A 221,027-nucleotide genomic window follows, 5' to 3' on the forward strand; every position below is an offset into this window, starting at 1 on the left:
GGGTGGGGGGGGGGGGGGCAGTGGTTGCGTTGGGCCCCCCTCCCGACCTCCCCCCACTTCACGGGGGGAGGGGTTGAGCGCGTGAGCGGCGGAGTTCCCTCCCTCGCCGAAGGTGGGGGAGGGTTAGGGTGGGGGCCCAGTGCGACCACTCCCCCAACTCCCCATTCCCCAACCCCTCAGCTCCCGCCGTCGATGGTCTTGGTCGCGGTGACGCCTTCGGGGCGGCCGACCAGGACGGTGAGGAGGCGCGCGGGGTCGAGCAGGCGCTTGGCGACGCGCTGCACATCGTCGCGCGTGACGGCGTTGATCAGGGCGTCGCGCTTGTCGAGATAGTCGATGCCCAGCCGGTCGCGGCGGACCGACAGCAGGATGCGGGCGATGGCCTGGGTGCTGCTGAACTGCAGGGGGAAGCTGCCGGTCAGGTAGGTCTTGGCGTCGGCCAGCTCCTGGTCGGTGACGCCGCCCTCGGCCATGCGCTTCCACTCCTGCCGCATGATGTCCAGCGCCTGTCCGGCCTTGGCGTTCACCGTGTTGCCGCCGGCCATGACCAGCGCCGTGTGGTCCAGCGAGATCAGGTAGCTGTAGACGCCGTAGCTGAGCCCGCGCTTCTCGCGCACCTCCTCCATCAGGCGGGAGCCGAAGCCGGCGCCGCCCAGGACGTAGTTCATCACGGTCGCCGCGTACCAGTCCGGATCGGCGCGCTTGATGCCGGGCTGGCCCATCAGCATGACCGTCTGCGCGGTTGGGCGCGTGGCGACCAGGGTCTCGCCCAGGCCCTTCGGCTCGGCATCCGCGACGGTGGGCAGCGTGGCCTTGGCCGGCAGGGCGCCGAAGATGCGGTCGACCGCGCGGCCGAGGTCGTCCGGCGTGATGTCGCCCGTGGCGGTGACCAGCAGCCGGTCGCGGCCGAACTGGGTCTTCACGAAGGCGCGCAGGTCGTCCGGCCCGATGGTCGGAAGCGTCTCCAGCGTGCCGCGGATTTCGTCGCCGTAGGGGTGGTTGGGGAAGGCGGTCGCGTAGAACAGACGCCGCGCGACGTAGTTGGGGTCGGCCTGGTCGCGGCGCAGGCTGGACAGCACGGCGGCGCGCATGCGCTCCACCGCCTCCGGATCGAAGCGCGGCTCGTTGAGGGCCAGGCGGGCCAGCTCGAAGGCCTCGTCGCGGCGGTCGCTCAGTGTGCGCAGGCTTCCGGTGAAGGCGTCGCGCCCGGCGTCGAAGCCGAGGCCGATGGCGTTGTCCTGGAGCTTCGCGGCGAAGGCCTGGCTGTCGTAGGGGCCGGCGCCCTCGTCCAGCGTGCGGGCGGCGAGGTTGGCGAGCCCGTCCTTGCCCTTGGGGTCGGCCGCGCCGACGCCCTCGAACGCCCATTCGAGCGCGATGATGGGGTTCTTATGGTCCTCCACCAGCCAAGCCTCGATCCCGCCGGGGCTGACCACGCGCTTGATCTCGATGGCGTTCGCGGGGAGGGCGAAGAGGAAGAGCAGGAGCGCCAGCACCGGCCCCCTCACCCCAACCCCTCTCCCACGGAGGGGAGAGGGGCTTGTGAGTGCTGGAGCCGATAGCCCCTCTCCCCTTGTGGGAGAGGGGTTGGGGTGAGGGGTGCGCCGAAGGCGAAGCAAGCTCATCTCAACTTCCCTTGTCCTGGAGCGGCAGCAACAGGCCGGTGACGTGGTTGGTCTTGCCCAGCACGGCGCGGGCGGCGGCGTTCACCTGGTCGGCGGTCACCGCGTCGATGCGCACGGGCCAGTTCTCCACGTCGTCGATGGTCTGGCCGGTGGCGAGCGCCGCGCCCAGCGCCTGGGCGGGGCCGGTCAGGCTGTCGCGGGCGAAGGCGGCCTCCGCCAGCATGCGCTTCTTGGCGGTGGCGACCTCCTCCTCCGTCACGCCCTTTTCGACGACCTTCTGGATCTCGGCTTCCAGCGCCGATTCCAGCTTGTCCATGGGCACGCCGGCCGCCGGGGTGGCGCCGGCGCCGATGCTGGACACGTCCCAGGCCGACGGGCTGTAGCCGAGATAGGCGGAGGTGGCGACGCGCTGGTCGACCACGAGGCTGCGGTAGAGGCGGGAGGTCGGGCCGCCGCTCATGATCTCCGACAGGACCTCCAGCGGGTAGGCGTGGCCGTCCTTGTCCGTGCGATAGGAGGGGGCGAGCCAATTGCGCCGGATGGAGGGCTGGCGCACCTCGTCGTCGCGCAGGATGACGCGGCGGGCGGCGCTGATCGGCGGCTCCTGCACGCGCGTGCGCTCCGGCACGGCGCGGGCGGGGATGGTGCCGTAGTATTTTTCGGCGAGCGGCTTCAGCTCCTCCGCCGACACGTCGCCGGCCACGACCAGGATCGCGTTGTTGGGCGTGTACCAGGTCTTGTAGAAGCGCTCCGCCTCCTCCCGGGTCAGGGTCGACATCTCCTGCGGCCAGCCGATCACCGGCGTGCCGTAGGGATGGTGGACGTAGAGGGTGGCGTTGACCTGCTCGCCGATGCGGTCGGCGGGCTCGTTCTCGATGCGCTGGCGGCGCTCCTCGATGATGACGTCGCGCTCCGGATAGACGACCTGGTCGGTGAGGCGGAGGTTCGACATGCGGTCGGCCTCCATCTTCATGACCAGCTCCAGCCGGTCGCGCGCCACGTTCTGGTAATAGGCCGTGTAATCCCAGGAGGTGAAGGCGTTGTCGCGCCCGCCGTTCTTGGCGACGATGCGCGAGAAGGCGCCGGCGGGCACCGTGTCCGTCCCCTTGAACATCAGGTGTTCCAGGAAATGGGCGATGCCCGACACGCCCCGCTCCTCGTCGGCGGCCCCCACCCGGTACCAGACCATGTGGGTCACCACGGGCACGCGGCGGTTGGTGACCACCACCACCTGCATGCCGTTGGACAGGGTGAAGGTCTCGGGGAAGAAGACGCCCTTTTCGACCGCGAGGGCGGGGGTGGCTGGGCTGAACGCCAAGGGCGCGGCCAAAGCGACTGATAGGGCGGCGAGTGCGCCGGCCGCGGCGAGGCGGCGGACGAGGCTGGAGGCGGACATGTGGCCTTCTCGCTTCCGGGAAAAGAAAAGGGGCGCTCCCCGGCCGAGGAGCGCCCCCTGGATAATGGTGCGGCGTGCCGCTTAGAACAATCCTTCCAACGGCGCCTTGCGCTTGCGCTCGATGGTCGGGGTGACCCCGTCGTTGAGCGCCTTGCCCTGGGCCTGGGCCTCGCGCAGGCGCTGCGATTCCTTCTTCGGGTCGACGACGGAGAAGGGCTGCTCCTGCGTCTGCCAGAACAGCAGCGTATCGATCCAGTGCTTGTCGGCGACGATCAGCTGCGTCGTCTCCTGGTCGACCTTGTTGCGGATGCCCGGCTCGATGCCGCTCTTGGCGCCGGCCTGGGCGATCAGCGCGGACTCGCCGGCCGTCTTGGCACCGCCGGTCGTCGCCAGGGCGCGCGAGGAACCGCCGAACACGCTGGCCGCGGCGACGGCGGTGGCGGTGGCGTCCTGCGGGCGGGGCGCGCCGGGGCGCGGCGGCGGCAGGTTGCTCATGCTCGGCGGCAGGGTGAGCGGTGCGCGGGACACGACGGAGAACTCGTCCGGGCTGGTGCGGTCGAGGCCGATGGAGCGGCGCACGTCGGTGCAGCCGGCGAGCGCCAGCGCGACAAGCGCCAGACCCAGCATCGGGGCCCGGCTGCGCCGCAGGGCGGAGGAGGCGGTGGAGAACATCGTCACGATCAAGTCCCGTCGTCTGTCAGGCCGCATCCCTTATAGCGGCTCCGTCGCGTGATCTATTACGACTTTTCGCGGCCGGCGAACAGCCCGTCGATGACCAGAAGGGCGACTCCGACGCTGATTCCGCTGTCGGCGACGTTGAAAGCCCAGAAATGCCACCCCCCGATATGGAAATCGAGGAAGTCGGCGACCGCGCCGAAGCGGAAGCGGTCGATGACGTTGCCGATGGCCCCGCCGATGACCATGCCGATGGCCAGCGCCACGAAGCGCCGCTCCGCCTGGCGCAGCCACAGCAGCATCGCCACCACGATGGCCAGCGCCACCGCGCTCAGCACATAAGGCATAAAGGCGTAGGAGCTGCCGAAGGTGCCGAAGCTGACCCCGGTGTTCCAGGCCATCACGAGGTTGAAGAAGGGCGTGACCTCGACGACGTGCGGGTAGGGCTGCATGACCACGTCGAGGATCCACCATTTGGTGAGCTGGTCGAGAACGACCACCACCGCGGCGACGATCAGTCCGAAGACCGTGAAGCTGCGGGTTCCGGACGCGGAGAGGGTGCTCATGAGGGGGCTCCGAAGGGTTGTTGCCCAGGACGTGGTTGCGCTGGGCCCCCACCCTAACCCTCCCCCATCTTCGACGGGGGAGGGGATTTCTCCTCCCCCCGCGAAGTGGGGGGAGGTCGGGAGGGGGGCCCAGCGCAGGCGCTGTCCTAGGACCTTAAAACGCCGGTTCGGCCTCGACGGCTTCGGCGCAACGGAGGCACAGCGTCGGGTGAGTGGTGTCGGTGCCGACCTCCGGCAGGACGCGCCAGCAGCGCTCGCACTTGCCGCCGTCGGCAAGGCCGGGGACCACCGCGATGCCGGCGACGTCCGGAAGGACGAACGCCCCGTCCGGAGCGCTGCCCTCCGTCACCTCGATCTGCGAGGTGATGCAGATCTCCGCGAAGTCCACGCCGTCCAGCAGGGCCTTGGTCGCGGCGTCCACATAGACGGTCGGTTCGGCCTGGAGGGACGAGCCGATCTTCTTGTTGGCGCGCTCCAGCTCCAGCGCCCCGGTGACGGTGCGGCGGACGTTGCGGATGGCCTCCCACTTCTCCGCCAGCGCGTCGTTGCGCCAGTCGGCGGGGATGGCCGGGAAGAGGCGCAGGTGCACGCTTTCCTCGGTCCAGCCCTCGACCCCGGCCAAACCTTCCGGACGGGCGAGCCACGCCTCCTCCGCTGTGAAGCAGAGGATCGGGGCGAGCCACGCGGTCAGGGTGGAGAGCAGATGCTCCATCACCGTGCGGACCGAGCGGCGGCGGACCGAGCCGGCCGCGTCGCAGTAGAGGCTGTCCTTGCGGACGTCGAAGTAGAAGGCCGACAGCTCCACGGCGCAGAAATTGTGGATCGCCACCGACAGGTCGTGGAAGTCGTAGGCCTCGATCTTCGCGCGGACCAGCGCGTCCAGCTCCGACAGGCGGTGCAGGACCCAGCGCTCCAACTCCGGCATCTCCGCCACGGCGATGCGCTCGGCCGGGGTGTAGTCGGCGAGCGCGCCCAGGATGTAGCGCAGCGTGTTGCGCAGGCGGCGGTAGTGGTCGGCCTGGTACTTGATGATCTCCGGCCCGATGCGCTGGTCCTCGGTGTAGTCGGTGCTGACCACCCAGAGGCGCAGGATGTCGGCGCCGTACTTGTCGCAGACCTCCTGCGGGGCGACCACGTTGCCCAGCGACTTGGACATCTTGCGGCCCTGCTCGTCGAGCGTGAAGCCGTGCGTCAGCACCGCGTCGTAAGGCGCGCGGCCGCGCGTGCCGCAGCTTTCCAGCAGGGAGGAGTGGAACCAGCCGCGGTGCTGGTCGGACCCCTCAAGATAGAGGGAGGCCGGCCACTTCAGCTCCGGCCGCTGCTCCAGCACGAAGGCGTGGGTCGAGCCGGACTCGAACCACACGTCCACGATGTCCTTGACCTGCTCGTAGTCGTCGGCGCGGTAGGCGTTGCCGAGGAAGTCCTGCGCCGGGCGGGCGAACCACGCGTCGGAGCCTTCCTTCTCGAAGATGTCGGCGATGCGGGTGAAGACGTCGGCGTCGCGCAGGATTTCGCCGGTCTGCTTGTTGACGAACAGCGCGATGGGCACGCCCCAGGCGCGCTGGCGGCTGATGCACCAGTCCGGCCGCTGCTCGATCATCGCGCGGATGCGGTTCTCGCCCTGGGCGGGGAACCAGGTCGTGTCGGAGATGGCCTGCAGCGCGACCTTGCGCAGGTCGTTCGTCTCCATGGAGATGAACCACTGCGGCGTGGTGCGGAAGATCAGCGGGGCCTTGGAGCGCCAGCTGTGCGGGTAGCTGTGCTTGATCTTGCCCTTGGCGAGCAGCGCCCCGACCTCCGCGAAGGCCTTCAGCACCGCGCCGTTGGCCTCGCCCGGCTTGCCTTCCGCCGTGTAGACGCGCAGGCCGGCGAAGAGCGGGACGTGGTCGTAATAGCGGCCGTCCTCGCCCACCGTCTGCGGCACCTCGATGCCGTTGGCCTGGCCCAGGTGGAAGTCGTCCTCGCCGTGGCCCGGCGCGATGTGGACGAAGCCGGTGCCGGCGTCGGTGGTGACGAAGTCGCCGGCCAGCAGCGGCACCTTGAAGTCGTAGCCGCTGCGGGTCAGCGGGTGGTGGCAGTAGCCGCCGGCCAGCCGCGAGCCGGGGAACTTGTGCAGCTGGCGCGCGTCGCTGATCTTCGCTTCCTTGAAGACGCTCTCGGCCAGCGCGGTGGCGATGACGAGCCGCTCGCCGACCTCGGCGAGGCTGCCCTCCTCGACCGCCAGCACCTTGTAGACGGCGTATTCGATGTCGTCGCCATAGGCGATGGCGCGGTTGCCCGGCAGCGTCCAGGGCGTGGTCGTCCAGATGACGATGTTGGCGTCGTCGACCTCCGGCGCCGGCGAGCCCCAGATGGCGAAGCGCGCGAAGACGGTGGTGGAGGTGTGGTCGTGGTACTCGATCTCCGCCTCGGCCAGCGCGGTCTTCTCCACGACCGACCACATGACCGGCTTGGCGCCCTTGTAGAGGCCGCCGTTCATGGCGAACTTGTGGATCTCGCGGACGATCTGCGCCTCGGCGGGCAGGGTCATGGTCAGGTAGGGCTCGGCCCAGTTGCCCTCCACGCCCAGGCGGCGGAACTCGCCGGCCTGCACGTTCACCCAATGCTGGGCGAACTGGCGGCATTCGGCGCGGAACTGGTTGAGCGGAACCTGGTCCTTGTCCTGGCCGGCGGCGCGGTACTTCTCCTCGATCTTCCACTCGATGGGCAGGCCGTGGCAGTCCCAGCCGGGCACGTAGTTGGAATCGAAGCCCTGCATCTGGCGCGAGCGGACGATGACGTCCTTCAGCACCTTGTTGACCGCGTGGCCGATGTGGATGTTGCCGTTGGCGTAAGGCGGGCCGTCGTGGAGGATGAACTTCTCCCGACCCTTGGCCGTGTCGCGCAGCCGCTGGAAGAGGCTCATGTCCTCCCAGCGCTTCAGCAACTCGGGCTCCTTGGTCGGCAGGCCGCCGCGCATGGGGAAGTCGGTGCGCGGAAGGAAGACGGTGGACTTGTAGTCGCGGGTCATCGGGGGGTGTTTCCTGAAACCTGGAGCAGAACCGTCGGGCGGCGGCGGTCAGGCCCCCGACACACGCATGAAGGCAGTCCCGGCCCCCCTCAGGAGGCCGGGTTGGTAATTCGCGCCGTGCGCGTCATGACCCACGCCGAAACTGTCATGGCGCGGATATTAGCCGTGTGTGCGGTGCGGTCAAGGCGCGGTGCCCGCCACCGGGGCAATTGCCGTGACTCAGTCGAAGCTGGACTTGCCGCCGTGGGCGGCGGACCAGCCGACCGGGTCGTTCAGGAACTTCTCCACCTCGGTCAGCGTGTTGGCGTCGAAATACTGGTTGTCGCGGGCGACCTTCAGCACGTCCCACCAGGTGCACAGCTCGTGCAGGCGGACGCCGATCTTCTCCATGTTGGTCTTCGACTGCGGGAAGATGCCGTAGTGGAAGATGACGAAGCTGTCGGTCACCACCGCGCCGCCGTTGCGCAGCGCCGTGACGAAGTTCTCCTTGCTCTTGCCGTCGGTCGCCAGGTCCTCGACCAGGATGACGCGCTGGCCCTCGGTCAGCAGGCCCTCGATCTGGGCGTTGCGGCCGAAGCCCTTGGGCTTCTTGCGGACATACTGCATGGGCAGTTCCAGCCGCTCCGCGATCCAGGCGGCGAAGGGGATGCCCGCCGTCTCGCCGCCGGCCACCGCGTCGATGCTCTCGTAGCCGACCTCGCGCAGGATGGTCGCGACGGCGAAGTCCATCAGCGCCTTGCGGGCGCGCGGGAAGGACACGATGCGCCGGCAGTCGGTGTAGACCGGGCTCGCCCAGCCCGAGGTGAAGATGAAGGGCTGGTCGGCGTTGAAGTGCAGCGCCTTGATCTCCAGCAGGATCTTGGCCGCGGTGGCGGCGATGGTTTCCCGATCGGGAAGGGCGGCGGACGCGGTGGTCATGGAGGTACGGCTCCCGGGCAGGGTCAATCTGCCCCGTGTGTAGCCCCCCGGCGGGCGAATCGCAATGGGGGCGGGCTTGCCGAAACGCCGGATCCGCGGTAGGTAATGAGGTAAAGAGTAAGGAGGTAAGCGGCGATGGGCATGATCCGCAACGCCAAGGTCACGGAAAAAGGGCAGGTCACAATCCCTGTGGAGATCCGCCGCATGCTGGGGATCGACGAGGGCGGCGGGCCGGTGACGTTCCGGGAGGAAAACGGCGTCGTGACCATCCAGTCCGCCCGGAAGCCGACCCTGCGTGAACTCGTTGCCGGATTCGATCCGGACCGGCATCGGCATGCGCCGGAGGAGCGGCTGTGGGACGACGCGCCCAAGGGGCGTGAAACCTTATGACTACCTATGTTCCTGACGCGGGGGATATCGTCTGGATCGACCTCAGCCCGCAGGCCGGCCAGGAAACCGCTTTCCGCCATCCGGCCGTGGTGCTGACGCCGGCCTACTACAGCGTGGCGACCGGCCTGTCGCTGATCGTGCCGATGACGACCAAGGCGAAGGGCGGCACGTTCGAGGTGCCGATGCGCGGGGCCAGGAAGGCCAAGGGCGTCGTGCTGGCCAACGAACTGCGCACCGTCGACTACGCCGCGCGCCGGGTCGAGAAATTCGACCAGTGCCCCCCGGACGTGCTCCAGCACATCCGCGACATCGGCGAGGCGCTGGTCCGGGGCGAATAGCCTTGCTTCGCGGGCGGAGTCGGTCACGCCAGCCCGTGGCGGTTGGCCGGATAGAAATCGTCGTCCAGGATTTGGTCGAGCGTGTAAGGGCAGTCGGTGGGCAGGGAGTCGGACGCCACGCCGTCGAACAGTTCGAGGGCCTTGGCCGCCAGCTTGCGCCCCTCCCGCCAGGCTTTCGGCAGAAGGTCGGGCGCCTTGCGCGCGAGCGTGCCGCTTTCCTCCAGAGCGAGTGTCGCCCGGCTACGCTGCTCCACCACGCTGAGGATCCACTTGTTGCGCGGTGCCGGGGCGGGGGAATGCTCCAGCTTCAGGAGATGCTCGATCACACGGGTCAGGGCGCTGACGAGTGCGCTTTCTTCGCTGCGGCCCAAGCTTTCGACTTCCTCCGCCAGATGCTCCAGGTCCAGCTCGGAGTTGACGCGCGTCTCGGCCATCCGGCGCAGGGCGGAGGCCTGCTCCTGGGTCCAGGCGTACCAGTCGGTGTCGTAGAGGCGGCCGTCGGGCATGGCGACCCTCGCGATTGCTTGGACTCAGGATAACGGTGGAAAGCGCCGGCTGTCCACCGGGCGCCTTATCACTTCGCCGGCAGGTTCAGGCGGATGCAGCGGGTCAGCACGGTGTTGCCGGTCATCTCGCGGTAGACCTGCGTGATGACCGGTTCGGCCGCCTTGCACTGGTCCAGCGTGTCGAAGTCGATGGTGGTCGGGCCGCCCTGGTTCAGGATGAACATCAGCAGGATCACGCGCTCCATCGCTTCCTCCCCCTCCGCTCAGCCCTTCGCCAGCACGGCCCGCGCGGCGGCGGCGTCCTGGACGATCTGGTCCTTCAGCTCCGCGAAGCTGCCGAACTTGCGCTCCGGGCGCAAGAAGTCGATGAGCTGCACGCGCAGGTGCTGGCCATAGAGGTCGCCGTCGAAGTCGAACAGGTGCGTCTCCAGCCGCTCCACCGTGCCGCCGACGGTCGGGCGGCGGCCCAGGTTGGCGACGCCGTCGCGCCAGACCGTGGCCGGGCCGTGGTCCACGCCGGTCCGCACCGCGTAGACGCCGAAGGCCGGGCGCAGGTAGTCGGCCAGTTCCACGTTGGCGGTGGGGAAGCCGATGGTGCGGCCCTTGTGGTCGCCATGCTCCACGCGGCCCTCGATCTCCCAGGGGGAGCCCAGAAGGCGCGCCGCCTCGCGCGGGTTGCCGGCGACCAGCGCGTCGCGGATGCGGGTGGAGGAGTAGACGCCGCCCGCCTCGTCGGCGATCGTGCCGACCTCCGTCACGTCGAAGCCGTGCTCCGCGCCGGCCTGCTTCAGCAGGGCCGGGTCGCCGCGGCGGCCGTGGCCGAACAGGAAGTCGTAGCCGCAGACGACGTGCCGCACGCCCAGGCCCCGCACCAGATCGTCCTCGATGAAGGCCTCGGCGGACTTGTGCAGGAAGCTGTCGTCGAAATGGCAGACGAACAGCAGGTCGACGCCCAACGCCTCGATGTGGCGGGCCTTCACGCGGAAGGGCGACAGGCGGAAGGGCGCGTCGGCCGGGCGGAAGACGGAACGCGGGTGCGGCTCGAAGGTCAGCACCGCCGACGGCGCGCCGAGGTCGCGGGCGATCCGCTGGGCGGTGCCGATCACCGCCTGGTGACCGCGGTGCACCCCGTCGAAGTTGCCCAGCGCCACAACGGCCCCTCGGGCGTCGGCCGGCAGGTCGGCGGTGTGTCGGAACAATCGCATGCGTGCACGCCCTGATGTCTGCGGGCCGTCTTCGGCCCCCGAAACGACGGCGGCCCGCCGGTGGGCGGGCCAATGCCTCGGGCGACTATATAGAACGGAGCCGGCGCGTGGTCTACGCACCGGCTCGCGTCAATATGTTACGGATCAAAAGGTCGGTACCGGAGTCCGGTCAGCCGCGGGAGGGGACCATCAGCAGCGCCTCGCCCTCGATCACCACCGTCTGGCCCACCGTGCAGACGGTGCGGACGACGACGCGGCGCTTCTCCGGGATCAGCTCGGTCACGGTGGCGCGGGCGGTCACCGTGTCGCCGGCGCGGACCGGCGCCTTGAACTTCAGGTTCTGCGACATGTAGATGCAGCCCGGCCCCGGCAGCTTGGTGCCCAGCACGGCGGAGATGAAGCCGGCGCTCAGCATGCCGTGGGCGATGCGGCCCTGGAACATGGTGCCGCTGGCGTATTCCTGGTTCAGGTGGACCGGGTTCGTATCGCCGGAGATGCCGGCGAACAGCACGATGTCCGCCTCGGTGACGGTCTTGGCGAAGGACGCCGTCATGCCGACGGCGAGATCCTCGATGCAGTGGCCCTCGTTGTCCTTGATCTGGCGAACATCGTCCATGACGCGGTCCCTCTCATCAGGCGCCGGGTGGGGCGCGGCAACACGTATGGTGCGGCGCGATATATGCACTGCAACCACATCATGGCAACACGAGTCGCCCGAAAAAGTGAAAAAATCTCTAAGCCGCCTTCGAAAGAGGCGGCGGACTTCTCGACTTGTGTGACACTTGCGCGATAGATCGGGCGAGGCGGCGCGGCGAGTCCCGGTGTCCGACGCTATTTCAATCCGCCGGCCTTCTGCTGCAAGGCCATGCGCCGCAACCACTTAGCAAAGGTTGCGGGCAAGAGCGGGGACTGCCCATGGTGCGGCGTATCGCCGCAGCGGCCCCCCGGGGCACTGCCGGGCGCGCCGTCTCGATTTCCGTCATTTCGAGTCAAAGCTTGAGCATTACTCGCCGCCATTCATTTGTATACACACAATGGCTGCGCGTTGCGGTGCGGCATGCCGGACGGCCCGAATGGGGGCGAAAGTCTGTCATCGATCTGTTGGGTTGACTTCCATTCGGCGCGACCAACCGTCACAAGCGATACCCCCGGCGACAGGAGCCCCGACCCATGATGGCCCACCGCTTCGCGCTGGTCACCGGCGCATCTTCCGGCATCGGCGCCTGCTTCGCCCGCGCCCTGCCGGCCGCCACCAACCTGCTGCTGACCGCCCGCAACGCGGAGGCGCTGAACGGCCTGAAGACGGAGCTGGAGACTGCCAGCCACCAGATTGCCGGCCGCCGGGTGGAGGTGCTGGCCGCCGACCTGACCACCGACGAGGGGCGCAACGCCCTGATCCTGAAGGCGGAGGCGCTGGAGGTCGACCTGTTGATCAACAACGCCGGCGTCGGCTCCTTCGGCGCCGTCATCGAGAACACGCCGGAGTTCGAGCGGTCGACGGTGGAGCTGAACGTCGTGGCGACCACGGTGCTGACCCGCGCCCTGCTGCCGGGCATGATCGAGCGCGCGGCCCGCGACGACCGGCGCGCCGGGCTGCTGCTGGTGTCCAGCACCACGGCCTTTCAGCCGGTGCCGTTCCTGGCCACCTACAGCGCCAGCAAGAGCTTCATCCTCGCCTATGGCGAGGGGCTGGCGGCGGAGCTGCGGCGCAAGCCGGTGGACGTGCTGGTGCTGTGCCCCGGCGCCACCCGCACCAACTTCGGCCGGCGCGCCGGCTTCGCGCTGAACGCCCTGCCGGGCGCCGCCGACCCCATGGACGTGGCGCGCGAAGGGCTGCACGCGCTGGGGCGGCGAACGGTCCATGTGCACGGCTTCGGCACCCGCAACGTGCTGCGCCCCTTCCTGTGGTCGCGCCACGCGGCGTCGGGCGGCTTGAGCGCGCTGCTCGCCGCCTTCGACCGGGGCCAGCGGGCCGGCCGGGGCTTCCGGCCGCCGCCGCGGGCTTAGAGGGCATTACTCGCTGCTGCCCGAGCCGGTTCCGGGCTGGTCGCCCGAGGCACCGGCCTGAGCGTTCGCCGGCTTCTCGGCGGTCTGGGTCTTGTCCGCCTTCTCGGCCTTGGCCTCGACCTTCTCCTTCGCGGCCTCGGTCGGCTGGGCGGAGGGCTTGGCCTCCACGCGGACCGGGGCGACGCCGTCGTCGATCATGTCCAGCTTCTTCGCGGCGTTCTTCGACAGGTCGATCACCCGCCCGTCCACATAGGGGCCGCGGTCGTTGACGATGACCTCGACGCTCTTGCCGTTGTCCTGGTTGGTCACCGTGGCCTTGGTGCCGAGCGGCAACTCGCGCGAGGCGGCGGTCGGCTTGTTCTGGTCGAAGGGCGTGCCGCTGGCCGTCTTCTTGCCGTGGAAGTCGCCGCCGTAGAAGGAGGCCTCGCCCTCGTGGACGATGACGGGCTCGCCGGTTTCGGTGCGCTCGACGGCGACGGGCGGGACCTTCGCCTTCTCCCCCTTGGCCTTGACGACCTTTGCGCTCTTGGCGCCGTGGTGCCGGGCGGCGGTCGACTTGGCCGCGTGGGGCTTCGCCCTGTGCGACTTGGACTCGGCCGGTTTTAAGCTGTGGGTCGTCCCGCTTGGCTGGGCGTGGGCCGGTGTGGCGATCACCGGAAGGGTGAGGGTCAGCGCGCAAAGCGCCACGAACAGAGTACGCGGAATGTGCATATGTCAGTACCTCCCAACGGTTTGGGAAACGCGCGGCGGGGGAGGGTGTTCCGGCATTGGTATGGGAAGCGGGTGATGGGCGGTCGGGCAGGGTGGACCTGACCGGCCCCGAATGGTTCAATTGCGGCGCCAACCAGACGGAGCGACATCATGGCCGAAACCCTGGCGGATCTGCGCTCGGACCCGCTGTTCGGCTGGCTGACCCTGGACGATGGAACGCGGCTGCGCACCGCGCATTGGCCATCTTTTGTCACACCCGCGCGCGGCACGGTTCTGCTCCTGACCGGCCGGTCGGAGTTCGTGGAGAAGTACGCGGAGACCGCCGGGGAACTGCTGGACCGTGGGTTCGAGGTCTTCGCCTTCGACTGGCGCAACCAGGGCCTGTCGGACCGGCCGCTCCCCAACCCGCAGATCCACCATCTGGACAGCTTCGACACGCTGGCCGACGACCTGGACGCGGTGGTCGAGCGCGTGGTGCGGCCGGCCGCCGGGGGGAGGCCGCTGGTCCTGCTCGCCCACTCCATGGGCGGGCTGGTCGCGACGCTGGGCGTGGCGCGCCATCCCGATTGGTACAAGGCGGCGATCGTCACGGCGCCGATGTACGACATCTTCACCGGCCCGGTGCCCCGCCCGCTGGCGGTGTGGCTGGCCGAGCAGCTCTGCGCCCGCGGCCGGGCGCGCGAGTACGCCTTCGGCCAGGGCGACTACAAGCCGGTGGAGGGGCTGTTCACCCCGGCCAACCCGATCACCTCCGACGCGCGGCGCTACGCCGTGTTCCACGACGCCTTCCGCGACCGTGCGGAACTGCGGGTCGGCGGCGTCAGCTTCGGCTGGGTGCGGGCGGCGTTGCGCGCCTCCGACCAGCTGCTGCGCGCCCTGCCGCTGGAGCAGGTGACCACGCCCGTGCTGCTGCTGAGCGCGCCGAAGGACGCCATCGTGCGCTCCGACTCCCACCGGCTGGTCGCCGCCCGGCTGCCCAACGCGACGCTGAAGGAGTATCCCGAGGCCAAGCACGAGCTGTTGATGGAATGCGACGCGATCCGCGACCGCGTGTGGGCGGACATCGACGCGTTCCTCGCGTCGGTGGGGCTTTGAGTGTTGAACGCCGGCCGGTCTTTGCGCTTATAAATCCGTACACATTTGGTCTTCTTTCAAGGTTCATCCCCCGATGCCCGATTTCTGGAGAGAGTCCGGTTACCACCTGCTGGATCGCGACGCCGACGGGCGGCTCGCCGTCACGCCGGACTTCCTGCGCGCCTACCTGATGCGGCCGGAGATGCGCCCGCCCGAGGACGCCTGCGACACGGAGAATGCGCTCTACGCCGGCCTGCTGGACGACCCGACGCGTTCCGTGCCGCCGGGCATGGTGGAGGCCCTGGCTGATGAGGACGCGCGGGAGAACTGGGCGGTCTGGTTGGGCTTCCGCGACCGTCTGCTCGCCGCCGGGACGGTGGAGGGCTGCTACCTGCGCCTGTTCCGGGAGGGCGCGCGCGGCGTCCCGGGCCTGTTCGTCGACCAGCTGGCGCACGTCATCCTGCGCGGCATCCTGGACGAGACGCCGTCGGGCCTGCGCGCGCGGGCCGGGGAGCTGTTCTTCCGGCAACAGGCGGTCTCGGTCGAGGACGGGCGCGTGCGGCTCGCCGACGCCGAGACGGTGGAGATGCTGGCCGCCACCGGCGGTTTCGGCAGCCTGGGCCGGCTGGTGGTGGAGGCGGGGACCGCCCCGCGCTCCGTCGAGATGGACATCCTGGACGAGACGAACCACGGCCAGTATTGGGGCCGCGAGTCGGCGCACGACACGGTGCTGGACGTGACCTTCGCCGCGGCCGGGCTGGACGCACTGAGCCGCGTGCTGGAGGCCTGGGTCGCCCATTTCCTGGGGGTGAAGGTCACCATTCACCCGGTGCAGCGGATCAGCGACGAGCGCTGGGTCTGGCACGTCGGGTTGGACGCGGAGGCGACCGCCATCCTGAACGACCTGTACAACGGCGTGGAGGTGACGGAGGAGCGGCTGGCCCGCGTCCTGTCCCTGTTCCGGCTGGAGTTCGCCGACCCGGCGGCCATGCGCGCCGACCTCGCCGGGCGGCCGGTCTATCTGGCCATGGCCATGGGCACCGACCGCAAGCTGCGCCTGAAGCCGCAGAACCTGCTGGTGAACCTGCCGCTCGCCGAGCGGAGCTGAGGGCCGAGGGCAATCGCGCTCAAAATTCCCTCTCCCCCCTGGGGAGAGGGTTAGGGTGAGGGGGTTGCGCTTGTGCCGGACGTACCAAGGTGGCGGGCCCCCCTCACCCTGCCCTCTCCCCAGGGGGGAGAGGGTTAAACGGCTCTTGCCCGCGGGGCCGGCGGCTCTAGGTTCCTGGAACGGACCGGGCGGCAATGCATCGCCCGGCCATCCTTGTCGAGCGGCGGTTGGGGAGCGCCTTCATCACCGGGGATGGAGTGCCGACCCATGCGCCTTGCCATCTGCGTTCTTCTGCTTCTCGCCGTCACCTTGCCGGGGCCGGCCCGCGCCCAGACGCGTGTCGTCGGCGGCATGCCCCTCATCGTCCGCACAGCGCCGGACGAGCAGCCGGCGGAGGCTGGGCTGGAGGGCATGGCGCGGCTGTTCCAGGATGGCGCCCTGCGGGACGAGCTGAAGCGCGCGCACCCGCTCGCGCGCTGGACCCGCCCGGTCAACGTGACCCTGCGCGGCGACGCGGCGGCCCGCTGGTTCCCGGCGGCGCAGGCGATCGCGGCCGACCTGGAGGCCGCCACCGGCCTGACCATCACGGTCCATGAGCAGCCCTTCTGGTCCGGCGACATCGACGTGGTGGTGACCAACCACCGCGGCTATTGGCCGCCGATGGTGTCGCTGGCCAACGGACGGCGCGACGAGCCCTTCACCTGCATCGCCCTGCCCATGGTGACGGACGGGGAGATCCGCGGCTCCCGCATCATCATCAACGCCGCCGTGGTCGGTCCCGACAACGCGGAGGCCTGCCTCGCCGAGGAGCTGTACCAGTCCATGGGCATGTTCGGGGAGGTGGAGGACCATCCCGACGGGACCCTTCTGAACGACGACGTCGGCTACCGCCGCATCGGGCCGATCGACCGGCTGCTGCTGTCGGTGCTCTACGACCGCCGGCTGACCCCCGCCATGGACGCCGCGGAGGCCGGAGCCGCCGCGCGCCGTATCCTGGCCGAGCGGATGCGGGAATAACCATAAACAATGTGAGGCGATTTGCCGCCCAGCGGCCGGGTGCTGTTTCCCCTTATACGGTATGGCCATAACGATAAGAGGAAACGCCATGCCGCTCGCCACGCTCGCGCCCAAATCCATGAAGCCAAACCTGTCCGAACCGCGCTGGGACGCGGTGCCGTGGCAGGACCAGTTCGGAGTCGGCCACGCCACCATCGACGCCGACCACAAGCGCCTGTTCGAGCTGTTCAACGAGTTCGTCGCCGCGGTGAACGCCAACAGCGCCGACAGCGACATCCAGGGCGTGCTGTCCGACCTGCTGGACTACACCGACACCCATTTCGACCGCGAGGAAGGGCTGATGAAGGCGCACGCCTACCCGGACCTTGCGACCCACAAGGCGATGCACGACGCCTTCGTCCGCCAACTGCACGACGTGAACAGCGCGCTGGACGCCGGCGGGGAAAAGGGCGCCTTCGTCCTGGGCTTCCTCGGCAAATGGCTGACCGGCCACATCCTGGGCGTGGACAAGAAGCTGGGGGCGTATCTGAAGGAGCGCGGGGTGGAGGCGTGAAATCTCCCTCTCCCATCCCCGATGGGAGAGGGAAGGGGCCCACGCCATCGGCGTGGGAAGGGTGAGGGCAAGGTCCTTTCGAGAATCCTGGCCCTCACCCTCCCGCGCCCACGGGGCGCGGGTCCCTCCCTCTCCCTGCGGGGCAGGGAGAGGGGTTGGTTTGCCTTTACTGCTTGGGCTGGTCGCCGCTACGCCGCGGGCTGCGGTTCAGCGAGGTCATGCTGTCGTCGTATTGGAACTCCGGCATGTCGCGGACGCTGGCCTGCGTCATGTCGCGCAGCTTGATCGAGTCCTCGCCGGGCTGCACGTCGGCCAGCGCGATGTCCGCCGCCACCGTCTTGCCGCCGATGCCGAGGAAGCCGCCGCTCTGGATGACCAGAAGCTGGGCGTGGCCTTCCGGGCCGAGGATCACGTCCGTCACCTTGCCGATCCGCTCCCCGTCGGAGCCGACGACCGTGCGGTTCATCAGCTGGTCGACGCTGGCTATGCCCGGCATGTTCATCGGGCGCGCGGTTGGCGATGCGGCTGTCGATTGGGTGGTGGATTGGGCAGGGGATTGGGCAGGGGATTGGGCAGGGGATTGAGGGGTCGATTGGGCCGCCGCCACGCCGGTCATCAGCGCCAGGGCGGACAGGGTGGTCAGAACCATCTTGCGCATGAGGCCTTCTCCTTTCTCCAGACCCCCCTCAACCGGAAGCGCCCGGAAAGGTCGCGGGCCGAAGCGGGGGCTTGGGCTGTGACATGAGGGGCGGCGGCGGGGAAAACGGGGTGGGCGACTCGCGGGTCGGGATCCGCCCGCAGGACTCCCAAGGGAGCAGCCGCGGCGTGAAGGCCGTACCCCCGATTCGCCCCCGAAGGACTCACCCGCTCCCGGCACCCCGGCTACCCCGCATAACATGACGGAATCGCTACAAATCCGGGCCGGAACGGGGCGGGAGTCCGCTTTAATGGACGGGGTCGGCACACACAAAATCCTGTGTTGCCGGGAACCGGGGAGGGGGTGGCCCGTTGTACTCGGCGCGCCATATCTAGGAGGCGGCCCGCCGTCAAGCATACAATATCTGGTGAGAGGGGTTGCCTACCCCAAATGATGGGGCTAGGATGCGCACCAACATACAGGGTGTCGCGTTCGGCAGCCAGCGTAAGCTGGGGGGCACGGAGCGCATAGCCTGTTCGACCGATTTGCACCGCAAAAAAATCGCCAGCCACGGGAGCAGAGTGACCATGCGGATCCAGCGTCGTTTCACGAAAGAGGGTCAGGATGCCTACGCCGGTCTCGGCTTCCGCCGGACCACGAGCGAGATCCGCAACCCCGACGGCTCTGTGGTCTTCCAGCAGACGGACATCGAGGTTCCCGAGAACTACAGCCAGGTCGCCAGCGACATCCTGGCGCAGAAGTACTTCCGCAAGGCCGGCGTCCCGGTCGCGCTGAAGGCGGTCGAGGAGAACACCGTCCCGTCCTGGCTGTGGCGCCGCGCCGCCGACGATTCGGCGCTGGCCGCCCTGCCGAAGGAGAAGCGCTTCACCGGCGAGAAGTCCGCCAAGCAGGTGTTCGACCGCCTGGCCGGCACCTGGACCTACTGGGGCTGGAAGGGCGGCTATTTCGACACCGAGTCGGACGCCCGCGCCTTCTACGACGAGATGCGCTTCATGCTGGCCGCCCAGATGGCGGCCCCGAACAGCCCGCAGTGGTTCAACACCGGCCTGCACTGGGCGTACGGCATCGACGGCCCGAGCCAGGGCCACTTCTACGTCGATTTCAAGACCGGCCTGCTGACCTCGTCCGCCTCGGCCTACGAGCACCCGCAGCCACACGCCTGCTTCATCCAGTCCGTCGCCGACGACCTGGTGAACGAGGGCGGCATCATGGACCTGTGGGTCCGCGAGGCGCGCCTGTTCAAGTACGGCTCGGGCACCGGCTCCAACTTCTCCCGCCTGCGCGGCGAGGGTGAGCGGCTGGCCGGCGGCGGCAAGTCGTCGGGCCTGATGAGCTTCCTGAAGATCGGTGACCGCGCCGCCGGCGCCATCAAGTCGGGCGGCACCACCCGCCGCGCGGCCAAGATGGTCACGGTGGACATGGACCACCCGGACATCGAGGCCTACATCGACTGGAAGGTGACCGAGGAGCAGAAGGTCGCCGCGCTGGTCACCGGCTCCAAGATCTGCCAGCAGCACCTGACGGCCGTCATGGCCGCGGCGCAGGCCGGCCAGGATCCGAAGGAAAACAAGGACCTGAAGAAGGCGATCAGCGCCGCCCGCAAGGCGCAGGTGCCGGAGAACTACGTCCAGCGCGTGATCCAGTTCGCCGCGCAGGGCTTCACCTCGATCGACTTCAAGACCTACAACACCGATTGGGACTCGGACGCCTACCTGACGGTGGCCGGCCAGAACTCCAACAACTCGGTGCGCGTCTCCGACCCCTTCATCAAGGCGGTTCTGAACGACGACGACTGGACCCTGATCCGCCGCACCGACGGCAAGGTCCACAAGACGCTGCGCGCCCGTGACCTGTGGGACAAGGTCGGCTACGCCGCCTGGGCCTGCGCCGATCCGGGCGTGCAGTTCGACACGACCATCAACGACTGGCACACCTGCCCGGCCTCGGGGCGCATCAACGCCTCGAACCCGTGCTCGGAGTACATGTTCCTCGACGACACGGCCTGCAACCTGGCCTCGCTGAACCTGATGTCGTTCCGTCTGAAGGACGGGTCCTTCGACGTCGAGGCCTTCGAGCACGCCTGCCGCCTGTGGACCATCGTGCTGGAAATCTCCGTGCTGATGGCGCAGTTCCCGTCGAAGGAGATCGCCCAGCTCTCCTACGAGTTCCGCACGCTCGGCCTCGGCTTCGCCAACCTCGGCGGCCTGCTGATGTCGTCGGGCCTGCCCTACGACTCGGCCGAGGGCCGCGCCTATTGCGCCGCCATCTCCGCGGTGATGACCGGCGTCGCCTACGCCACGTCGGCCGAGATGGCGCAGGAGCTGGGCGCCTTCCCGGCCTTTGAGCAGAACCGCGACCACATGCTGCGGGTCATCCGCAACCACCGCCGCGCCGCCTACGGCGAGATGGACGGCTATGAGGGCCTGTCGGTCACCCCGGTGCCCTTCGTCGCCGACGAGTGCCCGGAGGCCGAACTGGCGCTGGCCGCCGTCCGCGCCTGGGACATGGCGCTGGAGCTGGGCGAGCAGCACGGCTTCCGCAACGCCCAGGCCACCGTGGTCGCCCCGACCGGCACCATCGGCCTGGTCATGGACTGCGACACCACGGGCATCGAGCCGGACTTCGCGCTGGTGAAGTTCAAGAAGCTGGCCGGCGGCGGCTACTTCAAGATCGTGAACCGCCTGGTTCCGGAGGCCCTGCGCACGCTGGGCTACACCGCCGACCAGATCGCCGCAATCGAGCGCTACGCGGTCGGCCACGGCACGCTGAAGGGCGCGCCGGGCGTCAACCACGAGACGCTGAAGGCCAAGGGCTTCACCGACGAGGTGCTGGAGAAGCTGGAGGGCAACCTCGCCACCGCCTTCGACATCAAGTTCGCCTTCAACAAGTGGACGGTCGGCGCCGACTTCATCGTCAGCGCGCTGGGCGTGCCGGCCGCGGCGCTGGACCAGCCGGGCTTCGACCTGCTGACCGCCATCGGCTTCACCAAGGCCGAGCTTGAGGCCGCGAACACCTTCTGCTGCGGCGCCATGACGCTGGAGGGCGCGCCCTTCCTTCGGGAAGAGCACCTGCCGGTGTTCGACTGCGCCAACCCCTGTGGCCGCATCGGCAAGCGCTTCCTGTCCTGGGAATCGCACATCACCATGATGGCCGCCGCGCAGCCCTTCATCTCCGGCGCCATCTCCAAGACCATCAACATGCCGAACACGGCGACGGTCGAGGAGTGCAAGGACGCCTACCTGATGTCCTGGCGCCTGGGCCTGAAGGCGAACGCGCTGTACCGCGACGGCTCCAAGCTGAGCCAGCCGCTGTCGGCCGCCCTGCTGGACGAGGAGGAGGACGCGGTCGAGGAGATCGTCGAGGCCCCGAACGCCGTCCGCACCCAGATGGTGTCGGAGCGCGTGGTCGAGAAGGTGATCGAGAAGATCGTCGCCCGCAAGGCGGCCGACCGCGAGCGCCTGCCGCACCGCCGCAAGGGCTACACGCAGAAGGCCACCGTCGGCGGCCACAAGATCTACCTGCGCACCGGCGAGTATGAGGACGGCCGCCTGGGCGAGATCTTCATCGACATGCACAAGGAGGGCGCCGCCTTCCGGTCGTTGATGAACAACTTCGCCATCGCGGTGTCCATCGGCCTGCAGTACGGCGTGCCGCTGGAGGAGTTCGTGGAGGCCTTCACCTTCACCCGCTTCGAGCCGTCGGGCATGGTGACCGGCAACGACACGATCAAGATGGCGACCTCGGTCATCGACTACGTGTTCCGCGAGATCGCCATCTCCTACTTGTCGCGCACCGACTTGGCCCACGCCACGCCGGAAGACCTGCTGCCCTTCACGGTCGGCACCGGCGACGCCCAGGCCGACCTGCCGGACGCCCCGGTCCAGCCGTCGGACATCGTCCGCAAGGTCGCGTCCACCGGCTATGTCCGCAGCAACCTGCGCGTCCTGAACGGCGGGCAGGCCCAGCGGGCGGTCGCCGCGGCGGCGCTGGCCGCCACCGGCACCGACACGGCGCAGGCGACCGCGACGGCGGCCCACACGGCGGTCACCTCCAGCCCGTCGGTCGGCGCGGCTGTGGCCCTGGCCGGCGGCCACGCCGCGGCCGGTGCCACCACCAGCACGGCCTACGGCGGCAGCACGAGCGACCAGCGCTACGACCGCATCCGCGAGGCCCGCGCCCGCGGCTACGAGGGCGACCAGTGCGGCGAATGCGGCAACATGACGCTCGTCCGCAACGGCACCTGCCTGAAGTGCGACACCTGCGGCTCCACCACGGGCTGCAGCTGAGGCCGGCCGGTTCCATCCCCGGCATGGCGGAGAGGGGGGAGGTCTTCGGGCCTCCCCTTTTCCGTTGGGGCCCCTTTCCGTTTGGGGGGAATTTTTCACCACCAAGGCACCAAGACACCAAGTCCGGGACGAAAAAGCGCCGGCCCGTCGGAGGGGATCCGACGGGCCGGCGCCTGTGCAAGGAAGGCTTGGTGCCTTGGTGCCTTGGTGGTGAATCCCGCCCGATCAGACGGGGATGTTGGTGAAGACGCGGCCGCTGATCTCGGCCTCGGCCGGGGCGGCGTTGCGCTCCTTCAGCCAGCGGGCGAACTGCCGGTCGGCGGAGTTGATGTGCAGCATCAGCCATTGCGGCAGGAAGGTCGCCAGGTAATCGGCGATGTTCTCTTCCGGCGCGTTGCCGGTGGTGAAGGCGTGCAGCTGGTCCCAGGCCAGGGAATGCTGGACCAGATGGTCGGCCAGGAAGGGATAGCCGGCCTCCTGCATCACTTCCTGCTCGTTGGCGAAGTGGATTTCGGTGTAGACGACCGCCTCGGCGAGCGTGCGGTAGACCTCCTCGCTGGAGCGGCCTTCCGCCACCGCCGCCTGGAACGCCTGGACCAGGGCGATCCAGTGCTTGTGCTCGTCGTCGATGCTCTGGATCCCCAGGGCGAGATCGTCGCTCCACACCAGGTCCCGATAATTCTCGACGTGCATGTCCATGGTCAAATGCGCCCGGCTGAAAGTGCTATATCCATTCGCAAGGTAATGGATTGTAACGCCGCGGCAACAGGGCTCGATGCTACCTATTGTCGCGCTTCGTTCGGGCCCATTGACGATCCCCTGACTTGGCATCGCGGATAGGGCGGTCTTGCCGGGACGACACCCGGCGGCAATATGCGAGCCATCGCGCCCCCCGATCGGCAGCACACAACGTCAGGACGCCCCCATGATCCGCCTTCCTTTCCGGCCGTTCGCCCTGCCGCTCGCCGTGACGGTGTCTTTGCTCCTGGTGCCGGCCATGCCCGGTTGGGCGCAGGACATGCCCGCGCGGGAGCATCCCGACGGTGGCGGAAAGCCGGCCGAGACTCGGACCGACGCGCCGAAGCGGGGCGACGGCGCCTTCGACGCGCAGCGCAGCGAGACCCGGCACAGCCTGCCGCTGCCCGGCGGCGCGCTCGCCTACACGGCGGTGGCGGAGTTCCTGCCGCTGCGCGACAGCGCGCTGGGCGGCGGGAAGGAGGAGGTGGCGGCCCGCGTCTTCACCGTGACCTACACCGCCGACGGCGCGCCGAAGGGCAGCCGCCCGGTGGCTTTCGTCTTCAACGGCGGCCCGGGGGCAGCGTCGGCCTACATGCATCTGGGCGCGGCGGGGCCGAAGGTGGTGGCCTTCAACGACGACGGCTCCCTGCCGCGGCCGCCGGCGCCCCTGGTGGACAACCCCGACAGCTGGCTGGCCTTCACCGACCTGGTCTTCATCGATCCGGTCGGCACCGGCTTCAGCCGGGCCGTCAAGCCGGAGACGGGCAAGCCCGACGACGACGCCGACAAGCGGTTCTGGAAGGTCGAGGCCGACGCGCGCTCCATGGCCGAGGTCGTCCGCCTCTGGCTGACCCGCAACGGCCGCTGGGAGTCGCCCAAGTTCCTGGCCGGCGAGAGCTATGGCGGGTTCCGCATCGCCAAGATGGCCAACGAGCTGATCGACCGCACCGGCGTCGCGGTCAACGGGCTGATCATGGTGTCGCCCGTGGTGGACTTCGCCACCATCCGCGACGAGTCCGGCCTGCTGGGCCCGGCGCTGAAGCTGCCGGCCTACGCCGCGTCGGCCGCCGCGAACGGGCTGGCGCCCGGCACGCCGGAGCAGGCGGCGGAGGAGGCGGAGCGGTACGCGCTGGGCGGCTATCTCACCGGGCTCGCCACGCTGGACTACCGGCGGCTCGACCAGGCCGGCGGCCTCTTCGCGGAGGTCGCGCGGATGACCGGCCTGCCGGTGGAGCTGGTGACCCGTTACCGCGGGCAGGTGCCCGCCGGGATCTTCGCCCGCGAGCTGCTGCGCGGGCAGGGGAAGATCGCCAGCGTCTACGACGGCACCTTCACCGCGTCGGACCCCGACCCGTCGGCCGCCCGCATCCCCTTCGACCCGTTCCTGAAGGGGACCGTGCCGGTCTACACGACCGCCTTCGCCGCCTACGCCGCGTCGGAGCTGGGCGTGCGCACCGAGGTGCCGTTCCACCTGCTCAGCGAGCGCGTGAACCGGGGCTGGGAATGGCCGCGGATGGGACAGCCGAATGCCGTGGACGACCTCCAGACGGCCCTGACGCTGCAGCCGTCCCTGCGGGTCCTGATCGCGCACGGCCGCACCGACCTGATCACCCCCTACATGGCCTCGCGCTGGATCGCGTCGCGGCTGGAACTGCCGGAGGGGCAAGGGGACCGGGTGCGGGTGACGGTCTACGCCGGCGGCCACATGATGTACACGCGGGCGTCGGAACGCGCCAAGCTCGCCACCGACGCGCGGGCGCTGGTCGAGGCGGCGCTGCGGTAGCCGCGGTGTCGAGGTGCTGCATAGGTCAGGAGATTCACCACAAAGGCACAAAGGACACAAAGAACGGCACAAAGGAGATCCGGCCATCGGGCCGCGCGCCCGTTTGACGAGACCTCTTTGTGAAATTCTTTGTGTCCTTTGTGCCTTTGTGGTGATCCGTCGACGCTGCGAATGCTCGCCAAGAAATAAAAACGGGCGCCCCGAAGGGGGCGCCAACCACAATATAAATGAAACGGGCGCCCCGAAGGGGGCGCCAACCCAGACAAAATAAAACGGGCGCCCCGAAGGGGGCGCCCGTACGCATGCACGTTGTCCCGGCGGGTGGCCGGCTTAGAACAGGCGCAGGATCGACTGCTGCGACTGGTTGGCCAGCGAGAGGGCGATGGTGCCGAGCTGCTGGCGGGTCTGCAGCATCAGCAGCGAGGCGCCTTCCTCGTTCTGGTCGGCCAGCGTCAGCTTGTTGGCGCCTTCCACCAGCACGTCGCTGAACTCCTTGGTGAAGGTCTCGCGGGTCGTGATGATGTTCAGGTTCGTCGACAGCGTCTGCGAGGCAGACCGGACGTTGGACTTCGCGTAGTCGAGGCTGGCGACCGCCTTGTCGATGTCGGAACGGTCGGTCCAGTCGTTCTGGGCGTAGTCGAGACGCAGGCCCTGGCCGCTGGTGGTCAGGTTCTGGGCCTTCACCGTGATCGAGTTGGTGTTGCGCTCGTTCAGCTGAACGGTCAGGTCGTTCGACGTGTTGGCGTCGGTCACCTGGACCGTCACCAGGTTCGCCGCCGAGTTGGCCGAGGCCGCCTGCTTGATCTTGTTCTGGTCGACGTTGAAGCGGACCGTGCCGGTGTCGAACGCGAAGGAGTTCTCGCCCTGGGACAGCTTGCCCTCGCCGCGGTTGGCCATGCCGTCGCGGGTGACCGTGGCGCCGTTCAGGTTGCTGACCTGGATCTGGATGTCGACCTTCTTTTCCAGCACCGAGATGCCGTTGCCGCCATTGGCGGACTGCTCCAGCAGCTTGCGGTCGACCGTGAAGGACACGACCGTGCCCGACGCGAAGCTCTCGGAGATGCGCTTGGTCAGGGCGTTTTCGGTGCTGGCCTTGACGCTCATCTCGCGCGTGGAGTTCGGCGAGGTGGCGCCGGTCAGCGTGATCGTGCCGTTGGTCGAGACGGTGACCGTCTTGGCGTCGCTGGTGGACAGGCGGCCGGTGCCGGCGATCGCGGTGCTGATCGAGTTGCGCAGCGCCGAGGCGACGTTGGCCCGGGCGTTGCTGCCGACCGCGACGTCGCTGGCCGTGGCCGTGTAGGAGAAGGTCTGGTCTTCGATGGTGATCGTGAAGATGTCGCCCGCTTCGATCGTGCCGCCCAGCTGGACGTTGGTGACCTGCGCGGTGCCGGACGTCGACGCCCGGGTCATGTTGGCGGCGATGGTCTGGCTGTTGTCGAAGTACTTGACCGTGCGCGACTCGGTGCCGTCCGACACGATGAAGGAGCGCTCGCGGCCGACGGCGCCGCGGACCTCGATCTGCACGTCGGAGAAGCTGCCCATGGTCGTGGACATCGTGCCCGACAGCTTCAGGCCGACCAGGCCGTGCGCCATTTCGGCGTTGTTGATGTCGCCGGCCGCCGCCTCGATGGAGCCGTCGCCCTTGATGCGCACCGTGTAGGTGTCGGCCGACACCACGTTGGTGACGCGGGCGTTCTCGATGCCCTGGATGGTGTTGACCGCCTGGCGCGAGGCGCTGGTGCTGTCCATGCGCAGGCCGTTGCCGGCCAGCAGGTTCTTGCCGGCGTAGCCGCTGTCGCCCGCCAGCTTGTCGATCTGGTCCTTCAGCGCGTTGAACTGCGCGGCCAGCGCCTTGCGGGTGGCCATCGAGCCGGCGTCGGTGCCCAGCGCCGAATAGGCGGCGGTGGTCAGGCCGCGGGCCTGCTCGATCATGTCGTTGATGGCGGTGACGCCCTTGTCCGCCGCCTTGATGGTGCTGATGGACTGGCCCATGGCGTCCTTCAACGACGACAAGTCGCCGGCGCGCTGGTTCAGGCCCTTCGCTGCGAAGAACGAGGTCGGGCCGTCCAGTGCCGAATTGATCTTGTTGCCGGTCGAAAGGATGTTCTGCTTCTTGCCGATCTGATCCTGCACGCTTTGCAGCTGCAGCAGGTTCGTGCGCATTGAAGCGGTCAGTGTGACGTCGTTGATGGCCATGGCTCCAAGTCTCCTTCTGAGGCTCGCCCCGCGGCTGGTGCTTGAAACCGAAGCGGGACAACGTGCTTTTGCGTGACTGCCCCCAATCAAGGATCGTGCCAAACGAGCTAATCCATCGGCAACGCTTTGAAAATCAACGGTAAAAAACTCTTCTAGGGGACTTCGGGGCGGCTGGCGGCGTCGTTTCTTTCCGGGCGGCGACGGAAAACTTTGCCGGGTGAAGGGCGGCGGTTGCGGCCCGCCGGGGGACGAATCTTCCCAGCAGGGGCCGGCACCGCATGCCCCGGAATGCTGTCCGGCGGGCGTCGCGGAGGCTTGGTAACGGCGGCCGGGAGGGCTATCGTCGCGGCCTCGGCGACGCACACGCCATCGATAAGGAGGGATGAACCATGGCCGGACGCATCGACGCGCGCTTGACGGAACTGGGGATCGAACTGCCGCAGGCGGCGGCCCCGGTGGCCGCCTACGTGCCCTACACGATCTCGGGCAACACGCTGTACATCTCGGGCCAGGTCACCGTCTGGAACGGCGAGCGCCGCTTCCTCGGCAAGGTCGGGCAGGACTTCACCGTGGAGCAGGGCAAGGAGGCCGCGCGCCTGTGCGCGCTGAACATCATCGCCCAGGCCAAGGCCGCTTGCGGCGGCGACCTGGACCGCGTGGTGCGGGTGCTCCGGCTCGGCGGCTTCGTGAACAGCGGCCCGGACTTCCACGAGCATCCGCAGGTGATCAACGGCGCGTCGGAGCTGATGATGGAGGTGTTCGGGGAGGCCGGGAAGCACGCCCGCGCCGCGGTCGGCGCCCCCTCGCTGCCCGGCAACGTGGCGGTCGAGGTCGACGCGGTGCTGGAGATCGCCTGAGGGGCTTATCGGTCGGGCGTCTTGCCGCAGCGCGGCGGGGCGCCCACCTCCCTTGGCGTATCCGCAAAGGAGGGATCATGCCCGACGGCAAGGACGCCAGCGCCGAGGGGGCCATCACCGTCAAGGTTCTGACCGGCATCGGCCAGGCGGACCCGCAGCAGTGGGACGCCTGTGCCGGGCCGGAGAACCCGTTCCTCTGCCACGCCTTCCTGCTGGCGCTGGAGGAGTCCGGGTCGGCGACCCGCCGGACCGGCTGGCAGCCCATGCACCTGACCGCGATCGACGCGGCCGGGCGGATCATGGCTGCTGCGCCCATGTATCTGAAAAGCCATTCCTACGGCGAATACGTCTTCGACCATTCCTGGGCGCACGCCTATGAACGGGCGGGCGGCACCTATTACCCGAAGCTTCAGGTCGCCGTTCCCTTCACGCCGGTGCCGGGGCCGCGCCTGCTGGTCCGGCCGGACGCTCCGCCGGGCGTGTTCGCCGCGCTCGTGCAGGCGATGGAGGAGGTGGCGCGGCGCACCGGCGTGTCTTCCGTCCACGTGACCTTCCCGACGGAGGACGACTGGACGCGGCTGGGCGCCGCCGGCTGGTTGCAGCGCGAGGGCGTGCAGTATCATTGGGAGAACCGCGGCTACGGCAGCTTCGATGACTTCCTGGGCACGCTCAACTCCCGCAAGCGCAAGGCCATCCGCAAGGAGCGCCGCGAGGTGGCGGAGAGCAGCGTGCGCCTGCACAGCCTGACCGGCGCCGACCTGAAGGCGGAGCATTGGGACGCCTTCCACCGCTTCTACATGGAAACGGCCGACCGGAAATGGGGCGGCGGCTATCTGACCCGCGCCTTCTTCCGCCTGCTGGGCGAGACGATGGCCGACCGCGTCATGCTGGTGATGTGCGAGGACGGCGGGGAGTGGGTCGCCGGCGCCCTGAACCTGATCGGGGCGGACACGCTGTACGGGCGCAACTGGGGGTCCGACGGCAGCTACCGCTTCCTGCATTTCGAGGCCTGCTACTACCGCGCCCTGGACTTCGCCATCGAACGGGGCCTGCGCAAGGTCGAGGCCGGCGCGCAGGGCGAGCACAAGATCCAGCGCGGTTACCTGCCGGTGCCGACCTACAGCGCGCACTGGGTCGCCGATCCGGGCTTTCGCCGCGCGCTGGACGACTTCCTGGTCCGCGAGCGCGCCGCCGTGGAGGCGGAGCGGGAGTCCCTGATGGAGCTGTCGCCCTACCGGTCGGACCCGTAGGTTGGGTGGAGCGCCAGCGCAACCCAACATCGTCGCGATGGCGGGCTGTGTTGGGTTTTGCTGGCGCTCCACCCAACCTACGGCGTTTTTAATACGGGACGCGGTCGGGCTTGGCGGCCCATTCCTCGAACACGGCGCGGGCTTCCTCGGCCAGCAGGCGGTGCATGGGGACGGCGCGCTTTTCCAGATCCAGCGCGATCTCCGTGTAGAGGAACGCGTCGTCGAAGCCGATCGCCGCGGCGTCGTTGCGGCCGTTGGCGTAGACGATGCGCTCGGCCCGCGCCCAATAGATCGCCGCCAGGCACATGGGGCAGGGCTCGCAGCTCGTGTAGACGGTGGCCCCGGCCAGGCTGAAGGTGCCGAGTTCCCGGCAGGCGTTGCGGATGGCGACCACCTCCGCGTGCGCCGTGGGGTCGTTGGTGGAGGTGACCTGGTTCCAGCCCTCGCCGATGATGCGGCCGTCGCGCGCGATCACCGCGCCGAAGGGGCCGCCGGCGCCGGTCTGCATGTGGGCGCGGCTGAGCGCGATGGCACGGCGCAGGCATTCGGTGTCGAAGGTCGTCATCACGGTCCCGGTTCCTTTTCCATCCGCGATGGTCATCTTAGTCAATGGTTTCGTCCCTGACCAGAGTGGCCCTGGGGAGCGGGAACGGCGCGGCGACGAACGGTTTTGAACAAGGACTGTTCGTTCTTTCCGCTAAAGCGGATTGCAATCCGCTTTGGACCGCGACCGCGGGCCCGGTCGCAGGTGCGACCGAAGCCCGGCCGGCGAATGAGGCCATGTGAATCTAAAGCGAATGCAAATTCGCTTTAGGGGGCGCCCTGCCGATTGAGATAAGCTGAAGGTCGGAGTGGGGATGGTGGAGACCGGGTCCGTGACCGACCGCACCATGGAGTTCCTGAAGCGGGTCCGCGACCACCTGCTCTATTTGAAATTGCGGCCGGGCGGGATCCGGCTCCAGGCCAAGGGCATCGACCTGTCGACGCTGCGGCTGCGCGGCTTCACGCTGCAGTCGGCCATCCTGATGCAGGCGGACTTTTCCGACTCCCAGCTGGAGGAGGTCAGCTTCGACATGGCCGACCTGTTCGGCGCGAACTTCAGCCGTGCCGTGCTCGTCGGGTCCAGCTTCGCGCGGGCGGACTTGCGCGGCGCCAACTTCCTGAAGGCCAACCTGCGTCGCACGGTGTTCGAGGGCGCCGACCTGCGCCCCGGCCAGATCCTCGCCCACCGCGCCGGCGAGGCGGAGGAGCGGCAGCGCACCGTCCTGAAGGACGCGCGCCTGGACGGGGTCAGCTTCAAGGGCGCCGACCTCAGCAGCGCCGACTTGGGCGGCGCGTCGATGAAGGGCGGCGATTTCAGCAGCGCCAACCTGTTCGCCGCCAACCTGGCCGGGGCCGACCTCAGCGAGGCGAACTTCACCGGGGCCAAGCTGAAGCAGGCGGTGCTGAGCGGTGCCACGGTCACCCGCGCCATCCTGCGCAACGCCGACCTGCGCGAGGCGACGCTGCGCAACGTCGACCTCGCCGCGGCGGACACCACCGGGGCGAACCTGAACGGCGCCGTCTACATGCGGAACGCCGCCGGCCTGCCCGCCGTGGTTCGCGCGATGCTGGAGGCCCACATCCTGTGGATCAACAGCGGCGGCCGGTCCGGCACGCGGGCGGATTTCTCGGGCATGAGCCTGCGCGGCGTGGACCTGACCGCCTGCGACCTGTCCGGCGCGGTGTTCCGCAACGCCGCGCTGGACGAGGCGCGGCTGTCCAACGCCTACCTCTCGCTGGCCGACTTCGGCGGGGCGAGCCTGCGGCGGGCCCGGCTGGACCAGGCCATCCTGACCGGCGCGAACCTCGCCGGGGCGAACCTGGGCGGCGCCGACGCGCACGGTGCCGACTTCGGCCCCGTCGACCTGCGCAACCCGGACGGCACGCCCACCGGGCGCCGCTGGCCGACCAACCTGACCGGGGCGACGCTGGCCGGCGCCGACCTGCGCGGCGCCCGCCTGACCGGCGCGCGGGTCGCCGGGGCCGACTTCGCCCAGGCCAACCTCGCCTCCGCCGACCTGCGCGGCTGCGACGAGGCGCAGGCCGACCTGTCCCGGGCCAGCCTGCTCGGCGCCCGCCGCGGCGCGCTCGCGGACGCGGCGGAGTCCGGCATCCTCATTCCTTGACGTGGCTCAGCTCCAGGCGGCCAGGACCGCGTCGAGCCCGCTCTCGCGCAGGGGATCGCGCGCCGGGGGCGGGCCGCCGTCCACGCGCAGGCCCATCAGCGTTTCCACCAGCGGCTCCGGCCCCGTCCCGCGGCGCACCTGCCCGCGCGCGGCGACGTGGGGGTGGTCGGCGACCTCAATCAGGGTGGGCAGCGCCTCGAAGCAGCAGTCCACCGGGTCGAGCAGGGCCTTCCAGGCGGCGAGGTCGCGGCTGGCGAACAGCGCCTCCAGCTCCGCGGTCAGGGCGGTCTGCGGCAGCGGGTCGGACTGGCGGGCGATCCAGTCGGGCCGGCCCACCGCCTCGCAGAAGCCGCGCCAGAACTTCGCCTCAAGCGCCGACAGGGTGGCGAAGCGGCCGTCCGCCGTCCGGTAGATGCGGTAGCAGGCCGCCCCGCCCGACAGCAGGGACTCGCCGCGCTCCGGCATGGTCCCGCGCGCGGCGGCGGTCAGCTGGAAGCCCTGCCAGCCCAGCACCGTCTCCATGATCGACAGGTCGAGGAAGCAGCCCTGGCCTGTGCGCTCACGACCGAGCAGGGCGGCCGCGACGGCCAGCGCCGTCTGCTGGGCGGACGCGAAATCGGCGACCGGCGGGTGGCTGATCATCGGCCGGTCGGGCAGGCCGGAGGAGTCGAGCCCGCCGCCGACCGCCATGTAGTTCAGGTCGTGCCCGGCGCGCAGGGCGTAGGGACCGGTGCTGCCCCAGCCCGACAGGCTGGCGTGCACCAGCCGCGGGTTCAGCGCGCGCAGCCGGTCGCGCCCGATCCCGAGCTTGTCCAGCACCCCCGGCCGGTAGCTTTCCACCAGCGCGTCGGCCTTGGCGACCAGCGTCTCGAAGGCGGCGCGTCCGTCGGCGCTCTTCAGGTCGAGCCGGACGACGGTCTTGCCGGCGTTCAGCAGCTTGTAGGCGGCGGTCATGCCGTCGGCGTCCGTCGGTCCCAGGCGGCGCAGTGGGTCGCCGTCCGGCGGCTCCACCTTCACCACCGCGGCGCCGAGATCGGCGAGCAGCTGGGCGGCGTGGGGGCCCGGCAGATACTGGCCGAGGTCGACGACCCGGAGGCCGGACAGGAAGGGCAGGGGCATGAGGGGCGTCTCCCGATTGCGGTTCTTCTTGTTCGTGCGTCGTGTGTTCTGCGTCTGGTGCCCTTGTACCGCGGCCCGCCTGTGCCGCGCAGCCGCAATCATCGGTCATCCCGCCGCTGTTGCACGAATCGGTCGACGGCAAGGTTTGACGGCTCTGGATTATCCACGTACCGTCTGTGCCGGGCCACCGTCGGTTGTTTTCCTGGTGGCGAATACATTCGAAATCGGTGATGAGCGAGGGGGCTGGCATGCCGACAATTCGGGTACTGGCGGTTGACGGTGGCGGTGTGCGCGGCATCCTGCCGGCCAAGGTGCTGGCGTGGCTGGAGGGGAAGACGGGCAAGCGCTGCTCGGAGATGTTCCACTTCATGTCCGGCACCTCCAACGGCGCCGTCATGACCAGCGGCCTCGCCAAGCCGAACCCGCTGTCGGCGCAGGAGCTGCTGGACATCTATGTGACGACCAGCGGCAAGGTCTTCCACCAGTCGCTGTGGCGCAAGATCACCACGCTGTGCGGGCTGATCGGGCCGAAGTACGGCGCCGCCTATTACGAAAGCGTGCTGCAGAAGGCGCTGGGCACCAACACGCTGCTGTCGGACGTGCGCGACGTCGAGCTGCTGCTGACGACCTACGACATCTTTGGCTGCCGGCCCTATTTCTTCAAGAGCTGGCGCGCCCGCGGCGAGCTGAGCGCCCGCGCCCGCGCCGAGGCCAAGCTGGCCGACGGCGAGACGGAGGACCACAAGACGCGCGACTTCCTGCTGTGGCAGGCCGCGCGGGCCAGCTCCGCGGCGCCGTCCTACTTCCCGCCGGCGCTGCCGACCAGCCTGGCCGGCACGCAGTTCCCGGCGACGGACGGCGGCGTCTTCGCCAACGACCCGGCCATGTGCGCCTTCGCCGCCATCCTGCGCCTCTACCGCAAGGAACTGGAGGCCGGGAGCCTGGAGATCCAGATCCTGTCCATCGGCACCGGCGCGGTGGACTACCGCTACACCTACGACCAGGCCAAGGGCTGGGGCAAGATCGGCTGGGCGGTGCCCAGCCTGAACGTGATGTTCGACGGCACCAACCAGACCGTGGACTATCAGCTGACGGAGATCTTCGGCGGTGACGGCTACCAGGGCGGCTCCCGCTTCATGGCCCTGCCGGGTGGCCTGGAGTTCAAGAACTCCAGCTACTACCGCATCCAGGCCGACATGGGGCTGGAGAAGGACAACCCGGCGGGCGCCAGCTCCAGCCTGGACGACGCCTCCCCGGAGAACATCGAGAAGCTGCTGATCTGCGGCGACGCCATGATCAAGAACAACCTGGCGTGCCTGGAGGAGCTGGCGCGAACGCTCGCCACCCCCCGCGACCCGATCTCGGTCGACGCCGACGCGCTGGAGTTGGCCTGACGCACCGCGCATCGGCCAGACGGGCAGAAACGGAAAAGGGGGCCTTTCGGCCCCCTTTCTCGTCTCATCACCGAAGTCGGCGTTACTCGGCCAACTCGTGGACGACGTCCTCCTCGTCCTCGTCGCCGGGACGGCGCTTGCGGGCGCCCTCGGCGTACTCGAACGACGGCTTGTCGTCCTTGATGGTGACCTTGACCACGCCGCCCTTGCTGAGCTTGCCGAACAGCAGCTCCTCGGCGAGCGGCTTCTTCAGGTGCTCCTGGATCACGCGGCCGAGCGGGCGGGCGCCGTAGAGCGGGTCGTAGCCCTTCTTGCCCAGCCACTCGCGGGCCTGCTCGTCCAGCTCGATCGTGACGCCACGATCCTCCAACTGCGCCTCCATCTGCATGATGAACTTGTCCACCACGCGGTTGATGACCTCCTGGGTCAGCGGCGCGAACGGGATGATCGCGTCGAGGCGGTTGCGGAACTCCGGCGTGAACAGCTTTTCCACCGCTTCCATGTCCTCGCCGACCCGGCGCTCGCGCTCGAAGCCGATGGCCGGCTTGGCCATGTCCGAGGCGCCCGCGTTGGAGGTCATGATGAGGATGACGTTGCGGAAGTCGACCGTCTTGCCGTTGTGGTCCGTCAGCTTGCCGTGGTCCATGATCTGCAACAGGATGTTGAACAGATCCGGATGCGCCTTCTCGATCTCATCGAGCAGCAGCACGCAGTGCGGGTGCTGGTCGATGGCGTCGGTCAGCAGGCCGCCCTGGTCGAAACCGACGTAGCCCGGAGGCGCGCCGATCAGACGGGAGACGGTGTGCCGCTCCATGTACTCCGACATGTCGAAGCGGGTCAACTCGATGCCCAGCGTGTGGGCGAGCTGGCGGGCCACCTCGGTCTTGCCGACGCCGGTCGGGCCGGTGAACAGGTAGTTGCCGATCGGCTTCTCCGGCTCGCGCAGGCCGGCACGGGCCAGCTTGATCGCGGAGACCAGCGCGTCGATGGCCTTGTTCTGGCCGAAGACCATGGTCTTCAGGTCGCGCTCCAGGTTGAGGAGCGTCTCCTTGTCGTCGCGGCTGACCGACTTCGGCGGGATGCGGGCGATCTTGGCGACCACCGCCTCCACGTCCTTCACCGAGATCTTCTTCTTCCGCTTGTTCTCCGGCAGCAGCATCTGCGCGGCGCCGACCTCGTCGATGATGTCGATGGCCTTATCCGGCAGCTTGCGGTCGCCGATGTACTTCGCGGAAAGCTCCACCGCCGAGCGGATGGCGTCGTTGGTGTAGCTGACGCGGTGGTGCTTCTCGTAGTAGGGCTTGATGCCCTGGAGGATCTTGATCGCGTCCTCGATCGACGGCTCGTTGACGTCGATCTTCTGGAAGCGCCGGACGAGCGCCCGGTCCTTCTCGAAGTAGTTGCGGTACTCCTTATAGGTCGTCGACCCGATGCACCGCAGCGAGCCGGAGGCGAGGGCCGGCTTCAGCAGGTTCGACGCGTCCATCGCACCGCCCGAGGTCGCACCGGCACCGATCACCGTGTGGATCTCGTCGATGAAGAGGACCGCACCTTCCGTGGCCTCCAGTTCGGAGACGACGGCCTTCAGGCGCTCTTCGAAGTCGCCGCGGTACCGCGTACCGGCGAGCAGGGAGCCCATGTCGAGCGCGAAGATGGTGGCGCCCTTCAGCACCTCCGGAACCTCGCCATGGACGATGCGGCGGGCCAGCCCCTCGGCGATGGCGGTCTTGCCGACACCGGGGTCACCGACGTACAGCGGGTTGTTCTTCGACCGCCGGCACAGGATCTGGATGGTCCGTTCGACCTCCTGCTCCCGCCCGATCAGCGGATCGATCTTCCCGCTGGCCGCTTTCTTGTTCAGGTTGACGCAATAAGCCTCTAGGGCTTCGCTGCCTTTCTTCACGACCTTCTCCGCCGCCGCGTCCTCGTCGGCTCCGGTAACGCGCTTCGCTTCCGAGCGGCCCGGGGCCTTCGCGATTCCGTGAGAGATGTAGTTCACCGCGTCGAAACGGGTCATCTCCTGCTCCTGCAGGAAATAGACCGCGTGACTTTCGCGTTCAGAGAACAGGGCGACGAGCACGTTTGCTCCCGTCACCTCTTCACGCCCCGACGACTGGACGTGGATGGCCGCGCGTTGCAGCACCCGCTGGAAGCCAGCCGTCGGCTTCGCATCATCGGGCCTGTTCGTGATCAGGTTCGCAAGCTCGTTGTCGAGGTAATCCGACAGTTCGGCACGCAAGCGGTCCAGGTCGACTCCACAAGCGCGCAAGACGGCCATGGCATCGGCGTCCTCGGTCAATGCGAGCAGCAAGTGTTCGAGCGTCGCGTATTCGTGCCTGCGCTCGTTCGCATGGGCCAGGGCTCGGTGCAGCGTCTGTTCCAGGTTACGCGACAGCATCTGTGGGCTTAATCCTTTTCTAGCGTACATTGCAGCGGGTGCTGGTGCTGGCGCGCAAAATCCATCACCTGCGTGACTTTCGTCTCCGCCACTTCGTAGGTGAACACGCCACACAAGCCCACACCCCGCCGGTGCACGTGCAGCATGATCCGTGTCGCCTCTTCGCGCGATTTCGCGAAGAAACGCTCCAAGACATGAACGACGAATTCCATAGGTGTGTAGTCGTCGTTCAACATCAAGACCTTATACATCGAGGGCTTTTTAGTCTTAGGCTTGGCTTTTATGACCACGCCCGTAGTGGTGCCCTCGTCGCCGTGCTTGTCGTTTTCGGCCATGGTCTCAACAGGTCAGCATCGCGATGTACGTCCCTAACAATGATATGAGAACTCCGGGCGCGGTGGGAAGGGGCCGTTTTAGGTTTCTCCCCATTTGGGAGAGGCCCTTTCGGAACGAAGCCCGTCCGCCTACTACGAAATAGATCGTAGCGCCGGGGTCCGAATTCCAGGAATACCCGGCGGCCGGCCCCGGATTCCGATGGGCCGCGGCGGACGGCCGGCAGAAACGACAAAGCCCGGCGGCAGGGGCCGCCGGGCTCTCCCGGAGCTTCACATAATCGTGAAGCGGCAGATTTGAAGCGGTACCGCCTCACGAAGGCCCGCTACCCCGTACGTACGTGTCCCGGGGCAAGCGGGTCAGGGAGCCGCCCCGGCATGGCCGGGGATGGAAGCCCCTTGAGGTGCTGCGCCGTCACCCGATTCCGCGCGGGCGGCTCGGGTGACGGCGTTGCGTCGTTTTGCCTCAGGCCGCGACGGCCTTGGACAGGACCGGCTTGGACAGGGTCTCGACCGTCACCTGCACGCGGTCGTTGATCGGCGCGAAGGCCTCCTTGGCGGTCTTCAGCGACAGCTCCTGCAGCTTGCCGCTCTCCTTCACGAAGGTCTCCATGGCGGCCTTGGCGAAGACGCTCTGCAGTTCGACCAGCTCCTGGATGGTCTTGACGGCCAGCAGGGCCTTGCCGTTCGCCGCACCCTTCTCCAGCGAGGACTGGGTGTAGGCGGCGACGTGCTTGCCGGCCTCCTCGGCGCCCTTGGCGACGATGGTGCCCGACTTCACGACGGCGTCGACGTTGCCCTTGGCGAGCGCGGTCAGCTCGTCGAAGTTCTTCAGCAGCTGGGCGGAGGCCTTCTCGATCTGCTCCTGCTGGGCCTTGACCAGGCCGTCCACATTCTGCTTGGCGGCAGCGACGGCGTCTTCGAAGGTCTTGGTGGCGGCGGCGAACTTGTCGGTCATGGAACGGCTCCTCGGAATTCGGTTGGTTTTCCGCGCCGGACCCAACCAAGTGGCGACCGCGCGGGCGGATCAGTCGGCGACCCCGTCTGGACGGGCATCGGATCCTCTGTTGCCCTGCCTTTGCTGCACTGCAACATGACCAAAATTAGGGCAGGGCAGGCCCGCTTGTCAAAGGGTTTTTGTGCGGTGCACAATTTCGTCCGTCGAAACCGTCTTCCGTCGAAACCGTCTTCCGTCGCGGCCGTCTTCCGTCGCGGTGGCCGGACCCCGGACGCGGCACGGCCCGGCTGTCCGGAGACAGTCGGGCCGTGGTCCAATGGAGCCGGCTTGGCCGTAAACCTGCCAGGGCGTTACGCGGCGAGCGGCTTGGACAGGGTTTCGACCGCGACGTTCAGGCGGGCGTTCAGCGGGGCGAACGCGGCGGTGGTCACGCGGGTGGACAGGTCCTGAAGACGGCTGGCCTCGGCCGTGAAGGCGTCGAAGCTGGACTTCACGTAGTCGGTCTGCAGGTCGATGACCTCCTTCAGCGACTTGGCGGTCAGCAGCGCCTTGCCGGTGGTCACCGACTTGTCGAAGCTCGCCTGCGCGTAGGCGGCGAACTCGCGGCCCAGATCCTCGGCGCCCTGGCTGGCGATGGTGGTGCTCTCGACCAGGGCCTCCACGTTGCCCTTGTTCAGCGCCTGCAGCTCGGCCGAAAGCTTCAGCAGCTGGGCGGACAGCTTCTCCACCTGCTCCTTGGTGGCGGACGCGGTCTGCTCGAAGGTCTTGGCGGCCTGCTCCTGGCCGGCCTTGACGAAGCCCGCATACTGCTCCTTCGCCTGGGCGGCGGCGCTCTCGAACGCCTGAGTGCTGATCGGGGCGGTGATCTGGGGCTTCGCCTTCGTCGCGGTGGTCATCTCTTCCGGTCCTTCCGTTCGGTCAGTGCTTTTCTTCTCCGTCCCCGGTCCACAGGTTCGCGGACGTGAAGCCTGGGAGGCTTTTCTCCGGGGCAAAATGCTGCATTGCAGCAATGATGAAAGTATGGGCAATCATCCGTGGTGTCAACGGATATTTTTGTGCACTGCACAAGAAGTTGAATCGACGGCGGCCAGTCCCACCAAGGTCGGCTCCGGCGCCCGCCGGACGCGCCACGCGCGAAATTTCCGGCGAAGCGTTCGCGCCGCGTGGATCCTTTACGAAAGCTTTACCGGCTTTCATGCCCAATCCTAGCGCACCCGCCGAAGGGACGCGCTTCGGCTAAAGGTCAGCCAATCCGCGGCGGAACGTCGCAGCTATTCAGTTCGGGAACGCCCCCAAATGACCTATTGCCTCGGCATCAAGACCCGCGACGGCCTGATCGGCCTGTCCGACGGCCGCATCACCAGCGGGTCGCAGCTCTCCTCGGCGCGCAAGGTGACGATGATCGGCAGCGGCGGCGACCGCTTCTTCATCATGAACTCCGGCCTGCGCAGCGTGCGCGACAAGACGCTGGCCTACCTGCGCCGCGACATGGCCAAGCGCCGGAACGAGTGCTACGCCACGATGCTGGACGCCGTCTCGGCCTTCACCGCCTGCCTGCGCCAGGTGGCGGCCGAGGACAAGGAGGCGCTGGAGGCGTCCAAGCTCGCCTTCAACCTGCACGCCATCATCGGCGGGCAGCTGGCCGAGGACCGCGAGCCCTTCATGTTCCTGGTCTATCCGGAGGGCAACTGGATCGAGGTGGACGAGCGCACGCCCTACCTGTCCATCGGCGCCACCGCCTACGGCAAGCCGATCCTGGACCGCGCCCTGACCTATGGCACGGACATGCAGACGGCGCTGAAGATCGCCTACCTGTCCTTCGACAGCACGCGCTTCTCCAGCAACGACGTCGGCTTCCCGATCGACATGGTGTCCTTCCACGCCGCCGGGCGGACCTGGCGCCAGTCGAACTTCGACTACGACGACCTGGTCGAGCAGCGCCTCTGGTGGAACCGCAACATCACCGAGCTGGCCCGGCGCATGCCGGACGGCCCGTGGGTGGACACGCTGGTCCCGGACGAGCTGCGCACCGCCGCCGCGGTGGCCGAGAAGGTCTGAGGGCGGTTTGATGCCGTAGGTCGGGTGGAGCGCAAGCGCAACCCGACATCCTTGCCATGGTGAGCGATGTTGGGTTGCGCTGCGCTCCACCCAACCTACGGTGCTGCGACAGGAGCGTTCAGCCGCCGCCGGCGAACAGCCAGCGGCCGAAGGGGGCGGTCGGGCCGACCAGGCCGTCGCGGCCGACCTCGACCTCGAACAGGGGGCCGGCGGAATCGATGCGGCCGCCGGTCGGCAGGGTCCGCGGCGCGCCATCCAGATTGGGCTGGGCCAGCCGGGGCAGGGGCGGGAAGGGGACGCCGGTGTGGTCCAACTCCCGCAGGGGCCCGTCGAAGCGGACGTCGGCGAAGCGGTCGGACGGGTAGGGGTAGGCGTTGAAGAACCAGTTGCCGCGCCGGCAGCCGTTGACCAGCCAGTAGACGCCGTTCGACGGCAGGCGCATCCCGCTCGGCGCCGGGTTGAAGGCGCCGCTCTCGTACAGCTTCAGCACGAAGATCGCGAACTGCCGCGGCGTCAGCTGGACCCGGTCGACCGGTCCCCGCGCCACCGCCGCCGGGTCGTTCAGGTCGATGCGCGTGATGTCGGCCGCCTCCAGCACGCGCGCCTCCACCACCGCGCCGCCGGTCGAACGGTCGCCCATCACGTCGTAGGCGCGGACGTGCTTGTTGTAGTCGGCGTTGAAGACCAGCCGGTAGCGGTCGGTGCCCTCGCCCTTGGTGCAGGCCGCCCGCAGGTCGTCGCCGTTCAGGTAGCTGATCCAGGTGAGCTTGCGGGCCACGAGGTTGTCCGTCGGCCCGACGGAGCTGCACCCCGCCAGCGCCGCGGCGGCGAGCCCCCCAAAGGCCACCCCTCTCATCCCAATGCTCTTAAGTGTGAGGCCCAACACTGTCACTTGCCGCGTGCGTCCGTTTCCTTGCGTCTGGGCTCGCATGGGGTGCCTCGCGTCCGGTGGGAGGGGCCGGAAAGGGTCAGTGTCGGGATGTGGGCGGTCGGGTGCCGTCGGTCAACGCCGCCTGCCGCCCCTGGGTCCCTCCGCTACCCGTTTTCGTCACAGTCTCAACAAAGAAGTCCATGCGTGAAATTAACGAATTGTCGCTAGACACTGATTCTTCTCGAATTTACCATTGCGCCAAACAACAAGTATTAGCCTTTGGCGGTGGCATCATGAGCGTAACGGGCAGCGCCGTTCGAACCCGACTCTTCCCGTTCGCTTGGCGCGCGCGGCGGGATGCCGGTGAAGGGCGCCCGGAGTCTTCCAAGGGGGAGTCTTCGAAAGGGGTAGGCCGGGCGGCCGGGTCGGTCGCGCGCGGTCTGCTGGCCGCCCTGGCGCTGTCGGGTGCCATGCTCGCCTCCCTGCCGGCGCTGGCGGCGAAGTACGCGGCGATCGTCGTGGACGCGCGGACCGGCGAGGTCCTGCACGAGGAGAACGCCGACACCATCACCCACCCGGCGTCGCTCACCAAGATGATGACGCTGTACCTGACCTTCGACGCGCTGGACGAAGGGCGGTTGACGCTGGACCAGGCGCTGCCCGTGTCGGCCTGGGCGGAGGCGCAGTCGCCGACCAAGCTCGGCCTGCGCGCCGGCCAGTCGCTGCGGGTGGAGCAGGCGATCCTGGGCCTCGTCACCAAGTCGGCCAACGACGCCGCCGTCGTGCTGGCGGAGGCGCTGGGCGGCAGCGAAGCGAAGTTCGCCGAGATGATGACCCGCAAGGCGCGGGAGCTGGGCATGCGCAGCACCGTCTTCCGCAACGCCAACGGCCTGCCCAACATGGAGCAGGTGACCACCGCGCGCGATTTCTCGCTGCTGTCGCGGGCCCTGCTGTCCGACCATTCCAAATATTACCCGTATTTCAGCCGCCGCAACTTCGTCTATGGCGGACGGTCCTTGCACAACCACAACCGCCTGATGCTCCGCTACGAGGGCATGGACGGCATCAAGACCGGCTACACGGTCGCCTCGGGCTTCAACCTCGCGGCGTCCGCCGTGCGGGACGGCCGGCGGCTGGTGGCGGTGGTCCTGGGCGGCAAGTCGGCGGCGTCGCGCGACATCCGCATGGCGGCGCTGCTCGACAAGGCTTTCGGCAAGCCCAGCCGCGACGCCGACATCCCGGTCGCCTCCGCCAGCGACGACGAGGACGACACCCCGGCGGCCAAGCCTGTGGCGAAGGCCCCGGCCGTGAAGGCAAAGGCGCCGCCCAAGGCCCCGTCGAAGGTGGAGCTTGCCTCCGCCGCCTCCACGGGCGCCGCTGCCCGGCCGCGCGCCGCTGCCAAGGACGATGATGACGCGGACTGGGGCGTCCAGGTCGGCGCCTTCTCCACCCGCGACGCCGGCGCCCGGGCGCTGACCCAGGCGACCAAGCAGGCGCCCTTCCTGCTGCGCAACGCCAAGCGCAACATCACCGAGGCGAAGTCCGGCCAGACCAAGGTCTTCCGCGCCCGCATGACCGGCCTGGACGAGGCGACCGCCCGCAAGGTCTGCGCCGAGCTGGTCAAGCACGGCCAGCGCTGCGTCACCGTGTCGGGCAACGAGAAGCTGTAAGGACGGCCACGCTCCGGACAGGCAAAAGGCGCGGCCGGGGCCGCGCCTTTTTCGTTTCGGCGGTGCCCTGAGTCCGTCAGGCGCCGGGATCGGTGGCGTTGGGGAAGAACAGCGACTGGCCGTCGATGGTGTAGTCGGCGATCGCCTTCTGGCCCTCGCCGGAGACCAGCCAGTCGACGAAGGCCTGCCCGTCGGCCGCCTTGATGTGCGAGAACTTGGCCGGGTTCACCAGCATCACGCCATACTGGTTGAACAGGCGCCTGTCGCCCTCCACCACGATCTCCAGGTCGCCGGGATTCTTGAAGCTGAGCCAGGTGCCGCGGTCGGCCAGCGCGTAGCCGCCGACGGCCGCGGCGGTGTTCAGCGCGGCGCCCATGCCCTGGCCGATGGAGCGGTACCAGCCATCACCGGAGGCCGGATCGACGCCGGCGTTCTTCCACAGCGCCTGCTCGGCCTTGTGGGTGCCGCTGTCGTCGCCGCGGGAGACGAAGGGCGCCTTGGCCGTCGCGATGGCCTTCAGCGCGCCGGCCACGTCCTTGCTGCCCTTGACGTGGGCGGGGTCGGCCTTCGGCCCGACGATCACGAAGTCGTTGTACATCACCGGCTTGCGTTCGGTGCTGAAGCCCTCCGCGACGAACTTCTCCTCCGACGGCTTGTGGTGGACGAACAGCACGTCGGCGTCGCCGCGCTTGGCGAGGTCGATCGCCTGGCCGGTGCCCTTGGCGACCACGCGCACCTCGATTCCCGTCTTCTGCGTAAATTTCGGCAGGATGGCCTTGAACAGGCCCGAATCCTCGGTCGAGGTGGTGGAGGCCACCGTGATGAACCGGTCGTCGGCGGCCTTCGACGGCTGCGCCAGACCCAGCACCACGGTCCCCAGCATCACGGCCCCCAGCATTGCGGCTGTGGCGGCGCAACCCAGCACGAACGAACGGCGCAGCATCGGAAATTCCCTCTCCTCGTTCCCACCCGCCTTGGTGCGGGCTGTGCCGGAACTATGCGGAAATTCCTGAAGGCTTGCAAATTTTACGGAGTCGGACTTTCGGAGGATGGAATCAGGCTCGCCGCGCGTCGCGCACCAGCGCCGCGGCGAGGTTCACCGTCAGCGACAGCGCCATCAGGATGATGCCGAGGCCGAGCGCCAGCGGCAGGTCGCCCTTGCTGGTCTCCAGCGCGATGGCGGTGGTCATGACGCGGGTGACGCGGTCGATGTTGCCGCCGACGATCATCACCGCCCCGACCTCCGCCGAGGCGCGGCCGAAGCCGGCCAGCACGGTGGTCAGCAGGCTCCAGCGGGCCTCCGACAGCAGGGTGGCGAGGATGGTCAGCGGGCCGGCGCCCATGACGCGCAGCAGGTCCTCGTACTCCACCAGCAGATCCTCGGCCACCTGGCGGGTCAGCGCGGCGATGATGGGGACGATCAGCACGGTCTGCGCCACGATCATGGCGGCCGGGGTGAACAGCAGGCCCAGCACGCCCAGCGGGCCGGAGCGCGACAGGATCAGGTAGACGATCAGCCCGATGACCACCGGCGGCAGGCCCATCGCGGTGTTCAGCAGCAGCGTCACCGCCCGCCGGCCGGGAAAGCGGAAGGCCGCGACCGCCGCCCCAAGCGGCAGGCCGATCAGCGCCGACAGGGCGACGGCGGTCAGGCTGACCCGCAGGGACAGGCCGACGATCCGCACCAGGTCGGGGTCGCAGGTGGTGATCAGGCTAAAGGCGGTGGCGAAGGCCGCCCCGAACTCATGCATGCTGTATTTCCATCTGGCGGGAGTTGACCATCCCCCGCTTGCCCCGGCGGCCGATCTTCCCCACTCTTTCGATCATGGACCTCACGGAATTCACCATAAAGCCGGATCCGGCGAATCCCAAGCTGACCGAGCGCGTCTCCGGCCTGGACCAGGACGGGCGGCCGGTCGAGGCGTCCGTCACCGTCGAACGGCCGCTGACCCTGTACCTGAACGGGCAGGAGATCGTCACCATGATGACGATCGGCGACTATCCGGAGTATCTGGCGGTCGGCTACCTGCTCAACCAGAACATGCTGAAGCGGGACGACCGGATCACCGGCATCGACTACGACGAGGAGATCGACACCGTCGTCGTCCGGACGGAGCGCGCCACCAACTACGAGGAAAAGCTCAAGAAGAAGACGCTGACCTCCGGCTGCGCCCAGGGCACCGCCTTCGGCGACGTGATGGAGACCTTCGAGTCGGTGTCGCTGAACCCCGACGCCCGGCTGAGGACGTCCTGGATCTACGCGCTGTCAAAAAAGATCAACCTGACCCCCAGCCTCTACCTGGAGGCCGGCGCCATCCACGGCTGCGTGCTGTGCCAGGAAGACCGGCCGCTGATCTACATGGAGGACGTCGGCCGCCACAACGCGGTGGACAAGGTCGCCGGCTACATGCACCTGCATGGGGTGGCGCCGCAGGACAAGATCTTCTACACCACCGGGCGCCTGACCTCGGAGATGGTGATCAAGACCGTGCAGATGGGCATCCCGATCCTGCTCTCCCGCTCCGGCTTCACGGCCTGGGGGGTGGAGCTTGGCCGGAAGGCCAACCTGACCATGGTCGGCCGGGCCAAGGGCAAGCGCTTCCTAGCGCTGGCCGGCACCGACCGGCTGATGTTCGACGCCGACCCGGCCTCCGTCTCCGACGAAGGCGGGCGCCACCAACGCAAGGGGAGCCGGGATGAGGACTGAAGCGGTCGCCGGCGTCCTGCTGGCCGGCGGGCTGTCGCGGCGCATGGGCGGCGGGGACAAGAGCCTGCGCACGCTCGGCGGGCGCACGATCCTGGAGCGCATCATCGCCACGGCGCGCCCGCAGGTCGGGCCGCTGGTGCTGAACGCCAACGGCGACCCGGCACGATTCGCGCCCTATGGGCTGCCGGTCGCGGCGGATGTGGTGGAGGGGTTCGCGGGGCCACTGGCCGGCGTGCTGACCGGGCTGGAGTGGGCGCGGGCGAACGCGCCCGGCTGCGCCTGGGTGGCGAGCTTCGCGACCGACGCGCCCTTCATCCCCGGCGACCTCGTCGCCCGGCTGGTCGCCGCGGTGGAGCGGGATGGCGCCGACCTCGCCTGCGCGCAGTCGGGCGGGCAGGAGCATCCGGTCTTCGGGCTGTGGCCGGTGCGGCTCGCCGACGACCTCCGCCGCGCCATGGTGGAGGAGGACATGCGCAAGGTCGACGCCTGGACCGGGCGCTACAATCTCGCCATCGCCGACTTCGCGACCGACCCGGTCGACCCCTTCTTCAACACCAACCGCCCCGCGGATCTTGAAGAGGCGGAGCGGCTGCTGGCGGCCGGATTGGTTGCCTGATCGATATCGCTTGTGGTTCAAGGTCGTTCCGACTGAGGAAGGGCTGATGAGCGACGCGCTGAACCGAATCGAGACGATGCCGCTGGGCATCGTGCTGGAACGCCGCAAGAGCGCCAGCCCCTGGGCGGAGTGGGCGTGGCACCCCGTGTCCGTCATCCCCGGCGCCCCGCCTGTGGAGGGCGCGTGGCGCCTGCTGCGCGAGGGGGAGGGCTGGGCGCAGTTCCACGCCGCGACCCTGCCGCTGGAGCTGTTCCGCACGGACACCGAAGGCTACAAGCTGAACCTGTCGCAGGAGCCGCCGCGCCTCTGGGTCGTGCTGCGCGCGCATGATGGCCTTGGTGAGAGCGGCGAGCCGGGCGTGGTCGTGCCCTTCGTCGTGACGGCGTCGGCCCACGAATGCGAAGGCTATCAGGTGAGCGGGTCGGAGATCGTCGAGACGGTGCCGATGCCCGACGAGGTCATCGCGCTGGTGCGCGACTTCACCGAGCAGCATCATGTGGACATCCCCTTCGTGAAGCGCGAGCGCAAGCGGCATTTCCCGAAGGGGGAGTGAGATTGGAGAAGTGGTTGCGCTGGGCCCCCACCCAACCCTCCCCCACCTTCGGCGGGGGAGGGCTTTCAGCGACGCGGGGCGGAGTTCCCTCCCCCGTCGAAGATGGGGGAGGGATAGGGTGGGGGCCCAACGCTTGGCGCCTGGGTGCACAGAGATGACCGACGAACCTTTCCTCTCCCGCTGGTCGCGCCTGAAGCGGCAGTCGGCGGAGCCCGTTCCGGAACCGGTGGCCGAGGAGCTGCCCGCGCAGCTCCCGGAGCCCGTGCCGGAAGAGAACGCCGAGGCGACGGCCGAGGCCGCCGACGCCGACGATCCGCTCAAGGACTTGCCGCCGGTCGAGGAACTGACGCGCGAGTCCGACTACACGCCCTTCCTGCGTGCGGAGGTGCCGGAGGACCTGCACCGGCAGGCGTTGCGCAAGCTGTGGGCCTCCGACCCGGTCTTCGCCAACGATGACGGGCTGAAGGACTACGCCGACGACTACGCCAGCCTGTTCACGGGGAACAGCCCGGTGAAGACGCTCTACCGCGTCGGCAAGGGCTTCCTCGATGCGGCGGAGGGGGCGGCGGAGGAGGCGGCAGAGCGGGCGGAAATGGACAAGGCGGCCACCGCCGGCGCCGAAGACCCGGCCGCCGCGCCGCAAGTAAAGGACGAACAGCCAACCGTTGGTGGGGCGGCCGATTACGGCGGCGATGTGTCGAAATCATCATAACGCTTTGGCATATTAGTCTTTACTCACAGACATGTGCATGTCTGCGTTTGTTGACAAATGCCGCGATTCCGCTTTTAAATAGCTCGAACCAAGCCGTTAAGCCGCTGTTTCGACGCAGCTTTTCGCGGGTGCAATAAAATTTGATGGTCGAGGGCGTCTTGGGCGCCGGCCTTTGACGTCGGGAAACCATTGCGGCGAGCCGAACCGGCCGCCGGGTTCGCGACGTACGGGGCTGGTGCCTCCCCGTATGCCGTGTTGGGAGGAAGGAACGCCGTGTCATCGACCGGTGAACAGCATCCGTCGGCCCTGCCGCCGGAGGAGGAGCAGCGAGCCCAGGTCTATGCCCTGCTGGCGCGCCTGTTGGCGCAGCCGCCGGGTGCGGATCTGCTGGCCGCGCTGGCGTCCATGCAGGGCGATGCCAGCCCCTTCGGGCAGGCCGTCTCCCGGCTGGCCGAGGCTGCGCGCGCCACGGACGCGCGCGCGGTGGAGGAGGAATTCCTCGTCCTCTTCATCGGCGTTGGCGGCGGCGTGCTGTCGCCTTACGCCTCCTACTACCTGACCGGATTCCTGCACGAGAAGCCGCTGGCCGAGCTGCGCGACCATATGTCGCGCCTGGGCATCGCGCGCGCCGACGACGTGAAGGAACCGGAAGACCACGTGGCCGCCCTGGCCGAGATGATGGCGGGCCTGATCACCGGCGCCTTCGGTGATCCCGCCGACCTCGGCGAGCAGCGGCGCTTTTTCGACCGCCATGTCGCCTCCTGGGCCGGACGCTTCTTCGCCGACCTGGAGGCGGCGCCTTCCGCCAGCTTCTACCAGGCGGTCGGCACGCTGGGCCGCCGCTTCCTGGAGGTCGAGGTCCAGGCGTTCGATATGGCGGCGTGATTCGGATGCGAAACGATGAGATTGGGACGTTGCGGGGAAAGGGTGAAGCGATGAAGGCGGACAAGAAGGCCGACATGAAGGACAAGGGCATTCTCGCGCGGCGTGACCTGTTCCGCGCCGCGGGGTTGGGCGTCGGTGCGCTGGGCGCCGTCGCCATCACCGCCGGGGCCGGTGCCGAGCCGGCGCAGGCCGCCGCCCCCGAGGGCACCTCCCAGGGCTACCGTGAGACCGACCATGTGCGGACGGTCTACGAATTGAGCCGCTTCTAAGCCGCTTTCAGGAAGGATCCGTCCCCATGCTGACGAAGAAGAAGGCGGCAACCGCTGGCGGCCGCTCGCTCGCGAAGATGGTTTCCGGCTTGACCGGTAACACCGTCGATCGTCGTTCGTTCCTTCGCGCCTCCGGAATCGCCGCCGGCGGTGCCGCCATCGCCGCCTCCCTGCCGCTGGGCATGGTGAAGAAGGCCGAGGCGGTGACCGCGACGCCCGCGGCCGGCGCGCCGGTGAAGCTGGTCAAGAACGTCTGCACCCACTGCTCGGTGGGCTGCACGGTGACCGCCGAGGTGCAGAACGGCGTGTGGATCGGCCAGGAGCCGAGCTTCGACAGCCCGATCAACCTGGGCGCCCACTGCGCCAAGGGTGCCTCGGTGCGCGAGCACGCCCACGGCGACCGCCGCCTGCGCTATCCGATGAAGATGGTCGACGGCAAGTGGACCCGCATCAGCTGGGACCAGGCCATCCAGGAGGTCGGCGACAAGCTGCTGTCGATCCGTTCGGCGTCCGGCCCGGATTCGGTGTTCTGGCTGGGATCGGCCAAGCATAGCAACGAGCAGGCCTACCTGATCCGCAAGTTCGCCGCCTTCTGGGGCACGAACAACATCGACCATCAGGCGCGCATCTGCCATTCCACCACGGTCGCCGGCGTGGCGAACGTCTGGGGCTATGGCGCCATGACGAACAGCTACAACGACATCCAGAAGTCGCGCGCGCTGTTCTTCATCGGCTCCAACGCCGCGGAGGCGCACCCCGTCTCCATGCTCCACATCCTGAAGGCGAAGGAGCAGAACAACGCCCCGCTGATCGTCGCCGATCCGCGCTTCACCCGCACCGCCGCCAAGGCCGACGAGTACATCCGCTTCCGGCCCGGCACCGACGTGGCGCTGATCTGGGGCATCCTCTGGCACGTCTTCGAGAACGGCTGGGAGGACAAGGAGTACATCGCCAAGCGCGTCTACGGCATGGACGACATCCGCGCCGAGGTAGCCAAGTGGACTCCGGAGGAGGTCGAGAAGGTCACCGGCGTTCCGGGCGCGCAGCTGAAGCGCGTTGCCCGCACGCTCGCCTCCAACCGTCCGGGCACGCTCGTCTGGTGCATGGGCGGCACGCAGCACCACATCGGCAACAACAACACCCGCGCCTACTGCGTCCTGCAGCTGGCGCTGGGCAACGTCGGCGTGTCGGGCGGCGGCACCAACATCTTCCGCGGCCACGACAACGTGCAGGGCGCCACGGACTTCGGCGTCACCTCGGACTCGCTGCCCGGCTACTACGGCCTGGCGGAGGGCGCGTGGCGGCACTGGGCGCGCGTCTGGGAGGTGCCGTACGACGAGGTCCTGGCCCGCTTCAAGGACAAGAAGCTGATGGAGGCCACCGGCATCCCGGTGTCCCGTTGGTTCGACGGCGTCCTGGAGGCCAAGGAGAACATCGACCAGCCCGACACCATCAAGGGCATGGTCTTCTGGGGCCACGCGCCGAACAGCCAGGTCCGCCTGCCGGACATGAAGAAGGCCATGGAGAAGCTGGAGCTGCTGGTCGTCATCGACCCGTACCCGACCATGACCGCCGTCCTGCCGGACCGGAAGGACAACTTCTACCTGCTGCCCGCCGCCACCCAGTTCGAGACCACCGGATCGCGCACCGCGTCGAACCGGTCCGTCCAGTGGTGCGACAAGATCATGGAGCCGCTCTTCGAGGCGAAGACGGACCATGAGATCATGTACCTGTTCGCCAAGAAGTTCGGCTTCGCCGAGCCGATGTTCAAGAACATCAAGGTGAAAGGCAACGAGCCGGACATCGAGGACATCACGCGGGAATGGAACCGCGGCATGTGGTCCGTCGGCTACACCGGCCAGTCGCCGGAGCGGCTGAAGCTGCACATGCAGCACCAGGCGACCTTCGACAAGACCACGCTGCGCGCCGTGGGCGGCCCGTGCGACGGCGACTTCTACGGCCTGCCGTGGCCCTGCTGGGGCACGCCGGAGATGAAGCACCCGGGCACCGCCAACCTGTATGACAACTCCCTGCCGGTCGCCGAGGGCGGCGGCGCCTTCCGCGCCCGCTTCGGCGTGGAGTACAAGGGCGCCAACCTGCTGGCCGAGGGCGCCTACCCCGTGGGTTCCGAGATCAAGGACGGCTATCCGGAAGTCACCTACGCCATGCTGGAGAAGCTGGGCTACGCCGGCGACTTCACCGAGGCGGAGATGGCTGTGATCCGCAAGATCGGCGGCGAGAAGATCGGCGCGGTGTCCTGGACCACCGACCTGTCCGGCGGCATCCAGCGCGTGGCGATCAAGCACGGTCTGAACCCCTGCGGCAACGCCAAGGCGCGCTGCGTCGCCTGGAACTTCCCGGACCCGGTACCGGTGCACCGCGAGCCGCTGTACACGCCGCGGCGCGACTTGGTCGCCAGCTACCCGACCTACAAGGACACCAAGTCCTGGCGCATGCCGACGCTGTACAAGTCGATCCAGGACCGCGACGTGTCCAAGGAGTACCCGATCATCCTCACCTCCGGCCGTCTGGTCGAGTATGAGGGCGGCGGCGACGAGACCCGGTCGAACCCGTGGCTGGCCGAGCTGCAGCAGGACATGTTCGTGGAGATCAACCCGGCCGACGCCAACAACGCCGGCGTCAAGGACGGCCAGATGGTCTGGGTCGAGGGTCCGGAGAAGGGCAAGGTCAAGGTGAAGGCCATGGTGACGGAGCGCGTCGGGCGCGGCGTCGCCTTCATGCCCTTCCACTTCGGCGGCCAGTTCCAGGGCCAGGACCTGCGGTCCAAGTACCCGCAGGGCGCCGACCCCTACGTGCTGGGCGAGGCCGCGAACACCGCGACGACCTACGGCTACGACTCGGTCACGCAGATGCAGGAAACCAAGACCACCCTCTGCCGGATCACGGCGGCCTGATGATGATCGCGCCTGATGGCGCGCTCCTCATCATCCTCTCAATCAATGCCTTAGGGCATTGATCTGCCGGATTTAACGGTCGGCGGGCACGGATTGTGATCATCCGCCGACCGTACGGACGCTTAGGAGTTCATCACCATGGCCCGCATGAAATTCCTGTGCGACGCGGACCGCTGCATCGAGTGCAACGCCTGCGTCACCGCCTGCAAGAACGAGCACGAGGTGCCCTGGGGCATCAACCGCCGGCGCGTCGTCACGCTGAACGACGGCAAGCCGGGCGAGCGGTCGATCTCCGTCGCCTGCATGCATTGCTCCGACGCGCCCTGCAAGGCCGTCTGCCCGGTCGACTGCTTCTACCAGACCGCCGAAGGCGTGGTCCTGCACAACAAGGACCTGTGCATCGGCTGCGGCTACTGCTTCTACGCCTGCCCGTTCGGCGCGCCGCAGTACCCGCAGGCCAGCAACTTCGGCAGCCGCGGCAAGATGGACAAGTGCACCTTCTGCGCTGGCGGTCCCGAGCCCGACCACACGGAGGCCGAATACAAGAAGTACGGCCGCAACCGCCTGGCCGAGGGCAAGCTGCCGCTCTGCGCCGAGATGTGCTCGACCAAGGCCCTGCTGGCCGGCGACGCCGACAAGGTGTCGGACATCTACCGCGAGCGCGTCGTCGCCCGCGGCTACGGCTCGGGCGCCTGGGGCTGGGGCACCGCCTACCAGACCAAGGCGGGGTCCTGACGATGGCCCGCCGCTCCGTCTATGTGATGATCGCGGCACTCGGCGCGGCCTTGCTCGCCGGGTGCAACGACGAGGAGCAGGGGCGCGCCGTCCATCTGGACAAGGGCGTCTACAAGGGGGCCGCCGACACGCGGCTGGCGCCGGATCAGGTCGACGCGCTTCTGCAGCGCTCGGCCGGCCAGCGCTTCTGAGGGGGAGGGCTGACGCGATGAAGTCAGGCAATCGGAGAGGCTGGTTCCAGTCCCCGCTGCGCGTCGTCCTGCTGGGCGTCGCCATGCTGGCGCTGACGCTGGTCTTCGCCAACGTCCCCCCGGCCTCGGCCGCGGGGGAGACGGGCTACCCGACGCTCGCCGATCAGGCGGGCGCCACGGGGGCCGGCAACAAGGCGGAGATGTGGCGCGGCATCCGTTCGGGCGAGCAGGGGCTGGTCTCCATCCCGAACAAGAGCGCCGGCGTGCTGGTCCAGTCGGAAGGGGAGGCGTGGCGCTCCTTCCGCAACGGTCCGCTGATGACCTACGGCGGCTGGGTGCTGGGCGGCATGCTGGCCCTGCTGGTGCTGTTCTTCCTGGTGCGCGGGCGCATCCGCATCGACGGCCCGAAGACCGGCCGCACCATCCAGCGCTTCAACGCCTTCGAGCGCGGCGTGCACTGGCTGACCGCCGGCAGCTTCGTGGTGCTGGCCGTCACCGGGCTGAACGTCCTCTACGGCCGGTACACCATCCTGCCGCTGCTGGGGCCGGACGTCTTCGCCGCCATGACCGCCTACGGCAAGCTGGTCCACAACTACCTGGGCTTCGCCTTCATCCTGGGCGTGACGCTGGTCTTCCTGATGTGGGTGAAGCACAACATCCCGAACCGCGACGACATCGACTGGGCGCTGAAGGCCGGCGGCCTGTTCAGCAAGGGCGTCCACCCGCCGGCGAAGAAGTTCAACGCCGGCCAGAAGGTGATCTTCTGGGCGACGGTGCTGGGCGGTGCCGCGCTGGGCTTCACCGGCATCCAGCTGCTGTTCCCCTTCAGCTTCGCGCCGATGGCGGACATGCAGCTGTTCCAACTGGTCCACGCCGGGATCGCGGTGGTTCTGATCGCGGTGATCATCGCGCACATCTACATCGGCTCGGTCGGCATGGAAGGCGCCTTCGACGCCATGGGCAACGGCGACGTGGAGCTTCAATGGGCGCGGGAGCACCACTCCCTATGGGTCGAAGAGGTGACGGGCGAGCGCCCCCGCCATCATGGTGGTCCGGGCGGCCGCCACCACGCCCCCGCCGAATGAGGACGACACCGATGCGTTCGCTGATCGCCGGACTGCTGATGGCCGGACTGCTGATGGCGGGTGCGCTCGCCGCTCCGGCCCTGGCCCAGACCACCGCCCTCAAGTCCCCCGACGAGATCAAGCAGATCGTCGAGAAGACCTACAACGTGCAGGTGCTGCGCGTGACGGCGCTGGCGCCGGAAGACGGCCCGCCCGCCTACCGGGTCGCCGCGATGATGCCGGGAAGCGCTGGGAACGCGGCCTACATGGTCAACACCCTGACCGTGGACGCCGCCACCGGCATCCCGCTGCCGCCGTTCCGTCATCTGGCGTCGGGCTACGTGCTGCCGCAGGGTGGCACCTATGACCCCAACCGGACCAGCCTGAACCCCGCCGTCGCCCGCGGGCACATGTGGCGCTGAGGCCCGCGCCGAGGCACATCCGGCGTTGAGTATTGTTACCCTCCGGCCGGTGGCGATCAGGCCGCCGGCCTGGTCGGGGGAGCGTAGGCGATGGGAACGGGAAGCCGGGCGTTGATGTCGCTGATGCGCTCGCTCATGTTCCTTGTCGTTTCCGTATGCTTCGGCGCGCCGCTCCAGGCAGCCGATCTGGTCGGGCACGGCGCGATGGTCAATTGCGTCGCCGTGTCGCCGGATGGTGCCCGTGCCCTGACCGGCAGCTGGGATTATTCCGCCATCCTCTGGGACCTCGCCTCCGGCAAGCCGCTCGCCTCGCTCCAGGAGCACACGGCCGGCGTGACCGCGGTCGCCTTCCTGCCGGACGGCAGGCGCGGCCTGACCGGCAGCCGCGACGCGACGATCAAGCTGTGGGACCTGGAGAGCGGCCACGTCCTGCGCAGCTTCGAAGGACACAGCGCCAACATCGCCGGGCTGGCCGTCGCGCCGGGCGGGCGGCAGTTCGCGTCGGCCGGCTGGGACCCGGCGATCCGCGTCTGGGACGTGGAAACCGGGGCGGAACTGCGCAAGCTGGAGGGCCACACCGGCAACGTCAACGCGGTCGCCTTCGCGCCCGACGGGCGGCGGTTGGTCTCCGCCGGCTACGACTTCACGCTGCGCCTCTGGGACATGGCGACCTGGGGGGAGCTGTCGGTGCTGGAGGGGCACGAGGGCAGCGTGAACGCCGTGGCGGTCGCCCCCAATGGCCGTCTCGCCGCGACGGCGTCCAGCGACGAAACCGTGCGGCTGTGGGACCTCGATGCGGGCAGATTGCTGCGCACGCTCTACGGGCACAGCGGATTCGTGACCTCCGTCGCTTTCGCGCCGGACGGGCGCACGCTGCTGTCCGGCGGGGGAGGGGACCACCGGGTGCGCCTGTGGGACGTCGCGAGTGGCCGTCCGCTTTCCGTCTTTCGCGGGCATGAGAAGCCGGTCTGGGCGGTGGCCTTCACGCCGGACGGGCGCGGCGCCCTGTCGGCGGGCTACGACGGGGTGGTCCGCCGCTGGGACGTGGCGGCGGAAACGGCGCGCGGTCTTGGCGGACCTTGACAGCGCCGGCCCGCCCGTGGCCCGGTTCCCGGAGCATCCACACGGAGTCCTCGCCGCGATGACCAGCCTTTCCCATCTCCCGCAGCGCCAGTCCATCGTCGCGACCTGCCTCGCCATGAACCAGACGGGGATCAACCAGGGGTCGTCCGGCAACCTGTCGGTGCGGGTGGAGGGTGGCTTCCTGATCACGCCCAGCAGCCTGCCCTACGACGAGATGGAGCCGGCCGACGTGGTGGAGATGGGCTTCGACGGCACCTACCTCGGCGCCCGCCGGCCCTCGTCGGAATGGCGCTTCCACCGCGACATCCTGAAGGCGCGGCCGGACGTCGACGTCGTGCTGCACGCCCACTCCACCTTCGCCACGGCGCTGGCCGTGCACGGGCGCGGCATCCCGAGCTTCCACTACATGGTGGCGCTGGCCGGCGGCGATTCGATCCGCTGCGCCCCCTACGCCACCTTCGGGACGCAGGAACTGTCGGACAACGCGGTCGCGGCGCTGGAGGGGCGGCTGGCCTGCCTGCTCGCCAACCACGGCATGATCGTGCTGGGCAAGACGGTGAAGGCCGCGCTGGCGCTGGCGGTGGAGGTGGAGACGCTGGCCCGCCAGTATCTCTACGCCCACCAGCTGGGCGAGCCGGTCATCCTGCCGCCGGACGAGATCGCGCGCGTCGCCGAAAAGATGCGCCGCATGAAGTACGGGCAGTCGCCGGAGCCGGACGCCGCGCCGGAGGACACGGCAAGGCCGCGCCAAGCCTGACGGCGTTACGGCGCGATCCGCGCCATCGGCCTCAGCGTCCCGATGGTCAACAGCGGGCGCTTCGACTCCCCGCCCGCCGTCGTGCTGACCTGGAGCGGGCGCTCTTCGTCGCTGGGCTGATAGTACGCGGGCAGGGACAGGGTGATGCGCGTGCCCTGGCCGGGCTCGCTCGCCACCTCGATGTCGCCGCCGAGCATCGCGGCGTAGTGCCCGACCAGCGTCAGGCCGAGCCCGGCGCCGCGGCGCTTGGCCGTGGAACCGGCCGGGCCGCCCTGGACGAAGGGCTGGAACAGGCGGCCGGTCTGGGCGGTCGGGAAGCCGGTGCCGGTGTCGGCGACGCTGTAGCGCAGCCACTGGGCGCCGTCGCGCTCGAACCGCTCCGCCGACAGGGTGACGGTGCCGCCCTGGGTGAACTTGCAGGCGTTGTCGAGCAGGTTGAGCAGGGCCTGGCGGACCTTGGTGAAGTCCGAATACATCTGGCCCAGCGCCGGGTCCGCCCGCAGAAGCACCTCGTTGCCGTGCAGGTCGGCCGCCGGCATCACCCGTTCGCGCACCTCCACCAGCAGGCGGTTCACGTCGAAGTCCTGCAGGACCACGTCCATGGTGCCCGCCTCGATCTTCGCGTAGTCGAGGATGGCGTCCACCAGGGTCACCAGCTGCTCGCCGGTCCACTGGATCTGCTCGACGTCGTTGGCCAGCTCGCCGGCGCCCAGCCGGTGCAGCTCGCCCATCAGCGACTGGCTGGCGGTGACGATGTCGCTGAGCGGCCCGTGCAGCTCGTGGCCGACGTTGACCAGCGCGTTGGTCTTGGCCTGGCTGGCGGTCTCGGCGCGCTCCTTGTCGCGCAGGGCCTGGCCGTGCATCTCCGCGGCCTCGCGCTTCAGCCGCTCCATCTCCACCGTATTGGCGCGCAGGACATCGACCGCGCGGGCCATGGCGGCGATCTCGTCCTTGCCGGTCGCGGCGGGAAGGGCGACGTCGGTCCGGCCGGCGGCGAGCGCGGTCACGGCGTCGGCCAGGGCGCCGACCGGCCGGCCGACGCTGCGCGTAATGACCCAGACCAGGAGCGCCCCCGCGGCGAGCACGAACAGGCCAACCCAGGCGGCGATCTTCACGGTGCGCCACGCCTCGGCGGTCAGGCCGCCGCGCAGGCCCGCGGCGCCGGCGTCGTTGCGCTGGCGCACCTCCGCGGCCTGGGCGGCGATGGCGGCGGCGTTGGGCGCCAGCGTGTCGGCGCGCAGGGCGTCCTCCTCGACCAGGGCCTTTTCGATGCGGTCGAGGGCGCCGCCGACGCCAGCCAGGGTCGCCTCCACCTCGTCGATGGTCTGGCGGGTGCCGGGGACCCAGAGATAGCGGTTCATCTCCGCCAGCCGGTTGCGCGCCGCGCCCAACTCGACGCGCATGCGCAGGGCGTCGCGGTCGTCGCGCCGGTCGATGAAGCGGGAGAGGTGGTCCTGCATCAGCAGGACGGAGACGGTCGCGTCGCTGGCCAGCGCCGCCGAATCGACCCCGCCGGCGTCCTTCAGCCGGGCGAGGCCCTGGCGGATCAGCGCGACCTGCGGTTCCAGCGCGTCGTCCATGACCCGGGCGCGGTCGGCGCGCAGCGCGACCAGCCGCTCGAAGCCGGTCCAGTAGGCGTCGAGCGCCCGCCGTGCCTCGTCCACCGCTTTGCGGTCGGCCGGGCTGCCGACCAGGCCGGCCAGGGTGGTGATCTTGTCCTGCACCCCGTCGCGGCGCAGGCGGGCGTCCTGCAGGCTTTGGCCGTCGCCGTCGGCCAGATGGTCGCGCACGGCGACCTCCAGGTCGCGCAGCCCGATGTCGAGGTCGGCCGCCGCCTGCGAGGCGTCGGCGTAGACGGAGAACCCGCCGACGGATCGCGACACGCCGTAGAGCGAGGCCACGCCGACCAGCGCCAGCGCCACGACCAGGGCGAAGGCCACCCCGAAGCCGAGTCCGACCCGCGTGCCGACCGGAAGGTCGCGCAGGCGGGCGAGGAGGTTGGGGCGCGCGGCCCGGGCGTCGCCGGAATCGGCATCACCAGAGGCGAGGCGCGGGGCGCGGATCTGGGATGGGGCGGGCGACGTGTCGGTCTGGGTCACGCCGTCACCCGCAAGCGCGGCCGGACAGGAGGTTGAATCTGCTGGGGCACGGATCCGGCCGTAGGGATGCGGACCGTTTAAGGCCCGGCGTTGACACGACCCGGCCGCAACCCTTCCGGGACACGGCGCGGACGGCGCGGATTGTAGCTTGGTGCGGCGAGGCCGCAAACAGACAAGTGCAAACGGTCCGCGGCGTTTCAATCTTCGTTAATGCTGTTGTCGGCGTCTTGGAACGCGTAGGCGTGCATGCCGATGCTGCCGTGCTCGAATCCCGCGTGCAGCCGCGTCGTGTGCACCGCCGGGCCAGCGGCCCCGAGCGCCACGGGGAGCGGCAGGAAATGCTCGTCCGTGGGGTGGGCGACGCGCGCCTCCGGGCAGCGGGCCTTCCAGTCGGCGATCGAGTCGGCGTCGCCCGCCATCAGCGCCCCGTCCAGCCAGTCGGCGAAGCGCGTGGCCCAGGCAGACGCGCCCTCCTGGCCGAAGCGGAAGTCGCCGAGGTTGTGGACCGCGCCGCCGCTGCCCAGCACCAGCACGCCCTCTTTCCGCAGCGGCGCCAGCGCGCGGCCCAGCGCGACGTGGTCGGCGGCGCTCCGCCCCGGCTGCACGGAGAACTGGGCGACCGGGATGTCGGCCTCCGGGTACATGAGCATCAGCGGCACCCAGGCCCCGTGGTCGAGTCCCTGGTCCGGGTCGACCACCGCCCCGGTCAAGTCACGCACGCGATCCGCCAGGGCGGTCGCGCCGGGGGCCGGGTAGCGCATGGCGTAGAGCGACCGTGGGAAGCCGTAGAAGTCGTGCACCGTTTCCGGCCGCGTGGCGCCGCTGATCGCCGGGACCCGCGTGGTCCAATGGGCGGACACCGCGATCACCGCGCTGGGCCTGCCGAGCGTCTTGCCCAACCCGGCCAGGAAGTCGCGGCCGGCGGACTCCTCGATGATCAGGGTCGGAGCCCCGTGGGAGACGAAGACGCTCGGAAAGGGCCCAGTGGAGAAGGGGAGGGCGGTCATGGCGGGGCTCCGCGGAAGGCACGCCGCCATTTCAGCAAAGAAAAACCCCGGCGCCAAGGCCGGGGTTTTTCGAAACTCCGTTGCTCGGGGAGCAACGATGCCGGGGCAGGGCTGCTCAGTGCAGGTGCTTCGGCAGTTCGGCGATCGACTGTTCGATCAGCTTGTCCGCCTGGGCCGGCTGGATGCCGGATTCCAGGATGCGGCGGCTGGCCGACATGGCGACGTCGACGGTCAGGTTGCGGACCTCGGCCAGGGCGGCGGCTTCCGCCTGGGCGATGCGGTCCATGGCCTGCGCCTCGCGGCGCTTCAGCGAGGATTCGAGGTCGGCGCCGGCCTGGTTGCGGAGACGGTCGGCCTCCTCCCGGGCGTGGGCGATGATGGCCTCGGATTCCTGCAGCGCGTCGCGCTGGCGGCGCTGGTAGGTGGCGAGCAGGGCCTGCGCGTCCTCACGCAGGCGCTGGGCCTCGTCCAGCTCCGCACGGATCTTCTCGGCGCGGGCGTCGAGAAGGCCGGTGATCGCGGCGGCCGCCTTCTTCCACACCAGCACGACGAAGATGACGAAGGCGACGAAAACCCAGAATTCCGCGGTCATGAACATCACCGGCGCTCCTCGATCACGGCGGCGACAGCCGCCTCGGCCTGGGCCGTGTCGATGTCCACGCCGGCCACGCGGCCGGCCACGTCACGGGCGACGTCGGCGGCGACCGAACGGACGTTGGCCAGCGCCTGCTCCTTGGCCGCGGCGATGTTCGCCTCGGCGGTGCGCAGACGTTCGGCGATGTCGGCGTTCAGCTTGGCCTGACGGGCCTGGTTGTTGGCGTCGATCTCGGCGGCGACCTGGGCGATCAGGGCCTGGGCCTCGGAGCGGGCCCCGGCGAGGGACGTGTCGACCTGGGCCATGACGGCCTCGGCCTCCTCCTTGAGCGAGGCGGCCTTGCTGAGGTCGCGCGAGATGCGCTCCTGGCGCTCCTCCAGAACTTCCGCCACGCGCGGCAGCGCCTTCTTGGACAGAAGGTAGTAGAGGGTGATGAAGGTCAGCGCCAGCCAGAAGATCTGGGTGGGGAAGGTGGCGGGATTGAGCTGCGGCAGGCCGCCGGCATGCTCGCCGCCATGGGCAGCGGCGTCCGGAGCGTGCTCCGCCGTCGCCGCCAGGACGTTGCCGGCAAGCACGGTCAGAGTGGCGAGCGAGGCGCCCGCAGCACCCGACCAGCGGACCAGCCGTCGCTTGGCCAACAGGTTCGGCATGGATCGGTCCCCCTAGGCAAGAGTGCGGCGCCGAAACTTCGAGAGCCCGGCGCCGCGTCACAGAGCGAAAGTGTGAAGTCCGCTCAGGCCTTAGGCGAACAGGATCAGGAAGGCGATCAGCAGGGCGAACAGCGCGACGGCTTCCGTCAGCGCGAAGCCCAGAATGCCGATCGGGAAGACCTTCGGCTGGACGGCCGGGTTGCGGGCGATCGAACCGATCAGGGTCGAGAAGATGTTGCCGATACCCATGCCGACGCCGGCGAGGGCGATAACGGCCAGACCGGCACCGACGAACTTGGCGGCTTCAGCTTCCATGGTACTCATTCCTCTAGGTAAGGGTGAACTGCGGGAAAAGGGTGAAGGGAACGTCCGTGTCAGAGCCGGTGCTTAGTGCAGTTCCAGCGCGTCGCGGATGTACAGGCAGGTCAGGATCGAGAAGACGTAGGCTTGCAGGAACGCGACCAGGAACTCGAAGCCGGTCAGCGCGACGTTGATCGCGATCGGAACCAGCCCGACGAAGAGGCCGAGGGCGCCGAGGCCGCTGATCATCAGGATCGTGAAGCCCGCGAACACCTTCAGCATCGTGTGACCGGCCATCATGTTGGCGAACAGTCGGATCGACAGGCTGACCGGGCGCATCAGGTAGGAGATCACCTCGATCGGGATCAGGATCGGGGCGAGCGCGATGGGCGCACCGTGCGGCATGAAGAAGCTGAAGAAGTGCAGGCCATGCTTCATCAGCGCCAGCACGGTCACGAACACGAACACCGTCGCCGCCAGCGTGAAGGTCACGATGATGTGGCTGGTGAAGGTGAAGGTGAACGGGATCATGCCGACCAGGTTGCCGAACAGCACGAACATGAAGATCGCGAAGACGAACGGGAAGTAGGGGCGGGCGTCGTGGCCCGCGTTGTCCCGAACCATGTTCGCGACGAACTCGTAGAACATCTCGGCGGCCGACTGGAGGCGGCCCGGGACCAGGGCGCGGCCAGACATGCCGAAGACGAGCAGCGCGTAGATCAGCGCGACCGCCACGACCATGAACAGCGCCGAGTTCGTGAAGGACACGTCATACCCGGCGATCACGATCTGGAGGATCGGGTTGATCTGGAACTGGTGCAGCGGATCCAAGGTCGTCCTCGCTCAGTGTGCGTCGCCGTTGGGGCGCTCGTTGTCATCCTCACGGGTCCGGCCGTAGCCGGGGGCGAACCCGAGCCCGGTGATGGCCCGGTAGACATTCAGAATTCCGGCCGCAGCCCCCAGGAAGAACATGACGATCAGTCCCCAGGGCGCCGTTCCGAGCCAGCGGTCGAGCAGAAGCCCGCCGCCGACGCCGACGATCATGGCAGCCACCAGCTCGGTCCCGATGCGAAAGGCGATGCCGAGCGGAGACTGCGGGATCCGGTGGTACTTCCCCGGTCCGCCGCTGGTTTCCTGCCCTTCACGCGCCTTCTTCAACCGGGCTTCAAGCTCTTCCAGAGAAGGTGGGGGCTTCTCGTCGCTCATGTCGCTTCGTGTTCCCCCGTTGGCTCGCCGCCACGCGAAAGCGGCGAGACCATACGGACAGGGCTCAACCCTGTCAAGTCGCAAAACCCACAAGACAAGTGCTTGAAATGAAAACAAAAGCGCGGTTTTGCCCTGGTATTACCGCGAACCGGCGCACGGTTTCGCTCGCGCTCGGCCTCAGCCGGCGATCCGCGTGCCCAGATCCTGGGCCAGCCGATCGGCCGTCGTGCCCGCCGGATAGACCCCCAGGAAGCGCCCGTCCGGGGCCATCAGGTAAATAAAGCTGGAGTGGTCCATCAAGTATTCGTCGGGCTTGGCGTCCTTCTGCGGCGCCTTCGCGTAGTAAACGCGATACTCCTTGGCCACCGCCTTCACCTGCTCCGGCGTGCCGGTCAGCCCGACGAGGCGGGGGTGGAAGAGGGGGACATACTCCTTCAGATGCGCCACCGTGTCGCGCTCCGGGTCCACGGAGATGAACAGGGGCTGCACCTTCTCCCCCTGCGCCCCCAGCAGATCGACCGCCCGGGCCATGGTGCCCAGCTCCGTCGGGCAGACGTCCGGGCAGTAGGTGTAGCCGAAATAGATCAGCAGGAACTTGCCCCGGTAGTCGGCGTCGGTGACCGTCTTGCCGTCCTGGTCGGCCAGGGTGAAGGGCCCGCCAATCGGCACGCTGCTTTGCACCGTGGTCCCGGCGTTGTCGACCTGCCACCAGGCGATGCCGGCGGCGATCAGGAGCCCCACGGCGGAGGCGGCGGCGATGCGGAGGATGCGGGCTTTCATGATCGCCTGGAATGGGGGCGCGCAAGGCCGCGGTCAAGGGGGAAGTGCGCGCGGGCGCGCCCTTGCCCCCCCTGGCGGTGTCGCGGGCTCAGGCCGCCCGGCGCTGCGGATCGGCGGGATGCCCGGCCAAATGGTTGCCGATGCGCTTGTCGAAGCGCTGGATGTGTTCGAACAGCCAGTCGCGGCAGAGGGTCAGCAGGTCGTCGCCGACCGACGATTCGCCGGCTTCGAAGCGCCGCTTCAGCTCGCCCACGCGCTTGCGCAGGGCGTCGTGCTGGGCCTTGTGCTGGGTGAATTCCGGATAGCCGGCGCGCTGCATGACCGCCTCCTCCTGCTCGAAATGCAGGACGGTGTAGGCGACGAGCTGGTCGATGGCGACGCCGACGGCGTGCGGCACCTCGCCGTTGCGGATGCGCGCCGCCGCCCGGTTGATCAGGGCGACCAGGATCATGTGGTCGTTGTCGATGTCCTCCTGTCCGACCGACAGCTGGTCCGACCAGGGCATGAACACCTCCTCCCCGGCCGGGGCGAACAGTTTGTCCAGCTCCACCGTGTTGATCGCGGCGACGTTCACCAGGAACGCGTCGACCAGCCCGCGCAGCGATTCCGCCTGCCGGGCGAGGCACTCCGCCGAGTCCAGCAGGCCGTTGGCGGCCTTTTCCGTTTCCAGGGCCGACGCGGATACTTCGGTGATGCTGCTGGAGACTTGCTGGGTGCCGAGCGCCGCTTCGCCGGCGCTGCGGGCGATCTCGCCGGTCGCGGCCCCCTGCTGCTGCACCGCCGCGGCGATGGAGGTGCCGATCTCGTCGCTGCGCGCGATGATGCTGGCGATTTCCCGTATCGTGAAAATCGCCTGCTGCGAGGCCTGCTGCACCTCGGCGATCTGCTCGGTGATCTCTTCCGTGGCGCGGGCGGTCTGGCCGGCCAGCGACTTCACCTCGCCGGCGACCACGGCGAAGCCCTTGCCCATCTCGCCGGCGCGCGCCGCCTCGATGGTGGCGTTGAGCGCCAGCAGGTTGGTCTGGCTGGCGATGCTGGTGATCAGGTCGGCGACCTCGTTGATCTTCTGCGCCGCCTGGCCGAGCCCGTCGATTCGCTCGCTCGCCGCGCGGGAGGCTTCGACCGCCTCGTTGGAGATGCGGGAGGAGGCGGTGACCTGCGTGCCGATCTCCGCGATGGCGCTGCTCAGCTGCTCCGCCGCCGAGGCGACGGTCTGCACGTTCACGGAGGCCTGCTGCGACGCCCCGGCGACGGAGGCCGCCTCGCGCATGTTGCGGTCGGCGGTGCTGGACAGCGACCGGGCGGTGCCCTCCAGGGCGCGCACGGCCCGGCCGACGGTGTCGACCATGGCCGTCACGGTGGCGTCGAACCGCTCCGTCAGCCGTTCCAGCGCGCGGGCGCGCTGCTCGGTCACCCGGTGCTCCACCTGCTGACGTTCCCAGTGGCGGCGCAGCTCGATCTGGTTCTGCCGGAACACCTCGACGGTGCGCGCCATGACGCCGATCTCGTCGCCGCGCCCCGTGCCGGGCACCGCCGCGGCGGTGTCCCCGTCGGCGAGGCCGCGCATCACGCCGGTCATCACGCGCAGCGGGCGCACGATGGCGCGGCTGACCAGCAGCCCGACGGTGCCGGCGCCGAGCGCGATCAGCAGCCCCAGCCCGCCCAGCGCCAGCCCGGCCTCGCGGAAGGCGGCGCCGACGTCGTCCACGTAGATGCCGGACCCGATCAGCCAGCCCCAGGGCTCGAACCCGCGCACGTAGGAGATCTTCGGCACCGGCTCGGCCGATCCGGGCTTGGGCCACAGGTAATCGACGAAGCCGGCCCCGGCGGTCTTCACCGTGCGGGCGAATTCGATGAACAGAAGCTTGCCGTTGGGATCGGAGGCCCGCGCCAGATCCTGCCCCTCCATCTCCGGCTTGATCGGGTGCATGATCATGCGCGGGGTCAGGTCGGTGACGAAGAAATACTCCTCCCCGGCGTAGCGCAGGCGGCGCAGCGCCTCCTTCGCCCCCGCCTGGGCGGCGTCGCGGCTGAGCGCTCCTGAGCGCTCCATCGCCTCGAAATGGGTCAGCACGCCGTGGGCGACCTCGACGACGCTGCGCGTCTTGTCCTGCCGGTCCTTCATCATTTCGGCGCGCAGACTGTACAGGCTGGCGGCCGCGACCAGGGCGAGGCCGACGGCCGCCGCCCCGAGAATGACGGAAATCTTCCCCCTGATGCTGATTCGCTCGAACACCTGCGCTCCTCCGGTCACGAATTCTTTCCGATGCGTCGTTGTGCCGGCGCGCGTGCGCACCGGTTCGGAACGGAAATCGTCCGTTCCGCCGATCGGTTAATTTTTTGTCACAGACTCGCGCTAAGAGACGTCGCCGTCAAGGCGCATCAACCAACGGTGCAAATTGCCGCAGGCGGGGCGCCCGATGCAATGCGGCGGCGCAGGGCGGCCGGAACGGCGAAGCGGGAGGCCGGAGCCTCCCGCCGCCTGTCCGTCAAAGAAAAGAACCGCGTGCGCTTACAGCACGGTCAGCATGCTGGCGACCAGCGGGTGCCGCACGATGTCCGTGTCGCCCAGGCGGACCACCGCGATGCCCTCCACCGCCTCCAGCCGGCGCGCGATGTCGGCCAGCCCCGACAGGTTGTCGAGCAGGTCGGACTGGTCCGGGTCGCCGGTCAGCACCATCGTGGAATGCCACCCGAGCCGGGTCAGCAGCATCTTGATCTGGGCGTAGGTGCAGTTCTGCGCCTCGTCGATCACCACGAAGGCGTTGTTCAGCGTGCGGCCGCGCATGAAGCCCACGGGCGCGATCTCGATCGTGCCTTCGGCCATCAGCGTGCGCAGGCGCTTGGCGCCCAGCCGCTCGCTGAGCGCGTCGTAGAGCGGGCGCAGGAAGGGGGCCATCTTCTCCTGCAGGTCGCCCGGCAGGTAGCCCAGGCTCTCCCCGGCCTCCACCGCCGGGCGGGAGAGCACGATGCGGTCGACCTTGCCGCCCTCCAGCGCCTCGACCGCGGAGGAGATGGCCAGATAGGTCTTGCCGGTGCCCGCCGGGCCCAGCGCCACCACCAGATTGTGATCTGAGATCGCCTCCATCAGCCTTCCCTGGTTGGGGCTCTGGGGCTTGACCTTGCGGAGATAGCTCTGGTCGCGGCGCTCCATCCCGCCCAGCGGATCCCAGCCGGTGGCCGGGAACAGCGGGTGGACCTTCGACTCGGTCGTCGTGACAGCGCTGCCTTTGCTCTGGCGCTTGGCCATGTCGCTCTCCTCACGTCACGTTGGTGGGCGGCACTCCCGGGGCACGGGAACCCGGCACAAAAAAAACCCCCCGCAAGCGGGAGGTCCAAAACGTCGCAGGGCGACGGGTGTGCCTGGAGATGTGCCGGGAGCAGGCTTGCCGGTGCGAGGTGCCGCGTCGAGCCGCCGGACCCGGGTGCGGGTGCCGGCAATGCGAATGCCGACGGCGATCGGACGCGGATGAACGAAGGAAGGTGCAAGCAGACCTCTTCGCCAATGGGTGAACCTCGCAACGTCAACCTTACCCGTTGTAACGCTTGACGTCAGGGAAAATTGCGGGGGTCGCAAAAGATTCACACAAGATGTTGTGGAAGAGTCGCAGGTGGCACCGATGCCCCGAAGGGAGTACCCGATGGGACGCGATGCACCGGAAAGCGGTGCCCCGCAGGCGCCGGGCACCCTTTCGCGCTGCTGCGGCGCGACGCGTGGTCGCAGGGGAGCGGCGCTGTCCGCGGGGCGCATCGGCCCGCCTGAATCGAACGGCGCAAAACCAGCGCGGCGCGTGCCGCGCGGCGTTGTGGTGCGCCCGAGGCGAAAGGGCATAGGCCAACGAAACCCTTTGCCGGTGAATATCTCTTCCGGTACCATACTTTGTGGTGGGTCGGGGGGCCGCCGCAACAGATTGGCGCAATCTGGGACGGCATCCGGACGCTCTTTCGGATAGTCGCGGCGGTCCGGCGGACCGTCGATTCACGGTGTCCGATGCGCGCCCGGCGGATGTCACTCCATCACAGGCCGGAAGTGCTTGAACGGACCGGGTGTGCGCCGCTAGAACGCGGATGGGTTGACCTTCCGCCCTGGCGCTGTGCCGATGGGAGCCAGACGGCGGACGAGACGGATTCGGCGGGACACAATCAGGATGGCAGCGGTGAACAGCGCCAGGCAGGGAGCCGAACGGGACGTTCCGTTCCAGTTGCGTGGCAATTCCTTCACCATGATGGTGCTGAAGGTGATCGACCCGGCGTCGCCGGAGTTCTTTCCGCAGCTTTCCGTCAAGGTGCGTCAGGCGCCGAACTTTTTCCGGAACGCGCCGGTCGTTCTCGACTTCGAGGAGCTGACCGAGGAGACGCCGCGCTTCGACGTGGCGGCGCTGGTGACCAACCTGCGCGCGCTCTACCTGCTGCCGGTCGGCTTCCAGGGCGGTCCGCGCGCCGTGCAGGAGGGCGCGCTGGCGTCCGGGCTGACGCCGATGCCCGCCGGCCGCGCCGCCAAGATGGAGGCCGCCGCGCGCGGCGCCGAGCCGCAGGCGGGCAACCCCGCCGCCCCGGCGCAGCCGGTCGCCCCGCCGGAGCCGATCTACCGCGCGACCCTGGTGGTGACGGAACCCGTCCGGTCCGGCCAGCAGATCTACGCGGAGAAGACGGACCTGGTCATCACCGCCCCGGTGTCGCCGGGCGCCGAGGTGGTGGCCGACGGCCACATCCATGTCTATGGTGCGCTGCGCGGTCGGGCGCTGGCCGGCGTGTCCGGCGACACCAACGCGCGCATCTTCTGCCACAGCCTGGAGGCGGAGGTCGTCTCGGTCGCCGGGCTGTACCGTGTCGCCGAGGATTTCGGCGACGACGTGCTGAAGAAGCCGGTGCAGATCTTCCTGCGCGACGGCTACCTGCGCATGGAGCCCTTATGACCGGCCGGTCGTGGCTGATGTGTGTGCCAGATGTGCATTGAGTGTGTAACCGGGTTTGTTGGCGGCAACTTTTAGGAATGTGGGAGAAGCTCCGTTGGGCAAGATCATCGTCATGACTTCCGGCAAGGGCGGCGTCGGCAAGACGACCTCCTCCGCCGCTTTCGCGACCGGACTCGCCTTGCGCGGCTTCAAGACGGTCGTCATCGACTTCGACGTGGGCCTGCGCAACCTCGACCTGGTCATGGGCTGCGAGCGGCGCGTGGTGTTCGACTTCATCAACGTCATCAACGGCGAGGCGAAGCTGAACCAGGCGCTGATCAAGGACAAGCGCATCGACAACCTGTACATCCTTCCGACCTCGCAGACCCGCGACAAGGACGCCCTGACCAAGGAGGGCGTCGAGAAGGTCCTGAACGAGCTGTCGAAGGAGTTCGACTACATCCTGTGCGACAGCCCGGCGGGCATCGAGCGCGGCGCGCTGATGTCGCTGTACTTCGCCGATCACGCGATCATCGTGACCAACCCCGAGGTCTCCTCGGTGCGCGACAGCGACCGCATCCTGGGCGTGCTGAACAGCAAGTCGCGCCGCGCGGAGCGGGGCGAGGAGCCGGTCACCCAGCAGCTCCTGCTGACCCGCTACGACCCGGAGCGGGTGGAGCGCGGCGAGATGCTGAAGGTCGACGACGTGCTGGAGATCCTGGCGATCCCGCTGCTCGGCGTCATTCCGGAAAGCCAGGCCGTGCTGCGCGCCTCCAACGTCGGCATGCCGGTCATCCTGGACGAGCATTCGAACGCCGGCCAGGCCTACATCGACGCGGTCGGCCGCTTCCTGGGCGAGGATCTGGAGCACCGCTTCGTCTCCGTTCCGAAGAAGGGCCTGTTCAGCCGCCTGCTGCGGAGGACCGCATGAGCATCTTCAGCTTCTTCCGGTCCGCCCCGCGCCCATCGGCCGTCCAGGCCAAGGAGCGGCTGCAGATCGTCATGGCCCACGAGCGCGCCGGGCGCTCCGGGCCGGACTATCTGCCGATGCTTCAGCAGGAGCTTCTGGCCGTCATCGCCAAGTACATCGACATCGACCAGAACAAGGTCGAGGTGAAGCTGGACCGCGGCGGCGACTGCTCGACCCTGGAGCTGAACATCGAGCTTCCGGCGCGCGAGGCCGCCAAGGCCCTGAAGGAGGCCGCCAAGGCGGCGGTCGGCAAGGCGAACGGCGGCGCCGCTGCCGATGACGACGAGTCGTCCGATTCCGTCAAGATGGCGGCCGGCGGCGCGCTCACCAACGGCGGCATCAAGAAGCGCCGCTGACGAACCCGGGCCGCAGGTGGGGGCCGTAGGTTGGGTGGAGGCGCAGCCGAAACCCAACAGCCCCCGCGTTCCCGGCCATGTCGGGTTTCACCCAACCTGCGCATCCCACGCCGAAACGGCGAATTCGCCTTATACTTCCGGCCATAGCCCGGCCCTCGCGCCCGCTTTGAACCTCCGTGCGGGTTTACCTCCGTCGTTCGAAGGGGTATCAACGAATCAGAGCCCCGCCGGGGCGGCGTTGCAGGGGGAGTGGCGGCCGATGTTCCTCGATTGCTCGCGTCTGATCGTCGGCAACCAGCCGCGCCTGTCCAACGGCATCGCCGTCACCGACGTGGACGGCGACGGCGCGTTCGAGCTGGTGGTCACCGGCTACGGCACCAACAACCTGATCCTGAAATGGGACGGCGAGAAGCTGGTGGACATCGCCAGCCCGCTGCTGGCCGACGCCGCCGGCTGCACGGTCGCCATCACCGCCGCGGACGTGGACGGCGACGGGCGGGAAGAGCTGTACGTCCTCAACTCCGACTGCGCCAGCGGGCCGAAGGAGATGGGCGACCGGCTGTTCGCCTGCTTCGGCAAGCACTGGATCGACCTGCTGGCCCAGCCGGAGAACGCCGGCATGGCCAACCGCGTCGCCGGCCGCTCGGTGGTCGCCATGGACCGGCACGGGCACGGCCGCTACGGCTTCGTCGTGGCCGCCGACGGCGGGCCGTTCCGCCTGTTCGAGCTGAGCCGGCGCGGCCGGCTGGAGGACGCGGCGGAGGAGGCCGGGATCGACCTGATCGCCGCCGGGCGCGGGCTGGTCTGCCTGCCCTTCCTGTCCGACCGCATGGACCTGTTCGCCTGCAACGAGGGCGGGCCGAACTTCCTGTTCCGCAACCTGGGTGACGGAACCTTCGAGGAGATCGCGGAGGAGCGCGGCATCGCCGATTCCCGCTTCGCCGGGCGCGCGGTGGCGACGCTGGACACCGACGGCGGCGCCTTCGACCTGCTGGTCGGCACCTGGGAAGGGCCGCAGCGCCTGTTTCGCCAACGCTCCGGCGGCGGCTTCGTCGACGAGGCCACCGGCGAGATGTCGATGCCCGGCCGCGTGTCCACGGTCATCGCCGCGGATTTCGACAATGACGGCTACGAGGAGCTGTTCTTCAACCTGCACGGCGAGCCGAATCGCCTGTTCGGCTGGCGCAACGACGAATGGCAGCCGCTGGAGCTGGGCGACGCGCTGGAGCCGAAGGGCAACGGGACCGGGGCGGTGGTGGCGGACATCGACGGCGACGGGCGGCTCGAGCTGCTGGTCGCCCACGGCGGCGGCGGTCCCGCCCAGCCGCTGTCGCTCTACCGCACGGCGGCGACCGGCAACGGCTGGGTCCGCGTGCTGCCGCTGACCCCCTACGGCGCGCCGGCGCGCGGCGCGGTGGTCAGCTGCACGGCCGGCGGGCGCCGGCAGCGCCGGGCGGTCTGCGGCGGGTCGGGCTACCTGTGCCAGATGGAGCCGGTCGCCCATTTCGGGCTGGGTCCCCTGCACGCGGTGGAGCAGATCGAGGTGCGCTGGCCGGACGGCACCATCGCCATCATCGACAATCCGCCGACCGGCCGTGTGCTGACCGTTCCATACCCGCCGGAGTGAGCGTCGCACGGGGCGCCGTGACGGACGATATTTCCGCAAGGCAACAAATTTAAACTTTTCTGAAACGGCGGCCGACCTTAATTTGCGGGTGCCCGCGGGGTCCTGTCCGGGATCTTGCGGGAAGGGAAATGTCTGCCCTGTAACGAAACCCGAACGATAGGGGGCGCCGTTCCCGGTGGACGGCGGCCGCAGGCACCATGGCACCACGCGATGTTCCCCTGACCGGGGTGGAGCGGTTCTTCGACAACGACGAGGTCATCGTCTCCAAGACCGACCTGAAGGGCCGCATCACCTACGCCAACCGGGTCTTCCAGCGGGTGGCCGGCTACACCGAGTCGGAGCTGATGGGGGCGCCGCACTCCATCGTCCGCCACCCGGACATGCCGCGCTGCGTGTTCAAGCTGCTGTGGGATACGCTGGGGGCCGGGCAGGAGATTTTCGCCTACGTCGTCAACCGGGCGAAGAACGGCGACCATTACTGGGTCTTCGCGCACGTCACGCCCAGCTACGACGTCAACGGCCAGCTCATCGGCTACCACTCCTCGCGCCGGGTGCCGGAGCGGGCGGCGATCGACAAGGTCGTGCCGCTCTACCGCACGCTGCTGGACATCGAGAACAAGCACGCCGACCGCAAGCAGGGCATGAACGACGCCTTCGCCGCCGTCGTCGCCCTGCTGACGGAGAAGGGGATCGGGTATGACGAATTCGTCTTCTCTCTCTAGGGCCTTCGCCCTGGGGGCGGTGGCTGCCGCTCTGGTCGCAGCGCTGCTGGCGGTCGCGGCCGCCGGTTTCGGCGGGATCGGTGTCCGGCTGGCGCTGGGTGCTGCGGCGCTGGCGGCGCTCGCCGGGGTGCTGCTGTGCCTGGCGCGCGCCCGCGCCGCGGTGGCGCAGGCGCGGGCCGTGTGCGAGGCCGTCGCGCGCGGCGATTTCGAGGCGCGGGTCGTCCACATCCGCGAGGGCGGCGACCTGGGCGCGCTGATGGACGCGCTGAACGACAGCATCGACCGCACCGACGCCTTCATCCGCGAGGCGACGGCGTCGATGAGCTACGTCTCGGCCAACAAGTATTTCCGGCGCATCGTGCTGAAGGGCATGCAGGGCAACTTCCTGCACGCCAGCCGCACCATCAACAACGCCACCGACGCCATCGCCGTGAAGGTCAAGGGCTTCGCCGGCGTGACGGAGCGGTTCGAGGGCCAGATCCGCGCCGTCTGCGCGGAGGTCGCCGGCACCGCCCATCACCTGGAGCTGTCGGCGCGCACCATGGAGACGGACGCCCAGACGGCGACCGGCAAGGCCTCCTCCGTCGCCGCGGCCGCGGCGCAGACCGGGTCCAACGTCGGCAGCGTCGCCGCCGCGACGGAGGAGCTGTCGGCCTCCATCCGCGAGATCGCCCGGCAGGTGGAGCAGGTGGCGAAGGTCGCCGCCACCGCGTCCGGCGAGGCGGAGCGGTCCAACGCGCTGGTCGCCCAGCTGTCCGACACCGCCAAGACGGTGGGGGAGGTCGTCACCCTCATCAACGACATCGCCAGCCAGACCAACCTGCTGGCGCTGAACGCCACCATCGAGGCCGCAAGGGCGGGCGAGGCGGGCAAGGGCTTCGCCGTGGTCGCGCAGGAGGTGAAGCGGCTGGCCGACCAGACGGCCAAGGCCACCGGCGACATCTCCGGCCAGATCGCCGGCATCCAGTCCTCCACCGAGGAAGCGGTGAACTCCATCGTCGGCATCGGCCACACCATCCACGACATCAACCAGATCGCCGGCGGCATCGCGGCGGGCATCGAGCAGCAGGGCGCGGCGATCCGCGAGATCGTCTGCAACATGGACCAGGCGGCGGCCGGCACCCGCGCCGTGACCCACGACATCCAGGACGTCACCGAGGCCGCGTCCCGCACCAGCGACACCGCCCACGAGGTCTTCGCCGCGTCGGAGCAGATGACCGCCCAGGCCGACCGCCTGACGCGGGAGGTGCAGCTGTTCCTGGACGAGATGCACAAGGTCGCCTGAGCGGGAACCGGGTACGGGGCGATTGCACGAGGGGAACACACGCCGTTCCTAAAGCGAATTTGCATTCGCTTTAGATTCATATGGCCTCATTCGCCGGCCGGGCTTCGGCCGCACATGCGGCCGGGACCGCGGTCGCGGTCCAAAGCGGATTGCAATCCGCTTTAAGACACCCGTCATCCCCGCGAAGGCGGGGATCCAGTGCTTTCCAGAGCAGCACTCTTTGCGGCGTTCTGGATCCCCGCCTTCGCGGGGATGACGGTGGTTCTGTGAGCGGAATCGCGTCTCGATGCATGGATAACCGGAACCCCGGTGCGCCGCCCGTTGATCAGCGGATCGGCATATGCCCAAGGAGTGGGCTGCGGCGGGGCGGCGAGGGGTGCCCGGCCGACGGAATAAATCGAACTTTTCGGAAGTTACGTTCGTTTGTTGCGCCGTAGCGGGGTGTCGCCATTCGTCAGCCTCCCTGAATGACCAGGGGATGACTGTTTGGACTCCATACTGATGCATGTTTCGGCATTGCAACGAATTTGGAACCCCATTCCCTTTGTGGTTTACCAGCGGATGTCGGGGGCAATCCCAAGCGCTCCGCGGTCTTGCGGGCGTGGTACCGCCGGTGGCGCGTGTTGGCACGCCGCTTGATGTCCTTCGTGCAACGAACCGGCGAGAACGCGGAGAGGGTGGCCATGAGCGTTGCGGGAAGCGAGCTGTTCGAGCTGTCGAAGGGTGTTCTGGACGTCGCGTCGAAGAAGGTGTCGCTGATCGAGGACATCACCCGGCGCACCAAGATGCTGGCCATGAACGCGCTGATCGAGGCGGCGCGGGCCGGCGACGCCGGTCGCGGCTTCGCGGTCGTCGCCAACGAGGTGTCGGAAATCTCCAACCAGGTGAACACGATCACCAAGGAACTCCGCTCGGAGATCGTGGCCCGCGTCGACCACCTGACCACCACCGGCAGCGCGCTCGTGCGCGAGATGCACGGCAAGCGCCTCGCCGACCTGGCGCTCAACATGATCGAGATCATCGACCGCAACCTGTATGAGCGGTCCTGCGACGTGCGCTGGTGGGCCACGGACAGCGCCGTGGTCGATTGCGCCGCCGACCCGTCCGACGACAACCGCCGCCACGCCTCCCAGCGGCTGGGCGTGATCCTGGAATCCTACACCGTCTATCTCGACCTGTGGATCTGCGACGCCAAGGGGGAGGTGATCGCCACCGGCCGGCCCGGCCGCTACGCCGGCACCGTGGGCTCCCGCGTCGGGGAGGAAGGGTGGTTCCGCCAGGCCATGTCCACCCGCAGCGGCGGCGAGTTCACGGTCGGCGACGTCGCCCGCAACCCACGGCTCGACAACCGCGTCGTCGCCACCTACGCCACGGCGATCCGCAGCGGCGGCGAGGCGAACGGCGAGCCCATCGGCGTGCTGGGCATCTTCTTCGACTGGGAGCCGCAGGCCGCCGCCGTGGTGGAGGGTGTCCGGCTGGAGGAGAGCGAGCGCGACCGCACGCGCTGCCTGCTGCTGGACGCGCGGCACCGGGTCATCGCCTCGTCCGATGGGCGCGGCCTGCTGAGCGAAACGGTGGCGTTGCGCCGGGGGGATGGCGGCGGGATGGGCCACTACATCGAGCCCACGGGGCGCACCATCGGCTACGCCCTGACGCCCGGCTACGAGACCTACAAGGGGCTGGGCTGGTACGGCGTGATCGTGCAGGAGCCCGACCGCCACAGCGGCTCCGGGATGGGGCCTGGGATCGGCTGAACCGTGGCCGGAACGGGACCGGGGAGCCGGGATGGGCGGGTAAAGCTGGCATTCCTACGGTGCTCTGGTCATCGCGGCGGGTTGGTCTAAACTCCGGGTCCGCCGCGTTGCTGGAGACCTCTTATGTCCTCGACCTCCCGTCGCCTTTACGTTCGCCGCGACAGCTTCCCGATCGCCGGAACGTTCCGCATTTCCCGCGGCGCCAAGACCGAGGCCCAGGTGGTGGTGGCCGAGGTGGTGCAGGAGTGCAAGCGCGGGCGCGGGGAATGCGTTCCCTACGCCCGCTACGGCGAGTCCATGGACGGCGTGGTGAAGGCGCTGGAGGCGATGGCGGGCGAGGTCGCCGAGGGCTTGAACCGCGAGCGCCTGCGCGAGGTCATGCCGCCGGGCGCCGCCCGCAACGCGCTGGACTGCGCGCTGTGGGACCTGGAGGCCAAGCAGGCGGGCAAACCGGCCTGGCGGCTCGCCGGGCTGGCCGACGCGCCGAAGAAGCTGGTCACCTGCGTCACGCTGAGCGTGGACGAGCCGGCCGCCATGGCCGCCGCCGCGCGGCAGCGGGCGGCGGACCACCCCATCCTGAAGATGAAGCTGACCGGCGAGGGCGACCTGGACCGTGTGCGCGCGGTGCGCGAGGCCGCCCCCGCCGCCCGCCTGGTCGTGGACGCCAACGAGGCCTGGACGCTGGAGCAACTGCACCGCTTCGCGCCGGTGCTGGCCGAGCTGGGCGTCGAGATGATCGAGCAGCCGCTGCCGGCCGGCGAGGACGAGGCGTTGCGCGGCATCGACTGCCCGGTGGCGCTGGGAGCCGATGAGTCCTGCCACGACCTGGGCTCGCTCGACCGGCTGAAGGGCCTCTACCAGGTCGTCAACATCAAGCTGGACAAGGCCGGCGGCCTAACCGAGGCGCTGCTGATGAAGAAGGCGGCGGAGGAGGCCGGCTTCGACATCATGGTCGGCTGCATGGTCGCCACCTCGCTCGCCATGGCGCCGGCCGTGCTGGTCGGGCAGGGCGCGCGCTACGTGGACCTGGACGGGCCGCTTCTGCTGGCGGAAGATCGCACGCCGGCCCTGCATTACGACGGCGCGGTGCTGTGCCCGCCGGCCGCGGAACTCTGGGGATGACGCCGCCGCCCGGCGGTGCTGCTTTTGGCGGCCTTCTGGATGACCTTCCCTCCGGCCCGCTGCCGGACGAGCTTTTCACGACCCTCGCGGCCACGCCGGGTGTGCGGATCGAGCGCATCCTGTCCACCGGGCAGGCTTCGCCGGAGGGCTTCTGGTACGATCAGGCCTGGGACGAGTTCGTGCTGCTGGTGCAGGGCGCGGCCGGTCTCCAGATCGAGGGCGAGGGAGAGCGTGTGCTCGGCCCCGGCGACTGGGCAATGATCCCGGCCCGCACCCGCCACCGCGTCGCCTGGACCGATCCCGACGCGCCGACCGTCTGGCTGGCCGTCCACATTGGCGAACCATAAAAAATCTGGGGAGGAAAGAGACGATGAGCATCGACGTCGCGCGCGCCCGCGCGGAGACGCCGGGCACCCGGCATGTCGCGCATTTCAACAACGCCGGCGCCGCCCTGCTGCCGCAGCCCGTGCTGGACGCGGTGGCGGAACACCAGGAGCTGGAGGCGCGCATTGGCGGCTACGAGGCCGCGGAGCGCAACCGGGACAGGTTGGAGGGCACCTACGACCCCATCGCCCGGCTGCTGTCCTGTGACCGGACGGAGATCGCGCTGGTGGAAAGCGCGACGGTCGGCTGGGACATGGCCTTCAACGCCGTGGCCTCGCTGCCCGGCGGCGGCTTCCGGCCGGGCGACCGCATCCTGACCGCGCGCGCCGAATATTCGGCCAACATCATCCCCTTCCTCCAGGCCGCCCGCCGCACCGGCGTGGTGGTGGAGGTGATCCCCAGCGACGAGACCGGCCAGACCTCCGTGGATGCCTTGGAGGCGATGGTCGCGGAGCCCGGTAAGGGGCGGGTGGCGCTGATCGCCATCACCCACATCCCGACCAACGGCGGGCTGGTGAACCCGGCGGCGGCCATCGGCCGGGTGGCGCGGCGGCACGGCATCCCCTACCTGCTCGACGCCTGCCAGACGGTGGGGCAGATGCCGGTGGACGTGGAGGCCCTCGGCTGCGACTTCCTGTCGGCCACCGGGCGCAAGTTCCTGCGCGCGCCGCGCGGCACCGGCTTCCTCTACGTGCGCAAGGACTGGCTCGACCGCATCGAGCCGCACACGCTCGACCATTCCGGCGCGGCGCTGGTCGCCGCCGACCGCTACGAGATGCGCCCCGACGCCCGCCGGTTCGAGCTGTGGGAGAGCAACGTCGCCGCCCGAATCGGGCTGGGCGTCGCGGTGGACTACGCCCTGTCCTGGGGCCTGGAGGCGATCCGCGACCGCGCCTTCGGGCTGGCCGAGACGCTGCGCCGGCGGCTGGCCGAACTGCCCGGCGTGACGGTGCGGGACCTCGGGGCGGAACGCTGCGCCATCGTGACCTTCACCGTCGACGGGCGGGAGCCGCGCGCCATCAAGGCGGCGCTGGCCGGGCAGGGGATCAACATCTCGGTGTCCGGCGCCGCCTCCACCCGCTTCGACATGGACGCCCGCGGCCTGACCGACCTCGTCCGCGCCTCTCCGCATTACTACAACTCCGAGGAGGAGGTGGAGCGGCTGGTGGCGGCGGTGCGGGGGGTGTGAGTCTTATGTGAAGGTCGTCGCGTTGGGCCCCCCTCCCGACCTCCCCCCATCTTCGACGGGGGGAGGAGAAGAGCCCTCCCTCGCCGAAGGTGGGGGAGGGTTGGGTGGGGGCCCAACGCGACACTTCTCACCCCACCCCTTCCACCACCGCCGCCACGCCATCCGCGTAGCGTTCCCAGGTCAGGCCGGCCATGAAGGCGGCGCCGGCCCGGCCGATGGCTTGCGCTTCGGCCCGGTCGGTCCACAGACGTTCCAGCGCGGCGACGATCTCCTCCACGTCGCTTTCGCCCCAGCCGTCGGTGCCGAAGGGAGCGCTGACGGGGCTCTGGCGCGTCAGGGGGACGCAGTTGCCGCCGCGGATCAGGTCGAGGTGCCCGGTGTTGGCCGACAGGATCGCCGGCACGCCGCAGGCCATGCATTCCATGGCGACGAGGTTGGTGCCACCCTCCCCCCGGTTGGGGAACAGGCCGACGTCCGCCTCGCGCAGGATGCGGGCCATGTCGGCGTTGGGCACGGGGCCGAGGTCGATCACCTGCTCCGCCCGGATGCCGTTGGCGACCGCCCAGCCCACCGCGTCGAAGCGGCCGTCGTCCCGGAACAGGACGGGTGCTACGGCCCGGTTGGCCTCCAGCGAGCGGGCGCCTTCCGGCCAGGGGCTGTGCCAGGCGGTCAGCAGAAGCGCCTCCGGATGGCGCTCGGCGAAGGCGCGGAAGGCGAGCAGGGCGAGGTCCTGGCCTTTGCGGAACTCCGGCTTGCCGCCGGAGACGACGACGAAGCGGTCGCGGAACCAGCCGGCCTTCGGCGCGGGGTGGAAATGCGTGGGATCGACGCCCTGCAGAACCGTGCGCGCGTGGGTGATGCCGGCGCCCTCCAGCACCCGCTGGACGAAGCCCGACCCGGCGACGATGGCCGCGCAGTCCGCGGCGCGCGCCCGGCCCTCCGCGTCGATGCCCGTGTCCTCCAGGTAGCAGACGCCGACAGTCGTCCGGCCGCGCAGCGTCACCCCGCCCACCGACCGGCTGCCGGCGAGGTTGTTGCCGAGCCCGCGCAGCACCGGGACGGAGACGACGACCTCCTGCCCGGCGTGCGGGGCGATTTGCGCGCAGAAGGACTCCGATTCGCGGAACAGGCCGGCCATGCGCTGCCACTCCAGCGGCGACAGCGCGATCTCCTCAAGCCGCAGCGGCAGGGAGCAGAGCGGCGCGAACCGCCCGGTGCGGGTCCAGTTCAGCGCGAGCTGCAGGCCGTTCACGCCCCAGCCGCTGTAGCTGGACAGGCCCCATTGGATGACGATGGGCGTGGCGGACATGCGGGGCTCCCTCCGGAGTGGTGGTCACCCGGTCTCTCAGACGGAGCCCGTCAAGTCAACGCCTGTCGGTTGCGCCTTTCGGTTGCTCAGGTCCGGGCGGTCGGGGAGACGTCGCCCATGGACTCCGACGCCGGGACGTAGGGCTCGTCGGACAGTCCGTTCACCTTGGCGGCCATGATGAAGTCGTTCTCGTGCAGGCCGTTGATCTTGTGCGTCCAGAAGGTGACGGTGCAGTGGCCCCAGCCGTAGAGGATTTCCGCGTGGTGGCCTTCCGATTCGCACAGGTCGCCGACGCGCATGGCGAAGGCCTGCGCCTCCCGGAAATTGCCGAAGCGGAAATCGCGCTCCAGCCGGTCCGGGTTGCCCTTGATCGACCAGCCCGGCAGCTGGACCAGATAGCTGTCCGCCATCGCGCGGTCCATCGGGGGAATGCCGCCCCGGCACGGCTCGCAGGTCATGGCGGTGAAGTCCTGTTGCGCGGCCATCTCGTGCCCTCCGTTGTTCATTCGTGCTTTGAGCAACAATCGTGGGGCGCGAACGGCATGCCGGCAAGGTGGGCGAGGTTGAGGCGGCGCCGAAGCTTGGCTATAGGACCCAAGACAGCGCCCGGCTGTTGTCCCCCACGCCACCCACGCTACCGGACGTCCGTGCCATGACCGATCTGCCTTTCGCCGATTACCAGCAGCCCAGCAAGCCGGCGGCGGGGCCGCGGCTGGCCATCGTCGGCGAGGCGCCGGGGGCGGAGGAAGCGCGCCAGGGCAAGCCCTTCGTCGGGCGCAGCGGCCAGCTGCTGGACGAGACGCTGAAGGCCGCGGGCGTGGACCGGGCGGAAAGCCTGGTCGCCAACGTCTTCCGCTACCAGCCGCCGGGCAACAAGGTGGCGCATTTCTTCGCCTCGCGCACCCGCGCCAAGAAGGAAGGCCGCGCCATCGACGAGCGCTGGGGGCCGTTCGGCACGTCCGACTGGGTGCTGGCGGAGTTCTCCGGCGAGATCGAGCATCTCCAACGCACGCTGGAGGCCTACGCCCCGCGCGTTATCGTGGCGCTCGGCCGCACGCCGCTGTGGGCGCTGACCGGGCAGAACGGCATCATGCAGCTGCGCGGAACGGTGCAGCCCTGCCGCCTGCTGCCGGGCGTCGACGTGGTGCCGACCTTCCACCCCAGCTACATCCTGCGTGGCCAGCTGGCCGAGCAGCCGACCTTCCTGGCCGACCTGAAGCTGGCGGCGTCGCTGTTGGGGGCGTGACGACCATCGTAGGTTGGGTGGAGGCGCAGCCGCAACCCAACATCCTGGCGTTGCAAGCGCTGTTGGGTTGCGCTGCGCTCCACCCAACCTACGGGAGCGTCCGGTCACGCCCGCGACGCGGCCTCCGCCAAGCCAAGGAAGGCCGGGAGCGGGTGGGTGATGACGTAGGTCGGGATCGGGGCGAGGTACTCGCGCATCCGGCCCTTCTCCACGAAGCGCTTGCGGAAGCGGGAGTGCAGGAACAGCCCGTCCAGCTTCGGCACGATGCCGCCGGCGATGTAGACGCCGCCGCGCGCGCCCAGCGTCAGGGCGAGGTTGCCGGCCACGGTGCCGAGCATCGCGCAGAACATCTCCACCGCCTCGATGCAGTGCGGGTTGCTGGCGGCGAGCGCGGATTCGGTCACCTGGGCGGGGGTGAAGGCCTCCGGCTCCCGGTTGTCGAGGATGCTCAGCGCCTCGTAGAGGTTGACCAGCCCCGGCCCGGACAGCACCCGTTCCGCCGACACATGGTCGTGGCGCTTGCGCAGCTGGGCCAGAACGGCGCTCTCGCGGTCGCTGATCGGGGCCATGGTGACGTGCCCGCCCTCGCCGGCAAGCGCGGTCCAGCCCTGCGGACCGGGCACGAGGCCGGACACGCCGAGCCCGCTGCCCGGCCCGAGGACGCCGACCACCGCGTGCGGCTCCGGCGCGCCGTCGCCGACCTGTCGGACGTCCGCGGGGGTGAGGCGTGGCACCGACAGGGCCACGGCGGTGAAGTCGTTGATGACGGCCAGCCGCTCCAGCCCCAGCGCGCCGCGCACGTGGGCGGTGGAGAAGGCCCAGCTGAGGTTGGTCATCGCCACGCGGTCGCCGGTCACCGGCCCGGCGATGGCGAAGGCGCCGCGCGTCGGGCGGGGCAGGTGGCGCACGGTCGCCAGATAGGCCTCCGCCGCCGCCTCCAGCGTGGGGAAGTCGGCGCCGCGCAGGACGCGCTGGTCGTGGACGCCCGTGTCGTCGATCAGGCCGAAGCGGGCGTTTGTGGCGCCGATGTCCGCCACCAGCGTCAGCGCGCCGGTGGTCTGGATGGGGAATGCGGTGTCGGTCGTCATGACTCCAGTGTCACCCGTACGGCGCGCGCGTCAAGGCGTCCACGTAGGTTTCCCGCCACCAGCCGATGTCATGGCGTCGCAGGGTGCGCATGATGGCGTCGTGCCGCTCCTTCCGCTCGGGCAGGGACATGGTCAGGGCGCGTTGCAGCGCGTCGGCCACCGCCTCGATGTCGAAGGGGTTGACGATCAGCGCCTCGCCCAGCTCCCGCGCGGCCCCCGCGAAGGTGGACAGCACCAGCACGCCGGGATCGTCGGGGTCCTGGCAGGCCACATACTCCTTGGCGACGAGGTTCATGCCGTCGCGCAAGGGGGTGACCAGCCCGACGTTGGCGGTGCGGTAGAAGCCGGCCAGCACGCGCCGCCCGAAGCTTTTGTTCAGGTAGCGGATCGGCACCCAGTCGAACTCGGCGAATCGGCCGTTGATGCGGCCGGACAGCTCCGACAGCTCGCGCTTGATGGCGATGTATTCGGGCACGTCCTCGCGGCTCGGCGGGGCGATCTGCAGGAAGGAGACGCGGTTGCAATGCTCCGGGTAGGTGGCCAGCAGCTGCTCGAAGGCCTGGAAGCGCTGCGGCAGGCCCTTGGAATAGTCCAGCCGGTCCACGCCGATGATCAGCCGCCGCCCGACCAGGCTTTCCCGCAGCCGTTCCGTGTGGCGCGAGCGCGCGGCGGTCTGGGCGAGGCTTTCCAGGTTGGCGGTGTCGATGCTGATGGGGAAGGCCTTGGCCAGCAGCGTGCGGCCGAAGGCCTGGATCATCATGCCGCCCTCCGGCCCGCGGTCCTCCACCGTGCCGTCCGTCTCCTCCCGGATGTAGTCGGCGAAGCAGCGCAGGTCGACCTGGGTGTGGAAGCCGACGAGGTCGTAGTTGCACAGCTCCCGGATCAGCTCCCGGTGGTTGGGCAGGGCGACCAGGATCTCCGGCGCCGGGAAGGGCGTGTGCAGGAAGAAGCCCATGCGCTGGTTGCAGCCGCGCTGGCGCAGTTCCTCGCCGAAGGGGATCAGGTGGTAGTCGTGCACCCAGACCATGTCGTCGGGCTGTAAAAGGGGCGCCAGCCGCTCCGCGAAATAGCCGTTGACCCGCTTGTAGCCCTCGCGCGTGCGGCGGCTGACCTCGATCAGGCCGAGCCGGTAGTGGAACAGCGGCCACAGCGTCTGGTTGGCGAAGCCGTTGTAGTATTCCTCGAAGTCGCGCCGGCCGAGGTCGAGCGTCGCGTAGGTCAGGCGCCCGACGTCGGTGCGCGTCGGCTCGCCCTGGGAATCGCCCTCGACGACGTTGCCGCTCCAGCCGAACCAGATGCCGCCGGTCTTCTTCAGCGCGGCCAGCACGGCCACGGCCAGCCCGCCGGCGGCCTGCTTTCCTTCGTCGATCGGGGCGACGCGGTTGGATACGACGACCAGTCTGCTCACGGTCTGCTTTCTCCGGTTCCTGTGGTCCGCCCGGCTTCTCCGTCCGGAACGCTGCGGCCCGCGCGTGACCGGCTCCTGCTTTGCAATGGTGTGTTGCGCAAGGGACCGGGCGGGGACGAAACGAGCGGTGTTGACGGTTGGTTCCCCGCTGGCCCATGAGGCTACGCCAATGGGAGAGGGAGGGTTGGCAGCCCCGCCGTCCGCCCCAGTTTTTGCGGAAGCGAAGAGGCTTTTTTGTGTGCGGTGCAGCGTGACACGCTGCTCGCGCCAGCCGCACCCTATGCTCAATAATTCATCAACGCACTGAAATCAAAAAGAAAATCATTTTCCCTCTTGATCGGCCGGAGGACGCGATCATATTGTGCAGTGCGGCATCGATCGCATCTCCGATGGGAGCGGTGCCGTAACGCACTTCTTGGGCGTTTCCTCCCTAGACTTAAGGCCGCGGTGCAAGCCGCGGCCTTTTTTCTGCCCGGCCCATTGCCCAGACGACGTTCAGCGCGGTTCCAGCGGTTCGGACGGCAGGTGGGCGATGCCGTCCACCATCTCGTTCATGTGGCGGGCCAGCACGTCGAGGAAGGGCAGGCGGGACAGCGTCGCCTCGTCCATGTAGAGGTCGCGGCTGATCTCGATCTGCAGCGCGTGGATGCCCTGGCGCGGCCGGCCGTAGTGGCGGGTCGTGTAGCCGCCGGCGTAAGGGCTGTTGCGGCTGACCGTGTAGCCGAGGCCGCGCAGGAAGCGCTCCGCCGATTCCATGACCACCGGCGCGCAGGAGTTGCCGAAGCAGTCGCCCAGCACGATGTCGGCGCGCCGGGCGTCGCGGTCGCCCAGCCCCGGCGAGGGCATGGAGTGGCAATCGACCAGCACGGCGTGGCCGAAGCGGTTGCGGGTGTCCTCGACCAGCTGCCGCAGGGCGGCGTGGTAGGGCATGTAGAACAGGTTGACGCGCCGCACCGCCTCCGCGAAGCGCAGCTTGCCGCGGTAGATGTCCTCGCCGTTGGCGACCACCCGCGCGATGGTGCCCAGCCCCGCCGCGACGCGCGGGGAGCGCGTGTTGACGTAGGTGGGCAGGCTGTCCACGAACATGTCCGGGTCGAGTTCGTAGGCCTCGCGGTTGACGTCCAGGAAGGCACGGGGGAACAGCGCGCGGATCAGCGGCACGCCCAGCGCCGGTGCGCCGGCGAAGATCTCGTCGACGAAACAGTCCTCCGACTTGCGCAGCGCGCGCGGGTCGAGCCGCGCCGCCGCCAGGAAGTCGGTCGTGTAGCGGTTCCCGCTGTGCGGCGAGGCCAGCACCAGCGGCTTGGTTTGTTCGGCCGGGGTCAGCAGGTCGAAGGCCCGTTCCGGCTCGGTTACGGCGGCGGCGTGAGCGTCCATGGTCCCTTGATGTAGTGGACGAGGACGGTCCTGTCACGCTCCGTCCCGCTCGCGTTCCAACAGTCGTGACCGCGTTTGTGATGATGATCCCAAAAAAATGAAATCCGGGCTTGCCAGACCCCCGGGATGGTGGTACACCCCACGCCCACGCCGGACGGGCTGAAACGACGGTCCAGACGGCGGCAAGGATGGGCGCGTAGCTCAGCGGGAGAGCACTACGTTGACATCGTAGGGGTCACAGGTTCAATCCCTGTCGCGCCCACCATCCACGAAGGACGGAACCCAGGCGGGTTGCCGGCCTTCGCCATGTCTGGGCTCTGTGTCCGGGCCATCGCGTTCCGATCCGTCGGCGACCCTGCGGCGGAAGGCCCGATGAGGAGCCGCCGGCGGCGGGCACCCCATCGGGAGCAAGGCTCTTCAGGCCGCGGGCCGCTCCGCGGGCGAAGCCGAAGCCAGGGCGGCGACCTCGCGCTCGAAGGCTTTCCGTTCGTCGTTCGACAGCGTGAACTTCACGTGCAGCTGGCCGTGGTCGTTGGTCTTGACCACGAAGGGGAGGCGCCGCGACAGCGCCGGCGCGTGTAGGCTGCTGGTCGCGCCGGGGGCGAGGGCGGGCGCGTCGACGATCATGGCGCCGCCGGCGGACAGGTTGACGATGCGGGACTTCGCGTTTGCGGCGCCCGCCGTATCGCCAGCCACCGTTTCGATCGTGCAGGGGAGGTCGACCGGGAAGCGCGGCGAGCGCCGGCGGTCCACGTCGGCGGTCGCGGTGCGGACCACCCGCACCAGGATGCGCTGCAGCTCGTCGATGCTCTGCGCGACGTCGCTGGCCCCGGCGCGCACGTCGTTCGCCCGCGCGCCGGTCTGGGTGGCTTCCTCCGACACCAGCGCGATGCGGGACGAGACCTGGCGGGCGGCCTGGCTGGTCTCGCTGACGGTGCGCGCGATCTCCTGCGTCGCGGCGTCCTGCTCCTCCACCGCGGCGGCGATGGACGAGGAGATGTCCGACACCTGGCCGATGGTGCCGGTCACCTCCGCCACGGTGTCCACGGCCAGCTTGGTCACCGATTCGACGTCGGTGATCAGGGTGGCGATCTCCTCCGTGGAGCGGGCGGTCTGGTTGGCGAGGTTCTTGACCTCCTGCGCCACCACGGCGAAGCCCTTGCCGGCCTCGCCCGCCCGGGCGGCCTCGATCGTGGCGTTGAGCGCCAGCAGGTTGGTCTGGCTGGCGATCTCGCTGATCAGCCGGGCCACCGCGCCGATGCGCTCCACGGCGTCGGACAGGCGGACGATGATCGAACTGGCGGACTCCGCCTTGGCGACGGCCTGCCCGGTCACGTCCACCGAGGCGGCCACCTGGCGGCCGATCTCGCGGATCGAGGCCGACAGTTCGGCGGCGGCCGAGGCCACGGTCTGCGCGTTCGACAGCGCCTGGCTGGCCGCCGCCGCGACGTCCTGGGAGTTGTCGCTGACAAGGTCGGCCGAGGTCGCCATCGCCTCGGCGTTGCCGGCCATCTGCGACGCGTGCGTCGCCACGCTTTCCACGGCGCTGCGGGTTTCCCGCTCCACCGTGTCGGCCATGTAGGCCAGGGCGCGGCGCCGCTCCTCCTCGGCGGTGGCGCGGTCCTGCTCCTGCTGGGCCCGCAGCCGCTCGTTCTCCAGCCCGGCCTTGCCGAAGACGCGCACCGCCTCGGCCATCTGGCCGATCTCGTCGCCGCGCCCGTCGAATCCGACCTCGATGCGGAAGTTCCCGGCGGCCATGGCCACCATGGTGGCGCGCATCCGGTCGATCGGGCCGATGACGGCCGAGCGCAGGAAGACGACCGCGACCAGGATGATGGCCAACGTCACGAGAGCGACGCCGGTCAGGACGCGGCTCAGCGACGCGGCGGCGCCCTCGATGTCGGCGACCGCCCCTTCCAGCCGCGCCAGCCGCTGCTCCCGCGCGTCCGTCATGGCGGCGAGGAGCCGCTCCATCTCCTCGCCCATGCTCTCGGCGACCTTGTCGAACTGCCCCATCATCGCGTTTCCGGCGGTCGGGCCGCTGTCGACGTAGGCCTTCGCCATGCGCTGGCCCAGCTCGTAGAAGGGCGGGAAGGCCTGACGGGAGGCGTCGATGGCCGAGACGATGGCCGACAGGCCGAGCTGGTCGGCGATGGCGCGCGCCTCGGCGGCCGCCTCGCCGAACTTGTTGGCGAACTCCCGCGCCTTCTCCGGGCCGTCGTCCAGCCCGTCCTGCCCGCGCGTGGCGGACACGTCGGTCAGCCATTGCTGAACCTGCGCGACGTCGTAGCGCATCTCCGCGATGTGGCCGATCAGCGGGACGACCTTGCCGCTCACCTCGTCGGCGTTGGTGCGCACCGTCACGAGCGAGTCCCGCTGCGCCGCCATCTCCTGCTGCACGAGCAACGCCGCCGCGGCCGTCACGATAACGACCAGCAACGCCGCCGCCGAGGCCTTGGCCTTGATGGTCACGCTGTGCAGGACACTCATTCTTCGCTCCGCTGACTTTTCACAATGTCGCTTCCGGCCGGCCGTCGACTTGACCCCGTCTTGCGGGCGAGGGAAGGCGCCGCGGGCGGTCTTGGTCGGGGAAGTGGATCGCTGGGATTTCCAAGCGGAGGAACGCTAGTCGGAATTGGTTATGCGACTCTGAAGATCGTTACAAAAATGTCATGCGCTCTGCCAATGGTTGGCTTGCGTGGGCGTGAAGTCAATCCCAAGGCGTAGCCTGTTCAATGGCTTCCAGGAGTCTGTCCGGTGGCGGTTCGAGTGATGCGTCGTTTTGGCGCAGAGTCGGGTCGATGCGGGTTTTGCTTTGTAAACGAAAGGAATTCCAGACGGTCGGCGCCCACCTGCGCGGTCTCGGCCGCCTCGGCAACGCCGATTGGATCCCGCGTCCCGCCCCCGCTACCCGACCCGCCGGACGGGGGTGCAATTCCCATACGCCGTCCTTAGATTGTGTTTTTTCGCACAGGACGATGGACCCAGGCGGAAATTCCGATGTCTCGTGCGGATTATTTCGTTCCTTCGGAAGAAACTTGTACAGGTTGCCACCCAGAGGCTCGGCGTTGACGATCCGAGTCATCCACGTCGTTCTCCGCCAAAAGTACTTCAGCTGAGTTTTGACCCACACGACGACGGGGGGCGTTTCCGTGGCGGCCTTCGCCCGAAGGGCAGCGTCGGAGTCGAGCGCTTGGACAGCGGCAACGGCTTGCAGCACCCAGGCATCGTCGTCGGTCATCATTCACATAGACGACAACGAGTTTGTCTTTTATGACACCCACCGTCACCCCACTTGCTTAACAGCGAGCAGGGCCGATACACCTTTTTCCGTTCTTATTCTTTCGCACGTGACGATGGCTCCAGGCACAAATTCCCACGTCTCGTCCTCCGGATCATACCGCTCCGTTGGATGAAGCCTGTACAGGTTGTCACCTAGAACCTCGGCGTTGGTTGGTCTTATGGTTGGTGTCCCTTCATCCAGAAGATTGACGTATATGACGACTATTTTCTTGTCCATTGCCACCTCCACCATTGGACGGAATTTCTGTCAAAATCCGGCCGTCCAACCTGCAGGATTTCTCTCGTCTGATCATCCTGCACCACGTAGTTATCGCCCCACTCATAGCGGGTGGCCGTATTTCCCTGATTGACCTTGTTTGGCGCTCGATGTCGCGTTCCATATTTTATGGTATTCGTGATCTTCTGGGGTGTCCAGCCCCGCTCCTCAATCTGGCGTGCCCACTTCTGCGGCTTCTTGAACTTCCCAAGTGTCCACGTCGTGTCGCGTTTGTCTATTTCCCGCCATGCCATCCACGCGAGCTTGACGAACGTACGGCCGCGCATGAAGGGAATGATGTAAAGTTCCGGATAGACCGGTTCGATGGCGTCCTTGTACGGGGCGTCTTCTTCTTCATATGGGTCCGCCCAGCAGCGGCAGTTGTAATCCTCGCCGGGATCGGGGGAATCGCTCCATTCCCGGACCATGCCGTCAAGGGCGGCATGGCTCGGTCGGACTCGATCGTCGTCGGTCGTGCGCCAGACATATTTCCCATCCGGCGCTTCCGCGACCGCTTTGTTCAAGGCTTCGATCGTCTCGTCGCCGGGCCTTGCCATGCCGGTGCCCGGCAGACCGTTATTGACCTGGAACCGCTTTAGGGAGTGGAAGAGTTCGCTGTCCGGTATCCCGGTGATGCCGATCTTTTCATAGGGAGAGTAATAACCCAGTCGGTTGGGTGTGCGTTTCATCCGCAGGACGTCGAATTCGTCCACGCTGGAGTTCGGCGACAGCTCCTTTTCAAGTTGTAATTCCATCGCCTCCGGACTCCGTTCGAATTCAACAGGCCGAGCACCCGGTTGGATGTGTCAGCGAGTAAACAGCATATAATCCTTTTTTTGCTGCTGTATAAATGAATTTTATCCTAATTTGGGCGCACCTCGCCACCTCGCCACCTCGCCACCTCGCCGGTAACCGGCGCAAGCAGCGCAGTGGATTAGGTTCACTGTGTCCGGGTCAGCGGACGTTCGGCCCCAATGCCCCCAATGAATAATGGCGCCCGCGCGCCGATCCGTTCAGGTGCGGATCAGCCCGTCGTCCTCGCGCGGGGCCGGCCGCGGAGCGGGAGGGGCGTTGCGCAGGTCCAGCCCGTCCAAGGGCGCAGCACCGGCCATTCCCTTGGCGTCTTCGACTGCCTGGGTAATGGCGATGCACAGGTGTTGGCGAGACATACGTTTGTCTTCGGCCTGTTCTTGCGTGCGACACTTTTTCCCCAAGAAATACAGATCAAAGACTTGTCCATTGCGGATGGCGCGCGTCATGCTTGAGCTTTCCAACGAAAGCTCGGGGAAGCCGCATGCGCAGCGTGGCCTGTTCGAAACGGGTGCAGTTCCTCCGGCCGGTCTTGAAGACGTTTTTGGCCAATTTGGAGCGCTATGCCGAGGCGCAGGGATGGGAAGATTTCGCTCACGCCTACAACGAGCAGGCGACGCTGTCTCTGTTGGCGGCGGCGTTCTGGCAATCGGATCTGATTGCGATCGAGGAATATACGAACTGGAAGGGGCGGGGCCAGGACGCTTCGCAGGGGCGCGGCGACCTGTGGGCGCGCTGTCCGAAGACCGACAACGAAATCGTCATTGAGGCCAAGCAGCAGAAGACCGAACTGGGTACGCACGACAAAACGATTCGCGGGGCGCTGGATGCAGCGGCTACGGATGCGTTCCGCAACCGCGACGCCGCGCTGCGCGCTGGGTTGACGTTCTTCACTCCGGAGGTGAGGACCGGTACCGGTCGTGACGCCGTGATCGATTTGTTCGACCGGATTCGCACTATCGCGTTGGAGTACGGCGTGGACGCGCTGGTTCTATGGTATCCGGAAGAGGCGATGCGCAATCCAGACGAAGCGCGATCGCAGAAGCAATCTTACATGTTCCCTGGCATCATCGCCGCCCTGCGGATCGCCGCAGTCACCGGGCAGCGTCCGATCCCGAACTCGGAACGTTTGCCGACGACCCACCGCTTCCGCTCGGTGGCACTGGCGTAGGGGCCAGGCCGGGCGCTAGGTCCGGATCAGCCCGTCATCGTTGCCCGGCGCTGGCCGCGGGGCCGGGGGAGCGTTGCGGAGATCCAGCCCGTCCAGCGCACGGCGAAGCGCCTCCAGCCCGGCGCCGGCCGTCCCCTTGGCGTCCTCGACCGCTTGCGTGATGGCGATGCACAGGTCCTGGCGGCGGGCGGGGTCCTGCCGGCTTTCCTCCAGCAGGCGTTCGATCGAACCGACACCGCCATGTTGGCCGTCACCCTGCGGAGGCGTGGCCTTGGGGTCGATCCCGAGCAGCGGCAGCAGATAGTCGCGGCCCTTTTCCCGCGCGACGGCCACCGCCTTGTCGCCGAACTTGGCCGCAGCGGTCAGGCCGGCGTCCCAGGCCGTCAGCGCCGTCAGGACCGACGCGGCGCAGAGTGGTCCCTGTTCCCTTGACGTCGCCGGAGTCTCGGCCAGGGCGGGGCTCGCGGCGAGGAGGCCGGCGGACAGCAGGACGGCGATGCGGGGGGCGGCGGTGGGCATGGGATAGGCTCCTGACTCGGCTGACCGACATGTGGGGCGGTGGCCGCGGCCGTTCCAGGGCATGAAAAAAGCCCCCCTCCCTGGTGGGAAGGGGGCTTCGGCGGAGGCTATTGTACCCTTACTTGCCGTACTTGGCCTTCGCCTCGATGCGGCGACGGTGCAGGACGGGCTCGGTGTAGCCGTTCGGCTGCTCGCGGCCCTTGAAGACGAGGTCACACGCCGCCTGGAAGGCGACGCTGTCGTCGAAGTTCGGGGCCATCGGGCGGTAGAGCGGGTCGCCGGCGTTCTGCTGGTCCACCACGGCGGCCATGCGCTTCATCGTCTCCACGACCTGCGCCTCGGTGGCGATGCCGTGGTGCAGCCAGTTGGCGATGTGCTGGCTGGAGATGCGCAGGGTCGCGCGGTCTTCCATCAGGCCGACGTTGTTGATGTCCGGCACCTTGGAGCAGCCGACACCCTGGTCGATCCAGCGGACGACGTAGCCGAGGATGCCCTGGGCGTTGTTGTCCAGCTCTTGCTGCACCTCCTGCTCCGACCAGTTCGGGCGGTCGGCCAGGGGGATGGTCAGGATATCGTCCAGGCTGGCGCGGGCGCGGGCGGCCAGCTCGTCCTGCCGGGCGGCGACGTTGACCTGGTGGTAGTGCAGGGCGTGCAGCGTGGCCGCGGTGGGCGAGGGCACCCACGCGGTGTTGGCGCCGGCCTGCGGGTGGGCGATCTTGGCGGCCAGCATGTCGGCCATGCGGTCCGGCATCGCCCACATGCCCTTGCCGATCTGCGCCCGGCCCTTCAGGCCGCACAGCAGGCCGGTGTCGACGTTCCAGTCCTCATAGGCCTTGATCCAGGCGGACGACTTCATGTCGTTCTTGCGGATCATCGGGCCGGCTTCCATGGCCGTGTGCATCTCGTCGCCGGTGCGGTCGAGGAAGCCGGTGTTGATGAACACCACGCGCTCGGCGGCCGCGCGGATGGCCTCCTTGAGGTTCACCGTGGTGCGGCGCTCCTCGTCCATGATGCCCATCTTCAGCGTGTTGCGGGCCATGCCCAGCGCGTCCTCGACGCGGCCGAACAGCTCGTTGGCGAAGGCGACCTCCTCCGGACCGTGCATCTTCGGCTTCACGATGTAGACGGAGCCGGCGCGGCTGTTCTGGTGCGCCCACTTCAGGTCGTGCAGCGCGGCCAGCGAGGTGACCATGGCGTCCAGGATGCCCTCCGGCGCCTCGCTGCCGTCCTTCAGCAGCACGGCGTCGATGGTCATCAGGTGGCCGACGTTGCGGACCAGCATCAGGCTGCGGCCGGGCAGGACCAGCGTGCCGCCGGTGGGCGTGGTGTAGACGCGGTCGGCGTTGAGCTTGCGCTCCACCTCGCCGTCGCCCTTCGGGAAGGTGGCGGTGAGGTCGCCGCGCATCAGGCCCAGCCAGTTGCGGTAGACGAGGACCTTGTCCTCCGCGTCCACGGCGGCGACGGAGTCTTCGCAGTCCTGGATGGTGGTCAGCGCCGATTCGACCACCAGGTCGGCGACGCCGGCCGGGTCGGTGCTGCCGATGGGGTGGCTGCGGTCGATGACGATTTCCAGGTGCAGGCCGTTGTTGACCAGCAGCACGGAGGCCGGGGCCGACGGGTCGCCGGTGTAGCCGGCCAGCTTGTCCGGATGGGCGAGGTACGCGGTGCGGTCGCCGCTCAGCGCGACGGCCAGGTGCCCGTCCTCGATCACGTAGCCCACGGCGTCGGCGTGGGAGCCCTCGGTCAGCGGGGCGGCGCCGTCGAGCACGGCGCGGGCGCGGGCGATGACCTTCTCGCCGCGCTTGGGGTTGTAGCCCTTGCCGCGCTCCGCGCCGTCGGCGTCGGGAATGGCGTCGGTGCCGTACAGCGCGTCGTACAGGCTGCCCCAGCGGGCGTTGGCGGCGTTCAGCGCGTAGCGGGCGTTCATCACCGGCACGACCAGCTGCGGGCCGGCGGTGGTGGAGATCTCCGGATCGACGTTGGTCGTCGTCACGGCGAAGGCCGGGCCTTCCGGCAGGAGGTAGCCGATCTCCTTCAGGAATTCCGTGTGGGCCGCGCGGTCCAGCGGCTGGCCGCGGCGCTCCCGGTACCAGGCGTCGATCTTGGCCTGAAGCTCGTCGCGCTTGGCCAGCAGCGCGCGGTTGCGCGGCGCCAGATCGTGGAGAATGGCGTCAAGCCCCGACCAGAACTGTTCCGACGTGACGCCGGTGCCCGGCAGGGCCTCGTCCTCGATGAAGCGGTGAAGCTCCGTGGCAACCTGCAAGCCGCCAACCTGAATGCGTTCCGTCACCATAGTTGCTCGTTCCTTCCGAAGTCGAAATCACCGCGGTTTTTCGGTTTGTCGTTGTTTGGCTGACGTCGTTTCACCGCATGCCCGCCGGACCGGTTTTCCGGGCCGTTGCGGGCGTCGGGCGACAAAGTACACATTCGCGCGGCGTTGGTCTTCCTTCTAATTGGCGGACTCCGGATCGGGGGCGCGCCTTGTGCGTGTGGGGAACTCCCCTTCCGCACCCGCAGCCCCTATGTAGTGGGGCATGAGCATACCCGCCGATGCGTCTTCGCCAGCCACCCCGCAGCGGGATCCCCAAAGGGAGTTGCTGTCGGGCCTGGTCGAGCGCGTCACCTTCCACAGCCCGGAGACCGGATTCTGCGTCCTGCGCCTGAAGGTGCGCGGGCAGCGCGACCTCGTGACGCTGGTCGGCCACGCCGCCTCGATCAGCGCGGGGGAGTTCGTGCAGGCCTCAGGCGCCTGGGTCAACGACCGCACCCATGGCCTTCAGTTTAAGGCCGACTTCCTGCGCGCGACCCCGCCGACCACGGTGGAGGGGATCGAGAAGTACCTGGGATCGGGCCTGATCAAGGGAATCGGGCCGGTCTACGCGAAGAAGCTGGTGAAGGCCTTCGGGGACGCGGTGTTCGACGTGATCGAGCAGCAGCCGGACCAGCTGCGGAAGGTCACCGGCATCGGGCCGAAGCGGGCGCAGCGCATCGTCGCCGGCTGGGCCGACCAGAAGATCATCCGCGAGATCATGATCTTCCTGCACAGCCACGGGGTCGGCACCTCGCGCGCCGTGCGCATCTTCAAGACCTACGGGCCGGACGCCATCCAGCTGATCACCGAGAACCCGTACCGGCTGGCCCGCGACATCCGCGGCATCGGCTTCAAGACCGCCGACGCCGTCGCCTTCCGCCTGGGCATCGAGAAGACCGCCATGATCCGGGCGCGCGCCGGCATCAGCTACGCCCTGGCGGAGGCGACGGACGAGGGGCATTGCGGCGTACCGACGGCGCAGCTGGTCCCCATGGCCGCCAAGCTGCTGGAGATCGAGCCGCCCATTGTGGAGACGGCGCTGGGTTTGGAACTGACGGAAGGCACCGTCGTCGCCGACACGCTGGATGGCGAGCCGTGCGTGTTCCTGGCCGGGCTGCACCGGGCGGAGCTGGCGATCGCCGACCGCCTGCGCCGGCTGGCCGAGGGGCGGGTGCCCTGGCCGTCCATCGACACCGACAAGGCGATTCCCTGGGTGGAGGAGAAGGCCGGCATCACGCTGGCCGAGGGGCAGCGGGAGGCGCTGCGCCGGGCGGTCGCGTCCAAGCTGATGGTCATCACCGGCGGGCCGGGCGTGGGCAAGACGACGCTGGTCAACAGCATCCTGACCGTGCTGAAGGCCAAGCAGCTGACCATCGCGCTGGCCGCTCCCACCGGCCGCGCCGCCAAGCGCCTGTCGGAGAGCACGGGCCTGGAGGCCAAGACCATCCACCGCCTGCTGGAGACCGACCCGCAGGCCGGCGGCTTCAAGCGCGACGAGACCTACCCGCTGGACTGCGACCTGCTGGTGGTGGACGAGACCAGCATGGTCGACGTGCCGCTGATGAACGCGCTTCTGCGCGCGGTGCCGGGGCGCGCGGCGCTGCTGCTGGTCGGGGACGTGGACCAGCTGCCCTCCGTCGGGCCGGGGCAGGTGCTGGGCGACGTGATCGCGTCGGGCGCGGTGCCGGTGGTGCGGCTGACCGAGATCTTCCGGCAGGCGGCGACCAGCCGGATCATCGTCAACGCCCACCGCATCAACGCCGGCCAGATGCCGGACTGGCCCAGGGCCGGCACGCGGGAGGCGGAGGAGAGCGACTTCTACTTCGTGGAGGCGGCGACGCCGGAGGTCGGCGTGGCCCGGGTCATCGAGATCGTGCGCGACCGCATCCCGCGCCGATTCGGCTTCGACCCGGTGCGCGACGTGCAGGTGCTCTGCCCCATGAACCGCGGCGGCATGGGCGCGCGCTCGCTGAACATCGAGCTGCAGGCGGTGCTGAACCCGCCGGGCGAGCTGCGAGTCGAGCGGTTCGGCTGGGTCTTCGGCGTCGGCGACAAGGTGATGCAGGTCGAGAACGACTATGACAAGGAGGTCTACAACGGCGACCTCGGCATCGTGTCGGCCATCGACCCGGAAGAAGGAACGCTGACCGCGACCTTCGACGGGCGGCCGGTGACTTACGAATACGGGGAGTTGGACGAAATCGTCCTGGCCTATGCCACGACGATCCACAAGAGCCAGGGCTCCGAATATCCGGTGGTCGTCATTCCCGTGGTGACCCAGCATTACACGATGCTGCAACGGAACTTGATCTACACGGGCGTGACGCGGGGCAAGCGGCTGGTGGTCATGGTCGGGCAGCGCCTGGCGCTTGCCATGGCGGTGCGCGGAGCCCAGGCCCGCCGCCGCTGGTCGAAGCTGCGCGAGTGGCTGGCGCCCGGCTGAGGTGGCCGGCTGAGCCTGTGGGCGGGCGTATGGCGACAAATTGTCACCGGTGGCACCGTCTCAAGCTCCGGGTGAGGCCTTCTGGGAGCATCAGCGAGGGCGGACCATCGCCGCAGTGTGGGCTTAACACCTTCATAGCGAACGGAAAAGCCGGCTTGAGCGCGGCTTTTCGGAGGTGCCGTCCGGTCGCGGAAGGTGCGGGCGGGGGACCGGGTTGTGTTGGGCCTTCTGGCCCTAACGTATCGCCCAGGCCGCCAAGTCCTCCGGCCAACGGTCTTAGTTGTGCGGGTCTGGCCTTTGGCGTGCTTGACGGACGGCCCAAGGCCTGTGACAAAGATAATTCGGCATCCTCTATGAGCTTGAAGACACATGTTCGACCGCCCGCCCCGTCAGGGCTACCGCGCTCCCGAGATCACCAAGGCCAACGTCACCGCCACGGTTAAGTGGTTCAACCCCACCAAGGGGTTCGGCTTCGTGTCCCCCGAGGACGGTTCGCCCGACGCCTTCCTGCACGTTTCCGCGGTCCAGGCCGCGGGCTATGACGCGCTCGACGAAGGCGCCACCATCGTTTGCGACCTCGCCCGCGGCCCGAAGGGTCCGCAGGTTGCTTCCATCCAGTCCGTGGACACCTCCACGGCCTCCCAATCGTCGCGCCCGGCCCGCTCCGGCGGCGGTGGCTATGACCGTGGCGGCTATGACCGCGGCGGCTACGGCGGTGGCGGCGGCGGCTACGACCGCGGCGGCTGGGGCAACGACGCCGGCGGCGGCGAAGAGGTCGACGGCACCGTGAAGTGGTTCAACGTCGACAAGGGCTTCGGCTTCATCACGCCGAGCACCGGTGGCAAGGACGTGTTCGTCCATGTGAACGTCCTGCGCCGTTCCGGCATGCAGACGCTCCAGGAAGGCGATCAGGTGCGCGTCACCGTCCGCCAGGGGCAGAAGGGCCCCGAGGCGGGCAAGGTCGAGTACCGCTAAAGCCGAACAACCGGGGCGCTTCCGCAAGGGGCGCCCCGGTTCGTTTCCGGTCGATGCTTCCGCAATGAACGATGCGCTTGGAAAAGGGCGCGTCGCTTTTCTTGTTATGTAGTCGATTTAGGAGCCATTCACCACAAAGACACTAAGACACTAAGAATTTCACAAAGAAGCTTTTGGATGGAGGAAGCCTCGGCTTCGATCGGCGCCCCTTTGTGAAAATCTTTGTGCCCTTTGTGTCTTTGTGGTGAAAATCCTCCGCACGATATGCTTTGAGCGTTGGGTTCGACTGTTTTAGGCCGCCAGGCCCATGGCCTTCAGGTCGTCCTCCACCGTGCCGATCGGCATGATGTTGTAGTGCTCCACCAGCACCTTCAGGACGGCCGGGGTGACGAAGGCCGGCAGCTTGGGGCCGAGGCGGATGTTCTTCACGCCCAGGTGCAGCAGCGCCAGCAGCACCGCCACCGCCTTCTGCTCGTACCAGGAGATCACCAGGGACAGCGGCAGGTCGTTGACGCCGACGCCGAAGGCCTCCGACAGGGCCAGCGCCACCTTGACGGCGGAATAGCTGTCGTTGCACTGGCCCATGTCGAGCAGGCGCGGCAGGCCGGCCACGGTGCCCAGGTCCTGGTCGATCACGCGGAACTTCCCGCAGCCGAGCGTCAGCACCACCGTGTCCTGCGGCAGCGCCACGGCCATGTCGGTGTAGTAGCTGCGGGCGCCTTCCGCCCCGTCGCAGCCGCCAATCAGGGTGAAGTGCCGGATGGCGCCGCCCTTGACCGCCTCGATGACCTTGTCCGCCACGCCGAGAACGGCGTCGTGGTGGAAGCCGGCGAGGTGGTGGCGCACCGGCGACTCGTCGGTGAAGCCGTCCGCGGCCAGCGCGGCCTGGATCACCGGGGCGTAGTCGTGGTCGGCGATGTGCGTCACGCCCGGCCAGGCGACGAGGCCCGAGGTGAAGATGCGGTCGGCGTAGCCCGGGGCGGGCTGCTGGATGCAGTTGGTGGTCATTAGGATCGCGCCGGGGAAGGCGTCGAACTCGCTGCGCTGGCGCTGCCAGGCGCCGCCGTAATGGCCGACCAGATGCGCGTATTTCTTCAATTCCGGATAGCCGTGGGCCGGCAGCATCTCGCCGTGGGTGTAGACGTTGATGCCCGTGCCTTCGGTCTGCTTCAGCAGTTCCTCCAGATCCTTCAGGTCATGGCCGGAGACCAGGATGGCTTTGCCGCGCACATGGCCCATCAGGACCGGAGTCGGCACCGGGTGCCCGTAGGCGCCGGTGTTGGCGCCGTCCAGCAGGGCCAGCACGGTCACGCTCATGGCGCCGGTGCGCAAGGACAGGGAGAGCAGCGCATCGACGGAGGGCTCGTCCTCGGCCAGCGCGGTCAGCGCCTCCTGCACGAAGGCGTAGACCGACTCGTCCTCGCGCCCCAGCAGCCGGGCGTGGCAGGCGTAGGCGGCGGCCCCCTTCAAGCCGTAGACGACCAGCTCCTGGAGCCCCGCAAGGTCGGCGCCCAGCGCCGCGATGCGCGTGTCGATGCCGACGGCCTGTCCCTGCGCGACCAGCCCGGCCAAGTCCGGGGCCGGCTCCCAGGTGGCGGGGCCGCTGAGCGCCTCGGGCGCCTGACCCGCCGCGGCGCAGGCCTGCGCGTAGTCGGCGCGCAGGGTGTCGCGCAGGGCCGCGGCGTTGCGCAGGAGTCCCTCCAGCCGGTCGGGGTCGAAGTTGACGTTGGTCACCGTGGTGAACAGCGCGTCCAGCGTGAAGGCGTCCGCCGCGTTACGGCGAATCCCCATCTTGCCCAAACGGTGTGCATACTGCGAAATGCCCTGGGCGGCGTGGACGAGGAGATCCTGGAGTGCGGCGGTGTCGGGTGTCTTCCCGCAGGCGCCCTGCGTGGTGCAGGCGGTCCCGCGGGTGGTTTGTTCACACTGGTAGCAGAACATGGACGGGTCTCCCGGGCGGTCGGTATTGGCGAACTGATGCGCATGAATGAAGCCTCGCGGTTGTGCCGCACTTGACCGCGGTCAAGTCGGACGTCCGGATTTCGCGACGATTGATGCGGCGGATTGTCACCGAACCGCGGGAGCAAGGGAGGGAGAGAGGAGCAATGAGGAACGATCCGCCGGGCTTCCGGCCACAGGACGCGGCCATGCTGCGCTCCAACGCGTTGTTCGGGCGCCTGTCCGACCGGGCGCTCGGCCTGCTGGTGAGCACCGCGCAGGTGCGCGCCGTGCCGCGCGGCACGACCCTGTTCGTCCAGGACGAGGAGGCCGACCGCTTCTTCGTGCTGCTGGACGGCTGGGTGAAGCTCTACCGCCTGACCCGCGACGGGGCGGAGGCGGTGGTGAACATCATCGCCCCCGGCGAGACCTTCGCCGAGGCCGCCATGTTCGCCAGCGGCAAGTTCCCGGTCTGCGCGGAGGCGGTGACCGAGTCCCGCATCCTGACCCTGACGGCCGAGGGCTTCGCCCGCTGCCTGCGCGAGGACGAGCAGATCGCCTTCGCCATGCTGGGGTCCCTGTCCATCCGGCTGCGTCACCTCGTGCAGCAGATCGAGCAGCTGCAGGTGCAGCCGACCCCGCAACGCGTCGCCAGCTTCCTGCTGCGCTTCTGCCCGGAGGGGTCGGGGCCGGCCACCTTCGCGCTGCCCTTCGACAAGGCGCTGGTGGCCCGCCGCCTGGGCATGCAGCCCGAGACCTTCTCCCGCGCGCTGGCCAAGCTGCGCGGGGTAGGGGTGGAAACGCAGGGCGGCACCGTCTCCGTCGCCGACCTCGACGAGTTGCGCCGATTCTGCCAGGTGGACGAGGGCGGCGCCGCTGGCGAGCGCGACTGATTGCCCAAGCGGTGAAATTGCGGACGGGGCGGGGGAGTGCTATATAGGAGGTGGCCGATGGGTGCTGCTACACCCACCGGCCTTCTCCTGGCCTCAGATCTGCGTCAGGCGGATTTCAAGCCGCCAGCGCCGATACCGGAGAACCAGGAGGAAAGGCATTTTGTTCATGCCTGGTCCTCCTTTGAAAACGGCGGGTGGCCAATTCCGCCCGCCGTTTCCACTTTAGCGCATTCCCATGTGTGATCTGCACGCGGCGCGGGTGCGGCCAAACGTCCGCCTCCGGCGCTTTCGCCAGCCTCCAAGCGCTGCCTTGACGGTGCGCGGGCGGGCGTGCCAGCATGCGGCTCATGAGCACGTTGGGTGAACAAGCCCAAGGCCATGACATCCACGGAAGGCCAGTCTGAGATGGGCGAGACGGAAACTCCCGACCCCGTGAAGGAGCTTGCGGAGTTCGCCGAAGGGCGGCGATTCGCCACGGTGATGGCCGACCCGCCCTGGCGGTTCGTCAACCGCACTGGCAAGATGGCGCCGGAGCACCGCCGCCTGTCGCGCTACGGCACCATGACGGTGGAGGCGATCTGCGCGCTGCCGGTGGCCGGCGTCGTGGCGCCGACCGCGCATCTCTACCTGTGGGTTCCCAACGCCCTGCTGCCCGAAGGCTTGCAGGTGATGAACGCCTGGGGGTTCGAGTACAAGACCAACATCGTCTGGCACAAGCTGCGCAAGGACGGCGGCTCCGACGGGCGCGGGGTGGGCTTCTACTTCCGCAACGTGACGGAGCTGATCCTGTTCGGCGTGCGCGGCAAGAACGCTCGCACGCTGGCCCCCGGCCGGACGCAGGTGAACTATCTCGGCACCCGCAAGCGCGAGCATTCGCGCAAACCCGACGAGCAGTATGAGCTGATCGAGTCCTGCAGCCCCGGCCCCTATCTGGAGCTGTTCGCCCGCGGCGCCCGGCCGAACTGGGCGGTCTGGGGCAACCAGGCCGACGACAGCTACGAACCGACCTGGAAGACCTACGCCTACAACTCCGCCGTCGATCGGGACGCGGCCGTGGAGTGAGGGGCGATCACGCCTCTTCGGTTTCCAGGGACACTCCGTCGCCGACCTCGAACTTCGCCTGGCGGATGACGGGGTGGTCCTGCTTCCAGGCGTCGAAGTCGGAGACCAGGGCCGGGCGCATGCCCAGCACCAGGATCGGGCAGCCGCCGCCACGGCCGGCGTTCAGGCGGTAGAGCAGCTTCGGCATCCAGGTGGTGCTGGCGCCGTACTTGTTGTGGAAGTCCTTCATGTCGACGCGCCGGGCGATGTCCTGGAACAGGGGCACCAGGTCGGCGCTGCGCGTCAGCAGGACGCCGGCGCTGACCACCCCGCATTCGTAGAAGGTGCGGGCGGCGTAGAGGTCGCGGTCGAAGGTCTGGTCCTTGCTGTTCCATTCCATGTCGAAGGACACGCGGCCCTTCACGAAGTCGATCTTGTGCCCGTCGATGAAGCGCTCGACCTTGAACAGCTCTTCGTGCTGGCGGGCGACCGGCTCCCGCCGGCGCGGGGCGTGGCCGGGCCGCGGGTCCCGCGTCGTGATGATGCGGCGGATGAACAGGTCGCCCTGGATGCGCGTCTCGTGCCAGCCCAGCGGGTTCAGCAGGTCCTCCATGTTCTTCGCGATGCGCGACTTGTTGCCGCCGGAGGTGACGATCTCCTCCGTCCGGATGCGGAAGGCCATCAGCGTCCGGATCATCTCGTCGAACTCGCTGCGGCAGGCGTGGGCCAGGATGCGGGCGGCGTTGCGGAAGCTGTGGACCTCGTAGAGCGCGTGGAAGTCCGGCGGGAACAGGCCGTCCACGTCGGGGTCGCGGGCCGAGATGATCGGGGCCGCGTCGTGCAGGCAGGCGAACAGGTCGGTCATGGTGGGGCGGCCACGGACGGCGGGAGAGTGGGGGCCCTGAGGGCGGGCGGCTCCGCCAGCATGGTCTTGGCCGTTCGCCGGATCCACTGATTCCGCGGGCCCGCGACATCGGGTCAACCCGGACCCGAAAGGTTGTGATCCGGCGGCGGTGCGCTGTTCATCGAACTGCGGTCCATGGTATCTTCCCGCGCCCGGACACACGCGTCGCGGAATTTCGCCTGTGTTCGGGGGCCTTTTTTGGGGGCCTGTGGTCAAGCTGGTGCCGTGCTGGGTTCGGAGGCTTCTGGATGAGCGACGATTTTCTTTTCGCCGACGACGAGCCGGTCACCGACACCGAATCCGCTGCGGCAAAGGAAGACGCGCAGGAGCCGGCCGAGCCCTGGGTCATCCTGATCGTCGACGACGACCCGGCCATCCACGCCACCACCAAGATGGTCCTGCGCGGCTTCACCTTCGAAGGCCGGCCGGCGCAGTTCCTGTCCGCGGGCACGGCGCTGGAGGCGCGGACCCTGCTGGAACAGAACCCGGCGATCGCCGTGGTCCTGCTCGACGTGGTCATGGAATCGGATGACGCCGGCCTGCGGCTGGTTCGCTTCATCCGCAGCGAGCTGAACAACCGCCGGGTGCGCATCATCCTGCGCACCGGCCAGCCGGGGCAGGCGCCCGAACGCGACGTCATCCTCAACTACGACATCAACGACTACAAGTCGAAGACCGAGCTGACGGCGCAGAAGCTGTTCACCTCCGTCGTCGCGGCCCTGCGCGGCTATCAGGACATCACGGCGATCGAGGCGCACCGGCAGGGGCTGGAGCGCATCCTGGACGCCTCCTCCGCGCTGCTCGACAAGCGCACGATGGCGGAGTTCGTCGGCGGCACCGTGGCCAAGCTGGCCGAGCTTTGGCCGTCCTGCGAGGGGGTGGCCCTGTGCATCCGGTCGGCGGAGGGCGGGGGGGTGCGCGAACCGCTGCTGCTGGGCGGAAGCGGTCCTCTTGCCGGCGGCCCCTTCGCCGGCGGCCACCTCCATGCCGAAGTTCGCCCGGTTCGCGCGGCCCTGCCCGTGGAGGTGGCCGGCGCGGTGGCGGAGGCGCTGGCCGACGGGCGCGGCCGGTTCGAGCGCACGCACAGCCTGCTGGTCTTCCGCTCCGCCTCGCGGCACCACGACACGGTCTTCTACCTCGCCCACCGCCGCGCCCTGACGGAGGACGAGCGGCGGCTTCTGGAGGTCTTCTGCTCCAAGGTCGCGGTCGGTTTCGACAACGTGCACCTGTACGAGGAGCTGACCGAGCTGAACCGCAGCCTGGAAAGCCAGGTGGTGGAGCGCACGCGCGAGCTGGTCGAGGCGACCGAGGCCGCGGAGGCCGCGCGGGCCGAGGCGGAGGCCGCCAACCAAGCCAAGTCGCTGTTCCTGGCGACCATGAGCCACGAGATCCGCACGCCCATGAACGGCGTCCAGGGCATGCTGGAGCTTCTGGAGTTCACGCCCCTGACCGCGGAGCAGCGGGAGCTGGTCGCGGTGGTCCGCGATTCGGCAGGGGCGCTGCTGACCATCATCAACGACATCCTCGACTTCTCGAAGATCGAGGCCGGGCGGCTGGACCTGGAGCGCGTGCCGGTGTCGCTGGCCGCCGTGGTGGAGGGTGTGGCCGACACGCTGGCCCCCGGCGCCCGCAAGAAGACGCTGTCGCTGATCACCTACGTCGACCCGGACCTGCCGGCCCTGGTGATGGGCGATCCCGTGCGCATCCGCCAGGTTCTGTTCAACATCGCGGGCAACGCGGTGAAGTTCACGCCAGCGGGTTCCGTCAAGATCCGGGCCGAACTGGCGCGGTTCGAGGAGGGCAAGGCGACCATCCGCATCACGGTGACCGACACGGGCATCGGCATTTCGAAGGAGGCGCAGGCCCGCCTGTTCCGCCCCTTCACCCAGGCCGAGGCCTCCATCACCCGGCGCTTCGGCGGGACCGGGCTGGGGCTGTCCATCTGCCGGCGCCTTGCCGAGCTGATGGGCGGGGAGATCGGCGTGTCGAGCGAGCCGGGGCAGGGCGCGTCCTTCTGGTTCACCTTCACCACCGGCCTTGCCCCGGATTCGGAAACGGCGGAGCCGGCGGTCGCCGCGCCGCCGCTCGGCGGGGTGTCGGTCCTGCTGCTGGCCCCGGACGCGGAGGAGCGGCGCTTCCTCGCGCGCTACCTCAACGCCGACGGCGCGCTGCTGGTGGACGCCCCGGACGCGGAGGCCGGGCTGGCGGCTCTGCTGCCCGGAACCGCCTGCGACGTGGTGGTCGCGGCGTCGGAGGTGGACCTGGCGCCGCTTGACGCCCATGCGGACGCTCCGCGCGGGCGCGTGCTGCTGACCCCGACGGTGGCAGCGGCGGTCCCCGGCGGGGCCGCGGGCGGAATTGTGCCGCTGGCGCGCCCGGTGCGCCGCGCCCATCTGGTCCGCGCCGTCCTGGCCGCCGCCGGCCGGGTGGCCGCCGACGAGGTGGCGGTGGAGCCGCCGAAGGCCAAGCCCGCCGCGCCGGCCCCGGCCCTGTCCGTGGAGGAGGCCCTGGCCGCCGGGCGTCTGATCCTGGTGGCGGAGGACCACCCGACCAACCGTCAGGTCATCCAGCGCCAGCTGACCCTGCTCGGCCACACGGCGGAACTGGTGGAGGACGGCGCCCAGGCGCTGGAGCGCTGGCGCCGACGCCCCTACGCCCTGCTGCTGACCGACTGCCAGATGCCGGAGATGGACGGCTTCGAGCTGACCCAGGCGATCCGCGCGGAGGAGACCGCGACCGGCCGGACCCGCCTGCCGATCGTCGCCATCACCGCCAACGCCATGGAGGGCGAGGTGCAGAAATGCCTGGCGACGGGCATGGACGCCAGCATTTCCAAGCCGCTGGAGATCGGGCAGCTCCGACGCATCCTCGACCGCTACCTGCCGCACCCGGACGGTGGCGGGGAGGCGCCGGCCATGGCGTCGGCTGTGGCGCCGGTTATCGTTCCGGGCGTGGCGCCCGTCGCGTCCGTGTCGGCCGTTTCCGAGGTTCCGCCGATCGACCTGGGGGCGCTGTCCACTCTGTTCGACGGGGACACCGAATTCGTCGGCCAGCTGCTGGAGGAATTCGTCAGTTCCAACACCGCCACGCGGGACCGCCTCGTCACGGCTTTCGGCGCGCGGGACTGGGACGACGTGCGCCAGGCCGCGCACAAGCTGGCCGGCTCCTCCCGCACCGTCGGCGCCCGCGACCTGGCCGCGGTGGGCGACGCGATCGAGCTGGCCTGCGTCGACAAGCGTCTGGACGGGCTGGACGCCCTGGTCGCGCAGGCCGGCGACGAACTCGCCCGCGTCGCCGGCTTCATCCGCGGGGCGCGGTAGGGCCGTACCCCTGCGCTATCCCCCTTGTGCCGGCCGCCTACGCCGCCAGGGCGCGCAGGCCGCGCTGCTTCACGAAGCTGGCGAAATGGCGGTCGAAATCGGACTGCCCGGCCTCCGTCAGGTCGAACCGCACGTGGCAGGTCGTGTGCTCCACCCCCACGACGCGGACCGGAACCGGCACCGGGACGCCGTCGAGGCGAAGCGTGGCGCGGGTGCCGGTGGCGGCGTCGGACCAGCCGTCCAGCGCGGCGCCGCCGGTGGAGAGGTTGAGCAGGCGGCAGGACCGCGTCCCGGACGGCGTCTCCACCAGCACTGGCAGGTTCGCCTCGAAGCGGGTGTCGCGGCGGCGGTCGACCTCGGTCATCGAGGTGCGGACGACGCGGACGAGGATGCTGCGCAGCTCGTCGATGCTGCTGGACACCTGGTCGGCGATGACGCGCACGTCGGCGGCGCGGTCGCCGGTGGAGGAGGCCTCGCGGGAGACTTCGGCGATGCGGCGCGACACCTCCCGCGCGGCGTCGGCGGTGTCGTTGACGTTCCGCGCGATCTCCTGCGTTGCCGCCGCCTGCTCCTCGACTGCCGCGGCGATGGTGGAGGCGACGTGGTCCACATCGGTGATGCTGCCGGTGATCTGGGTCACGGCGTCCACCGCGCTGCCGGTCACGGCCTGGATCTCGGCGATCTGCCGGGCGATGTCCTCGGTGGCCTTGGCCGTCTGGTTGGCGAGGTTCTTGACCTCCTGCGCCACGACCGCGAAGCCCTTGCCCGCCTCGCCGGCCCTAGCGGCCTCGATCGTCGCGTTGAGCGCCAGCAGGTTGGTCTGACTGGCGATGTTTTGGATCAGGAGGGCGACGTCGCCGATGCGGGCAACCGCCTCCGACAGGGATTGGATCGTCGCCCGCGCGCCGTCCCCGCTGTCCACGGCCCGGCGCGTGATGCTGCTGGCCTGGCCGACCTGGGTGCCGATCTCGCGGATGGAGGCGGCCAGCTCCTCGGTCGCGGCGGCGACGGTCTGGGCGTTGCGCAGGGCCTGTTCGGAGGCGGCGGCCACGGACTGGCTGTTCACGCCGACGGCCCCGGCGGAGCCGGCCATGGCTTCGGCGTTGTCCTCCATGCGGCGCGTGCGCTCCGCGACGCGATCCACGGCGTTGCGGGTTTCCCGCTCCACGGTTTCGGCCATGCTCTCCAGCGCGGCGCGCTTGGCGGCCTCGGCCTGTTCGCGCTCGCGCTCCTGGTCGGCGCGCATCCGCTGGTTCTCCAGCCCGTTGGCCTTGAACACCTCGACCGCGCGGGCCATCTGGCCGACCTCGTCCTCCTTTTCGGCACCGGGCACCGCGACCGCGTAGTCGCCGCCGGCCATCCGCCGCATGATCGTGGTCAGCGCGTCGATGGGGCGCACGACCCGCCGGAGCACCACCAGCCCGCCAAGCACGACCATGGCCGAACCCAGGGCCAGCAGGACCCAGGAGGTCAGCCGCGCCGTCTCGAAAGCGGCTTCCGCATCGGCGTAGCGTTCGCCGGCAATGCGCACCTGAAGGTCGATCAGCGCGCTGATGTGGTCGGTGACGGGGTCGATGGTCTGGTACAGCTCCTTCTTCACGAAGTCGTCCAGCCCCGCCGCATCCTTGGCGGCCAGGGTGCGGATCAGCCGTTCCACGGCCGCGTCGGCCTTCACCATCAGCGGCTTCGTCTCGTCGATCAGCGCGCGCTCCTCGCCCTCGATGAAGGTGGCGAGGTAGGCGTTCCAGCGCTCCCGGATGTCGGTCTTGGCCTTCTGCACCGACGACAGGCTCTCGTCCCAGGTGAAGTTGCCGTTCCGCGCCTTGTGCGAGGCGTCGACGATGAAGACGGCGTAGGCGTCGGAGATGATCTTCAGGTCGCGCAGGGGAACGACGCGATCTTCGTAAACCGTGCGCAACCCCTGGTTCGAGACGTTGAGCGCGCGCATTCCCAACAGGTCGCTCACGGCCAGAAGACCGCCGAGCATGGTCAGCACACACAGAAGAATGGCCTTGATGGAGAGCCGCATCGTGTCTTCCCCTGTATTGGGCGGCGTTCAGGCGCCGCCGCTGTTTTGGGTTGTCCGATGCGAGTGTGTGTCTAAATTTGTAAAGAAATTGCGAATAACGCAAAATACAACGTGTGCATATGTTACCCATTGAAACAATCCGCCGCCGCGACCAAGCAGGAATGCATCGCGGCGGCAGAAATTCCCGATCAATGGACCTTCGTTTCGTTTCCGCGGTCCTTGCGATAGACGTGGACGTGATAGGCGGCCATGGGGTTGCCGCGGATATACTCGACCAGCCGGCGTTCCGTGTCCGGCGTGGCGTTGCGGATCAGCATCTGCCAGGCGGGCTCCATGGTGGCGCGCCGAGTCTCATTGTGCGGCAGCATGATGAAGCCGGCCCATTCCGGACGGAAATCGGCCAGGTAGCTTTCCGCGTAATGCCGCATCATGGCCGCGTCGTTGACGTTCACCGATTCCATGTTTTCAAAGCAGACACGAAGCTGCATGGCACGTCTCCCTCCGTTGTCGCGCCGGCGTCGTCCCTGCCAGAGATATGCCCGCGGCAACCGCAAGCTGCCAGTGCCCAAAGGTAAGGGACGCGCCAATTCAAGCAAAACGGGCCGCAAACGAAGAAACCCCTTCCCTGGCGTCAGGGAAGGGGTTCGAAGTCTTGGCGGATAGGAGAGGGACGCCACCGCCCGCCACGCTCACCACCATGCGGAAAGCGCAAAGGCTGGGCGGCCGTCCTCAACCGAACTTATAACTGATGCCGTAGCCGCCGCGCGGGTAGTCCCACTGAATATTTTCCTTGTCCTGGCAGATCACGCGGCAGGTGCCGCATTCCAGGCAGCCGTCGGTGACCAGCGTCACCGTGCCCGCCTCGTTCTTGCTGTAGCAGGCGGCCGGGCAGCAGACGGTGCAGGCCTGGGACGTGCAGCTCTTGCACTCCGCCTCGCTGCGGATGCGGATGTGCGGGCGGCTTTCGTCGACGATGTAGCGGTTCTGGTACAGCTTCTCTTCGATCTTGACCACGATGCTCATCGCACGGCCCTCACCAGCTTGATTGCGTCGCCGACCAGCCCCAGGACGGAGCGCTTCTTGACGAAGGACTTCATGATTTCCTTCTCCTTCGTCCGCTTGTCCACGCTGTCGACGGTGAACCAGTTGTGCGCCGCGGCGGTCAGCGTGTCGGGGTAGGCGCCGAAGAACTGCTTGTTCTCGTGCATGATCCCCGGCAGGTTCCGGTACTTCTTCAGGTCCTTCATGACGAAGCTGTCGTCGAGCCTCGCCTTGTAGGCGGCGAGGTTGGCGGCGCTGAAGGGCTTGCCCGCCGTCTTCAGCTCGATCACCGTCTCCGCCGCCATGCGGCCCGACGCCATGGCGAGGTTGGAGCCTTCGCGGTGCGCGGCGTTGTTGAAGTGGGCGGCGTCGCCGACCACCATCCAGCCGTCGCCATAGAGCTGCGGAACCGCCTTGTAGCCGCCCTCCGGGATCATGTGGGCGGCGTATTCCTTCATCTCCGCCCCCTCGATCAGGGGCTTGATGACCGGGTGGTTCTTCAGGTCCTCCAGCATCTTGTAGGGCGGGACGCTGCCCTGCTTGAAGTCGGAGATCAGGCAGCCGATGCCGATCGTCAGCGATTCCTTGTTGGTGTAGAGGAACGCGGTGCCGACCATGCCCTTGGTCACCTTGCCCATGATCTCGATGACCACGCCCTCGTCGCCCTTCAGGCCGAAGCGCTGCTGGATCAGCTCGGGATCGATGAACAGGATTTCCTTGACGGCCAGCGCGACGTTCTCCGGCGCCAGCTCCTTCTGGTAGCCGGACCGCTTGGCGAGCAGGGCGTTCACGCCGTCGGCCATGATGACCACGTCGGCGTGGATCTCCCCGCCCTCGCGGTCGGTGCGCACGCCGATCACCTTGCCGGCGGCGTCGTGGATCAGCTCCGTCACCGTGGTCTCGCAGATCTGCAGGCCGCCGGCCGCGCGGATCTTCTCCGAGAACCACTTGTCGATGTTGGCGCGGATGATGGTGTAGCGGTTCGGCGTCTCCGTGTTGAAGGCGTCCGACCGGTAGTTGGTGCCGATGTAGTTGTCGTCGCCCAACAGCCAGATGCGCTGTTCGATGATGTGGCGCTCGGTCGGGCAGTCGTCCCGGAAGTCGGGGATGATCTTCTCCAGCTCCGCGGCGTACATGATGCCGCCCTGGACGTTCTTGGCGCCGGGATACTCCCCGCGCTCCAGCTGGAGCACGCTGAGGCCCTGCTTGGCCAGCGTGTAGGCCGCCGCGTTGCCGGACGGGCCGGCACCGATGACGATGGCGTCGAACTTTTCGACCATGTCGTTTTGGCTCCTGTTCGTCCGGAAATTCAGCCGGCCAGCCGGTTGACCGAGAGGCGCTTGCCGAAGGCGTCGGTCAGGGCGGGCAGGATGGTCAGCGCGTCGCCGACCAGCCCCAGATGGGCGAAGTCGAAGATCGGCGCGTTGGGGTCGGTGTTGATGGCCAGGATCAGGTCGGCCTTCTCCATGCCGACCCGGTGCTGGATGGCGCCGGACACGCCGGCGGCGATGTACAGCTTCGGGCGCACGGTCTTGCCGGTCTGCCCGACCTGCCGGTCGAAGGTGGTCCAGCCCGCCTGCACCAGCGGCCGGGTCACCCCGACCTCGCCGCCGAGCACCTTCGCCAGGTCGAAGACCAGCTTCAGGTTCTCCGGCTTGCCCAGCCCCTTGCCGCCGGCGACGATGACGTCGGCATAGGCCAGCTGCGCCTCCGTCTGCTCGCGGTCGGCGATGAAGTTCAGGACCTTGGTGATCACGTCGTCCTCGCGGAGCGACGGGAAGACCTCCACGATCCGGCCGCTGCGGCTGTCGTCGCGGTCCGGCATGGACATGACGCGTGGGCGCACGGTGGCCATCTGCGGCCGGTAGGCCAGCGTCTGGATGGTGCAGAGGAGCGTGCCGCCGAAGGTCGGCCGGGTGGCCGCCAGCGAGCGGTTGTCCATGTAGATGTCGAGTTCCGTGCAGTCGGCGGTCAGGCCGGTCGCCAGCGTGGTGGCGATGGCGCCCGCCAGGTCACGGCCCAGCGTGGTGGCGCCCAGCAGCACGATCTCCGGCTTGTAGGCGTTGACCACATCGGTCATCACCCGGCAGTAGGGATCGGTGCGGTATTCGCTGAGCACCGGGTCGGCGACCTTGTAGACGACGTCGGCGCCATAGGTGAAAGCCTCGGCGCAGATGGTGTTCAGCGCCGGGCTGTCGGCGCCCAGCACGACCGCGCCCACCTCGACGCCCAGCTTGTCGGCGAGCTTGCGGGCCTCGCCCACCAGCTCCCACGACACGGAATGGACGGAGCCGCGCTCCTGCTCCACGATCACCCAGATGCCCTTGTATTCCTTCAGGTGCTCGGGAAGCTGGAACTTGCGTCCCTGCGGCTTGCTTGGTTCGCTCATCGGCGGTTGCTCCGGCGAAAAGGGTCTGTCAGGGACGGCGCGTCACAGCCCGGCGGCGGCACGGCCGAGCAGGTCGTCGGCGAGTTTCGGCTGGGCGCCGAAGATGGCCTCCACGGCGGCGGCGGCCAGCGCGTCGGGGCTGCCGCCCTCGGCTTCCACCATCTTCGCCCGTTCGGCGCGCGGCTTCGGCACGAAGACCTTCGACACCACGGTGGGGGAGCCCTTCAGCCCGACCTTCGTCTCGTCGGCGCCGGTGGTGTCCTTGCTCCAGGTCTTCAGGCCGTAGCGGGCGGCGCGGAACATGTCGTCCATCTTGCCGAAGCGGATGGTGTTCGTGCCTTCCAGCATGGTGATCATGCAGGGCAGCTTGGTCTTCATCACCTGCACGCCGCCTTCGGAGCGGCGGTGCACGACGATTTCCTTCGCGGCCTCGTCGATCGCCTCGATCTTGGCGATGTAAGTCAGCTGCTGGAAGCCCAGCCGCGTCGCGATGCCCGGGCCGACCTGCGCCGTGTCGCCGTCCACCGTCTGCTTGCCGCAGAAGACGAGGTCCACCGGCTCCTCCTCCGACAGCTTCTTGATGGCGGAGGTCAGCGCGTAGGAGGTCGCCAGCGTGTCGGAGCCGGCGAACTTGCGGTCGGTGAGCAGCACCGCGTCGTCGGCGCCGAGCGACAGCGCCTTGCGCAACGAGGTTTCGGCCATCGGCGGCCCCATGGTCAGGACGGTGACGCGCGCGCCGGTCCGGTCCTTGATCCGCAGCGCCTCCTCCAGCGAGAAGAGGTCGAAGGGGTTGATGATGGCCGGGACGCCCTGACGCATGATCGTGTTGGTCACGGGGTGGATGCGGATCTGGGCGCTGTCGGGCACCTGCTTGATACAGACAACGATGTGCATCCCGGTCTCCTTGCTGTCGGCCCCGTCTGGCGGCCCATTCTGTCGGCCACCCGTCCAGCGGGGCGGCGCTGGTCCTACCAGCAAGCGGCGTGCCAGCTTTGTGCGGGTGCGGTAAGTCTTTGATTCTCTGATAGAAACACGCCTGCGTCTCATTGTCACAAAGACGACAAACAGTCGCGATGTCGCCTTCGCTACAGAAAGCGGCTGGCCGCGTTCGGGGGCGCCGTGTAGGCTCCCGGACCACCATGTCCGCCACCCTCCTTCTCTCCGACGCCGTCCGCCTGCACCAGTCCGGCCAGCTCGCCGCGGCGGCGGAGGCCTACGCCGGCATCCTGGCCGACGCGCCGCTGCACCCCGACGCGCTGCATCTGCTGGGCGTGGTCCGGGCGCAGGGCGGGCGGGTGCAGGAGGCCGTGTCGCTGATCGCACAAGCCGTGGCGATCAACCCCGCCTCGGCGGTCTACCGCGGCAATCTGGTGAAGGCCGCGCGGGGGGATGGCGCGGCGGTGGGGTCGGGGCTGCTGCGGGCCGGGGACGCCCTGTTCGACGCGGGCCGGCCGGATTTGGCGGCGCGATGCTACCGGGCGGCCGTGGCGGCCCGGCCGGACGACGCGCTGGCCTGGGGCAACTTGGGAGCGGCGCTGCGCGACGCCGACCGGTCGGCGGAGGCGCTGGTCCCGATGGGTCGGGCGGCGGTGCTCGCCCCGAACGATGAGCGGATCATGGCTGGGCTTGGCGGCCTGTATTTGGCGCTGCGCGATGGGCCGGCGGCCGAAGCCGTGTTCCGCGCGTTGCTGGCGCGCGATCCCGGGCACGCCCCGGCGCGCGTCGCGCTGGCGGACTCAGTGAAGACCGACGGCCGCTTTGCCGAGGCGGCCGGGCTTTACCGCAAGGCGCTGGCCGTGGATCCGGCGGATGCGGGCGGCTGGTTCAACCTGGGCGTCACCTTGGGCGACCTCGGCCGGCACGAGGATTCCGTCGCCCCGTACCACAGGGCGGCGCGGCTCTCGCCGGATCGCGTGGACGCGCGGTTCAACCTCGCCCACGCGCTGCTGATCACCGGCCGCTACCGGGAGGGGTGGCCCGCCTTCGAGGCGCGTTTCGAACGTGATGTGCACATCCCCGACCGGGGGCGGCCGTGGTGGCGTGGCGAGCCCTTGCAGGGGCGCACCATCCTCCTGTACGGGGAGCAAGGGCACGGGGACGCGCTGCAGTTCATCCGCTACGCCCCCATGGTGGCGCGGGCCGGCGGACGGGTGGTGGTGGAATGCCTGCCGGCGCTGCTGCGCCTGTTCTCGCGGGTGGAGGGCGTGGCGGAGGTCCACCCGCTGGGCGCCGCCCCGGACTTCGATCTGATTTGCCCGCTGATGAGCCTGCCGGCCCTGTTCGGCACGACGCTGGACAGCGTGCCGGCGGCGGTTCCCTACCTGGACGGCACCGCCGCGGGGGAGGAGCGCTTCGCCGGGCTTTGGCCGACCGGCGACGGGGCGCTGGCCGATGGAACACTGACTGTCGGGCTGGTCTGGGCCGGCGATCCGCACGTCACCGACCCGCGGTGGAGCCACGCCGACATGCGCCGCAGCATCCCGCTCGCCGGCTTCGCGCCGCTGCTGGATCTGCCCGGCCTGCGGTTGGTCAGTCTTCAAAAGGGGGCCGCCGCGGCGCAGGCGGTGGAACCGCCCTTCGCCGGCCGCATCCTGGACGTGATGGCGGAGGTCGCGGACTTCGCCGACACGGCGGCGCTGGTGCGCCGGCTGGACCTTGTCATCAGCGTCGACACGTCGGTCGCGCACCTCGCCGGAGCGCTGGGCGTGCCGCTGTGGGTGCTGTCGCGCTTCGATGGCTGCTGGCGCTGGCTGGACGGCCGGGAGGACAGCCCCTGGTACCCGACGGCCCGCGTCTTCCGTCAGGAACGCATCGGCGACTGGCGGCCGGTGCTCGACCGCGTCGCCACGGAGCTGGCCTTGTTATGAAGATGGGTTGAGCAGCGCGTCGAGCGGGACGAAGCGGTCGGCCATCTTGCGCGCTTCCTCCTGGTGGACCTTGAAGGTCTTTTCAGCGATGGCGTTGGACACCACGAAGTCCTGGTAGGCGCGCTCCAGGTGGGCGTGGTAGCGGGCGGTCATGCCCTCGTCGTCCAGCGACTCCAGGCCGGTGTCGGCGGCCAGATAGTCGTGGAAGCGCTGCAGGATGTGCAGGCGGTTCACGTTGACCACGCGCTGCTCGTAGCGGACGTTGAAGAAGCGCAGGAAGTCCTCCGCGGTCTCCAGATCGTCCAGGTCGTCCTTGAAGCTCATGGCGGGGTTCCTTCTCGTTCAGATCACGTAGTGGTCGGCGCGGAGCGCGCCGTCCGGGGCGCCGTGTCCGGGCGCGCCGCAGCCCTCCTGGTCGCACAGGTTGCCGCAGGCGTGGCAGGCGACACCGTCCAATGACGCCTCCGACAGCGGGGTGAGGCGCGCGGCCTCCTCTGTCGTGTGCGCCTCCAGCCGCGCCTCGATGCGGTTGATGTGGTCGATCAGGCAGGCGATGGCCTTGCCCACGGGGTCCGGCATCAGGTGGTGGTCGAGGTCGATGCCGTGCGCGGCGAGGTGGCGCTGCGTGTCCGCCCGCACGACGCGACCAGGGATGCCGACGACCGTCATGCCGTCCGGCACGTCCTTGGTGACGACGGAGTTCGCGCCGACGCGGCAGCCCGCCCCCACCGTGATCGGCCCCAGGATCTTAGCGCCGGAGCCGACCAGCACGCCGTCGCCCAGCGTCGGGTGGCGCTTGCCCTTGTTCCAGGAGGTGCCGCCCAGCGTCACCCCGTGGTAGAGCGTGACGTCGTCGCCGACCTCCGCCGTCTCGCCGATCACCACGCCGGCGCCGTGGTCGATGAAGAAGCGGTGGCCGATGGTGGCGCCGGGGTGGATGTCGATGTTGGTCAGCGCGCGCGCCAGATAGGACAGGAAACGCGCCGGCCAGCGGAAGCCGCGGCGCCAGGCGGCGTTGGCGACCCGGTGCATGGCCAGCGCGTGGATGCCCGGATAGCAGGTCAGCACGTCCAGCACGTTGCGCGCGGCCGGGTCGCGGTCGAAGACGCAGGCCACGTCCTCGCGCAGCAGCTGCCACAGGCTGGTGCCATTCACGGTGGGCAGATCCGAATGAGCGTCGATGGCGGCCATCGGGTCCTCCATGGGCTTTAGCGCCGGGTGGCGGCGTCGCGGTGGAAGGCGAGCAGTTCGTCCGGCGTCGGCGCCCGCTTGGCGCGGGTGGCGAGCGCGCGGACCCGCGGCAGCACCGCCTGCGCCAGCCCGTCGTCGCAGGCGAGGCCGAGCTGCCCATAGGCCATCTTCACCGCCGCGGTGCCGGAATGCTTGCCCAGCACGATGCGATGCTCGCGGCCGACCTCGGCGGGGTCGAAGTTCTGGTAGGTGGCGCGGTCGCGCAGCAGCCCGTCCACATGGATGCCGGCCTCGTGCGTGAAGACCGCGTCGCCGACGATGGACTTGTTGACCGCCACCGGCCGGTTGGACGCGCGCTCCACCAGGTCGGAGATGGGACCCAGCATGCGCGTGCCGACGCCGGTGTCGATGCCGTACAGCACCTTCAGCGACATCACCACCTCCTCCAGCGGGGCGTTGCCGGCGCGCTCGCCCAGCCCGTTGACGGTGGTGTTGACGTGCGTCGCCCCGCCCAGCACGGCGGCCAGCGAGTTGGCGTTGGCGAGGCCCAGGTCGTCGTGGGCGTGGATCTCGATCTCCAGGTCGGTGGCCCGGCGCAGCCGCTCGATGCAGGCGCGCGTCTGGAAGGGGTCGAGCACGCCCAGCGTGTCGGCGAAGCGGAAGCGGCGGGCGCCGGCCTGTTGCGCCACGGTGGCCGCGGCAACCACGAAGTCCATGTCGGCGCGCGAGGAGTCCTCGCCGCCCAGGCTGACCTCGAAGCCATGATCGCGGGCCTGTTTCACCTTGCGCTCGATCTCGGCGAGCGCCCAGGCGCGGCTGCGCTTCAGCTTCTTGGTGATGTGGATGTCGGAGACGGGCATCGACAGGTTGACGAAGCCCACGTTGCAGTCCAGCGCCGCCTTCAGGTCGGTGTCGTGCATGCGGCACCAGACCATGAGCCGCGCCGTCAGGCCGAGCGAGGCGACGGCGCGGATGCCCTCGCGCTCCTCCTCGCCCATGGCGGGGATGCCGATCTCCAGCTCCGGCACGCCGGCCTGGTCGAGCGCGCGGGCGATGGCGATCTTCTCGTCGAGCGTGAAGGCCACGCCCGCCGTCTGTTCCCCGTCGCGCAGCGTCGTGTCGTTGATGATGGCGGAACCGCCCATCGGCATGGTGCAGGGTCCTTGGTAAGAGCGTCGCGGTGGTGCCCCCACCCTCCCGCTTCGCGGGTCCCTCCCTCCCCCGCTTCGCAGGGGAGGGCTTTTTTGCGGAGCCGGCGGAGTTCCCTCCCCTGCGCAGCGGGGGAGGGTTAGGGTGGGGGCAACACAGCCGGACTATGGTCGCAGACCGGGCCGGGGATCCACGTCCCGGCGGGTGTCGTCGGGCGGGTTGCCGGGGCGTGGGCCCGGCCCGGCCTGCGATCTCGGTGTTAGGAATAAAGCCCTTTATGAATAGACGGGTGCGAACTCCTTGGTTGCACCGCCCTGCGACCAGTAGGGCGACAGGGAGCGCAGCTTGGCGATGATGCCGGGGACGACCTCGATCACGCGGTCGATCTCCGCCTCGGTCGTCTCGCGCGACAGGGAGAAGCGCGTGGCGCCGTGGGCGGCGGTGTAGGGCACGCCCATGGCCCGCATCACGTGGCTGGGCTCCAGCGAGCCGGACGTGCAGGCGGAGCCGGAGGAGGCCGCGATGCCGTGCTCGTTCAGCAGCAGGAGGATCGCCTCGCCCTCGATGTATTCGAAGGCGATGTTGCAGGTGTTGGGCAGGCGGTTGGCCGGGTTGCCGGTGACGAAGCAGGCGGGCACCGCGGCCAGGATGGCCTTTTCCAGCTTGTCGCGCAGCGCCTTGACCCGCGTGTTCTCGTCGGTCATGTGCAGGAGCGCCAGCTGCGCCGCCGCGCCCAAGCCCACGATGCCCGGCGCGTTCTCCGTGCCGGCGCGGCGCGAGCGCTCCTGGTGGCCGCCGCGCAGCATCGGGCGGAAGCGCAGGCCGCGCTTGACGTAGAGCGCGCCGATGCCCTTGGGCGCGTGCAGCTTGTGGCCGGACAGCGACAGCATGTCGACCGCGCTGTCGGCGAGCTTCATCGGGATCTTGCCGACCGCCTGCACCGCGTCGGTGTGGAACACGGCACCCGCGGCCTTGGCGAGCGTCGCCAGCTCCTCGATCGGGAAGATCGTCCCGGTCTCGTTGTTCGCCCACATGATGGAGACGATGGCGACGTCCGGACCCAGCGCGGCCTTGTAGGCGTCCATGTCCAGGTTGCCCTGGCCGTCCACGCCGATGCGGTGGACGGTGTAGCCGCGCTTCTTCTCCAGATACTCGCAGAGCGACAGGACCGCCGGGTGCTCCACCACGCTGGTCACGATGCTGCGCTTCTTAGGGTAGGCCTCCAGCGCCGACAGGATGGCGGTGTTGTCGCTTTCCGTGCCGCCGGAGGTGAAGACGATCTCGCTGTCGTGGGCGGCCCCCAGCAGGGCCTGGACCTGCTTGCGCGCCCATTCGATCTTGCCGCCGACCGCGGCGCCGAAGCCGTGCATGGAGGACGGGTTGCCGAAATGCTCCGTGAAGAGGGGCAGCATCTCCGCCAGCACTTCCGGATCGACGCGGGTCGTGGCGTTGTTGTCGAGGTAGATGCCTTGTTCCGTCATGGCGTTACGCTCCCGCCGGCAGGAGGGAGGCGGGCTTGACGCGGACGAACTCGCCCAGCGCCTCGACCAGCTTGGCCTGCACGCCCATCATGGTGCCGGCCGACTGCGAACAGCCGGAGCAGGCGCCGGTCAGGCGGACGTAGATGTCCTTGCCGTCGATGTCCACCAGTTCCACGTCGCCGCCGTCGCGCTGGATCTGCGGGCGCAGCTCCTCGATGGCGACCATGATCTTCTGCATGCGCTGCACGTTGGTCAGCTTCGCAGGCGCCGCCGGAGCCTCGGCCTTCGGGGCCAGCGGCTTGATGGCGTCGAGGCCCACGGTGCCCGGCGGGTGCGCCTTCGGCTTGTCCAGCGCGCCGGTCTTGGCGAGCACGGCCTCCAGCACCTCCTCGATCTTCTCGTGGCAGGTCTGGCAGGACCCGCCGGCCTTGGTGTAGTGGGTGACCTCTTCCAGCGTGGTCAGGTTGTTGACGGTCACCGCGCGCTCGATCATCGCCGCGTCGATGCCGAAGCACTTGCAGACCAGCTCGCCTTCCTCGTGGTCGTCGACCCACTCCTCGCCCTTGTAGTTGGCGATGGCGGCGCGCAGAGCCTCCGCCCCCATGACGGAGCAGTGCATCTTCTCCGGCGGCAGGCCGCCCAGATACTCGGCGATGTCGCGGTTGGTGACGACCAGCGCCTCGTCCACCGTCTTGCCGATGATCATCTCCGTCAGCGCCGACGAGGACGCGATGGCCGAGCCGCAGCCGAAGGTCTGGAACTTCGCCTCCTCGATCACCTGGGTGTCGGGGTTGACCTTCATCATCAGCTTCAGGGCGTCGCCGCAGGTGATCGACCCGACCTCGCCCACGGCGTTCGCCTCATCCAGCGCGCCGGCGTTCTTCGGGTTGAAGAAGTGTTCCTTGACCTTGTCGGTGTAGTTCCACATGACGCCTTGCCTTTCCCGCGTGACCGGGTTGGGGAGAGTTCGGAATTCAGTGCGTGGTGCCGCAGCCCGAGGACGGCGACGCCGAGGAGCAGCTGCCGCCCGGGCCGGCCGAGAAGGACTTGCCGCAGCCGCAGGTGCTCGCCGCGTTCGGGTTGTCGAACTTGAAGCCGGAGCCCTCGACCCCTTCGACGAAATCGACCACCACGCCGTCGAGGAAGGGCTGGCTGTTGGAGTCCACGAAGATCGTCACGGGGCCGAAGGTCAGGACGGTGTCGTCCTCGCCCGCCTCGGCCTCCAGGCCCATCTGGTACTTCATGCCGGCGCAGCCGCCGTCGGCCACCGCGATGCGCAGGCCCGCCGCCGCACCACCGGACTTCGCCAGAACGCGCTCCAGGGTGTTCACCGCCGCATCCGTCAGGGTCACCATGTCTGCCGCCTCCACATGCATTGTCGGGGTTGCCGACCGATCCTGGCTTGGAATAGGCAAGCGGCGTGCCAACTTGTAAGTGTTTGATTTTGCATGATTGTCAGGTGCGCACCCCTGGCGCGTTCCCGACAATTGTCGGATCGGGGTCATGTCGGGTTTGCGACAGCTGCGACGAAAGGACGCACAAGCGAAGTGGGGGCTTTCGCTCCGGCCGGCATCACACCATACAAGATCGTCGGTCGGGCTGATGGTAACGGACAACAACGGAGGGGGCGGCGATGGACCGGCCGATCGAGTTGCGTATTCCCGACGGGCGCATGGCCTTCGGCGACGTGCCGGAGCACATCGACGAGCGCCTTCAGGCCGCCGTGAAGGCCCGCGAGGTGCCGGAGCGGTGCGAGGAGCTGCTGTGGGAGGCGCACCGGCTCGGGCCGCGGGTGCTGCCGGTCTACTACGCGCTCTACAAGTTCTACTTCAACCGCAAGCGGTTCGCGGATGCGGAGCGCGTCGCGCAGATCGGGCTGGAGGCCGCGGCGCGCGAGGGCGGCTTTTCCGGCGACTGGCGGAGCTTGACCGCCGACAGCACGGAATGGACGAAGGAGGGGCCGCAGCGCTTCTTCCTGTTCACCCTGAAGGCGCTGGCCTTCATCAATCTCCGCCGCGACCGGCTGGCCGACGCGCGGGCGATCCTCGACAGGCTGGCGGCGATCGATCCGCTGGATCATGTCGGCTATGGCGTGATCGCCGCGCTGGCGAAGGGCGTGGAAGGGGAGTGAGCAGGGCAATCGCTTGAAGCGGCGCCCGGCCTTGGGCTATGTGTCGACCATGGCGACCGTATCCGAAGCACTCCTCCTGGCTTTCGACCTGCACAGCGCCGGACGCCTGGGCGACGCGGAAGACGTCTACAGCCGCGTGCTGGATGCGGACCCCGAGAATCCGGATGCCCTTCATCTCTCCGGCATCCTGCTGGGCCAGACCGGGCGCCTGGAGGATGGGCTGGACCGCATCGGAAAGGCCATCGCCCGGCGTCCGGACTCCGCGGAGTTTCACGCCAACCATGGCAACCTGCTGCGCGCGGCCGGCCGTACGGACGCGGCCATGGACGCCTACCGGCTGGCGCACTCTCTCGGTGCGCCGGACGCCGCCGGCATTCTGGTGGAGCTTCTTCGCGATCGCGGAGCCCACTGCCTGCAGGCAACGGATCCGGCCGGCGCCGAAGCGGCGTTCGAGGAGGCGTCGCGCTTGCGTCCCGACGATGCCGCCATCCTCGCCAGGCTGGGGGACGCCCGTTTCGACCAGGGGGCCTGGAGCGCGGCGTTTGCGGCGTATCGTGCCGCGTCCGTGCTGGTCCCGGACTCCTTCCTGATCCACTACAATCTTGGCATCGCCGCCTGCAACGCCGGTCGGATGGAGGCGGCGGCGACCATCTTCCGGCGGGCCTGCCTCCTCAAATCCGACCATTTGGAAGCGCGCGAATATCTGGCCGCGACGCTCTTCCACTGCGATCGGCGCGAAGACGCGGCGCGCGAGGCCGGCGCCATCCTGTCCCGAAAGGCGTGGGATGCGCGGCAGGGCCGGCCGGCCAGTCCGGTTCCGCCGCTTGCCGCCCAGCCGCCGGCCGGCCGCAAGCGGCGGATCATCAGCTTCAGCCTGTGGGGAAGCGCTCCGCTCTACACGCACGGCGCGCTGGAGAATGTCCGTCTCGCGGCGGAGTTCTATCCCGGCTGGACTTGCCGCATCCATCACGACGACTCCGTTCCAGCCGCCGTCCTGGACGATCTGGCCGGCGCGGGGGCGGAACTGGTGTCCATGGAGCCCGGCAGCGGACCGACGCACGGCTTGTTCTGGCGCTTCCTCGTGTCCGACGACCCGACGGTCAGCCACTTCCTGTGCCGGGACGCCGACTCCCGCCTGAACAGCCGGGAAAAGGCGGCGGTGGAGGCCTGGATCGCCTCAGACCTGCCCTTTCACGTCATGCGCGACCACGTCCTGCACACCGACCTGATGCTGGCCGGCATGTGGGGCGGACGGGCCGGCGTCCTGCCTCCCATCGCGCCCCTGCTGCGCGAGGCTCCGCCGCCCGAGGACGGCCGCTTGCGGGATCAGCGCTTCCTCGGCCGCCATATTTGGCCGCTGATCGAGGACTGCTGCCTGGTGCACGACAGCGCGCACTCCGGGCATGGCCTGGCATTCCCCGACGTCGCCATCGACGCGCGGTTCGCCTTCACCCATGTGGGCGCGTGCGTCAAGGACGTCTGAAACGGGGAGGTCAGTCGCCCGCGCCGAAGCACACGGCCTCGGCGCCGCAGTCGCGGCACAGCGGGGCGCCGCAGGGGATCAGGCCGTCGCGGGCGCAGAGGAAGCGGTAGAGGAAGGTCTTCCACCGCGTGCCAGCGGCGTTCAGCACGGCCAGCGGATGGAAGTGGCGTTCGATCATGGCGGCGAGGTGGCGCGGGCCGTTGAGCCCCAGATCCTGCCACAGCTCGGCGCCGTCCAGGGCGGCGCGCGCGATCATCGCGGCCAGCCAGACCTCTTCGTCGGTGCCCTGCGAGCGGTGGGTGAGCAGCAGCTCGGCCAACTCGCGGAACTCGGCGTGCAGAGGGGCGGGCAGGGGAGCGGGCGAGGCTTCCACGACCGGCAGCCCATCCTGGAGCGCGCCGGGAAAATAGCGTTCGAGAAGGCGCGTGAAGGCCACGTCGGACAGGCCGAGCGCACCGACCCCGCCCGGCCAGCGGCGGGCCAGGATGCAGGCGAACAGGTGCCCGTCGAAGACGTTGCACCGGCCCTGCCGGTCGGTCAGCCAACGGTAGAGCGCGGCGGTGTCGCCCGCCCCCGGCGGGGCGGAATGCAGGATGCCCATGGCGTCCTCCGGGGGCGGCGCAAGACGTCAGGCCGCCTGGGGCAGGTGGGAGATGCAGCTTTTGGAGCAGACCTTGCCGCAGCTCTCGCAGCCGATGCAGTTGCCGGCGTTCTTGACGCTCATGACCTTCTTCTCGGCCTCGTCGTCGAAGGCGTCGACGATGTCGCCGTCCTCGGTGATGCCGATCAGTTCCAGCACGTCGCGACCGCACACCTTGAAGCAGCGGCCACAGCCGATGCACAGCTTCTGGTCGACGCTTTCCACGAATTTCGGCGTCCAGGCGGCGCCGCCGCGGGTGGTGCCGGTCACGAACTCAGCCATCGTCTTCTCCTCATGCCATCAGGGTGTTGTTGGGGCGATTGTTGTTGGGAAAAGGTGGTCAGGACGCCTTTTCCAGCGCCTTCAGCTCGGCGCGCTTCTCGGTCAGGGTCTTGTAGGCATCAAAGGTTTCCTGGGCGACCTGGAGGATGGACTGCCAGTTCTGCGGCAGCTCTTCCGACAGGTCGTGCAGGTCCATCTTCTTCTGCGTGGCCCGGGCGTTGAGCTTCTTGACCTCGTCCTTCAGGCTGTCGATGTCGCTCATGTCCGAAACCTCACAGATCGGCGACTTCGGGGAACTTGCGGATCAGCGCGACCGCCTCGCCGACGATCTTCGCGCCGTCGGCGGCCAGCTTCTCCACCGACGGGAAGCCGAAGCGGTGCACGTCGCGCAGGTGCTTCGACACCACCACCAGGCGGCCGGTGGTCAGCACCATGCGGCCGAAGCCCTCGTGGCTCATCTTCATGATGGGGGAGGCGATGAGGCCGGTCTGCTTCTCCACCGTGATGCCCACGGCCTTGTAGAAAAGCTCCAGCCGCCACAGCGTATCGGGGTCCGGGTCGCCCATGATCGGGATGGCGGCGCGGGCCTCCTTGTCCAGGATGAAGGGGGCGAGGAGCTGCTCGTCGCTCTTGCCTTCCCAGGCGCCGTAGCTGTCCTCGGCGCGGAACAGCATGACCAGGACCTTCAGGAACTCTTGTGCGAGATCCGTCTCGGCGGCGGGGGCGGCGGTCGCGGTGTCCGTCATGGTCTCAATCCTCCTCGTCGAACGCGAATTCGCCGAAGCGTTCCTCGGCGGGCTGGCCGGCGTTCAGCGCCTTGCGCAGCCAGGGCGGCGGGTTGCCGTTGATGGTCTCGACCAGGCGGTCGAGCAGGACGGGGATGCTCTCGGTGGCCTCCACCTTCACGGGGTGGATCTTCTTCGCGACGACGCGCGCGGCGGCGGAGGCGCCGATGGCCGACAGGTAGACGATCGCGACGTCGGACAGCGCCTCCAGCTTCGGCAGCAGCTTGTCCTCGTTGCCGTCCTCGAACATCGAGCCGCCGAACTGCAGGGTCTCCACCATCCGGTGGCCGGCCTTGTCGACCTCGTAGACCACGATGTTCTTGGCCCATCCGAAATGCGCATCGACGTGCTGCATGTCCTGGGTGCAGAAAGCGACCTTCATGAATCCTCCTTTTCGGGGCCGGCCGGGGTCGGCCGTGTCCACCAAACTCAGCCGGCGCTGCATCCGCATGATCCGCCCCCGCAGTGATGGCCTTCGTCATGCTGTCCGGACCCGTGCCCAGCGCCGCGCCCATGCCCCGGCCCATGCTCGTCGTGGTCCATCTCGCGGGACAGGAACAGGTTGCCGATCTCGCACAGAAGCTCGCGGCTGCCGCGGTAGCCGACGGACACCTTCAGGCCGGCGCCCAGCCGGTCGAACATCGGAAGGCCCATGCGGTGCAGCGGCACGCCGATGCGCGCCGCCCCCATGCGGCCGTGCGAGTTCGACACGATCAGGTCGGCCTCGCGCGCCAGAGTCTCGACATCGGAATGGTCGCCGACCATCACCGTGGCGGCGCGCAGCTTTTCCAGAACCGCGGTCTGGGTGGGCGACACGGCGGCGATCACCTCCGCGCCCAGATCGGCGAGGAAGCTGGTGACGGCGTAGAGCAGGTCCGGCTCCAGCGCGACGGCGATGCGCTTGCGGCTGAAGAAGAAGTGCCCGTCCAGCATGGCGTCCACCAGCGCCTCCCGCTGGCGGCGCAGCCGCGCCGGCACCGGGCGACCGGACAGCTCCGACAGGGTCTTGACCAGCCGGTCCGATGCCTCCAGCCCGGTCAGCCGGTCGAAGAAGATGGAGCGGACGTCGGTCTTCAGCTCCAGCGCCGCGGCGGCCACCTTCATGTGCTCGCCGACCACCAGCGTCGCCTCCGACGCGCCCATGGCGGCGATTTGCTCCACCGTCACGCCGCCCAGCGAGGTGGCGGTGAAGTCGTCCGGCTGGCGGCCGGACATGGACAGCGACAGGTCCGGCAGGAAGATCGGCGTCAGGCCGAAGCCTTCGATGATGTCGCGCAGCTCCTCCACGTCGCCGGGCGACAGGTGGCAGCCGGCCAGCACGTTGACCTGGCCCTTCACCGTCGCGGCGGCGGGCTCGACCACCTCCTCCACGATGCCGGTCACGGCGGCGGCGAAGCCGTCCTCGAAGCCGCCGATGAAGTCCGGCGTGTTGGCGAAGACCAGCTTCAGGTCGGCCAGCATCGGGTTGCGCTGGCGGAAGCTGTTGTACTGGCCGCCCATGTCCTCGCCCTTCGTCTCGGTGACGCCGGTGGTGGCGACGCCGATCAGGGCGGGCTTGTTACGCTCGGCGATGGTGCGGATCGCCTGCTCCAGGTTGTCGTAGCCGCCGAGGATGGTGGACACCTGGTCCATGGCGGTGGTCTGGAGCGGGATCGCCTCGCGGAAATGGCGGACCAGCAGGACCAGCCCGAAGGCGGTGCAGCCTTGGCTCCCGTGGAACAGCGGCATGCAGCGGTCGACGCCGAGGTAGGCGAGTGCCGCGCCCAGCGGCTGGCTCATCTTCAGCGGGTTGGTGGAGGCCGCCTTGGTGGAGTGGGGGAAGCGCTGGATGTTGCCCATGGCTCAAGCCTCCCAGGGCGCAGCAAGCCGAACCTGCCGCCAGATCGGGTTGGACAGCGTCTTGTCGATTTCCTCGCACAGGTTGACGATGCCGTCGTAGCCCGCATAGGCGTGGTGGCGTTCCTGGTTCAGGTCGAGCCATGGAACCTTGGCCTTCAGCGCGATGAACTGCGACCGGCCGCCGGACATCATGATGTCGGCCTCGCTGTCCTTCAGCATCTTGTAGATGTCGCGGGGCTTCAGGTCGTCCCACTGGTGGAACTCCTCCCCCTTCATCTTCTTGATGCGTTCCTTGTCCTCCTTGGTGGACTTCTTGGTGGAGGTGCCGACGATCGTCAGGCCGGCGCCTTCCAGGGCGCTGACCATCGACCAGCTCTTCACGCCGCCGGTGAACAGCAGGACGCGCTTGCCGTCGAAGCGCGGCTTGTACGGCTCCAGCCGCCGCCAGACGCGGCTTTCCTCGCGGGCGATGACGCCCTCGGTGCGGTCGATGATGGCCTTGTCGGCGCCGCGCTCCACCAGCATGCGGGCCATGGTGCGCAGCGTGTCCGACATGTCCGACACGCCGTAGAAGGAGCCCTCGAAATAGGGGATGCCCCAGCGCTCCTGCATCTTGCGGCCGATGTTCACCAGCGCCTGGGAGCAGACCACCATGGTCAGCCGCGCGCGGTGCGCCTGGGCCACCTCGTTGTAGCGGCCGTCGCCGGAGATGCAGGACAGGATGCGGATGCCGATTTCGTCCAGCAGCGGCTTCACCAGCCACAGCTCGCCGGCGAGGTTGTATTCGCCGACGATGCAGATGTCGGTCGGGGTCGTCACCTCCGGCTCCACCGTGCCGATGACGTGGTCGAGCAGCGCCTCGCCGGCCATCTTGTTGCCGAGATTCTTCGACCCGACGAAGCCCGGCGCCATCACCGGGATCACCGGCTTGCCCAGCTTCTTCGCGGCGAACTTGCAGACCGCCTCGATGTCGTCGCCGATCATCGCCGGCACGCAGGTCTGGTAGACGAAGACGGCCGGCGGATCGTACTGCTGCACGACCTCGCGGATGGCGCGGTAGAGCTTCTTCTCGCCGCCGTGGACGATGTCGAGTTCGGACAGGTCGGTGGTGAAGCCCGTGCGGTAGAGCTGCGGGCCCGAGGACTTGGTCCCGCGGTTGTCCCAGCTGTTGCCCAGGCAGGCGATCGGCCCGTGCACGAGGTGGGCGGCGTCGGCAATCGGTTGCAGCACGATCATCGCGCCGTCGTAGGCGCAGCCGCCGGCCGCCGCACCCGGCTTCAGGGCCTTGGAGCAGCCCTTCTTCCGTTCCTTGTCGGACTTGGCTTGGTTGGTGGCGCAACCCGGCTCGTTGAAGACGTCCTGGAGCTTTTCCTGGAGCATGACCTTCTCCTGCCCATGGCCGACATCGGCGCGTGTGGAGCGGTCATATGCAGGGCTCGTGCCAGCGTCTAACGCCTTGATCGGAAAAGATTGTCCGGTCGGGGCGCGCTGTGCGATAGCTGACAATCGAAGGATTTTGTCGGGTGTCGGACACGTTGCGGTCCGCCTAGGTGTCAGCGGGCGCGCGGCGTCCGGCCGGGGGAGCGGGCGCCGATCCGGTCGTCCATCCAGGCGCGCACCGCGTCGTTGAACTCGGCCGGCGCCTTCCGGCCGAAGCGCCGGCCGACGCCGCCCAGCGTCTCCTGCGCCAGCGCCTCGCGCATCGCCTTCTCGGCGGTCAGCATCACCGCGTGCACGGCGCAGACGCCCGACGTCGCCCAGGACGGTGGCCGTTCCCCGAAGACCGCGCAGCGGCCGCGGATTTCCTGGCAATCGAACAGCGGCTTGTCGCCTTCGATGGCGTCGACGACGTCGAGGAAGGTGATCGCGTCCGCCGGCTTGGCCAGCCGGTAGCCGCCGCGCACCCCTTCGCTGGCCGCGACGATGCCCGCCTTCTCCAGCTTGGGGAAGATCTTGGCGAGGAAGGAGGGGGAGACGCCCTGCAACTCCGCAAGGTCGCGGCTGCTGAGCGGCGTGTCGCCCGAGGAGACGAGCCAAAGCAGGCAATGGATCGCGTATTCGACGCTTGCGGTGATGTGTGCCATGACGCGACGTGCGGTATGCCCTAGCGGCGGGTTCGACAACACAGACTATAGTAGTCCGCGTTGACCGGCGCAAAGGCGAAAAGCCGGAGCCTGCCTTGCGGCGGACTCCGGCTTTCCGGGGAAGCGGTTGGGACGGGGGGATGGAAGCCCCGACCCAACCGGGAACCTGCGATCCGGGAAAACCCCGCGATCAGCGGATCAGGTCGAACGAGTAGTCGGTCTGGCCAACGATGTTGGTGTTGGCGTCGATGTCCTCGAAGATCCGGTCCAGGATGCGCACCAGCACGTTCAGCGCGCCCTGGTAGCCCCAGGTCGGATAACGGTGGTGGTGGTGGCGGTCGAAGATCGGGTAGGTCAGGCGGATCAGCGGAACCTTGGTGTCGCGCTCCAGATACTTGCCGTAGCTGTTGCCGATGATGTAGTCGACCTTGTCGGTGAAGATCAGCGAGCGGAGGTGCCAGAGGTCCTTGCCGCCGTAGGCCTTGCCCGACTTGCCGAACGGCGAAGCGTCCAGGGCCTTCTGAACCTGCTTCTCCCACTTCTTCGAGCCGGAGGTGGACAGGATGTGCACCGGCTCGGCGCCCAGCTCCAGCAGGAACTTGGTCATGCCCAGGCAGAAGTCCGGGTCGCCGTACACGGCGAAGCGCTTGCCGTGCAGGTGGGTGTGGCTGTCGCCGATGGCGTCGACCAGGCGGCCGCGCTCCAGCTTCAGCTCGGCCGGGACCGGCTTGCCCGACAGCTCCGACAGCTTCAGGAGAAGCTCGTCGGTCGCCGCAACACCCATCGGGTAGTTGAACTTGGCGACGTCCTGGCCCTTCTCCTTGATGAACTGCAGGGACTGCGGGGTGCAGTATTCCTGCATGGAGATGGTGGCCTTGGCGTGGACGGCCTCCTTGGTGGCCTCCAGCGTCGTGCCGCCGTCATACATGCGGTACTCGCCGTCCATCGGGGTGTCGAAGTTGTCCGACACGTCCGACAGGATGGTCATGTCGATGCCGAACAGGCCGGCGATACGCTTCAGCTCGCGGTTGTTGCCGACCGCATAGCCGTCGAAGCCCGGGATCAGGTTGATCGACGCGTTCTTCGGGGTGTCGTAGTTCTCCGACGTGCCCCAGAAGTGCGTGAGGACGCCCTTGATCATGTTGTCGTAGCCGACGATGTGGCTGCCGACGAAGGCCGGGGTGTGCGCGAAGGGGACCGGGAAGTCCTGCGGGACGCTGTCCTTGTTCTTCGCGTTCTGGATGAAGCCCTGCAGGTCGTCGCCGATGACTTCGGCCATGCAGGTGGTCAGCACGGCGATCATCTTCGGCTTGTACAGCTCGTAGGCGTTCGCCAGGCCGTCGATCATGTTGTTCAGGCCGCCGAACACCGCCGCGTCTTCCGTCATCGACGAGGAGACCGCGGAGTTCGGCTCCTTGAAGTGGCGGGTCAGGTGCGTGCGGTAGTAGGCGACGCAGCCCTGCGAGCCATGGACGAAGGGCAGGGTGCCCTCGAAGCCCTGGGCCGCGAACATCGCGCCGATCGGCTGGCAGGCCTTCGTCGGGTTGATGACGACCGCCTCACGGGCGAAGTTCTTTTCCTTGTACTCTTCCGACTTGGTCCACTCGGAAACCCGGGCGACCTCCTCGTCGGAGTGGCCGTACTCGAACTCCGCCTTCTTGCGCTCGAACATCTCCTTGTATTCCGGCTGGCGGAACAGCGTGAAGTGGTCGAGAACCTTGTCGGCGCTCTGGGAAACGGGGTGGGACATCGTCAATACTCCTATCTTCCAGAGGCCGTGATCAGAACGGAGCCTTCATGATGCCCCAGACGGGGTTGTTGATCGCCAGGTCCATGTCGCGGGCGAAGATGGCAAAGCCGTCGTAGCCGTGGTACGGGCCGGAGTAATCCCAGCTGTGCATCTGGCGGAAGGGCAGGCCCATCTTCTGGAAGACGTACTTTTCCTTGATGCCCGACGCGACGAGGTCCGGACGGATCGCCTCGACGAACTTCTCCAGCTCGAACGCGGTGACGTCGTCGTAGATCAGCGTGCCTTCCTTCACATAGTGCGGCGTGCGCTGATAGTCGTCGTTGTGGGCGAATTCGTAACCCGTGCCGACGATCTCCATGCCCAGGTCATGGTAGGCGTCGACCACGTGGCGCGGACGCAGGCCGCCGACGTAGATCATGACCTTCTTGCCCTCAAGCCGCGGCTTGTACTTGGCAATGACGGCGTCGACCATCGGCTGGTACTTGGCGATGACCTTCTCCGCGTTCTCCTTGATCTTGTCGTCGAAGAGAGCGGCGATCTTGCGCAGGGACTCGGCGATCTGCGACGGGCCGAAGAAGTTGTATTCCATCCAAGGAATGCCGAACTTCTCTTCCATGTGGCGCGCGATGTAGTTCATCGAGCGGTAGCAGTGGATGAGGTTCACCTTGGCCTTCGGGGTGTTCTCCAGCTCGGCGAGCGTGCCGTCGCCCGACCACTGGGCAACCACGCGCAGGCCGATCTCTTCCAGCAGGATACGGCTGGCCCAGGCGTCGCCACCGATGTTGTAGTCACCGATGATGGTGACGTCGTACGGGGTGGAGACGAAGCCTTCCTTCGGCTCGGTCTTCTCGAAGATCCAGTCGCGGATGGTGTCGTTGGCGATGTGGTGGCCCAGCGACTGGGACACGCCACGGAAGCCTTCGCAGCGCACGGGGATGATCGGCTTGCCGATTTCCGCCGACTTGGCGCGGGCGACCGCCTCGATGTCGTCGCCGATCAGGCCGATCGGGCATTCCGACTGGATGGAGATGCCGTTGACGAGCGGGAACAGCTCGTTGATCTCCTCGATCACCTTGTGCAGCTTCTTGTCGCCGCCGAAGACGATGTCCTTCTCCTGGAAGTCGGAGGTGAAGTGCATCGTGCCCCAGCTGTCCACGCCGGTGTCGCCGACGTAGTAGTTGCGGCGGCCGGACCAGGAATAGTAGCCGCAGCCGACCGGGCCGTGGGAGATGTGGATCATGTCCTTGATCGGACCCCACACCACGCCCTTCGAACCGGCGTAGGCGCAACCGCGGATGGTCATCACGCCGGGGATCGACTTGATGTTCGACTTGACGCCGCAATCCTTGGCCTCGGCCTCCAGCACGTTGATGTGCTTGGCGCGGCGCTTGCGCGACTTTTCGGGATAAGCTTCGAGGACCTTGTCGACGAGACCCTTGACGTCGACGCCTTCGTTCACGGACAGGCTCATGGTGCCAGTCTCCTGCATGCTCTCATGATCCGCGCCACTTCAGCGCGGGACCGAGCCCCCTCTCTCCCACCCCCACGCGGCCTGCGGGGGGTGGGCTGGGGAGGGGGCCAGTTCAGACCTTTGCCCCGATGGGACGCAGGTATCAGGCGCCGGCCTTGGCGGCTTCCTTGGCGGCCAGCTCGGCGAGCTGCTGCTCTTCCGACTTCATGATGCCGAAGTCCATCAGCATCTCTTCCAGCTCTTCCATGGTGATCGGGGTCGGGATGGTGCCCTTGCCCTTGTTGTTGTGCACCTTGTTGGCCAGGGCGCGGTATTCCTGGGCCTGCTGGCTGTCCGGCGCGTACTCGATGACGGTCATGCGGCGCAGCTCGGCGTGCTGCACGATGTTGTCGCGCGGCACGAAGTGGATCAGCTGCGTGCCGAGGCGGGCGGCCAGGGCGGAGGCGAGGTCGATTTCCTTGTCGGTCTGGCGCTCGTTGCAGATCAGGCCGCCGAGGCGCACGCCGCCGCTGTGGGCGTACTTCAGGATGCCCTTGGCGATGTTGTTGGCGGCGTAGAGCGCCATCATCTCACCGGACATGACGATGTAGATTTCCTGGGCCTTGTTCTCGCGGATCGGCATCGCGAAGCCGCCGCAGACCACGTCGCCCAGCACGTCGTAGGACACGTAGTCCACGTCGTCGTAGGCGCCGTTCTCTTCCAGGAAGTTGATCGAGGTGATGACGCCGCGGCCGGCGCAGCCGACGCCCGGCTCCGGACCGCCGGACTCGACGCACTTGATGCCCTTGTAGCCGATCTTCAGAACGTCCTCGAGCTCCAGATCCTCGACCGAGCCGGCTTCGGCGGCCAGGTGCAGCACGGTGTCCTGGGCCTTGGCGTGCAGGATCAGGCGGGTCGAGTCAGCCTTCGGGTCGCAGCCGACGATCAGGATCTTCTGATCCAGCTCGACCAGCGCGGCCAGGGTGTTCTGGGAGGTGGTCGACTTGCCGATACCGCCCTTACCGTAGAACGCAATCTGGCGCAAAGACATGGGAGGCTTCTCCTTTGCTTGGGTCTACAGGGTGTCCGTAATTTCGGGGCGGCCAGCCCGCGGCCGCTTCGACCCTGTATTTGCATGCCCCGTGCCAGATTGCGGGTATTTCTCAAGGCATTGAAAAGAAAGGGAAAACAAGATTGCGGACGATTGTGGTCCCCATTGTCGCCCCTGTGACATACCCGACAATCCCCGACAAAACCCGACTTTTTGTCGGGTCTCTCGCAGTGGGATATGAGGATGGGTCGAAATGCGTAGGTCGGGTGGAGGCGCAGCCGGAACCCAACATCATCGGCGTGGCGTGGCGATGTCGGGTTGCGCCTGCGGCTCCACCCGACCTACGGAGCTAAGGGGTGGTGGCGTCAGGCCGTGCCGTGCTCCAGGGCCTCGCGCGCGACGACGAGGCGCAGGGCCAGCTCCTCCAGCTCCTCCTCGTGGCCCATGTCGTAGAGGAGCTGGGCCAGCGACTGGCTGCGGGCGAGCAGGCGGCGCGCCTTGGCGACGTCGCAGGGGCGGGCGAGGATGGTCTCGATCAGCCGCTCGCCGGCCAGGCGGGCGAGCGCGTTGGTGCGGTCGACCAGACGCTGCTCCAGCGTGTCGAGCGTCGCGGGCCGGCCGGCGTGGTCGATGCGCGTGCAGAACTGGTGCAGCGCGCCCAGCTGGCGCAGCAGGGCCTCGAACAGCAGGTCGCCAAGCTCCCCGCCGTTGGCGGCCTTCCCGACAAGGTCGAACAATGTGTCGGAAAGCCGCCACGCGGCGGACAAATAGTCGTTCAGCGCCTTGCGGTCGGCGGGCTCGACGAAGGGGCTGGCCTCCTCGCGGCTTTCCTCCTGGTCGTCCAGGTTGCGCAGCACCACCACCACCAGACCGTCCACCGAGGCCAGGGTGGCGAGGCTGGCGTGCAGCGCTTTGATTCCGCGGTCGGCGACGAAGCCCTCCACGCCGTCGGTCGCGCGGCGCAGAGCGAAGCGGGTCAGCCGGCGCGACTGGTAGACGATATCCTTCAGCGCGGTGGTGGAGCCCAGTGTTTCCAGCACCAGCCGCCGCGTTTCGAAGCGCAGCAGCGCCTGGGCCAGCGCGTCGATCGTGTTGCTGGGGCCGCTGCCGGGGGCGCCGGGCTCCGCGTCGGGCGCGGCGCGGACCAGCCGGTCGGCGTCGGCGCGCGCGTCGGCCTCCAGCGCCGCGACCACGGCGACCATCGCGCCGCGCCCGGCCCCGCGCAGCAGCGTGACCAGGGATTTCATCGCCGCCGCCACGTCCAGTGCGCTGGGCAGCTCGTCCGTGTCCGAATTCTTGCCGTCCACCAGACGGTCGATCAGGTGGTCGCGCAGGCGGGGCAGCAGGACGTCCAGGACGATCGGCGCGGTCGGGCGCAGCAACGCTTCCAGCAGGCGGCCCTGCGGCTGGCCGATCATGGTCGCCAGCGGGTTGAGCGGCTTGGGCACGAGGCGGGGGCGGTGCGGTTCCAGCAGGGCCAGAACCTCGTCGGCGCGCATCGGCGTGATGGTGCCGCGCAGCAGGCGGGCCAGCGTCACCGCGTCGCGGGCCTCCCGCGCGCCGCGCAACGGAGTGGGGGCAGGAGGCGGCGCCGACCGCGGAGCGCCGGGGCGGTGGACGCTTCGTTCCTGTGTCGCGGCGGGTGGAAGCGCAAGCGCCGGGGCTGCCGCACGGTTGCGCGCCTCCTTGTCCTGCCGCTTCATCGGCCACATCCTGGCGCCTCGTCTTGCGGTGTCTTGGAATTGACCCGTTGAACTATGGTGCGCCGAGGCTATCCGATCAAACGGATATTTTTCGGATGAGCGGGTTAACTCCGAATATACTTGAAACAGTTTTCGTGTTGTTTCGACTTTCGAAATATCGCGCGTCCCGCGACCGGGACGCTTGGTCAAAGCCGCCCCTTGGCGGAACCGGCCATTCGGAGTATCCATTTAAAAAGTAAGGCTTTGGGGTTCGAATGGCGGACGGGTCGGCAAGCGTTGGGGGCGGCAGCCGGGACGCGAACGGGCGGTTGGTCGATGCGGATTCGCCGCTCGCGCTGCGGGCGCACCGCACCAACCTGCTGAACGTCGCGGCCGAGGCTCTGTGCACCGAGGATTTCAACGACGCGCCGCGCCGCCTGCGCATCGCCGCCACCCGGAACGAGCACGCCGTGCTGTTCGAGGCGCTGGACGAAAGCCCCAGCAGCCTGATCGCGGCCGACATCTTCCAGCACTACATGGCCTTCACCTTCGGCCTGAACCCCGACTTCTCGGGTGCCGAGGGGGCCGACGGCAAGCGGCGCTACCGCGCCAGCTACCTGCGCCTGCTGAAGGGCTGGATGTTCGACAGCAACAATTCGGAAGGCGCGGTGCTGAAGGGCTGGGTGGAAAGCCGCTTCGGCCTGCTGCCGACCTACCACAAGGAACCGATCCTGCGCTTCGCGTCCGACGCCTGGCGCACCTATGGGGAGGAGAAGCTCTCCACCCGCTTCCACAACAACAACATCCACCTGCAGCTCGACCTGATGTACGAGTATTGCCAGTGGTGGATGCGCCGCGGCTGGCCCGACGCGCCCATGCCGTCGCGCGCCAGCCACATCCGGCTGTACCGTGGCGTGAACAATTTCGAGGAACACCACATCGTCGCGCGCCCGGACAAGCGCACGGCGGTGCTGCGTCTCAACAACCTCTGCTCCTTTTCCATCGAGCGCGACATCGCCGGCCAGTTCGGCGACTACATCCTGGAAACCTGGGTGCCGCTCACCAAGGTCGTGTTCTTCCGCGACATTCTGCCGCGCTATCCTTTCAAGGGCGAGGGGGAATATTTGGTGGTCGGCGGGGACTACAGGGTGGGGGTGTCGCTTCTCTGACAACCGATCGCGGGACTGAATCCGGCCCATGACCCAACATTCCATACGCTCGCGCGCGCTGGGCGCCTACCTCGGGCTTGCCTGCGGCGACGCTCTGGGCGCCACCGTCGAGTTCCTGACAAAGGGCGAGATCGCCCACCAGTACGGCGTGCACAAGCACATCAAGGGCGGCGGCTGGCTGAAGCTGCCCGCCGGGGCCGTGACCGACGACACGGAGATGTCGCTGCACCTCGGCCGCGCCATCCTGTCCGGCCCGGAGTGGGACGCCAAGCGGGCGGCGGAGGAGTTCGTCGTCTGGCTGAAGGGCATTCCGGTCGATGTCGGGGACACGACGCGGCGCGGCATCCGCCGCTTCATCATGCACGGCACCCTGTCGGAGCCGGAGAACGAGTATCACGGCGGCAACGGGGCGGCGATGCGCAACCTGCCGGTGGCGCTGGCGACCCTGGGCGACGACGAGGCCTACGAGCGCTGGACGCTGGAGCAGGCGCACATCACCCACTGCAACGCCCTGTCGGACTCCGCGACGCTGGCGCTGGGCCACATGGTGCGGCGGCTGGTGATGGGCGGCGGCGTGCGCGACGTGCGCGACGAAAGCAACAAGCTCGTCGAGAAGCACCGGCAGTTCAAGTTCCAGCCCTACCGCGGGCTGTCGACCGCCTTCATCGTCGATACGATGCAGACGGTGCTGCACTACTATTTCCAGACCGATTCGGTGGAGTCCTGCATCGTCGAGACGGTGAACCAGGGCGGCGACGCCGACACCACCGGCGCCATCGCCGGCATGCTGGCCGGCGCGACCTATGGGGTGGAGACCATCCCGCCGCGCTGGCTGCGCAAGCTCGACCGCAAGGTCTACGACGAAATCTGCGCCCAGGTGGACGGGCTGCTCGCCCGCGCCCCGGCGCTCCGCAAGGGGTGATCCATGGCAGACGTCATTTTCTTCGAGAAACCCGGCTGCGCCGGCAACGCGCGCCAGAAGAAACTGCTGGCCGAGGCCGGGCACACCGTCCAGGCCCGCGACCTTTTGTCCGAGCCCTGGACGGCCGCGACTTTGCGCCCCTTCTTCGGCGACCGGCCGGTTGCGGAGTGGTTCAACCGTTCGGCCCCCGCCGTGAAGAACGGGGAGGTCGATCCGGACGCGCTGGACGAGGCAGCCGCGCTGGCCCTGATGATCAAGACGCCGCTGCTGATCCGCCGCCCGCTGATGCAGGTGGGCGACCGCCGCGACTGCGGCTTCGAGGCGGAGCGGGTGGACGCCTGGATCGGGCTGGGCGCCGCTGCGCCGGAGGGCAAGCTGGAGGGCTGCGCGCGTCCTGACATGCCGCCCTGTCCTGCGCCTGCAAAAGGATGACGGAACCCTGCCGGTTGTCGTAGGTTTGCCCCCGACGTGTCGAAAACCTGACACTGCATTTCCGGGAAGGGGAGCCGACCCATGTGCGAACTGCTGGGCATGAGCGCCAACGTGCCCACGGACATCTGCTTCAGCTTTCGCGGCCTGATGCGCCGCGGTGGGCAGACGGGTCCGCACCGCGACGGCTGGGGCATCGCCTTCTACGAGGGCAAGGGCTGCCGCACCTTCCACGACCCGGCGCCGAGCTGCGAGTCGGAGATCGCGCGGCTGGTCAGCAGCTATTCCATCAAGTCCTGCTCGGTCATCTCCCACATCCGCCGCGCCAACCGCGGCAAGGTGGCGCTGGAGAACACGCACCCCTTCACGCGGGAGCTGTGGGGACGGGTCTGGGCCTTCGCCCACAACGGCCAGCTGAAGGGCATCAAGGACCGCACGCTGACCTTCTACGAGCCGGTCGGCTCGACCGACAGCGAGCACGCCTTCTGCTGGCTGCTCGACCAGATCCGCATGCATTACCCGGCCCCGCCGAAGAACCCGGCGGCGCTGATGCGGCTGGTGCGGGATCTCGCGTCCGACCTCGGCCAACTCGGCGTGTTCAACATGCTGCTCAGCGACGGGCGGCATCTGTGGTGCCACTGCGCCACCAACCTCGCCTGGCTGACCCGCAAGGCCCCCTTCGGGCCGGCGACCCTGATCGACGAGGACATGAGCGTGGACTTCGCGAAGGAGACCACGCCCAAGGACGTCGTCACCGTCGTGGCGACCCGCCCCCTGACCCGCGACGAGAACTGGACGGTCATGAAGGCGGGCGAAATGGTCGTGTTCCGTGGAGGCATCCAGGTCCGCTGACCGCCGATTGTTCGCCGCGGTGAAACAGTGATTGGCGGAGACGGCTCTCAATCGATTGGCGCGACGGGCGTATGGTCCAGGTCGAGACATCACGAAGCGATGAAGGCCCCCCCGGACAGACGATCCGATGGCGGCTCCGCTTCCAACGACCATGGACCTGATCATGAAGCTTCTGCACATCGATTCCAGCCCGCTGGGCGACGCCTCCGTCACCCGCCAGCTGACCGCCTCCATCGTCGAGGCCTTCCGCGGCGCCGAAGCCGGTGTCGAGGTGGTGCGCCGCGACCTGGCCGTCGCGACGCCGGACCACGTGACCGGCGAACTGATGCAGGTCGTGAAGTTCCGCAACCTGGAAGGCCTGAACGCCCGCCAGAAGGCGGAGCTGGACCTGACCGACGCGCTGGTGGACGAGTTCCTGGCCGCCGACGTCGTGGTGATCGGCGCGCCGATGTACAACTTCACCGTCCCGACCCAGCTGAAGGCCTGGATCGACCGCATCGCGCAGGCCGGCCGCACCTTCCGCTACACCGAGACCGGCCCGGTCGGCCTCGCCGGCGGCAAGAAGGTGATCATCGCGTCGGCCCGCGGCGGCGTCTATTCGACCAACCCGGCGCTGGCCGGCCTGGACCACCAGGAGTCCTACCTGCGCACGGTCCTGGGCTTCCTGGGCGTCACCGACGTGACGGTGATCCGCGCCGAGGGCATCGGCATGGGCCCGGAGGCCCGCGCCAAGGCCCTGGACGCCGCCCAGCGCGAGATCGAGGCGCTGACCGTCGCCGCGTAAGGTTCCCGGTCGGCGGTGGGGTCAGCCCACCGCCGCGCCGATCCGCTGGATCGCCTCGCCCAGGGGCAGGTCGAGGCGGGTGATGTTGTGCAGCTCCAGGAAACGGGCCTCGTTCTTGGACAGCTCGCCCTCGATGACCGCCCAGTGCTTGTCCGACGACCGCTTGGCGATCTGCCGGCCGAAGGTGCGCTGGATTTCCTGGTCGAAGCGGCAGCCGAGATAGAGGAAGTTCCGGCCCGCCCGGCGGTCCTGCACGACGGCGGGGATCGGCGTCTGGATGTCGATCTCCGTCAGGATCTCGACGAAGTCGCTGTCGGAGATCAGGTAATTGCCGGCCGGCGTGGCACTGCCCGACGGCTTGTAGAGGATGGTTTCCCAGCCCGCGGCGGCCTCGGCGGTGACCTCGGTCCCGTCGGGGCCGTAGTATTTCACCCATTCGCCGGCGCCCTGCGGGTGGGAGATGCCTTGGATCTGCCCCCAGGAACGGGGTGCTCCGGCCAGCAGCGTTTCCAGCGCGTTGTCGTACCAGACGTCGACGATCATCGGCGGGGCGGGCAGGGTGGCCAGCCATTCGTGCACCGGCGTGGGCGGCACGGCGCGCTTGAAGATCTCGTTGAGGATCGCGTCCAGCGTCTTGCGGTGGCGCCGCGATTCGATGAACTGCGCGACGGCGGTCAGCTGGCTGCGGATGCGGCCGGGGGCCGCGACCTTGGCGTTCAGCCGCTGCGCCAACTCCAGCGAGTTGCGCGGGATGGGGCATTCGGATTCCGGCAGCAGCGCGTAGGCGCCCGGCCCGAGGTAGGGCACCACCTGGCGGGTCTTCAGCGCGGCGGCGATGTCGGCGATGATGGCGTCGGTGCTGTCGAGAAGGGTGGTGTCGGTCATGCTAACCCCGTTCTGATTGCGCTTGCCCCCTCCCTAACCCTCCCCCGCTTCGCGGGAGAGGGGACTGCCGCCGCCCTTCCCCAAGTCCCCTCCACCGCAAAGCGGGGGAGGGTTAGGGAGGGGGCAGAGGGGCACCCCGGTTTCACAAATAAATCGCCGCCCCGGCGCCCGTGTTGACGGTGGCGTCCTTCAGCGTGTCCACGATGAAGGCCACCTGGTCCTGGGTCACCTTGTGGTGCAGCGGCAGGGCGAGGACGCGGTCCACCGTCTTCTGGCAGACCGGGCAGTCGGCCCGGCTGGCGCCGCGCTCCTGGTAATATTGCTGGCTGTAGAGCGCCTGGCCGTAGTCGGACGCGTCGATGTCGTGGGTGTCCAGATCCTCCAGGATTGCCTTGCGCCCGCTGGCGGTGAAGCGCGTGCCCAGGTGCACGGTGTAGACCATGGGGTGCACGTCGCTGGCGCCCGGCCCCTTGTAGGGCGGCTTGATGCCCTCGAAGGACGCCATGGCCGCCTCGTAGAAGGCGACGACGCGGCGGCGTTTCTCCAGGATCTCCGGCAGGCGCTTCAACTGCACGAGGCCGAGCGCGGCGTTCAGGTTGCTCATGCCCGCCTGGTAGGGGACGTTGCGGGTGATGACCACCGTGTTGCGGTGCTCCACCTCGCGCCGGCGCAGGTAGCGCAGGCGGTGGGCGAGGTCCTTGTCGTCGGTGACGATCATCCCGCCCTCGCCGGCCAGCAGGACGCCGGGCTCGGAGAAGTCGAAGACGGAGCAGTCGCCGAAGCTGCCGACCAGCCGGCCCTTGTAGGTGGAGCCGATCGCCTCCGTCGAATCCTCGATCAGGAACAGGCCCTTGTCCTTGGCCAGCCGGGTCAGCTCGTCCCAATGGGCAGGGTGGCCGTTGACGTTGCCGGCCAGGATGGCCTTGGTCTGCGGCGTGATCTTCGCCGCGGCCTTTTCCGGGTTGAGCGTGTGCTGCCAGTAGTCAATGTCCGCGAAGACCGGCGTGCCGCCGGCCAGCGTGACCGCGTGCTGCACCTGATGCCAGCCGTAGGGGGAGCAGATCACCTCGTCCCCCGGCCCGATGCCCAGCGCCTTCATCACCAGCAGCGTGCCCAGCGTGCCGCTGGACACCGCGACCGCGTGGGCGCGGCCGACGTAGGACGCGAAGGCGTCCTCGAAGGCCTGGGTCATGCGCCCGTCGCTGAGCCCGCCGGAGGTGAGGACGCGGCCCAGCACCTCCACCTCGACCTCCGAGATGTCGGGATCGACCAGCGGGATGTAGTCGGAAAGTTCTCCGCCATCCTCGATATCGTCCTCAATGTCGCTCATTCAGTCGTCCTCATCGCTTTGGGCGATCACGACGCCGGTCGCGCTGTCCGGCTTGTCGGTGATCAGCCAGCAATGGTTGTTGCCGTCGACCAGGTAGAGGTTGAAGCCGGGCTCTTCCCGGAAGGGCTCCTCCGCCATCACCGCGGCGTGGGCCCCGGTGACGTTGGACAGGTCCGGGTTCGCCTCCCGCACCGCCCGCACCACGGCGTCCAGCGAAGTGCCCTTGGCGAACAGGCCGCCGGCGAGCGCGGCGATGGCGTCGATCCGGTCCGGGGTGATCGCCATGGCCGTCACTCCGCGCCGCGCTTCTTGGCCTCGACGGTGATGGGCAGGCGGGTGTCCGCCGGCAGGTCCGGCAGGTCGAGCGTCCAGCCGTTGGCGACCTTGACCCAGCCGCCCCACAGGCCCGGCTTCTCCATCTCGACGATGGCCTCTTCCAGGTCCTTCTTGGCGACATAGATCGTGTACTGCTCGCCCGCCTTGCGCACCATCACCTTCATGTCAGTCTCCGCTTCGTCAGTTGTGTCGTTGAGCGTTATTGTTGTGTCAGCTTTTGTCGGATTTAGGCCGCCAGCCTTGCGTGCAGGGCCGGCAGTTCGGTGAGCACCGCGTCCACGTCGTCCTGCGTGGTGTAGCGGCTGAGCGAGAAGCGCAGGCTCGCCGCGGCCTCCGCCGCGGTCAGGCCCATGGCGGTCAGCACGTGGCTGGGCTCCTGCCCGCCGGACGCGCAGGCGGCCCCCATGGACACGGCGATGCCGGCCCTGTCGAGGCGCATCAGAAGCTCCTCCGCCTCCACCGGGCGCCCCTGGGCGTCGGCGAAGCGGATGTTGCTGGTGTTGGGCAGGCGCGCGGCGGCGCCCATTCCATTTATCGGGGCGCCGTTCACGCCGGCGCCCGGCCAGCGGGCCAGGATGCCCTGCTCCAGACGGTCGCGCAGGGCGGCGATGCCGCTGGTGTCCAGGACGGCGGCGCGGGCGAGGTCGGCGGCGACGCCGAAGCCGACGATGGCCGGCACGTTCTCCGTCCCGCCGCGCCGGTTGCGCTCCTGGTGGCCGTGGATCAGCGGGGCGAAGGGCGTGCCCTTGCGGATGTAGAGGGCGCCGACGCCCTTGGGGCCGTGCATCTTGTGGGCGGACAGGGTCAGCAGGTCGGCCCCCGCCGCGTCGACGCCGACCGGCAGCCGCCCGGCGGCCTGCACCGCGTCGGTGTGGAACAGCGCGCCGCGCGCCTTCGCGATCGCGGCGGCGGCGGCCACCGGCATCACCGCGCCCGTCTCGTTGTTCGCCCACATGACGGAAACCAACGCCGTCTCGTCGGTGACAGCGGCGGCGAGCGCGTCCAGGTCGATGGTGCCGGCCGCGTCCACCGGCAGGACGGTGACGCGCCAGCCCTGGCGCTCAAAGTCGCGGGCCAGGTCGCGGGCCAGCATCAGGGTGGAGGGGTGCTCGACCGCCGTCGTCACGAGGTGCCGTCGATCGGAGTCCTGGTCCGCCAGCGCGCGCAGCACGCCGAGCAGGGCGGTGTGGTTCGCCTCCGTCGCGCTGGCGGTGAACAGTATCTCGGCGCTGCGGGCGCCGATCAGGGCGGCGACCCGCCCGCGGGCCTCGCCGACCGCCTGTTTGGCGGCCATGCCGGCGGCGTGCGGGCTGGACGGGTTGCCGAACTGCCCGAACAGGTGCGGCAGCATGGCCTCCCGCACCTCCGGCGCCAGGGGGGTCGTCGCGTTGTTGTCCAGGTAGACCGTCATTCCATGACACCGGGGACGCCGCGGCGCTTGCCGTCGGCCGGCAGGATCTCCTCCTCCAGGCAGCCGACCACGACGCCCGCCGGGAACTCCACGAGGTAGACGGGGATGGTCGTGCCCTCCGCGTGGCCGATGCGGACGATGGTGCCGGGCGTGCCCTTGGGCACCAGCAGCGCGCCTTCGGCGGCGTGCGGGTGGCTGCCGTCGTTGAACAGGTCCTCCGTCGTCGAGACGCGCATGCCCCACTCGTAGAGCGGTTCGCGCGGCGGGATGAAGCCGGGCTTCTTCGCTTCCGTGACGGTGTCGCTCATCGCCTGCTCCTCGTGTTGGGCCGTGTTCAAAGGGACTGGGTTCAGGGGGAATGGGGTCACTGGGGATCGTTGGTGTGGGCGTCGACCAGTTCCAATTCCTTGGCGCGCATGCCGACGATGATGCGTTTCTCGTAAAAGTCGATCGCGTAGATGTAATACATCTGCAAGTACGTGCCGACCGACTTCACGTAGCCGACGTCGCCGGTGCGGATCAGGAAGTCGCCCATCGGCCGGCCGGGGTAGGTGCCGTCGTTGCGCACGTCCCGCAGCGCGCGGACCTTCTGGCCCTCCTCGAAGACCGGGCGGCTTTCCAGCTCGATGGGTTCGTTCGGGTCGCGGGCGCGTTCGCGCATTCGATGCTCCTCGGTATTTTTTCGTCAGTCGGCGGCGTCAGTCGGGGATAAGGTCGTTGGCGGCGGCTTGGCCGGCCCAGCGCTGCCGCGCCACGGAGCGGACCTCCTCCACCGGGTCGTGGGTCAGCGGCTCCAGATCGTCGGGGGCGACGCGGCTGGCGACGACGAAGCGCACGCACCAGTCCGGGTCCTTGACCAGGGCGCCCAGCTTCTCCGGCGGCAGGCGCTTGACGACCTCCAGGCGGACTCGGCTGCTGTCGTCCCAGGCCATGCTCATCAGCCATTCCAGGCCGATGCGGCGGGCCACCTCCAGCCGGACCTCCGGGTCCTCGTCGTGCATCATCGCCGGCAGCATGCCGTCCGGCACGCGCCGGGCGACGCGCAGCCGCACGGAATAGTCGGGATCGCGCATCAGCGGGGCGAGGTCGGCGTCCTCCAGCCGCACGGCCACGGCGATGCGCACCTCGCGGTCGGGGTCGTCGCGCAGCTTCAGCAGAAGGCGGCGGGGCAGGCGGCGCGCAGCGACGGCGCGGACGGTCTCGTCCGGATCCTCGGTCAGGCGCGGCAGCAGGAAAATCGGCGCCACGCGCGCGGCGTTGGCGCGGACCTCGAAATAGGGATGGTCGAGATGCTCGCCCGCCAGATCGCCGTTCCATTGGAAGAAGCGCTCGACGCGCTTGGCGTAGCGGTCGTGGACGCAGGCGCGCAGCGGCTCGCAGCGCCCGTCGGCCAGCCGGTCCTGGTGGGGGCAATCGCTGCAGGCGATTGGGCGGCCGAGCCAGTCCAGCGCCTTGTCGAGGTCATCGCTCATTCGTCGTCCTCCCGCCCGTACCCGTCGGCGTCATGGAGGTCGGCGACGGCCAGCAGGCGCGCGGCCCCCATCTTGTCCTTGGGGTCCAGTTCCGTGACCTTGGTGAGAACGTCGCGCCCTTCGGCGATGCGGCCGAGGCGCAGCAGCAGGTAGCCGACGGCGGTCAGCGCGAACAGGAAGAGCCGTGGGGCCGGGTCCAGCCCGGTGAAGTCGGCGTGGTCCGGACCGACGATGCGCCAGTCCGTGTGGTTCAGGCCGATGGCCGCCATGGCGTGGCCGAGCATCCGCTCGCCGTAGCCCAGCGCCTCGTCCAGGTTCGCCTTGTAGAAGTGGAACTTGTAATGGCCGAGATCGACCAGCCGGTGGCCCGGCGCGATGGCCGCGGCCTGGGCGAGGTAGCCGCGCGCGGCGTCGCCGTCGCCGTAGCTGGCGGCGGCAAGGTGCAGGAGCCGCTCCGCCTCGGGCGGCAGGTCGCCGCCGTAGTAACGGCGGTTGAGCCAGCCTTCGTCCACCTCGTCCAGCATGGCGCTTCGCTCCTCGGACACCCTCTCCCGCCCTGGGAGAGGGAGGGACCCGCCGAAGGCGGGAGGGTGAGGGCTGGGCGCGGAGAATGCGCTGATTCTCGGCGCTACCCTCACCCGGCCGCTTCGCGGCCACCCTCTCCCGGGACGGGAGAGGGGAACCCGCGGCCGCTACGTCGATCAGGCCGGGACGCAGCAGTCGGCCGGGCAGACCGAGGCGCACTGCGGGCTGGAGAACTGGCCCTTGCACTCGGTGCAGGTGGCCGGGTCGATGGCGTAGGCGCCCTTCTTGAAACTGATCGCGTTGTTCGGGCACTCAGCCTCGCAGGCGCCGCAGGCGGTGCAGTCGGAAGCCTTGATCTTGTAAGCCATCACTCTCTCCTCGGGTGGAAGGCGGCAGTTGCGGTGGGCCGCCGGTTGAAATCCGTGTTCGGTTGCGTCAGGCGCGCTTGGCGGTGAAGGCGCCCGTGCGGATGACCGCGTCCTGGCCGGCACGCGCGTTGACCGCACCTTGGCCCAGGCGCTCGGCATAGTCCTTGAAGTAGGTCAATGCCGACTCCTCGATGTACTCGAAGGCGAAGCGGTCCACCGGCTCGATGCCCGCGGCTTGCAGCTTCTTCGACGGGCAGCCGCCGACCTTCGCCACGAACACCGCGGTGCAATCGTTGATGGCGGACAGCACGGTGTCCAGCGCGTCCTCGTCGCCGGAGCCGCCCTCGCAATACTGGTCGACGCGGCGGTGGCCGACGAACTTGGCGCCCTTCGGGCCGACCTCGTAGATCTGGAATTCCTTGGCGTGGCCGAAGTGTTCGTTGATGCGCTCGCCGCCCTTGGTGGCGACGGCGATCAGGATGGGATCGACCGCGGTGCCGACCGTCTCCGCCACGTCCGCCTGCGCGGCGGCCTTGGAGGCGTGGCGCTCGGCGCGCTCCGCCTCGACATGCTCGCGGTAGGTGCGCGCGGCCTCGCGGTCGTAGTCGATCTCCTCCATCGCGTCGATGCGGTCGATGGTGAACTCCGACCCGCGGTCCTCGCCCAGCAGGCCGACGGCGTCGGCGCGGCACTGGCGGCAGTGGCGCATCAGCTTCGCGCCGCCCTCGCACTGGTCCTGGAGGACCTTCAGCTCCTGCGCGGTGGGGCCGCGCTGGCCGGTCAGGCCGAAGTGGGTGCCGTGCGCCGGGTCGGAGATCAGCGGCATGATGTTGTGCAGGAAGGCGCCGCGCGCCTTGACCGCCTTGTTCACGTCCATCAGGTGCTCGTCGTTGATCCCCGGGATCATGACGGAGTTCACCTTCACCAGGATGCCGCGCGACGTCAGCATCTCCAGCCCGAGCATCTGGCGCTCGTGCAGGATCTTGGCGGCGTCCAGCCCGGTCCAGCGCTTGTGGTCGTGGAAGATCCACGGGTAGATGTGCTGCCCGACCTCCGGATCGACCATGTTGATGGTGATGGTGACGTGGTCGATGTTGTACTGGGCGATGGTGTCCACATGGTCGGGCAGGGCCAGGCCGTTGGTGGACAGGCACAGCTTCAGGTCCGGCGCCTTCTTCTGCAGCATCTCGAACGTCTTGAAGGTGTTCTTGCCGCCGGCGGCCAGGCTGTCGCCGGGGCCGGCGATGCCGATGACGGAGAGCTGCGGGATTTCGGCGGACACCGCCATGATCTTGCGGATCGCCTGCTCGGGCGTCAGCTTCTCGGACACCACGCCCGGACGGCTCTCGTTCGAGCAGTCGTACTTGCGGTTGCAGTAGTTGCACTGGATGTTGCAGGCCGGGGCCACCGCCACATGCATGCGGGCGAAGTAATGGTGCGCCTCTTCCGAGTAGCAGGGATGGTTCTTCACCTTCTCCCACACCGCCGGATCCATGTCGGCCGGCCCGTCCGACGACCCGCAGGACGACGACGCACAGCCGGACGCCGCGGCGGGCGCTGGCGTGTCCGCGGGGGCCTTCAGCTCACCCAGGCCCAGGATGCTGTCGAGCGAAATCACGTTGCCCATCGTTCACTCCTTCCCTGCCGCGCCGCCGGCGCCGGTGCTCGGACCGGAAACAGCAATTTCGGGGCCAGTTCAGGAATTGCAGGAAAAACAACGGGTTGGGCCGGTTTGTCAGGTCGATGCCCTGTGTCGGCATTGCGACAATGGCGGGGTGGTGTCGGGGAATCGACACGCCGGGGCCGGGCCGCGGCCTCGCGCAATCATACCTGCATATGTTTGCCACTCCCGCAATTGCCGGTGTGACGTTTCAGCGATTGTAAAATGGGATGTGCTTGTCCATGGTGTGGCAACTCTGTCTTGCAGGCCGCAGGTCCCTTCATGCCCGAGGCGTTTCTCCGCTGGTTTCCGCTGCTGTGTCTTGCCGGCTTCGTCGCCACCACCCTGTGGCGGCTGCGCTGGCTGCGCCGGAACACCGGCGTGGACGCGATGGCCTTCGAGACGGGGGACGGGGCGCACGCCTTCCTGCTGCGGATGTTCCGGGTGATGGTCGGGCTGACCGGGCTCTATGTCGTGGCGCGGGCGATCTGGTGGCGCAGCCTGGACGCGGCGGTCGGCCGGATCGACGCCGTGGCGGCCGTGACCGAGGCGGCGGGGGGTGTCCTTCAGATGGTGGCGCTGGCCATGATGGCCGCCGGCGTGCTGGCGATGGTGGCCGGGCAGCGCTCCATGGGCCTGTCCTGGCGCATCGGCGTCGACCGGGAACGGCCGACCGACCTCGTCACCTCCGGCCTGTTCCGCTATTCGCGCAACCCCATCTTCGCCGGGGTCGGCGCCTATTTCATCGCCCTGTTCCTGGTGTCGCCGACCGCGCCCACCCTGGCCATCATGGCCGCCGGCCTTGTCGGCATGGCGGTGCAGGTGCGGCTGGAGGAGGAGCATCTGGGCAACCTGCACGGCCCCCATTACGAGGACTACCGCCGCCGCGTCCGCCGCTGGGTGTGATGGGCCGGACACCGTAGAGACACCGTAGAGACACCGTAGGTCGGGTGGAGGCGCAGCCGCAACCCGACATCGCCGCCATGGAGACGTGTGTTGGGTTGCGCTGGCGCTCCACCCAACCTACGGAGGATCTCAGGTCAGCTCGCCACGGAAGGCGACGACGTGGTCCTCGCCGGGGGTGCGCGGTTCGGCGCCGAAGCCGATCAGGCCGCTGCCGACCAGCTTCGTCGAATCGCGGCGCAGCACCACCGGCAGTGAATCGCCGGTGCGGATGAAGGTGCCGTTGGTCGAATGGTCGGTCAGGATGAAGCTCTCGCGGCTGAAGTCGATCACCGCGTGCTGGCGCGAGGTCTGGCGCGACAGGATGCGCAGGCCGCTGGTCTCCTCCCGCCCGACGGTCACCCGCGGCAGCAGGCAATTCATCGTCACGGTGGCGCCGCGGTAGTCCAGGTGCAGGGTCAGCATCCCGCGCTCGTCGGGCCGGTTCGACACGGTCAGCCCGACCGTGGTGCTCTCGATCGTTTCCTCCGCCTCGTCCGTCAGGCGGATCTGGAAGACGCGGATCGGCGTCGCCTTGCCCTTCACCGAAATGCTGTTCAGCAGCTTGGCCTTGCGGTGGAGCGGCGGGGACAGGCGCTGGACGAAGGTGTCGGTGGCCAGGACCTCGCCGGCGCGGGCGATGGCCTCCACGCGGGCGGCGACGTTGCAGGCGTCCCCGTACAGATCCTCCCGTCCCTGGATCACCGGGCCGAAATGAAGGCCGACGCGCAGGCGCAGGCCGTAGCCCCCCTGCTGCTCCATCATCGCCAGGGTGGAGACGGCGGCGTCGTCCGCGGTGGGGAAGGCGGCCAGCAGCCCGTCGCCCAGGCTCTTGATCACCCGGCCGGCGTTGGCCTCGATGATCAGGCGCAGGTGCGCCAGGACCCGCTGGGCCAGCGTGGCGGCCGGCACGTTGCCGATGCGCTCGTACAGCTGGGTGCTGTCGACGATGTCCACAAACAGGAGCGCGAGGGGCTTTTCCATCTCGTGCAAAGGCCCGGACCTGGATGTTGCGGGGTAGGGCCGGCCGTACAGCGTGCAGCCGGTATTCCCCCTTCATAGCACAACCAGCCATAGGCGTCACAGCAACCCGCGGACAAAAGGCCGCGGAGCGGTGTCCACCACTCAGAAGCGCTTGATCTCGATGTTGTACTTGCGCAGGGCGTAGCTGACCTGGCGGGTCGTCATGCCCAGCAGGCGCGCGGCCTTGGCCTGGACCCAGCCGGTCCGCTCCATCGCCCACAGCAGCCGGTCGCGCAGGCTTCCGGACTCCGGTTCGTCGAGCGGGACCTCCGCCGCGGATCCGGCGTTGGACGGGGCGCCGGCCGCGGCCATGGCCGACGACGGTTCCGGCAGGGGCAGCGGGATCAGCGGCGCCGGTGCGGCTGGCTGGGCGGCGCCGCAGCCCGGCGTGGGACCGGCGGCGCAGGAGGAGGCGCAGGCCGGCCAGGCGGCGCCCGCGGCGACCGGGTCGGGCAGGGGGGCCGGCATGGCCGACGGCGCCGCCGCCGATCCGACGCCGCCCGGCTGCGGCGCGAAGGCTTTGGCGGCGGAGGGCGTGCCGGCGGGTGCCGCCGCCGGATGCGCCGGGTTCACTGCCGCGCGCGCCATCGACGGGGCGAGCCCGCCCACCGACGCGCCCAGCGTCCGGTACTGGAAGAGGATCGACGAGTTGCAGAGGTTCATGCTGCAGGACAGCGCGTCGGGCCGGATCACGCCGTCGCGGCACTGGGTCGCCGCGCGCTCGATGCAGTTTTCCAGCTCGCGCACGTTGCCGGGCCAGGTGCAGCGGTTCAGCACCTCCAGCGCCTCGTCGTCGATGGCCAGGTTCATGCCGTTGTCCTTGCCGAACTTCGCGACGAAGTGGCGGGCCAGCGGGCCGATGTCCTGACGGCGTTCGCGGAGCGGCGGCAGGTGGATGGTGACGACGTTGATGCGGAAGTAGAGATCGGCGCGGAACTTGCCGTGGCCGACCGCCTCCTCCAGGTTCAGGTTGGTGGCGCAGATCAGGCGCACGTCGGTCTTGATGGTCTTCGACCCGCCGACGCGCTCGAACTCCTGCTCCTGCAGCACGCGCAGCAGCTTGGCCTGGAAGTTGGGGGAGATGTCGCCGATCTCGTCCAGGAACAGGGTGCCGCCCGACGCCAGCTCGAACCGGCCCTTGTGATCCTTCTGCGCGCCGGTGAAGGCGCCCTTCTCGTGGCCGAACAGCTCCGATTCCAGAAGCGATTCCGGCAGGGCGGCGCAGTTCACGCGGATGAAGGGCGCGTCCTTGCGCGGCGAGGTGTTGTGGATGGCCCGCGCGATCAGCTCCTTGCCGGTGCCGCTCTCGCCGCGGATCAGCACGGTCGACTTGAAGGGGGCGACCCGGTGCAGCTGGGCCATCACCTCCAGCATGTTGGGGCTGGTGCAGACCACGTCGTCGATGGGGGCGACGGTCGGCCGCAGCTCCTTCTGCATGCGGAAGGTTTCCCGCATCATGAAGCGGCGCTCCTCCGCCACGGTGCGGTGCAGGCGTACGGTCTGGCCGATCAGGTTGGCGACCATGGTCAGGAAGCGCACGTCGCTGCCGAAGTGGCCCTGCGGCCCTTCGTCGGAGATGCGGTCGATGGTCAGCACGCCGATCACCGTTCCCGCCGCCTTGATCGGCACGCCGACCAGGGAGGCCACCTGCTCCTCCAGGTCCTCGCGACCGCCGGTGCGGTTCAGGAACAGCGGCTCCTCCGCCAGGTTCGGCACCACGGCGGGCATGCCGGTCTTCAGGATGCGGCCGGTGATGCCCTCGCCCTCGCGGAACTCGGCCTGCGCCGCGGCCTCGTTGGACAGGCCGTTGCCGGCGACCAGCCGCAGCACGTTGTCCTCGCCCACCAGGTAGACGCGGCCCCGGTGCATCTGGAGCTGGTAGGCCAGCGCCCGCAGCACCTCGCGCAGGGTCTGTTGAAGATCAAGGGACGACCCGAGAATCTTGCTGACTTCGTAGATGGTCAGCAGTTCCAGGTTCGACGTGGACTGGCGCGTTGCACCCGGCATGTTCGACACCCCTTGCTCGACCGGGAATCCGGCTTGAAGCGCAATGGCTTGCGCCCTTCCGCAGGTCCCGGCACAGCGCCTCGAACCTTTCCTCCCGGGTGGAGTGCGCGCTCGTTCTCGCGGCGCCTTTGACCACCGGTCCGTCCGCCTGATGGCTCTCTGGTCGGCCCATTCGGCATGCGGATGGTGGAAAGTGTCTGAGACATTTCCCGGAAAGGCAAGCCCTTTTGCATAGATGATGCTGCGACGCACAATGACCTTCGGCTGTGGCGAAACGCCGCGACCGGCGTGGGTGCTGGCATTTTCAACCGACCTGTGTTACTAACTGACCAGTCAGTAATAAAAACTCATCCGTCCGTCTCCGCGCTGGTGGGGGCGCAGGGCATGGGAGGTCGCCATGACCGATGACGAGTCGTCGGTGCCGCGCTGGCGCCGCCGCAAGCAGGACCGCCCGCAGGAGATCGTGGACGCCGCCCTCGACGTGTTCGGGGAGCGGGGGTTCGCCGCGGCGCGCCTGGACGACGTCGCCGCCCGCGCCGGGGTCAGCAAGGGCACGCTCTACCTCTATTTCCCGAACAAGGAGGAGCTGTTCAAGGCGGTGGTGCGCAGCGCCATCGTCCCGAACCTGGAGATGGCGGAACGCCTGCTGGCCGGCGCCGAGGGGCCGAGCTTTGCCGTGCTGGAGGCGCTGCTCGGCCTGATGGCGACCCGCATCCTGCGCACCAAGGCCGGCGCCATCCCGAAGCTGATCATCGCGGAGGCCGGCAACTTCCCCGACCTCGCGCGCTTCTATTATGAAGAGGTGATCCGGCGCGCCTTCGCGCTGCTTTCCGCCGTGCTGGCGCGCGGGGTGGCGCGGGGGGAGTTCCGGCCCCTGGACATCGACGCCACCGTGCGCCTGATCGTCGCCCCCATGCTGATGAGCGCGCTGTGGCGCTCCACCTTCGAGGCTCTGGAGGGCCGCCCGCTGGACGTGCCGGCGCTGGTGCGCGCGCACCTCGACAACCTGCGCCGCGCGCTTGCCCCGGACGGTGAGGGCCCGGACGGTGGAACAGGAGGATCCGCATCATGAGCTGGATCACCGACGCGCTGGCGGCCGTGGCGGTCGCCCTGGGGCTCGGCGGGGCGGACGCGGTGCCGCTCGCCCACGGCTATGTGGAGGGGGAGTATCTGCGCGTCGCCGCCCCGTCGTCGGGGACGCTGGACAGCCTGTCGGTGGCGCGCGGCGGCCGGGTCGCGGCCGGGGCGCCGCTGTTCGCGTTGGACCTGACCACCGCGCGGGCGGAATGCGCGCGGCTCACCGCCGCCCTGGCCCAGGCCCGGGCGCAGCTGGCCGACCTGCGCAAGGGCAAGCGGCCGGACGAGTTGGCGGTCGTCGCCGCGCAGAAGGCGCAGGCGGAGGCGTCGCTGCGCTACTCCACCCTGGATTTGGAGCGGCAGCAGACTCTGGTGGCGCGCAAGGTCAGCTCGGACGACCGGCTGGACGCCGCCCGCGCCGCCTACGACCGCGATCGCGCGCGGCTCGCCGAGCTGACCGCGCAGCTGTCCGTGTCGAACCTGCCGGCCCGGCCCGACCAGCTGCGCGCCGCGGAGGAGGCGGTGGCCCAGGCGGAAGCCGCGCTGGCCCAGGCGAACCGGCGCCTCGCCGAACTGGCGCCCCTGGCCCCGGCCGACGCGCTGGTCGAGGACACGCTGTTCAACCCCGGCGAATGGGTCCCGGCGGGCTCCCCCGTGGTGACGCTTCTGCCGCCCGGCAACGTCAAGCTGGTCGTCTTCGTGCCGGAGCCGCTGATGAACCGGGTCACGCCGGGCGCGCCGCTGGCGGTGCGCTGCGACGGCTGCCCGCCCGGCCTGACCGCGCGGGTCAGCTACGTCGCGCCGCGCGCCGAATACACGCCGCCGGTCATCTACAGCGTCGGCAGCCGGGAGAAGCTGGTGTTCCGGGTGGAGGCGAAACCGGACGCCGGCGCCGCCCTCAATCCGGGGCTGCCGGTGGATGTGGAGTTGCGGCCGTGACCGGCAATGGTGAAGCCGCCATCGACGTCCACGGGCTGGTCAAGCGGTTCGGGGCCAAGACGGTGGTGGACGGCTTCTCGATCCGGGTGGCGGCGGGGCAGATCTACGGCTTCCTTGGGCCGAACGGGTCGGGCAAGACGACGACCATCCGCATGCTCTGCGGCCTGCTGACGCCGGACGCGGGGGAGGGGACTTGCCTCGGGCTCGACATTCGGACCCAGAGCGCCGCGATCAAGCGGCAGGTCGGCTACATGACCCAGAAGTTCAGCTTCTGGGAGGATCTGAGCATCGCGGAGAACCTGGACTTCGTCGCCCGCATGTACGGGCTGCCCGACCGCAAGCGACGCGTCGCCGGTGCGCTGGAGCGGCTGGGCCTCGCCAACCGGCGGACGCAGCTGGCGGGGGAACTGTCCGGCGGCTGGAAGCAACGGCTGGCGCTGGCCGCCTGCATCCTGCACGAGCCGAAGCTCCTGCTGCTCGACGAGCCGACGGCCGGCGTCGACCCCAAGGCGCGGCGCGAGTTCTGGGACGAAATCCACCGGCTGGCGCAGGACGGCCTGACCGTGCTGGTCAGCACCCATTTTATGGACGAGGCGGAGCGCTGCCACGCCATCGCCTACCTCGCCTATGGCAAGCTGATGGCCCAAGGGACGGTGGACGAGGTCGTCGCCCGCTCCGGCGTGCTGACCTATGAGGTGTCGGGCCCCGATCCGGGCCGCGTCGCGGCCGACCTGACGGGCAAGCCGGGGGTGGAGATGGTCGCCGCCTTCGGCGCCCGCCTGCACGTCACGGGCATCGACGCCGCGGCGCTGGAGGCGGCGCTGCGCCCCTGGGCGGACCAGCCCGGCCTGCGGGTCGCGCGCGCCGAGCCGACGCTGGAGGACGTGTTCATCCACCTGATGAACCGCAGCACGGACAACTTCTCATGACGAGCGCCCGGCCGCACCGCGCCCGCCCGAACCGCGCGCGCATGGACGGGCCCCCGCGCCGTCGTAGACACGGGGGCCGGGCGATGTCACTCGATGTTCGCGGAGGTCACGCCGGTGTTCTTGTTCCAGCGCAGCGTCAGCTTGGAAATTTGGCAGAGGTTCAGGTCTTGCCAGACCGCCGATTCGCCGTCGTCGTAGATCACCTTCATGTCCCACTTGCAGGTCTTTTCCGCCTTGGCGAAGCTCAGCTCGAAGGACTCGCCATTGTCCAGCATATCGCGGCCAAGCACATCCTCGTCCCATTTTTCGTTGTCGCTTTCGCTGACGTAGATGTGCTTCAGCGGATAGCCGGTCTTGTTGACGATGGTGAAGTCCTGCTGGCCGGCCTGGGCGGCGCCATGGAGGATGAACAGGGAAGCGGCGGCCACGGCAACCTTGGTGAGAATGGCTTTCACGGAATAACTCCTTGGGGAGGACATATGATGCGCGGATGGTTGCGGCAGAGTTAAATCGTCGTCAATTCGAATTTGCGCAAAAGTGGCACGAAATATTTTTCGTGATGTTTCCGATGGTAAATAATGTGTCTGGATTTAAACAATACACCCAAAGATTGGGCAGGATGACATGGTTCAATTCTCCGTCGCACGCTTCGTGGCGGTGATGGTGAAGGAGTTCATCCAGATGCGCCGCGACCGGCTGACCTTCGCCATGATGGTGGGGGTGCCGATCCTGCAGCTGATCCTGTTCGGCTTCGCCATCAACTCCGACCCCAAGCACCTGCCGACGGCGGTGCTGAGCGCCGACAACAGCCCGTTTTCCCGCACGCTGGTCGCCGCCATGGCGAATTCCGGCTATTTCGACGTGACCCGCGCGGTCGCGGGGGAGGCGGAGCTGGGACGGCTGCTGGCGGAAGGCACGGTGCAGTTCGCCGTGACCATCCCGGCGGAGTTCTCCCGCGACCTGCAGCGGGGCGCCCGGCCGGTGCTGCTGGTGGAGGCCGACGCCACCGACCCGGCGGCGACCAGCAACGCGCTGGCGGCCCTGACCACCATCGCGCGCCAGGCGCTCGACCCGGAGCTGAAGGGGCCGCTGCTGGCGCTGCGCTCCGCGCCCGACCCGGTGGAACTGCGCGTCCACCGCCGCTACAACCCGGAGGGCATCACCCAGTACAACGTCGTCCCCGGCCTGATGGGCGTGGTGCTGACCATGACCATGGTGATGATGACCGCGCTGGCCGTGACCCGCGAGCGGGAGCGCGGCACGATGGAGAACCTGCTGGCCATGCCCGTGCGCCCGTTCGAGGTGATGCTGGGCAAGATCGTGCCCTTCATCCTGGTCGGCTACATCCAGGTGGTGATCATCGTGCTGGCGGCGCGGGCGCTGTTCGGCGTGCCGATCATGGGCAGCCTCGCCCTGCTGTCGGCGGTGCTGGTCCTGTTCATCGCCGCCAACCTCGCCGTCGGCTTCACCTTCTCCACAGTGGCGAAGAACCAGCTGCAGGCCATGCAGATGTCCTTCTTCTTCTTTCTGCCGTCGATGCTGCTGTCGGGCTTCATGTTCCCGTTCCGCGGCATGCCCGGCTGGGCGCAGGCGGTGGGGGAGGTGCTGCCGCTGACCCACTTCCTGCGCATCGTCCGCGGCATCCTTCTGAAGGGAAACGGTGCGGCGGAGATCGCGTCGGAGGTGGTGCCCCTGCTGATCTTCCTGGTTGTGGTCACGATTGTCGCCCTGAAGCGCTACCGCCAGACATTGGATTGATCCGTACTGGCTTGATTTGCGGGCCGGCGATGGCGCCTCCACCCGAATCGCGCGCTCCACGGACGTGGCGTGAACTTGGCTGTAAAGTCCTTTGATGCGGTAAGTCAAACGCGGCTGTGACACCAGCGTGAGCCTCACTTTTCGTTAACCGTTATTCGATTTAATCTTTCCCCAATCACGGCCGATGGGGAAAGCGATGCGGCGCTTGGCGGTTGGTTTGCTGATGGCGGGCATGGTCGTCGTCGCCCTGACGGCCGCACTGACGGCCGATGCCGAGGCCGGGACGGCGAAGAGGAAGAAGCACGCGCCGCCGCCGCCCAACTCCATCGCCTGGAGCCAGGTGAACGGCCCCTCCTTCGGGCCGGCGCAGTCCATCGGCGGCTACGCCGCCGGCTGCATCACCGGGGCGCAGCCGCTGGCCGGCGAGGGCACCGGCTACCAGGTGATCCGCATGTCGCGCCAGCGCTACTACGGCCACCCGGAGCTGATCGACTACCTGAAGGATTTCGGGCGCAAGGTCGCCGCCGCCGGGCTGGGCAGCGCGCTGGTCGGCGACATGGGCCAGGCGCGCGGCGGACCGATGAGCTTCGGCCACGCCAGCCACCAGATGGGGCTGGACGCCGACGTCTGGCTGCGGCTCGACCTGCCGCCCATGGGCCGCAACGCGCGGGAGAGCGTCACCGAGGTCAAGTATGTCGATTACGGCCGGATGCGCGTCAACGCGGACTGGTCGGACCGCCAGGCCCAGATGATCCGGATCGCCGCCTCCGACCCGCGCGTCGCGCGCATCTTCATCAACCCGGCCATCAAGGCCGCCATGTGCCGGCACCCCTGGCCGAGCCGGGACTTCCTGCACAAGCTGCGGCCCTGGCACGGGCACGACGGGCACATGCACATCCGCCTGCACTGCCCGGCCGGAAGCCCCTTGTGCGAAGACCAGAAGGACGCGCCCGACGGCGACGGCTGCGGCGGGGAGCTGACCTCCTGGCTCGGCTCGGTCTATCCGCTGGTCGAGAGGCACGAGGGCAAGCCCCAGCCGCGCTACGTCAACATGCCGGCGGCCTGCCGGGCGGTGCTGCGCGCCGGCGGCACGCGGGTGGCGGCGGCGGATGGCCTGCCGTCGGGGGACGCGTCCTCCGAGAAGGCCGTGCGCTGAACCATCGCAGACTTTTACCCTTGCATGAAATTAATGCCCGATTAACTTGAGCATCGGCGATCATTCGAACGCCGGGCGAGGGTGCGGACGCGCCCTCAACCGGCGGACGGTGTCCTCCGCAAGGATCGGGGCAGGCGCAGGGTCATGACCGATAAGACCAACACCACCGCCCATACCACAGCCGACGACGCGGGCGCGCCCCGCCTCAACCTCAAGACCCGCCTCCACGCCTGGTGGGAGGGCTACGACCTGTCCGGGGTGAAGGGACGGAAGGGGGACGGAAGCGAGGAGCACGCCGTCCCGGCCGCGGCACCTCCGCCGCCCCCCTCTCCGTCCCATGGGCCGGGCGTCAACCGCTGGGGCAAGCCGCTGTGGACCGCCACCCGGATCGAGGTGGCGGAGAAGCTGTGGGGCGAGGGGTTCAACACGCCCGGCGGCCACGACCACATCCCCTATCTGGTGAAGCCGCTGGGCCTGAACCCGGCCATGAGCGTGCTCGACCTGTCCGCCGGGCTCGGCGGCACCAGCCGCGTGATGGCCAGCAAGTACGGCTGCTGGGTCACCGGGCTGGAGGCGTCGGAGGCGCTGGCGAAGGAGGGCATGGTCCGCTCCTTCAAGGTGGGGCTGGAGAAGAAGGCGCCCGTCGAGACCTACGACCCGGAGCGCTTCAGCTACCCCAAGCGCGTGGACGCCATCTTCTACAAGGAGGGCATGTTCTCCGTCGCCGACAAGGAGCAGATGTTCGACGGCATGGAGATGGCGCTGAAGCCGCGCGGCCACCTGTTGATGACCGACTATGTCGTCGACCCGTCGATGGCCGGTGCCCGCGCCGTCCAGCAATGGTGCGACAAGGAGCCGATGCAGCCGCACCTCTGGTCGAAGGAGCGCATGGCCGCCGCCTTCGCGCAGCGCAACCTCGACCTGCGAATTGCCGAGGACATCACCGACACCCACCGCACAGCCATCGTCGCGGCCATCCAGGGGCTGGTCGACCATCTGGAGCGCCACCACCTGGACCGCGACACCAAGATCGCCGTGATGGACGAGGTGGAGATGTGGGTCCGCCGCGTCGCCGCGCTGGAGGCCGGCATGAAGGTCTTCCGCTTCTACGCGCTGAAGCCCGCGGAATAGGCGGAAAAAGGACGTTTCCCGTCGCTTTCTCTATCCGTTGACACCGGGGATGCGCCGCACTATGGTGCGCGCCTTCGATCGAGCCGCCGACCGACCAGGATGAAGAATTATGAAGATCGTTAACTCGCTGAAGTCGATGAAGACGCGCCACAAGGCCTGCCGCGTGATCCGCCGCAAGGGCCGCGTCTACGTCATCAACAAGCAGAACCCGCGCTTCAAGGCCCGCCAGGGCTGATACCGGCGGCCGGGTCCGCCCGGCCGACGAGCACAGGTGTGATGCACGCGACGCCGCGCCGTTCCCCTGGGACGGCGCGGCGTCGCGTTTTTGCATTCACGATTCGCACGCGGTGGGCGAACAGGGTATAAGCTCCGGCCATTGAGGCGCGCTTTGACCGTTCGGAGCCTATCGATGACGCGAAGCCTGGACCTCGGCTGCGGTCCGCACCCGAAGAACCCCTTCTCGGCGAACGAGGTGTTCGGCATCGACGTGATGCCCCACGCGACGCCCAACATCCGGACGGCCGATCTGGCGGTCGAGCCCATTCCCTTCGACAGCGATTCCTTCGACTACGTCACCGCTTTCGACGTCATCGAGCATATTCCGCGCGTCGTCTATCTGCCGGCCCGGCGGAACAGCTTCATCGAACTGATGGACGAGATTCACCGGGTCCTGAAGGTCGGCGGGCTGTTCTTCGCCCAGACCCCGGCCTATCCGCACGCGGAGGCCTTTCAGGACCCGACCCACGTCAACATCATCACCGAGAACACCTTCCCCCTGTATTTCGACGACCGGCACCGCTGGGCCTCGTCCTACGGGTTCAAGGGGGCGTTCAAGGTGCTGTCCCAGGAATGGCGGGAGTTCCACCTGCTGACCACCCTCCAGAAGGTGCCGGCCCCGGCCTGACGGCCTGCCGCGTCCGGGGCAACGCCCTGGGCGAACGCGCCGCACAAGCGGGGGCTGGAATTGTGCGGTGATCCGGTGTTAGCTGTGGGACGGAACGCCGCGGGAACAATCCGGGCGACGGAACATGGGGGAGGAGGCCGGCCATGCGAATGCCCGAGCCCGACGCCGGCGTCATCGCGCGCCGGCGCGAGATCGTGTCCGCGCTGCGCGCGATCGTGCCCGGCGAGGGCGTGATCGTCGACGAGAGCGAGCTGCGCGCCTACGAGTGCGACGGGCTGACCGCCTATCGCCAGCTTCCCATGGTCGTCGTCCTGCCCAGCACGACCGAGCAGGTCAGCCAGGTGCTGCGGACCTGCAAGGAGATGGGGGTGAAGGTCGTGCCGCGCGGGGCCGGCACCTCGCTGTCCGGCGGGGCGCTGCCGCTGGCCGACGGCGTGCTGCTGGGCATGGGCAAGTTCAACCGCATCCTCGACCTCGACTTCGCGAATCGCTGCGCCGTGGTCCAGCCGGGGGTGACCAACCTCGGCATCTCCAACGCGGTGGCGCATGAGGGCTTCTATTACGCGCCCGATCCCTCAAGCCAGATCGCCTGCACCATCGGCGGCAACATCGCGGAGAATTCCGGCGGCGTGCATTGCCTGAAATACGGGCTGACCACCAACAACGTGCTTGGGCTGGAGATGGTGCTGATGGACGGCACCATCCTGCGGCTGGGCGGCCGGCACCTGGACGCCGGCGGCTACGACCTGATGGGCGTCATCACCGGCTCCGAAGGTCTGCTGGGGGTGGTGACGGAGGTCACCGTGCGCATCCTGAAGAAGCCGGCGACCGCGCGGGCCGTGCTGATCGGCTTCCCGACCAGCGAGCAGGGTGGCGACTGCGTGGCCGCCATCATCGCCGCGGGCATCATCCCCGGCGGCATGGAGATGATGGACAAGCCCGCCATCCACGCGGCGGAGGACTTCGTCCACGCCGGCTACCCGCTGGACGTCGAGGCGCTGCTGATCGTCGAACTCGACGGCCCGCCGGCCGAGGTGGACCACCTGATCGAGCGGGTGGAGGCCATCGCGCATTCCAAGGGCTGCTGCTACTCCCGCGTCTCGACGTCGGAGGAGGAGCGGCTGGCCTTCTGGGCCGGGCGCAAGGCGGCTTTCCCGGCGGTCGGGCGCATCAGCCCCGACTATTACTGCATGGACGGCACGATCCCGCGCAAGGCGCTGCCGCTGGTGCTCCAGCGCATGAACGAGATGTCGGAGAAGCACGGGCTGCGCGTCGCCAACGTCTTCCACGCCGGCGACGGCAACCTGCACCCGCTGATCCTCTACGACGCCAACAAGCCCGGCGAGCTGGAAAAGGCGGAGGAGTTCGGCAACGACATCCTGCGCCTGTGCGTGGAGGTCGGCGGCGTGCTGACCGGCGAGCATGGCGTGGGCGTGGAAAAGCGCGACCTGATGACCGACCAGTTCGCGCCCGTCGACCTGGAGCAGCAGCAGCGCCTGAAATGCGCCTTCGACCCCGACGGGCTGCTGAACCCCGGCAAGGTCTTCCCGACGCTGCACCGCTGCGCCGAGCTGGGCCGCCTGCACGTCCACAAGGGGGAGCTGCGCTTCCCCGACATTCCGCGTTTCTGAGGGGCCGCGCATGACCGTGACCACCTTCAAGCCCGAAACGGCCGAGCAGGCCGCCGAGGCCGTGCGCTGGGCCCTGTCCGAAGGGGAGCCGCTGGACGTCGCCGGCACCGGCTCCAAGCGCGAACTCGGGCGCCCGATGCAGACCGCCTACACGCTCGACCTCTCCGGCCTCAACGGCGTCGTGGCGTATGAGCCGGAGGAGCTGGTGCTGACCGCCAGGGCCGGCACGCCGATGGCGGTGATCCTGCCCATGCTGGCGGAAAAGCGCCAGCAGCTGGCCTTCGAGCCGCAGGACCCGGGGCCGCTGTTCGGCCGGCCGGCGGGGCAGGGGACGCTCGGCGGCGTGCTCGCCTGCGGGCTGGCGGGACCGCGCCGCATCTCCGCCGGCTCCGCCCGCGACCACGCGCTGGGCATGGAGGGGGTGAACGGCCGCGGCGAGGTCTACAAGGCCGGCGGCAAGGTCGTGAAGAACGTCACCGGCTACGACGTGCCCAAGCTGATGGCCGGCTCCTTCGGCACGCTGACCGCGCTGACCGAGGTGACCGTGAAGGTGCTGCCGGCACCGGAGGACACCCGCACGCTGCTCCTGGCCGGCCGCGACGATGCCGCCGCTGTCGAGGCGCTGACCCGCGCGATGCAGAGCCCCCACGAGGTCTCCGGCGCCGCCCACCTGCCGGCGGACGTCGCCGCGCGGTCGGGCGTGCGCGGGGTTTCCGGGATTGGGGGTGCGGTGACCCTGGTGCGGCTGGAAGGCTTCGGCCCCTCCGTCGCCGCGCGCGTCGCCGCCCTGAAGGAGGAGCTGGGGGCCGATGCGGTGCTCGACCGCGAGGAGTCGCTGGCGGTGTGGCGGGAGATCCGGGATGTGACGTTCTTCGGCCCCCTCCCTAACCCTCCCCCGCTTCGCAGGGGAGGGGACGAATCTCCCTCCCCTGCGTCAGCGGGGGAGGGTCGGGGTGGGGGCACGGGCGAGCACCTCCTCTGGAAACTCTCCGTCCCACCCGCCGATGGTGCCCGCATCGCCGGGGCGATCCGCGACCGGCTGGACGCCGCGCTCTACTTCGACTGGGCCGGCGGCCTGCTCTGGGTCGCCACGCCATCCCCCGACTCCGCGCCGGCGATCCGCGGCCTGCTCAACGGCTCCGGCCACGCCACGCTGGTGCGGGCGCCGGACGACCTGCGGGCGTCGGTGGAGGTGTTCCAGCCCCTGCCGGAACCGCTGATGGCGCTGACCCGGCGCGTCAAGGACGGTTTTGACCCCCGCGGCATTCTCAGCCCGGGCCGCATGTACGCAGGCGTGTAAGGGAACCTCATGCAGACGAACTTCACACTCGCCCAGCTCGCGGACGCCGACTATCGGGATTCCGAGTCGATCCTGCGCAAGTGCGTGCATTGCGGCTTCTGCACGGCGACCTGCCCGACCTACGTCCTGCTCGGCGACGAGCTGGACAGCCCGCGCGGCCGCATCTACCAGATCAAGGACATGCTGGAGAAGGGCGGGCCGCCCACCGACCAGCAGGTCAAGCATGTGGACCGCTGCCTGTCCTGCCTGTCCTGCATGACCACCTGCCCGTCGGGGGTGCATTACATGCACCTCGTCGACCATGCCCGCGCCCACATCGAGACGACCCACGCCCGCCACCCGGCCGACCGCGCGATCCGCGAACTGCTGGCCCGCGTGCTGCCGAACCCGCGGCTGTTCCGGCTGGCGCTGCTGGGCGCCTGGGCGGGCAAGCCCTTCGGCCGGATGCTGCCGGGCCGGCTGCGCGCGCTGATGGATCTTGCGCCCAAGTCCGTGCCGGGGCCGAGCTACAGCGACCGGCCGGGCGTGCACCCGGCGGAGGGGCCGCGCCGAAAGCGTGTCGCCATGCTGATCGGCTGCGCCCAGCAGGTGCTCGCCCCGCAGATCAACGAGGCGACCATCCGCCTGCTGAACCGCCACGGCGTGGAGGTGGTGGTGGCCAAGGGGGCGGACTGCTGCGGCGCGCTGACCCATCACATGGGCAAGACCGACCTCGGCCACGCGTCGGCGAAGAAGACCATCGACGCCTGGATCGGCGAGATGGACAAGTCCAATGGAGATGGGGGCGGCCTGGACGCCATCATCATCAACGCGTCCGGCTGCGGCACGGCCGTGAAGGACTATGGGCACGTCTTCCGCGAGGATCGGGAGTATGCGGTCAAGGCGATGCGCGTCGCCGCCATCGCCCGCGACGTGACGGAGTTCCTGGCGGAACTCGGCCTGACCGAGCCAGTGGTGGAGACAGGGCAGGCCATCGCCTACCACTCCGCCTGCTCCATGCAGCACGGCCAGCGCATCAAGGACCCGCCGCGCAACCTGCTGCGCGCCGCCGGCTTCCAAATCCGCGAGGTGCCGGAGGGGCACATCTGCTGCGGCTCCGCCGGCACCTACAACATGCTCCAGCCGGAGATCGCGGTGCAGCTGCGCGACCGCAAGGTCCGCAACATCGAGGCCACGAAGGCCGACGCCATCGCCGCCGGCAACCTGGGCTGCATCACCCAGATCGGCACGGGCACGGATTTGCCAATCGTCCACACCGTGGAGCTTCTGGACTGGGCGACCGGCGGCCCGATGCCCGACGCGCTGAAGGGCAACCCGGCCTTCACCGTGGCGCGGTCGCCTACGGGCACGGCGCGGGCGGCGGAGTAGGGGCTTCCTCCGCCGGACGGGTTTGATTCTCGGCTTGGAACCGCTAGGGTGACGCTGACGGAACAACGGGGCACCCGGTGGACAACAGGGTGAGCAGCAGGTTGAGCAGCGGTTACAAGGACGAGGTCTACCCGAACGGCGGTTACGGCATCCTGCGCCGCCTGTCCGCCTGGGGCGTGCACGCCTTCACGGCGAGCGGCGTGGTGCTGGGGCTGCTGGCGCTTCTCGCCGCGGTGGACGGCGACGCGAAGCTCTGCCTGGGCTGGCTCGGGCTGGCGCTGGTGGTGGACGGGGTGGACGGCACGCTGGCCCGCCGCGCCTCGGTGAAGGAGGTTCTGCCGGGCATCGACGGCTCGGTGCTGGACCTCGTCATCGACTATTTGACCTACGTGGTCGTGCCGGCGGTGCTGATGTACCGGTTCGGACTGTTCCCGACCGGGCTGGGCGTGCCGCTCGCCGCCTGGATCCTGATGACGTCGCTCTACTGCTTCTCCAACACCGGGATGAAGAGCGGCGACAACTATTTCGTCGGCTTCCCGGCGATCTGGAACGTGGTGGCGCTCTATCTCTGGACGCTGGATCTCAATCCCTGGATCAACACCGCCGTGGTGGTGGCGCTGGGCCTGCTGACCTTCACGACGGTGAAGTTCCTGCACCCCTTCCGCGTCCGCCGCTGGATGCGCGTGAACCTGGTGGTCAGCACGGCATGGCTGGCCTCCAGCGCCGCGCTGGTGGCGCTTCACCCGGCCCGGCCGGACGCGGTGTGGGTGATCTGGCTGGCCAGCAGCGCCTACTACGCCGCCATTTGCGCGTGGCGGACGCTGCGCGGGCCGGTTGAGGCGTAACGGTCGGTCGTTACGGCTTTTCCGCTTCCTTGATGTCCTGCTTGGCGTCGCGGGCCTTCTGCTGGATGGCCTCGCCGGCGTTCTGAAGCATCTGGCCGGCCTTGGCGGTGGCGTCCTTCGCCGCCTCCCCGGCGCGGTCGGCGGTCTGGTCCACCGTGCGCCCGATCTCCTGCCCGGTCTTTTCCGCCGACTGCTGGTCGTCGCACCCCGCCACCAGCGGCATCGTCAGCAGCGAGAGGGCCAGCGCGGCCGTGCGGATCGTGGGGGTGCGGATCGCGTGACGTCGAGCCATGAAACCTGTCTCCGTGGTTATCCCGTAGAGAGGTAACGGCCCAACGGGGCGTTGGTGCCCGTGATTCTTACAGGGCGATGGTCGTGCGGATCTCGTCGTAATCGGCGCGCAGGCCGCCGTCGTCGGTCCGGTTGATCAACCCGGCCGCCGTCAGCGTCTCCACATCCTCATGCACCCGCTTGTAATCCCGGCTCAGCGCGCGGGCCAGTTCGGCGATGCTCGCGGCCGGATTGCGGTGCAGGTGGCGGAGCAGTTCCAGGCGCTTGCCCGAGAGCGCCTTGGAAAGCCCTTCCCAGCTTTCGAAGGACAGGTGGTTTTCCTGAACCTCCTCACCCCGTTCGGCGCGATGCCACGCCGAGGCGACGCGGGCCGCCATGGCGTCGAAGCTCTCGCCAACGTGGATCGTCAGGTCGCCGCTCATATCGGTTCTCCTCGGACACGCCTTTATATCATCAAGCGCCACCAAGAAAAGGCGGAGCAATCGCTTGAATGCGACGCGCGGGGGGTGCAGGCAAGAATCGACACGGATGACACGGATCGACATCGGATTACACGGAACCGTCCGGTTCAACGCGTTCCATAGCGATGCAGCGGGCTCCTCGGACACGGCTTGATCCGTGTGATCCGTGCCAAAATCTGTGTCATCCGTGTTCTTTGTTGCCACCAAGGGCGCGGCCCAGCCCTCAAGCGATCACCTCAAAAGAAAAGGCCCTCCTCCCGATCGGAGGAGGGCCGTTCGTGACAGAAACGGTCAACCGCTCAGAACTGATCCTCGCTCAGCGCCATCACCGTCCGATGGGCGGTCAGGATGGGCAGCAGCAGGCCCGGGCCCTGGGCCAGGATCTGCTCGGCGTAGAAGCGGGCGGTGACCAGCTTGGCTTCCAGGAAGGGGGCGTTGGCGCCGGGCTGGCGCAGGCCCTCCAGGGCCTTGGCGGCCGACTTGGCCAGCATCCAGCCGCCAGCGACCGTGCCCCACAGTTTCAGGTAATTGGCGGCACCCGCGGCGGCGGCGCGCAGGTCGCCGTCGGTCTGGGTCTTCACCACCCAGGCCACCGCCTGCTCCAGCGCGTCGAGGCCGGCGGCGAGGTTGGTGCGGATCGCCTCCATGTCGTCGCCGGGGACGCTCTCCAGCTCCGCCACCGTGGCGCGCATCTCCGCGATGAAGGCGCGGGCCGACTCGCCGCCGTCGCGGCCGGTCTTGCGGAAGGTCAGGTCGTTGGCGTGGATGCCGTTGGTGCCCTCGTAGATCGGGGTGATGCGGGCGTCGCGGTAATGCTGGGCCGCCCCCGTTTCCTCGATGAAGCCCATGCCGCCGTGGATCTGCACGCCGGTGGAGGCGACGTCGCAGCCGATGTCGGTGCTCCAGGCCTTCACGATGGGCGTCAGGATGTCCACGCGGGCGGTGGCGGCGGCGCGAACCGCGGGGTCCTCGTGGTGGCGGGACACGTCCAGCTGCGTGCCGGCGTAGAGCGCCAGGGCGCGCGAGGCCTCCGTCTTGGCGCGCATGTCCAGCAGCATGCGGCGCACGTCCGGATGGCGGATGATCGGGGCCGGGGCGCCCTTAGGCTCCGCCAGATCCTTGCTCTGCACGCGGGTCTTGGCGTAGTCGCGGGCCTGCTGGTAGGCGCGCTCGGCGATCGCCACGCCCTGGATGCCGACGCCCAGGCGGGCGTTGTTCATCATGGTGAACATGTACTCGATGCCGCGGTTCTCCTGGCCGACCAGGAAGCCGACGGCGCCGCCGTTGTCGCCGAAGGCCATGACCGCGGTGGGGCTCGCCATGATGCCCAGCTTGTGTTCCAGGCTGGCGCAGCGCAGGTCGTTGCGTTCGCCGGGCGTGCCGTCCGCCTTGGGCAGGAACTTCGGCACGATGAACAGGCTGATGCCCTTGATGCCCGGAGGGGCGTCGGGCAGGCGCGCCAGGACCAGATGGACGATGTTCTCCGTCAGGTCATGCTCGCCGTAGGTGATGAAGATCTTCTGCCCGGTGATGCGGTAGGTGCCGTCGTCGGCGCGCACCGCGCGGGTCCGCACCGCGGCGAGGTCGGAGCCCGCCTGCGGCTCCGTCAGGTTCATGGTGCCGTTCCACTCGCCGGCGATCAGCTTCGGCAGGTAGAGCGCCTTCTGTTCCTCGCTGGCGTGCTCGGTCAGCAGGTCCACCGCACCCTGGGTCAGCAGCGGGCACAGGCCGAAGGACAGGTTGGCGGCCTGCCACATCTCGTTCACCGCGAAGGCCACCGTCCAGGGCAGGCCCTGGCCGCCGTATTCCGGCTCGAACGGCAGGCTGCCCCAGCCGCTCTCGGTGAACTGCGAGTAGGCTTCCTTCCAGCCGGTCGGCGTGCGGACGACGCCGTTCTCCAGCCGGGAGCCTTCCTGGTCGCCGACCCGGTTCAGCGGGGCCAGCACGCCGGAGGCGAACTTGCCGGCTTCCTCCAGCACGGCGTCCACCAGATCGGGGGCGGCCGATTCGCAATTCGGCAGGGCGGCGATCGTGTCGAGGCCGACGACCTCGTTCAGGACGAAGCGCAGGTCGTCAACCGGAGCGGTGTAGGGAATCATGGACGGTGCGGCCTCCCGGAGCCCATTGGTACAGAACCCATTTGTGCCGCCCCCATCCATGCAGCAATGGCGCGCGGCAATGGCTTACGTTGACGTCACCATACCGTACCGAATGGTGCAATGCGAGAGGGGCTTTTGCGGCTCGGTTCGGGCGGCTGGGTTGCGGTGCAAACAGCGCGGCTGGGACGCAGGGAACGGGGGCAAACTTGGCATTCCGGTTGCAAAGGATGGGCAGCACCGCTCACAGGGGGTTCCCCATGACCATCACCACCGCCTTCGCCCGTCAGGCCGAAGCCGCCACCCAAGCGGCGAATCAAGCCGCGGGACAGGCCGCGAAAACCCCGCGTGGCCCGGCCAACGTGGAGGCGGCGGTGCGCAACGCCAGCGCCAAGACGGGGGTCGATTTTTCCTACCTCATGGAAAAAGCTGCCGTGGAGAGCGGGTTCCGCACGGACGTGAAGTCCTCCTCCTCCTCCGCGACGGGGCTCTACCAGTTCATCGACAGCACGTGGCTGACCACGGTGCGCGACCACGGCGCCGACCACGGGCTCGGCAAATACGCCAACGCCATCCAGACGCGCGGCGACGGTCGCCCCTACGTCACCGATCCGGCGCTCAAGCAGGAGATCCTGAACCTGCGCAAGGACCCCAACGTCTCGGCCCTGATGGCGGCGGAGTTCACGCGCGACAACAAGGAGTATCTGGAGGACCAGGTCCAGGGAAAGGTCGGCTCCACCGAGCTGTACATGGCCCATTTCCTGGGGGCCGGCGGGGCGGCGAAGTTCCTGAACGCCATGAAGGGCGACCCCAACCGCGCCGCGAAGGAGCTGTTCCCCGACGCCGCCTCGGCCAACAAGGCCGTGTTCTTCGACAAGGAGACCGGCAAGGCCAAGTCGCTGAAGGACATCTACGACCGCTTCGCGTCGAAGTTCGCGGAGACCCCCTATTCCGACTTCGCCCCGGCGCAGACCGCTATGGACCGCGTGCGCAAGCAGGACATGCCGGACGGCTTCACCACCCAGGTGCCGAGCATCCCGCAGAAGGCGCTGAACGGCACGCCGCTGTCGATCTACCACGTGCTCGCGCTGAACGCGCTGGAGACCCCGGACGAGGTGGACAGCATCAGCGGCCGGCCCGCCAACGACCGCAACAAGAGCCACCACGACAAGGACCACAAGCGCGTCCGCGACGAGCCCGTGCGCACGGAGCAGACCGACCAGACCGGCCTGGGGCTCGGCCTCGGCCTGTCGAAGGCGGTCGGGCAGGGGACCGCCGCGGCGGCTTGATGACGGCGTTGGGGTGATCGCGTCAGGGCCGCAGGCGGGCGCAGGCCTCCCCGGCGATGTCCTCGAACACGCTCCGGTCGCCGGCCAGCAGCGCGTCGGCGGTCATGCGGCGCTGCACCTCGAAGCGCAACCCGGCGGCGCGCGCTTCCATGGCGGAGCCCCAGAAGGCCCCCGTCGCGACCGGGTGAAGGTCGAACCGCTCCCCGGGCACCCGCAGCCGCACCTCGCGCAGCACGTTCGACAGGTCGAAGTCGATGATGCAGCGCCGCCCATCGGGGCCGGTCAGGCGAATCCAGGCGTGGAAGGGGAAGGCCTCCGCCTCCTGCCGCTCCTGCGCCGGATCGGGAACGCGGACGTCGGCGCGCGCCGCCGGATAGCCGACCCAATACGGTCGTCCGTTGGGCCGTCCGCCGGGGCGACCTGCCCGGAAGGCCACCCGCCCCAGCGCCACCTCGGCCCGCCCGAGGCCGAGCGCTTCCAGCGCCATGGCCCCGGCGAAGGCGAAATACTGGCAGCCGCCCAGCCCGTGGACCTGGACCAGTTCCCGGTGCAGCGGATGATTGGTCACCGCCGTGTGCAGGGCGCGGCGGATGCGCTCCCGCTCCGGCGGCAGCGCGCCGGGCAGCGGCGAGGCGAGCGCCGGGGCGGCGGCCTCCGCCTCCCCCAGCATCAGGCGCATCCACGCCGACATCGCCAGCAGCATTCCGTGTTCCTCTCCGCGGCCCCATCCCTGGACTGAACAGGGTCGTTCCAGGAAGGTTGCGCGCGGGGAGGGCACGGCAATGCCGTGGGGGCGCCTCCCTTACGGCAGCATCTTGCCGGGGTTCAGCAGGCCGCGCGGGTCGAGCGCCGCCTTCATCGTGCGGAGCAGGTCGAACTCGACCGGGCTCTTGATCGCCGGCATGTCGTCCTTCTTGAAGCGGCCGACGCCGTGCTCCGCGGAGATCGAGCCGTCGAGCGTCAGGATCACCTCGTTCACCACGTGGGTGATCTCCTCCCAGCGGGCGAGGTAGGCGGCGGTGTCGGCCCCCACTGGCTGGCTGAGGTTGAAGTGGATGTTGCCGTCGCCGACATGGCCGAAGGGGGTCGGGCGGATGCCCGGGCAGGCGGCCTCCACCGCGGCCTCCGCCGTCTCGATGAACTCGGCGACACGCGAGACGGGGACGGAGACGTCGTTCTTGATGGAGCCGCCCTCGAACTTCTGCGCCTCCACGATGGCCTCGCGGATGAACCACAGCTGGTTGGCCTGCGTCTCCGACTGGGCCAGCGTGGCGTCGGTGGCGAGCCCCGCCTCGAAGGCTTCGCCCAGCGCCGCCTCGATGCCCTCGCGGAAGGCGTCGGACTGGGTGCCGGCGGTCAGCTCGGTCAGCACGTACCAGGGCGACGGCTCCGACAGCGGGTCGATGGTGCCGGCGACATGGCGAAGCGCGAACTCCAGGCAGCGGCGCGACATCAGCTCGAACGCCGCCACGGCGTCGCCCGACGCCTCGCGCAGGCGGGCCAGCAGCTCGATGGCCGCGGCGGGGGAGGGCACGGCGACGAAGGCCGTCTCCGCCTGGCGCGGGCGCGGGTAGAGCTTCAGCACCGCGGCGGTGACGATGCCCAGCGTGCCCTCCGCCCCGATGAACAGGTGCTTCAGGTCGTAGCCGGTGTTGTTCTTGCGCAAGGACCGCAGGCCGTTCCAGACGCGCCCGTCGGCCAGCACCACCTCCAGCCCCAGCACGAGGTCGCGCATGTTGCCGTAGCGCAGCACGTTGATGCCGCCGGCGTTGGTGGAGATCAGGCCGCCGATCTGGCAGGTGCCCTCGGCCCCCAGGCTCATGGGCAGCAGGCGGTCCTTGTCCTTGGCGGCCTCCTGCGCGGTCTTCAGCACGACGCCGGCTTCCGCCGTCATGGTGTAGTTCAGCGGGTCGATGGCGCGGATGCGGTTCATCCGCGACAGGCTGAGGACGACCTCCCGCCCCTCCTCATAGGGGATGGAGCCGCCGACGAGGCTGGTGTTGCCGCCCTGCGGGACGATGGGGATACCGGCGTCCGCGCAAATCTTCACGACCGCCGCGACCTCCTCCGTGCTGGCCGGCCGGACCACCGCCGGGCTGTTGCCCTTGAAGCGCCCGCGCCACTCCGCGAGGTACGGGGCCATGTCCGCCGGTTCGGTGAGAAGCCCGTTGGGGCCGACGATGGCGCGGATCTGGTCGAGGGCGGCGGCGATGGAGGCGGGGGCAGCGGCGGTCATGGGGCAGGGCGTCCGGGCTGGTGGGCGACATTGCCCCCACCCTAACCCTCCCCCGCTGGGCGGGGGAGGGGACTGCCGCAGGCTCCGCAAATCGCGACGCGGGAGGGTGGGGACGTTGGCGGATCTTCTACAATCTTGCGGGCCGGCTTTCTACCCCCGCGGCGCCGCCGCCCGCCGCAGACGGTCGTTGATGGCGACGCCCAGCCCCTCGTCCGGGATCGGCATCACGGCAATGGCGCGGGCACCCTCCTGGTCGAGCGACCGCAGGTGGGCGAACAGGTTGGCCGCCGCCTCGTCCAGGTCGCCCTGGGGGCTCAGGTTCAGGCGGGTCTTGCCGCCGCGGATGAAGCGATCGGGGCCGAAGGTCAGGAAGGCCTCGTCGTCTTCGGCACTCGTGGCGTTCAGGCGCACGGCGGCGTTGGGGGCGTAGTGGCTTTCCAGCTGGCCGGGCGACTTCGGCGCGTCCGCGCCGCTGGCGTGGCCGGAAAAGACCGCGATGGGGCCGATCAGCCGCTCGATCTCCTCGCGCAGGACGGCGCCGGGGCGCAGCAGCACCGGAGTTTCCCCGGTCAGGTCGAGCACGGTGGACTCCAGCCCGACCGGGCACTTGCCGCCGGCCACCACCATGCTCACCCGGTCGCCCAGGCTTTCAATGACGTGCTGCGGCGTGGTCGGGCTGACGGCGCCGGAGCGGTTGGCGCTGGGTGCTGCGATGGGCTTGCCGGCGGCCTTGAGCACCGCCTGCCCGACCGGGTGGCTGGGCGCGCGCACCGCGACGCTGTCGAGCCCGGCGGACACCAGCAGCGACAGCCCGGAGTCCGGACGGCGCGGCAGGACCAGGGTCAGCGGGCCGGGCCAGAACTGGTGGACCAGCTCCACCGCGCGCTCGTCGAAGACGGCGATGGCCTCGCCGGCCTCCAGGTCGGGGACGTGAACGATCAGCGGGTTGAACTGCGGCCGGCCCTTGGCGGCGTAGATCGCCGCGACCGCCCGGTCGTTGGTGGCGTCGGCGCCCAGGCCGTAGACCGTCTCGGTCGGGAAGGCGACGAGGTCGCCGCGGCTCAGCGCCTCGCCGGCGCGGGCGAGGCCCGCCGGGTTGGTCGGGATGATCTCGGGATGCTTGTCGGTCACGGGATGCTTTGTAATGGGTCCGCCGGTGAAGTCAATTCGCGCGGTTGCGCTGGCTCTGTCCAAGCCTTATGACGGGTATGCGCGATAAACAACCAAATGATGGGTGTGGGCATGGCGGGCAAGGTCTTCACCGTGGCGCAGCAGAAGGGCGGGGCCGGCAAGACCACCCTGGTCGCCCATTTGGCGATCGCCTGGATGCAGCTCGGCCGGTCCGTCGCCACGGTGGACATCGACCCGCAGGGCAGCCTGACCCGCTGGCACGAGGTGCGGCATGAGGCCACGGGCGGGCAGCCCGGCTTCACCCACGTGCAGATCACCGGCTGGCGCACCCAGACGGAGGTGGAGAAGCTGGCGCGCAGCCACGACGTGGTGCTGATCGACAGCCCGCCGCACGCCCAGACGGAGGCGCGCATCGCCGTGCGCGCCGCCAGCCTGGTCATCGCGCCCGTCCAGCCCAGCCCCATGGACCTGTGGGCGGTGCAGCCGACGCTGGACCTCGCCGCGCAGGAGAAGCGCCGCCTTCTGCTGGTGCTGAACCGCGTGCCGCCGCGTGCCCGCATCGCCGACGAGCTGATCGCCCGCGTGCGCGACCTCGTCGACCCGCCGGCCGTGGACATCGCGGAGGCGCAGATCGGCAACCGCACCGCCTACGCCGGCACGCTGCTGACGGGGCTTTCGGTGACCGAGGCCGCGCGCAAGACCCAGGCCGCCACGGAGATGCAGGCGCTGGCCGAGGAGATCCTCGGCCGCGCGGCGTGATCGGGCGGAAACGGCCTCAGCTGAACCAGATCTGGAACATCAGCCGGTCGCGGTCGGTCGGCGGCATGGCCCGGTGGTAGCAGGACGTGTCCTCCAGGAAGCCCGTCCCGGCCGGCCCCTCCACCACCATCAGCCGGTCGCGGCCGAAGTGGGCCAGCACCTCCTCCTCCGGCGCGTTGGCGGAGCCCAGCAGCATCCGGATCGACTTGCCGCGGTGCGACCCGCGGACGAGGGCGTGCGCCCCGGCCCCGGCGGTCACGTCGGTCAGGTAGAAGGACGCGGAGCAGAAGTGGAAGTCGTGCACGTCGTAGTGCCAGTCGATGGTCTGGCCCAGGCGCCGCCGCTCCTCGTCCGTCGCGTCGGTGACGAAGCTCCAGAACAGGCGCGGGATGGTCTTGGTCGGGGCGTAGCCCAGGAAGTCGGTCACGGCGGCCAGCAGGGCCGGGTCGCGGCAGACGCGGCGGATGGCCGCGCAGTCCGACGGTTGCGGCGCCATCGCCAGGACGACCGGCGTGCCGTCGGCCAGCCGCCCGCCCTGCACGTCCGACCGCCAGAACAGCCGCTCGTCGCCGCGCGTCCCGATCGGCGTGGTCTCCGCGAAATCAACGATGTCCCGCACGGTGTCGGCCGGCAGGTCGAAGCCGAAGGCGATGGAGTCCCGGCGCAGCGCGTCCCGTGCCTCGTGCGTCCGGACCAGGGGAAACAGCGTGTCCGGCAGGGTCATGTTCTGCGGGGGAGGCCAAGTGGCGTGGCGCGGCTTGGGCGCGATGCGCCGCAAGGCGCTGTAGCTTCGACGAACCGTTTCAAATCGACCGAGGGCATAATGCAGCTCACCGGCGGCGAGGCGCCGGGCAATATTGGCAACATTCATGGCGGAGCATCCTTCGTCGAGGCGGTCGGTGCGCGTCGTTTGAGGATCGAACTGCCGAACTTTATGATTATTTGTGCGTACCGGGAACAAATCTAACGTCGTACGCCGACGCGAAGGAGGAATAGCCCCGCCCGAGGGAGTCTTTCGGAGGAGGGGACGCGTGGGGTCACAGGGGCAAGGCTGGCTGGGCGTCCGTTTGCGAAAAGTCATTCCCCTTGAAGAGCAGGGGCTGCCCGAGGTCGAGCGCCAGCGCATAGGAGCAGCAGTCCCCCATGTTCAGCTTCGCCGGGTGATGACCCCGGCCAAACCGCTGGTGTGCGCCCACGGCCAATTCGGCAAGGTGGCGGGTCAGTGGCACGACGTCTACGGCAAAGGCGTCCAAGATCGCCACGGCCTGTTCGAAGCCGCGCGTTCCCAGGCGGGAGCGGGCCACGATGCCGATCTCAATCATCGACATCACACTCATGAAGCGGTTCGGCGCCGTCGCGATCACGTTCAGGAAGCGGTCGCGCTCCGGTTCCTTCAGCAGGATCGCCAGGATCGCGGAGCTATCGATCACCATCGAAGGCCCCGCTTTCATCGTATCCCAGGATGTCCTCGGGGCTTCGCTCGTCCAGCACCGGCAACCGGTCGATGTCGGCAACGATGGCGCGGACCTTGGCGAGCGTTGCCGCCGGATCGTCGAGCGGACGCGGTTCGGGGTGCACCGGACGTTCCATCCTTGCCCATTCCGTCCGCAAGGCGTTGAGCACGACGTCGTCGATCGCCAGCCCGCGACGGGACGCCAGGTCGTGGGCGATGCGCTCGGCTTCCGGGTTGCGGATGGTCAGCATGGGCACACGTCCGATGGCGGGAATAACCACAATCTACGACGCGTGCCCTGCCCAGGCAACCCGGCCCTGCGGTTAGAGGGCTTTCAGCGCCTTCAGCACCGCGTCGACGTGGCCGGTGACCTTCACCTTGCGCCAGACGTTGCGGACGATGCCGTCCTTGTCGATCAGGAAGGTGGCGCGCTCCAGCCCCATGTACTTGCGGCCGTACATGCTCTTCTCCACCCAGACGCCGTAGGCCTCGGCGACCTTCGTCTCCTTGTCGGAGGCGAGGATGAAGGGCAGCTCGTACTTGGCCTTGAACTTGTCGTGGCTGGCGACGCTGTCCTTGGACACGCCGATCACCACGGCGTCGGCCCCGCGGAAGTTCGGGAACTGGTCGCGGAAGCCGCAGGCCTCCGACGTGCAGCCGGAGGTGTCGTCCTTCGGATAGAAGTACAGGATCACCGGCGTGCCCTTCAGCGCGGACAGCGTGACGCTGCCGCCGCCGTCCGTCGGCATGGTGAAGTCGGGGGCGGCGGTGCTCGCTTCGATGGCGGGGGCCGTGGTTTGGTCGGCGGTCTGGTCGGCGGTCTGGTCGGTCATGGGAGTTTGACTTCTTCGTTGGTCTCTGGGGGAGGCAGCCTCGACGCCGGTTCCTCGACCAGGGCCACGAAATGGGCATGGGCGCGGGCGGCGATGGCCCGGATTCTGGCGTCCAGCGCGGCGAAGTCAACCGCCGGCTCCTCCTCTGGAAAGGCCGCGCGCGACAGCCCCTCCAGCAGGGTCGGCGACGCCTGCCCGGGTTCCAGCGTATCCTCCGTGGTCAGGCGCAGGAAGCCCTGCACCCGCCGCCACAGCGTCAGGGTGGACACCAGCTCCGCCCCGACCTCCGGCGCCAGCAGCCCGGCGGCGGTGGCGTTCTCCAGCGCCGTCGCCGTGCCGATGGACAGGATTTCCGGATGGTCGTGGCCGTGGCGGAGCTGGAGGTACTGCGCCGTGAACTCGATGTCGATCAGCCCGCCGCGCGCGTATTTCAGGTTCCACGGGTTGTCGGTGCCGAACTCCTTGTCGATGCGGCGGCGCATGTCGGCCACGTCCCACAGCACCTTGTCCGGGTCGCGCGGCCGGGTCAGCACGGCGCGGATCGCGGCCTCCACCTTGGCGGCGAGTTGCGAATCGCCGCCAATCACGCGGGCGCGGGTCAGGGCCATGTGCTCCCAGGTCCAGGCGTCCTTCGCCTGATAGCCGGTGAAGGCCTCCAGGGACGTGGCGAGCGGCCCGGCGTTGCCCGACGGGCGCAGCCGCATGTCGACCTCGTACAGCCGCCCGTCGGCCATCGGCGCGGTGATGGCGTTGGTCAGCCGCTGCGTCAGCTTGATGTAGTATTCGTTGGTGGCCAGCGGCTTGGCCCCGTCGGACATCCGCGCCTCGGGCGGTGCCTCATACACCACGATCAGGTCGATGTCGGAGGTGATGGTCAGCTGCCGGCTGCCCAGCTTGCCCATCGCCACCACCACCCAGGCGCCGCCCGGAACATGGCCGTGGCGGGCGGCGAACTCCTCCTCCACGCGGTGCGCCAGCTCCGGCACGACCACGTCGGCGAGGTCGGCCAGGAAGGGGCCGCAGCGGTCGCCGTCGGTGATGCCGCGCAGGATGTGCGCCCCGGCGCGGAAGCGCTGGTCGTTGGTCCAGCGCCGCGACAGGGTCAGCACATCCTCGAAGTCGCGGGCGCCGGCCAGCACGCGCCCGTACTCCGCCTCCAGCCCGGCGCGGTCGGGCAGCGGGTCGAAGAAGTCGGGCGAGATGACGGCGTCGAGCAGCGACGGGTTGCGCGACAGCGTCTCCGCCAGCCGGGGCGCGGTGCCCATGATCTCCGCCACCAGGGCCAGCAGCCAGGGGTTGGCGATGAACAGGGAGAACAGCCCGACGCCGGCCGGCAGCCGGCCGAGGAAGCCGTCGAACTTCACCAGCGCCTCGTCCGGCGCGGGCGTCTTGGCGAGGTCGTTGAGGATGGTCGGCACCAGCTCGGTCAGCAGCTCCCGCGCGCGGCCGGAGCGGGTGGAGCGGTAGCGGCCGCGGTGCCAGGTGGACACCACGGCAATCACCCGGCTGGGATCGCGGTAGCCCATGCCGCGCAGGGTCTCCACCGTGCCGGGGTCGTCGTCGGTGCCGGTGAAGACGAGGTTGCCGGGGCCGGACAGGGACGGCGCCTCCTCGAACAGCTCGGCGTAGCGGTCCTCCACGCGGCCGAGCCGGGACAGCAGGTCGGCGCGGAACTCCTCGACGTCATCGTAGCCGAGGAAGGTCGCCAAGTGCGCGACCCCGGCGTCGTCGGCGGGGATCTGGTGGGTCTGCCGGTCGTCGATCATCTGGATGCGGTGCTCGACCCGGCGCAGGAAGCGGTAGGCCTCCTCCAGTTCCTCCACCGCCACTGACGGTACGCGGCCGACGGCGCACAGCGCCTTGTTGGCCAGCAGGGTGGGGGCGATGCGCACGCGCGTGTCGCGCCCGCCGAAGATCAGCTGCTGGGTCTGGGCGAAGAACTCGATCTCGCGGATTCCGCCGCGCCCCACCTTGATGTCGTGGCCGTTGACGGTCACTTCTCGGTGGCCCTTGTGGGCGTTGATCTGACGCTTGATGGAATGGATGTCCTGAATGGCCGCGAAATCGAGGTTCCTCCGCCACACGAACGGTTCCAGGATGCGCAGGAACTGGCGGCCGGCCTCGGGATCGCCGGCGATCGGGCGGGCCTTGATCATGGCCGCGCGCTCCCAGTTCTGGCCGACGCTGCCGTAATAAATTTCGGCCGCCGAGACGGACACCGCGAGCGGCGTGGCCCCGGGATCGGGACGCAACCGCAGATCTGTACGGAAGACGTAGCCGTCCCTGGTCCGTTCATCCATAATGCGGACAAGATCGCGCGCGATACGAATGAACGTGCGGGCGAGCTTGTCCGGCTGGGGCGTTTGAACGACGGCATCGTCGTACAGGACGATCAGGTCGATATCGCTGGAATAGTTGAGCTCGCGCGCACCAAGTTTACCCATGGCAAGCACGATCAGCCCCGACCCGATCCACGGCCGCTGCGGCTCCGGCAGCGTCAGCGTGCCGGCCTCCGCCGCGCGGCGCAGCAGGTGGTTCGCCGCCATGCGCACCGACGTCTCCGCGATGTCGGACAGGGCGCCCGTGACCTGCTCCAGCGTCCAACGGTCGGTGATGTCCGCCAGCGCGATCAGCAGGGCCGCGCGCCGCTTGGCGATGCGCAGCGTGGTCATCAGCCGGTCGGTGTTGCGCTCCTCCGCGCTGTCCGCCTCGACGCCCCGCAGCAGGTCGGCGAAGGCCGCGTCAAACCCGTCCGTCAACGCCCGGCGCAGGAAGGGCAGCTCCCGCGTCAGACTCTGGCCCAGATACGGGCTGTTGCCGCACACCGCGTCGATCACCGCCCGCCCCTCGGCGCTGTCGGCGTACGCCTCCGCCCAGGCGCGCACCTCCTCGTCCGCGGCGCCGGCCGCCTCCTGGCGCCAGCGCTCCAGGCCGCGTTCGGCCAGGGCGGGATCGAAGGGTTTCGGGAGCGTGGTGGTCGGCATGGTGTCGGCTATCCCTGCACAAGAATCGGGCAGAAGGGTGCGCGGTTGTGTGGCTGCGGTCAACCACCCTCGTCATTCTTCCTCTTCCTTCGGGCGAGGGGGCAAGCGCGTCCCTCTCCCGCCCCGGGAGAGGGTGCCCGCGAAGCGGGCGGGTGAGGGTCATGCGAGGATCAACGCGCTGATCCTTGGCGGTACCCTCACCCTTCCCGCGCTTTGCGCGGGCCCCTTCCCTCTCCCGGGACGGGAGAGGGAATATCAGATGCGATTGCCCTGGCCCCCAGAGGGGAGAGGGAACAAGAGGCTCCGCCCGTGATTCGACGCACGGCAAAGATCCTGGCCTGGACGACGGCGGGTGCGGTCGCCGTGGTGGGGGCGGCCGGCGGGCTGCTCGCCTGGCGGCTGTCGCAGGGGCCGATCGCGCTTGCCCCGCTGACGCCCTATGTCGAACGCGCGCTCAGCGACCCGCAGGGGCGCTACGCGGTGGCGGTGGGCGACCTCGTGCTGTCCTGGGTGAACGAGGAGGGCGGCGGCGGGCTGACCCGGCTCGACCTGCGGGCGTTGCGCGTGCGCGCGGTCAACGCCGATGGGGCGGAGCTTGCGGCCGTGCCGGAGCTGGGCGTCGGCTTCTCGGTGCAGGCGCTGTTCCTCGGCAAGCTGTCGCCGACTCGGCTCGACGTGGTGCACCCGCGCCTGTCCATCCTGCGGCGCGCCGACGGCAACCTGGATTTCGACGTCCGTGCCAATCCCCGGCCCGGCGAGCCCGACAAGCCCGACGCGGAGGACGGCCCCGACTTCGCCGGGGAGCTGCTGGCCACGCTGCTCCAGCCGCCGACCATGGACCGGCCGCTGGGGCTGCTGCGGCAGCTGACCATCATCGGCGCCGACCTGTTGGTGGAAAACCGCATGCTGGGCCTGTCCTGGCACGCCAGCCGCGCCGACATCGTGCTGACCCGCAACGGGCAGGAAATCAATGGCGGCGCGCGCATTGCGCTCGACCTCGCGGGCACCAGCGCCGCGGTGGAGGCCTCCGGCACCTACCGCATGCGGGACGCGGTGACGGAGGGTGCGGTCCGCTTCGAAGGGATCGAGCCGGCGTCGCTGGCCCGCATCGGCCCGGCCCTGGCGCCGCTCGCCGCGGTGTCCGTGCCGCTGGGCGGGCGGGTGGACGCCACGCTGGACAGCCGGTTCGAGCCGGTGCGCGTCGGCTTCGACCTGCATGGCGGGGCCGGCGAGGTAGCACTGCCCGCCCTGCGGCCGGACCCCGTGCGGGTGGGCCGCGTGCAGGCGCGCGGGTCGCTGGACGTGCCGGGCCGGCGCGCCGTGCTGGACCAGCTGACGCTGGCGCTCGACGACCTCACCCTGTCCGGCCGCGGCTCCCTGACGGAAACGGACGACCGCCGCAGCGTCGACGCGCATCTGAGCCTGGTCCGGGGCGGCCGCACCGCCACGCTGGACCTCGACGGCACGCAGCGGATCGGGCAGGGCGCGGAGGTCGCGGCGCGGCTGTCCGGGCTGGAGCCCGCGCGCTTCGCCGACCTCGCCCCGGCGCTGGCCCCGCTGGCCGCCGCGCAGGTCCCCCTGTCCGGGACGGCCAGCGCGGTGCTCGACGGGGCGTGGCGGCCGCGCACCGGCCGCGCCGACCTGACCGCTGGCCCCGGCCGCGTCGAGCTGCCCAGCCGCTTCCCGGAACCGGTGACGGTCGCCTCCGCGTCGCTGTCCGCCGTGGCGGACCTCACAGAAGGGCGCGTGGACCTGGAGCGTCTGACGCTGGACCTCGGCGGGCCCACGGTGGAGGGCGCCGGCTGGGCGACCCTGCCGAAGGACCCCTTCACAAAAAGTGATGAACCGGGCGGCGATGCCGTCGTGGAGGTCGCGGTCACCGCGCGCGACGTGCCGGTGGACGAGCTGCGCCGGCTGTGGCCGCTCGACGTCGGCAAGAACGCGCGGGACTGGGTGACCAAGAACCTGTCGCACGGCGTCGTGCGGGAGGCGACCGCGACCGCCGGCTTGTCCGGGCCGCTCGATGGATCGCAGCCCATACAAGGCACCCACTTCGACGCGACCATCCGCGGCGAGGACATCACGGTGGACTATTTCCACCCGCTGCCCGTGGTGACCAACGCCGGGGTGGAGGCGACGACCGACGGCAAGACCTTCGCCATCCGCACTAGGGGCGGCCGCATCGACGACGTGCAGCTGGGCGATGGCAGCGTGCTCATCTCCGGCCTCGACGACGGCAACGAGTTCATGGAGGTGCAGATCCCCTTGCGCGGGCCGGTGCGCACCATCCTGACCGTGATCGACAGCCCGCCGCTGGGCTACCCCAGCCGCCTCGACCTCGACCCGAAGCGGACGCAGGGCATGGCGGACGCGCAGCTGCACATCCGTTTCCCGCTGCTGGTCGATTTGAAAGTGGAGGACCTGAACCTCGAAGTCGGGGCGAAGCTGCGCGGCGTCGGCATCGAAAAGGTGGCCGCCGGCCTGACCGCGACGGAGGGCGACCTGACCCTGGCGCTGGACATGAAGTCCATGGGGGTGAAGGGCACCACCAAGCTGGACGGCATCCCCGTCGCCATCGACTGGAAGGAGCAGTTCAGCTCCACCGCCAAGGGGCCGCGCACGCGCATCACGGTGAAGGGCGACGTGGACGCCAACGACCTGCGCAGCCACGGCATCGACCTGGCGGAGCATGTCGAGGGGCCGATGGGCGCCGACATCCTGTTCACCGTCGACCAGAAGCACAAGCTCGCCCTGTCCGCCGGCCTGAACCTGGAGAAGACCCGCCTGCGCATCGACGAGCTGGGCTGGGAGAAGAAGCCCGGCGTCCCCGGCTCCGGCAAGCTGGCGCTGGAGTTCCAGAAGGACCGGGTGACGCGCGTCACCGGCCTGAACATCGACGCCGGCGGCCTGCGCGCGCAGGCGGTGGTGGAACTGGCGCAGCCGACCATGGCGGTGTCCAAGGTGCAGGTCAGCCAGCTGTCCGTCGGCCAGACCGACCTGAAGGCCGACGTGACCGTGCGGCCGGCCCGGGACGGCGAGAAGCTGGGCTACGCCGGGACCATCACGGGCCAGAGCCTGGACGCCCGCGCCCTGATGGGCCGCAACAGCGGTCCTGACAAGAAGCCCGATCCGCCCGACGGGAAGGCGACCCCGCTGGACTTCAACCTTCGCCTGAACCGCGTCGTGTTCGGCGAGGGGCGCTTCCTGTCGGAGGTGGCCGGGCGGATGACGCGCAACGGGCGGGCCTGGACGGCGCTGGACCTGAACGCGCGGACGGGCGGCGACGGGACGGCGTCGGTGCGCTACCTGCCCAACCCGAAGGGCTTCTACGACGTCGCCGTCACGGCGAACAACATGGGCGACGCGCTGCGCGCGCTCGACCTCACCGACCGCATGCAGGGCGGCGCCCTCACCCTCACCGGCCGCACGGTGGAGCCGCGCGCCGACGCGCCCATCGAGGGCTCGCTGGAGCTTAGGGAATACACGCTGGTCGACCTTCCGGTCCTGGCGCGCATGCTGAACGCCATCTCCCCGTCGGGCTTCGCGGAGCTGATGGGCGGCGGCAAGGGCATCCACTTCGGCCGGCTGGCCGGCGACTACCGCAAGGAAGGGCGGCTGCTGACGCTGAAGGACCTGCGCACCTCCGGCTCGGCTCTCGGCCTGACGTTGGAAGGCGACGTGGACATCGACACCAGCACGGCCAACCTGAAGGGCACCATCGTGCCGCTCTACGGCCTGAACCGCCTGATCGGCCAGATCCCGCTGCTGGGCGACGCGCTGAGCGGCGGCGAGGGGCAGGGCATCTTCAGCGCCACCTGGCGCGTCCAGGGCCCGCTGGGCAACCCCGACGTGTCGGTCAACCCGCTCGCCGTCCTGGCGCCGGGCTTCCTGCGGAATTTGTTCTTCCTGGGGGACGGCAAGGCGGCGCCGGACAAGACGCCGACGCCGGAGTCGCACGCGAAGTAGGGGCCCCCTCCCTCCCACGCTCGCGCGTGGGTCCCTCCCTCCCCCGCTGCGCGGGAGAGGGGAGACTTGCAAAGCGGCGGCAGTCCCCTCTCCCGCGCAGCGGGGGAGGGTCAGGGAGGGGGGCGCCGCAGCCCCCTCACACCACCCGCACCAGCGCGTGCCGCTTCTTGCCCGCGCTCAGCTTGATGACGCCGTCCGCGTTCAGGTCCGCGGTGGTCGCCTTGGCGGCCTCGTCGGCGATGGCGGCGTCGTTCATCTTGGCGCCGGCGCCCTTGATCAGGCGGCGCGCCTCGCCCTTCGACGCGGCGAGGCCGGTGGAGACCAGCAGGTCGACCACGGGCAGCCCGGCCTCAAGCTCCGCGCGCGCCACGTCGATGCTCGGCAGGCCCTCGGCGGCGGCCCCCTGCTCGAAGGTGCGGCGGGCGGTCTCGGCGGCCTCCGTCGCGGCCTCCTCGCCGTGGGCGAGCTTGGTCACCTCGAAGGCCAGCACCTTCTTGGCCTCGTTGATCTCCGCACCCTGGAGCGATTCCAGCCGCGCCACCTCGTCCATCGGCAGCTCGGTGTAGAGGCGCAGGAAGCGGCCGACGTCCGCGTCCTCCGTGTTGCGCCAGTACTGCCAGAAATCGTAGGCGCTCAGCTTGTCGGCGGTCAGCCACACCGCGCCCGCCGCGGTCTTGCCCATCTTGGCGCCCGAGGAGGTCGTCAGCAGCGGCGTGGTCAGGCCGAACAGCTCCGCCCCGTCGGTGCGGCGTCCCAGCTCCACGCCGTTGATGATGTTGCCCCACTGGTCGGAGCCGCCCATCTGCAGCACGCATTTCTGGCGGCGGAACAGCTCCACGAAGTCGTAGGCCTGGAGGATCATGTAGTTGAACTCCAGGAACGTCAGCGGCTGCTCGCGGTCGAGCCGCAGCTTGACCGATTCGAAGGTCAGCATGCGGTTGATCGTGAAGTGCCGGCCGACGTCGCGCAGCAGCGGGATGTACTTCAGCTCGTCCAGCCAGTCGCCGTTGTTGACCATCACCGCGTCGGTCGGGCCATCGCCAAAGGTCAGGTAGCGGCCGAAGATGCGCTTGATGCCCGCCATGTTGGCGTTGATGACCTCGTCGGTCAGCAGCTGCCGCGCCTCGTCCTTGCCCGACGGGTCGCCGATCTTGGTGGTGCCGCCGCCCATCAGCACGATGGGCTTGTGGCCGGTCTTCTGCAGCCAGCGCAGCATCATGATCGGCAGCAGGCTGCCCACATGCAGGCTGTCCGCCGTGCAGTCGAAGCCGATATACGCGATGATCGGCCCCCTCGCCGCGCGCTCGTCGAGCCCGGCAAGGTCGGTGCACTGGTGGATGAAGCCGCGTTCCTGCAGCGTGCGAAGGAAATCCGATGTGAGCGTCGTCATGGCCGCGATCCGGCTGTCGTGATAAGGTCGAAGGTCGCGTCTGTTAGCATGGAACGGCCGGCCCCACAATTCTCCGGGGCCGCTTTTAGGCAAGGAAGCGGGTGGGAATGCAGACGGTTGTCGGGCTGATGAGCGGCACCTCCATGGACGGAATTGACGCGGCGCTGGTCCGCACCGACGGCGAGACGCGGGCGGAACCGCTGGCCTTCGTCACCATTCCCTACGAGGACGCCTTCCGCGGCGCCCTGCGCTCCTGCCTTGGCGGCAAGGGGCCGGCGGAGGCGCCAGTGGAGGAGGTGGAGCGCGCCCTGACCGACGCCCATGCCGACGCGGTCCGCCGCCTGCTGGAGGAGGCCGGCGTGGCGGCCGACGCGGTCGACCTGATCGGCTTCCACGGCCACACGATCTTCCACGCCCCGGACCAGCGGCGCACCTGGCAGATCGGCGACGGCGCCCGGCTTGCGCGGGCCACGGGGATCGCCGTGGTCAACGACTTCCGCACCGCCGACGTCGAGGCCGGCGGGCAGGGGGCCCCTCTGGTGCCGCTGTTCCACCGCGCGCTGGCCGACGCCTTGCCGCGCCCGCTCGCCGTGCTGAACATCGGCGGCGTGGCGAACGTCACCTGGATCGGGAATGGCGACGACGAGGTCATCGCCTGCGACACCGGGCCGGGCAACGCGCTGGTGGACGACTGGATCCTGAACCGGAACGGCGCGCGCTATGATGCCGGTGGCTCCCTTGCCGCCTCCGGCCGCGTGGACGAGGCCGCGCTGGCGGCACTGCTCGCCCACCCCTATTTCGACCAGCCCACGCCCAAGTCGCTCGACCGCGACGCCTTCGATCCGTCGCCCGTGCACGGCCTGTCGCCTGAGGATGGGGCCGCGACGCTGACCGCCTTCACCGCGGCGTCCGTCGCCCGCATCGTGCCGCACCTGCCGCAGGCGCCGCTGCGCTGGCTCGTCTGCGGCGGCGGGCGCCACAACGCCACGCTGATGGGCATGCTCGCCGACCGCCTCGGCGTGCCGGTCGATCCGGTGGAGGCGGTCGCATGGAACGGCGATGCGCTGGAGGCGGAGGCCTTCGCCTATCTGGCCGTGCGCAGCCGCAAGGGCCTGCCGCTCAGCCTGCCCACCACCACCGGCGCGCCCCGGCCAATGACCGGCGGGCGTTTTCACCCGGTGGCATAATCCTGCAAATTCCGTAGGTTGGGTGGAGCGAAGCGAAACCCAACAGCGTCGGCGGTGCGGCGTTTGTTGGGTTGCGCCTGCGGCTCCACCCAACCTACGGCGTCACGGCTGCGTCCGGCTGTTGTCGGTGCAGTTGTCGGCGCGCTTGCACCAGTTGCCGAAGCTGCGGGCGACCTGCTCCGACGAGCAGGCGGACAGCAGCAGGGCGGCCACGCCGCCGGCGAGAACGACGCGCAGGAAGGCCCTCATGTCGGTCACTCCGCCACAGCCGCGATCGGGTTGCCGAGCGCGCGGTCCAGGTAGTCGTCCACCTGCACGGCGAGGTCGTCGCTGCGGTTGGCGAAGAAGTGGTTGGCGCCGGGCACCACGCGGTGGTCGATGCGGATGTCCTTCTGGTGCGACAGCTTGGTCACCAGCTTGTTCACCGCCGCCTGCGGCACCAGCTCGTCCCGGTCGCCGTTGATGATCAGGCCCGAGGACGGGCAGGGCGCCAGGAAGGAGAAGTCGAACAGGTTCGCCGGCGGCGAGACGGAGACGAACCCGTCGATCTCCGGCCGGCGCATCAGAAGCTGCATGCCGATCCAGGCCCCGAAGGACACGCCGGCGATCCAGCACACCGGGGCGTTGGGGTTGTAGGTCTGCAGCCAGTCCAGCGCCGCCGCCGCGTCGGCCAGTTCCCCCTCGCCCTTGTCGTAGGTGCCCTGGCTGCGGCCCACGCCCCGGAAGTTGAAGCGCAGGGCCGAATAGCCGCGCTTCGTGAAGGACTGGAACAGGGTGAAGACCACCTTGTTGTTCATCGTCCCATTGTGATGCGGGTGCGGGTGAAGCAGCAGGGCGATCGGCGCGTTCGGGGCCGTGCCGTGGGTGTAGCGGCCTTCCAGCCGACCGGCCGGACCGTTGATCATCACTTCAGGCATGGGGGCGACGATCCTGACGCGAACAAAGGTTGATCCGGACCACCGGCGCGCCGGATTCCGGACGGCCCGGCAAGCGGACGTGGTTGCCCATGGACATCCCTGGAATTTTCGAACACAATTCTTGACCGTTTTGCTTGGTCATCATATATGCGTCGACAGGTCCATCAGGGCAACACGCGCGCCCGGCCAGGCACGGGTCGAAGGTTCTTGCGAAAGACTGTGTCTCCCGGCAAGAGGGCGGACTATACCACGGCGGGTGTTCTCGTGTTCAAGCATCTTCGCGAAGAGATCGACGGTATTATGGCGCGCGACCCCGCGGCGCGTTCGCGGGTCGAGGTCGCGCTGTGCTACCCGGGTCTCCACGCGATCGTCCTGCACCGCATCGCGCATTATTGCTGGCAACGCGGCTGGCGATTGGTCGGGCGGGTGGTGTCGCAGATCTCCCGCTCCCTGACCGGGATCGAAATCCACCCCGGTGCGACCATCGGTCGCCGCTTCTTCATCGATCACGGCATGGGCGTCGTCATCGGCGAGACGGCGGAGATCGGCGACGACGTCATGCTGTACCATGGGGTGACGCTGGGCGGCACGTCGCTGAACCCCGGCAAGCGCCATCCGACGCTGGGCGACGGCGTGATCGTCGGCGCCGGGGCCAAGGTGCTGGGCGCCATCACGATCGGGCAGGGCGCGCGCGTCGGGGCCAACGCGGTGGTGGTCGCGGACGTGGCGCCGGGGATCGCCGTCGTCGGCATCCCGGCCAAGGCCGTCGCCCCGCGCGACCGCGCGGACACGCAGAAGTTCATGCCCTACGGCACGCCGTGCGGCGACATCCCCGACCCCGTCGCGCGCGCGCTCAACGGGCTGCTCGACCAGGTGTCGGGCCTGCGCCAGCGGGTCGAGGAGCTGGAAGCGGAACGGGCGGCCACGCCGCACGACGTGCCCGCCGGGGCCAATGGCGGCTCCCGCGCCGACGCGCGCGAGGCGGTCCGGTAAGTGATGCCAACCATTCATAATCGCCAGACCTGGTCCGAACCCGCACAAGGGAGCGTCCGGCAACGGACAAGCCCTTGGCGGCCGGACCGGGATCAAGGAAGGGTAAGGAGAGACAGATGAGGCTCAGCACCAAGGGACGCTATGCCGTCATGGCCATGGTCGATCTCGCCGCCACCAGCCAGGGAAGCCCCGTCGCCCTTGCCGACATCGCGGAGCGGCAGGAAATCTCGCTCTCCTACCTGGAGCAGCTGTTCGCCAAGCTGCGCAAGGGCGGGCTGGTGAAGAGCGTGCGCGGCCCCGGCGGCGGCTACCTGCTGGCCCACCCGGCCGGCGCCACGCGCGTGTCGGACATCATCCTGGCGGTGGACGAGCCGATCCGGACGACCCGCTGCGCCAACGGCACGCCGCAGGGCTGCCGGACCAACCGCTCGCGCTGCCTGACCCACGACCTGTGGGAGGAACTGGGCAACCAGATCCACATGTATCTCAGCTCCGTGACCGTCGCCGACGTGGTGGAGCGCCGCATCATCGGCACCAGCAGCCTGACCATCCGCAGCCCGCAGGCCGACGAGGGCGCGGCGGTGGCAGCCGAATGATCCGGCGCCATTCGAGCCGGCTGGCCTGACATCGGATCGTTCCCTTGGTAACCCGCGTCTATCTCGACCACAACGCGTCGGCGCCCCTGAAGCCGGCGGTGAAGGCGGCGATGGTCCAGGCCCTGGACCTCGTCGGCAACCCGTCGTCGGTGCACGGCTTCGGCCGTGCGGTCCGCCGCGCGGTCGAGGACGCGCGCGCGCTGGTGGCCGCCCTGGCCGGCGTCCGCCCCGCGCAGGTCTTCTTCACCGGCAGCGGGACGGAGGCCAACAACCTGGCGCTCCGCGGCTTTCCCGGCCGGCGCGTCGTGGTGTCGGCCATCGAGCATGAGTCCGTCCTGGCGATCGCGCCCGACACCCCGCGCATCCCCGTGGACCGCGACGGCGTGGCCGACCTGGACGCGCTGGAACGCCTGTTGGCGGCGGGGGAGGGGCCGGCGCTCGTCTCCCTGATGCTCGCCAACAACGAGACGGGTGTGATCCAGCCGGTCGCGCAGGCGGCGGCCATCGCCCACGCCCACGGCGCGCTGCTGCACTGCGACGCGGTCCAGGCGGCCGGCCGGCTGCCGCTGGACCTGTCCGCGCTCGGGGCCGACCTGCTGACCATCTCCGCGCACAAGATCGGCGGTCCCGCCGGGGCCGGCGCGCTGGTCATCGCCGAGGGGCTGGAGCCGGAGGCACTGATCCGCGGCGGCGGCCAGGAGAAGCGCCGCCGCGCCGGGACGGAGAACGTCGTCGGGCTGGTCGGCTTCGGCGCCGCCGCGCGGCTGGCGCTGGAGGAGCTTCCCGACGCGGACCGCCTGACCGGCCTGCGCGACGCGCTGGAGGTGCAGGTGCGCGACGCCGTGCCGGAGGCGCTGGTGATGGGCGCCGCCGCGCCGCGGGTCGGCAACACCAGCTGCCTTCTCCTGCCCGGCGTGCCGGGCGAGACGCAGGTGATGGCGCTCGATCTGGCCGGGGTGGCGGTCAGCGCCGGCTCCGCCTGCTCCAGCGGCAAGGTGAAGCCCTCCCACGTCCTGGCCGCGATGGGCCAGGGGGCGGAGGACTTGCCTGTGGACTGGGCGGCCTCGGCCATCCGGGTCAGCCTGGGCTGGGACAGCGACGCGGCGGCGGTGGACCGCTTCGTCGCCGCCTACGCGGCCATGGCGCAGCGGCGCCGACGCGCGCCGGCCGCGTGACCACACACCATTCCGACGTTGCGCCGCGCGGCGCTTCTGGGTATGACGCGGCCGGATGCACGGCGATTCGCCGGTCCTGCGGCCTTTTGGTTCAGCGCTTCGACGGACGGCAGACATGACCACTTCCGACTCCGGCCCGCCCCGGTTCCCGGCGGGGAACGGCATCGCGGGCGCCATCGACGGCGACCTGGAGCCGTGCTGGCAGTGCGGACGGTCGGTCGCGGCGCGCGCCTTCTTCTGCCATTCCTGCGGTGCGGTGCAGCCGCCGCGCCCGTTGGACCATTTCACCCGCTTGGGCCTGGAGGCGCGCTTCGACATCGACCTGGAAACGCTGGCGCGCCAGCACGCCGGCTTCTCCCGCTCCCTGGATCCGGACCGCTTCGCGGCGCGCGGCGCGCGCCAGCAGGCGAACGCCCGCGCCCAGTCCGACGCGCTGACGGAGGCCTTCGAGACGCTGCGCGACCCGGTGCGCCGCGCGCGCTACCTGCTCGCCCTGACCGGTGCCACGCCGCCCCCCGGCTTGGAAGCCGCCGCTGACGAGGTCGCGGAGGACGAGGAGGTCGCCGCGTTGGCGCGGCAGCTCGACGCGGCGCAGGACGTCGCCGCCGTGGATCGGCTGGCCGCCGAGGTCGGGCAGCGCATCGAGTCCTGCATCAAGTATCTTGCCATCGCCTTCCGCAACGGGCAGACCGACAACGCCGTGCGCATCCTCGCGCGGCTGGAGCGGCTGGAGGCCCTGTGCGCCGACGCCCGCCGCCGGCGGGCGGGGCTGGCCCCGAACACACCGTAACGACCGAACCTTTTACCGACGCGATCACAACGACGCCTTTTTCAGGGCCTTTTTCCAGGAGAGTACCCCGATGCCCAAGATGACCTTCATCGAGCCGAACGGCACCCGCCACGAGGTGGACGCGCCGCTCGGCTTGTCCGTGCTGGAGATCGCGCACAAGAACAGCCTGGACCTGGAGGGCGCCTGCGAGGGTTCGCTCGCCTGCTCGACCTGCCACATCATCGTGGAGCCGGAGTGGTTCGACGTGCTGAACGAGGCGTCGGAGGACGAGGAGGACATGCTCGACCTCGCCTTCGGCCTGACCAAGACCTCGCGCCTGGGCTGCCAGATCATCATGAGCGAGGAGCTGGACGGCCTGACCGTGCGCCTGCCCGGCGGCTCCAACAACGCCATGCGGGGCTGAGCGAAGTCTCAGCGCTGTTTGGGATTCACCACCAAGGCACCAAGACACCAAGGGTCCATCCCGCGCCGGGTGCGGGGATTCTTGGTGACTTGGTGCCTTGGTGGTGAAAATTTTTTCGGACCAGCCCATATAGGGCGCCATGAATTCCCTCGGCATTTCCAAGCGTCCCCAGGACACCCGCGTGGTCGTCGCCATGTCCGGCGGCGTGGATTCCTCCGTCACCGCGGCCGTGCTGCGGGAGGAGGGCTACGACGTCGTCGGCATCACGCTGCAGCTCTACGACCACGGCATCGCGTTGCAGAAGCCGGGCGCCTGCTGCGCCGGCCAGGACATCTACGACGCCCGCCAAGTCGCCGACCGCATCGGCATCCCGCACTATGTGCTGGATTACGAGGGGAAATTCTCCCAGGACGTGATCGACGACTTCGCCGACAGCTACCTGCGCGGCGAGACGCCGATCCCCTGCGTGCGCTGCAACCAGCGGGTCAAGTTCCGCGACCTGCTGAACACCGCGCGCGACCTGGGCGCCGATGCGCTGGCGACCGGCCATTACGTCCGCCGCGTCCAGGGGCAGGGCGGGGCGGAACTGCACCGCGCCATCGACCCCGGCCGCGACCAGAGCTACTTCCTGTTCGCCACGACGCGCGACCAGTTGGACTTCCTGCGCTTCCCGCTCGGCGGCCTGACCAAGCCGGAAACCCGCGCCCTGGCCGAACGCCACGGGCTGGAGGTGGCGGCGAAGCCCGACAGCCAGGACATCTGCTTCGTCCCCAACGGCTCCTACGCCGACGTGGTGGCGAAGCTGCGCCCCGGCTCCGTGGAGCCCGGCGACATCGTCCATGTGGACGGCCGCGTCCTGGGCCGCCACCGCGGCGTGGTCCACTACACGGTCGGCCAGCGCAAGGGCCTGGGCATCGGCGGCATCCGGGGCGAGGAGGAGCCGCTGTTCGTCGTGCGGCTGGAGCCCGCCCAGCGCCGCGTCGTCGTCGGCCCGCGCCGCGACCTGGCGCGCAGCGTGGTGACCGTGCGCGAGGTGAACTGGCTCGGCCCCGACCTCGCCCCCGGCGACGGGGTGGAGGTGGAGGTGAAGCTCCGCTCCGCTCAGCCCCCCGCCGCGGCGACCTGGCGCCTCGGCCCGGACGGCACCGCGCAGGCCGAACTGCACGAGCCGCAACACGGCGTCGCCCCCGGCCAGGCCTGCGTCGTCTACCAGGGCGACCGGGTGCTGGGCGGCGGCTGGATCGCCGGCACGGCGGCCTGACGCAGGCCCCCTCAAAAAAGTGAAAATTCGGCGTTGACACCCCGATCCCGCTGGAATACATAAGCGGCCCCGGCACGAACCGAGACGGACCAAACCGAAACGATCCGCGCCGGACCATGATGGCCAAGGTCATGATGGTAACCACGATGGCAGCGTAGCTCAGTGGTAGAGCAGGGGAATCATAATCCCTTGGTCGGGGGTTCAAATCCCTCCGCTGCTACCATCACGAACCCCCTGGTTTCCTTACGGAGGCCGGGGGGTTTTGTTTTTGGGCCTCTTGCTCCCCGAGTACCCGCTCGCCAAGGCGCTCGCGCGTCGGTACCCTGGGCGGGAGCCATGCCAACTTGAGAGTGCCGCTGACGTCTATCCCAACTCCCGTTCCAACTGGTGAGCGATCTAGCCGTCCTGGGTCGGATCGTTAAAGAGGTGGTAATCCAAGTTTGCGACCGCTTTCTGCTCAGCTCGGCCGGCGAGACAAATGGTCCACCTCCACGAGTTGTGTTGTGCCGAGGTTTCTAGTGACATCCGATTTGCGGGTGCTTTTCATAAAATGCCGTCTCCAATAGCGTCTTGGCACCAAGCTGGGTCAATTTCTTCCTCAGTCTCAAAAGCCAAGCTCATAGCGCCTAAACCGTTGACGCCTATAGAAAAAGATCTATTTTTCGTTTCCCGTAGGCTGTAGAGGTAAGCCGGCGGGTGCTCTGGACGCTAGGCATCTAGCCACACACGTTGTTACACTGAACCAACATGGTGCCTGCTAGGTGGGCCTAGCAGCACGGTAGGGCGAGGAAGGTAATATGACGACTAAGCTTGAGGCGTTGATCGAGCAAGCGCGCTCTGTGCGCATGACATTGCGCGATAAGGAAGAGCAGCGCCGAAGCTTTGCCTATGGCAATACCCGCATAGAAAATCAGTATATCACGCGGGAGACTATTGATATCCAGGCTGAGCGCCTCAAGAAAATGGCGTAAATGGCTTGTGAGAACTGAGGGCGGGCGCGAGCCCGCCCAAAATTTTCTAGGGTGCACACATGACGGACGAGTCTGGTAAGCAGAGGCATAGTGTTGCGGACGAAGCTTATCTTATTCAGGACGAAAAGGCGCGTGCTGAAGCTGAAGCTCTAAATGGGCTTCGTCAGTTTGATGCAGCGGTACAGCTTATCGAGTCTCATCTGGACCCAGAGCATCCCAACCGCATCAATCCTGAGCGCCCTTTTAAGCTCCGTGTATCCCACATTTTGAGCCTACACCGAATAGCGCTTGATGGAATACATGCGTATGCTGGAAATTTTCGCCCTGCTGGGGTAGCTATATCTGGGAGCAAGCATGAGCCAATCGGCGCTCACATTGTACCTGATATGGTTGAGGAGTTGTGCGATTATGTGAATGATAATTGGAAAGAGAAAAGCCCTATTCATTTAGCCGCTTATGTTATGTGGCGCCTTAACTGGATTCATCCGTTTTCTGATGGAAATGGAAGAACATCCCGCGTCCTTTCATATGTTGTCTTGTGCTTGAGAGCCGCAGAGCGGTTTCCAGGCGACAATACAATTCCGGAACAAATCGAGAAGGACCGTCAGCCTTATTTTGATGCCTTGGACGCTGCAGACGCTGCTTATAAAGATGGGCATATCGACGTGGCAAAAATGGAAGAGCTTCTGGACTATCTGCTTTCCGAACAGTTGCTTAGTGCGCTGCATAAAGCTCGTGGTGCAGACGGCCAGTCGTAAGCGCGTTGATGCCGTATGTCTCGAGGGTTGCTCAAATTGGGCAGCCATTTATGGGTTGCGCTATATGGTTCATACCATCATCCGCAGCGACGCGTGGCCCAACAGCTTCTGAACGCACGCTGGCTGAAGCCCCATTTCGATCCAGAGGCTGACCGCCGTGTGGCGGAGGGTGTGGGAGCTGAAGTGGGGCTTGATGTCTTCCGTGATCAGGCCAGCCGAGGCCATGAGTGGCTTCCATCAGAGGCCGCCGAGATTGGTGTGCGACTAGACGGTTCCGATCCCGGCGGGGAGCATAAAATACAGTTCGGACACCAGAGCGTGGGCCAGCAACACCTGTAAAGTCTTGACAGTCTCCGAGCCGATCGAATCTGCGTCCGCTTCGCTCAGACTGTAAATTTGACGGTAGGACTGCATTTGCGATCGCCCTCCGCTGCTACAATCACGACCCCTTGGTTTTCCTACGGAGATCAAGGGGGGAGGTCTTTTGGCCGCGGTGCTGCGGCGGCCGTGGGTGCGGACCGCGGCACGCGGACGGCGCCGCCGTTCCGGACCTTCTCCCGCTCCCCCTCTTTGTGACAAAGTCCAGCTGGCGTTTGCGGGCTTTCGGGCCCCGGGCACGGAGGAGAGGGGCATGAAGGACTTTTCCGACCTCAGCGAGCGGGAGCTGATGGCGCTGGCCATCGCGCTCGAGGAGGAGGACAGCCGCATCTACGACGAGTTCGCCGAAGGCCTGCGCGAGAACTATCCCGACACGGCGAAGGTCTTCGCCGCCATGGCGGAGGAGGAGAACGGGCACCGGCACCGGCTGCTCGACCTGTTCCGCACCCGCTTCGGCAACCACATCCCGCTGATCCGCCGGCAGGACGTGCGCGGCTTCGTGGAGCGCAAGCCGGTGTGGCTGTCGCGGCCGCTGGGGCTCGACACCGTGCGCAAGCAGGCCGAGCTGATGGAGGCGGAGACCAAGCGCTTCTACATCCGCGCCGCGCGCCAGTCGCAGGACGTCGCCATCCGCCAGCTGCTGGGCGACCTTGCGGCGGAGGAGCGGCGGCACGAGGCGACCGCGGAGCGGCTGGAGGCGAAATACGTGCCCGAGGGGGTGCGCGAGAAGGAGCATGACGCCGAGCGCCGGCTGTTCCTCCTCCAGATCGTCCAGCCGGGGCTGGCCGGGCTGATGGACGGGTCGGTCTCCACCCTCGCCCCGCTGTTCGCGGCGGCCTTCGCCACCCATTCCACCAGCGAGACCTTCCTGGTCGGCCTGGCGGCGGCGGTCGGCGCCGGCATCTCCATGGGCTTCGCGGAGGCCTTGTCCGACAACGGCTCGCTCACTGGGCGCGGCAGCCCGTGGCTGCGCGGCGCCGTCTGCGGGCTGATGACCACGCTCGGCGGCATCGGCCACACGCTGCCCTACCTAATCCCCGATTTCTGGACCGCTACCGCGGTCGCCATCGCCGTTGTCCTGGCGGAGCTGGCGGTCATCGCCTGGATCCGCAACCGCTACATGGACACGCCGCTGCTGTCCGCCGCCTTCCAGGTGGTCGTCGGCGGCCTGCTGGTGTTCGGAACCGGCATCCTGATCGGGAGTTCCTGACAGCAGTTCCTGATTGCGGGGCCTCGCGTCCCGATTGGGCGGGAGGTCGCGGGCGTGATCAAGGCGGTGAGGCATCTGCGGCTGCGGCCGGCCCTGTCCACGGGGCTGGCGGTGATCGTCGTCGTCGTCGTCGCGATGGCGCAGTGGTTCCGCTGGACGACGGCGCTGCTCGTCGGCTGGGACGTCGGGCTGGTCGTCTACGCGGCCCTGGTCCTGGCCTTCTTCAGCCGCGCGACCGTCGCCTCCATGAAGGACCGCGCGCGGCTGCTCGACCGCGGCAAGTGGGTGGACCTGACCGTCGCCATGCTGGCGTCCCTGGCGTCGCTGGCCGCCATCGTGGCGGAGATGGTCGCGACGAAGGGAACGCCGACCGCCCCCTTCAGCGCGGCGCTGGCCGGCGTCACGGTTCTGCTGTCCTGGGCCTTCGTGCAGGTCTTCTTCGCCCAGCAATACGCGCACGACTACTGGCTCCAGGGGCGCGGGCTCGACTTTCCCGGCAACGACGCGCCGACCTATTCGGAATTCCTCTATTTCAGCTTCACCGTCGGCATGACCGCGCAGGTCTCCGACGTGACCACCCGCTCGGCGCCGATGCGCCGGCTGGTCCTGCTGCACGGGCTGCTGTCCTTCGTCTTCAACACGGCGGTGATCGCGCTCGGCGTCAACCTCGCCGCAGGCTTGGCGGGGTAGGAGGCCGCCAGCCGCGCCGATGCCGCATATCCGACCGTCGGGGCGGGGGATGGCACAAGCCGGGCGGTCCGGTGTTGACGTCAATGCCCCCGGCAAACTGTGGGTATTGCCTGGGTAACTGGCCGGGGCGTTGGAGGCGGTTTTGTTGAATCCCTTGATCACGGCCACCGCCGGCTGGTCCGCGGCGGTCGAGGAACGGGCCAAGCGCCTGTTGCGCTACCAGGTGGGGACCGATGGGCACGGATCCCCGGTGACGGTGCAGACGATGCTGGCGCGCTGCGGCTACGACCCGGTGGCGAGCGCCCGCTTCCTGATGACCATCCCGCCGCTGACGGCGGTGCGCGAGCTGACCAAGACGGTTGCCCGCTTCCGCATCGACGGGGAGCCCAGCCCCGACCCGGCGGCGACGGCCCGCGCGGCACTGTCCTTCGCCGGGCGTGCGGTGGCGGTGCACGAACTGCACCCGGAACGCCGGTTCGTCGCGGGCGTCGTCGCCTACCTCCTGGGGATTCCGCGCTCCACCCGCTAGCCGACGCGGCGGGGTGCGGCGTGCCGACACACGCCGAAAGCCATATGTCAATCGCCTGTGCGCGCGCGGGTTGCTAAACTGCGCTCCGGTTCGGCATGGGGGGTGCGCGCATGGTGGGCGACAGGTTCGGCGTGACGTTCCGGCTGGGCGCCGGACTCGTCGGCGTGGCCGGCCTGTCGGTCTTCACCACGGTGCTTGCCTTGCAGGCCGCCGGTCTGCTGCCCGCCGGCGCGCTGCCGGACGGCCTGCCGGTGTTGCTGGCCCCGGCCGGGATCGCCGCGACCGTCGGGCTGGGCATCGGGGTGATGCGGGGCCTCGCCCGCCGCATCGATCTGCTGCGCCGCAGCCTGCGCCACCTGGTCGACGAGGTGGCGGTGACCGTTCCCCTGGAGGACGCCGTCGCTGCCGGGGACGAGGCCGGACGGCGGCAACTGGCCGGCCCCGAAGGCGCGCTCTCCCGCATGGCGCGGGTGATGGACGCCGTGGCGCACGAGGTCCGCCACCGCGAACGGGCGCTGCGCACCAGCGAGGCGCGCTTCCGCGGGCTGATCGAGGGCTCCATCCAGGGCATCCTGATCCACCGGAACTTCAAGCCGCTGTTCGTCAACGACGCCTACGCCCGCATCTTCGGCTTCACCACGGCGGAGGAGGTGCTGGACCTTCCCGACCTCAACATCCTCGTGGCGCCCGAGGAGCAGGGGCGGGCCTGGCGGTCCTACGTCACGCTGATGCAGGGCCGGGTCCCGTCGGGGGTGCAGCGGCTGCGCAACCTGCGGCGCGACGGGCGGACCGTCTGGGTGGAGACGATCGACCGCGTGGTCGACTGGATGGGCGAACCCGCGGTGCAGACCACCGTCGTGGACGTCACCGACCGCGTGAAGGCCGAGGACCAGCTGCTGGAAACCGCGGCCCTGCTGCGCGCCGCCATCGAGGCGATGCCGAGCGGCATCCTGATGCTCGACCAGGAGGAGCGCATCGTCCTCTACAACCGCCGCTTCTGCGAGCTGTGGAACCTGACCCCGGCGGAGATCGACGCCTGTCCGACGATCGAGAGCTTCCTCGTCTACGGGCTGGAGCGCGGCGACTTCCCCGACGCCGACGCGGCCACCTTCGTCGCCGAACGGCTGGAGCGGCTGCGGGCCGGGCTGCCCTACACCTACGAGCGGCGCACCATGCAGGGCCGCGACCTGGAAATCCGCGGGCAGCAGCGGCGCGACGGCGGCTGGGTCATCACGGTCACCGACATCACCGACCGCACCCGCGCGCTGGAGGCGCTGCGCGACAGCGAGGCGCGCTTCCGCGACCTGGTGGAGGGATCGGTCCAGGGCATCGTGGTGATGCGCGACTTCAAGCCGCTGTTCATCAACCACGCCTACGCCGCCATGGCCGGCTACGACGACCCGACGGAGCTGATGGCCGGCTCGCTTCTCCAGCGGCTCGTCCCGCCGGAGGAGTACGGCAACCTGCTGGAATGGAACCGCCTGTTCAGCAGCGGCGCGCTGACCGAGGAGATGCGGCGGCGCACGCGCATGCTGCGGCACGACGGAACGCGCATCTGGGTGGACCTGTGCACCCGCGCCATCGACTGGATGGGCCAGCGGGCGATCCAGCTGATCTGCGTCGACATCACGCCCCAGGTGGAGGCGGAAGCGGCGCTGGCCGCCAAGTCGGCGCAGCTCCAGGCCCTGTTCGAGACCATGCCGACCGGCGTCTGCGTGTTCGACCGCGACGCCCGCGCGGTGCTGCACAACCGCCTGTACCGCGAGCTGTGGGACTATCCGGAGGAGCTGCTGGAGGTCCGGCCGACCCTGCTGGAGCTGATGAGCTTCAACGCGGTGCGCGGCGACTACGCCGAACGCGGCATGAACCGCGACGTGGAGGCGGCGGCGGAGCGGGCGGCCGCGACCATGCGCCGCGGCGAATCGGTCGATCTGGAAACGGTGATCCGCGACGGCATCGTGCTGGGGATTCGCGGCACCGCCATGCCCGACGGCGGCTATGTCTACACCTACGCCGACGTGACGGAGCGCCACCGCGCCGAGGCCGCGCTGCGTCAGGCGAAGGAGCACGCGGAGGAGGCGGCGCGCGCCAAGTCCACCTTCCTCGCGGCCATGAGCCACGAGATCCGCACCCCCATGAACGGCGTGCTCGGCATGCTGGAGGTGCTGGAGCGGACGCCGCTCGCCCCGGACCAGCGCGGCGTGCTGAGCGTGATCCGCGAATCCGCCTCGGCGCTGCTGACCATCATCGACGACATCCTGGACTTCTCGAAGATCGAGGCGGGGCGGCTGCGCCTGGAATCCGTGCCGACGTCCTTGCGCGACATCGCGGAGGGGGTGGTGGACCTGCTGGCGACCCGCGCGCGGGAAAAGCGGCTGGACCTGATCACCAGCGTCGCGGCGGACGCGGCGGAGCCGCGGCTCGGCGACCCGGTGCGGCTGCGCCAGATCATGCTGAACCTCGTCGGCAACGCCATCAAGTTCACCGAACGCGGCCACATCGCCCTGTCGGTGGTCTGCCGGGCCGAGGGGCTGTTGCGCATCACGGTGACCGACACCGGCATCGGCCTGGACGAGGAGCAGCAGGGCCGCCTGTTCCAGCCCTTCACCCAGGCCGACGCCTCGACCACGCGGCGCTTCGGCGGCACCGGACTCGGCCTGTCGATCTGCCGGCGGCTGGTGGAGATGATGGGCGGGACCATCGGCGTCGACTCCCGCCTGGGCGAGGGCTCGACCTTCTGGTTCGAGGTGCCGCTGCCTCTGGCGGGGGACTTGGCGGACAGCGCCGCGCCGCCGTTGCGCGCCGCGGAGCTTGCCGGCCTGCGGGTGCTGGTCGCCGACGACTGCGGCCCGCTGCGCGACGCCTTCGCCGCGGCCCTGTCCGGCGCCGGCGCCCAGGTGGCGGTCGCGGCGGACGCCGCGGGCGGTTTCGACGCGTTGCGCGGGGCCCTGCAGGCCGGCGCGCCCTTCGACGTCGCGGTGGTGGAGCACGACCCCGGGCGGCTGGACGGGCTGGGGCTGGCCGGCGCGCTGGCGCGCATGCCGGGGTTCGGCGAGACGCGGATCGTCATCGCCACCAACCATGATGAGGCCGGGGCCGGCGGGGCGGGCGTCGCCGCGGTGCTGCTGAAGCCGGTGCGCCAGTCCACGCTGCGCGCGGCGGTGGCCCGCGTCGCCGGCCGCCTGACGCCGGAGTCGGACGACAGCCTGCCGGAGGAGATCGGCACGGTCGAACCGCCCACGGTGGAGGAGGCGGAGGCCGCCGGCGCCCTGATCCTGGTGGCGGAGGACAACCCGACCAACCAGGTCGTCATCCGCAAGCAGCTGGAGCAGTTGGGCTTCGCGGCCCTGCTCGTCCCCGACGGCGCGCAGGCCTGGCGGATGCTGCGCGAACGCTCCTTCGGGCTGCTGCTGACCGACTGCCACATGCCGCAGCTCGACGGCTACGAGCTGGCCCAGCGCCTGCGCGCGGAGGAGCGCGACAGCGGCCGGCGCCTGCCGATCATCGCGCTGACCGCCAGCGCCCTGATCGGCGAGGCGGAGCGCTGCTTCGCCGCGGGCATGGACGACTACCTGTCGAAGCCGGTGAACATGCAGACGCTGTCGCGCACGCTCACGCGCTGGCTGCCGCAGGCCCTGCCGCTGCGCCGGCCGTCGCGGGGAAGCGCGCCGAAGCGCGCCGTCGGCATGGACAAGCGCGCGGACTCAGGCAAGGATGGTGGCAAGGATACGGGCGTGTGCGGTCCCGTTGGTGTTGCGGCGATCACGGGCGGTGGAACAGTGGGCGCTGAGGGCTTGGCCATCCTCGACCTGGACCATGTGGCGGCCACCTTCGGCAGCCTGGACGGCGCGCGCGACCTGCTGGGCTTCTTCCTGGAAACGACCGCCCCGATTCTCGACGAGGTGGAGCGCGGGCTCGGCCTCGGCGACGCGGAGGAGGGGCGGCGCGCCGCCCACGCGGCGGCCGGTGCGGCGCGCACCGCCGGGGCGAAGGAGCTGGCCAAACTGTGCTCCGACATCGAGATCCTGGCCGCCAAGGGGCGGGTCGACGCGGCGCGCGAACAGGTCGGCGCGATGCGCGCGGCATTTGGTCGCGTCGAATCCGTCATTCTGACGAAGTTGTAACCGTCCTAAGGTTGCTCCACAAAGCGTCAGGCTTTATCAGTGTTCTACAGATCGTATTTGCGTCTGAACGTTGACGAGAGCCGCCGCCGCGCTGGCTCGTCCGGAGGAGGGCTGCGATGGACAAGAAGGCCGTCGATTACGACCAGTACAGGATCCTCGTCATCGAGGATCAGCCCTTCGTCCGCCGCACCATCATGCAGATCCTGACGCAGATCGGCTTCCGCACCATCGCGGAGGCGGACAACGGCGAGACCGGCATGCAGGAATGCATCCGCTCCAACCCCGACATCATCGTCTGCGACATCGACATGAAGCCGGTCAGCGGCCTGCAGTTCCTGGCCAACCTGCGCGCCAGCGGCGAGGTGGGCAACAACCGCACGCCGGTGGTCTTCCTGACCAACCACACCGAGTCGGAGATCGTGAAGAAGGCGATGGCGCTGGGCGTCAACGGCTTCGTCGTCAAGCCGCCCTCCTTCGGCGCGCTGAAGGAACGCGTCGACCGGCTGCTGGCCGCACGCTGACCCGGCCAGCGGCAGGGGGCCGGCGGCGATGGCCGTGCAGCAGCAACTCGACGCCGTGCTGTCCGCGGTGGGGCAGGGCGTCCTCGTCCTCGATTCCGATTTCCGCGTCGTCCGGCTGAACGCGGCGGGGCACCGGCTGCTCGACATGCCCATGGCGCTGGCGGAGCCGGGCGTGCCGGCGCGCGACCTGGTGTGGCACTGCGCGGAGCGGGGCGACTTCGGCCCCGGCGACCCGGCCGAGCTGACGGCGGAATTCCTGGCCCTGCTGACGCTGCGCGAACCGCAAGCCTTCGAGCACCACCGGCCGGACCGGCGCCTGCTGACCGTGCGGTCGCAGCCGGTGGCGGGCGGCGGCGTCGTCCTGGCCTACAGCGACGAGACCGACTTCCGCCACGCGGTGGACGACCTGCACGCCGCCAACAGCACGCTGGAACGGTCGGTCGGGGACCATGCCCAGACCATCGCCCGCCTGTCGGCGGCGGTGGAGGCGGTGAACGGCCGCGTGGAGGAGGCGGTGCGCGACAAGGCGCGCACGCTGGATCTCGTCAACCACGCCCTGCGCGCCGCCGCCGGGTCGCTGCACGCCCCAGCGCGCGCCCTGCTGGCCGGGCCGCTCGGCCCGGTGGAGCGCGGCCATGTGGGCGACCTGCTGCGCTCGCTCGATTCGCTGCGCCTGATCCTGGACGACCTGGGCGACCTCGTCCGGCTCGAATCGGACGAGATCCGGCTGCTCGACAGCCCCTTCACGGTGGAGACGGTGGTCGGCAGCGCGCTGACCGCTCTGGGGGAGCAGGCGGAGGAGCGGGACATCACCCTGCTGGCGGAGATCGATCCGGCCGTCCCGGCGACCGTGGTCGGCGACGCCGCCTGGCTGCGGCACGTGCTGGTGGAGCTGGTTGGCCGCGCCGTGCGCGACAACCACGCGGTGGACATCACGCTGCGCGTCACCCCCGCCGGCCTGCCCGACGGGCGGCAGGGGCTGCGCTTCGCGGTGGGCGACGCCGGTCCGGACGCGGCGGAGGAGCTGCGCGCCTGGCTGACCCAGGGCGTGCCGCCGCTCGACGGCGCGCTGCGGCGGCAGGGGTGGCGCGGGCTGGGCCTGCACATCTGCCGTCGCCTCGTCGGGCTGATGGGCGGCGAGATCGGGGAGGAGCCGGGTCCCGATGGCACCCGCGTCCTCTGGTGCACGGCGGCGCTCCCCGCGCTGGCGGAGGAGCCCGCGGCGGTGGCGGAGCGGCCGCCGCTGACCATCCTGGTGGTCGAGGACAACCCGGTGAACCAGCGCGTGAACGCCTGGCTGCTGCGCAAGGACGGCCACCGCGTCGCCGTGGTCGGCGACGGGCGGGAGGCGGTGGACCTCGCCGCCCGGGGCGGTTTCGACGCCGTGCTGATGGACCTCGACATCCCCGGCCTGGACGGCATCGCGGCGACACGGGCGATCCGGGCGCTGCCGGCGCCGCAAGGGGCGGTGCCGATCATCGCCATCACCTCCAGCGCCCTGCCGGACGACATCGAGCGCTGCCGGGCGGCCGGCATGGACGACCACCTGCCGAAGCCGGTGAACCCCGCGGCGCTTGCCCGCGTGCTGGACCGGCTGACCGGCCCGGCGTCCGGCGCCGCCGCGGCGGGGGACGGGGCCGGCGGTGCGGCCGGCGACGGCACTGACGGTATGGAGGGCGGCTTCGACGGCGGCGTGCTGGGCGCGCTGGAGGCGGTCATCGGCCGCGGCAAGGTCCTGGAACTGGTCGGCGACTTCCTGGCCCACGCGCGGGACGTGGAGGGTCAGCTCGCCATGGCCCGCGACCTGATGGACCCGACCATCTTCGGCGCGGTGACCGGCGAGTTGAAGACCATGGCCGGCACGGTCGGGCTGACCGGCGTCTATCAGAGCGCCGTGGCGCTGGAACGCGCCGTGCGCAACGGCGACGAGGAGGCGATCGACGCCCAGGCCGCGCTTCTCGCCCGGCAGATGGCGGCGGGCGTGGAACGGCTGCGGGGGCAATGGGCACAGTGATGGGGGCGCAGTGATGGGGGGCGCTGTGATGGGGGCCGCTGTGAGCAAGGAAAGGATGCTGTTTCCGCTGGCGCTGGCGCCGTGCCTGCTGCTGGCCGCCTGCTCGGGCGAGCCGTCCGAATCGGACATGCGCACCCTGGTCGAGGCTCACACCCGCAAGGCGCTGGAGGCCAAGGGCCCCCCCGGCTTCCGCCAGTTCGACGAGTTCCGCAAGCAGGGCTGCGTGGACGCGAAGGCCAAGTCCACGGGTGCAACGGCTGGCGGGGCGCAGTACGACTGCTACTACGCCGCCACTTTCACACCCCAGCCCGGGCGACCGCCGCTCACCGTGAACGGCAAGGGCCGCTTCACGCGCACCGACAAGGGCCTGCTGTTCGAGGATCTGGGCGCGCAGCCAAGATGATGGGCCGAAATGACCGGCGGGCATCGTCCATGAAGACAATGGGAAGTCGTCGGTTCGCCGGAAAGCGAAACGGCCGGTCATGACCCAAGTCATGAACCGGCCGCGTCCGATGGTGGAAGGGGCTGGATTTGAACCAGCGTACGCTTACGCGGGCAGATTTACAGTCTGCTGCCTTTAACCACTCGGCCACCCTTCCGCTTCATCTCGACGCGGACATCGGAGCCCCGCCGTTCGGTAGGTCCAGGGGGCCTCCGTCGTGCGGGTGGCGATTACTAGCGGGTGGCGCGGCGGCGGTCAAGCTGCTTTGTGCACGGTTCGCCGGCGAAGTGCAGGCGCTGCTAAACCGCCTCGCGCCAGGACTGCTCCGGGCCGGCGACCGGCGGCAGGCCGGGGACGGGGCAGGGGCGTTCCCGCGGCAGGGCCAGCATGTTGATGGACGCGATGCCGGGGAAGGCGTCGACGGTGCTGCCCGCGGCGTTGGCCGGGTCGAACAGCGGCACGATGTGCCACCACAGGCGATAGCCGAAGCCCTGGATCAGCGCGATCAGCCCCGGCGAGCGGTCCGCCCGGTCGTTCTCCACATAGATCGCCGGGCGGCAGCGGGCGATGGTGCGGGCCGCCCCTTCCAGCGCCGCGGCCTCCATGCCCTCCACGTCGGCCTTCAACAGCGCCAGCCGGTCGAGGCCCAGGCCGTCGATGGTCTCCAGCGGCACCATCTCCCCGTCCAGGCCGCCGACACCGACGCCGCCGAAGTTGCCGGGGCTGGCGTAGTCCGGCACCGGGATGCCGACGGTGCCCGGCCGGTCGCCCACCGCGGCGTTGTGCAGCACCACGTTGCTCAGGCCGTTGGCGCGCAGGTTGTGGGCCAGCAGGTCGAACACCACGCGCTGCGGCTCGAAGGCGTGGACGAGGCCGGACGGGCCGACGGTGCGCGCCAGGGGCACGGTGTGGCTGCCGACGTTCGATCCCGCCTCCACCACCACGTCGCCGGGCGTCAGGACGCTGGCGGCCACCCGGTGCTCCGCCTCCGACCATTCGCCGTAGAGGCCGAGCGAGCGGCCGACGTAGCCGTCCAAAAGGAAGAAGCGCATCAGCCCGTGCCGGCAGGGCCGCTCCGCGATCACGGGGCCGCCGGGCTCGGCCGGAAGGCGCACGACCTCCGCCGGGACGGCGATCCGCGTCCGGTCGGGGGAGTCGCCGGCGACGATCTGCGCCTGGATCACCTTGGCGCCGACATGCGGCTCCCCGGCATCTTCCACCGTGGACGGAAAGGGCAGGCCGGCGCCGGGATGGACGCTGTCGTGCACCAGCACCCGGCCCTGGATGCGCGGCCACAGCCAGTCCGCCAGGAAGCGCTGGTCCTGCCATCGGTCGGCGTCGACGCGCGCCGCGGCGTCGACGGCGGGCCCGATCGGCGGCAGCAGGCCGGCCACGCCGCCCCACATCCCCGCCAGCACCAGGTCGGTGTGCCGGACATGGTCGCGCATGACGTGGAAGGGCAGGCCGGAGGCGATCCAGGCGTCCACCGCCGCCTTTTCCCGCGCGGTCGGGCGGGAATCCACGTCGCGGCAGAGGAAGCGGTCGACCGTGGGGTCGTCGGCGGCCAGGAAGCGCCAGAACAGCCCCTGCACCGGCCCGGACCCCGCGGGCATCGCCACCAGCTCGGCGCCGAGCGCCGCCAACTCCTCGCGCAGCGGCTGCGGCACGGAATCGTCGTGGTAGATGCGGCAGGTCCAGCCAGGGTAGCGGAGCGGCACCTCCCGCGCGTTGGCCAGCGCGCCCTGGCGGTAGATGTCCTTCGTGCCCCACAGGCTGAAAGCGACGACGTTGCGGGTCCGCGCGGCGCGCCCGCTCGGCTCGGCGGGCAAAGGAGGGAAGGCGTCGTGCGCCGCCGCGGCCCGGCGCTGCTTCACCGCCAGCGCGTCCGCCGACCACAGCGCGGCCTCCGCCGGGTCGCGGATTTCCAGCGCCAGCACCAGCGCGTCGCGCACGCCGGCATGGTCGGGGTCGAGGCGCGCGGCGCGGCGGAGCATGCCCAGCGCCTCCTCGGTGCGGCCGGCCTTGGTCAGGGCGATGCCCAGGTTGTGCAGGATGAAGGCGTCGCCGGGGTCCAGCGCCGCCGCCCGCCCGTACCCCTCCACCGCCGTCCCGAACCGGCCGGAATCGAGCTGCGCGGTGGCGAGCAGGAAGCGCAGCTCGGCGCTGTCCGGGCGCAGCCGGATGGCGCGGCGGGCGTCGGCCAGCGCCGCGGCGTGGCGGTTGCGGACCAGCGCCCCCTCCGCGCGCTGCTGGAGCAGCAGGACGAGGCGACCGGCGCTGTCCTCCCGTTCCGGCGCCAGGGCGCAGGCGTGGTCCAGCGCGGCGATGGCGGTGTCGGCGTCTTCGCCATGGTGCATGGCAAGCGCGAGCAGGTCCCAGGCGTCGGCGGAGTCCGGGGCCAGCGCCAGGACGGGGCGCAGGGCCGCCACCACCCCGGCCCAGTCCTCCAGCGCGGCCAGAGCCTTCGCGCGGTCGAACCGGTAGGCGGGGATGCCGCCGGCCGTGCGGATGGCGCGGGCGAAGAGGTCAAGCGAGTCGGCGCAGCGCCCCGTCTGGCAGAACAGCACCCCGGTCAGGTGCAGGGTCGGCGCGTGGTCCGGGGCCACCTCCAGGATGCGCCCGTAGATCGTCTCCGCCTCCGCCAGGCGGCCGGACGCGTGATGGTCGATGGCGATGGAGAGCGCCTCGTCGATGGTCGCCATGGTGACCTCTTTGGGGGACCTTGCGGGCGGCGAGTGTAGCAAAGGCGGACGCGATTACACGCGTCCGTTACGCCGCGCCCAATGCCTCCGGTCAGCGACCATCCCGGTCAGCGGCCCTTCAGGCCCTCCTCGGCCCGGACGGCGCGGGCGAGCGCGCTCAGCGGGTCGCCCTCCTCGCCGCCGAAGCAGGCCTCGAAATCCTCGCACACCTCGCAGTTCGGCGACTTGCACAGCAGCAGCCCCTCGCGTTCGCAGAGCGAGCGGTAGAAGAACTTCTTCCACTTCATGTCGGCGCTGTTGCGCTCGACCAGGGCGGGGAAGTGGCGGCGGAACATGGCGTTCAGCTCCCGCCGGCTGGCGAAGCCCATGTCCTGCCAGAGGTGGTTCGGCTCCAGGGACCGGCGGGCGACGATGGCCGCCAGCCAGACCTCCTCCTCGGCATCGCTGGCGCGGTGGTCGAGCAGGAAGGCGCGCAGGTCCTCCTCCTCGATGGCGTCCTCGCCGGTGTCGCCTCCGGTGTCGGCGGGCAGGCCGGACAGAAGCGGCGCGTGGTCCGGCGCGTGGCGCGCGACCAGCGCCGCCAGCGCGTCCCGCCCCAGCCCGAGCGCGTGGGTGAGCGGGCGAACCGGCTCCAGCGCGGCGAGGCCGAGGATGCGGCCGAACAGCAGGCGGTCCAACTCTTCGCCGGACAGCGTATCGAGCGGCGGTTCAAGCGTACCGGACTCCCCAACAATCATGGTGTCGGTCATGATCGGCGCGCTCCCCTGCGTGGGTGGTGGGAACGAAGGTCATAGGACCAAGCCATCATCGTGAACCAATTTTCCGCACCTGCGAAGGGGTTTTTGCGGCCGGCCGGTGGCGTTCTATCTTGTCCCGGATGTGCCTTCACCGATGAACCGTGCTACGGTTGCAGAGCATGAGTGCCGAACCCAACTTTCGCGAAGTCCGCCCGAGCGAGCGGCGCGACCTGCTGGCCCTCGTGGCGCGGGTCGACTCCGAAACCGACTTCCTGATGCGGGAGCTTGGCGAGCAGCCGCTGTGGGCGCGCGACCTTGCGGGCTTCCTGGCGACCGGCAACTCGACGATCCTCGTGGCGGAGGCCGGCGGCGCGCCGGTCGGCTTCCTCAGCGCCCACGGCGGGCGGTTCCGGCGCAACCGGGGCGTGGCGACGCTGGCCGTCGGAGTCCTGCGGGAGTGGAGCGGGCGCGGCGTTGCCACCGGCCTGTTCCGCGCGGCCGAGGACTGGGCGCGGGGCGCCGGCCTGCACCGGCTGGAGCTGACGGTGGCGGAGACGAACCCGCGGGCCCGCGCGCTCTACGACCGGCTGGGGTTCCAGGACGAGGGGCCGATGCGCGACACGCTGCGCGTCAAGGGCGCCTGGCGGAGCGAGCGGCTGATGGGAAAGTTCATCGGCGCCGACGCGGCGATGCCCGACTGGCCGCCCCTGGCCCTGGACGCCCTGCCGCCGGCACCGCTGGACGGGCTGGAGATCCGCCGGGCCGAGCCGGCCGACGCCGCGGCCTATTTCGCTTACGACCGCGCGGTGCGCGGCGAGACCCATTTCCTGATGCGCACCGCCGACGAGAGCCTTGCCGACGTCGCCGCGGCGCGCCGCTTCCTGGCCGAGCAGCGGATCGGCGACCGCAGCGCCACGCTGGTCGCGGCGGTGGACGGGGGCATTGCCGGGACGGTGTCCCTGTGGACAGGCGTCTACGCGCGCGCCGCGCACGAGGCCGGGCTGGGGCTCGCCGTGCGGCGGGAATACTGGGCGAGCGGGATCGGCGGCCGGCTGATGGAGGCCGCGGAGGCCTGGGTGCGGGCGCGCGGGCTGCACCGGCTGGCGCTCTGGGTCTTCGCCCACAACACGCGCGCCCGCGCCTTCTACCGCGCCCAGGGCTTCGAGGAGGAAGCGACCGCCCGCCGCTACGCACTGATCGACGGGCGGTACGCGGACCAGGTGCTGATGGCGAAGCTGTACCGGTATGATTGATCGGGAAGGCGTGGCGCCTCCCCTCGGCGCTCCCCCTCTCCACCGTCATCCCAGCGAAGGCTGGGATCCAGGAAACTCCGCCGTTAAGCGGCTGATGTGCCCTGGATTCCCGCCTTCGCGGGAATGACGGTTGAAAAAGGCACCTCTCCGAACGTCAGAATCCTCACGCCACCCCCACCGACCGCGCCCTGCCCGCGACGAGGTCGTCGTAGAGAGTCAGGTAACGGTCGCTCATGACCTCCAGGGAGTAGCGCGCGCGGGCGACGGCGCGGCAGGCGTCGGGGTCGATGGTCTCGCAGTCCTCGATGGCGCGGGCCATGGATGCTGCGTCCTCCACCAGGAAGCCGGTCACGCCCGGCTCCACGATGTCGGCGAGCGCGCCGGTCGGGAAGGCGACCACCGGCGTGCCGCAGGCCAGCGCCTCCAGCGCGGCCATCGCCGTCGGGTCCGGCGTCAGGCTGGGCGCCAGCAGGCAGCGCGCCGCCCCCAGCATCCAGCGCTTGCGGGCGAAGCCGATCTGCCCGAGGAAGCGGCGCTTGGTGTCGAGCCGCGGCCGGATCTCCTCCTGCAAATAGCGCTGCTCGTCGGGGCTGCGCGACAGCTCGCCGCCGAGAAGGAGCTGGATGTCCACCTCCCGCGCGGCGTCCAGGGCGATGTGGAAGCCGTGGTCCCGCTCGATGGTGCCGAGGCAGACGGCGAAGCGGCGCTTGGGCACGCGGATGTGCAGCCGGTCGACCGGCACCCCCACCTCGATGGGCGGCAGTAGGGCGATCCCCGGCGGTGCGGCGCGGGTTTGCTCGGCGGACACGCCCTGCAGGTGCGTGTGGGGACGCCGGGGCGCCAGGACGCCGTCCGGGTAGCGGTCCAGCGGCTCGTACAGGGTGACCAGCACCGGCACGCCCGGCGGCGGCAGCAACGCGGTGAAGTCGTGGACATGCAGGTGGACGAGGTCAACCGCGTGCCGCTCCACCGCGTCGGCCACCATGGCCGCGACACGGCGGAGCACGGCGGTCCGCGCGGCCTCGGTCGGTGCGGTTCCCTGCGCCGCGGCGTGGACGCGCGGCAGGGGCAGCAGCGTTCCGGCCACGGCCGACCCTTCCGGCGCCAGCACCAGCGAACGGTGGCCGGCGCGCAGGAGCGCCGCGTCGATGGCGGCGACCACCTGCTCGGCCGGGCCGTCGTTGTCGGTGCCAAGGGCGGTGAAGGGCGACGCGACGGACAGGACGGTCAGCCCGCCCGACGCGCCGCCCGCCGGTCCTCTGGGGGCAAGGGCGCCTGGGGATGGTAAATCTTCCATGGCCTTACTCCGCCGCCGCGTTGGACCGGACGGCGGAGGCGACGGGGCCGTAGCGCCGCACCATGTCCGCGCAGAACTGGGCGAATTCCTCCTTCACCTGCGGCGGGCTGGTGTGGTGGGGCTCGATGCCGCGGTGCTCCGGCGTGAAGCAGAAGGTGACCGTGACGTTGAAGTCGGCCAACGCCTCCATCTGCCGGTCGAACCAGTCCAGCGCCCCGTCGCGGTAACTGTCGGCCCAGCTCAGGCCGGTCCGCAGGTAGGTGACGCCCAGGTCCTTCATGCGCTGCACGCCCTCGTCCAGCCGGTGGTCCTGGAAATGGAACCACTGGCACAGGCCGAAGTCGGGTGCGGCCTTGCGGAAATGCTGGTAGGCCGGCTTCTCCGTCCCGTCCTCGCGGACCAGGCCCATGTAGAAGTGGCGGTAGTAGGACGACCCCTCCGCCTCGCGGTGGCGGGTGGTGGCGGGCCAGGCGCGCGGCAGGTCGAACAGGCTGTACCAGTGGGCGCGCGGCACGCGGCCGCGCAGCAGCTCCACGGTGCGCTCCAGCCCGAAGACCTGCACCTCCTCCGCCCCGAAGGTGGAGATGCCGACCTCCGACACCCACACGGGCAGGTCGGTGACCGCCTGGATTTCCTTCAGCTTGTCCGGCCAGTCGTTGATCTGCCAGTGGTTCCAGTCCAGCGGGAAGCCGTGCACGGCGACCGCGTCCAGATGGTCCAGCACGCCGCGGTTCTTCATGTTGGTCATGAAGACCGGGTCGATGGGCGAGATGCCGCCCAGCACCTTCGGCAGGGTCGGGTTGACCTCCGCGATCGCGTCCGCCGCGCCGATCACCATGTCGGCGAATTGGCTCCAGTCCGGGTCGATCTGAAAGTCCCAATGGGATTTGTTGTTCGGCTCGTTCCAGAGCATTACCGCTTCGATCATGCCTCGTCCCTTTATTGGTATTTATGATGAATTTTATTCTTTATTCCCTCTCCCCTCTGGGGAGAGGGTTAGGGTGAGGGGGTCTTGCATCTGCTGAATTTCCCGGTCCCCCGACATCCCCCTCACCCCGACCCTCTCCCCGCTTTCGGCGGACCTTTGGTCCGCCTGTCGCGTCAGCGCAAACTTCGTTTGCGCGTGAGCAGAGGGGAGAGGGGGATTGGGTCATCCCCGCGCCGGGTGCACCGTTTCCACGAAGTCCGACCGCCCCCCGCGGCGGCAGACGAACACCTCCTCCTCCGGATGTTCCAGGATGGTGAAGCCGGACGAGCGCAGCATGGCCTCCATGCCGGCCCGGTTCGGGATCCACCAGTTGGTCTCGTCGTTGCTGTACTTGTTTTCTACGAAAACCATCCGCGGGTAACCGGGGCGTTCGAAGTGTTCGGTCTCGCTGAAGGGATAGTCGTCCTGCACCGGGAAGACGACGTCCGGTCCGCGCAGCATGGACTGGAAGACCAGGATGTCCTTGGCGACGTGCTCCCAAATGAGATCGAGCGCCAAGAGGGGGTGGCGCAGGTGGTAGAGCACCCCCATGAAAAGGACGACATCGAACTTCTCCTTCAGGAGAGCAACGTCGTAGACGGACAGCTTGCGGAACTCGATGTCCGCCCCCATGACTTCGGCGGCGAAGCGCGCCTGGTTCAGGTAGACGTCGTCGAAATCCACGGCCACGACGCGGTCGGCGCCGCGCCGCTTCATCTCGATGGCGTAGAAGCCGCCGTTGCAGCCGATGTCCAGCACCGTCTTGCCGGACAGGTCCTCCGGGATGGCGTGCGCGAAGCGCCGCCACTTGATCGCCGGATAGTCGCCGAGGAAATGGTCCGGCGCCGTCCGCACGCCCTTCAGGTCGATGTTGTGGAACCAGCGGCCAAGCTCGCGGACACGTCGTTCAATGGCTTGGCGTTCAATGGCTTGGCGTTCGATGGTTTCTGGTGTCATTCCGCGGCCTCCCGTGCCGTGCCGTTCAGCAGCCCGTCGCTCAGCAGGTTCAGCGCGGCGCGGTAGCCGCGCACCGTCCCGACGTCGACGTAGGAGGTGCCGGCGCGCACGCCGACCGCCTCCCCGCCCTGGCCGATCCAGGCGTTGATCAGCGTTCCCATGAATTCGTCCCGGCGCTCCCGCGCCTCCCACAGGGCGTGCAGTTCGTGCAGCACGGCGCCTGGCATCTTGAAGGCGCCCCAGATCCAGCTGGACGTGGCCTGCGGGCTCTTCACCTGGATCTCCAGAACGCGCCCGCGGTCGTCGGTCACGACGGCGTCGAACAGCTCCGGCTGCTCCACGGGGAAGAGCAGGAAGGAGAGTTTGTCGTCGGGCAGGGCGGCCAGCGCGTCGTCGGGGAACCACACCGTGTCCGGCAGGCCGATTATCACCGGCTCCGACGGGTGGACCAGGTGGCGGGCGCGGAAGATGGCGTCGCACAGGCCGCCGGGCCGGGGCTGCACCACATAGGCCACGTCGGCGCCGTCCACCTCCCCGCCGTAGTACTGCAAAATGTCGAATTTGCCCGGCGCGATGACGAAGGCGATCTTGTCCGCCCCGCCCTTGACCATGCGGTCCACCAGATACTCGCTGACCGCGCGGGGGCGCTCGGTCCCGCCGTCCAGGCGGCTGCCGACGGGCAGCAGCTCCTTGGAGAAGGCGAGCGGCTGGATGCGCGTGCCGCTGCCCGCGGCCGGGATGATGCCCCACATGCTCAGTCGTCGCCTCCGCCTTTGATGTCCAGGATGGAGCGCAGCTCCCGCACGCGCCGTTCGGCCGTGTGCTCCTCCAGCGTCCGCTCCCGCGCGCGGCGGGCCAGCTGGGCGAGGTGGTCGCGCGGCAGCATCATCGCCGTGGTGACGTCGTCGGTCTCCCGCGCGACCAGGATGTCGCGGCCCGGCTCGAAGAAGGCCTCCAGCCCCTCCCAATGGTCGGAGATCAGCGGCACGCCGCAGGCCGCCGCCTCGAACAGGCGGCCGGACGGGCACCAGCCCATGCGCTTCATGGCGTCGCGCGTGACGTTCAGCGTCAGGGTGGAGGAGCAGAAGAAGGCCGGGTGTTCGGCCGGCGGCAGGTGCCGCACGAAGTGGATGTTGCTGGTCCAGGGGAAGCTGTCCGGATACTGCGCCCCGCCGATGACGAAGCGCCGCCGCGCCAGCCGCCGCGCCGGCTCGATGAACAGCGCCTCCAGCGCCGCCTGCCGGTCCTCCGCGTAGGTGCCGAGGTAGGACAGGTCGCCGAGGTAGGTCTTCACCGGGTCCACCGGCCGGTGCACCTCCGGGTCCACCCAGCCGTAGAGCGGGGCGACGTGCCGGGCGCCGAGCCTGGTCTTCAGCTCCTCCAGCGCCCGCCCGCCGGTGTAGCTCAGCACCGTGTCGAAGCCGCCCAGCCCCTCCGCCGGCAGGTAGGCCGGCCGCTCCCCCGCCTCCAGCCGCGCCAGGGTCACCGGCGTGTCGAGGTCGTAGAAGACCGTCCGCTGCGCTTTGGAGCCCAGCACCATGTGCGAGGCCGCCTCCCCATCCGGGCAGTAGGAGGTGACCATGGCCACGTCCGCCTCGTCGGCGTGGCGCTGGGCGTCGGCCGCGACGCTCTCCCAGTCGGAATAGAGCACCAGTTCCCCGCCGGGGATCTCCCACAGGTCGCGGTGCTCCGCGTAATAGGGGACGTCGCGCTCGAAGAAGACGACGCGGTTGCCGCGGCGCACCAGCGCCTTGACCAGCCCGCGCCACAGCGTGGCGTGCCCGTTGCCCCAGGAGGAGCTGATGGTGAGTCCGAAGATGACGATTTTCATGATGCCGGCGCCATGCTCCCATCGTCAGAACTGCCGTTGAGGCGCAGGACCTTCGGGGTCCAGCCGTCGATGGCTAGAACAGAAATCGAGGCCGGAGAGACCTCGATGCGCAGAAACAAATCGATGGGTACCCCGAGGTAGTAGGCCAGCGCCGCGCGGATCGCGTCGCCATGGCTGACCAGCACGTGGATGCCCCCAGGATCGTCGGCGCATAGCCGGTTGAGGAAGCCGACCATGCGGGCCTGCACCTCCAGCGTGGTCTCCCCGCCCGGCGCGCGGGCCAGGCTGCGGGCGCCATTCCACTGGCGCCAGGCCGGGTCGGCGTCCAGGTCGGGGAAGTCGCGGCCGGTCCAGGCGCCGAACTCCACCTCCAGCAGGGCGTCGGCGGTCTGGATGGGCAGGCCCAGCGCGCGGGCGATCGGCTCCGCCGTCTGCTGCGTGCGGGGCAGGGGGCTGGCCCACAGGCCCGTCACCTGTTGCCCGCCCGCCCACAGCCCGGCCGCCCGCTCCCGCGCGAACCAGCGGCCGAGCCGTTCGGCCTGCTGGCGCCCCGTGTCGTTCAAGGACGTGTCCATGCGGCCGGCGATGCCGCGGCCGATCCAGTCATGGTCGGCGTGGCGGACGAGGTAGAGGATGGTCATCGATCCGTTCCCCCCTCAGCAGGGGTCACCGGACTCGATGAAGCGTTCCGTGCGAAGCCGCGCCTCGTTGTCGGTGAACTGCACCGGCGGCGACTTCATGAAGTAGGAGCTTGGCCCCTCCAGCGGCCCGCCGATGCCACGGTCCAGCGCAAGCTTGGCGCAGCGCACCGCGTCGATGACCACACCCGCGGAGTTCGGGCTGTCCCACACCTCCAGCTTCAGCTCCAGGTTCAGGGGCACGCCGCCAAAGGCTTCCCCCTCCATGCGGATGTGGCAGAACTTGCGGTCGGCTAGCCAGGGCACATGGTCGCTGGGGCCGATGTGGCAATCCCCCGCGTCCATGGCGTGGCCGAGCTGGCTGGTGACGGCGCGGGTCTTGGAGATCTTCTTGGACTCCAGCCGCTCCCGTTCCAGCATGTTCAGGAAATCGGTGTTGCCGCCGAAGTTCAGCTGGTAGGTGCGCTCCAGCAGCACGCCGCGCTCGCGGAACAGGTTGGCGAGCACGCGGTGGATGATGGTGGCGCCGACCTGGCTCTTGATGTCGTCGCCGACGATCGGCACGCGCTTTTCCGTGAAGCGCCGCGCCCAGACGGGGTCGGAGGCGATGAAGACCGGGATGCAGTTGACGAAGGCGCAGCCGGCCTCCAGCGCGCGCTCCGCGTACCAGCGCGTCGCCTCCTCCGATCCCACGGGCAGGTAGGACACCAGCACGTCGGTCTTCGTGGCCTTCAGGATGGCGGTGACGTCGTCCTCGCCGATGTCGGCCTCTTCCACCACGCCGGTCAGGTAGCGGCCCAGCCCGTCCAGCGTCGGCCCGCGGTGCACCGGCACGCCGAGATGCGGCACCTCGGCGAAGCGGATGGTGTTGTTGGGTGCTGCCCCGATGGCCTCCGACAGGTCGCGGCCGACCTTGGCGGCCGACACGTCGAAGGCGGCGGAGAACGCGATGTCGCCGACATGGTACCCACCGAGCCGGACATGCATCAGGCCGGGCACGTCGGCATCGTCCTGGGCATCGCGGTAATACTGCACGCCTTGAACCAGCGACGACGCGCAGTTCCCCACCCCGACGATCGCCACCCGCACGGACTTTCCGGTCATCGTTCCCTCAGGATCCAGGACGCCGCTTGCGCGGCATTTGTCCGGAAAACGAGGTGTGTGCGAACGTGTTCCGAAACCGACGGTGGCGCGTACGGAGTGCCCAATTCCCTCCCGACCGAAATCGTCATCTTCGTAGGTTGGGTGGAGGCGCAGCCGCAACCCGACACCGGTCGCAAGGCGGCGCCTGTCGGGTTGCGCCGGCGCTCCACCCGACCTACGAAAAGGCGGTCACCAATAGGCCATCGCGTCGGCGTAGAGGCCGCGCAGGTCGTCCTCCGTCACCGGCCTCGGCGCGATGGTCAGCAGGCGCTGCTGGGCGATGGCCCCCCGAACGAGGCCGGGGATGTCCGCCTCGCTGTAGCCCAGCGCCGACAGGCCGTTCGGCAGGTGCGTCGCCTTCATCATGGCGATTAGCCGGGCCGCCAGGATCGCCCCGCCGTCGGCCGGGGAGACGTCGCGCACGTCGGCCCCCAGCGCGTCGGCGGCGCGGAGGTGGCGCTCCGGCGCCGCCGGGCCGGTGAAGCGGAAGGCCGCCGGGGCGTTCAGCACGACGGAGACGCCGTGCGGCACCATCGGCTCCGCCTTCTCATAGCCGATGGCGGTGAAGTTGTGGTTCATGCCGGCGACCGAGTAGGACATGGCGTGCGGGATGTGCACCCCGGCGTTGCCGAAGGCCAGGCCGGCCAGGGTCGCGGCGAACATCAGGGCGTCGCGCGCCTCCTCGTCGGACGGGTCGTTGACCGCGCGTTCCAGATACTGCCCGCCGAGCCGGATGGCCTGGAGGCTGCCGATGTCCGACCAGGGGTTGGCGCCCTGGTAGGGCGGGCGCGGGTTCGCCGCGTCGGGCCGCGGGCGGGTGCGGTAGGGGCGCGCCGTGTGGCTCTCGATCGCGTGGGTCAGCACGTCGAAGCCGGTGGAGGCGATCACCCCCGGCGGCAGGCTATCGATGGTCGCCGGGTCCACCACCGCGAGGTTGGGCCGCAGGTAGCGGGACGAAATGCCGGTCTTCACCTGTTTCTCGACATGGTCGAAGATGGCGACGCCGGTCGTCTCGCTGCCCGTGCCGCAGGTGGTCGGGCAGGCGATGTGCGGCTTGACCGGGCCGGGCACCGGGCGCCCCTCGCCCAGAGGCTTGTTGACGTAGGCCAGAAAGTCCGCCGGGTGGGTGGCGAAGAGGTTGGCGGCCTTGGCCGTGTCGATCACCGACCCGCCGCCGATGGAGATGTAGCCGTCGAAGCCGCCGTCCCGCGCGAAGGCGGCCGCGTCGAGGAAGGAGGCGCTGGTCGGCTCCACCCGGCAGCGGTCGTACACCACCACGTCGAGCCCCGCCGCCTTCAGCGACTCCAGCGCCGTGGCGAAGGGCGCGATGCCGGCCACCAGCGGGTCGGTGAACAGCGCGACGCGGCGCATGCCCATCCCCTTGGCGTCGTTGCCCAGCTCGGCCAGAACGCCGCGGCCGAACTTCATCGACGCGGCCTCCACCGTGAAGCCGGTGTCGCCGTCGGGCAGGATGGGGTGGGCGATGGAGTCGATCATGCGGCGTTCCTCCCGGGGTTGGCGCTTGTGCGCGATTCTTGGTTCGCTATCGGACCCTCGCGCGGGCCGCCTGTCAACCGGGCTGTTGGTGCATCAAACAGTCGGCTCGGGCGACGGAGGTGCCGCCGGCCCCTGCAAGCGGCGGTAGAGATACCCCACGCCGATCAGGCTGAAGCCCAGCCCCAGGAAGGACGCCACGCGGTAGAGCCCACCCAGCTGCCCCATGTCGCTGAGGAAGACCTTGGCGACCACCGCCAGCATCAACGCCAGCGCCACATGCCGCAGCCAGCCGAGCCGCATCCGCAGCGCCCCCACCAGCAGCAGAACCGCCAGCGCCAGGAACCCGGCGGAGTAGCTGTACCACTCCGCGTCCGACAGCTCCGGCCCCGACAGCACCGGCCCCTGGAAGGCGTGGCGGATCTCCAGCGCCAGATTCATGCCGAACAGCGCCAGCGGGAGCAGCGCGCCCCAGTGCCGCAGCCAGCCGGGCAGAGTCTCCATCCGCAGGTAGAGCAGGAACAGCAGGCCGGGCAGCCCGTAGGCCAGAAGCAGCGTGTTCGCCACCGGCCACGTGCCCACACCCTCCCAGCTGCCCAGCGGGTTCAGCGCCAGCAGGTGCAGCAGCACCGCCTGAAGCGCGGCCAGCCCCGCCAGCGCGCGCCGGCCCCAGACGGCGACTGGGCGCAGGCTCCAGCGCCGGTCGGCGGCGAGGACCAGCGCCAATGCCAACCAGGCCAGCGTGTGCAGCGCCACCTCCCGCAGCGTGTCGGGCGGGTCTTCCAGCGAACCGCGGGTCAGGTCCTGGATCTCCAGCGAGACGAGCAGCGTGGTGAAGACCAGGGCGCCGGCCTCCAGCAGGGCCACGACCTTGTCGTCCCCGCCGGCGCGCAGCCAGCGCGCCGCCAGGAAGAAACCGGCCGCCGGCAGCCCGTAGCCGTAGAGGATCCAGCCGAGCCCGCCGCCCTCATACTCCATCACAAAGGGGTTCAGCGCCAGCCGGCCCAGCACCACCAGCGCCACCAGCAGGATCACGCCGCGCAAGGAACGCAGGCCCATGCGCTGCTCCAGCCACGCCAGAACCGGCACCTGGAAGGCGATGGCGACCGACAGCCACGCCTCCCGCAGCATCATCGTGGCGCCGAGGCTGAGCGCACCGACCGCGCCCGCCGCGAAGGCGGCGAGGCCGAGGCTGACGCCCGGTTCGTGCCGGCGCCGGGCGAGCGGCGTGGTCGCGGCGACCAGCGCCGCCGCCAAGACGAGGCTCGCCACCGGCCACAGCGTGTCCGCCCTCGGCGGGTCGAGCCGCCAATAGGCCAGCGCCAGCAGCACCACCGGCACCCAGGCCGACAGCGACTACCACAGCGCCGCCCGCGCCGATCCCCACAGCGCGACGAAGCCGCCGATCCCGTACAGCGCCGCGTATCCGGCGACCGCCCACAGGAAGCGAAAGGCCATGGCCGGCAGCGCATCGCCCGGCGCGGGGACGATCGGGTTGCCCTCCGCGTTCACCACGGGCGGCGGGACCGGCCAGCCCGGCACCACCCAGCCGGACAGCGCCAGCAGCGTCGCCAACGCCGCCACCCAGGCGACGCCGGCCAGCCGCTCCACCCGCCGGCCCACCACCACAGTCAGCAGCCCGAACAGGCCCAGCATCACCAGCGACACCGTGCGGTGCCCGTCCGCGGCGGTGAGCAGTGCGGTCAGCAGCCCCAGCACCACCACCGCGGTCACGGCCAGCCGGTCCAGCGGCGGGCGCTTCCGCCAATTCCGCAGGCCCAGCGGAACCGGCTCCGCGCCGGGGTCGATCAGCGCCGCGGGCATCAGGAACAGCGCGGTGGTCGCCAGCAGGTAGAGCCCGACCGGCAGCGCGTCCCCCGGTTCCCACCCGCCGACGTACCAGACCGGCACCCAGACGGCGGCACCCACCAGCGTGCCGAGCCCCAGCCAGCGCCAGCGCCGCCACAGCACCACCGTCATGCCGCCGCCGGACAGGGCCAGCAGATAGGCGAACAGCCCCCAGGCGGACGGCGAGTCCGACGGCACCAGCAGCGGCGTCGTGAAGCCGCCCAGCAGGCCCAGCGCTGCGATGTAGGGACCTTGCAGAAGCGACAGCGCGATGGCCGTCAGCGCCAGCGCCGCGAGCAGCCCGAAGGCGACCAGCGGCGGAAACAGGTCATAAAGCGCGTAGCTGCCATAGACGCTGGCGAAGGCGGCGAACAGCCCGGCCGCGGTCAGGGCCGGCGGCACATGGTCGGGTCGAACGAGGTCCGGCGGAATCTGCGCGAGGCTGTGCCGGCGCACCCACTCGCCACCCACCATCAGCGCGGCGCCGGACAGCAGCCCCAGCGTGACCCGCACGCCCGGCCCCAGCCAGCCGCTGTCGATGGACAGCTTGATGAAGAAGGCCGCCGCCAGGGCGACCGTCGCCCCGCCCAGCCAAATCAACCAGCGCCCGGCCAGCGCCTCCTCCAGCGCGCGCAGCGTGGAGCGGGGCGAGGACTGCGCGGCCACGGGTTCCGGCGGCGCCATGGCGGGTGGTGGTTCCGGTTCCGGAACGGGCGCCGCGTCCATCGCCACCGGCGCGGCGTCAGGGATGGGCTCGGGCGGCGGTGCCGTTCCCTGGAGGCGTTGCAGCGCCTGACGCAACGCCGCGATCTCAGTCTCCTGCGCCTTCAGCCGGCGATTGAAGCGGTAGGCCAGGATGACGACCACCACCAACAGTATGACGTCCATGCGCGCCCGCTCCGGTTCGGCTGTCCCGACCGGTGACGATACCGCTCAGCCCGCGCGCCTGTCTCTCTCACCTGCGGATGGGTCCAAACGTCGGATCATCGTCAGGGCGTCATCGACCGCGTGGAACTCCGCCGTGTTGTCGAAGACGCACCAGACCGGCCGCTCCCGCGCCTCCTGGTGGAAGCGCCGCGCCAGCCGGTCGAGCACGTCCAGCGCGTAAGCGCTGCGGTACATGTGCGGGGAGCCGTGCAGGCGCCAGTAGCGCAATCCCGCCCAGCCCGCCGGTTCCGCCGCCTCCGGCACCGGGGCGGGATCGGCGGCGACGCGGGCGACGGCGTGCTCGACCAGCAACCGGTCCGGCGCGTCGGCGAACCAGCTGGGGTGGCGAGGCTCGCAGACGATGTCGCCGGCAAAGCGGGCGCGCAGCGCGGTGAAGAAGGCCTCCGCCACCGGCGCGTCATAGCGCAGGGTCGGCGGCAACTGCACCAGCAGCGGCCCCAGCCGGTCGCCGAGATGCCCGACCTCGAACAGGAACCGCTCCAGAAGGTCGGTCGCGTCCTTCAGACGGCGGTCGTGGGTGATCGTGCGCGGAAGCTTGGCGGCGAAGCGAAAGCCCGGCGGGGTGGAGGCGGCCCAGCGCGCCCAGGTCTCCGGCTTGTGCGGGCGGTAGAAGCTGCTGTTGACCTCCGCCATCGGGAAGACCCGCGCGTAGCGCTCCAGATGCGTGCCGTCTTCCGGGAAGGCGGGGGCGGAGAGCTTCGGGATGCTCCAGCCGGCGCAGCCGATCCGTATGTCGCCCATCATCCGGCGTGGGCCTGCGGCATCGCCGGCGTGCCGGTGGCCGCGCGGCGCAGGCGCATGGCCTCCGCCTCCACGAAGATGCGGCGGACCTGCGGGAACTGGCCGCGGATGCGGGTTTCCAGCGCCGCGACGGTGTCCTCCACCTCGTCGGCGGTCAGCTCGTCCTGGAACTCCGCGGACATGTTCAGCAGCACGTCGTCGGGGCCCATGTGCATGGTCAGCACGTCGATGGTGCGCTTGACCCGCCGCTCCTCGCCAACGATGCGGCGGATGCCCTCCACCACGCGGCGGTCGGCCGCCTCGCCGATCAGCAGCCCCTTGGACTCGTAGGCCAGCAGCGCCGCGACCACCGCCAGCACCGCCCCGATGCCGAGCGAGGCCCAGGCATCATAGACCGGGTTCCCGGTGATCTCCCCCGCCGCCAGCCCCGCCGCGGCCAGCAGCAGGCCGACCAGCGCCGCCGTGTCCTCGAACAGCACGACGAAGATGGAGGGGTTCTTGGACCGGTGCACGGCGGACAGCAGCCGCATTCCCTTGGTGGTGCGCCGGAACTCCTTCAGCGCCACCAACCAGGACCCGCCCTCGAACAGGGCGGCGAAGCCCAGCACGGTGAAGTTGACCCACGGCGTCTCCACCGGCTTGGGGTTCTTCAGCGCGAGCCACCCGTCATACAGCGACACCCCCGCCCCAAGGCCGAACAGCAGCACCGCGACGACGAAGGACCAGAAATAAACCTCGCGCCCGAAGCCGAAGGGATGCTCCGGCGTCGCCGGCCGGCGCGACCGCCGGATGCCGTAGAGCAGGAGCAGCTGGTTGCCGCTGTCCACCACGGAGTGGATCGCCTCGCTGAACATGGCGGCGCTGCCGGTCAACGCGCTGGCGACGAACTTCGTCACGGCGATGGCGAGATTGCCGGCCAGCGCTGCGACGACGACCTTCGTGGACCCTTCCGCCAAACGGCTCCTCCCGGCTGTGCGTGGTTCAAAGCTGCTCGACGGGAAACCACGCGCCGGGGGAGGGGGTTCCCGGGTCTTTGATCCCCACTCCCTACGGGAGTTACAGCAGCATCGGCTGCCGTTCGTCCCGCACCGGCGCGGGCGCCGGTTCGATCCGGTCCACCTCCGCGATCAGGCGTGCCATCTCGCGGCGGGCCTTTTCGGCTTCGTAGCCGGCGCGGTACTTGCCGATGAAGCCCTTCCGGCAGGCGCGGTGGAAGCGCTGGGACGCCGTCGCCCAGTCGTCGCCGGGGCGCAGCCAGCTGACGTAGGTCGTGCCGGTGCGCGGGTCGGTGCGGAGGTAGCGGCCGCGTCCCTTGTCCCCGCGCACCCACTGGCCGGGGTTCAGGTGCAGGGCGCCGCGCGACAGCAGCAGCGACACCTGCGGGGTCAGGTCGATGGTGGGGAAATACGGCATGGCAAAACCCTCCGGGCCGCCGCCCGAAGGCGCGGCCGAAAACGTGGTCCTCGTGGTTTTTGGTGTAGCTCCCATATGGGGATTTTCGGCCCGACGTTCAAGGTTTGTTCACGGTTTTCAAGGGTTTGCCCGGAGAATGTCGGTTGAGTTCCACAGCCGGTCCGTCCTAGGCTTCCCTTGGGGCTTCCCCCCAGATTTTCCCTTGCTGTCGATGAGCGCATGCGCCCCCTGCTGACCTTCTCCGCCCGCCTCCTGTTCGTCACCACGGTGCTTGCCGGCTGCCAGTCGGCGGGCACGCCGCCGATCGCCGCGACCCCGGCCGCCGCGGGGCAGGCGAGCACCGCCACCGCCTCCTCCGCCGCGGCGCTGCCCACCACGCCCGCCACCCCGGCGCCGCGCGTCAGCTACCAGGAATGGCTGCGCGGCCTGCGGACCGAAGCGCTCGGCCAGGGCATCCGGCCGCAGACCTTCGACCGCGCCTTCGCGTCGGTGAAGCTGTCCGACCGCGTGGTCGAGCTTGACCAGGCCCAGCCGGAGTTCACCCGCCAGCCCTGGCAGTATCTGGACAGCATGGTGTCCGACGCCCGCGTCCAGCAGGGCCGCCAGAAGATGCAGGAGAACGCCGCCCTGCTTCAGCGCATCACGCAGCGCACCGGCGTACCCGCGGAGATCCTCGTCGCCCATTGGGGGGCCGAGTCCGACTATGGCCGCGGCACCGGCTCCTTCTCCGTCCTCGACGCGCTGACCACGCTGGCCTACGAGGGCCGCCGCGCCTCCTACTTCCGCACGGAACTGCTGGCCGCTCTGCGCATCCTCGACAGCGGCGACATCGCGCCGGACCGGATGAGCGGTTCCTGGGCCGGGGCCATGGGCCAGACCCAGTTCATGCCCACCGTCTTCCTGAAGAACGCCCTGGACGAGGACGGTGACGGCCGCCGCGACATCTGGGGCAGCCTGCCGGACGTCTTCGCCTCCACCGCCAAGTTCGTCCAGGGCAACGGCTGGCGCGCCGGGGAGCGCTGGGGCGAGGAGGTTCGGCTCCCCGCCGGCTTCCCCTACGACCAAGCGGAGTACAACATCACCAAGCCGCTGGCGGAGTGGCGGAGCCTCGGCGTGCGCCCGCTGAACGGGGGCGAGCTGGCCGGCGACGGCAACGCCGCGGTTCTGGTGCTGGGCGGGCACACCGGGCCGGCCTTCCTGGTGCGCGAGAATTTCCGCACGATCATGCGCTACAACCCCTCCACCAGCTACGCGCTGGCGGTGGCTCTGCTGGCCGACCGCCTGTCCGGGCGCCCCGGCGTCCAGGGCAACTGGCCGCGCAACGAGCTGGCGCTGAGCAGGGACGAGCGGATCGAGCTGCAGCAGCGGCTGGCGTCCATCGGCATGGACCCGGGCGCCCAGGACGGCATCGTCGGCGCCAACACCCGCAACGCCGTGCGGCGCTTCCAGCAATCCATCGGCACCGTCCCCGACGGCTTCGCCACCAAGTCCCTGCTGGAACGCCTGCGCCGCTCCTCCAACCCCGTCCAGGCCGCGGGGTAAGCAAGGGTACCCGTAGCGTAAGCTGTAGGTTGGGTGGAGGCGTCAGCCGAAACCCAACATCGTTGCCATGCGACGTGTGTTGGGTTGCGCTGCGCTCCACCCAACCTACGCTTCTATTCCCCCAAAACGTGCAGCACGATCTGCCGGCCGTGGGGGCGGCGGCGGTGCTCGAACAGGTAGACGCCCTGCCAGGTGCCGAGCGCCATGCGCCCCTCCACCACCGGAATGGACAGCTGCACCGTGGTGAGGGCGGAGCGGATGTGGGCCGGCATGTCGTCCGGCCCCTCCAGCGTGTGGTCGTAAAGCGACGGGTCCTCCGCGACCAGCCGCTGGAAGAAGCGCTCCAGGTCGGTGCGCACGTCGGGGTCGGCGTTCTCCTGGATCACCAGAGAGGCCGAGGTGTGCCGGCAGAACACCGTCAAAAGGCCGGTCGCGATGCCCTGTCCGCCGAGCCAGCGGGCGATGGGCTCGGTCACTTCGACGAGCCCCTGGCCGTGCGTCTGGATGCTCAACGTGGTGACCGCCTGTCGAATGGGCTGTCTCATGGGGTGTTCCCGCCTGTTGTCCGTCTTGGAACCGGTCGTGACCTATACCAAATCGGAAAGCGTTTGGACCTTGAACAGGTGACCCCATGGAATTGAGCGGCCAGTACCGGATTCCGGCGGAGCGGGAGCGGGTGTTCGCGGCACTCTGCGATCCCGTCGTCCTGCAACGCTGCATCCCCGTGCTGGAGGAGATCGACCGCCTGTCGCCCACCGACTACGCCGCCCGCGTGCGCGCCACCGTGGGGCCGCTGAAGGCGCGCTTCAGCGGGCGCCTGCGCCTGGCGCCGGAGGACGCGCCGCGCTTCTACATCCTCTACGCCGAGGGCAGCGGCGGCCTCGCCGGGGCCGTGAAGGGGGAGGCGCGCATCACGCTGGAGGAGGTGGGGGGCCACACGCACCTGACCTACACGCTGGCGGCGGCGCTGGGCGGTGCGGTGGGGCGGCTGGCGGTGAAGCTGGTCCAGGCCAAGGCCGACCGGGTCATCGGCGGCTTCTTCGAGCGCTTCACAGCGGAAGTCCTGGAATCCTAAGCATTGCCGGTGGGCGGGGCGGCGGCTATCGTCGCGGCTCCGCTGATCTTGGAGTTCTCATGCCCACCGTGACCATCCGTCCGGCCGTCGAGGCCGACTGCGCCACCATTCTGCGCTTCGTCAAGGAATTGGCCGCGTTCGAGCGCGAGCCCGACGCGGTCAAGGCGACCGAGGAGGATTTCCGGCGCGACGGCTGGGGCGAGCGCCCGGTGTTCGACGCGCTGATCGCGGAACTGGACGGCGCGCCGGTCGGCTTCGCCCTGTGCTTCCGCAACTATTCGACCTGGGAAGGACGGGCCGGGATCTTCGTGGAGGACCTGTACGTGACGCCGGACGCGCGCCGCTTCGGCGTGGGCCGCAAGCTGCTGACCGCGGTCGCCAAGCGCGCGGTGGAGCAGGGCTGCCGGCGGGTGGACCTGAACGTTCTGGATTGGAACCCGGCGCGCGATTTCTACGACCGCATCGGGTTCAAGCAGATGGAGGAGTGGCTTCCCTATCGCCTCACCGGCGGGGCGCTGGCCGCGCTCGCCGCCCAGGCGGAGGATTGACTGGTCAGGACTGTCGGTGGGGATTGCGCCGCGTGCCGGGGCCGGAGACGCCCCGGCATCGTGCCACCCCGCGGACGTCCTATCAGGCCGCCTTCACCATCGAGGCGGCGTTCAGCAGGTCCAGGTAGCCGGCGCGCTCTTCGCGCAGCGTGGCGAGCAGGTCGTACAGGCTCTCGCGGAGGAACGGGTCGTTCTGGGCGTCGATCTTGTTCTGCGTCAGCTGGATGAACTCATCGACCAGGGCGATGTGGACGCGAGAGGAGGAGGTAACCTTTTCGGCGGTGGTGGCGACGATCATTTTAAAAACTCCGTTTTGACTTGTGTGTTCGTGATGGGTGTATTTGGCCAGATGCCGGTTAACGACTTACTAACGCGACCCTGGGTCCGGTGGTGTCTTGAGGGTTAATACTCCGCTTCGGGGAAGTATGAGGTTTATACCCCAAAGGAGTACCTCTTTTCTTTAGAGGCCGAACTGGGTCGGGCTGAGATTCAAGGATTCACAAAGGCTTCGCGCCTTTGTGGCCTGCGCTGGCGACAGGGCGTCGATGCCGCCGGCGGCGTTAAGACAGGCGCTGAAGACGCGTTTCGCCCCGTTAACGTCGCCCTTGGCTTGGCGGGCTACCCCCATCGCATCGGCCTCGCCGGCCGTCGCGTTGTCCTGGATGTGGCGGGCGTGGTCGTCGAAGGCGCGCAACGCGTCTGCGGGCAGCATCGCCTGGAGCCGCCCCCGCAGGGTGGAGGCGTCGGCGTCCCCGGCGGTGGCGAGCAGGGCGCAGCCGGCCGCGACGGCCGGGGCATCGTCGCCCGTCAGGTCGCCGTTGGGTTGCTCCAAGGAATCCATGCCGTTTCCCTCCGTCGGTGCGGATGGTCAACACACGGACGGTGAAACGGTTTCGTGTCTAAACGATATACCAGGAAAGGTGGCGCGCCGGAGGGGTTAAGCGCGACAGCGCCGTCTGCCGCTCAGGCCGCGCGGGCGATGGCGGCGTCCATGCGGTCGGCGCGTTCCAGCGCGCGGGCGATCATGTCGTCGAACAGGTCGTTCACCAGCGACGCCATGCGCACGGGGGCGCCGCCCAACTGCGGCCCTTCCATCAGAAGGGAGCCTTCCTCGCCGGGGCCGATGACGCGCCAGCCCCGCCCCTTCATCTCGGCGACGCGCGCCTTGGCAATGAACGCACGCACGTGGTCCGTCGCGAACTCGCTCATTCGATTCTCCCGGGGCTAAACGGTCGTTGCGGCCAACCGTAGCGCAGAGAAGCGAACGTAACAAGAACAATGTGCCGTCAGGCCGCGCTGCGCGGCAGCAATGCGCCGGGTTCCCCTTGCCGAGCGCGCGGCGCGCCAAAATTTTCTGTCCAAGAAGAGGCTTAGCGCCAGACGACCAAACCACGAGGACACGGCTATGACCGGCAAGACCGGCGTGCGCACCGAGACCGACAGCTTCGGCCCCATCGACGTTCCCGCCGACCGCTATTGGGGGGCGCAGACGCAGCGTTCCCTTCAGAACTTCCGCATCGGGGGCGAGCGCATGCCGGCGCCGCTGGTGCGCGCGCTGGGCATCCAGAAGAAGGCGTCGGCGCAGGCCAACATGGCGCTGGGGGTGCTGGACGAGCGGCTCGGCCGCGCCATCGTCGAGGCGGCGGAGGAGGTGATCGAGGGCACGCTGGCCGATCATTTCCCGCTGGTGGTCTGGCAGACCGGCTCCGGCACCCAGACGAACATGAACGCCAATGAGGTCATCTCCAACCGCGCCATCGAGAAGCTGGGCGGCGAGACGGGCTCCAAGAAGCCGGTCCACCCCAACGACCACGTCAACATGGGGCAATCGTCCAACGACAGCTTCCCCACCGCGATGCACATCGCCGCGGCCGAGCAGATCCACCACGAGCTCCTGCCGGCGCTGGAGCACCTGCACGCCGCACTCTCCGCCAAGGCCGACGCCTTCGCCGACATCGTGAAGATCGGCCGCACCCACCTCCAGGACGCGACGCCGCTGACCCTGGGGCAGGAGTTCTCCGGCTACGCCACCCAGATCCGCTACGGGATCGAGCGGGTGAAGGCGTCGCTGCCGCAGCTCTACCGGCTGGCCCAGGGCGGCACGGCGGTCGGCACCGGCCTGAACGCCAAGGCCGGCTTCGCCGAGGCCTTCGCGGAGGAGGTGGCGCGCATCACCGGGCTGCCCTTCGTCACGGCCGAGAACAAGTTCGAGGCGCTGGCCACCCACGACGCGCTGGTCGACGCGCACGGCAGCCTGAACACGCTGGCCGTGTCGCTGATGAAGATCGCCAACGACATCCGCCTGCTGGGCTCCGGCCCGCGCTGCGGCATCGGCGAGATTTCCCTGCCGGAGAACGAGCCCGGCTCCTCCATCATGCCCGGCAAGGTGAACCCGACCCAGTCGGAGGCGATGACCATGGTCTGCGCCCAGGTGATGGGTAACCAGACCACCGTCAGCATCGCCGGTGCCACCGGCCATTTCGAACTGAACGTCTTCAAGCCGGTGATCGCCTTCAACGTCCTGCAATCGATCCGCCTGCTGGCCGACGCCTGCGTCAGCTTCACCGACAACGCCGTCGTCGGCATCGAGGCCAACCGTGGCCGCATCGACCAGCTGCTGAACGAAAGCCTGATGCTGGTCACCGCGCTCAACCCGCACATCGGCTACGACAACGCCGCAAAGATCGCCAAGAAGGCCCACAAGGAGGGCACCACCCTGAAACAGGCCGGCATCGCGCTGGGCCTGCTGACCGAGGAACAGTTCGACCAGTGGGTCAAGCCCGAGGCGATGGTGAAGCCGCGGTAGGGTGCAGGACCATCGCATTTGAAGTCCCCTCTCCCCCCTGGGGAGAGGGTTAGGGTGAGGGGGTTGCGCTTTTGCCGGACGTCCCAAGGTGGCGGGACCCCCTCACCCTGCCCTCTCCCCAGAGGGGAGAGGGTTAAACGGCCAAACGCCGTTGCCCTGCGGTAAGGTGCTCGCGCTCTCTTCAGGTGTGTTGCATGTTCCCTTTCCTGTCTGACGCAGGCGTGGGAACATGCATTCCATCGGAAATGCCCGGTGCATCGCACGGGCAGAGTGGCGCGATGGCTTATGCAACCCAAACCCTATAGAAGTGACGCTCTTGCGGCGGTCCATCAAACAGCCTCCGAGCTGTACGAGATCGGGCTGATGGATCTGGCCAGCAAGGAGAAATTCGATCTCCTCTGTTTGCTTGGCGTGGAGGCGGTGTCCTCACACGACTCCGACGCCCCTCAGAGGCTTCCATGAAAAAGCGCTCGGTCCTCATCGCCGGTCACCCGACCAGCGTCTCCCTGGAAGAGGAGTTCTGGGAGGCGCTGAAGGCCATCGCGCAGACCCGCGGCACCTCGGTCAACGCCCTGATCGAGGAGATCGACACCACCCGCACCGGCAACCTGTCCAGCGCCATCCGTGTGTTCGTGCTGAACGCCGTGCAGGGCAGGGCGTAGAGCCGCCGGTCCAGGGCAATTGCACTTGAAATCCCTCTCCCGTCCCGGGAGAGGGAAGGGACCCGCGCGAAGCGTGGGAAGGGTGAGGGTCTTCCAAGGATCAGCG

Annotated in this window: 212 protein-coding genes and 3 tRNA genes; 94 read left to right on the forward strand and 121 right to left on the reverse strand. The window is 69.1% G+C overall.

Annotated elements, in window-relative coordinates; all coding sequences use genetic code 11:
- Positions 1-176: 176 nt before the first annotated feature.
- From J2851_RS18905 to J2851_RS18930, 6 genes are all read right to left on the reverse strand, one after another.
- Positions 177-1,493 carry a M16 family metallopeptidase gene (locus tag J2851_RS18905; RefSeq protein ID WP_307419945.1) on the reverse strand — a complete coding sequence of 439 codons (1,317 nt, stop codon included), beginning with the start codon at positions 1,491-1,493 and terminating at the stop codon, positions 177-179.
- 130 nt (positions 1,494-1,623) lie between these two features.
- Positions 1,624-3,018 carry a M16 family metallopeptidase gene (locus tag J2851_RS18910; RefSeq protein WP_209768000.1) on the reverse strand — a complete coding sequence of 465 codons (1,395 nt, stop codon included), beginning with the start codon at positions 3,016-3,018 and terminating at the stop codon, positions 1,624-1,626.
- Between the two features lie 81 nt (positions 3,019-3,099).
- Complete coding sequence (locus J2851_RS18915; protein WP_209768317.1) at positions 3,100-3,690, reverse strand: DUF3035 domain-containing protein; 591 nt, start codon at positions 3,688-3,690, stop codon at positions 3,100-3,102.
- Positions 3,691-3,755: 65 nt separating this feature from the next.
- Positions 3,756-4,259, reverse strand: coding sequence for a signal peptidase II (gene lspA / locus J2851_RS18920; protein WP_209768002.1), 504 nt, complete (start codon positions 4,257-4,259; stop codon positions 3,756-3,758).
- Between the two features lie 154 nt (positions 4,260-4,413).
- Positions 4,414-7,269 (reverse strand): isoleucine--tRNA ligase, encoded by a 2,856-nt coding sequence (ileS, locus tag J2851_RS18925; RefSeq protein ID WP_209768004.1) that lies wholly within the window; start codon positions 7,267-7,269, stop codon positions 4,414-4,416.
- A 219-nt stretch (positions 7,270-7,488) separates the two neighbouring features.
- Positions 7,489-8,187, reverse strand: coding sequence for an orotate phosphoribosyltransferase (locus J2851_RS18930; RefSeq protein WP_209768006.1), 699 nt, complete (start codon positions 8,185-8,187; stop codon positions 7,489-7,491).
- 135 nt (positions 8,188-8,322) lie between these two features.
- On the opposite strand from J2851_RS18930, the gene J2851_RS18935 reads away from it, so the two are divergent.
- A complete protein-coding gene (locus J2851_RS18935; RefSeq protein ID WP_209768007.1) occupies positions 8,323-8,577 on the forward strand; it encodes an AbrB/MazE/SpoVT family DNA-binding domain-containing protein in 255 nt (84 codons plus the stop codon).
- Positions 8,574-8,915: a type II toxin-antitoxin system PemK/MazF family toxin gene (locus J2851_RS18940; RefSeq protein ID WP_209768009.1), complete on the forward strand. Its 342-nt coding sequence runs from the start codon at positions 8,574-8,576 to the stop codon at positions 8,913-8,915. Before J2851_RS18935 ends, J2851_RS18940 begins: the two co-directional genes overlap by 4 nt.
- A 23-nt stretch (positions 8,916-8,938) precedes the next feature.
- Here the strand turns inward: J2851_RS18940 and J2851_RS18945 are convergent, their stop codons facing one another.
- From J2851_RS18945 to J2851_RS18960, 4 genes are all read right to left on the reverse strand, one after another.
- Positions 8,939-9,421 (reverse strand): DUF29 domain-containing protein, encoded by a 483-nt coding sequence (locus J2851_RS18945; RefSeq protein ID WP_209768011.1) that lies wholly within the window; start codon positions 9,419-9,421, stop codon positions 8,939-8,941.
- A 68-nt stretch (positions 9,422-9,489) separates the two neighbouring features.
- Entirely contained in the window at positions 9,490-9,666 is a 177-nt protein-coding gene (locus tag J2851_RS18950; RefSeq protein ID WP_209768012.1) for a hypothetical protein, read from the reverse strand.
- Between the two features lie 18 nt (positions 9,667-9,684).
- On the reverse strand, positions 9,685-10,626 hold the full coding sequence (locus tag J2851_RS18955) for a bifunctional riboflavin kinase/FAD synthetase (protein ID WP_209768014.1): 942 nt from the start codon (positions 10,624-10,626) through the stop codon (positions 9,685-9,687).
- A 169-nt stretch (positions 10,627-10,795) separates the two neighbouring features.
- The gene (locus J2851_RS18960; RefSeq protein WP_209768015.1) at positions 10,796-11,242 is read right to left on the reverse strand and encodes a MaoC family dehydratase; all 447 of its coding nucleotides are present in this window, start codon (positions 11,240-11,242) and stop codon (positions 10,796-10,798) included.
- 554 nt (positions 11,243-11,796) lie between these two features.
- On the opposite strand from J2851_RS18960, the gene J2851_RS18965 reads away from it, so the two are divergent.
- Positions 11,797-12,633, forward strand: coding sequence for an SDR family NAD(P)-dependent oxidoreductase (locus tag J2851_RS18965; protein WP_209768016.1), 837 nt, complete (start codon positions 11,797-11,799; stop codon positions 12,631-12,633).
- Positions 12,634-12,639: 6 nt separating this feature from the next.
- Here the strand turns inward: J2851_RS18965 and J2851_RS18970 are convergent, their stop codons facing one another.
- Positions 12,640-13,344 (reverse strand): septal ring lytic transglycosylase RlpA family protein, encoded by a 705-nt coding sequence (locus J2851_RS18970; protein ID WP_246500777.1) that lies wholly within the window; start codon positions 13,342-13,344, stop codon positions 12,640-12,642.
- Positions 13,345-13,494: 150 nt separating this feature from the next.
- On the opposite strand from J2851_RS18970, the gene J2851_RS18975 reads away from it, so the two are divergent.
- The 4 genes from J2851_RS18975 to J2851_RS18990 all read left to right on the forward strand — a co-directional run bounded on the left by J2851_RS18975 (position 13,495) and on the right by J2851_RS18990 (position 17,096).
- Positions 13,495-14,439: an alpha/beta fold hydrolase gene (locus J2851_RS18975; RefSeq protein WP_209768017.1), complete on the forward strand. Its 945-nt coding sequence runs from the start codon at positions 13,495-13,497 to the stop codon at positions 14,437-14,439.
- Between the two features lie 73 nt (positions 14,440-14,512).
- Positions 14,513-15,526: a DUF6352 family protein gene (locus J2851_RS18980; RefSeq protein ID WP_209768018.1), complete on the forward strand. Its 1,014-nt coding sequence runs from the start codon at positions 14,513-14,515 to the stop codon at positions 15,524-15,526.
- Positions 15,527-15,793: 267 nt separating this feature from the next.
- Entirely contained in the window at positions 15,794-16,543 is a 750-nt protein-coding gene (locus tag J2851_RS18985) for a DUF2927 domain-containing protein (RefSeq protein WP_209768019.1), read from the forward strand.
- An 88-nt stretch (positions 16,544-16,631) separates the two neighbouring features.
- Entirely contained in the window at positions 16,632-17,096 is a 465-nt protein-coding gene (locus J2851_RS18990) for a bacteriohemerythrin (RefSeq protein WP_246500778.1), read from the forward strand.
- Positions 17,097-17,262: 166 nt separating this feature from the next.
- On the opposite strand, the gene J2851_RS18995 is transcribed toward J2851_RS18990, so the two are convergent.
- Complete coding sequence (locus tag J2851_RS18995; protein WP_246500779.1) at positions 17,263-17,754, reverse strand: PRC-barrel domain-containing protein; 492 nt, start codon at positions 17,752-17,754, stop codon at positions 17,263-17,265.
- Between the two features lie 566 nt (positions 17,755-18,320).
- On the opposite strand from J2851_RS18995, the gene J2851_RS19000 reads away from it, so the two are divergent.
- Positions 18,321-22,040 carry a vitamin B12-dependent ribonucleotide reductase gene (locus J2851_RS19000; protein WP_209768023.1) on the forward strand — a complete coding sequence of 1,240 codons (3,720 nt, stop codon included), beginning with the start codon at positions 18,321-18,323 and terminating at the stop codon, positions 22,038-22,040.
- Positions 22,041-22,265: 225 nt separating this feature from the next.
- On the opposite strand, the gene J2851_RS19005 is transcribed toward J2851_RS19000, so the two are convergent.
- Positions 22,266-22,739 carry a bacteriohemerythrin gene (locus J2851_RS19005; RefSeq protein WP_209768025.1) on the reverse strand — a complete coding sequence of 158 codons (474 nt, stop codon included), beginning with the start codon at positions 22,737-22,739 and terminating at the stop codon, positions 22,266-22,268.
- Positions 22,740-22,965: 226 nt separating this feature from the next.
- On the opposite strand from J2851_RS19005, the gene J2851_RS19010 reads away from it, so the two are divergent.
- Positions 22,966-24,561 carry a S10 family peptidase gene (locus J2851_RS19010; RefSeq protein ID WP_209768026.1) on the forward strand — a complete coding sequence of 532 codons (1,596 nt, stop codon included), beginning with the start codon at positions 22,966-22,968 and terminating at the stop codon, positions 24,559-24,561.
- A gap of 330 nt (positions 24,562-24,891) precedes the next feature.
- Here J2851_RS19010 and J2851_RS19015 read toward each other — a convergent pair whose 3' ends face one another.
- The gene (locus J2851_RS19015) at positions 24,892-26,757 is read right to left on the reverse strand and encodes a flagellin N-terminal helical domain-containing protein (protein WP_209768027.1); all 1,866 of its coding nucleotides are present in this window, start codon (positions 26,755-26,757) and stop codon (positions 24,892-24,894) included.
- 389 nt (positions 26,758-27,146) lie between these two features.
- Here J2851_RS19015 and J2851_RS19020 point away from each other — a divergent pair, with 389 nt between their 5' ends.
- Both J2851_RS19020 and J2851_RS19025 read left to right on the forward strand, forming a co-directional pair.
- Entirely contained in the window at positions 27,147-27,614 is a 468-nt protein-coding gene (locus tag J2851_RS19020; protein WP_209768028.1) for a RidA family protein, read from the forward strand.
- A gap of 77 nt (positions 27,615-27,691) precedes the next feature.
- Positions 27,692-28,864 (forward strand): GNAT family N-acetyltransferase, encoded by a 1,173-nt coding sequence (locus tag J2851_RS19025; protein WP_209768029.1) that lies wholly within the window; start codon positions 27,692-27,694, stop codon positions 28,862-28,864.
- An 88-nt stretch (positions 28,865-28,952) separates the two neighbouring features.
- Here J2851_RS19025 and J2851_RS19030 read toward each other — a convergent pair whose 3' ends face one another.
- Positions 28,953-29,429 (reverse strand): nucleoside deaminase, encoded by a 477-nt coding sequence (locus tag J2851_RS19030; RefSeq protein ID WP_209768030.1) that lies wholly within the window; start codon positions 29,427-29,429, stop codon positions 28,953-28,955.
- Positions 29,430-29,739: 310 nt separating this feature from the next.
- Between J2851_RS19030 and J2851_RS19035 the strand changes: the two genes are divergently transcribed.
- Complete coding sequence (locus J2851_RS19035) at positions 29,740-31,032, forward strand: pentapeptide repeat-containing protein (protein ID WP_209768031.1); 1,293 nt, start codon at positions 29,740-29,742, stop codon at positions 31,030-31,032.
- A gap of 6 nt (positions 31,033-31,038) precedes the next feature.
- Here J2851_RS19035 and J2851_RS19040 read toward each other — a convergent pair whose 3' ends face one another.
- Positions 31,039-32,151 (reverse strand): CaiB/BaiF CoA transferase family protein, encoded by a 1,113-nt coding sequence (locus tag J2851_RS19040; RefSeq protein WP_209768032.1) that lies wholly within the window; start codon positions 32,149-32,151, stop codon positions 31,039-31,041.
- 248 nt (positions 32,152-32,399) lie between these two features.
- Here J2851_RS19040 and J2851_RS19045 point away from each other — a divergent pair, with 248 nt between their 5' ends.
- Positions 32,400-33,545: a patatin-like phospholipase family protein gene (locus tag J2851_RS19045; RefSeq protein WP_209768033.1), complete on the forward strand. Its 1,146-nt coding sequence runs from the start codon at positions 32,400-32,402 to the stop codon at positions 33,543-33,545.
- An 82-nt stretch (positions 33,546-33,627) separates the two neighbouring features.
- Here J2851_RS19045 and clpA read toward each other — a convergent pair whose 3' ends face one another.
- The 5 genes from clpA to J2851_RS19070 all read right to left on the reverse strand — a co-directional run bounded on the left by clpA (position 33,628) and on the right by J2851_RS19070 (position 38,430).
- Positions 33,628-35,943: an ATP-dependent Clp protease ATP-binding subunit ClpA gene (clpA, locus tag J2851_RS19050; protein ID WP_209768034.1), complete on the reverse strand. Its 2,316-nt coding sequence runs from the start codon at positions 35,941-35,943 to the stop codon at positions 33,628-33,630.
- A gap of 8 nt (positions 35,944-35,951) precedes the next feature.
- Complete coding sequence (gene clpS, locus J2851_RS19055) at positions 35,952-36,278, reverse strand: ATP-dependent Clp protease adapter ClpS (protein ID WP_209768035.1); 327 nt, start codon at positions 36,276-36,278, stop codon at positions 35,952-35,954.
- A 463-nt stretch (positions 36,279-36,741) separates the two neighbouring features.
- The gene (locus tag J2851_RS19060) at positions 36,742-37,233 is read right to left on the reverse strand and encodes a phasin family protein (protein ID WP_209768036.1); all 492 of its coding nucleotides are present in this window, start codon (positions 37,231-37,233) and stop codon (positions 36,742-36,744) included.
- Positions 37,234-37,583: 350 nt separating this feature from the next.
- Entirely contained in the window at positions 37,584-38,129 is a 546-nt protein-coding gene (locus tag J2851_RS19065) for a phasin family protein (protein ID WP_209768037.1), read from the reverse strand.
- 22 nt (positions 38,130-38,151) lie between these two features.
- Positions 38,152-38,430, reverse strand: a complete 279-nt coding sequence (locus J2851_RS19070) for a hypothetical protein (RefSeq protein WP_209768038.1) — start codon at positions 38,428-38,430, stop codon at positions 38,152-38,154.
- Between the two features lie 99 nt (positions 38,431-38,529).
- Here J2851_RS19070 and J2851_RS19075 point away from each other — a divergent pair, with 99 nt between their 5' ends.
- Positions 38,530-39,291, forward strand: a complete 762-nt coding sequence (locus J2851_RS19075) for a proteasome-type protease (RefSeq protein WP_209768039.1) — start codon at positions 38,530-38,532, stop codon at positions 39,289-39,291.
- A 118-nt stretch (positions 39,292-39,409) separates the two neighbouring features.
- On the opposite strand, the gene J2851_RS19080 is transcribed toward J2851_RS19075, so the two are convergent.
- Positions 39,410-40,147: a hypothetical protein gene (locus J2851_RS19080; RefSeq protein ID WP_209768041.1), complete on the reverse strand. Its 738-nt coding sequence runs from the start codon at positions 40,145-40,147 to the stop codon at positions 39,410-39,412.
- A 485-nt stretch (positions 40,148-40,632) separates the two neighbouring features.
- On the opposite strand from J2851_RS19080, the gene J2851_RS19085 reads away from it, so the two are divergent.
- Positions 40,633-41,832, forward strand: coding sequence for a D-alanyl-D-alanine carboxypeptidase family protein (locus tag J2851_RS19085; RefSeq protein WP_246500780.1), 1,200 nt, complete (start codon positions 40,633-40,635; stop codon positions 41,830-41,832).
- 76 nt (positions 41,833-41,908) lie between these two features.
- Here J2851_RS19085 and J2851_RS19090 read toward each other — a convergent pair whose 3' ends face one another.
- Together J2851_RS19090 and J2851_RS19095 are read right to left on the reverse strand one after the other, a co-directional pair.
- Complete coding sequence (locus J2851_RS19090; RefSeq protein ID WP_209768045.1) at positions 41,909-42,775, reverse strand: ABC transporter substrate-binding protein; 867 nt, start codon at positions 42,773-42,775, stop codon at positions 41,909-41,911.
- 112 nt (positions 42,776-42,887) lie between these two features.
- The gene (locus J2851_RS19095; protein WP_209768047.1) at positions 42,888-43,583 is read right to left on the reverse strand and encodes an ABC transporter permease; all 696 of its coding nucleotides are present in this window, start codon (positions 43,581-43,583) and stop codon (positions 42,888-42,890) included.
- 74 nt (positions 43,584-43,657) lie between these two features.
- On the opposite strand from J2851_RS19095, the gene fdhD reads away from it, so the two are divergent.
- The 13 genes from fdhD to J2851_RS19160 all read left to right on the forward strand — a co-directional run bounded on the left by fdhD (position 43,658) and on the right by J2851_RS19160 (position 54,741).
- The gene (gene fdhD / locus J2851_RS19100) at positions 43,658-44,539 is read left to right on the forward strand and encodes a formate dehydrogenase accessory sulfurtransferase FdhD (RefSeq protein ID WP_209768049.1); all 882 of its coding nucleotides are present in this window, start codon (positions 43,658-43,660) and stop codon (positions 44,537-44,539) included.
- On the forward strand, positions 44,529-45,155 hold the full coding sequence (gene mobA, locus J2851_RS19105) for a molybdenum cofactor guanylyltransferase MobA (RefSeq protein WP_209768050.1): 627 nt from the start codon (positions 44,529-44,531) through the stop codon (positions 45,153-45,155). The genes fdhD and mobA overlap by 11 nt, the downstream gene beginning before the upstream one ends.
- Positions 45,156-45,201: 46 nt before the next feature.
- Positions 45,202-45,708 (forward strand): DUF3305 domain-containing protein, encoded by a 507-nt coding sequence (locus J2851_RS19110; protein WP_209768051.1) that lies wholly within the window; start codon positions 45,202-45,204, stop codon positions 45,706-45,708.
- A gap of 154 nt (positions 45,709-45,862) precedes the next feature.
- A complete protein-coding gene (locus tag J2851_RS19115) occupies positions 45,863-46,420 on the forward strand; it encodes a DUF3306 domain-containing protein (RefSeq protein ID WP_209768052.1) in 558 nt (185 codons plus the stop codon).
- 273 nt (positions 46,421-46,693) lie between these two features.
- Entirely contained in the window at positions 46,694-47,305 is a 612-nt protein-coding gene (locus J2851_RS19120) for a TorD/DmsD family molecular chaperone (RefSeq protein ID WP_209768053.1), read from the forward strand.
- A 50-nt stretch (positions 47,306-47,355) separates the two neighbouring features.
- Positions 47,356-47,574 carry a formate dehydrogenase gene (locus tag J2851_RS19125; RefSeq protein WP_209768054.1) on the forward strand — a complete coding sequence of 73 codons (219 nt, stop codon included), beginning with the start codon at positions 47,356-47,358 and terminating at the stop codon, positions 47,572-47,574.
- 26 nt (positions 47,575-47,600) lie between these two features.
- Positions 47,601-50,489: a formate dehydrogenase subunit alpha gene (locus J2851_RS19130; RefSeq protein WP_209768056.1), complete on the forward strand. Its 2,889-nt coding sequence runs from the start codon at positions 47,601-47,603 to the stop codon at positions 50,487-50,489.
- A gap of 138 nt (positions 50,490-50,627) precedes the next feature.
- Positions 50,628-51,224, forward strand: a complete 597-nt coding sequence (gene fdh3B, locus J2851_RS19135) for a formate dehydrogenase FDH3 subunit beta (protein ID WP_209768058.1) — start codon at positions 50,628-50,630, stop codon at positions 51,222-51,224.
- Positions 51,225-51,226: 2 nt separating this feature from the next.
- Positions 51,227-51,415 (forward strand): hypothetical protein, encoded by a 189-nt coding sequence (locus J2851_RS19140; RefSeq protein ID WP_209768059.1) that lies wholly within the window; start codon positions 51,227-51,229, stop codon positions 51,413-51,415.
- A gap of 17 nt (positions 51,416-51,432) precedes the next feature.
- Positions 51,433-52,500 carry a formate dehydrogenase subunit gamma gene (locus tag J2851_RS19145; RefSeq protein WP_209768060.1) on the forward strand — a complete coding sequence of 356 codons (1,068 nt, stop codon included), beginning with the start codon at positions 51,433-51,435 and terminating at the stop codon, positions 52,498-52,500.
- Between the two features lie 11 nt (positions 52,501-52,511).
- Complete coding sequence (locus J2851_RS19150) at positions 52,512-52,901, forward strand: PepSY domain-containing protein (protein WP_209768061.1); 390 nt, start codon at positions 52,512-52,514, stop codon at positions 52,899-52,901.
- A gap of 90 nt (positions 52,902-52,991) precedes the next feature.
- On the forward strand, positions 52,992-53,984 hold the full coding sequence (locus tag J2851_RS19155; RefSeq protein WP_209768062.1) for a WD40 repeat domain-containing protein: 993 nt from the start codon (positions 52,992-52,994) through the stop codon (positions 53,982-53,984).
- Between the two features lie 58 nt (positions 53,985-54,042).
- Positions 54,043-54,741, forward strand: coding sequence for a class II aldolase/adducin family protein (locus J2851_RS19160; RefSeq protein WP_209768063.1), 699 nt, complete (start codon positions 54,043-54,045; stop codon positions 54,739-54,741).
- A 5-nt stretch (positions 54,742-54,746) separates the two neighbouring features.
- Here the strand turns inward: J2851_RS19160 and J2851_RS19165 are convergent, their stop codons facing one another.
- The 10 genes from J2851_RS19165 to J2851_RS19210 form a co-directional block, all read right to left on the reverse strand.
- On the reverse strand, positions 54,747-56,840 hold the full coding sequence (locus J2851_RS19165) for an ATP-binding protein (RefSeq protein ID WP_307419930.1): 2,094 nt from the start codon (positions 56,838-56,840) through the stop codon (positions 54,747-54,749).
- A gap of 197 nt (positions 56,841-57,037) precedes the next feature.
- Positions 57,038-57,847: a DODA-type extradiol aromatic ring-opening family dioxygenase gene (locus J2851_RS19170; protein ID WP_209768064.1), complete on the reverse strand. Its 810-nt coding sequence runs from the start codon at positions 57,845-57,847 to the stop codon at positions 57,038-57,040.
- 115 nt (positions 57,848-57,962) lie between these two features.
- Positions 57,963-58,445 carry a F0F1 ATP synthase subunit B family protein gene (locus J2851_RS19175; protein WP_246500781.1) on the reverse strand — a complete coding sequence of 161 codons (483 nt, stop codon included), beginning with the start codon at positions 58,443-58,445 and terminating at the stop codon, positions 57,963-57,965.
- Positions 58,445-59,092 carry a F0F1 ATP synthase subunit B family protein gene (locus J2851_RS19180; protein ID WP_209768066.1) on the reverse strand — a complete coding sequence of 216 codons (648 nt, stop codon included), beginning with the start codon at positions 59,090-59,092 and terminating at the stop codon, positions 58,445-58,447. The genes J2851_RS19175 and J2851_RS19180 overlap by 1 nt, the downstream gene beginning before the upstream one ends.
- Positions 59,093-59,182: 90 nt before the next feature.
- On the reverse strand, positions 59,183-59,407 hold the full coding sequence (locus J2851_RS19185) for an ATP synthase subunit C family protein (protein WP_109120341.1): 225 nt from the start codon (positions 59,405-59,407) through the stop codon (positions 59,183-59,185).
- A gap of 72 nt (positions 59,408-59,479) precedes the next feature.
- Positions 59,480-60,223, reverse strand: coding sequence for a F0F1 ATP synthase subunit A (locus J2851_RS19190; RefSeq protein WP_209768068.1), 744 nt, complete (start codon positions 60,221-60,223; stop codon positions 59,480-59,482).
- 12 nt (positions 60,224-60,235) lie between these two features.
- A complete protein-coding gene (locus J2851_RS19195) occupies positions 60,236-60,598 on the reverse strand; it encodes an AtpZ/AtpI family protein (RefSeq protein WP_209768070.1) in 363 nt (120 codons plus the stop codon).
- A gap of 177 nt (positions 60,599-60,775) precedes the next feature.
- Positions 60,776-61,378 carry an SCO family protein gene (locus J2851_RS19200; protein ID WP_209768072.1) on the reverse strand — a complete coding sequence of 201 codons (603 nt, stop codon included), beginning with the start codon at positions 61,376-61,378 and terminating at the stop codon, positions 60,776-60,778.
- Positions 61,379-61,466: 88 nt separating this feature from the next.
- The gene (locus tag J2851_RS19205) at positions 61,467-63,632 is read right to left on the reverse strand and encodes a bacteriohemerythrin (protein WP_307419927.1); all 2,166 of its coding nucleotides are present in this window, start codon (positions 63,630-63,632) and stop codon (positions 61,467-61,469) included.
- Positions 63,633-63,890: 258 nt separating this feature from the next.
- Positions 63,891-64,628, reverse strand: coding sequence for a PhoH family protein (locus J2851_RS19210; protein ID WP_209768074.1), 738 nt, complete (start codon positions 64,626-64,628; stop codon positions 63,891-63,893).
- A gap of 907 nt (positions 64,629-65,535) precedes the next feature.
- On the opposite strand from J2851_RS19210, the gene minC reads away from it, so the two are divergent.
- The 10 genes from minC to J2851_RS19260 all read left to right on the forward strand — a co-directional run bounded on the left by minC (position 65,536) and on the right by J2851_RS19260 (position 75,682).
- On the forward strand, positions 65,536-66,294 hold the full coding sequence (minC, locus tag J2851_RS19215; protein ID WP_209768075.1) for a septum site-determining protein MinC: 759 nt from the start codon (positions 65,536-65,538) through the stop codon (positions 66,292-66,294).
- 94 nt (positions 66,295-66,388) lie between these two features.
- The gene (minD, locus tag J2851_RS19220) at positions 66,389-67,204 is read left to right on the forward strand and encodes a septum site-determining protein MinD (protein WP_209768077.1); all 816 of its coding nucleotides are present in this window, start codon (positions 66,389-66,391) and stop codon (positions 67,202-67,204) included.
- A complete protein-coding gene (minE, locus tag J2851_RS36720; protein ID WP_209768079.1) occupies positions 67,201-67,599 on the forward strand; it encodes a cell division topological specificity factor MinE in 399 nt (132 codons plus the stop codon). Before minD ends, minE begins: the two co-directional genes overlap by 4 nt.
- Before the next feature lie 259 nt (positions 67,600-67,858).
- Positions 67,859-69,226: a CRTAC1 family protein gene (locus tag J2851_RS19230; protein WP_209768081.1), complete on the forward strand. Its 1,368-nt coding sequence runs from the start codon at positions 67,859-67,861 to the stop codon at positions 69,224-69,226.
- A 197-nt stretch (positions 69,227-69,423) separates the two neighbouring features.
- Positions 69,424-69,948: a PAS domain-containing protein gene (locus J2851_RS19235; RefSeq protein WP_209768083.1), complete on the forward strand. Its 525-nt coding sequence runs from the start codon at positions 69,424-69,426 to the stop codon at positions 69,946-69,948.
- 541 nt (positions 69,949-70,489) lie between these two features.
- Entirely contained in the window at positions 70,490-71,233 is a 744-nt protein-coding gene (locus tag J2851_RS36725) for a methyl-accepting chemotaxis protein (protein WP_264656830.1), read from the forward strand.
- 683 nt (positions 71,234-71,916) lie between these two features.
- Entirely contained in the window at positions 71,917-72,987 is a 1,071-nt protein-coding gene (locus J2851_RS19245) for a methyl-accepting chemotaxis protein (protein ID WP_209768087.1), read from the forward strand.
- A gap of 123 nt (positions 72,988-73,110) precedes the next feature.
- Positions 73,111-74,109 carry an N-acetyl-D-Glu racemase DgcA gene (dgcA, locus tag J2851_RS19250; RefSeq protein WP_209768089.1) on the forward strand — a complete coding sequence of 333 codons (999 nt, stop codon included), beginning with the start codon at positions 73,111-73,113 and terminating at the stop codon, positions 74,107-74,109.
- Positions 74,106-74,456, forward strand: coding sequence for a cupin domain-containing protein (locus J2851_RS19255; protein WP_209768090.1), 351 nt, complete (start codon positions 74,106-74,108; stop codon positions 74,454-74,456). Before dgcA ends, J2851_RS19255 begins: the two co-directional genes overlap by 4 nt.
- Before the next feature lie 23 nt (positions 74,457-74,479).
- Positions 74,480-75,682, forward strand: a complete 1,203-nt coding sequence (locus J2851_RS19260; protein WP_209768092.1) for an aminotransferase class V-fold PLP-dependent enzyme — start codon at positions 74,480-74,482, stop codon at positions 75,680-75,682.
- 127 nt (positions 75,683-75,809) lie between these two features.
- Here J2851_RS19260 and J2851_RS19265 read toward each other — a convergent pair whose 3' ends face one another.
- Together J2851_RS19265 and J2851_RS19270 are read right to left on the reverse strand one after the other, a co-directional pair.
- Positions 75,810-76,991: a glycosyltransferase family 4 protein gene (locus tag J2851_RS19265; protein ID WP_209768094.1), complete on the reverse strand. Its 1,182-nt coding sequence runs from the start codon at positions 76,989-76,991 to the stop codon at positions 75,810-75,812.
- Positions 76,992-77,077: 86 nt separating this feature from the next.
- Positions 77,078-77,476 (reverse strand): 4a-hydroxytetrahydrobiopterin dehydratase, encoded by a 399-nt coding sequence (locus J2851_RS19270; protein WP_209768096.1) that lies wholly within the window; start codon positions 77,474-77,476, stop codon positions 77,078-77,080.
- 167 nt (positions 77,477-77,643) lie between these two features.
- Here J2851_RS19270 and J2851_RS19275 point away from each other — a divergent pair, with 167 nt between their 5' ends.
- A complete protein-coding gene (locus J2851_RS19275) occupies positions 77,644-78,237 on the forward strand; it encodes a uracil-DNA glycosylase (protein ID WP_209768097.1) in 594 nt (197 codons plus the stop codon).
- A 104-nt stretch (positions 78,238-78,341) separates the two neighbouring features.
- Here J2851_RS19275 and J2851_RS19280 read toward each other — a convergent pair whose 3' ends face one another.
- The 3 genes from J2851_RS19280 to J2851_RS19290 all read right to left on the reverse strand — a co-directional run bounded on the left by J2851_RS19280 (position 78,342) and on the right by J2851_RS19290 (position 82,110).
- Positions 78,342-79,325 carry a glucokinase gene (locus J2851_RS19280; RefSeq protein ID WP_209768098.1) on the reverse strand — a complete coding sequence of 328 codons (984 nt, stop codon included), beginning with the start codon at positions 79,323-79,325 and terminating at the stop codon, positions 78,342-78,344.
- A 10-nt stretch (positions 79,326-79,335) separates the two neighbouring features.
- On the reverse strand, positions 79,336-80,733 hold the full coding sequence (gene otsA / locus J2851_RS19285; RefSeq protein WP_209768099.1) for an alpha,alpha-trehalose-phosphate synthase (UDP-forming): 1,398 nt from the start codon (positions 80,731-80,733) through the stop codon (positions 79,336-79,338).
- 495 nt (positions 80,734-81,228) lie between these two features.
- Complete coding sequence (locus tag J2851_RS19290; RefSeq protein WP_209768100.1) at positions 81,229-82,110, reverse strand: N-formylglutamate amidohydrolase; 882 nt, start codon at positions 82,108-82,110, stop codon at positions 81,229-81,231.
- 190 nt (positions 82,111-82,300) lie between these two features.
- Here J2851_RS19290 and J2851_RS19295 point away from each other — a divergent pair.
- A tRNA-Val gene (locus tag J2851_RS19295) sits at positions 82,301-82,375 on the forward strand.
- Positions 82,376-82,527: 152 nt separating this feature from the next.
- On the opposite strand, the gene J2851_RS19300 is transcribed toward J2851_RS19295, so the two are convergent.
- From J2851_RS19300 to J2851_RS19320, 5 genes are all read right to left on the reverse strand, one after another.
- Positions 82,528-84,600, reverse strand: a complete 2,073-nt coding sequence (locus J2851_RS19300; RefSeq protein ID WP_246500782.1) for a methyl-accepting chemotaxis protein — start codon at positions 84,598-84,600, stop codon at positions 82,528-82,530.
- 220 nt (positions 84,601-84,820) lie between these two features.
- Complete coding sequence (locus J2851_RS19305) at positions 84,821-85,354, reverse strand: hypothetical protein (protein WP_209768101.1); 534 nt, start codon at positions 85,352-85,354, stop codon at positions 84,821-84,823.
- Between the two features lie 42 nt (positions 85,355-85,396).
- Positions 85,397-85,630 carry a hypothetical protein gene (locus J2851_RS19310; RefSeq protein WP_209768102.1) on the reverse strand — a complete coding sequence of 78 codons (234 nt, stop codon included), beginning with the start codon at positions 85,628-85,630 and terminating at the stop codon, positions 85,397-85,399.
- A complete protein-coding gene (locus J2851_RS19315) occupies positions 85,615-86,424 on the reverse strand; it encodes a phage minor head protein (RefSeq protein ID WP_209768104.1) in 810 nt (269 codons plus the stop codon). The genes J2851_RS19310 and J2851_RS19315 overlap by 16 nt, the downstream gene beginning before the upstream one ends.
- A 258-nt stretch (positions 86,425-86,682) precedes the next feature.
- Complete coding sequence (locus tag J2851_RS19320; protein ID WP_209768106.1) at positions 86,683-86,928, reverse strand: hypothetical protein; 246 nt, start codon at positions 86,926-86,928, stop codon at positions 86,683-86,685.
- 35 nt (positions 86,929-86,963) lie between these two features.
- On the opposite strand from J2851_RS19320, the gene J2851_RS19325 reads away from it, so the two are divergent.
- The gene (locus J2851_RS19325; RefSeq protein ID WP_209768108.1) at positions 86,964-87,650 is read left to right on the forward strand and encodes a hypothetical protein; all 687 of its coding nucleotides are present in this window, start codon (positions 86,964-86,966) and stop codon (positions 87,648-87,650) included.
- Between the two features lie 15 nt (positions 87,651-87,665).
- Here J2851_RS19325 and J2851_RS19330 read toward each other — a convergent pair whose 3' ends face one another.
- Positions 87,666-88,169 carry a hypothetical protein gene (locus J2851_RS19330; protein ID WP_209768110.1) on the reverse strand — a complete coding sequence of 168 codons (504 nt, stop codon included), beginning with the start codon at positions 88,167-88,169 and terminating at the stop codon, positions 87,666-87,668.
- Between the two features lie 118 nt (positions 88,170-88,287).
- Positions 88,288-90,459 carry a malate synthase G gene (locus tag J2851_RS19335; RefSeq protein WP_209768333.1) on the reverse strand — a complete coding sequence of 724 codons (2,172 nt, stop codon included), beginning with the start codon at positions 90,457-90,459 and terminating at the stop codon, positions 88,288-88,290.
- Between the two features lie 304 nt (positions 90,460-90,763).
- Between J2851_RS19335 and recD2 the strand changes: the two genes are divergently transcribed.
- Both recD2 and J2851_RS19345 read left to right on the forward strand, forming a co-directional pair.
- Entirely contained in the window at positions 90,764-92,923 is a 2,160-nt protein-coding gene (gene recD2, locus J2851_RS19340; RefSeq protein WP_425514310.1) for an SF1B family DNA helicase RecD2, read from the forward strand.
- A gap of 369 nt (positions 92,924-93,292) precedes the next feature.
- Complete coding sequence (locus J2851_RS19345; RefSeq protein ID WP_209768112.1) at positions 93,293-93,898, forward strand: cold-shock protein; 606 nt, start codon at positions 93,293-93,295, stop codon at positions 93,896-93,898.
- A gap of 291 nt (positions 93,899-94,189) precedes the next feature.
- Here the strand turns inward: J2851_RS19345 and hcp are convergent, their stop codons facing one another.
- Positions 94,190-95,839: a hydroxylamine reductase gene (gene hcp / locus J2851_RS19350; protein ID WP_209768113.1), complete on the reverse strand. Its 1,650-nt coding sequence runs from the start codon at positions 95,837-95,839 to the stop codon at positions 94,190-94,192.
- A gap of 164 nt (positions 95,840-96,003) precedes the next feature.
- On the opposite strand from hcp, the gene J2851_RS19355 reads away from it, so the two are divergent.
- Both J2851_RS19355 and J2851_RS19360 read left to right on the forward strand, forming a co-directional pair.
- Positions 96,004-96,729: a Crp/Fnr family transcriptional regulator gene (locus J2851_RS19355; RefSeq protein WP_209768114.1), complete on the forward strand. Its 726-nt coding sequence runs from the start codon at positions 96,004-96,006 to the stop codon at positions 96,727-96,729.
- Positions 96,730-97,089: 360 nt separating this feature from the next.
- The gene (locus J2851_RS19360) at positions 97,090-97,791 is read left to right on the forward strand and encodes an MT-A70 family methyltransferase (protein WP_343206602.1); all 702 of its coding nucleotides are present in this window, start codon (positions 97,090-97,092) and stop codon (positions 97,789-97,791) included.
- Positions 97,792-97,798: 7 nt separating this feature from the next.
- On the opposite strand, the gene J2851_RS19365 is transcribed toward J2851_RS19360, so the two are convergent.
- Complete coding sequence (locus tag J2851_RS19365; RefSeq protein WP_209768115.1) at positions 97,799-98,635, reverse strand: BglII/BstYI family type II restriction endonuclease; 837 nt, start codon at positions 98,633-98,635, stop codon at positions 97,799-97,801.
- Between the two features lie 287 nt (positions 98,636-98,922).
- Between J2851_RS19365 and J2851_RS19370 the strand changes: the two genes are divergently transcribed.
- Complete coding sequence (locus J2851_RS19370) at positions 98,923-101,994, forward strand: response regulator (protein ID WP_209768116.1); 3,072 nt, start codon at positions 98,923-98,925, stop codon at positions 101,992-101,994.
- Positions 101,995-102,031: 37 nt separating this feature from the next.
- Here the strand turns inward: J2851_RS19370 and J2851_RS19375 are convergent, their stop codons facing one another.
- The 6 genes from J2851_RS19375 to J2851_RS19400 all read right to left on the reverse strand — a co-directional run bounded on the left by J2851_RS19375 (position 102,032) and on the right by J2851_RS19400 (position 108,347).
- Positions 102,032-104,023 (reverse strand): methyl-accepting chemotaxis protein, encoded by a 1,992-nt coding sequence (locus J2851_RS19375; RefSeq protein ID WP_209768119.1) that lies wholly within the window; start codon positions 104,021-104,023, stop codon positions 102,032-102,034.
- A gap of 188 nt (positions 104,024-104,211) precedes the next feature.
- Positions 104,212-104,511 (reverse strand): hypothetical protein, encoded by a 300-nt coding sequence (locus J2851_RS19380; protein WP_209768121.1) that lies wholly within the window; start codon positions 104,509-104,511, stop codon positions 104,212-104,214.
- 241 nt (positions 104,512-104,752) lie between these two features.
- The gene (locus J2851_RS19385) at positions 104,753-105,046 is read right to left on the reverse strand and encodes a ferredoxin family protein (RefSeq protein WP_209768123.1); all 294 of its coding nucleotides are present in this window, start codon (positions 105,044-105,046) and stop codon (positions 104,753-104,755) included.
- Positions 105,043-106,344, reverse strand: a complete 1,302-nt coding sequence (locus J2851_RS19390; RefSeq protein ID WP_209768124.1) for an FAD-dependent oxidoreductase — start codon at positions 106,342-106,344, stop codon at positions 105,043-105,045. Before J2851_RS19390 ends, J2851_RS19385 begins: the two co-directional genes overlap by 4 nt.
- 29 nt (positions 106,345-106,373) lie before the next feature.
- Entirely contained in the window at positions 106,374-107,453 is a 1,080-nt protein-coding gene (locus J2851_RS19395) for an electron transfer flavoprotein subunit alpha/FixB family protein (protein ID WP_209768126.1), read from the reverse strand.
- A 42-nt stretch (positions 107,454-107,495) separates the two neighbouring features.
- On the reverse strand, positions 107,496-108,347 hold the full coding sequence (locus tag J2851_RS19400) for an electron transfer flavoprotein subunit beta/FixA family protein (RefSeq protein ID WP_209768128.1): 852 nt from the start codon (positions 108,345-108,347) through the stop codon (positions 107,496-107,498).
- 245 nt (positions 108,348-108,592) lie between these two features.
- Between J2851_RS19400 and J2851_RS19405 the strand changes: the two genes are divergently transcribed.
- Positions 108,593-110,320, forward strand: coding sequence for a tetratricopeptide repeat protein (locus tag J2851_RS19405; RefSeq protein WP_209768130.1), 1,728 nt, complete (start codon positions 108,593-108,595; stop codon positions 110,318-110,320).
- Here the strand turns inward: J2851_RS19405 and nifW are convergent.
- From nifW to J2851_RS19435, 6 genes are all read right to left on the reverse strand, one after another.
- Positions 110,315-110,644, reverse strand: coding sequence for a nitrogenase-stabilizing/protective protein NifW (gene nifW, locus J2851_RS19410; protein ID WP_209768131.1), 330 nt, complete (start codon positions 110,642-110,644; stop codon positions 110,315-110,317). The two genes, J2851_RS19405 and nifW, sit on opposite strands and share 6 nt — an antisense overlap.
- An 18-nt stretch (positions 110,645-110,662) precedes the next feature.
- On the reverse strand, positions 110,663-111,511 hold the full coding sequence (gene cysE, locus J2851_RS19415; protein ID WP_209768133.1) for a serine O-acetyltransferase: 849 nt from the start codon (positions 111,509-111,511) through the stop codon (positions 110,663-110,665).
- Positions 111,512-111,528: 17 nt separating this feature from the next.
- On the reverse strand, positions 111,529-112,662 hold the full coding sequence (nifV, locus tag J2851_RS19420; protein ID WP_209768134.1) for a homocitrate synthase: 1,134 nt from the start codon (positions 112,660-112,662) through the stop codon (positions 111,529-111,531).
- 273 nt (positions 112,663-112,935) lie between these two features.
- A complete protein-coding gene (nifS, locus tag J2851_RS19425; protein WP_209768135.1) occupies positions 112,936-114,141 on the reverse strand; it encodes a cysteine desulfurase NifS in 1,206 nt (401 codons plus the stop codon).
- A gap of 4 nt (positions 114,142-114,145) precedes the next feature.
- Positions 114,146-115,069, reverse strand: coding sequence for a Fe-S cluster assembly protein NifU (gene nifU, locus J2851_RS19430; protein ID WP_209768136.1), 924 nt, complete (start codon positions 115,067-115,069; stop codon positions 114,146-114,148).
- A 46-nt stretch (positions 115,070-115,115) separates the two neighbouring features.
- The gene (locus J2851_RS19435; RefSeq protein WP_209768137.1) at positions 115,116-115,496 is read right to left on the reverse strand and encodes a HesB/IscA family protein; all 381 of its coding nucleotides are present in this window, start codon (positions 115,494-115,496) and stop codon (positions 115,116-115,118) included.
- A 278-nt stretch (positions 115,497-115,774) separates the two neighbouring features.
- Here J2851_RS19435 and J2851_RS19440 point away from each other — a divergent pair, with 278 nt between their 5' ends.
- Positions 115,775-116,272 carry a hypothetical protein gene (locus J2851_RS19440; protein WP_209768138.1) on the forward strand — a complete coding sequence of 166 codons (498 nt, stop codon included), beginning with the start codon at positions 115,775-115,777 and terminating at the stop codon, positions 116,270-116,272.
- Between the two features lie 49 nt (positions 116,273-116,321).
- Entirely contained in the window at positions 116,322-117,755 is a 1,434-nt protein-coding gene (locus J2851_RS19445; protein ID WP_209768139.1) for a tetratricopeptide repeat protein, read from the forward strand.
- A gap of 10 nt (positions 117,756-117,765) precedes the next feature.
- Here the strand turns inward: J2851_RS19445 and J2851_RS19450 are convergent, their stop codons facing one another.
- The 12 genes from J2851_RS19450 to J2851_RS19505 all read right to left on the reverse strand — a co-directional run bounded on the left by J2851_RS19450 (position 117,766) and on the right by J2851_RS19505 (position 129,339).
- The gene (locus J2851_RS19450) at positions 117,766-118,356 is read right to left on the reverse strand and encodes a nitrogen fixation protein NifQ (RefSeq protein WP_209768140.1); all 591 of its coding nucleotides are present in this window, start codon (positions 118,354-118,356) and stop codon (positions 117,766-117,768) included.
- Positions 118,357-118,383: 27 nt separating this feature from the next.
- On the reverse strand, positions 118,384-118,677 hold the full coding sequence (fdxB, locus tag J2851_RS19455; RefSeq protein ID WP_209768142.1) for a ferredoxin III, nif-specific: 294 nt from the start codon (positions 118,675-118,677) through the stop codon (positions 118,384-118,386).
- Positions 118,678-118,735: 58 nt separating this feature from the next.
- The gene (locus J2851_RS19460; protein ID WP_209768143.1) at positions 118,736-118,939 is read right to left on the reverse strand and encodes a CCE_0567 family metalloprotein; all 204 of its coding nucleotides are present in this window, start codon (positions 118,937-118,939) and stop codon (positions 118,736-118,738) included.
- A 10-nt stretch (positions 118,940-118,949) separates the two neighbouring features.
- Positions 118,950-119,423, reverse strand: coding sequence for a NifX-associated nitrogen fixation protein (locus tag J2851_RS19465; RefSeq protein ID WP_209768146.1), 474 nt, complete (start codon positions 119,421-119,423; stop codon positions 118,950-118,952).
- 4 nt (positions 119,424-119,427) lie between these two features.
- Positions 119,428-119,844 (reverse strand): nitrogen fixation protein NifX, encoded by a 417-nt coding sequence (gene nifX, locus J2851_RS19470; RefSeq protein ID WP_209768148.1) that lies wholly within the window; start codon positions 119,842-119,844, stop codon positions 119,428-119,430.
- 47 nt (positions 119,845-119,891) lie between these two features.
- Positions 119,892-121,301, reverse strand: coding sequence for a nitrogenase iron-molybdenum cofactor biosynthesis protein NifN (gene nifN / locus J2851_RS19475; protein WP_209768150.1), 1,410 nt, complete (start codon positions 121,299-121,301; stop codon positions 119,892-119,894).
- Positions 121,302-121,304: 3 nt separating this feature from the next.
- A complete protein-coding gene (nifE, locus tag J2851_RS19480; protein ID WP_209768152.1) occupies positions 121,305-122,681 on the reverse strand; it encodes a nitrogenase iron-molybdenum cofactor biosynthesis protein NifE in 1,377 nt (458 codons plus the stop codon).
- A 173-nt stretch (positions 122,682-122,854) separates the two neighbouring features.
- Positions 122,855-123,385 carry an RrF2 family transcriptional regulator gene (locus J2851_RS19485; RefSeq protein WP_209768156.1) on the reverse strand — a complete coding sequence of 177 codons (531 nt, stop codon included), beginning with the start codon at positions 123,383-123,385 and terminating at the stop codon, positions 122,855-122,857.
- A gap of 190 nt (positions 123,386-123,575) precedes the next feature.
- A complete protein-coding gene (nifK, locus tag J2851_RS19490) occupies positions 123,576-125,135 on the reverse strand; it encodes a nitrogenase molybdenum-iron protein subunit beta (RefSeq protein WP_209768158.1) in 1,560 nt (519 codons plus the stop codon).
- A 31-nt stretch (positions 125,136-125,166) separates the two neighbouring features.
- Positions 125,167-126,606, reverse strand: a complete 1,440-nt coding sequence (gene nifD / locus J2851_RS19495) for a nitrogenase molybdenum-iron protein alpha chain (RefSeq protein ID WP_209768160.1) — start codon at positions 126,604-126,606, stop codon at positions 125,167-125,169.
- Between the two features lie 142 nt (positions 126,607-126,748).
- Positions 126,749-127,636: a nitrogenase iron protein gene (gene nifH / locus J2851_RS19500; protein ID WP_209768162.1), complete on the reverse strand. Its 888-nt coding sequence runs from the start codon at positions 127,634-127,636 to the stop codon at positions 126,749-126,751.
- 365 nt (positions 127,637-128,001) lie between these two features.
- The gene (locus tag J2851_RS19505) at positions 128,002-129,339 is read right to left on the reverse strand and encodes a hypothetical protein (protein ID WP_246500783.1); all 1,338 of its coding nucleotides are present in this window, start codon (positions 129,337-129,339) and stop codon (positions 128,002-128,004) included.
- A gap of 254 nt (positions 129,340-129,593) precedes the next feature.
- Here J2851_RS19505 and J2851_RS19510 point away from each other — a divergent pair, with 254 nt between their 5' ends.
- The 5 genes from J2851_RS19510 to J2851_RS19530 all read left to right on the forward strand — a co-directional run bounded on the left by J2851_RS19510 (position 129,594) and on the right by J2851_RS19530 (position 133,474).
- The gene (locus tag J2851_RS19510) at positions 129,594-130,487 is read left to right on the forward strand and encodes an NAD(+)--dinitrogen-reductase ADP-D-ribosyltransferase (protein ID WP_209768165.1); all 894 of its coding nucleotides are present in this window, start codon (positions 129,594-129,596) and stop codon (positions 130,485-130,487) included.
- 28 nt (positions 130,488-130,515) lie between these two features.
- Positions 130,516-131,409: an ADP-ribosyl-[dinitrogen reductase] hydrolase gene (gene draG, locus J2851_RS19515; protein ID WP_209768166.1), complete on the forward strand. Its 894-nt coding sequence runs from the start codon at positions 130,516-130,518 to the stop codon at positions 131,407-131,409.
- Positions 131,410-131,412: 3 nt separating this feature from the next.
- Positions 131,413-131,841: an ArsC/Spx/MgsR family protein gene (locus J2851_RS19520; RefSeq protein ID WP_209768167.1), complete on the forward strand. Its 429-nt coding sequence runs from the start codon at positions 131,413-131,415 to the stop codon at positions 131,839-131,841.
- A gap of 81 nt (positions 131,842-131,922) precedes the next feature.
- Positions 131,923-132,690: a class II glutamine amidotransferase gene (locus tag J2851_RS19525; RefSeq protein ID WP_209768168.1), complete on the forward strand. Its 768-nt coding sequence runs from the start codon at positions 131,923-131,925 to the stop codon at positions 132,688-132,690.
- Positions 132,691-132,853: 163 nt separating this feature from the next.
- A complete protein-coding gene (locus tag J2851_RS19530) occupies positions 132,854-133,474 on the forward strand; it encodes an FMN-dependent NADH-azoreductase (protein WP_209768337.1) in 621 nt (206 codons plus the stop codon).
- Positions 133,475-133,495: 21 nt separating this feature from the next.
- On the opposite strand, the gene J2851_RS19535 is transcribed toward J2851_RS19530, so the two are convergent.
- The 11 genes from J2851_RS19535 to nifB all read right to left on the reverse strand — a co-directional run bounded on the left by J2851_RS19535 (position 133,496) and on the right by nifB (position 141,428).
- Positions 133,496-134,359 (reverse strand): SIR2 family protein, encoded by an 864-nt coding sequence (locus tag J2851_RS19535; protein ID WP_209768169.1) that lies wholly within the window; start codon positions 134,357-134,359, stop codon positions 133,496-133,498.
- 142 nt (positions 134,360-134,501) lie between these two features.
- Positions 134,502-135,689: a DegT/DnrJ/EryC1/StrS family aminotransferase gene (locus J2851_RS19540; RefSeq protein WP_209768170.1), complete on the reverse strand. Its 1,188-nt coding sequence runs from the start codon at positions 135,687-135,689 to the stop codon at positions 134,502-134,504.
- A complete protein-coding gene (locus J2851_RS19545; RefSeq protein ID WP_209768172.1) occupies positions 135,690-135,974 on the reverse strand; it encodes a hypothetical protein in 285 nt (94 codons plus the stop codon).
- Positions 135,975-135,979: 5 nt separating this feature from the next.
- Positions 135,980-136,189, reverse strand: coding sequence for a putative nitrogen fixation protein NifT (gene nifT / locus J2851_RS19550; RefSeq protein WP_209768174.1), 210 nt, complete (start codon positions 136,187-136,189; stop codon positions 135,980-135,982).
- 62 nt (positions 136,190-136,251) lie between these two features.
- Positions 136,252-137,436, reverse strand: coding sequence for a cysteine desulfurase family protein (locus J2851_RS19555; RefSeq protein ID WP_209768175.1), 1,185 nt, complete (start codon positions 137,434-137,436; stop codon positions 136,252-136,254).
- A complete protein-coding gene (locus J2851_RS19560) occupies positions 137,433-137,744 on the reverse strand; it encodes a nitrogen fixation protein NifZ (protein WP_209768176.1) in 312 nt (103 codons plus the stop codon). Before J2851_RS19560 ends, J2851_RS19555 begins: the two co-directional genes overlap by 4 nt.
- A gap of 56 nt (positions 137,745-137,800) precedes the next feature.
- The gene (locus tag J2851_RS19565) at positions 137,801-138,097 is read right to left on the reverse strand and encodes a nitrogen fixation protein NifZ (RefSeq protein ID WP_209768177.1); all 297 of its coding nucleotides are present in this window, start codon (positions 138,095-138,097) and stop codon (positions 137,801-137,803) included.
- A 37-nt stretch (positions 138,098-138,134) separates the two neighbouring features.
- Entirely contained in the window at positions 138,135-138,908 is a 774-nt protein-coding gene (locus J2851_RS19570) for a 4Fe4S-binding leucine-rich repeat protein (protein ID WP_209768178.1), read from the reverse strand.
- On the reverse strand, positions 138,905-139,432 hold the full coding sequence (locus J2851_RS19575) for a hypothetical protein (protein ID WP_209768179.1): 528 nt from the start codon (positions 139,430-139,432) through the stop codon (positions 138,905-138,907). Before J2851_RS19575 ends, J2851_RS19570 begins: the two co-directional genes overlap by 4 nt.
- Before the next feature lie 177 nt (positions 139,433-139,609).
- Positions 139,610-139,801: a 4Fe-4S dicluster domain-containing protein gene (locus tag J2851_RS19580; RefSeq protein ID WP_209768180.1), complete on the reverse strand. Its 192-nt coding sequence runs from the start codon at positions 139,799-139,801 to the stop codon at positions 139,610-139,612.
- Positions 139,802-139,868: 67 nt separating this feature from the next.
- Entirely contained in the window at positions 139,869-141,428 is a 1,560-nt protein-coding gene (gene nifB / locus J2851_RS19585; protein WP_209768182.1) for a nitrogenase cofactor biosynthesis protein NifB, read from the reverse strand.
- A gap of 315 nt (positions 141,429-141,743) precedes the next feature.
- Here nifB and J2851_RS19590 point away from each other — a divergent pair, with 315 nt between their 5' ends.
- Entirely contained in the window at positions 141,744-142,367 is a 624-nt protein-coding gene (locus J2851_RS19590; protein WP_209768184.1) for a methyltransferase family protein, read from the forward strand.
- A gap of 129 nt (positions 142,368-142,496) precedes the next feature.
- On the opposite strand, the gene J2851_RS19595 is transcribed toward J2851_RS19590, so the two are convergent.
- Both J2851_RS19595 and nifA read right to left on the reverse strand, forming a co-directional pair.
- On the reverse strand, positions 142,497-143,387 hold the full coding sequence (locus tag J2851_RS19595) for an adenylate/guanylate cyclase domain-containing protein (protein ID WP_209768186.1): 891 nt from the start codon (positions 143,385-143,387) through the stop codon (positions 142,497-142,499).
- Between the two features lie 141 nt (positions 143,388-143,528).
- A complete protein-coding gene (gene nifA / locus J2851_RS19600) occupies positions 143,529-145,433 on the reverse strand; it encodes a nif-specific transcriptional activator NifA (RefSeq protein ID WP_209768188.1) in 1,905 nt (634 codons plus the stop codon).
- A 397-nt stretch (positions 145,434-145,830) separates the two neighbouring features.
- On the opposite strand from nifA, the gene J2851_RS19605 reads away from it, so the two are divergent.
- The 3 genes from J2851_RS19605 to J2851_RS19615 are packed head-to-tail and all read left to right on the forward strand — an operon-like array spanning position 145,831 to position 148,378.
- Positions 145,831-146,505: a TetR/AcrR family transcriptional regulator gene (locus J2851_RS19605; RefSeq protein WP_209768190.1), complete on the forward strand. Its 675-nt coding sequence runs from the start codon at positions 145,831-145,833 to the stop codon at positions 146,503-146,505.
- Positions 146,502-147,449, forward strand: coding sequence for an HlyD family secretion protein (locus J2851_RS19610; RefSeq protein WP_209768192.1), 948 nt, complete (start codon positions 146,502-146,504; stop codon positions 147,447-147,449). Before J2851_RS19605 ends, J2851_RS19610 begins: the two co-directional genes overlap by 4 nt.
- On the forward strand, positions 147,446-148,378 hold the full coding sequence (locus J2851_RS19615; RefSeq protein WP_209768194.1) for an ABC transporter ATP-binding protein: 933 nt from the start codon (positions 147,446-147,448) through the stop codon (positions 148,376-148,378). Before J2851_RS19610 ends, J2851_RS19615 begins: the two co-directional genes overlap by 4 nt.
- An 86-nt stretch (positions 148,379-148,464) precedes the next feature.
- Here J2851_RS19615 and J2851_RS19620 read toward each other — a convergent pair whose 3' ends face one another.
- On the reverse strand, positions 148,465-148,833 hold the full coding sequence (locus J2851_RS19620) for a hypothetical protein (protein WP_307419905.1): 369 nt from the start codon (positions 148,831-148,833) through the stop codon (positions 148,465-148,467).
- A gap of 169 nt (positions 148,834-149,002) precedes the next feature.
- Here J2851_RS19620 and J2851_RS19625 point away from each other — a divergent pair, with 169 nt between their 5' ends.
- The 9 genes from J2851_RS19625 to pcsA all read left to right on the forward strand — a co-directional run bounded on the left by J2851_RS19625 (position 149,003) and on the right by pcsA (position 158,471).
- Positions 149,003-150,136: an ABC transporter permease gene (locus J2851_RS19625; RefSeq protein ID WP_209768197.1), complete on the forward strand. Its 1,134-nt coding sequence runs from the start codon at positions 149,003-149,005 to the stop codon at positions 150,134-150,136.
- 196 nt (positions 150,137-150,332) lie between these two features.
- Complete coding sequence (gene mepA / locus J2851_RS19630) at positions 150,333-151,292, forward strand: penicillin-insensitive murein endopeptidase (protein ID WP_209768198.1); 960 nt, start codon at positions 150,333-150,335, stop codon at positions 151,290-151,292.
- A gap of 144 nt (positions 151,293-151,436) precedes the next feature.
- Positions 151,437-152,423 (forward strand): methyltransferase domain-containing protein, encoded by a 987-nt coding sequence (locus tag J2851_RS19635; RefSeq protein WP_209768199.1) that lies wholly within the window; start codon positions 151,437-151,439, stop codon positions 152,421-152,423.
- A 109-nt stretch (positions 152,424-152,532) separates the two neighbouring features.
- Positions 152,533-152,658 carry a type B 50S ribosomal protein L36 gene (gene ykgO / locus J2851_RS19640; RefSeq protein ID WP_012973122.1) on the forward strand — a complete coding sequence of 42 codons (126 nt, stop codon included), beginning with the start codon at positions 152,533-152,535 and terminating at the stop codon, positions 152,656-152,658.
- 174 nt (positions 152,659-152,832) lie between these two features.
- The gene (locus tag J2851_RS19645; RefSeq protein WP_209768200.1) at positions 152,833-153,327 is read left to right on the forward strand and encodes a methyltransferase domain-containing protein; all 495 of its coding nucleotides are present in this window, start codon (positions 152,833-152,835) and stop codon (positions 153,325-153,327) included.
- A gap of 143 nt (positions 153,328-153,470) precedes the next feature.
- Complete coding sequence (locus tag J2851_RS19650) at positions 153,471-154,958, forward strand: FAD-linked oxidase C-terminal domain-containing protein (protein WP_209768201.1); 1,488 nt, start codon at positions 153,471-153,473, stop codon at positions 154,956-154,958.
- Between the two features lie 10 nt (positions 154,959-154,968).
- Positions 154,969-156,258, forward strand: a complete 1,290-nt coding sequence (locus J2851_RS19655; RefSeq protein WP_209768202.1) for an FAD-binding protein — start codon at positions 154,969-154,971, stop codon at positions 156,256-156,258.
- A gap of 9 nt (positions 156,259-156,267) precedes the next feature.
- Entirely contained in the window at positions 156,268-157,626 is a 1,359-nt protein-coding gene (gene glcF / locus J2851_RS19660) for a glycolate oxidase subunit GlcF (protein ID WP_209768204.1), read from the forward strand.
- A gap of 89 nt (positions 157,627-157,715) precedes the next feature.
- A complete protein-coding gene (gene pcsA, locus J2851_RS19665) occupies positions 157,716-158,471 on the forward strand; it encodes a phosphatidylcholine synthase (protein WP_307419902.1) in 756 nt (251 codons plus the stop codon).
- A gap of 10 nt (positions 158,472-158,481) precedes the next feature.
- On the opposite strand, the gene J2851_RS19670 is transcribed toward pcsA, so the two are convergent.
- From J2851_RS19670 to J2851_RS19680, 3 genes are all read right to left on the reverse strand, one after another.
- A complete protein-coding gene (locus J2851_RS19670) occupies positions 158,482-158,763 on the reverse strand; it encodes a hypothetical protein (protein WP_209768205.1) in 282 nt (93 codons plus the stop codon).
- A gap of 67 nt (positions 158,764-158,830) precedes the next feature.
- Positions 158,831-159,184, reverse strand: coding sequence for an HVO_A0114 family putative DNA-binding protein (locus J2851_RS19675; RefSeq protein ID WP_209768206.1), 354 nt, complete (start codon positions 159,182-159,184; stop codon positions 158,831-158,833).
- A gap of 338 nt (positions 159,185-159,522) precedes the next feature.
- Complete coding sequence (locus tag J2851_RS19680; RefSeq protein ID WP_209768207.1) at positions 159,523-161,322, reverse strand: acyl-CoA dehydrogenase; 1,800 nt, start codon at positions 161,320-161,322, stop codon at positions 159,523-159,525.
- A gap of 257 nt (positions 161,323-161,579) precedes the next feature.
- Between J2851_RS19680 and J2851_RS19685 the strand changes: the two genes are divergently transcribed.
- Positions 161,580-162,608, forward strand: a complete 1,029-nt coding sequence (locus J2851_RS19685) for a transglycosylase SLT domain-containing protein (RefSeq protein ID WP_209768208.1) — start codon at positions 161,580-161,582, stop codon at positions 162,606-162,608.
- A gap of 22 nt (positions 162,609-162,630) precedes the next feature.
- Here J2851_RS19685 and J2851_RS19690 read toward each other — a convergent pair whose 3' ends face one another.
- From J2851_RS19690 to J2851_RS19700, 3 genes are all read right to left on the reverse strand, one after another.
- Positions 162,631-163,311, reverse strand: coding sequence for a hypothetical protein (locus tag J2851_RS19690; RefSeq protein ID WP_209768209.1), 681 nt, complete (start codon positions 163,309-163,311; stop codon positions 162,631-162,633).
- A gap of 99 nt (positions 163,312-163,410) precedes the next feature.
- Positions 163,411-164,844: an FAD-binding oxidoreductase gene (locus J2851_RS19695; RefSeq protein ID WP_209768211.1), complete on the reverse strand. Its 1,434-nt coding sequence runs from the start codon at positions 164,842-164,844 to the stop codon at positions 163,411-163,413.
- A 150-nt stretch (positions 164,845-164,994) separates the two neighbouring features.
- Positions 164,995-165,975: an L-threonylcarbamoyladenylate synthase gene (locus tag J2851_RS19700; protein WP_209768212.1), complete on the reverse strand. Its 981-nt coding sequence runs from the start codon at positions 165,973-165,975 to the stop codon at positions 164,995-164,997.
- Between the two features lie 111 nt (positions 165,976-166,086).
- On the opposite strand from J2851_RS19700, the gene parA reads away from it, so the two are divergent.
- On the forward strand, positions 166,087-166,734 hold the full coding sequence (parA, locus tag J2851_RS19705) for a ParA family partition ATPase (protein WP_209768214.1): 648 nt from the start codon (positions 166,087-166,089) through the stop codon (positions 166,732-166,734).
- A 16-nt stretch (positions 166,735-166,750) separates the two neighbouring features.
- On the opposite strand, the gene J2851_RS19710 is transcribed toward parA, so the two are convergent.
- Positions 166,751-167,458 carry a phytanoyl-CoA dioxygenase family protein gene (locus J2851_RS19710; protein ID WP_246500784.1) on the reverse strand — a complete coding sequence of 236 codons (708 nt, stop codon included), beginning with the start codon at positions 167,456-167,458 and terminating at the stop codon, positions 166,751-166,753.
- Between the two features lie 24 nt (positions 167,459-167,482).
- Here J2851_RS19710 and J2851_RS35845 point away from each other — a divergent pair, with 24 nt between their 5' ends.
- Complete coding sequence (locus J2851_RS35845) at positions 167,483-167,701, forward strand: hypothetical protein (RefSeq protein ID WP_246500785.1); 219 nt, start codon at positions 167,483-167,485, stop codon at positions 167,699-167,701.
- 70 nt (positions 167,702-167,771) lie between these two features.
- Here the strand turns inward: J2851_RS35845 and J2851_RS19715 are convergent, their stop codons facing one another.
- The 4 genes from J2851_RS19715 to J2851_RS19730 form a co-directional block, all read right to left on the reverse strand.
- Entirely contained in the window at positions 167,772-168,167 is a 396-nt protein-coding gene (locus tag J2851_RS19715; protein ID WP_209768218.1) for a type II toxin-antitoxin system VapC family toxin, read from the reverse strand.
- Positions 168,154-168,438 (reverse strand): type II toxin-antitoxin system VapB family antitoxin, encoded by a 285-nt coding sequence (locus tag J2851_RS19720; RefSeq protein WP_209768220.1) that lies wholly within the window; start codon positions 168,436-168,438, stop codon positions 168,154-168,156. Before J2851_RS19720 ends, J2851_RS19715 begins: the two co-directional genes overlap by 14 nt.
- Positions 168,439-168,510: 72 nt before the next feature.
- Positions 168,511-168,936, reverse strand: coding sequence for a peroxiredoxin (locus J2851_RS19725; protein ID WP_246500797.1), 426 nt, complete (start codon positions 168,934-168,936; stop codon positions 168,511-168,513).
- An 80-nt stretch (positions 168,937-169,016) separates the two neighbouring features.
- Positions 169,017-172,004 carry a bifunctional [glutamine synthetase] adenylyltransferase/[glutamine synthetase]-adenylyl-L-tyrosine phosphorylase gene (locus J2851_RS19730; RefSeq protein WP_209768223.1) on the reverse strand — a complete coding sequence of 996 codons (2,988 nt, stop codon included), beginning with the start codon at positions 172,002-172,004 and terminating at the stop codon, positions 169,017-169,019.
- Between the two features lie 309 nt (positions 172,005-172,313).
- Here J2851_RS19730 and J2851_RS19735 point away from each other — a divergent pair, with 309 nt between their 5' ends.
- Complete coding sequence (locus J2851_RS19735; protein ID WP_209768226.1) at positions 172,314-175,970, forward strand: YhdP family protein; 3,657 nt, start codon at positions 172,314-172,316, stop codon at positions 175,968-175,970.
- A gap of 136 nt (positions 175,971-176,106) precedes the next feature.
- Here the strand turns inward: J2851_RS19735 and tyrS are convergent, their stop codons facing one another.
- Positions 176,107-177,360 (reverse strand): tyrosine--tRNA ligase, encoded by a 1,254-nt coding sequence (tyrS, locus tag J2851_RS19740; RefSeq protein WP_209768227.1) that lies wholly within the window; start codon positions 177,358-177,360, stop codon positions 176,107-176,109.
- 107 nt (positions 177,361-177,467) lie between these two features.
- On the opposite strand from tyrS, the gene J2851_RS19745 reads away from it, so the two are divergent.
- Positions 177,468-178,547 carry an anhydro-N-acetylmuramic acid kinase gene (locus J2851_RS19745; RefSeq protein ID WP_209768229.1) on the forward strand — a complete coding sequence of 360 codons (1,080 nt, stop codon included), beginning with the start codon at positions 177,468-177,470 and terminating at the stop codon, positions 178,545-178,547.
- Positions 178,548-178,649: 102 nt separating this feature from the next.
- On the opposite strand, the gene J2851_RS19750 is transcribed toward J2851_RS19745, so the two are convergent.
- Both J2851_RS19750 and J2851_RS19755 read right to left on the reverse strand, forming a co-directional pair.
- Positions 178,650-178,796, reverse strand: a complete 147-nt coding sequence (locus tag J2851_RS19750; protein ID WP_209768231.1) for a hypothetical protein — start codon at positions 178,794-178,796, stop codon at positions 178,650-178,652.
- Between the two features lie 5 nt (positions 178,797-178,801).
- Positions 178,802-179,464 carry an alpha/beta hydrolase gene (locus J2851_RS19755; protein ID WP_209768233.1) on the reverse strand — a complete coding sequence of 221 codons (663 nt, stop codon included), beginning with the start codon at positions 179,462-179,464 and terminating at the stop codon, positions 178,802-178,804.
- 264 nt (positions 179,465-179,728) lie between these two features.
- Here J2851_RS19755 and cysE (J2851_RS19760) point away from each other — a divergent pair, with 264 nt between their 5' ends.
- From cysE (J2851_RS19760) to J2851_RS19800, 9 genes are all read left to right on the forward strand, one after another.
- Positions 179,729-180,457, forward strand: a complete 729-nt coding sequence (gene cysE / locus J2851_RS19760; protein WP_307419899.1) for a serine O-acetyltransferase — start codon at positions 179,729-179,731, stop codon at positions 180,455-180,457.
- Between the two features lie 116 nt (positions 180,458-180,573).
- Positions 180,574-181,053, forward strand: a complete 480-nt coding sequence (locus J2851_RS19765; RefSeq protein WP_209768237.1) for an Rrf2 family transcriptional regulator — start codon at positions 180,574-180,576, stop codon at positions 181,051-181,053.
- Between the two features lie 44 nt (positions 181,054-181,097).
- On the forward strand, positions 181,098-182,228 hold the full coding sequence (locus J2851_RS19770; protein WP_209768238.1) for a cysteine desulfurase family protein: 1,131 nt from the start codon (positions 181,098-181,100) through the stop codon (positions 182,226-182,228).
- Positions 182,229-182,343: 115 nt separating this feature from the next.
- Positions 182,344-183,018, forward strand: a complete 675-nt coding sequence (gene hscB / locus J2851_RS19775) for a Fe-S protein assembly co-chaperone HscB (RefSeq protein WP_209768241.1) — start codon at positions 182,344-182,346, stop codon at positions 183,016-183,018.
- A 70-nt stretch (positions 183,019-183,088) separates the two neighbouring features.
- Complete coding sequence (locus J2851_RS19780) at positions 183,089-183,421, forward strand: ferredoxin family 2Fe-2S iron-sulfur cluster binding protein (RefSeq protein ID WP_209768244.1); 333 nt, start codon at positions 183,089-183,091, stop codon at positions 183,419-183,421.
- A 139-nt stretch (positions 183,422-183,560) separates the two neighbouring features.
- Entirely contained in the window at positions 183,561-184,682 is a 1,122-nt protein-coding gene (gene mnmA, locus J2851_RS19785; RefSeq protein WP_209768246.1) for a tRNA 2-thiouridine(34) synthase MnmA, read from the forward strand.
- 148 nt (positions 184,683-184,830) lie between these two features.
- A tRNA-Met gene (locus J2851_RS19790) sits at positions 184,831-184,905 on the forward strand.
- 574 nt (positions 184,906-185,479) lie between these two features.
- Entirely contained in the window at positions 185,480-185,653 is a 174-nt protein-coding gene (locus J2851_RS19795; RefSeq protein WP_209768247.1) for a hypothetical protein, read from the forward strand.
- Between the two features lie 59 nt (positions 185,654-185,712).
- Positions 185,713-186,411, forward strand: coding sequence for a Fic family protein (locus J2851_RS19800; protein WP_209768249.1), 699 nt, complete (start codon positions 185,713-185,715; stop codon positions 186,409-186,411).
- 69 nt (positions 186,412-186,480) lie between these two features.
- On the opposite strand, the gene J2851_RS36730 is transcribed toward J2851_RS19800, so the two are convergent.
- Positions 186,481-186,636, reverse strand: a complete 156-nt coding sequence (locus J2851_RS36730) for a tyrosine-type recombinase/integrase (RefSeq protein WP_209768251.1) — start codon at positions 186,634-186,636, stop codon at positions 186,481-186,483.
- Positions 186,637-187,042: 406 nt separating this feature from the next.
- Between J2851_RS36730 and mbfA the strand changes: the two genes are divergently transcribed.
- The 7 genes from mbfA (at position 187,043) to J2851_RS19840 (ending at position 196,280) form a co-directional block, all read left to right on the forward strand.
- A complete protein-coding gene (mbfA, locus tag J2851_RS19810) occupies positions 187,043-187,999 on the forward strand; it encodes an iron exporter MbfA (RefSeq protein ID WP_209768254.1) in 957 nt (318 codons plus the stop codon).
- A 54-nt stretch (positions 188,000-188,053) separates the two neighbouring features.
- Positions 188,054-188,689, forward strand: a complete 636-nt coding sequence (locus tag J2851_RS19815) for a DUF1345 domain-containing protein (protein WP_209768257.1) — start codon at positions 188,054-188,056, stop codon at positions 188,687-188,689.
- A gap of 145 nt (positions 188,690-188,834) precedes the next feature.
- Positions 188,835-189,218, forward strand: a complete 384-nt coding sequence (locus J2851_RS19820; RefSeq protein WP_209768260.1) for a hypothetical protein — start codon at positions 188,835-188,837, stop codon at positions 189,216-189,218.
- Between the two features lie 110 nt (positions 189,219-189,328).
- Positions 189,329-193,342 carry a PAS domain-containing hybrid sensor histidine kinase/response regulator gene (locus J2851_RS19825; protein WP_209768263.1) on the forward strand — a complete coding sequence of 1,338 codons (4,014 nt, stop codon included), beginning with the start codon at positions 189,329-189,331 and terminating at the stop codon, positions 193,340-193,342.
- Positions 193,343-193,458: 116 nt separating this feature from the next.
- Positions 193,459-193,863, forward strand: coding sequence for a response regulator (locus tag J2851_RS19830; protein WP_209768265.1), 405 nt, complete (start codon positions 193,459-193,461; stop codon positions 193,861-193,863).
- Positions 193,864-193,891: 28 nt separating this feature from the next.
- Positions 193,892-195,877 (forward strand): PAS-domain containing protein, encoded by a 1,986-nt coding sequence (locus J2851_RS19835; protein WP_209768267.1) that lies wholly within the window; start codon positions 193,892-193,894, stop codon positions 195,875-195,877.
- Positions 195,878-195,932: 55 nt separating this feature from the next.
- Positions 195,933-196,280 (forward strand): hypothetical protein, encoded by a 348-nt coding sequence (locus tag J2851_RS19840; protein WP_246500786.1) that lies wholly within the window; start codon positions 195,933-195,935, stop codon positions 196,278-196,280.
- A 110-nt stretch (positions 196,281-196,390) separates the two neighbouring features.
- Here the strand turns inward: J2851_RS19840 and J2851_RS19845 are convergent.
- The 3 genes from J2851_RS19845 to J2851_RS19855 form a co-directional block, all read right to left on the reverse strand.
- Positions 196,391-196,476 (reverse strand) — tRNA-Tyr (locus J2851_RS19845).
- 142 nt (positions 196,477-196,618) lie between these two features.
- Positions 196,619-199,021 (reverse strand): FkbM family methyltransferase, encoded by a 2,403-nt coding sequence (locus J2851_RS19850; protein WP_209768273.1) that lies wholly within the window; start codon positions 199,019-199,021, stop codon positions 196,619-196,621.
- Positions 199,022-199,128: 107 nt separating this feature from the next.
- On the reverse strand, positions 199,129-199,770 hold the full coding sequence (locus J2851_RS19855) for a nitrogen fixation protein NifQ (protein WP_246500787.1): 642 nt from the start codon (positions 199,768-199,770) through the stop codon (positions 199,129-199,131).
- Positions 199,771-199,937: 167 nt separating this feature from the next.
- On the opposite strand from J2851_RS19855, the gene J2851_RS19860 reads away from it, so the two are divergent.
- Positions 199,938-201,011 carry a GNAT family N-acetyltransferase gene (locus J2851_RS19860; protein ID WP_209768276.1) on the forward strand — a complete coding sequence of 358 codons (1,074 nt, stop codon included), beginning with the start codon at positions 199,938-199,940 and terminating at the stop codon, positions 201,009-201,011.
- Positions 201,012-201,174: 163 nt separating this feature from the next.
- Here J2851_RS19860 and J2851_RS19865 read toward each other — a convergent pair whose 3' ends face one another.
- The 13 genes from J2851_RS19865 to J2851_RS19920 all read right to left on the reverse strand — a co-directional run bounded on the left by J2851_RS19865 (position 201,175) and on the right by J2851_RS19920 (position 214,288).
- Positions 201,175-202,308, reverse strand: a complete 1,134-nt coding sequence (locus J2851_RS19865; protein ID WP_209768278.1) for a glycosyltransferase — start codon at positions 202,306-202,308, stop codon at positions 201,175-201,177.
- Positions 202,309-202,312: 4 nt separating this feature from the next.
- The gene (locus J2851_RS19870) at positions 202,313-203,236 is read right to left on the reverse strand and encodes a glycoside hydrolase 5 family protein (RefSeq protein ID WP_209768281.1); all 924 of its coding nucleotides are present in this window, start codon (positions 203,234-203,236) and stop codon (positions 202,313-202,315) included.
- 222 nt (positions 203,237-203,458) lie between these two features.
- Positions 203,459-204,232, reverse strand: coding sequence for a TIGR04290 family methyltransferase (locus J2851_RS19875; protein ID WP_209768284.1), 774 nt, complete (start codon positions 204,230-204,232; stop codon positions 203,459-203,461).
- Positions 204,229-204,984, reverse strand: coding sequence for a sugar phosphate nucleotidyltransferase (locus J2851_RS19880; RefSeq protein WP_209768286.1), 756 nt, complete (start codon positions 204,982-204,984; stop codon positions 204,229-204,231). Before J2851_RS19880 ends, J2851_RS19875 begins: the two co-directional genes overlap by 4 nt.
- Before the next feature lie 2 nt (positions 204,985-204,986).
- A complete protein-coding gene (locus J2851_RS19885) occupies positions 204,987-206,063 on the reverse strand; it encodes a CgeB family protein (RefSeq protein WP_209768287.1) in 1,077 nt (358 codons plus the stop codon).
- Positions 206,060-206,704, reverse strand: coding sequence for a histidine phosphatase family protein (locus J2851_RS19890; protein ID WP_209768289.1), 645 nt, complete (start codon positions 206,702-206,704; stop codon positions 206,060-206,062). The genes J2851_RS19885 and J2851_RS19890 overlap by 4 nt, the downstream gene beginning before the upstream one ends.
- A gap of 15 nt (positions 206,705-206,719) precedes the next feature.
- On the reverse strand, positions 206,720-207,805 hold the full coding sequence (locus tag J2851_RS19895) for an inositol-3-phosphate synthase (RefSeq protein ID WP_209768291.1): 1,086 nt from the start codon (positions 207,803-207,805) through the stop codon (positions 206,720-206,722).
- Positions 207,806-208,033: 228 nt separating this feature from the next.
- A complete protein-coding gene (locus J2851_RS19900) occupies positions 208,034-209,341 on the reverse strand; it encodes a hydroxyacid-oxoacid transhydrogenase (RefSeq protein WP_209768293.1) in 1,308 nt (435 codons plus the stop codon).
- Between the two features lie 93 nt (positions 209,342-209,434).
- Positions 209,435-210,670 carry a DUF2339 domain-containing protein gene (locus tag J2851_RS35850; RefSeq protein ID WP_376989894.1) on the reverse strand — a complete coding sequence of 412 codons (1,236 nt, stop codon included), beginning with the start codon at positions 210,668-210,670 and terminating at the stop codon, positions 209,435-209,437.
- Positions 210,671-210,694: 24 nt separating this feature from the next.
- Positions 210,695-212,074, reverse strand: a complete 1,380-nt coding sequence (locus tag J2851_RS35855) for a DUF2339 domain-containing protein (protein ID WP_246500788.1) — start codon at positions 212,072-212,074, stop codon at positions 210,695-210,697.
- 45 nt (positions 212,075-212,119) lie between these two features.
- Positions 212,120-212,878, reverse strand: a complete 759-nt coding sequence (locus J2851_RS19910; protein ID WP_209768295.1) for a DUF72 domain-containing protein — start codon at positions 212,876-212,878, stop codon at positions 212,120-212,122.
- Entirely contained in the window at positions 212,875-213,831 is a 957-nt protein-coding gene (locus J2851_RS19915; protein ID WP_209768298.1) for a cation diffusion facilitator family transporter, read from the reverse strand. The genes J2851_RS19910 and J2851_RS19915 overlap by 4 nt, the downstream gene beginning before the upstream one ends.
- 100 nt (positions 213,832-213,931) lie before the next feature.
- Positions 213,932-214,288 (reverse strand): hypothetical protein, encoded by a 357-nt coding sequence (locus J2851_RS19920; protein WP_209768299.1) that lies wholly within the window; start codon positions 214,286-214,288, stop codon positions 213,932-213,934.
- Positions 214,289-214,507: 219 nt separating this feature from the next.
- Between J2851_RS19920 and J2851_RS19925 the strand changes: the two genes are divergently transcribed.
- Positions 214,508-215,830, forward strand: coding sequence for a lytic murein transglycosylase (locus J2851_RS19925; RefSeq protein ID WP_209768302.1), 1,323 nt, complete (start codon positions 214,508-214,510; stop codon positions 215,828-215,830).
- Between the two features lie 113 nt (positions 215,831-215,943).
- Here J2851_RS19925 and J2851_RS19930 read toward each other — a convergent pair whose 3' ends face one another.
- Entirely contained in the window at positions 215,944-216,363 is a 420-nt protein-coding gene (locus tag J2851_RS19930; protein ID WP_209768342.1) for a secondary thiamine-phosphate synthase enzyme YjbQ, read from the reverse strand.
- Positions 216,364-216,461: 98 nt separating this feature from the next.
- Between J2851_RS19930 and J2851_RS19935 the strand changes: the two genes are divergently transcribed.
- Positions 216,462-216,905, forward strand: coding sequence for an SRPBCC family protein (locus tag J2851_RS19935; RefSeq protein WP_209768303.1), 444 nt, complete (start codon positions 216,462-216,464; stop codon positions 216,903-216,905).
- 59 nt (positions 216,906-216,964) lie between these two features.
- Positions 216,965-217,453 carry a GNAT family N-acetyltransferase gene (locus tag J2851_RS19940; protein WP_209768305.1) on the forward strand — a complete coding sequence of 163 codons (489 nt, stop codon included), beginning with the start codon at positions 216,965-216,967 and terminating at the stop codon, positions 217,451-217,453.
- A gap of 82 nt (positions 217,454-217,535) precedes the next feature.
- Here the strand turns inward: J2851_RS19940 and J2851_RS19945 are convergent, their stop codons facing one another.
- The 3 genes from J2851_RS19945 to J2851_RS19955 form a co-directional block, all read right to left on the reverse strand.
- A complete protein-coding gene (locus J2851_RS19945) occupies positions 217,536-217,751 on the reverse strand; it encodes a hypothetical protein (protein ID WP_209768307.1) in 216 nt (71 codons plus the stop codon).
- Positions 217,752-217,913: 162 nt separating this feature from the next.
- A complete protein-coding gene (locus tag J2851_RS19950) occupies positions 217,914-218,294 on the reverse strand; it encodes a tellurite resistance TerB family protein (protein ID WP_209768309.1) in 381 nt (126 codons plus the stop codon).
- 122 nt (positions 218,295-218,416) lie between these two features.
- On the reverse strand, positions 218,417-218,662 hold the full coding sequence (locus tag J2851_RS19955; protein ID WP_209768311.1) for a hypothetical protein: 246 nt from the start codon (positions 218,660-218,662) through the stop codon (positions 218,417-218,419).
- A 196-nt stretch (positions 218,663-218,858) separates the two neighbouring features.
- Between J2851_RS19955 and fumC the strand changes: the two genes are divergently transcribed.
- Entirely contained in the window at positions 218,859-220,259 is a 1,401-nt protein-coding gene (gene fumC, locus J2851_RS19960; protein ID WP_209768312.1) for a class II fumarate hydratase, read from the forward strand.
- A 458-nt stretch (positions 220,260-220,717) separates the two neighbouring features.
- A complete protein-coding gene (locus J2851_RS19965; protein ID WP_209768315.1) occupies positions 220,718-220,921 on the forward strand; it encodes a ribbon-helix-helix domain-containing protein in 204 nt (67 codons plus the stop codon).
- Positions 220,922-221,027 lie beyond the last annotated feature (106 nt).

This window comes from Azospirillum rugosum, from assembly GCF_017876155.1.
Classification (GTDB): Bacteria; Pseudomonadota; Alphaproteobacteria; order Azospirillales; family Azospirillaceae; genus Azospirillum; species Azospirillum rugosum.

What these genes read in the sequence shown, in the direction of transcription:
- J2851_RS18910 (WP_209768000.1), bottom strand. Translation starts at nt 3,018, where the DNA reads ATGTCCGCCTCCAGCCTCGTCCGCCGCCTCGCCGCGGCCGGCGCACTC.
- J2851_RS18915 (WP_209768317.1), bottom strand. Translation starts at nt 3,690, where the DNA reads ATGTTCTCCACCGCCTCCTCCGCCCTGCGGCGCAGCCGGGCCCCGATG.
- lspA (WP_209768002.1), bottom strand. Translation starts at nt 4,259, where the DNA reads ATGAGCACCCTCTCCGCGTCCGGAACCCGCAGCTTCACGGTCTTCGGA.
- ileS (WP_209768004.1), bottom strand. Translation starts at nt 7,269, where the DNA reads ATGACCCGCGACTACAAGTCCACCGTCTTCCTTCCGCGCACCGACTTC.
- J2851_RS18930 (WP_209768006.1), bottom strand. Translation starts at nt 8,187, where the DNA reads ATGACCACCGCGTCCGCCGCCCTTCCCGATCGGGAAACCATCGCCGCC.
- J2851_RS18935 (WP_209768007.1), top strand. Translation starts at nt 8,323, where the DNA reads ATGGGCATGATCCGCAACGCCAAGGTCACGGAAAAAGGGCAGGTCACA.
- J2851_RS18940 (WP_209768009.1), top strand. Translation starts at nt 8,574, where the DNA reads ATGACTACCTATGTTCCTGACGCGGGGGATATCGTCTGGATCGACCTC.
- J2851_RS18945 (WP_209768011.1), bottom strand. Translation starts at nt 9,421, where the DNA reads ATGCCCGACGGCCGCCTCTACGACACCGACTGGTACGCCTGGACCCAG.
- J2851_RS18950 (WP_209768012.1), bottom strand. Translation starts at nt 9,666, where the DNA reads ATGGAGCGCGTGATCCTGCTGATGTTCATCCTGAACCAGGGCGGCCCG.
- J2851_RS18955 (WP_209768014.1), bottom strand. Translation starts at nt 10,626, where the DNA reads ATGCGATTGTTCCGACACACCGCCGACCTGCCGGCCGACGCCCGAGGG.
- J2851_RS18960 (WP_209768015.1), bottom strand. Translation starts at nt 11,242, where the DNA reads ATGGACGATGTTCGCCAGATCAAGGACAACGAGGGCCACTGCATCGAG.
- J2851_RS18965 (WP_209768016.1), top strand. Translation starts at nt 11,797, where the DNA reads ATGATGGCCCACCGCTTCGCGCTGGTCACCGGCGCATCTTCCGGCATC.
- J2851_RS18970 (WP_246500777.1), bottom strand. Translation starts at nt 13,344, where the DNA reads ATGCACATTCCGCGTACTCTGTTCGTGGCGCTTTGCGCGCTGACCCTC.
- J2851_RS18975 (WP_209768017.1), top strand. Translation starts at nt 13,495, where the DNA reads ATGGCCGAAACCCTGGCGGATCTGCGCTCGGACCCGCTGTTCGGCTGG.
- J2851_RS18980 (WP_209768018.1), top strand. Translation starts at nt 14,513, where the DNA reads ATGCCCGATTTCTGGAGAGAGTCCGGTTACCACCTGCTGGATCGCGAC.
- J2851_RS18985 (WP_209768019.1), top strand. Translation starts at nt 15,794, where the DNA reads ATGCGCCTTGCCATCTGCGTTCTTCTGCTTCTCGCCGTCACCTTGCCG.
- J2851_RS18990 (WP_246500778.1), top strand. Translation starts at nt 16,632, where the DNA reads ATGCCGCTCGCCACGCTCGCGCCCAAATCCATGAAGCCAAACCTGTCC.
- J2851_RS18995 (WP_246500779.1), bottom strand. Translation starts at nt 17,754, where the DNA reads ATGCGCAAGATGGTTCTGACCACCCTGTCCGCCCTGGCGCTGATGACC.
- J2851_RS19000 (WP_209768023.1), top strand. Translation starts at nt 18,321, where the DNA reads ATGCGGATCCAGCGTCGTTTCACGAAAGAGGGTCAGGATGCCTACGCC.
- J2851_RS19005 (WP_209768025.1), bottom strand. Translation starts at nt 22,739, where the DNA reads ATGGACATGCACGTCGAGAATTATCGGGACCTGGTGTGGAGCGACGAT.
- J2851_RS19010 (WP_209768026.1), top strand. Translation starts at nt 22,966, where the DNA reads ATGATCCGCCTTCCTTTCCGGCCGTTCGCCCTGCCGCTCGCCGTGACG.
- J2851_RS19015 (WP_209768027.1), bottom strand. Translation starts at nt 26,757, where the DNA reads ATGGCCATCAACGACGTCACACTGACCGCTTCAATGCGCACGAACCTG.
- J2851_RS19020 (WP_209768028.1), top strand. Translation starts at nt 27,147, where the DNA reads ATGGCCGGACGCATCGACGCGCGCTTGACGGAACTGGGGATCGAACTG.
- J2851_RS19025 (WP_209768029.1), top strand. Translation starts at nt 27,692, where the DNA reads ATGCCCGACGGCAAGGACGCCAGCGCCGAGGGGGCCATCACCGTCAAG.
- J2851_RS19030 (WP_209768030.1), bottom strand. Translation starts at nt 29,429, where the DNA reads ATGACGACCTTCGACACCGAATGCCTGCGCCGTGCCATCGCGCTCAGC.
- J2851_RS19040 (WP_209768032.1), bottom strand. Translation starts at nt 32,151, where the DNA reads ATGCCCCTGCCCTTCCTGTCCGGCCTCCGGGTCGTCGACCTCGGCCAG.
- J2851_RS19045 (WP_209768033.1), top strand. Translation starts at nt 32,400, where the DNA reads ATGCCGACAATTCGGGTACTGGCGGTTGACGGTGGCGGTGTGCGCGGC.
- clpA (WP_209768034.1), bottom strand. Translation starts at nt 35,943, where the DNA reads ATGCTGTCGCGTAACCTGGAACAGACGCTGCACCGAGCCCTGGCCCAT.
- clpS (WP_209768035.1), bottom strand. Translation starts at nt 36,278, where the DNA reads ATGGCCGAAAACGACAAGCACGGCGACGAGGGCACCACTACGGGCGTG.
- J2851_RS19060 (WP_209768036.1), bottom strand. Translation starts at nt 37,233, where the DNA reads ATGACCGACAAGTTCGCCGCCGCCACCAAGACCTTCGAAGACGCCGTC.
- J2851_RS19065 (WP_209768037.1), bottom strand. Translation starts at nt 38,129, where the DNA reads ATGACCACCGCGACGAAGGCGAAGCCCCAGATCACCGCCCCGATCAGC.
- J2851_RS19070 (WP_209768038.1), bottom strand. Translation starts at nt 38,430, where the DNA reads ATGAAAGCCGGTAAAGCTTTCGTAAAGGATCCACGCGGCGCGAACGCT.
- J2851_RS19075 (WP_209768039.1), top strand. Translation starts at nt 38,530, where the DNA reads ATGACCTATTGCCTCGGCATCAAGACCCGCGACGGCCTGATCGGCCTG.
- J2851_RS19080 (WP_209768041.1), bottom strand. Translation starts at nt 40,147, where the DNA reads ATGAGAGGGGTGGCCTTTGGGGGGCTCGCCGCCGCGGCGCTGGCGGGG.
- J2851_RS19085 (WP_246500780.1), top strand. Translation starts at nt 40,633, where the DNA reads ATGCTCGCCTCCCTGCCGGCGCTGGCGGCGAAGTACGCGGCGATCGTC.
- J2851_RS19090 (WP_209768045.1), bottom strand. Translation starts at nt 42,775, where the DNA reads ATGCTGCGCCGTTCGTTCGTGCTGGGTTGCGCCGCCACAGCCGCAATG.
- J2851_RS19095 (WP_209768047.1), bottom strand. Translation starts at nt 43,583, where the DNA reads ATGCATGAGTTCGGGGCGGCCTTCGCCACCGCCTTTAGCCTGATCACC.
- fdhD (WP_209768049.1), top strand. Translation starts at nt 43,658, where the DNA reads ATGGACCTCACGGAATTCACCATAAAGCCGGATCCGGCGAATCCCAAG.
- mobA (WP_209768050.1), top strand. Translation starts at nt 44,529, where the DNA reads ATGAGGACTGAAGCGGTCGCCGGCGTCCTGCTGGCCGGCGGGCTGTCG.
- J2851_RS19110 (WP_209768051.1), top strand. Translation starts at nt 45,202, where the DNA reads ATGAGCGACGCGCTGAACCGAATCGAGACGATGCCGCTGGGCATCGTG.
- J2851_RS19115 (WP_209768052.1), top strand. Translation starts at nt 45,863, where the DNA reads ATGACCGACGAACCTTTCCTCTCCCGCTGGTCGCGCCTGAAGCGGCAG.
- J2851_RS19125 (WP_209768054.1), top strand. Translation starts at nt 47,356, where the DNA reads ATGAAGGCGGACAAGAAGGCCGACATGAAGGACAAGGGCATTCTCGCG.
- J2851_RS19130 (WP_209768056.1), top strand. Translation starts at nt 47,601, where the DNA reads ATGCTGACGAAGAAGAAGGCGGCAACCGCTGGCGGCCGCTCGCTCGCG.
- fdh3B (WP_209768058.1), top strand. Translation starts at nt 50,628, where the DNA reads ATGGCCCGCATGAAATTCCTGTGCGACGCGGACCGCTGCATCGAGTGC.
- J2851_RS19140 (WP_209768059.1), top strand. Translation starts at nt 51,227, where the DNA reads ATGGCCCGCCGCTCCGTCTATGTGATGATCGCGGCACTCGGCGCGGCC.
- J2851_RS19145 (WP_209768060.1), top strand. Translation starts at nt 51,433, where the DNA reads ATGAAGTCAGGCAATCGGAGAGGCTGGTTCCAGTCCCCGCTGCGCGTC.
- J2851_RS19150 (WP_209768061.1), top strand. Translation starts at nt 52,512, where the DNA reads ATGCGTTCGCTGATCGCCGGACTGCTGATGGCCGGACTGCTGATGGCG.
- J2851_RS19155 (WP_209768062.1), top strand. Translation starts at nt 52,992, where the DNA reads ATGGGAACGGGAAGCCGGGCGTTGATGTCGCTGATGCGCTCGCTCATG.
- J2851_RS19160 (WP_209768063.1), top strand. Translation starts at nt 54,043, where the DNA reads ATGACCAGCCTTTCCCATCTCCCGCAGCGCCAGTCCATCGTCGCGACC.
- J2851_RS19170 (WP_209768064.1), bottom strand. Translation starts at nt 57,847, where the DNA reads ATGACCGCCCTCCCCTTCTCCACTGGGCCCTTTCCGAGCGTCTTCGTC.
- J2851_RS19175 (WP_246500781.1), bottom strand. Translation starts at nt 58,445, where the DNA reads ATGTTCATGACCGCGGAATTCTGGGTTTTCGTCGCCTTCGTCATCTTC.
- J2851_RS19180 (WP_209768066.1), bottom strand. Translation starts at nt 59,092, where the DNA reads ATGCCGAACCTGTTGGCCAAGCGACGGCTGGTCCGCTGGTCGGGTGCT.
- J2851_RS19185 (WP_109120341.1), bottom strand. Translation starts at nt 59,407, where the DNA reads ATGGAAGCTGAAGCCGCCAAGTTCGTCGGTGCCGGTCTGGCCGTTATC.
- J2851_RS19195 (WP_209768070.1), bottom strand. Translation starts at nt 60,598, where the DNA reads ATGAGCGACGAGAAGCCCCCACCTTCTCTGGAAGAGCTTGAAGCCCGG.
- J2851_RS19200 (WP_209768072.1), bottom strand. Translation starts at nt 61,378, where the DNA reads ATGAAAGCCCGCATCCTCCGCATCGCCGCCGCCTCCGCCGTGGGGCTC.
- J2851_RS19210 (WP_209768074.1), bottom strand. Translation starts at nt 64,628, where the DNA reads ATGGCCAAGCGCCAGAGCAAAGGCAGCGCTGTCACGACGACCGAGTCG.
- minE (WP_209768079.1), top strand. Translation starts at nt 67,201, where the DNA reads ATGAGCATCTTCAGCTTCTTCCGGTCCGCCCCGCGCCCATCGGCCGTC.
- J2851_RS19230 (WP_209768081.1), top strand. Translation starts at nt 67,859, where the DNA reads ATGTTCCTCGATTGCTCGCGTCTGATCGTCGGCAACCAGCCGCGCCTG.
- J2851_RS19235 (WP_209768083.1), top strand. Translation starts at nt 69,424, where the DNA reads ATGGCACCACGCGATGTTCCCCTGACCGGGGTGGAGCGGTTCTTCGAC.
- J2851_RS36725 (WP_264656830.1), top strand. Translation starts at nt 70,490, where the DNA reads ATGGAGACGGACGCCCAGACGGCGACCGGCAAGGCCTCCTCCGTCGCC.
- J2851_RS19245 (WP_209768087.1), top strand. Translation starts at nt 71,917, where the DNA reads ATGAGCGTTGCGGGAAGCGAGCTGTTCGAGCTGTCGAAGGGTGTTCTG.
- dgcA (WP_209768089.1), top strand. Translation starts at nt 73,111, where the DNA reads ATGTCCTCGACCTCCCGTCGCCTTTACGTTCGCCGCGACAGCTTCCCG.
- J2851_RS19255 (WP_209768090.1), top strand. Translation starts at nt 74,106, where the DNA reads ATGACGCCGCCGCCCGGCGGTGCTGCTTTTGGCGGCCTTCTGGATGAC.
- J2851_RS19260 (WP_209768092.1), top strand. Translation starts at nt 74,480, where the DNA reads ATGAGCATCGACGTCGCGCGCGCCCGCGCGGAGACGCCGGGCACCCGG.
- J2851_RS19265 (WP_209768094.1), bottom strand. Translation starts at nt 76,991, where the DNA reads ATGTCCGCCACGCCCATCGTCATCCAATGGGGCCTGTCCAGCTACAGC.
- J2851_RS19270 (WP_209768096.1), bottom strand. Translation starts at nt 77,476, where the DNA reads ATGGCCGCGCAACAGGACTTCACCGCCATGACCTGCGAGCCGTGCCGG.
- J2851_RS19275 (WP_209768097.1), top strand. Translation starts at nt 77,644, where the DNA reads ATGACCGATCTGCCTTTCGCCGATTACCAGCAGCCCAGCAAGCCGGCG.
- J2851_RS19280 (WP_209768098.1), bottom strand. Translation starts at nt 79,325, where the DNA reads ATGACGACCGACACCGCATTCCCCATCCAGACCACCGGCGCGCTGACG.
- J2851_RS19290 (WP_209768100.1), bottom strand. Translation starts at nt 82,110, where the DNA reads ATGGACGCTCACGCCGCCGCCGTAACCGAGCCGGAACGGGCCTTCGAC.
- J2851_RS19300 (WP_246500782.1), bottom strand. Translation starts at nt 84,600, where the DNA reads ATGAGTGTCCTGCACAGCGTGACCATCAAGGCCAAGGCCTCGGCGGCG.
- J2851_RS19305 (WP_209768101.1), bottom strand. Translation starts at nt 85,354, where the DNA reads ATGATGACCGACGACGATGCCTGGGTGCTGCAAGCCGTTGCCGCTGTC.
- J2851_RS19310 (WP_209768102.1), bottom strand. Translation starts at nt 85,630, where the DNA reads ATGGACAAGAAAATAGTCGTCATATACGTCAATCTTCTGGATGAAGGG.
- J2851_RS19315 (WP_209768104.1), bottom strand. Translation starts at nt 86,424, where the DNA reads ATGGAATTACAACTTGAAAAGGAGCTGTCGCCGAACTCCAGCGTGGAC.
- J2851_RS19320 (WP_209768106.1), bottom strand. Translation starts at nt 86,928, where the DNA reads ATGACGCGCGCCATCCGCAATGGACAAGTCTTTGATCTGTATTTCTTG.
- J2851_RS19325 (WP_209768108.1), top strand. Translation starts at nt 86,964, where the DNA reads ATGCGCAGCGTGGCCTGTTCGAAACGGGTGCAGTTCCTCCGGCCGGTC.
- J2851_RS19330 (WP_209768110.1), bottom strand. Translation starts at nt 88,169, where the DNA reads ATGCCCACCGCCGCCCCCCGCATCGCCGTCCTGCTGTCCGCCGGCCTC.
- J2851_RS19345 (WP_209768112.1), top strand. Translation starts at nt 93,293, where the DNA reads ATGTTCGACCGCCCGCCCCGTCAGGGCTACCGCGCTCCCGAGATCACC.
- hcp (WP_209768113.1), bottom strand. Translation starts at nt 95,839, where the DNA reads ATGTTCTGCTACCAGTGTGAACAAACCACCCGCGGGACCGCCTGCACC.
- J2851_RS19355 (WP_209768114.1), top strand. Translation starts at nt 96,004, where the DNA reads ATGAGGAACGATCCGCCGGGCTTCCGGCCACAGGACGCGGCCATGCTG.
- J2851_RS19365 (WP_209768115.1), bottom strand. Translation starts at nt 98,635, where the DNA reads ATGACCGACCTGTTCGCCTGCCTGCACGACGCGGCCCCGATCATCTCG.
- J2851_RS19370 (WP_209768116.1), top strand. Translation starts at nt 98,923, where the DNA reads ATGAGCGACGATTTTCTTTTCGCCGACGACGAGCCGGTCACCGACACC.
- J2851_RS19375 (WP_209768119.1), bottom strand. Translation starts at nt 104,023, where the DNA reads ATGCGGCTCTCCATCAAGGCCATTCTTCTGTGTGTGCTGACCATGCTC.
- J2851_RS19380 (WP_209768121.1), bottom strand. Translation starts at nt 104,511, where the DNA reads ATGCAGCTTCGTGTCTGCTTTGAAAACATGGAATCGGTGAACGTCAAC.
- J2851_RS19385 (WP_209768123.1), bottom strand. Translation starts at nt 105,046, where the DNA reads ATGAGCATCGTGGTCAAGATCGAAGAGAAGCTGTACCAGAACCGCTAC.
- J2851_RS19390 (WP_209768124.1), bottom strand. Translation starts at nt 106,344, where the DNA reads ATGGTCGAAAAGTTCGACGCCATCGTCATCGGTGCCGGCCCGTCCGGC.
- J2851_RS19395 (WP_209768126.1), bottom strand. Translation starts at nt 107,453, where the DNA reads ATGAGCGAACCAAGCAAGCCGCAGGGACGCAAGTTCCAGCTTCCCGAG.
- J2851_RS19400 (WP_209768128.1), bottom strand. Translation starts at nt 108,347, where the DNA reads ATGCACATCGTTGTCTGTATCAAGCAGGTGCCCGACAGCGCCCAGATC.
- J2851_RS19405 (WP_209768130.1), top strand. Translation starts at nt 108,593, where the DNA reads ATGTCCGCCACCCTCCTTCTCTCCGACGCCGTCCGCCTGCACCAGTCC.
- nifW (WP_209768131.1), bottom strand. Translation starts at nt 110,644, where the DNA reads ATGAGCTTCAAGGACGACCTGGACGATCTGGAGACCGCGGAGGACTTC.
- cysE (WP_209768133.1), bottom strand. Translation starts at nt 111,511, where the DNA reads ATGGCCGCCATCGACGCTCATTCGGATCTGCCCACCGTGAATGGCACC.
- nifV (WP_209768134.1), bottom strand. Translation starts at nt 112,662, where the DNA reads ATGCCGATGGGCGGTTCCGCCATCATCAACGACACGACGCTGCGCGAC.
- nifS (WP_209768135.1), bottom strand. Translation starts at nt 114,141, where the DNA reads ATGACGGAACAAGGCATCTACCTCGACAACAACGCCACGACCCGCGTC.
- nifU (WP_209768136.1), bottom strand. Translation starts at nt 115,069, where the DNA reads ATGTGGAACTACACCGACAAGGTCAAGGAACACTTCTTCAACCCGAAG.
- J2851_RS19435 (WP_209768137.1), bottom strand. Translation starts at nt 115,496, where the DNA reads ATGGTGACCCTGACGGATGCGGCGGTGAACACCCTGGAGCGCGTTCTG.
- J2851_RS19440 (WP_209768138.1), top strand. Translation starts at nt 115,775, where the DNA reads ATGGACCGGCCGATCGAGTTGCGTATTCCCGACGGGCGCATGGCCTTC.
- J2851_RS19445 (WP_209768139.1), top strand. Translation starts at nt 116,322, where the DNA reads ATGGCGACCGTATCCGAAGCACTCCTCCTGGCTTTCGACCTGCACAGC.
- J2851_RS19450 (WP_209768140.1), bottom strand. Translation starts at nt 118,356, where the DNA reads ATGGGCATCCTGCATTCCGCCCCGCCGGGGGCGGGCGACACCGCCGCG.
- fdxB (WP_209768142.1), bottom strand. Translation starts at nt 118,677, where the DNA reads ATGGCTGAGTTCGTGACCGGCACCACCCGCGGCGGCGCCGCCTGGACG.
- J2851_RS19460 (WP_209768143.1), bottom strand. Translation starts at nt 118,939, where the DNA reads ATGAGCGACATCGACAGCCTGAAGGACGAGGTCAAGAAGCTCAACGCC.
- J2851_RS19465 (WP_209768146.1), bottom strand. Translation starts at nt 119,423, where the DNA reads ATGACGGACACCGCGACCGCCGCCCCCGCCGCCGAGACGGATCTCGCA.
- nifX (WP_209768148.1), bottom strand. Translation starts at nt 119,844, where the DNA reads ATGAAGGTCGCTTTCTGCACCCAGGACATGCAGCACGTCGATGCGCAT.
- nifN (WP_209768150.1), bottom strand. Translation starts at nt 121,301, where the DNA reads ATGGGCAACATCCAGCGCTTCCCCCACTCCACCAAGGCGGCCTCCACC.
- nifE (WP_209768152.1), bottom strand. Translation starts at nt 122,681, where the DNA reads ATGCTCCAGGAAAAGCTCCAGGACGTCTTCAACGAGCCGGGTTGCGCC.
- J2851_RS19485 (WP_209768156.1), bottom strand. Translation starts at nt 123,385, where the DNA reads ATGGCACACATCACCGCAAGCGTCGAATACGCGATCCATTGCCTGCTT.
- nifK (WP_209768158.1), bottom strand. Translation starts at nt 125,135, where the DNA reads ATGTCCCACCCCGTTTCCCAGAGCGCCGACAAGGTTCTCGACCACTTC.
- nifD (WP_209768160.1), bottom strand. Translation starts at nt 126,606, where the DNA reads ATGAGCCTGTCCGTGAACGAAGGCGTCGACGTCAAGGGTCTCGTCGAC.
- nifH (WP_209768162.1), bottom strand. Translation starts at nt 127,636, where the DNA reads ATGTCTTTGCGCCAGATTGCGTTCTACGGTAAGGGCGGTATCGGCAAG.
- J2851_RS19505 (WP_246500783.1), bottom strand. Translation starts at nt 129,339, where the DNA reads ATGAAGCGGCAGGACAAGGAGGCGCGCAACCGTGCGGCAGCCCCGGCG.
- J2851_RS19510 (WP_209768165.1), top strand. Translation starts at nt 129,594, where the DNA reads ATGGCGGACGGGTCGGCAAGCGTTGGGGGCGGCAGCCGGGACGCGAAC.
- draG (WP_209768166.1), top strand. Translation starts at nt 130,516, where the DNA reads ATGACCCAACATTCCATACGCTCGCGCGCGCTGGGCGCCTACCTCGGG.
- J2851_RS19520 (WP_209768167.1), top strand. Translation starts at nt 131,413, where the DNA reads ATGGCAGACGTCATTTTCTTCGAGAAACCCGGCTGCGCCGGCAACGCG.
- J2851_RS19525 (WP_209768168.1), top strand. Translation starts at nt 131,923, where the DNA reads ATGTGCGAACTGCTGGGCATGAGCGCCAACGTGCCCACGGACATCTGC.
- J2851_RS19530 (WP_209768337.1), top strand. Translation starts at nt 132,854, where the DNA reads ATGAAGCTTCTGCACATCGATTCCAGCCCGCTGGGCGACGCCTCCGTC.
- J2851_RS19535 (WP_209768169.1), bottom strand. Translation starts at nt 134,359, where the DNA reads ATGACCGACACCACCCTTCTCGACAGCACCGACGCCATCATCGCCGAC.
- J2851_RS19540 (WP_209768170.1), bottom strand. Translation starts at nt 135,689, where the DNA reads ATGAGCGACATTGAGGACGATATCGAGGATGGCGGAGAACTTTCCGAC.
- J2851_RS19545 (WP_209768172.1), bottom strand. Translation starts at nt 135,974, where the DNA reads ATGGCGATCACCCCGGACCGGATCGACGCCATCGCCGCGCTCGCCGGC.
- nifT (WP_209768174.1), bottom strand. Translation starts at nt 136,189, where the DNA reads ATGAAGGTGATGGTGCGCAAGGCGGGCGAGCAGTACACGATCTATGTC.
- J2851_RS19555 (WP_209768175.1), bottom strand. Translation starts at nt 137,436, where the DNA reads ATGACGGTCTACCTGGACAACAACGCGACGACCCCCCTGGCGCCGGAG.
- J2851_RS19560 (WP_209768176.1), bottom strand. Translation starts at nt 137,744, where the DNA reads ATGAGCGACACCGTCACGGAAGCGAAGAAGCCCGGCTTCATCCCGCCG.
- J2851_RS19565 (WP_209768177.1), bottom strand. Translation starts at nt 138,097, where the DNA reads ATGCGCGAACGCGCCCGCGACCCGAACGAACCCATCGAGCTGGAAAGC.
- J2851_RS19570 (WP_209768178.1), bottom strand. Translation starts at nt 138,908, where the DNA reads ATGAGCGATGACCTCGACAAGGCGCTGGACTGGCTCGGCCGCCCAATC.
- J2851_RS19575 (WP_209768179.1), bottom strand. Translation starts at nt 139,432, where the DNA reads ATGCTGGACGAGGTGGACGAAGGCTGGCTCAACCGCCGTTACTACGGC.
- J2851_RS19580 (WP_209768180.1), bottom strand. Translation starts at nt 139,801, where the DNA reads ATGGCTTACAAGATCAAGGCTTCCGACTGCACCGCCTGCGGCGCCTGC.
- nifB (WP_209768182.1), bottom strand. Translation starts at nt 141,428, where the DNA reads ATGGGCAACGTGATTTCGCTCGACAGCATCCTGGGCCTGGGTGAGCTG.
- J2851_RS19590 (WP_209768184.1), top strand. Translation starts at nt 141,744, where the DNA reads ATGCCCGAGGCGTTTCTCCGCTGGTTTCCGCTGCTGTGTCTTGCCGGC.
- J2851_RS19595 (WP_209768186.1), bottom strand. Translation starts at nt 143,387, where the DNA reads ATGGAAAAGCCCCTCGCGCTCCTGTTTGTGGACATCGTCGACAGCACC.
- nifA (WP_209768188.1), bottom strand. Translation starts at nt 145,433, where the DNA reads ATGCCGGGTGCAACGCGCCAGTCCACGTCGAACCTGGAACTGCTGACC.
- J2851_RS19605 (WP_209768190.1), top strand. Translation starts at nt 145,831, where the DNA reads ATGACCGATGACGAGTCGTCGGTGCCGCGCTGGCGCCGCCGCAAGCAG.
- J2851_RS19610 (WP_209768192.1), top strand. Translation starts at nt 146,502, where the DNA reads ATGAGCTGGATCACCGACGCGCTGGCGGCCGTGGCGGTCGCCCTGGGG.
- J2851_RS19625 (WP_209768197.1), top strand. Translation starts at nt 149,003, where the DNA reads ATGGTTCAATTCTCCGTCGCACGCTTCGTGGCGGTGATGGTGAAGGAG.
- mepA (WP_209768198.1), top strand. Translation starts at nt 150,333, where the DNA reads ATGCGGCGCTTGGCGGTTGGTTTGCTGATGGCGGGCATGGTCGTCGTC.
- J2851_RS19635 (WP_209768199.1), top strand. Translation starts at nt 151,437, where the DNA reads ATGACCGATAAGACCAACACCACCGCCCATACCACAGCCGACGACGCG.
- ykgO (WP_012973122.1), top strand. Translation starts at nt 152,533, where the DNA reads ATGAAGATCGTTAACTCGCTGAAGTCGATGAAGACGCGCCACAAGGCC.
- J2851_RS19645 (WP_209768200.1), top strand. Translation starts at nt 152,833, where the DNA reads ATGACGCGAAGCCTGGACCTCGGCTGCGGTCCGCACCCGAAGAACCCC.
- J2851_RS19650 (WP_209768201.1), top strand. Translation starts at nt 153,471, where the DNA reads ATGCGAATGCCCGAGCCCGACGCCGGCGTCATCGCGCGCCGGCGCGAG.
- J2851_RS19655 (WP_209768202.1), top strand. Translation starts at nt 154,969, where the DNA reads ATGACCGTGACCACCTTCAAGCCCGAAACGGCCGAGCAGGCCGCCGAG.
- glcF (WP_209768204.1), top strand. Translation starts at nt 156,268, where the DNA reads ATGCAGACGAACTTCACACTCGCCCAGCTCGCGGACGCCGACTATCGG.
- J2851_RS19670 (WP_209768205.1), bottom strand. Translation starts at nt 158,763, where the DNA reads ATGGCTCGACGTCACGCGATCCGCACCCCCACGATCCGCACGGCCGCG.
- J2851_RS19675 (WP_209768206.1), bottom strand. Translation starts at nt 159,184, where the DNA reads ATGAGCGGCGACCTGACGATCCACGTTGGCGAGAGCTTCGACGCCATG.
- J2851_RS19680 (WP_209768207.1), bottom strand. Translation starts at nt 161,322, where the DNA reads ATGATTCCCTACACCGCTCCGGTTGACGACCTGCGCTTCGTCCTGAAC.
- J2851_RS19685 (WP_209768208.1), top strand. Translation starts at nt 161,580, where the DNA reads ATGACCATCACCACCGCCTTCGCCCGTCAGGCCGAAGCCGCCACCCAA.
- J2851_RS19690 (WP_209768209.1), bottom strand. Translation starts at nt 163,311, where the DNA reads ATGCTGCTGGCGATGTCGGCGTGGATGCGCCTGATGCTGGGGGAGGCG.
- J2851_RS19695 (WP_209768211.1), bottom strand. Translation starts at nt 164,844, where the DNA reads ATGACCGCCGCTGCCCCCGCCTCCATCGCCGCCGCCCTCGACCAGATC.
- parA (WP_209768214.1), top strand. Translation starts at nt 166,087, where the DNA reads ATGGCGGGCAAGGTCTTCACCGTGGCGCAGCAGAAGGGCGGGGCCGGC.
- J2851_RS19710 (WP_246500784.1), bottom strand. Translation starts at nt 167,458, where the DNA reads ATGACCCTGCCGGACACGCTGTTTCCCCTGGTCCGGACGCACGAGGCA.
- J2851_RS19715 (WP_209768218.1), bottom strand. Translation starts at nt 168,167, where the DNA reads ATGGTGATCGATAGCTCCGCGATCCTGGCGATCCTGCTGAAGGAACCG.
- J2851_RS19720 (WP_209768220.1), bottom strand. Translation starts at nt 168,438, where the DNA reads ATGCTGACCATCCGCAACCCGGAAGCCGAGCGCATCGCCCACGACCTG.
- J2851_RS19725 (WP_246500797.1), bottom strand. Translation starts at nt 168,936, where the DNA reads ATGCCGACGGACGGCGGCGGCAGCGTCACGCTGTCCGCGCTGAAGGGC.
- J2851_RS19730 (WP_209768223.1), bottom strand. Translation starts at nt 172,004, where the DNA reads ATGCCGACCACCACGCTCCCGAAACCCTTCGATCCCGCCCTGGCCGAA.
- tyrS (WP_209768227.1), bottom strand. Translation starts at nt 177,360, where the DNA reads ATGACGACGCTCACATCGGATTTCCTTCGCACGCTGCAGGAACGCGGC.
- J2851_RS19745 (WP_209768229.1), top strand. Translation starts at nt 177,468, where the DNA reads ATGCAGACGGTTGTCGGGCTGATGAGCGGCACCTCCATGGACGGAATT.
- J2851_RS19750 (WP_209768231.1), bottom strand. Translation starts at nt 178,796, where the DNA reads ATGAGGGCCTTCCTGCGCGTCGTTCTCGCCGGCGGCGTGGCCGCCCTG.
- J2851_RS19755 (WP_209768233.1), bottom strand. Translation starts at nt 179,464, where the DNA reads ATGCCTGAAGTGATGATCAACGGTCCGGCCGGTCGGCTGGAAGGCCGC.
- J2851_RS19765 (WP_209768237.1), top strand. Translation starts at nt 180,574, where the DNA reads ATGAGGCTCAGCACCAAGGGACGCTATGCCGTCATGGCCATGGTCGAT.
- hscB (WP_209768241.1), top strand. Translation starts at nt 182,344, where the DNA reads ATGACCACTTCCGACTCCGGCCCGCCCCGGTTCCCGGCGGGGAACGGC.
- J2851_RS19780 (WP_209768244.1), top strand. Translation starts at nt 183,089, where the DNA reads ATGCCCAAGATGACCTTCATCGAGCCGAACGGCACCCGCCACGAGGTG.
- mnmA (WP_209768246.1), top strand. Translation starts at nt 183,561, where the DNA reads ATGAATTCCCTCGGCATTTCCAAGCGTCCCCAGGACACCCGCGTGGTC.
- J2851_RS19795 (WP_209768247.1), top strand. Translation starts at nt 185,480, where the DNA reads ATGACGACTAAGCTTGAGGCGTTGATCGAGCAAGCGCGCTCTGTGCGC.
- J2851_RS19800 (WP_209768249.1), top strand. Translation starts at nt 185,713, where the DNA reads ATGACGGACGAGTCTGGTAAGCAGAGGCATAGTGTTGCGGACGAAGCT.
- J2851_RS36730 (WP_209768251.1), bottom strand. Translation starts at nt 186,636, where the DNA reads ATGGCCTCGGCTGGCCTGATCACGGAAGACATCAAGCCCCACTTCAGC.
- mbfA (WP_209768254.1), top strand. Translation starts at nt 187,043, where the DNA reads ATGAAGGACTTTTCCGACCTCAGCGAGCGGGAGCTGATGGCGCTGGCC.
- J2851_RS19825 (WP_209768263.1), top strand. Translation starts at nt 189,329, where the DNA reads ATGGTGGGCGACAGGTTCGGCGTGACGTTCCGGCTGGGCGCCGGACTC.
- J2851_RS19830 (WP_209768265.1), top strand. Translation starts at nt 193,459, where the DNA reads ATGGACAAGAAGGCCGTCGATTACGACCAGTACAGGATCCTCGTCATC.
- J2851_RS19835 (WP_209768267.1), top strand. Translation starts at nt 193,892, where the DNA reads ATGGCCGTGCAGCAGCAACTCGACGCCGTGCTGTCCGCGGTGGGGCAG.
- J2851_RS19840 (WP_246500786.1), top strand. Translation starts at nt 195,933, where the DNA reads ATGCTGTTTCCGCTGGCGCTGGCGCCGTGCCTGCTGCTGGCCGCCTGC.
- J2851_RS19850 (WP_209768273.1), bottom strand. Translation starts at nt 199,021, where the DNA reads ATGGCGACCATCGACGAGGCGCTCTCCATCGCCATCGACCATCACGCG.
- J2851_RS19855 (WP_246500787.1), bottom strand. Translation starts at nt 199,770, where the DNA reads ATGACCGACACCATGATTGTTGGGGAGTCCGGTACGCTTGAACCGCCG.
- J2851_RS19860 (WP_209768276.1), top strand. Translation starts at nt 199,938, where the DNA reads ATGAGTGCCGAACCCAACTTTCGCGAAGTCCGCCCGAGCGAGCGGCGC.
- J2851_RS19865 (WP_209768278.1), bottom strand. Translation starts at nt 202,308, where the DNA reads ATGGAAGATTTACCATCCCCAGGCGCCCTTGCCCCCAGAGGACCGGCG.
- J2851_RS19870 (WP_209768281.1), bottom strand. Translation starts at nt 203,236, where the DNA reads ATGATCGAAGCGGTAATGCTCTGGAACGAGCCGAACAACAAATCCCAT.
- J2851_RS19875 (WP_209768284.1), bottom strand. Translation starts at nt 204,232, where the DNA reads ATGACACCAGAAACCATCGAACGCCAAGCCATTGAACGCCAAGCCATT.
- J2851_RS19880 (WP_209768286.1), bottom strand. Translation starts at nt 204,984, where the DNA reads ATGTGGGGCATCATCCCGGCCGCGGGCAGCGGCACGCGCATCCAGCCG.
- J2851_RS19885 (WP_209768287.1), bottom strand. Translation starts at nt 206,063, where the DNA reads ATGAAAATCGTCATCTTCGGACTCACCATCAGCTCCTCCTGGGGCAAC.
- J2851_RS19890 (WP_209768289.1), bottom strand. Translation starts at nt 206,704, where the DNA reads ATGACCATCCTCTACCTCGTCCGCCACGCCGACCATGACTGGATCGGC.
- J2851_RS19895 (WP_209768291.1), bottom strand. Translation starts at nt 207,805, where the DNA reads ATGACCGGAAAGTCCGTGCGGGTGGCGATCGTCGGGGTGGGGAACTGC.
- J2851_RS19900 (WP_209768293.1), bottom strand. Translation starts at nt 209,341, where the DNA reads ATGATCGACTCCATCGCCCACCCCATCCTGCCCGACGGCGACACCGGC.
- J2851_RS35855 (WP_246500788.1), bottom strand. Translation starts at nt 212,074, where the DNA reads ATGGACGTCATACTGTTGGTGGTGGTCGTCATCCTGGCCTACCGCTTC.
- J2851_RS19910 (WP_209768295.1), bottom strand. Translation starts at nt 212,878, where the DNA reads ATGATGGGCGACATACGGATCGGCTGCGCCGGCTGGAGCATCCCGAAG.
- J2851_RS19920 (WP_209768299.1), bottom strand. Translation starts at nt 214,288, where the DNA reads ATGCCGTATTTCCCCACCATCGACCTGACCCCGCAGGTGTCGCTGCTG.
- J2851_RS19925 (WP_209768302.1), top strand. Translation starts at nt 214,508, where the DNA reads ATGCGCCCCCTGCTGACCTTCTCCGCCCGCCTCCTGTTCGTCACCACG.
- J2851_RS19935 (WP_209768303.1), top strand. Translation starts at nt 216,462, where the DNA reads ATGGAATTGAGCGGCCAGTACCGGATTCCGGCGGAGCGGGAGCGGGTG.
- J2851_RS19940 (WP_209768305.1), top strand. Translation starts at nt 216,965, where the DNA reads ATGCCCACCGTGACCATCCGTCCGGCCGTCGAGGCCGACTGCGCCACC.
- J2851_RS19945 (WP_209768307.1), bottom strand. Translation starts at nt 217,751, where the DNA reads ATGATCGTCGCCACCACCGCCGAAAAGGTTACCTCCTCCTCTCGCGTC.
- J2851_RS19950 (WP_209768309.1), bottom strand. Translation starts at nt 218,294, where the DNA reads ATGGATTCCTTGGAGCAACCCAACGGCGACCTGACGGGCGACGATGCC.
- J2851_RS19955 (WP_209768311.1), bottom strand. Translation starts at nt 218,662, where the DNA reads ATGAGCGAGTTCGCGACGGACCACGTGCGTGCGTTCATTGCCAAGGCG.
- fumC (WP_209768312.1), top strand. Translation starts at nt 218,859, where the DNA reads ATGACCGGCAAGACCGGCGTGCGCACCGAGACCGACAGCTTCGGCCCC.
- J2851_RS19965 (WP_209768315.1), top strand. Translation starts at nt 220,718, where the DNA reads ATGAAAAAGCGCTCGGTCCTCATCGCCGGTCACCCGACCAGCGTCTCC.